The organism is Xanthobacter sp. SG618 (assembly GCF_012932745.1).
Taxonomy (GTDB): Bacteria; Pseudomonadota; Alphaproteobacteria; order Rhizobiales; family Xanthobacteraceae; genus Xanthobacter; species Xanthobacter flavus.
Genome location: NZ_JABBHL010000008.1, coordinates 1 through 227,963, shown reverse-complemented (window position 1 = coordinate 227,963; position 227,963 = coordinate 1). Strand labels below are relative to the sequence as shown.

202 protein-coding genes and 5 tRNA genes (1 of these 207 running past the window's edge) are annotated in these 227,963 nt (G+C 67.2%); 118 read left to right on the top strand and 89 right to left on the bottom strand.

Features of this window, described 5'->3' with window-relative positions; genetic code table 11:
* From FHT36_RS20460 to FHT36_RS20435, 6 genes are all read right to left on the bottom strand, one after another.
* Positions 1-964: the start of a plasma-membrane proton-efflux P-type ATPase gene (locus tag FHT36_RS20460; protein ID WP_169124310.1), read on the bottom strand. Its footprint begins 1,640 nt before the window's first position; the window shows 964 of its 2,604 coding nt (coding positions 1-964); it begins with the start codon at positions 962-964; its stop codon lies off the left edge, out of view.
* A gap of 14 nt (positions 965-978) precedes the next feature.
* Positions 979-2,160 (bottom strand): acetate/propionate family kinase, encoded by a 1,182-nt coding sequence (locus tag FHT36_RS20455; protein WP_169124309.1) that lies wholly within the window; start codon positions 2,158-2,160, stop codon positions 979-981.
* An 11-nt stretch (positions 2,161-2,171) separates the two neighbouring features.
* Positions 2,172-3,533, bottom strand: coding sequence for a bifunctional enoyl-CoA hydratase/phosphate acetyltransferase (locus FHT36_RS20450; RefSeq protein WP_169124308.1), 1,362 nt, complete (start codon positions 3,531-3,533; stop codon positions 2,172-2,174).
* A 95-nt stretch (positions 3,534-3,628) separates the two neighbouring features.
* Positions 3,629-5,944 carry a DUF3141 domain-containing protein gene (locus FHT36_RS20445; protein WP_210257884.1) on the bottom strand — a complete coding sequence of 772 codons (2,316 nt, stop codon included), beginning with the start codon at positions 5,942-5,944 and terminating at the stop codon, positions 3,629-3,631.
* A gap of 325 nt (positions 5,945-6,269) precedes the next feature.
* Positions 6,270-7,529 carry a DUF2778 domain-containing protein gene (locus FHT36_RS20440; RefSeq protein WP_229643867.1) on the bottom strand — a complete coding sequence of 420 codons (1,260 nt, stop codon included), beginning with the start codon at positions 7,527-7,529 and terminating at the stop codon, positions 6,270-6,272.
* 338 nt (positions 7,530-7,867) lie between these two features.
* Positions 7,868-8,494, bottom strand: a complete 627-nt coding sequence (locus tag FHT36_RS20435) for a TetR/AcrR family transcriptional regulator (RefSeq protein ID WP_169124380.1) — start codon at positions 8,492-8,494, stop codon at positions 7,868-7,870.
* A gap of 391 nt (positions 8,495-8,885) precedes the next feature.
* On the opposite strand from FHT36_RS20435, the gene FHT36_RS20430 reads away from it, so the two are divergent.
* The 9 genes from FHT36_RS20430 to FHT36_RS20390 all read left to right on the top strand — a co-directional run bounded on the left by FHT36_RS20430 (position 8,886) and on the right by FHT36_RS20390 (position 17,884).
* Complete coding sequence (locus tag FHT36_RS20430) at positions 8,886-9,746, top strand: xanthine dehydrogenase family protein subunit M (RefSeq protein WP_169124307.1); 861 nt, start codon at positions 8,886-8,888, stop codon at positions 9,744-9,746.
* 5 nt (positions 9,747-9,751) lie between these two features.
* Positions 9,752-10,240, top strand: coding sequence for a (2Fe-2S)-binding protein (locus FHT36_RS20425; protein ID WP_169124379.1), 489 nt, complete (start codon positions 9,752-9,754; stop codon positions 10,238-10,240).
* On the top strand, positions 10,237-12,630 hold the full coding sequence (locus tag FHT36_RS20420; protein ID WP_169124306.1) for a xanthine dehydrogenase family protein molybdopterin-binding subunit: 2,394 nt from the start codon (positions 10,237-10,239) through the stop codon (positions 12,628-12,630). The genes FHT36_RS20425 and FHT36_RS20420 overlap by 4 nt, the downstream gene beginning before the upstream one ends.
* Positions 12,631-12,673: 43 nt before the next feature.
* Positions 12,674-13,921 (top strand): ABC transporter substrate-binding protein, encoded by a 1,248-nt coding sequence (locus tag FHT36_RS20415; protein ID WP_169124305.1) that lies wholly within the window; start codon positions 12,674-12,676, stop codon positions 13,919-13,921.
* A gap of 81 nt (positions 13,922-14,002) precedes the next feature.
* The gene (locus FHT36_RS20410; protein ID WP_169124304.1) at positions 14,003-14,875 is read left to right on the top strand and encodes a branched-chain amino acid ABC transporter permease; all 873 of its coding nucleotides are present in this window, start codon (positions 14,003-14,005) and stop codon (positions 14,873-14,875) included.
* Between the two features lie 30 nt (positions 14,876-14,905).
* Positions 14,906-15,913, top strand: coding sequence for a branched-chain amino acid ABC transporter permease (locus tag FHT36_RS20405; protein WP_169124303.1), 1,008 nt, complete (start codon positions 14,906-14,908; stop codon positions 15,911-15,913).
* The gene (locus tag FHT36_RS20400; RefSeq protein ID WP_169124302.1) at positions 15,910-16,662 is read left to right on the top strand and encodes an ABC transporter ATP-binding protein; all 753 of its coding nucleotides are present in this window, start codon (positions 15,910-15,912) and stop codon (positions 16,660-16,662) included. Before FHT36_RS20405 ends, FHT36_RS20400 begins: the two co-directional genes overlap by 4 nt.
* On the top strand, positions 16,655-17,356 hold the full coding sequence (locus FHT36_RS20395) for an ABC transporter ATP-binding protein (RefSeq protein WP_169124301.1): 702 nt from the start codon (positions 16,655-16,657) through the stop codon (positions 17,354-17,356). Before FHT36_RS20400 ends, FHT36_RS20395 begins: the two co-directional genes overlap by 8 nt.
* Before the next feature lie 54 nt (positions 17,357-17,410).
* Positions 17,411-17,884 (top strand): CoxG family protein, encoded by a 474-nt coding sequence (locus FHT36_RS20390; RefSeq protein ID WP_169124300.1) that lies wholly within the window; start codon positions 17,411-17,413, stop codon positions 17,882-17,884.
* Between the two features lie 37 nt (positions 17,885-17,921).
* On the opposite strand, the gene FHT36_RS20385 is transcribed toward FHT36_RS20390, so the two are convergent.
* Entirely contained in the window at positions 17,922-18,269 is a 348-nt protein-coding gene (locus FHT36_RS20385; RefSeq protein WP_169124299.1) for an ArsC family reductase, read from the bottom strand.
* A 154-nt stretch (positions 18,270-18,423) separates the two neighbouring features.
* On the opposite strand from FHT36_RS20385, the gene FHT36_RS20380 reads away from it, so the two are divergent.
* Together FHT36_RS20380 and FHT36_RS20375 are read left to right on the top strand one after the other, a co-directional pair.
* Entirely contained in the window at positions 18,424-18,720 is a 297-nt protein-coding gene (locus FHT36_RS20380) for a DUF6166 domain-containing protein (protein ID WP_169124298.1), read from the top strand.
* A 79-nt stretch (positions 18,721-18,799) separates the two neighbouring features.
* Positions 18,800-19,624 carry a GntR family transcriptional regulator gene (locus FHT36_RS20375; protein WP_169124297.1) on the top strand — a complete coding sequence of 275 codons (825 nt, stop codon included), beginning with the start codon at positions 18,800-18,802 and terminating at the stop codon, positions 19,622-19,624.
* A 45-nt stretch (positions 19,625-19,669) separates the two neighbouring features.
* On the opposite strand, the gene FHT36_RS20370 is transcribed toward FHT36_RS20375, so the two are convergent.
* From FHT36_RS20370 to FHT36_RS20345, 6 genes are read right to left on the bottom strand one after another with little or no spacing between them, the layout of a single operon-like run.
* Positions 19,670-20,779 carry a Zn-dependent alcohol dehydrogenase gene (locus FHT36_RS20370; RefSeq protein WP_169124296.1) on the bottom strand — a complete coding sequence of 370 codons (1,110 nt, stop codon included), beginning with the start codon at positions 20,777-20,779 and terminating at the stop codon, positions 19,670-19,672.
* A gap of 3 nt (positions 20,780-20,782) precedes the next feature.
* On the bottom strand, positions 20,783-21,505 hold the full coding sequence (locus FHT36_RS20365) for an ABC transporter ATP-binding protein (protein ID WP_029558900.1): 723 nt from the start codon (positions 21,503-21,505) through the stop codon (positions 20,783-20,785).
* A complete protein-coding gene (locus tag FHT36_RS20360; protein ID WP_169124295.1) occupies positions 21,499-22,305 on the bottom strand; it encodes an ABC transporter ATP-binding protein in 807 nt (268 codons plus the stop codon). Before FHT36_RS20360 ends, FHT36_RS20365 begins: the two co-directional genes overlap by 7 nt.
* 3 nt (positions 22,306-22,308) lie before the next feature.
* The gene (locus FHT36_RS20355) at positions 22,309-23,325 is read right to left on the bottom strand and encodes a branched-chain amino acid ABC transporter permease (RefSeq protein WP_169124294.1); all 1,017 of its coding nucleotides are present in this window, start codon (positions 23,323-23,325) and stop codon (positions 22,309-22,311) included.
* On the bottom strand, positions 23,322-24,203 hold the full coding sequence (locus FHT36_RS20350) for a branched-chain amino acid ABC transporter permease (protein WP_169124293.1): 882 nt from the start codon (positions 24,201-24,203) through the stop codon (positions 23,322-23,324). The genes FHT36_RS20355 and FHT36_RS20350 overlap by 4 nt, the downstream gene beginning before the upstream one ends.
* A 10-nt stretch (positions 24,204-24,213) precedes the next feature.
* Positions 24,214-25,488 (bottom strand): ABC transporter substrate-binding protein, encoded by a 1,275-nt coding sequence (locus tag FHT36_RS20345; protein WP_169124292.1) that lies wholly within the window; start codon positions 25,486-25,488, stop codon positions 24,214-24,216.
* 418 nt (positions 25,489-25,906) lie between these two features.
* Between FHT36_RS20345 and FHT36_RS20340 the strand changes: the two genes are divergently transcribed.
* Genes FHT36_RS20340 through FHT36_RS20325 form a run of 4 tightly spaced genes read left to right on the top strand, consistent with a single transcriptional unit; the run spans position 25,907 to position 27,741 of the window.
* On the top strand, positions 25,907-26,704 hold the full coding sequence (locus tag FHT36_RS20340; protein WP_169124291.1) for a sterol desaturase family protein: 798 nt from the start codon (positions 25,907-25,909) through the stop codon (positions 26,702-26,704).
* A gap of 4 nt (positions 26,705-26,708) precedes the next feature.
* Positions 26,709-27,104 (top strand): hypothetical protein, encoded by a 396-nt coding sequence (locus FHT36_RS20335; protein ID WP_169124290.1) that lies wholly within the window; start codon positions 26,709-26,711, stop codon positions 27,102-27,104.
* Between the two features lie 43 nt (positions 27,105-27,147).
* Positions 27,148-27,333, top strand: a complete 186-nt coding sequence (locus FHT36_RS20330; protein WP_168458188.1) for a hypothetical protein — start codon at positions 27,148-27,150, stop codon at positions 27,331-27,333.
* A gap of 33 nt (positions 27,334-27,366) precedes the next feature.
* Entirely contained in the window at positions 27,367-27,741 is a 375-nt protein-coding gene (locus FHT36_RS20325) for an antibiotic biosynthesis monooxygenase (RefSeq protein ID WP_169124289.1), read from the top strand.
* Between the two features lie 3 nt (positions 27,742-27,744).
* On the opposite strand, the gene FHT36_RS20320 is transcribed toward FHT36_RS20325, so the two are convergent.
* Genes FHT36_RS20320 through FHT36_RS20305 form a run of 4 tightly spaced genes read right to left on the bottom strand, consistent with a single transcriptional unit; the run spans position 27,745 to position 32,085 of the window.
* The gene (locus FHT36_RS20320; RefSeq protein WP_169124288.1) at positions 27,745-28,905 is read right to left on the bottom strand and encodes a CaiB/BaiF CoA-transferase family protein; all 1,161 of its coding nucleotides are present in this window, start codon (positions 28,903-28,905) and stop codon (positions 27,745-27,747) included.
* Positions 28,905-30,032: an acyl-CoA dehydrogenase family protein gene (locus tag FHT36_RS20315; protein ID WP_169124287.1), complete on the bottom strand. Its 1,128-nt coding sequence runs from the start codon at positions 30,030-30,032 to the stop codon at positions 28,905-28,907. Before FHT36_RS20315 ends, FHT36_RS20320 begins: the two co-directional genes overlap by 1 nt.
* 49 nt (positions 30,033-30,081) lie before the next feature.
* The gene (locus tag FHT36_RS20310) at positions 30,082-31,272 is read right to left on the bottom strand and encodes an acetyl-CoA C-acyltransferase (RefSeq protein ID WP_169124286.1); all 1,191 of its coding nucleotides are present in this window, start codon (positions 31,270-31,272) and stop codon (positions 30,082-30,084) included.
* Between the two features lie 45 nt (positions 31,273-31,317).
* On the bottom strand, positions 31,318-32,085 hold the full coding sequence (locus tag FHT36_RS20305) for a 3-hydroxyacyl-CoA dehydrogenase (protein ID WP_169124285.1): 768 nt from the start codon (positions 32,083-32,085) through the stop codon (positions 31,318-31,320).
* Positions 32,086-32,185: 100 nt separating this feature from the next.
* On the opposite strand from FHT36_RS20305, the gene FHT36_RS20300 reads away from it, so the two are divergent.
* The 11 genes from FHT36_RS20300 (at position 32,186) to FHT36_RS20250 (ending at position 43,427) form a co-directional block, all read left to right on the top strand.
* Positions 32,186-33,202 carry an AraC family transcriptional regulator gene (locus tag FHT36_RS20300; protein WP_210257883.1) on the top strand — a complete coding sequence of 339 codons (1,017 nt, stop codon included), beginning with the start codon at positions 32,186-32,188 and terminating at the stop codon, positions 33,200-33,202.
* Between the two features lie 114 nt (positions 33,203-33,316).
* Positions 33,317-34,018 carry a phosphatidylserine decarboxylase gene (locus tag FHT36_RS20295; RefSeq protein WP_169124284.1) on the top strand — a complete coding sequence of 234 codons (702 nt, stop codon included), beginning with the start codon at positions 33,317-33,319 and terminating at the stop codon, positions 34,016-34,018.
* Entirely contained in the window at positions 34,018-34,866 is an 849-nt protein-coding gene (gene pssA, locus FHT36_RS20290) for a CDP-diacylglycerol--serine O-phosphatidyltransferase (RefSeq protein WP_169124283.1), read from the top strand. The genes FHT36_RS20295 and pssA overlap by 1 nt, the downstream gene beginning before the upstream one ends.
* Before the next feature lie 240 nt (positions 34,867-35,106).
* The gene (locus FHT36_RS20285; protein WP_169124282.1) at positions 35,107-36,729 is read left to right on the top strand and encodes an ABC transporter substrate-binding protein; all 1,623 of its coding nucleotides are present in this window, start codon (positions 35,107-35,109) and stop codon (positions 36,727-36,729) included.
* Positions 36,730-36,923: 194 nt separating this feature from the next.
* Positions 36,924-37,937 carry an ABC transporter permease gene (locus FHT36_RS20280; RefSeq protein ID WP_169124281.1) on the top strand — a complete coding sequence of 338 codons (1,014 nt, stop codon included), beginning with the start codon at positions 36,924-36,926 and terminating at the stop codon, positions 37,935-37,937.
* Complete coding sequence (locus FHT36_RS20275) at positions 37,934-38,821, top strand: ABC transporter permease (protein WP_169124280.1); 888 nt, start codon at positions 37,934-37,936, stop codon at positions 38,819-38,821. Before FHT36_RS20280 ends, FHT36_RS20275 begins: the two co-directional genes overlap by 4 nt.
* 11 nt (positions 38,822-38,832) lie before the next feature.
* On the top strand, positions 38,833-40,584 hold the full coding sequence (locus FHT36_RS20270; protein WP_169124279.1) for an ABC transporter ATP-binding protein: 1,752 nt from the start codon (positions 38,833-38,835) through the stop codon (positions 40,582-40,584).
* Positions 40,585-40,592: 8 nt separating this feature from the next.
* Positions 40,593-40,802, top strand: a complete 210-nt coding sequence (locus tag FHT36_RS20265; protein WP_169124278.1) for an AtzG-like protein — start codon at positions 40,593-40,595, stop codon at positions 40,800-40,802.
* 7 nt (positions 40,803-40,809) lie between these two features.
* Positions 40,810-42,243: an AtzE family amidohydrolase gene (locus tag FHT36_RS20260; protein ID WP_169124277.1), complete on the top strand. Its 1,434-nt coding sequence runs from the start codon at positions 40,810-40,812 to the stop codon at positions 42,241-42,243.
* A gap of 11 nt (positions 42,244-42,254) precedes the next feature.
* Positions 42,255-42,644: an oxalurate catabolism protein HpxZ gene (gene hpxZ, locus FHT36_RS20255; RefSeq protein ID WP_169124377.1), complete on the top strand. Its 390-nt coding sequence runs from the start codon at positions 42,255-42,257 to the stop codon at positions 42,642-42,644.
* Between the two features lie 66 nt (positions 42,645-42,710).
* A complete protein-coding gene (locus FHT36_RS20250) occupies positions 42,711-43,427 on the top strand; it encodes a GntR family transcriptional regulator (protein WP_237353582.1) in 717 nt (238 codons plus the stop codon).
* Positions 43,428-43,441: 14 nt separating this feature from the next.
* Here FHT36_RS20250 and FHT36_RS20245 read toward each other — a convergent pair whose 3' ends face one another.
* The gene (locus FHT36_RS20245; RefSeq protein WP_169124276.1) at positions 43,442-44,323 is read right to left on the bottom strand and encodes a LysR substrate-binding domain-containing protein; all 882 of its coding nucleotides are present in this window, start codon (positions 44,321-44,323) and stop codon (positions 43,442-43,444) included.
* A gap of 283 nt (positions 44,324-44,606) precedes the next feature.
* Here FHT36_RS20245 and FHT36_RS20240 point away from each other — a divergent pair, with 283 nt between their 5' ends.
* Entirely contained in the window at positions 44,607-44,936 is a 330-nt protein-coding gene (locus tag FHT36_RS20240) for a DUF1127 domain-containing protein (RefSeq protein ID WP_169124275.1), read from the top strand.
* Between the two features lie 110 nt (positions 44,937-45,046).
* Here FHT36_RS20240 and FHT36_RS20235 read toward each other — a convergent pair whose 3' ends face one another.
* The 3 genes from FHT36_RS20235 to FHT36_RS20225 all read right to left on the bottom strand — a co-directional run bounded on the left by FHT36_RS20235 (position 45,047) and on the right by FHT36_RS20225 (position 49,388).
* Positions 45,047-46,084: a DUF937 domain-containing protein gene (locus FHT36_RS20235; RefSeq protein ID WP_169124274.1), complete on the bottom strand. Its 1,038-nt coding sequence runs from the start codon at positions 46,082-46,084 to the stop codon at positions 45,047-45,049.
* 683 nt (positions 46,085-46,767) lie between these two features.
* Positions 46,768-48,609: a monovalent cation:proton antiporter-2 (CPA2) family protein gene (locus FHT36_RS20230; RefSeq protein WP_169124273.1), complete on the bottom strand. Its 1,842-nt coding sequence runs from the start codon at positions 48,607-48,609 to the stop codon at positions 46,768-46,770.
* Between the two features lie 197 nt (positions 48,610-48,806).
* Positions 48,807-49,388 carry an invasion associated locus B family protein gene (locus FHT36_RS20225; protein ID WP_169124272.1) on the bottom strand — a complete coding sequence of 194 codons (582 nt, stop codon included), beginning with the start codon at positions 49,386-49,388 and terminating at the stop codon, positions 48,807-48,809.
* A 529-nt stretch (positions 49,389-49,917) separates the two neighbouring features.
* On the opposite strand from FHT36_RS20225, the gene coxB reads away from it, so the two are divergent.
* The 9 genes from coxB (at position 49,918) to FHT36_RS20180 (ending at position 57,845) form a co-directional block, all read left to right on the top strand.
* Positions 49,918-50,802, top strand: coding sequence for a cytochrome c oxidase subunit II (coxB, locus tag FHT36_RS20220; RefSeq protein WP_169124271.1), 885 nt, complete (start codon positions 49,918-49,920; stop codon positions 50,800-50,802).
* 122 nt (positions 50,803-50,924) lie between these two features.
* Entirely contained in the window at positions 50,925-52,571 is a 1,647-nt protein-coding gene (gene ctaD, locus FHT36_RS20215; protein ID WP_169124270.1) for a cytochrome c oxidase subunit I, read from the top strand.
* A 183-nt stretch (positions 52,572-52,754) separates the two neighbouring features.
* On the top strand, positions 52,755-53,684 hold the full coding sequence (locus FHT36_RS20210) for a heme o synthase (RefSeq protein WP_393974019.1): 930 nt from the start codon (positions 52,755-52,757) through the stop codon (positions 53,682-53,684).
* Positions 53,681-53,869 (top strand): hypothetical protein, encoded by a 189-nt coding sequence (locus FHT36_RS20205; protein ID WP_168458164.1) that lies wholly within the window; start codon positions 53,681-53,683, stop codon positions 53,867-53,869. Before FHT36_RS20210 ends, FHT36_RS20205 begins: the two co-directional genes overlap by 4 nt.
* An 80-nt stretch (positions 53,870-53,949) precedes the next feature.
* Entirely contained in the window at positions 53,950-54,561 is a 612-nt protein-coding gene (locus FHT36_RS20200) for a cytochrome c oxidase assembly protein (protein ID WP_169124268.1), read from the top strand.
* Between the two features lie 144 nt (positions 54,562-54,705).
* Positions 54,706-55,533 carry a cytochrome c oxidase subunit 3 gene (locus FHT36_RS20195; protein WP_169124267.1) on the top strand — a complete coding sequence of 276 codons (828 nt, stop codon included), beginning with the start codon at positions 54,706-54,708 and terminating at the stop codon, positions 55,531-55,533.
* 87 nt (positions 55,534-55,620) lie between these two features.
* Positions 55,621-56,007 carry a DUF983 domain-containing protein gene (locus tag FHT36_RS20190; RefSeq protein ID WP_169124266.1) on the top strand — a complete coding sequence of 129 codons (387 nt, stop codon included), beginning with the start codon at positions 55,621-55,623 and terminating at the stop codon, positions 56,005-56,007.
* Entirely contained in the window at positions 56,004-56,765 is a 762-nt protein-coding gene (locus FHT36_RS20185; protein WP_348644527.1) for an SURF1 family protein, read from the top strand. Before FHT36_RS20190 ends, FHT36_RS20185 begins: the two co-directional genes overlap by 4 nt.
* Before the next feature lie 225 nt (positions 56,766-56,990).
* Positions 56,991-57,845: a MipA/OmpV family protein gene (locus FHT36_RS20180; RefSeq protein ID WP_169124265.1), complete on the top strand. Its 855-nt coding sequence runs from the start codon at positions 56,991-56,993 to the stop codon at positions 57,843-57,845.
* Between the two features lie 32 nt (positions 57,846-57,877).
* Here the strand turns inward: FHT36_RS20180 and FHT36_RS20175 are convergent, their stop codons facing one another.
* From FHT36_RS20175 to FHT36_RS20160, 4 genes are all read right to left on the bottom strand, one after another.
* Entirely contained in the window at positions 57,878-58,765 is an 888-nt protein-coding gene (locus FHT36_RS20175; RefSeq protein WP_169124264.1) for an SRPBCC family protein, read from the bottom strand.
* A complete protein-coding gene (locus tag FHT36_RS20170; RefSeq protein ID WP_169124263.1) occupies positions 58,762-59,103 on the bottom strand; it encodes a helix-turn-helix transcriptional regulator in 342 nt (113 codons plus the stop codon). Before FHT36_RS20170 ends, FHT36_RS20175 begins: the two co-directional genes overlap by 4 nt.
* Positions 59,104-59,191: 88 nt before the next feature.
* Positions 59,192-59,614: a hypothetical protein gene (locus FHT36_RS20165; protein ID WP_169124262.1), complete on the bottom strand. Its 423-nt coding sequence runs from the start codon at positions 59,612-59,614 to the stop codon at positions 59,192-59,194.
* Positions 59,615-59,617: 3 nt separating this feature from the next.
* Entirely contained in the window at positions 59,618-60,463 is an 846-nt protein-coding gene (locus FHT36_RS20160) for a MoxR family ATPase (RefSeq protein WP_024278560.1), read from the bottom strand.
* A 320-nt stretch (positions 60,464-60,783) separates the two neighbouring features.
* On the opposite strand from FHT36_RS20160, the gene dksA reads away from it, so the two are divergent.
* On the top strand, positions 60,784-61,200 hold the full coding sequence (gene dksA / locus FHT36_RS20155) for an RNA polymerase-binding protein DksA (protein WP_168458155.1): 417 nt from the start codon (positions 60,784-60,786) through the stop codon (positions 61,198-61,200).
* A 102-nt stretch (positions 61,201-61,302) separates the two neighbouring features.
* On the opposite strand, the gene FHT36_RS24600 is transcribed toward dksA, so the two are convergent.
* Positions 61,303-62,835, bottom strand: coding sequence for a flagellar biosynthetic protein FliO (locus tag FHT36_RS24600; protein ID WP_246702340.1), 1,533 nt, complete (start codon positions 62,833-62,835; stop codon positions 61,303-61,305).
* Between the two features lie 297 nt (positions 62,836-63,132).
* Here FHT36_RS24600 and FHT36_RS20145 point away from each other — a divergent pair, with 297 nt between their 5' ends.
* From FHT36_RS20145 to FHT36_RS20050, 20 genes are all read left to right on the top strand, one after another.
* A complete protein-coding gene (locus FHT36_RS20145; RefSeq protein ID WP_246702339.1) occupies positions 63,133-65,832 on the top strand; it encodes a PAS domain-containing sensor histidine kinase in 2,700 nt (899 codons plus the stop codon).
* Positions 65,833-66,040: 208 nt separating this feature from the next.
* Positions 66,041-67,675 (top strand): DUF3300 domain-containing protein, encoded by a 1,635-nt coding sequence (locus FHT36_RS24770; protein ID WP_169124261.1) that lies wholly within the window; start codon positions 66,041-66,043, stop codon positions 67,673-67,675.
* A gap of 550 nt (positions 67,676-68,225) precedes the next feature.
* Positions 68,226-68,591 (top strand): NADH-quinone oxidoreductase subunit A, encoded by a 366-nt coding sequence (locus tag FHT36_RS20135; protein WP_024278565.1) that lies wholly within the window; start codon positions 68,226-68,228, stop codon positions 68,589-68,591.
* Entirely contained in the window at positions 68,582-69,166 is a 585-nt protein-coding gene (locus tag FHT36_RS20130) for an NADH-quinone oxidoreductase subunit B family protein (protein ID WP_169124260.1), read from the top strand. Before FHT36_RS20135 ends, FHT36_RS20130 begins: the two co-directional genes overlap by 10 nt.
* Before the next feature lie 15 nt (positions 69,167-69,181).
* On the top strand, positions 69,182-69,811 hold the full coding sequence (locus FHT36_RS20125; protein ID WP_169124259.1) for an NADH-quinone oxidoreductase subunit C: 630 nt from the start codon (positions 69,182-69,184) through the stop codon (positions 69,809-69,811).
* Positions 69,812-69,843: 32 nt separating this feature from the next.
* Positions 69,844-71,031 carry an NADH-quinone oxidoreductase subunit D gene (locus FHT36_RS20120; RefSeq protein ID WP_169124373.1) on the top strand — a complete coding sequence of 396 codons (1,188 nt, stop codon included), beginning with the start codon at positions 69,844-69,846 and terminating at the stop codon, positions 71,029-71,031.
* A gap of 71 nt (positions 71,032-71,102) precedes the next feature.
* Complete coding sequence (nuoE, locus tag FHT36_RS20115; RefSeq protein ID WP_246702338.1) at positions 71,103-71,975, top strand: NADH-quinone oxidoreductase subunit NuoE; 873 nt, start codon at positions 71,103-71,105, stop codon at positions 71,973-71,975.
* Between the two features lie 5 nt (positions 71,976-71,980).
* Positions 71,981-73,285 (top strand): NADH-quinone oxidoreductase subunit NuoF, encoded by a 1,305-nt coding sequence (gene nuoF, locus FHT36_RS20110; RefSeq protein WP_169124258.1) that lies wholly within the window; start codon positions 71,981-71,983, stop codon positions 73,283-73,285.
* A 114-nt stretch (positions 73,286-73,399) separates the two neighbouring features.
* Positions 73,400-75,478 (top strand): NADH-quinone oxidoreductase subunit NuoG, encoded by a 2,079-nt coding sequence (nuoG, locus tag FHT36_RS20105; RefSeq protein WP_169124257.1) that lies wholly within the window; start codon positions 73,400-73,402, stop codon positions 75,476-75,478.
* 50 nt (positions 75,479-75,528) lie between these two features.
* Entirely contained in the window at positions 75,529-76,548 is a 1,020-nt protein-coding gene (gene nuoH, locus FHT36_RS20100; RefSeq protein WP_169124256.1) for an NADH-quinone oxidoreductase subunit NuoH, read from the top strand.
* Between the two features lie 43 nt (positions 76,549-76,591).
* The gene (gene nuoI, locus FHT36_RS20095) at positions 76,592-77,080 is read left to right on the top strand and encodes an NADH-quinone oxidoreductase subunit NuoI (protein WP_024278573.1); all 489 of its coding nucleotides are present in this window, start codon (positions 76,592-76,594) and stop codon (positions 77,078-77,080) included.
* Positions 77,081-77,278: 198 nt separating this feature from the next.
* Positions 77,279-77,887 (top strand): NADH-quinone oxidoreductase subunit J, encoded by a 609-nt coding sequence (locus FHT36_RS20090; RefSeq protein WP_169124255.1) that lies wholly within the window; start codon positions 77,279-77,281, stop codon positions 77,885-77,887.
* An 11-nt stretch (positions 77,888-77,898) separates the two neighbouring features.
* On the top strand, positions 77,899-78,207 hold the full coding sequence (gene nuoK, locus FHT36_RS20085) for an NADH-quinone oxidoreductase subunit NuoK (RefSeq protein WP_024278575.1): 309 nt from the start codon (positions 77,899-77,901) through the stop codon (positions 78,205-78,207).
* A 4-nt stretch (positions 78,208-78,211) separates the two neighbouring features.
* The gene (gene nuoL, locus FHT36_RS20080) at positions 78,212-80,137 is read left to right on the top strand and encodes an NADH-quinone oxidoreductase subunit L (RefSeq protein ID WP_169124254.1); all 1,926 of its coding nucleotides are present in this window, start codon (positions 78,212-78,214) and stop codon (positions 80,135-80,137) included.
* 2 nt (positions 80,138-80,139) lie between these two features.
* A complete protein-coding gene (locus FHT36_RS20075; RefSeq protein ID WP_169124253.1) occupies positions 80,140-81,651 on the top strand; it encodes an NADH-quinone oxidoreductase subunit M in 1,512 nt (503 codons plus the stop codon).
* A 16-nt stretch (positions 81,652-81,667) separates the two neighbouring features.
* Positions 81,668-83,098 (top strand): NADH-quinone oxidoreductase subunit NuoN, encoded by a 1,431-nt coding sequence (gene nuoN / locus FHT36_RS20070; RefSeq protein ID WP_169124252.1) that lies wholly within the window; start codon positions 81,668-81,670, stop codon positions 83,096-83,098.
* Between the two features lie 4 nt (positions 83,099-83,102).
* Positions 83,103-83,870 (top strand): biotin--[acetyl-CoA-carboxylase] ligase, encoded by a 768-nt coding sequence (locus tag FHT36_RS20065; protein WP_169124251.1) that lies wholly within the window; start codon positions 83,103-83,105, stop codon positions 83,868-83,870.
* Positions 83,871-84,042: 172 nt separating this feature from the next.
* Entirely contained in the window at positions 84,043-85,713 is a 1,671-nt protein-coding gene (locus FHT36_RS20060; RefSeq protein ID WP_169124250.1) for a ribonuclease J, read from the top strand.
* A gap of 136 nt (positions 85,714-85,849) precedes the next feature.
* Positions 85,850-86,254, top strand: coding sequence for a methylmalonyl-CoA epimerase (gene mce, locus FHT36_RS20055; protein WP_169124249.1), 405 nt, complete (start codon positions 85,850-85,852; stop codon positions 86,252-86,254).
* Between the two features lie 139 nt (positions 86,255-86,393).
* Entirely contained in the window at positions 86,394-86,663 is a 270-nt protein-coding gene (locus FHT36_RS20050; protein ID WP_169124248.1) for a DUF1467 family protein, read from the top strand.
* 15 nt (positions 86,664-86,678) lie between these two features.
* Here FHT36_RS20050 and FHT36_RS20045 read toward each other — a convergent pair whose 3' ends face one another.
* Positions 86,679-90,449, bottom strand: coding sequence for a bifunctional diguanylate cyclase/phosphodiesterase (locus FHT36_RS20045; protein ID WP_169124247.1), 3,771 nt, complete (start codon positions 90,447-90,449; stop codon positions 86,679-86,681).
* A 289-nt stretch (positions 90,450-90,738) separates the two neighbouring features.
* On the opposite strand from FHT36_RS20045, the gene FHT36_RS20040 reads away from it, so the two are divergent.
* From FHT36_RS20040 to FHT36_RS20010, 7 genes are all read left to right on the top strand, one after another.
* On the top strand, positions 90,739-91,137 hold the full coding sequence (locus FHT36_RS20040) for an iron-sulfur cluster assembly accessory protein (protein ID WP_169124246.1): 399 nt from the start codon (positions 90,739-90,741) through the stop codon (positions 91,135-91,137).
* A 135-nt stretch (positions 91,138-91,272) separates the two neighbouring features.
* A complete protein-coding gene (locus tag FHT36_RS20035; RefSeq protein WP_169124245.1) occupies positions 91,273-91,698 on the top strand; it encodes a DoxX family protein in 426 nt (141 codons plus the stop codon).
* Between the two features lie 141 nt (positions 91,699-91,839).
* Positions 91,840-91,924 (top strand) — tRNA-Leu (locus FHT36_RS20030).
* Positions 91,925-92,082: 158 nt separating this feature from the next.
* Positions 92,083-92,820: an AzlC family ABC transporter permease gene (locus FHT36_RS20025; RefSeq protein WP_281810196.1), complete on the top strand. Its 738-nt coding sequence runs from the start codon at positions 92,083-92,085 to the stop codon at positions 92,818-92,820.
* Complete coding sequence (locus FHT36_RS20020; protein WP_169124244.1) at positions 92,817-93,164, top strand: AzlD domain-containing protein; 348 nt, start codon at positions 92,817-92,819, stop codon at positions 93,162-93,164. Before FHT36_RS20025 ends, FHT36_RS20020 begins: the two co-directional genes overlap by 4 nt.
* Positions 93,165-93,357: 193 nt before the next feature.
* A tRNA-Met gene (locus FHT36_RS20015) sits at positions 93,358-93,434 on the top strand.
* Positions 93,435-93,650: 216 nt separating this feature from the next.
* Positions 93,651-95,537, top strand: a complete 1,887-nt coding sequence (locus FHT36_RS20010) for a sensor domain-containing phosphodiesterase (protein WP_169124243.1) — start codon at positions 93,651-93,653, stop codon at positions 95,535-95,537.
* 22 nt (positions 95,538-95,559) lie between these two features.
* Here the strand turns inward: FHT36_RS20010 and FHT36_RS20005 are convergent, their stop codons facing one another.
* Positions 95,560-96,090, bottom strand: a complete 531-nt coding sequence (locus FHT36_RS20005; RefSeq protein ID WP_169124242.1) for an ABATE domain-containing protein — start codon at positions 96,088-96,090, stop codon at positions 95,560-95,562.
* A 242-nt stretch (positions 96,091-96,332) separates the two neighbouring features.
* Here FHT36_RS20005 and FHT36_RS20000 point away from each other — a divergent pair, with 242 nt between their 5' ends.
* Both FHT36_RS20000 and FHT36_RS19995 read left to right on the top strand, forming a co-directional pair.
* Complete coding sequence (locus tag FHT36_RS20000; protein WP_169124241.1) at positions 96,333-97,235, top strand: alpha/beta fold hydrolase; 903 nt, start codon at positions 96,333-96,335, stop codon at positions 97,233-97,235.
* A gap of 118 nt (positions 97,236-97,353) precedes the next feature.
* The gene (locus FHT36_RS19995; RefSeq protein WP_169124240.1) at positions 97,354-98,340 is read left to right on the top strand and encodes an alpha/beta fold hydrolase; all 987 of its coding nucleotides are present in this window, start codon (positions 97,354-97,356) and stop codon (positions 98,338-98,340) included.
* 58 nt (positions 98,341-98,398) lie between these two features.
* Here FHT36_RS19995 and FHT36_RS19990 read toward each other — a convergent pair whose 3' ends face one another.
* Positions 98,399-99,037, bottom strand: a complete 639-nt coding sequence (locus FHT36_RS19990; RefSeq protein WP_169124239.1) for an NrsF family protein — start codon at positions 99,035-99,037, stop codon at positions 98,399-98,401.
* Positions 99,034-99,585, bottom strand: coding sequence for a sigma-70 family RNA polymerase sigma factor (locus tag FHT36_RS19985; protein ID WP_169124238.1), 552 nt, complete (start codon positions 99,583-99,585; stop codon positions 99,034-99,036). Before FHT36_RS19985 ends, FHT36_RS19990 begins: the two co-directional genes overlap by 4 nt.
* 246 nt (positions 99,586-99,831) lie before the next feature.
* Here FHT36_RS19985 and FHT36_RS19980 point away from each other — a divergent pair, with 246 nt between their 5' ends.
* Positions 99,832-100,101, top strand: a complete 270-nt coding sequence (locus tag FHT36_RS19980) for a hypothetical protein (RefSeq protein ID WP_169124237.1) — start codon at positions 99,832-99,834, stop codon at positions 100,099-100,101.
* A 68-nt stretch (positions 100,102-100,169) separates the two neighbouring features.
* Here FHT36_RS19980 and FHT36_RS19975 read toward each other — a convergent pair whose 3' ends face one another.
* The 3 genes from FHT36_RS19975 to FHT36_RS19965 are packed head-to-tail and all read right to left on the bottom strand — an operon-like array spanning position 100,170 to position 103,650.
* The gene (locus tag FHT36_RS19975; protein ID WP_169124236.1) at positions 100,170-102,182 is read right to left on the bottom strand and encodes a hypothetical protein; all 2,013 of its coding nucleotides are present in this window, start codon (positions 102,180-102,182) and stop codon (positions 100,170-100,172) included.
* A gap of 19 nt (positions 102,183-102,201) precedes the next feature.
* Complete coding sequence (locus tag FHT36_RS19970) at positions 102,202-102,993, bottom strand: molybdopterin-dependent oxidoreductase (protein WP_169124235.1); 792 nt, start codon at positions 102,991-102,993, stop codon at positions 102,202-102,204.
* A gap of 15 nt (positions 102,994-103,008) precedes the next feature.
* Positions 103,009-103,650, bottom strand: coding sequence for a cytochrome b/b6 domain-containing protein (locus FHT36_RS19965; protein WP_246702337.1), 642 nt, complete (start codon positions 103,648-103,650; stop codon positions 103,009-103,011).
* 140 nt (positions 103,651-103,790) lie between these two features.
* On the opposite strand from FHT36_RS19965, the gene FHT36_RS19960 reads away from it, so the two are divergent.
* Entirely contained in the window at positions 103,791-104,261 is a 471-nt protein-coding gene (locus FHT36_RS19960; protein ID WP_169124233.1) for a PRC-barrel domain-containing protein, read from the top strand.
* Between the two features lie 16 nt (positions 104,262-104,277).
* On the opposite strand, the gene mtnK is transcribed toward FHT36_RS19960, so the two are convergent.
* From mtnK to FHT36_RS19925, 7 genes are all read right to left on the bottom strand, one after another.
* Positions 104,278-105,540, bottom strand: a complete 1,263-nt coding sequence (mtnK, locus tag FHT36_RS19955) for an S-methyl-5-thioribose kinase (protein WP_169124232.1) — start codon at positions 105,538-105,540, stop codon at positions 104,278-104,280.
* Between the two features lie 13 nt (positions 105,541-105,553).
* On the bottom strand, positions 105,554-106,459 hold the full coding sequence (locus FHT36_RS19950; RefSeq protein ID WP_169124231.1) for a nucleoside phosphorylase: 906 nt from the start codon (positions 106,457-106,459) through the stop codon (positions 105,554-105,556).
* Between the two features lie 9 nt (positions 106,460-106,468).
* Positions 106,469-107,209, bottom strand: coding sequence for a glycosyltransferase family 2 protein (locus FHT36_RS19945; RefSeq protein WP_169124230.1), 741 nt, complete (start codon positions 107,207-107,209; stop codon positions 106,469-106,471).
* Positions 107,210-108,277 (bottom strand): radical SAM protein, encoded by a 1,068-nt coding sequence (locus FHT36_RS19940; RefSeq protein ID WP_169124229.1) that lies wholly within the window; start codon positions 108,275-108,277, stop codon positions 107,210-107,212.
* Positions 108,278-108,315: 38 nt separating this feature from the next.
* On the bottom strand, positions 108,316-109,134 hold the full coding sequence (locus FHT36_RS19935; RefSeq protein ID WP_169124228.1) for a TIGR04282 family arsenosugar biosynthesis glycosyltransferase: 819 nt from the start codon (positions 109,132-109,134) through the stop codon (positions 108,316-108,318).
* Positions 109,135-109,232: 98 nt separating this feature from the next.
* The gene (locus tag FHT36_RS19930) at positions 109,233-109,880 is read right to left on the bottom strand and encodes a pyridoxamine 5'-phosphate oxidase family protein (RefSeq protein ID WP_169124227.1); all 648 of its coding nucleotides are present in this window, start codon (positions 109,878-109,880) and stop codon (positions 109,233-109,235) included.
* A 139-nt stretch (positions 109,881-110,019) separates the two neighbouring features.
* Positions 110,020-110,583 carry a carboxymuconolactone decarboxylase family protein gene (locus FHT36_RS19925; protein WP_407077086.1) on the bottom strand — a complete coding sequence of 188 codons (564 nt, stop codon included), beginning with the start codon at positions 110,581-110,583 and terminating at the stop codon, positions 110,020-110,022.
* 136 nt (positions 110,584-110,719) lie between these two features.
* Between FHT36_RS19925 and FHT36_RS19920 the strand changes: the two genes are divergently transcribed.
* From FHT36_RS19920 to FHT36_RS19900, 5 genes are all read left to right on the top strand, one after another.
* Positions 110,720-111,667, top strand: coding sequence for a LysR family transcriptional regulator (locus tag FHT36_RS19920; protein WP_169124225.1), 948 nt, complete (start codon positions 110,720-110,722; stop codon positions 111,665-111,667).
* Between the two features lie 128 nt (positions 111,668-111,795).
* Entirely contained in the window at positions 111,796-112,764 is a 969-nt protein-coding gene (locus FHT36_RS19915; protein ID WP_169124224.1) for a metallophosphoesterase, read from the top strand.
* Positions 112,765-112,832: 68 nt separating this feature from the next.
* The gene (locus FHT36_RS19910; RefSeq protein ID WP_348644526.1) at positions 112,833-113,180 is read left to right on the top strand and encodes a plastocyanin/azurin family copper-binding protein; all 348 of its coding nucleotides are present in this window, start codon (positions 112,833-112,835) and stop codon (positions 113,178-113,180) included.
* A 52-nt stretch (positions 113,181-113,232) separates the two neighbouring features.
* Positions 113,233-113,988 (top strand): sigma-70 family RNA polymerase sigma factor, encoded by a 756-nt coding sequence (locus FHT36_RS19905; RefSeq protein WP_246702336.1) that lies wholly within the window; start codon positions 113,233-113,235, stop codon positions 113,986-113,988.
* Positions 113,985-114,812 carry an anti-sigma factor gene (locus FHT36_RS19900; RefSeq protein ID WP_169124222.1) on the top strand — a complete coding sequence of 276 codons (828 nt, stop codon included), beginning with the start codon at positions 113,985-113,987 and terminating at the stop codon, positions 114,810-114,812. The genes FHT36_RS19905 and FHT36_RS19900 overlap by 4 nt, the downstream gene beginning before the upstream one ends.
* On the opposite strand, the gene FHT36_RS19895 is transcribed toward FHT36_RS19900, so the two are convergent.
* The 3 genes from FHT36_RS19895 to FHT36_RS19885 form a co-directional block, all read right to left on the bottom strand.
* The gene (locus FHT36_RS19895; RefSeq protein WP_169124221.1) at positions 114,790-115,560 is read right to left on the bottom strand and encodes a haloacid dehalogenase type II; all 771 of its coding nucleotides are present in this window, start codon (positions 115,558-115,560) and stop codon (positions 114,790-114,792) included. The genes FHT36_RS19900 and FHT36_RS19895 overlap by 23 nt on opposite strands.
* Before the next feature lie 40 nt (positions 115,561-115,600).
* Complete coding sequence (locus FHT36_RS19890) at positions 115,601-116,200, bottom strand: TetR/AcrR family transcriptional regulator (protein ID WP_169124220.1); 600 nt, start codon at positions 116,198-116,200, stop codon at positions 115,601-115,603.
* A 77-nt stretch (positions 116,201-116,277) separates the two neighbouring features.
* Positions 116,278-116,967 (bottom strand): glutathione binding-like protein, encoded by a 690-nt coding sequence (locus FHT36_RS19885; RefSeq protein ID WP_169124219.1) that lies wholly within the window; start codon positions 116,965-116,967, stop codon positions 116,278-116,280.
* Between the two features lie 163 nt (positions 116,968-117,130).
* Here FHT36_RS19885 and FHT36_RS19880 point away from each other — a divergent pair, with 163 nt between their 5' ends.
* The gene (locus tag FHT36_RS19880; protein ID WP_169124218.1) at positions 117,131-117,838 is read left to right on the top strand and encodes a glutathione S-transferase family protein; all 708 of its coding nucleotides are present in this window, start codon (positions 117,131-117,133) and stop codon (positions 117,836-117,838) included.
* A gap of 2 nt (positions 117,839-117,840) precedes the next feature.
* Here the strand turns inward: FHT36_RS19880 and FHT36_RS19875 are convergent, their stop codons facing one another.
* The 8 genes from FHT36_RS19875 to FHT36_RS19840 form a co-directional block, all read right to left on the bottom strand.
* The gene (locus FHT36_RS19875) at positions 117,841-120,039 is read right to left on the bottom strand and encodes an amylo-alpha-1,6-glucosidase (RefSeq protein ID WP_169124217.1); all 2,199 of its coding nucleotides are present in this window, start codon (positions 120,037-120,039) and stop codon (positions 117,841-117,843) included.
* Positions 120,026-121,111, bottom strand: a complete 1,086-nt coding sequence (locus FHT36_RS19870) for a glycosyltransferase family 4 protein (RefSeq protein ID WP_169124216.1) — start codon at positions 121,109-121,111, stop codon at positions 120,026-120,028. Before FHT36_RS19870 ends, FHT36_RS19875 begins: the two co-directional genes overlap by 14 nt.
* 228 nt (positions 121,112-121,339) lie before the next feature.
* Entirely contained in the window at positions 121,340-121,696 is a 357-nt protein-coding gene (locus FHT36_RS19865) for an NIPSNAP family protein (protein WP_169124215.1), read from the bottom strand.
* Positions 121,693-122,559: a fumarylacetoacetate hydrolase family protein gene (locus FHT36_RS19860; protein WP_169124214.1), complete on the bottom strand. Its 867-nt coding sequence runs from the start codon at positions 122,557-122,559 to the stop codon at positions 121,693-121,695. The genes FHT36_RS19865 and FHT36_RS19860 overlap by 4 nt, the downstream gene beginning before the upstream one ends.
* A 63-nt stretch (positions 122,560-122,622) precedes the next feature.
* Positions 122,623-123,024, bottom strand: coding sequence for a cupin domain-containing protein (locus FHT36_RS19855; protein WP_169124213.1), 402 nt, complete (start codon positions 123,022-123,024; stop codon positions 122,623-122,625).
* A gap of 101 nt (positions 123,025-123,125) precedes the next feature.
* Positions 123,126-124,358 carry an ABC transporter substrate-binding protein gene (locus tag FHT36_RS19850; RefSeq protein ID WP_169124212.1) on the bottom strand — a complete coding sequence of 411 codons (1,233 nt, stop codon included), beginning with the start codon at positions 124,356-124,358 and terminating at the stop codon, positions 123,126-123,128.
* A gap of 129 nt (positions 124,359-124,487) precedes the next feature.
* Positions 124,488-125,231 carry an SDR family NAD(P)-dependent oxidoreductase gene (locus FHT36_RS19845; RefSeq protein WP_169124211.1) on the bottom strand — a complete coding sequence of 248 codons (744 nt, stop codon included), beginning with the start codon at positions 125,229-125,231 and terminating at the stop codon, positions 124,488-124,490.
* A 32-nt stretch (positions 125,232-125,263) separates the two neighbouring features.
* A complete protein-coding gene (locus FHT36_RS19840; RefSeq protein ID WP_210257882.1) occupies positions 125,264-126,007 on the bottom strand; it encodes an SDR family NAD(P)-dependent oxidoreductase in 744 nt (247 codons plus the stop codon).
* A 332-nt stretch (positions 126,008-126,339) separates the two neighbouring features.
* On the opposite strand from FHT36_RS19840, the gene FHT36_RS19835 reads away from it, so the two are divergent.
* Entirely contained in the window at positions 126,340-127,161 is an 822-nt protein-coding gene (locus FHT36_RS19835) for an IclR family transcriptional regulator (protein WP_169124209.1), read from the top strand.
* 37 nt (positions 127,162-127,198) lie between these two features.
* Here the strand turns inward: FHT36_RS19835 and FHT36_RS19830 are convergent, their stop codons facing one another.
* From FHT36_RS19830 to FHT36_RS19805, 6 genes are all read right to left on the bottom strand, one after another.
* Complete coding sequence (locus FHT36_RS19830) at positions 127,199-128,374, bottom strand: ABC transporter substrate-binding protein (RefSeq protein ID WP_169124208.1); 1,176 nt, start codon at positions 128,372-128,374, stop codon at positions 127,199-127,201.
* Between the two features lie 38 nt (positions 128,375-128,412).
* Entirely contained in the window at positions 128,413-129,108 is a 696-nt protein-coding gene (locus FHT36_RS19825; RefSeq protein WP_169124207.1) for an ABC transporter ATP-binding protein, read from the bottom strand.
* On the bottom strand, positions 129,105-129,812 hold the full coding sequence (locus FHT36_RS19820; RefSeq protein ID WP_169124206.1) for an ABC transporter ATP-binding protein: 708 nt from the start codon (positions 129,810-129,812) through the stop codon (positions 129,105-129,107). The genes FHT36_RS19825 and FHT36_RS19820 overlap by 4 nt, the downstream gene beginning before the upstream one ends.
* The gene (locus FHT36_RS19815; RefSeq protein WP_169124205.1) at positions 129,809-130,801 is read right to left on the bottom strand and encodes a branched-chain amino acid ABC transporter permease; all 993 of its coding nucleotides are present in this window, start codon (positions 130,799-130,801) and stop codon (positions 129,809-129,811) included. Before FHT36_RS19815 ends, FHT36_RS19820 begins: the two co-directional genes overlap by 4 nt.
* Entirely contained in the window at positions 130,798-131,646 is an 849-nt protein-coding gene (locus tag FHT36_RS19810; protein WP_210257881.1) for a branched-chain amino acid ABC transporter permease, read from the bottom strand. The genes FHT36_RS19815 and FHT36_RS19810 overlap by 4 nt, the downstream gene beginning before the upstream one ends.
* A gap of 117 nt (positions 131,647-131,763) precedes the next feature.
* Positions 131,764-132,513, bottom strand: coding sequence for an SDR family NAD(P)-dependent oxidoreductase (locus FHT36_RS19805; RefSeq protein ID WP_169124204.1), 750 nt, complete (start codon positions 132,511-132,513; stop codon positions 131,764-131,766).
* A gap of 191 nt (positions 132,514-132,704) precedes the next feature.
* Between FHT36_RS19805 and FHT36_RS19800 the strand changes: the two genes are divergently transcribed.
* From FHT36_RS19800 to FHT36_RS19780, 5 genes are all read left to right on the top strand, one after another.
* On the top strand, positions 132,705-133,481 hold the full coding sequence (locus tag FHT36_RS19800; protein ID WP_169124203.1) for an SDR family NAD(P)-dependent oxidoreductase: 777 nt from the start codon (positions 132,705-132,707) through the stop codon (positions 133,479-133,481).
* 170 nt (positions 133,482-133,651) lie between these two features.
* Positions 133,652-134,737, top strand: coding sequence for a recombinase RecA (gene recA / locus FHT36_RS19795; RefSeq protein WP_169124202.1), 1,086 nt, complete (start codon positions 133,652-133,654; stop codon positions 134,735-134,737).
* Positions 134,738-135,002: 265 nt separating this feature from the next.
* Entirely contained in the window at positions 135,003-137,654 is a 2,652-nt protein-coding gene (alaS, locus tag FHT36_RS19790) for an alanine--tRNA ligase (RefSeq protein ID WP_169124201.1), read from the top strand.
* A 187-nt stretch (positions 137,655-137,841) separates the two neighbouring features.
* Complete coding sequence (locus FHT36_RS19785) at positions 137,842-139,584, top strand: cation:proton antiporter (RefSeq protein ID WP_169124200.1); 1,743 nt, start codon at positions 137,842-137,844, stop codon at positions 139,582-139,584.
* 7 nt (positions 139,585-139,591) lie between these two features.
* Positions 139,592-140,755, top strand: a complete 1,164-nt coding sequence (locus FHT36_RS19780) for a cyclic nucleotide-gated ion channel (RefSeq protein ID WP_169124199.1) — start codon at positions 139,592-139,594, stop codon at positions 140,753-140,755.
* 88 nt (positions 140,756-140,843) lie between these two features.
* Here the strand turns inward: FHT36_RS19780 and FHT36_RS19775 are convergent, their stop codons facing one another.
* The gene (locus FHT36_RS19775; protein ID WP_169124198.1) at positions 140,844-142,058 is read right to left on the bottom strand and encodes an NADP-dependent isocitrate dehydrogenase; all 1,215 of its coding nucleotides are present in this window, start codon (positions 142,056-142,058) and stop codon (positions 140,844-140,846) included.
* Between the two features lie 234 nt (positions 142,059-142,292).
* On the opposite strand from FHT36_RS19775, the gene FHT36_RS19770 reads away from it, so the two are divergent.
* Complete coding sequence (locus FHT36_RS19770) at positions 142,293-143,153, top strand: RNA methyltransferase (RefSeq protein WP_169124197.1); 861 nt, start codon at positions 142,293-142,295, stop codon at positions 143,151-143,153.
* A 91-nt stretch (positions 143,154-143,244) separates the two neighbouring features.
* Here the strand turns inward: FHT36_RS19770 and glnA are convergent, their stop codons facing one another.
* Both glnA and FHT36_RS19760 read right to left on the bottom strand, forming a co-directional pair.
* Entirely contained in the window at positions 143,245-144,660 is a 1,416-nt protein-coding gene (glnA, locus tag FHT36_RS19765; protein ID WP_169124196.1) for a type I glutamate--ammonia ligase, read from the bottom strand.
* A 61-nt stretch (positions 144,661-144,721) separates the two neighbouring features.
* Positions 144,722-145,060 (bottom strand): P-II family nitrogen regulator, encoded by a 339-nt coding sequence (locus tag FHT36_RS19760; protein ID WP_012115561.1) that lies wholly within the window; start codon positions 145,058-145,060, stop codon positions 144,722-144,724.
* A gap of 222 nt (positions 145,061-145,282) precedes the next feature.
* Here FHT36_RS19760 and FHT36_RS19755 point away from each other — a divergent pair, with 222 nt between their 5' ends.
* Entirely contained in the window at positions 145,283-146,773 is a 1,491-nt protein-coding gene (locus FHT36_RS19755; RefSeq protein WP_348644525.1) for an NAD(P)H-hydrate dehydratase, read from the top strand.
* A gap of 131 nt (positions 146,774-146,904) precedes the next feature.
* Here FHT36_RS19755 and FHT36_RS19750 read toward each other — a convergent pair whose 3' ends face one another.
* Positions 146,905-148,146: a multicopper oxidase family protein gene (locus FHT36_RS19750; RefSeq protein WP_169124194.1), complete on the bottom strand. Its 1,242-nt coding sequence runs from the start codon at positions 148,144-148,146 to the stop codon at positions 146,905-146,907.
* A 455-nt stretch (positions 148,147-148,601) separates the two neighbouring features.
* Between FHT36_RS19750 and FHT36_RS19745 the strand changes: the two genes are divergently transcribed.
* The 8 genes from FHT36_RS19745 to FHT36_RS19710 all read left to right on the top strand — a co-directional run bounded on the left by FHT36_RS19745 (position 148,602) and on the right by FHT36_RS19710 (position 156,892).
* Positions 148,602-148,686, top strand: a tRNA-Leu gene (locus FHT36_RS19745).
* Positions 148,687-148,842: 156 nt separating this feature from the next.
* Positions 148,843-150,195, top strand: a complete 1,353-nt coding sequence (gene tig, locus FHT36_RS19740) for a trigger factor (protein ID WP_169124193.1) — start codon at positions 148,843-148,845, stop codon at positions 150,193-150,195.
* Positions 150,196-150,294: 99 nt separating this feature from the next.
* A complete protein-coding gene (gene clpP / locus FHT36_RS19735; protein ID WP_169124192.1) occupies positions 150,295-150,930 on the top strand; it encodes an ATP-dependent Clp endopeptidase proteolytic subunit ClpP in 636 nt (211 codons plus the stop codon).
* A 476-nt stretch (positions 150,931-151,406) separates the two neighbouring features.
* Positions 151,407-152,675, top strand: a complete 1,269-nt coding sequence (gene clpX / locus FHT36_RS19730; RefSeq protein ID WP_024278720.1) for an ATP-dependent Clp protease ATP-binding subunit ClpX — start codon at positions 151,407-151,409, stop codon at positions 152,673-152,675.
* Positions 152,676-153,092: 417 nt separating this feature from the next.
* Positions 153,093-155,513: an endopeptidase La gene (lon, locus tag FHT36_RS19725; RefSeq protein ID WP_169124191.1), complete on the top strand. Its 2,421-nt coding sequence runs from the start codon at positions 153,093-153,095 to the stop codon at positions 155,511-155,513.
* 325 nt (positions 155,514-155,838) lie between these two features.
* Positions 155,839-156,117, top strand: coding sequence for an HU family DNA-binding protein (locus FHT36_RS19720; protein WP_024278722.1), 279 nt, complete (start codon positions 155,839-155,841; stop codon positions 156,115-156,117).
* A 353-nt stretch (positions 156,118-156,470) separates the two neighbouring features.
* A tRNA-Val gene (locus FHT36_RS19715) sits at positions 156,471-156,546 on the top strand.
* Positions 156,547-156,815: 269 nt separating this feature from the next.
* Positions 156,816-156,892, top strand: a tRNA-Asp gene (locus FHT36_RS19710).
* 853 nt (positions 156,893-157,745) lie between these two features.
* On the opposite strand, the gene FHT36_RS19705 is transcribed toward FHT36_RS19710, so the two are convergent.
* From FHT36_RS19705 to FHT36_RS19680, 6 genes are all read right to left on the bottom strand, one after another.
* The gene (locus FHT36_RS19705; RefSeq protein ID WP_169124190.1) at positions 157,746-159,308 is read right to left on the bottom strand and encodes a glycosyltransferase family 39 protein; all 1,563 of its coding nucleotides are present in this window, start codon (positions 159,306-159,308) and stop codon (positions 157,746-157,748) included.
* Positions 159,305-160,495 carry a glycosyltransferase family 2 protein gene (locus tag FHT36_RS19700; RefSeq protein WP_169124189.1) on the bottom strand — a complete coding sequence of 397 codons (1,191 nt, stop codon included), beginning with the start codon at positions 160,493-160,495 and terminating at the stop codon, positions 159,305-159,307. The genes FHT36_RS19705 and FHT36_RS19700 overlap by 4 nt, the downstream gene beginning before the upstream one ends.
* A 314-nt stretch (positions 160,496-160,809) precedes the next feature.
* A complete protein-coding gene (locus tag FHT36_RS19695; protein ID WP_169124188.1) occupies positions 160,810-162,417 on the bottom strand; it encodes an acyl-CoA synthetase in 1,608 nt (535 codons plus the stop codon).
* A gap of 131 nt (positions 162,418-162,548) precedes the next feature.
* A complete protein-coding gene (locus FHT36_RS19690; RefSeq protein ID WP_169124187.1) occupies positions 162,549-163,538 on the bottom strand; it encodes a class 1 fructose-bisphosphatase in 990 nt (329 codons plus the stop codon).
* A gap of 67 nt (positions 163,539-163,605) precedes the next feature.
* On the bottom strand, positions 163,606-164,070 hold the full coding sequence (gene folB / locus FHT36_RS19685; protein ID WP_348644522.1) for a dihydroneopterin aldolase: 465 nt from the start codon (positions 164,068-164,070) through the stop codon (positions 163,606-163,608).
* Positions 164,071-164,125: 55 nt separating this feature from the next.
* Complete coding sequence (locus FHT36_RS19680; RefSeq protein WP_169124186.1) at positions 164,126-165,091, bottom strand: ATP-grasp domain-containing protein; 966 nt, start codon at positions 165,089-165,091, stop codon at positions 164,126-164,128.
* Positions 165,092-165,127: 36 nt separating this feature from the next.
* Here FHT36_RS19680 and FHT36_RS19675 point away from each other — a divergent pair, with 36 nt between their 5' ends.
* Complete coding sequence (locus tag FHT36_RS19675; RefSeq protein ID WP_169124185.1) at positions 165,128-165,832, top strand: HisA/HisF-related TIM barrel protein; 705 nt, start codon at positions 165,128-165,130, stop codon at positions 165,830-165,832.
* 185 nt (positions 165,833-166,017) lie between these two features.
* A complete protein-coding gene (locus FHT36_RS19670; protein ID WP_169124184.1) occupies positions 166,018-169,488 on the top strand; it encodes an autotransporter domain-containing protein in 3,471 nt (1,156 codons plus the stop codon).
* Positions 169,489-169,576: 88 nt separating this feature from the next.
* Here FHT36_RS19670 and FHT36_RS19665 read toward each other — a convergent pair whose 3' ends face one another.
* The 8 genes from FHT36_RS19665 to FHT36_RS19630 all read right to left on the bottom strand — a co-directional run bounded on the left by FHT36_RS19665 (position 169,577) and on the right by FHT36_RS19630 (position 177,823).
* Positions 169,577-170,410 (bottom strand): triphosphoribosyl-dephospho-CoA synthase, encoded by an 834-nt coding sequence (locus FHT36_RS19665; RefSeq protein WP_169124183.1) that lies wholly within the window; start codon positions 170,408-170,410, stop codon positions 169,577-169,579.
* 19 nt (positions 170,411-170,429) lie between these two features.
* A complete protein-coding gene (locus FHT36_RS19660) occupies positions 170,430-171,566 on the bottom strand; it encodes an ATP-grasp domain-containing protein (RefSeq protein WP_169124182.1) in 1,137 nt (378 codons plus the stop codon).
* Between the two features lie 110 nt (positions 171,567-171,676).
* Positions 171,677-172,657, bottom strand: coding sequence for a beta-ribofuranosylaminobenzene 5'-phosphate synthase family protein (locus FHT36_RS19655; RefSeq protein WP_348644521.1), 981 nt, complete (start codon positions 172,655-172,657; stop codon positions 171,677-171,679).
* Positions 172,658-172,665: 8 nt separating this feature from the next.
* A complete protein-coding gene (locus FHT36_RS19650; protein WP_169124181.1) occupies positions 172,666-173,100 on the bottom strand; it encodes an HIT family protein in 435 nt (144 codons plus the stop codon).
* Between the two features lie 80 nt (positions 173,101-173,180).
* Complete coding sequence (gene pstB / locus FHT36_RS19645) at positions 173,181-174,032, bottom strand: phosphate ABC transporter ATP-binding protein PstB (protein ID WP_169124180.1); 852 nt, start codon at positions 174,030-174,032, stop codon at positions 173,181-173,183.
* A gap of 182 nt (positions 174,033-174,214) precedes the next feature.
* Positions 174,215-175,054, bottom strand: a complete 840-nt coding sequence (locus FHT36_RS19640; RefSeq protein ID WP_169124179.1) for a transglutaminase family protein — start codon at positions 175,052-175,054, stop codon at positions 174,215-174,217.
* A gap of 109 nt (positions 175,055-175,163) precedes the next feature.
* The gene (locus tag FHT36_RS19635) at positions 175,164-176,114 is read right to left on the bottom strand and encodes an alpha-E domain-containing protein (RefSeq protein ID WP_024278738.1); all 951 of its coding nucleotides are present in this window, start codon (positions 176,112-176,114) and stop codon (positions 175,164-175,166) included.
* Positions 176,115-176,407: 293 nt separating this feature from the next.
* Positions 176,408-177,823 carry a circularly permuted type 2 ATP-grasp protein gene (locus tag FHT36_RS19630; RefSeq protein ID WP_169124178.1) on the bottom strand — a complete coding sequence of 472 codons (1,416 nt, stop codon included), beginning with the start codon at positions 177,821-177,823 and terminating at the stop codon, positions 176,408-176,410.
* Positions 177,824-177,993: 170 nt separating this feature from the next.
* On the opposite strand from FHT36_RS19630, the gene FHT36_RS19625 reads away from it, so the two are divergent.
* Entirely contained in the window at positions 177,994-178,746 is a 753-nt protein-coding gene (locus tag FHT36_RS19625) for a molybdopterin-binding protein (RefSeq protein WP_169124177.1), read from the top strand.
* Between the two features lie 6 nt (positions 178,747-178,752).
* Here FHT36_RS19625 and FHT36_RS19620 read toward each other — a convergent pair whose 3' ends face one another.
* From FHT36_RS19620 to FHT36_RS19610, 3 genes are all read right to left on the bottom strand, one after another.
* Positions 178,753-179,793, bottom strand: a complete 1,041-nt coding sequence (locus FHT36_RS19620; protein WP_169124176.1) for an NAD-dependent epimerase — start codon at positions 179,791-179,793, stop codon at positions 178,753-178,755.
* Positions 179,794-180,548: 755 nt separating this feature from the next.
* Complete coding sequence (locus tag FHT36_RS19615) at positions 180,549-182,012, bottom strand: undecaprenyl-phosphate glucose phosphotransferase (RefSeq protein ID WP_169124175.1); 1,464 nt, start codon at positions 182,010-182,012, stop codon at positions 180,549-180,551.
* 629 nt (positions 182,013-182,641) lie between these two features.
* Positions 182,642-184,753, bottom strand: a complete 2,112-nt coding sequence (locus FHT36_RS19610; RefSeq protein WP_169124174.1) for a hypothetical protein — start codon at positions 184,751-184,753, stop codon at positions 182,642-182,644.
* A gap of 52 nt (positions 184,754-184,805) precedes the next feature.
* Between FHT36_RS19610 and FHT36_RS19605 the strand changes: the two genes are divergently transcribed.
* From FHT36_RS19605 to FHT36_RS19580, 6 genes are all read left to right on the top strand, one after another.
* Positions 184,806-185,852, top strand: a complete 1,047-nt coding sequence (locus tag FHT36_RS19605) for a DMT family transporter (protein ID WP_246702333.1) — start codon at positions 184,806-184,808, stop codon at positions 185,850-185,852.
* Between the two features lie 124 nt (positions 185,853-185,976).
* Entirely contained in the window at positions 185,977-186,267 is a 291-nt protein-coding gene (locus tag FHT36_RS19600; protein WP_169124172.1) for a hypothetical protein, read from the top strand.
* A 218-nt stretch (positions 186,268-186,485) separates the two neighbouring features.
* A complete protein-coding gene (locus FHT36_RS19595) occupies positions 186,486-188,738 on the top strand; it encodes a polysaccharide biosynthesis tyrosine autokinase (protein ID WP_169124171.1) in 2,253 nt (750 codons plus the stop codon).
* A gap of 100 nt (positions 188,739-188,838) precedes the next feature.
* Positions 188,839-189,591 carry a hypothetical protein gene (locus FHT36_RS19590; protein ID WP_169124170.1) on the top strand — a complete coding sequence of 251 codons (753 nt, stop codon included), beginning with the start codon at positions 188,839-188,841 and terminating at the stop codon, positions 189,589-189,591.
* Entirely contained in the window at positions 189,582-191,066 is a 1,485-nt protein-coding gene (locus FHT36_RS19585; RefSeq protein WP_169124169.1) for an O-antigen ligase family protein, read from the top strand. Before FHT36_RS19590 ends, FHT36_RS19585 begins: the two co-directional genes overlap by 10 nt.
* Before the next feature lie 94 nt (positions 191,067-191,160).
* Positions 191,161-191,925: an SGNH/GDSL hydrolase family protein gene (locus tag FHT36_RS19580; protein WP_169124168.1), complete on the top strand. Its 765-nt coding sequence runs from the start codon at positions 191,161-191,163 to the stop codon at positions 191,923-191,925.
* A gap of 25 nt (positions 191,926-191,950) precedes the next feature.
* Here the strand turns inward: FHT36_RS19580 and FHT36_RS19575 are convergent, their stop codons facing one another.
* From FHT36_RS19575 to rfbC, 5 genes are all read right to left on the bottom strand, one after another.
* Positions 191,951-192,724, bottom strand: coding sequence for a ferredoxin--NADP reductase (locus tag FHT36_RS19575; protein ID WP_169124167.1), 774 nt, complete (start codon positions 192,722-192,724; stop codon positions 191,951-191,953).
* Between the two features lie 172 nt (positions 192,725-192,896).
* Positions 192,897-193,769 (bottom strand): glucose-1-phosphate thymidylyltransferase RfbA, encoded by an 873-nt coding sequence (gene rfbA, locus FHT36_RS19570; RefSeq protein WP_024278750.1) that lies wholly within the window; start codon positions 193,767-193,769, stop codon positions 192,897-192,899.
* Entirely contained in the window at positions 193,766-194,743 is a 978-nt protein-coding gene (rfbD, locus tag FHT36_RS19565; RefSeq protein WP_169124166.1) for a dTDP-4-dehydrorhamnose reductase, read from the bottom strand. The genes rfbA and rfbD overlap by 4 nt, the downstream gene beginning before the upstream one ends.
* Positions 194,740-195,825: a dTDP-glucose 4,6-dehydratase gene (gene rfbB / locus FHT36_RS19560; RefSeq protein WP_169124165.1), complete on the bottom strand. Its 1,086-nt coding sequence runs from the start codon at positions 195,823-195,825 to the stop codon at positions 194,740-194,742. Before rfbB ends, rfbD begins: the two co-directional genes overlap by 4 nt.
* A gap of 4 nt (positions 195,826-195,829) precedes the next feature.
* Positions 195,830-196,414, bottom strand: coding sequence for a dTDP-4-dehydrorhamnose 3,5-epimerase (rfbC, locus tag FHT36_RS19555; protein ID WP_169124164.1), 585 nt, complete (start codon positions 196,412-196,414; stop codon positions 195,830-195,832).
* 235 nt (positions 196,415-196,649) lie between these two features.
* Here rfbC and FHT36_RS19550 point away from each other — a divergent pair, with 235 nt between their 5' ends.
* Positions 196,650-197,795, top strand: coding sequence for an AGE family epimerase/isomerase (locus FHT36_RS19550; RefSeq protein WP_169124163.1), 1,146 nt, complete (start codon positions 196,650-196,652; stop codon positions 197,793-197,795).
* A 33-nt stretch (positions 197,796-197,828) separates the two neighbouring features.
* Here FHT36_RS19550 and FHT36_RS19545 read toward each other — a convergent pair whose 3' ends face one another.
* Both FHT36_RS19545 and FHT36_RS19540 read right to left on the bottom strand, forming a co-directional pair.
* Positions 197,829-199,283: a mannose-1-phosphate guanylyltransferase/mannose-6-phosphate isomerase gene (locus tag FHT36_RS19545; RefSeq protein ID WP_169124162.1), complete on the bottom strand. Its 1,455-nt coding sequence runs from the start codon at positions 199,281-199,283 to the stop codon at positions 197,829-197,831.
* Positions 199,284-199,368: 85 nt separating this feature from the next.
* Positions 199,369-200,688: a UDP-glucose/GDP-mannose dehydrogenase family protein gene (locus tag FHT36_RS19540; RefSeq protein WP_169124161.1), complete on the bottom strand. Its 1,320-nt coding sequence runs from the start codon at positions 200,686-200,688 to the stop codon at positions 199,369-199,371.
* A 1,127-nt stretch (positions 200,689-201,815) separates the two neighbouring features.
* Between FHT36_RS19540 and FHT36_RS19535 the strand changes: the two genes are divergently transcribed.
* From FHT36_RS19535 to galE, 16 genes are all read left to right on the top strand, one after another.
* Positions 201,816-202,181 carry a transcription termination/antitermination NusG family protein gene (locus tag FHT36_RS19535; protein WP_169124160.1) on the top strand — a complete coding sequence of 122 codons (366 nt, stop codon included), beginning with the start codon at positions 201,816-201,818 and terminating at the stop codon, positions 202,179-202,181.
* Between the two features lie 361 nt (positions 202,182-202,542).
* The gene (gene gmd, locus FHT36_RS19530) at positions 202,543-203,625 is read left to right on the top strand and encodes a GDP-mannose 4,6-dehydratase (protein ID WP_210257880.1); all 1,083 of its coding nucleotides are present in this window, start codon (positions 202,543-202,545) and stop codon (positions 203,623-203,625) included.
* Between the two features lies 1 nt (position 203,626).
* Positions 203,627-204,583, top strand: a complete 957-nt coding sequence (locus FHT36_RS19525; protein ID WP_169124159.1) for a GDP-L-fucose synthase — start codon at positions 203,627-203,629, stop codon at positions 204,581-204,583.
* A 38-nt stretch (positions 204,584-204,621) separates the two neighbouring features.
* A complete protein-coding gene (locus FHT36_RS19520; protein WP_169124158.1) occupies positions 204,622-205,839 on the top strand; it encodes a WcaI family glycosyltransferase in 1,218 nt (405 codons plus the stop codon).
* 80 nt (positions 205,840-205,919) lie between these two features.
* Positions 205,920-207,392, top strand: coding sequence for a hypothetical protein (locus FHT36_RS19515; RefSeq protein WP_169124157.1), 1,473 nt, complete (start codon positions 205,920-205,922; stop codon positions 207,390-207,392).
* Between the two features lie 64 nt (positions 207,393-207,456).
* Positions 207,457-209,223 (top strand): hypothetical protein, encoded by a 1,767-nt coding sequence (locus tag FHT36_RS19510; protein ID WP_169124156.1) that lies wholly within the window; start codon positions 207,457-207,459, stop codon positions 209,221-209,223.
* Between the two features lie 103 nt (positions 209,224-209,326).
* Complete coding sequence (gene rfaE1 / locus FHT36_RS19505; RefSeq protein ID WP_169124155.1) at positions 209,327-210,811, top strand: D-glycero-beta-D-manno-heptose-7-phosphate kinase; 1,485 nt, start codon at positions 209,327-209,329, stop codon at positions 210,809-210,811.
* A gap of 105 nt (positions 210,812-210,916) precedes the next feature.
* On the top strand, positions 210,917-211,909 hold the full coding sequence (locus tag FHT36_RS19500) for a glycosyltransferase family 9 protein (RefSeq protein ID WP_169124154.1): 993 nt from the start codon (positions 210,917-210,919) through the stop codon (positions 211,907-211,909).
* A 72-nt stretch (positions 211,910-211,981) separates the two neighbouring features.
* Positions 211,982-213,262, top strand: a complete 1,281-nt coding sequence (locus tag FHT36_RS19495; RefSeq protein WP_169124153.1) for a lipopolysaccharide biosynthesis protein — start codon at positions 211,982-211,984, stop codon at positions 213,260-213,262.
* 163 nt (positions 213,263-213,425) lie between these two features.
* Positions 213,426-214,619 (top strand): glycosyltransferase, encoded by a 1,194-nt coding sequence (locus tag FHT36_RS19490; RefSeq protein WP_169124152.1) that lies wholly within the window; start codon positions 213,426-213,428, stop codon positions 214,617-214,619.
* Between the two features lie 12 nt (positions 214,620-214,631).
* Entirely contained in the window at positions 214,632-215,621 is a 990-nt protein-coding gene (gene rfaD / locus FHT36_RS19485) for an ADP-glyceromanno-heptose 6-epimerase (RefSeq protein ID WP_169124151.1), read from the top strand.
* Between the two features lie 190 nt (positions 215,622-215,811).
* Positions 215,812-216,243, top strand: a complete 432-nt coding sequence (locus tag FHT36_RS19480) for a putative colanic acid biosynthesis acetyltransferase (RefSeq protein ID WP_246702332.1) — start codon at positions 215,812-215,814, stop codon at positions 216,241-216,243.
* Between the two features lie 12 nt (positions 216,244-216,255).
* Positions 216,256-217,950, top strand: coding sequence for a GMC oxidoreductase (locus FHT36_RS19475; protein WP_169124149.1), 1,695 nt, complete (start codon positions 216,256-216,258; stop codon positions 217,948-217,950).
* Positions 217,947-218,915 carry an aldo/keto reductase gene (locus FHT36_RS19470; RefSeq protein ID WP_169124148.1) on the top strand — a complete coding sequence of 323 codons (969 nt, stop codon included), beginning with the start codon at positions 217,947-217,949 and terminating at the stop codon, positions 218,913-218,915. The genes FHT36_RS19475 and FHT36_RS19470 overlap by 4 nt, the downstream gene beginning before the upstream one ends.
* A complete protein-coding gene (locus tag FHT36_RS19465; protein ID WP_169124147.1) occupies positions 218,908-219,831 on the top strand; it encodes a glycosyltransferase family 2 protein in 924 nt (307 codons plus the stop codon). The genes FHT36_RS19470 and FHT36_RS19465 overlap by 8 nt, the downstream gene beginning before the upstream one ends.
* A 48-nt stretch (positions 219,832-219,879) precedes the next feature.
* Positions 219,880-220,875: a UDP-glucose 4-epimerase GalE gene (gene galE / locus FHT36_RS19460; RefSeq protein ID WP_169124146.1), complete on the top strand. Its 996-nt coding sequence runs from the start codon at positions 219,880-219,882 to the stop codon at positions 220,873-220,875.
* Between the two features lie 221 nt (positions 220,876-221,096).
* On the opposite strand, the gene FHT36_RS19455 is transcribed toward galE, so the two are convergent.
* Positions 221,097-221,585 carry a disulfide bond formation protein B gene (locus FHT36_RS19455; RefSeq protein ID WP_281408812.1) on the bottom strand — a complete coding sequence of 163 codons (489 nt, stop codon included), beginning with the start codon at positions 221,583-221,585 and terminating at the stop codon, positions 221,097-221,099.
* Positions 221,586-221,921: 336 nt separating this feature from the next.
* Between FHT36_RS19455 and irrA the strand changes: the two genes are divergently transcribed.
* Positions 221,922-222,407 carry an iron response transcriptional regulator IrrA gene (gene irrA, locus FHT36_RS19450; RefSeq protein WP_169124365.1) on the top strand — a complete coding sequence of 162 codons (486 nt, stop codon included), beginning with the start codon at positions 221,922-221,924 and terminating at the stop codon, positions 222,405-222,407.
* A gap of 65 nt (positions 222,408-222,472) precedes the next feature.
* Here irrA and FHT36_RS19445 read toward each other — a convergent pair whose 3' ends face one another.
* The 3 genes from FHT36_RS19445 to acnA all read right to left on the bottom strand — a co-directional run bounded on the left by FHT36_RS19445 (position 222,473) and on the right by acnA (position 226,940).
* The gene (locus FHT36_RS19445; RefSeq protein WP_169124145.1) at positions 222,473-222,844 is read right to left on the bottom strand and encodes a DUF2794 domain-containing protein; all 372 of its coding nucleotides are present in this window, start codon (positions 222,842-222,844) and stop codon (positions 222,473-222,475) included.
* Between the two features lie 481 nt (positions 222,845-223,325).
* Positions 223,326-224,057 (bottom strand): thioredoxin family protein, encoded by a 732-nt coding sequence (locus FHT36_RS19440; protein ID WP_210257878.1) that lies wholly within the window; start codon positions 224,055-224,057, stop codon positions 223,326-223,328.
* A 186-nt stretch (positions 224,058-224,243) separates the two neighbouring features.
* Positions 224,244-226,940, bottom strand: coding sequence for an aconitate hydratase AcnA (gene acnA, locus FHT36_RS19435; RefSeq protein ID WP_169124143.1), 2,697 nt, complete (start codon positions 226,938-226,940; stop codon positions 224,244-224,246).
* Positions 226,941-227,116: 176 nt separating this feature from the next.
* Between acnA and ccmA the strand changes: the two genes are divergently transcribed.
* Entirely contained in the window at positions 227,117-227,725 is a 609-nt protein-coding gene (gene ccmA / locus FHT36_RS19430; protein WP_169124142.1) for a heme ABC exporter ATP-binding protein CcmA, read from the top strand.
* Positions 227,726-227,963: the final 238 nt, after the last annotated feature.

Genomic DNA, 227,963 nt, shown 5'->3' with positions numbered 1-227,963 from the left:
GCGCCAGCGCCCCCAGCGCCATGGTCACGGACATGACCGCCGGCGTCGCCACCGGCACGGAGGCCACCAGCAGCACCAGCACGATTTGCACGATGGCGCCGGCGTGCTGCCATTCCCAGTGCCCGTCGGTGATGATGTCGCGGTGGACCTGCGCCACCACCAGCACCAGCGCCAGCGCGGCGGAAAGGATGATGAGGAAGTCACCCATCTGGATGACCGCCTTCTCCGCGTGCGACTTGGCGCCGGCCGAGGCGACGAGCTTCGCCGTGCGGCCGAAGAAAGTGGCGTTGCCGGTGGCGGTCACGAGGCCCGTCATGGTGCCCTGACGCACGATGGAGCCGGAATAGCCGCTGTCGCCCACGCCCTTGGAGACGGGGAGCGATTCACCGGTTAGCGCCGCCTGGTCGACGGAGAGATACTTGCCCTCGATGAGCAGGATGTCGGCGGGCAGGGTCTCGCCGCCGGCGACGCTCACCACATCGCCGGGCACGAGGGCGGCGGTGTCCACCGTCATCCACTTGTTGTCGCGCAGCACGCGGGCCTTCAGCGCGAGGCCCTTCTTCAGCGCGGCCAGCGCGCTCGCGGCCTTGCTGTCCTGCCAGAAGCCGACGATGGCGTTGTAGATGAGGAGGCCCATGACCACGATGAAATCGGGCCAGTCCTGGCGGATGAGGGAGAGCAGCGCCGCCGCCTCGATCATCCAGGGGATCGGCCCCCAGAAATAGCCGACCAGCTTCTCCCAGCGGCTGTCCTCATGGGCGACGATGGCATTGGGGCCGTATTTCGCCTGCCGTTCGGCCGCCTCGGTGGCGGAGAGGCCCTTGGGCGAGGAGCCGAGCTCGGTGAACTTGGCGGAGATGGCCGCCGCATCGAGCCGGACGGGCCCGCCGGAGGACGCCGCCGGCTTCGCGGACGGGGCCTCGGCCGGCGCGGGGGCGGCAATGCGGGCTGCGCTCTGTGCCATTGGACTTCTCCCGGTCAGGCGGAACGGGTGAGCGCCAGCGTGTGCTGGGCGATCATCAGTTCTTCATTGGTGGGGATCACGAAGGCCGCGACGGCGCTGTCCGCCGTGGTGATGCGCGGCCCGTTGGCGGCATTGGCCGCCGGATCGAGGGTGAGGCCGAAGGTGGCAAGGCGCTTCAGCACGGCGGCGCGCACCTGGGCCGAGTTCTCGCCGATGCCGGCGGTGAAGACGAGCGCATCGAGCCCGCCCAGCACCGCCGCAAAGGCGCCGATGAACTTCACGAGGCTGGTGACGAAATAGTCCACGGCCAGCCTGTCGTCGGCCGCCGCGCTGTCCTGCAGCACCCGCATGTCGGCGCTGTCGCCGGAAAGGCCGAGCAGGCCGGACTGGCCGTAGAGCAGCTTTTCCAGCGCCTCGGCCGTGTAGCCGTCGGAGCGCAGCAGATAGAAGATCACGTCGGCCGGCACGTCGCCGGAGCGGGTCGCCATGGGCAGGCCGGTGAGGCCGGCGAACGCCATGGAGGTCTCGACGCTCCTGCCGTCCAGCATGGCGCAGACCGAGGCGCCGCCGCCGAGATGGGCGACGATGACCCGCCGCGCGCCGGGCGCGACCTTGGGCACCTGCCGGCTGATATAGTCGTAGGAGATGCCGTGATAGCCCCAGTGCCGCACGCCGGTGTCGCGCACGGCCTTGGGCAAGGCGTAGATCTGCGCCACCTCCGGCATGGTGCGGTGGAAGGAGGTGTCGAACACCGCCACCTGCGGCAAGCCGGGGAAGGCCTCGGCGATGGCCCGCGCGCCGCGCACGTTGAACGGCTGGTGGGAGGGCTCCATGGCGGACAGGTCGTCGAGATAGTCCAGCACCTCGGGCGTGATCTTCGCCGGCCCCTCAAAGCGCGTGCCGCCGAGCACCACGCGGTGGCCGGCCGCCACCACCTTGATGTTGGCCTCGTGCTGCTCCAGCCACTGGACGATGTAGCCCAGCGCCTCCTTGTGGCTCAGGGCGTGGCCGGAGCCCCATTCGTGGGCGTCGATGGGCTTTCCGTCCGGCTCCTTGGCGATGAAGTGCGGGTCTCCCGCCATGCTGTCGACGCCGCCCCGGCAGAGCAGCGGCGGGTCCTTAACGTTCGACGTCCCATAGGCGCCGAACTTGAGGCTGGTGGAGCCGGAATTGACGACCAGAACGGCGTCGGTCATGGCAGCCTCGCTCAGTCGGCGGCGTGGGGAAGGATGGCGTCGGGCGTGCGCTTGAGCGCGTCGGCGTAGATCACCGCCGCGGCGGCGGAGAAGCGCCGGGCCTCCGCGCTGTCGGCGCGGCTCGTCAGCATCACCGGCACGCGGGCGCCGACCACGAGGCCGGCGGACTGGGCATCGGCCATGAAGCCGAGATTCTTGTAGACCATGTTGCCGGCCTCGATGTTGGGCACCAGCAGCACATCCGCCGCGCCGGCGACGGGCGAGACGATGTGCTTCACCTTCGCCGCCGCGGCATCCACCGCCGCGTCGAGGTCGAGCGGCCCGTCCACGATGCCGCCGACAATCTGGCCCCGGTCGGCCATCTTGGAGAGGATGGCGCCGTCGAGGGTGGCGGGCATCTTGATGTGCACCATCTCCACCGCCGCCAGCACCGCGACCTTCGGCGTCTCGATGCCCAGCGCCTTCGCGAGGCCGATGGCGTTCTGGCAGATGTCGCGCTTCTGGTCGGTGTCGGGCGCGATGTTGAGCGCCACATCCGTCACCAGCACGCGCCGGGCATAGGTGGGCACGGACATGATGGCGCAATGGCTCAGCAGTCGGCCGGTGCGCAGCCCCGCCTCCTTCGCCATCACCGCATGGAGCAGTACGTCGGTGTGAAGGCTGCCCTTCATGAGCGCCCCCACCTCGCCCGCGCCGGCCGCGGCGGCGGCCTTGGCGGCGGACTCCTCCTCGCTCGTGGTGGAGACGATGCGCGCGCCGGAAAGATCGAGCCCGCCGGACGCGGCGATGCGGCGGATGTCCGCCTCGGGCCCGAACAGCACCGGCTTGATGAGCCCCGCCGCCGCCGCATCGAGGGCGCCGGAGAGGGCATCGAGGCTCAAGGGATGGACCACGCCGGTGGGCAGGGGATCGAGCCCCTTGCAGCGCTCCAGCAGCGCCTCCAGCCGGTGCTCGGGCACGCTGACGCTGATGGCCTTGTCGGGCGCTGTCACGGTGATGGCGGCGGTGGCGACGATGGCGCCGGAGGGCGCGGCGATCTCGCCGTCGAGGCCGATGGTTCGGTCCGCCGCGTTCGTCTCGCGGACGGCAAGGGAGACGGTGAGCGGCACGTCGGCCGGCAGCGGCGCGGCGATGCTCACGCTGGAGGCGCGGATGGCCGCGCCGGGGCCGGGCAGGGCGGTGCCCACCAGAGCGGCGAACAGGGAGGCGGCAAGGCCGGCATCCGCCTGACCCGCCCCGACGCCGGCGATGATGCCGGCATCGCCGAAGGCCGCGCCCCAGGCCCGTAGGTCCGGCGTACGGATGGTGCGGACGGTGGACACGCGGTCGCCCGCCTTGATGTCCGCGAACAGACGATTGGCGATGATGGGCACGGACAGGCCTCCTCGGGCGCGTCGCAGGCAGGGATGGCGAGGCAGAGGACGTGGCGGGCGCGGCGCGGGGGATGCGCCGCGCCCGTCTTCCCGGCTCAGACGGCTGCGGGGAGGCTCTGGCCGGAAACGGGGACCGGCGCGGTGTTCACCGCCGCCAGCGCCACGTTCTTTGGCGCCGAGACGCCGAGAAGGTCGGCAAGGCGCTCCACCAGCACCCGCTCGCCGGGCGTATAGGCGCCATCCGCAGTAGCGACGCCCGCCACCGTGTTCACCAACTCCTGCCGCTGGCCTGGGTCCGTGACCAGATGAGCGATGGCTTCCACCGCCGTCTCCCGTTCCAGGAGCAGGATGTAGAACTGGTCGCGCACCAGCGTCTTGAACTCGGGCAGGGAGAGCTGCGTGAGCTTCTGGCGCGCCTCGTTGAGCGAGCGCGCGGCGGATTCGTCCATGGCGCGCGTCACCGAGAGCACGTAGAGCGAGGCGCGCACCAGCGCCTCGTTGAAGCCACCTTCGGCCACGCGGGCGCGGAACTCGGCGATCTTGCGATCGCGGAAGGCTTCCTTTTGCGGGCTGTTGGCCGGCAGCTCGCGCACCTTTTCCTGGATGTTCAGGCCCAGCATCCCCTGCAGGACCGGCGAGCCGTAGACCGCGAAGAAGGTCTGCTCCACCGCCCGGTCGCGCACATCGCGCCAGCCATCCAGGGCGGCGTTGATCTGGTCGGACCAGAAGTTCTGCGCCGTGACGAAGGGGTTGCTGGCGTCCACCGGCTTGCGGGCCGTGGTGACCTCGGCGGCGAGCTTCTCCACCCCCTTCATGAGCGGGTTGGCGTCGGCGAACAGGGAGTAGGAGAGCCGCAGCGGATTGAACCGGAACAGCGCATCCGCAAGCTGCGGCGTCGCCATCGCCTTCACCGCCGGCTGGAGGAAGGTGCGGTAGAGCGAGTGGTTGATCTCCGACACCCGCCGGGCGGCGGCGAAGGCGCGGTCGTCCTCCACGCTGTTGCGGCCATAGGCGCGGATGTCGTCCAGCGAGCGCAGCTCGAAGCGCGAATGCCAGGCCGGGCCGCCGGCCTTCACCTGCTCTTCGGAGGCGGGCTCGATGACCAGCTCGTAGAGGCCGGGCGGCAGGCAGTCGATGAGGTCCATGAGGCGCACCAGCTCCTCGTCCTCCTTCGCCCCGACCTTGGCCGAGACGAAGATGGCGAGGTGGCCCACCTTCTGGTTCATGCAATAGACGATGGTGCGGCCCTCGGCGCGGATGTCGTCCACGTCCTTGTAGAGGTCGAGGATCCAGCCCAGCGTCTGGGGCGGCGGGGAGATGTTGTCGCCCTGCGAGGTGAAGACGATGACCGGCGAGGAAATGTTGCGCAGGTCGAACACCTTGCCGTCGGTGGAGCGCACCTCGTTGCGGGTGAGCTTGTCGCCGATGAAGAACTCGTCCACCAGGAACTGGATCTCGTCGCCGTTCAGCTTGATGAAGTCGCCCCACCACTTCTCGAACTCGAGATAGCGCGGGCCTTCCGTATCCACCTTGGACCAGACGTCATACTGCTTGCCCCACAGCCAGTTGGCCGGGTTCAGATTGTCGAAGTTCAGGATCAGCCAGGTGCCGTCGAACTTGCCGCCGCCGAGGTCGCTGACGAGGTTGGTCAGCCACGAGCCGCCGAGCAGGCCGCCGGAATAGCGCATGGGGTTCTTGCCGTGCACGCCCTGCCAGTAGGACATGGGCGAGCCCGCCACCATGCAGGGGCCGAACAGCTCCGGCCGCAGCATCGCCACCATCAAGGTCTGGTAGCCGGCCTGGCAATTGCCGATGGCGAAGGCGGGCGGCGCTTCCGGATGCATCTGCCGGATGCGCTCGAAGAAGGTGACCTGACCTTCCACCACGTCGAGGAAGGTCTGCCCCGGCTCCGGCTCAGAGGCGAAGCCGATGAAATAGACCGGATGCCCGGTGCCCAGCGCCTCGCCGATCTCGCTCTCGGTCTTGAACCCGCCGATGCCCGGCCCCTGTCCCGCGCGCGGGTCCACCACCACCACCGGCCGCTTCCGCGGGTCCACCGCGACACCCGGCGGGGGGACGATGCGGGAGAGGGAGTAGTTGATCGGCCGCGCCAGGGCCCGCCCGCTCACCAGCACCTCATGGTCGAAGGTGAGCACCGTCGCCATGGGGTGGGAGGTCATGTCGTGCTGCTCGTTCCCCCTCCGGCGGAGGAGATCGAGGAAGAGAACATGGCGCTGGGCGGCGTCGATGAGATAGGCGCCGAGCGGTCCGGACTGAATCGTCGCCGAACCGGCACCAAACGGTGGGTTGAAGGCCGGTGAAAGTCCCTTCTGGAACGCCGACATCGCGGCATTCGGGTCGAACGGCAGCAGGTTCTGGAAGGGGGAGGGGGCGGGCGTGTCGGCGGCCATGACGGGCTCCCGTCTTTAGCCGGCCCAACGGTTTCGGCAGGCCGGACGCTGCACTTCGCAGGTGCGAATGGCCGCAGCTAAGGTCCGCGCTCCGAGGGGGTCAATTCCGGGTCTCTACGGGTGCGGAAGCATCCGTATCTATCCGAAAAGCCAACGAAATTTGATCTGGCGCAAGAATGGCGCGCATTCTGCCGCGCTGCACCCTGAGGTGCGGTTCTCCGCTACCGGAACCTAGGGCAACTCCTTGATATGGCAGGATTGTCGCCGTGGCGCGCAGGGCAAAGTCTGCCCCGCAGCGAAGCTGCCGCAGGGGCGGGTGGGAGCGCTACTGGTCCTTAGGCTTCAGGAAGGACAGCAGGAAGTTCTCTTCCTTCTTGGGGCCATGCTTCAGCTCGGCCACCACCACCATCTTCTTCACCTCCCCCCGTTTGAAGGCGGCAAGGAACTTGTCGTAGTCCTTGACCGACACGCAACCGTTGGAATCTCCACGCGGGCCAAGGAGATAGGGGTGGGCGAGGATGCCGGCGCGGCCATACATCCTGCCGGTTCCGATGGGGTTGAGGCGCACCGCCTCGATGCCGTGGAACAGGGATTCGCGCATGGTCAGCTGGTAGGTGTTGGGCGGGGTCGGACCCACCATCCGCTTGTTGACCGCGCGAACGTCATCGAAGGTATCGCCGTAGCCTGAATGGGCTTCCAGCCGATCCCCGTTCGGCATGTAAACGACCTTGGCCTTGATGTCGTAGATGGCATAGCCGCTGCCGGGCGTGGGCAGCGCCGGCTCATCCTCGGAGAGCGTCGGCGGGGTTTCGACGGCCGGGGCCTGGCTGCCGGGAACGGCGGAGGGCGTGTCGGTGAGGGAAGCGTCGGGCAGGGAAGCGTAGGCGAGGCGCTGGGTCGGCATGGCCGGCTTGCGTAGCGGAAGGGGCACCGCGCCCTGGTCAAACTGTTCCAGCGCCTTGATTCCGTCGGCCGCCGTCATCTGAGTCCGATTGAGCGGATTGGCCATCGGCAGGGGTACGACGCGGCCGGTGAGGCGAGCGGAATTGTCGGAAGGCTCGGCCGAGGCCGCGAAGGACCGGCCATCAATGGCGACGTTGGTCAGGTAGATGCTCGACGCATCGACGGCCAGAGAACCGGAGCCGACGACGAGCGAAATCTCGGTCACGGTGGTGCCCGCAGCCGCCATGCTGAGCTCGCGGACGAGGGGGCGCTGGGACACCTGGGGCGGCGGTGCGGAGACGCCGAACGCGAACGAGCCCTGCGAATACCAGACGGCCCCTGCGGCCACCATCAGGCCAGCGACGATGCCCGTGCCGATGCCGACGAGCGTGCCGCGGCGGGACATGCCTTCCGGGCGAGGGTCCGAAGCGTGGGGATCGTAGTCGGAGGCGTCGATCTCCTCCTCATGGACGTGCGGTGTCCAGTGCCAGTCGGCCCTGTCATGCCAGTCGGCATGGGGATCGGCGTCGTCGCGGTCCCATTCACCGTGGTCGCGCCAGCCTGCGTCATGGTCCGCGCGCGCGTCGTGCTCGCTCGCGTGGTCCTGCCAAGCCGCGTATTCCTGCCGGTTCGAGTGCCTCATGGTCCCCGCTATCAGCGCTGCCGGTCGGTACCGGCTCCGTTCGTCCATCGCAGGGTCCTTCGGTCTTCGCACCGCACAAGACTTGCCCGTTCGGATCATCTCCGACCGACCACCGGCCTTGGACGCTGCGCCCGCGCGGCCCCGCCGCACATTCCCGGCAGTCCCTGCAAACCTGCCGAAATTCGGTTTCTTTTCCCTTTACGCCCTTCGCTAGACCAGATCACGACGGCGAGAACAAGGCCGTTCGCACGGAAACTTTACCAAGCGAAGTCCGTCTTGGCGAGAGGCGGGCATGACGCAGTGTCAGAAGAGCCAAAGCCCCGCTGCCGCAGGATTTGTCACGATTCACCTTGCGCGAGGATGTCCTTCAGCACGGGCGCAACGCCGGCCCGGAAGGCGCGAACCGCGTCCCGCACGATGGGACCAAGGTCCTCCGGCGTCGTCGTTCCGTACACGTAACGGCGGATGGCGAGGTAGAAGATGCGTCCGTGCAGGCCCCAGAACAGCTCGGCCTCGCGTTCGCCGACCGGGATCTCGCCCGTTGTGGGCAGCTTCAGCTCCACCCTCAGCTCCGCGCAGGCCGGCAGGATGATCTCGTCCCGCACGATGGCCAGGTAGCGGCTTGTGATATCGAATGATTTGAGACCCGAGAACGCGAAGATCCGCACCCAGTGGTAGTCGAAGACCTGCTCGACATATTCGAGATAGAATTGTGACAGCCGGGCCTCCAGCGGCCTCGATCGATCCGTGACGAGGGTCGCCCAGTCCGCTTTCCAGCGGCTGAGATAGACGTGCTCGTAGACCCGCTCGATGAGCGCTTCCTTGGAGGGGATGTAGCGGTAGATGGCGGAATGGGTGATTCCCATCCGCTTTGCCAGTTCCCGCGTCTGCCCCTCGAATCCGTGCTCGGCGAAGAAGCGGACCGCCTCCTCGATGATGGCCTGCTCGCGATCCGCTGCGCGCATGTGCTGGCGGCGCGGGCGGGCGGGGTGCGTCGGGTTCTGGTCGGGCGTGGGCTTCAAGGCGAGTCCGTTCGGCGCATGGGCCGGGCGCCCACCCTCCTGCGATAGCGCAACCTTCCCGCGCCACCAAGGGCCTCGGCTCGGAACGGCGCCGTCTCGCACACTCGCGATAACAGGTCCTGCCGGGAGCGAAGTCGACGAAAAGATCAGCCAAGGCAACAATCGTATATCCAGTCGGGAATAGCGCATTGCTGCAATGCAATGATTGGCGTTTGGACGTTGGCCCCAAGTTATCCGGCAGTGGTCGCGCAGCACTATTGACAGGCAGATGGGTCTGAGATCATGTTGTGACCAAGTGGTCACTAAATGAAGCCACGACCGGGAGGACCTGCCCTTGAAAGCCCGCGCTTTCGCCTATGCGCGTCCGTCGAGCCTTGCCGAGGCGCATGCCGCCTTTGCCGGGGCCGATGGGGATGCGAGCTACATTTCCGGCGGGCAGAGCCTCGTGCCGGCCCTGGCGATGCGGCTGCAGGCGCCGCAGGTGCTGATCGACCTCTCCGCGATTCCCGAAATGCGTGGCGTGCGGCTGGAAGGGGAAAACCTGAGCATCGGCGCGCTCACCCGCCATGCCGAAACGCTGACCGAGCCGCTGATCCGCGCCCATGCGCCGCTGCTTGCGGCGGCAGCGCCTTTCGTCGCCCATCCCGCCATCCGCAATCGCGGCACGGTCGGCGGCAGCGTGGCGCTGGCCGATCCGGCGTCCGAGTTCCCGGCCATGATGCTGGCAATGGGCGCCGAGATGGAAATTTCCGGTTCCGACGGCATGCGCCGCGTCCCCGCCGACGATTACTTTCAGGACCTCTACCAGACCGCCATCGAGCCCGGCGAAATCCTTGTGGCGCTGCATGTGCCGGCCGCCGGGCCGCGTCATGTCTGCGCTTTCGATGAGATGGCGCGGCGTCGCGGCGATTACGCCATGGTCGGCGGCGGCATTCTGGCCGAGCGCGACGGCGCGGTGATCGCGAATCCGCGCATCGCCCTGTTTTCGGTCGGCTCGACGCCGGTGCGTGCTCGCAATGCCGAGGCAGAGATTGCCGGCAAGGCGCTCGATGCCGATACGATTGCCGCTGCCCAGCGTGCGCTCGATGCCGACATCGATCCGCTGGACGACGCGGAGATTCCCGCCGCCATGCGCCGCCACCTCGCGCGCGTCCTGCTGGGGCGCCTGCTGCGCAAGCTGGAGACCTGCTCATGAACATGATGGCGGGCACCGTCCCCCTGTCTCTCACGGTCAATGGCGAGGAGGTCGCGCGCATGGTCGCGCCGCGCACCACGCTGGCGGATTTCCTGCGCACGGATCTCGAACTCACCGCCACCCATGTGGGCTGCGAGATGGGGGCCTGCGGCGCCTGTCTCGTGCTGCTGGACGGCGTGCCGGTGCATTCCTGCCTCGTCTTCGCCGTGCAGGCGCAGGGGCAGTCTGTGGAGACGGTGGAGGGGCTGGTCGCGAGCGGCGCGCTGGCGCCGCTCCAGCAGGCGTTCCATGAGCGCAACGCGCTGCAATGCGGCTTCTGTACGCCGGGGATGCTGGTGAACGCCCACGCCCTGATCGCCCGCGGTGGGGTGCCGGATCGCGAGGAGATTCGCGACGCCATCTCCGGCAATTATTGCCGCTGCACCGGTTACGAGGCCATCGTCGACGCCATCGAGGCGGCTGCCCGCAAGGCGAACGGGGAGGGCGCGGAATGAACGCCCCCTTCGACCGTCCGCTCGGCGCGGAGCCCCATCTTGAACCCGGCGTTCATGTGGGCCGTCCGCTGCCGCGCCCCAGTGCGAAGCGGCTGGTGGCGGGGCGGGGCAACTACGTCACCGACATGAAGCTGCCGCGCATGCTGCATGCGGCCTTCGTGCGCTCCCCCTTCGCCCATGCCCGCATCGTCCGCATCGACGTGGAGGCCGCCCGCGCGGCGCCCGGCGTTGCCCTGGTGGCGACGGGTGAGGATCTCGCCAAGCTGTGTACGCCCTGGGTGGGTACGCTCGACCATTTCAAGGGGATGAAATCGGAGCCGCAGCTCCCGCTGCCGATCGGTCGCGTGACATGGAGCGGGCAGGCGGTGGTGGCCGTGGTGGCGGAAAGCCGAGCCGCTGCCGAGGATGCCTGTGAGCTGGTGGAGATCGAGTATGAGGACCTGCCCGTCCTCGCCGACCTCGACACCGCCCTCGCGCCCGATGCGCCCCGCCTCGTGGAGGGCTTCGCCGACAATCTCTGCTTCCGCAGCGCGCTGGAAAGCGGCGCGGTCGACGACCTCTTCGCCTCCGCCGCGCATGTGGTGGAAGCGGGCCTCGCCTTCGGCCGTCATACCGGCGTGACACTGGAGCCGCGCGCGCTCATCGCCGATTATGACGCCAGCGAGCATGCGCTAACCGTTCACCACGGCACCCAGACGCCCTTCCAGTTTCAGGATCTCTATTCGCGGCACTATGGCATCCCGGAAGGCCGGGTGCGGGTGGCCGCGCCGGACGTGGGCGGCTCCTTCGGGGTGAAGCTGCACGTCTATCACGAGGACATGGCGGTCATCGGCCTGTCCATGCTGGCGGGCCGTCCGGTGAAGTTCGTGGCGGACCGGCTGGAGGCCTTCGTCTCCGACATCCATGCCCGGGACCATCGTGTGAAGGCGAAGGCGGCGGTGGGGGCGGACGGCCGCATCCTCGCCATGGCGGTGGAGGATGAGACCGCCATCGGCGCCTTCTCCACCTATCCCCGCACCAGCGCGGTGGAAGGCAACCAGGTCATCCGCCTCATCGGAGCGCCCTATCGGCTGGAGGCCTACCGGGCCGACCTGAAGGTAGTGTTCCAGAACAAGACGCAGACGAGCCAGTATCGCGCGGTGGGTCACCCCATCGCCTGCGCGGTGACCGAGCATCTGATGGAGAAGGCGGCCGCTGCGACCGGGCTGGACCCGTTCGAGGTGCGTGCGCGCAACCTCATTCCGGACGACGCCTATCCCTGCCAGTCGCTCACCGGCTACAAGTTCGAGCAGCTCTCCCACGAAGCCTGCCTCGCGAAGCTCAAGACGCTGATGGATTATGATCGCTTGCGCGCCGAGCAGGCGGAGCTGCGCGGGCGCGGCATCCATCGCGGCGTCGGCATCGCGGCCTTCGTCGAGATCACCAATCCCACGCCCGCTTTCTACGGCATCGGCGGGGCGCGCATCTCGGCGCAGGATGGGGCGGTCATCAAGATCACCCCCTCCGGAGAGGTGCGCTGCCTCATCTCGGTGACGGAGCAGGGGCAGGGGACGGAGGCCATCATCGGCCAGATCGTCGCCGATTATCTCGGGGTCTCGCGGGATATCGTGCGCGTCATCACCGGCGACACCGAGGTAACGCCCCACGGCGGCGCCACCTGGGCCTGCCGCGGCGCCGGCATTGGCGGCGAGACGGCCCTTCAGGCCGCGAAGAAGCTCAAGGCGAACGTGCTGAAGGTTGCGGCCGCCATCCTGCAAGCCCAGCCGGACGACCTCGATCTTGTCGATGCGGAGGTGGTGGACAAAGCGGGTGGCGCCGCCCGCCTCAGCCTCGCCGAGGTCGCGCGCATCGCCTATTTCCGCTCCGACACGCTGCCGCCGGGCACCGACGCGCAGCTCACGGTGGCGCATCATTTCGCGCCGTCCGGCTATCCCTTCGCCTTCACCAACGGCATCCACGGCTGCCATGTGGAGGTGGATGCGGAGACGGGACTCGTCAAAATCCTCAAGCACTTCGTGGTGGAGGATTGCGGCCGCATCATCAATCCGCTTCTCGTGGAGGAGCAGGTGCGCGGCGGCGTGGTGCAGGGGCTCGGCGCCGCCTTCTTCGAGGAATGCCGCTACGATGAGGCCGGCCAGCTCGTGAACGGCTCGCTCGCCGATTATCTCGTGCCCATGTCCTGCGAGATGCCGGACATCGTCATCGCCCATATGGAGACGCCGACCCGCGATACGGAGCTCGGCGCCAAGGGCTGCGGGGAGGCGGGCACCGCCGCTTCGTCCGCCGCCGCGCTCAATGCGGTCAACGACGCGCTCGCGCCGCTGGGCGCAGAGCTGACCCAGATTCCCATGACCCCCGCGCGCATCCTGAAAGCGCTCGGCGCCTTCTGACGACCGCCCACAGCCAAAAAACAAGACACACCGGGAGGATTTCATGACCAAGCGGACCGACCATCCCCTCTCCAGCGTATCCCGTCGCACCGTGCTCGCCGGCCTCGGCGCCGCGGGCGTCGGCCTCATCGCCTCGCCGGCCATCGTCCGTGCGCAGGCGGACGCCATCCGCATCGGCTTTCCCACTCCGCTCACCGGCCCCTTCGGCGCCGAGGCGAAGGACCAGGTGAAGAGCGCGGAACTCGCCGTGAAGCTCGTCAACGACAAGGGCGGCATCGCCGGCCGCAAGGTCGAACTGCTGGTCCGCGACGACAAGCTGAACGCCGGCGAGGCCGCCACCCGCACCCTCGAGCTGATCGAAAAGGACAAGGTCCACGCGGTCGTCGGGGCCCTCTCCAGCGCCGTTCAGCTCGCGGTGAACGAAGTGACACGCGCCCGCGGCGTCATCTATGTCTCCATCAGCCAATCCGACACCATCAACGAGGTGAAGGACTTCTCGAAGTATACCTTCCACGAGGCGCTGAACCCGCACATGACCACGGCTGCCGTGGCGCGGGCGACCTTCAAGAAGGGCTCGAAGGTGGCGCTGCTCGGCGCCGACTACGCCTATGGCCACGAGATGATGCGCGGCTTCAAGCGCGCGGCGGGCGAGCTGGGTGCCGAGATCGTCGGCGAGATCCTCCACCCCTTCGGCGCAGCGGACTATTCCACGCTGATGCCGCGCATCCGCTCCCTGAAGCCGGACATCCTCGCCATCTGCAACTTCGGCCGCGACCAGGCCAACTCCATCAAGCAGGCCAACGATTTCGGCATGAAGAAACAGATGCAGATCGTGGTGCCGGTGCTGCTGCACAACCAGCGCATCGCCGTGGCGCCCGATGTGTTCGAGGGCATCATCGGCGGGGCGAACTATTATTGGGCGCTAGAGAGCACCGTTCCCTCCGCCAAGGCGTTCAACGATGCCTACAAGGCGGCCTATGGCTCGCTTCCGACCGATTACGGCGCCTACGGATTTACTGGTGTTTCCGCGCTGCTCCTGGCCATGGCGAAGGCTGGCGGCACCGACACGGACAAGGTGGTCGAGGCGCTGGAAGGCCTGAAGTACGACGTGGCCAAGGGTCCGCAATACTTCCGTAAGTGCGACCACCAGTCGGTGCAGTCGGTGCTGGTCCTGAAGTCCAAGGCGAAGGCCGACATGAAGAGCGAGCAGGACCTGTTCGACATCGTGGAGAACGTCCCCGGCTCCGAGCAGATGCTGCGCTCCTGCGGCGAGCTGGGCTTCCCGACCTGAGACCGGTCGCTCCTGCGACAAGCGCCCTCTCCCCGTGCGGGAGAGGGAAGCACCTGATTGGACCGCCCCGAGAGACGCCCGATGGACCTTGAACTCATCCTCATGCAGCTGTTCTCCGGGCTCGCGCTCGGGGCGATCCTGGTGATGGTCGCCCTCGGGCTCACCATCGTGTTCGGCATGCTCGGCATCGTGAACTTCGCCCACGGCGCCCTGTTCATGGTGGGCGCCTATGCGGGGCTGTGGATCGCCGCGCAGACGGGAAGCTTCTGGTGGGCGCTCATCGTCGCCCCCATCGCCGTCGGTGTGCTCGGCATGGCGATCGAGCGCTTCCTGATCCGGCCACTCTATGGCCGCACGCCGGACGATCCGCTGCTGCTCACCTTCGGCCTCGGCTATGTGCTGGTGGAGACGGTGCGCATCACCTTCGGCACAGACGGCATCCCCTTCTCGGCGCCGGACGCGCTGCAGGGCGTGGTGGACCTCGGGGTGGGCTATTTCCCGATCTACCGATTGTTCGTGGTGGGCGTGGTGGCTGTCATCCTGCTGCTGCTCTGGGTGGCGCTGGAGAAGACGCGCTTCGGCCTCATCGTGCGGGCTGGCGCGCGCGATCCGCTCATCATGAAGGTGCTGGGCGTGGATGTGAGCCGCCTGTGGCTGCTTGTGTTCGGCCTCGGCGTCGGCCTCACCGCGCTCGGCGGCGTGCTGGCGGCGCCCATGCGCAATGTCAGCCCGGAGATGGGCACCCTGGTGCTGGCGGAGGCTTTCGTCGTCACCGTCATCGGCGGCATGGGCTCGCTGCTTGGGGCCGTGGTGGCGGGACTGCTCGTGGGCGTCGCGGTGAGCATGACCGCGCTGTTCGCTCCGGAGATGGCGACCATCGTCATGTTCGGCCTGATGGCCCTCATCCTCCTCGTCCGACCGCAGGGCCTGTTCGGCCGGCCGGCGGGCGCCTGACGGTACCGGCGCGTGAACGGAGACGACACCATGACCACAACCGACCTCGCCGCCGGGCAGGGCGTGGCGCCGCGCGCTTTGCCGAAGGCCGGCGCCGCGCTGGACCGCTGGCGCGTGCCGCTCACCATCGCCGTGCTGGCGGTGCTGCCCTTCGTGCTGCCGTCGCAGGCGCTGGCGGTGAACGTGCTGATCTATGGCCTGTTCACCGTGGGCTTCAACCTGCTGTTCGGCTATACGGGCCTCCTTTCCTTCGGCCATGCCGCCTTCTTCGGAACGGGGGCATACCTGACCGGCATGGCCATCGCCCATCTTGGTTTCGGCTGGTTCCCCGCCATGCTCACCGGCATTGTCGGCGCGAGCCTGCTCTCAGCGGTGATCGGCGCGCTCTCCATCCGCACCCGCGGCATCTATTTCTGCATGGTCACGCTGGCCCTGGCGCAGCTGGTCTACTACGTCGCGCTCCAGGCCTCCGGCTGGACGGGTGGCGAGAACGGCCTGCGCGGCTTCACCGTGGCGAAGGCGGACCTGATCGGCGGCTTCTCGGTGAATCTGCTGAACCCACTGGCGAAGTACTATTTCATCATGTTCTTCGCAGCGCTGGCCCTGTGGTTCGTGTCGCGGGTTCTGAACTCTCCCTTCGGCGCGGCCATCGAGGCGGTGCGTGAGAACGAGACCCGCGCCCGCGCCTGCGGCTTCGACGTGGAGCGCACCAAGCTCCTGTCCTTCATCCTATCCGGCGCCCTGTGCGGCCTCGCCGGCACGCTCTCGGCGCTGCATCTGTCCATCGTGCCGCTCGATGCCTTGAGCGTTCACACCTCGTCCATTGTGGTGATGATGACCATGCTGGGCGGCGCCGGATCCTTCTTCGGGCCGTTCGTGGGGGCGCTGGTCTTCCTCCTCATCGAGGATGTCGCCTCCCTCTGGACCACGCACTGGCAGCTCATCGTCGGCATCGTCTTCATCCTGTTCGTGCTGTTCCTGCCCAAAGGCATCTGGGGCAGCCTGATCCAGCTCACGCGCCGCAGGAGGGCGTCATGACCGCGCTGATGGAAGTGACGGACGTGGGCCGCTCCTTCGGCGGCTTCGTCGCCCTCGCCGGCATCTCGGCGAAGTTCGAGCGCAACAAGGTGACGGCGGTGATCGGTCCCAATGGCGCCGGCAAGAGCACGTTCTTCAATGTGCTGTCCGGCGTGCTCCAGCCCTCCACTGGCTCCATCCGCTTCAAGGGGCAGGAGCTGAAGGGGCTGAAGCAGCACCGCTTCGCCCATCTCGGCATCGCGCGCTCCTATCAGATCACCAACCTTTTCCCCGAGCTTTCGGTGGAAGAGAATGTGCGCGTGGCGGCGCAGGCGCTGAAGACCCGCTATAACGTCTTCAGCCATCGCGATCGCTATCCTGAACTCAGCCAGAAGGCCGAGGCGGCCCTTGGCGAAGTGGGCCTCACCCATCGCCGCGCCCGCCGTGCCCGTGACCTCGCCCATGGCGAGCAACGGGCGCTTGAGATCGCCATCGCGCTGGTGGCGAACCCGGAGCTGCTTTTGCTGGATGAGCCGACCGCAGGCATGGGGCCGGAAGAGACCAAGGACATGGTGGCGCTCATCGAGCGCCTCGCGGCGGACCGCACCATCCTCCTGGTCGAGCACAAGATGAAGATGATCCTCGGCCTGTCGGACCGCATCCTTGTGCTGCATCACGGCCGGCTCATCGCCGACGGCACGCCGACAGCGGTGCAGGCCGATCCGGAAGTCCGCCGCGTCTATCTGGGGCAGAACGATGGCTATGCTTGAGGTCGAAAAGCTCAACGCCTGGTACGGGCCGAGCCACGTTGTCCATGATCTGACGTTCAAGATCGAACAGGGCGAGATCGTTGCCCTCGTGGGCCGCAACGGCGCCGGCAAGACGTCGACGCTGCGCGCCGTCATGGGGCTGATGCCGCGGGCGGAGGGCCGGGTGACGTTCGACGGCACCGATTTGCTGCCGCTCGGCGCCCACGCCCGATTCCGCCTCGGCCTCGGCTACGTGCCGGAGGATCGACGGATCGTCCCTGGCCTCACGGTGCGGGAAAACCTGCAGCTCGGCCTGGTCGCGGCCGACCGAACGGACGAGCGTGCGGCCATCGACGAGATCGCCAAGAGCTTCCCGCGTCTGAAGGAGCGGCTGGAGCAGCAGGGGACCACCATGTCCGGCGGCGAGCAGCAGATGCTCGCCATCGCCCGCGCCATCATCTCCAAGCCGAAAATGGTGCTGCTGGACGAGCCCTCCGAGGGCATCATGCCGGTGCTGGTGGAGGAGATGGGCGTCCTCTTCCGCCGCCTGAGGGACCAGGGCACGACGCTGCTTCTGGTGGAACAGAATGTGGAATGGGCGCTCAATCTCGCGAGCCGCGCCATCATCATCGATCAGGGCGAGCTGGTGCATCAGTCGAGCGCTGCTGCACTGCTCGCCGACAAGGACATCCAGGATCGCTATTGTGCGGTCTGAGCGCCATCGCCGAAGAGCGGCACGCGCGAACGAGAACAAGGGGAGGACCATCCCGTGGAACTGACCGGCGAATATCGCATCAGCGCCCCGCGCGAGACCGTGTGGAAGGCGATCCTTGACCCCGAGATGCTCAAGCGCTGCATTCCCGGATGCAAGGAGTTGGAGCAGACGGGCGACAATGCCTATGCCGCCAAGGTGCAGGTGAAGGTCGGGCCCGTCTCGGCCACCTTCTCCGGCTCGGTGGAACTCACCGACATGGAGGCGCCGGCCGGTTGCCGCATCGTCGGGCAGGGCAATGGCGGCATTGCCGGCTTCGCCAAGGGCGAGGCGAAGGTCTCGCTGGCCGAGGATGGCGCCGACACCATCCTGACCTACGTGGCGGACGCCCAGATCGGCGGCAAGCTCGCCTCACTGGGCGGGCGCCTCGTGCAGGCGACCGCCAAGAAGCTCTCAGACCAGTTCTTCACCAGCTTCGCCGAAGCGCTGAACGCGCCGGCCGAGGTGCCTCCGGCGGCCGAGGCATCCTGAGCATCAAAAAGGGTCCCGAGGCCGGCGCAGGCCGGCCTCACTTCACCTTCGCCGCATAATCCTCCGGCTTGAAGCCGACGATCAGATCGCGCCCGTGCTCCAGCACCGGGCGCTTGATCATGGACGGGTGTGCGAGCATCAGCGCCAGGGCCTTTGCCTCGTCGATGTCCGCCTTGTCGGCGTCGGGGAGCTTCCGGAAGGTCGTGCCGGCCCTGTTGAGCAGCTTTTCCCAGCCGACTTTCTTCGCCCAGCCCTCCAGCGTCTTCGCATCGATGCCGGCCGACTTGTAGTCGTGGAAGGCATAGGCCACGCCCTTCTCGTCGAGCCAGCCGCGCGCCTTCTTCATGGTGTCGCAGGCCTTGATGCCATAGATCGTCGTCGTCATCGCAATCCCCCGTCTGAAAGCACCGACCTTACCCGAGGGCGCGCCGCCGCGCGCGCGGCTTTCGCGTCGCAGGGCCGTTGAACGGCTCCTGTTGCTCATGTAACATATCAGTGCAATCCCAATTGGACGGGCAATAAAGGGCAGGGCAGGACGCATGAAGACCTATCGGGGAGATCGCACCATCGACGGCATCGCGGTGACGGTGGACGGCAAGCCGCTGCCGCAGCGCACCGACATCGCCAAACTGAGCAGCGACGGCTTCGAGTGGAGCTATGAGGGGCAGGCCCCCGCCCAGCTGGCCCTCGCTTTGCTCGCCGATCACCTCGGCGATGATCGCCGGGCCTATGCGCTGCACGATCAGTTCATGCGCGAGGTGGTGGCGAACTTCGCCAATGAGTGGGAGATGACCTCCGACGACATCGCTGCCGCGCTCCCCCGCGTCGCGGCCTGAGCCACAAGACGCTCCGAGGCTTGACGGCGGGCTGCGAATCCGTCGTCACACTTTTTTCGACGGCACAGGAGCGGGCGACATGGCGAAGGCGGGGTCCAAGGTGGTCTCCAGGGCGCTTTCCAAGACGCCGGTGAAACGTCAGAAGCGGCAGTCGGTGTTCGAGGATGCGGATGTCGGCCTCGATATCCTGCTGGAGCCGCTGCGCGAGACCCGCAAGGAGCCCCGTGCGCCGGCCCGCCGCCCCCGTCGCGAGGATGCGCCGGCGGAGGATGCGAGCCTTACCGATCGCGCCTATCGCATCCTTGAGGAGCTGATCGCTACGCTGCAGCTGCCGCCCGGCGCGGTGCTTTCCGAACTCACGCTTTCGGATCGCCTGAAGATCGGCCGCACCCCCATCCGCGAGGCGCTGCAACGGCTGGCGCGGGACGGCCTTGTGGTGGTGCTGCCCCGGCGGGGCGTGCTGGTGTCGGACATCAACCTGCGCACCCAGCTTCGGCTGCTTGAGGTGCGGCGGGTGCTGGAGGTGCTGATGGCCGGCCTCGCCGCCGAGCGTGCCACGGCCGAGGAGCGGGAGGCCTTCGCGGAGATTGCCGGCTCCATGCGGCAGGCGGCGGAGGTGGAGGACGACCTCGCCTTCATGCGCCTCGACCGGCGCTTCAATCTCTTGATGGCGCAGGCCTCGCGCAACGAATTCGCGGTGCGCTCCATGGGCCTCATGAACGCCCTGTCGCGCCGCTTCTGGTACCAGCACTACAAGGAAGTGGCCGACCTGCCGCTCGCCGCCCGGCTTCACGCCGAGGTGGCCGAGGCGGTGGCCCGCCGTGACCGCAAGGCGGCCGAGACCGCCGCCTCCAATCTCGTGGATTACATCGAGGATTTCGCGCGCAAGACGCTGGATGCGTGAGGGGTAATCCGCCCTCTCCGCAAGGGGAGAGGGCGTCTTCAACTTTCAGAAAACCACGACGCTTCGGATCGTCTCCCCGGCCTTCAGCGCGGCGAACCCGTCGTTGATCTCGCTCAGCGCGATGCGGCGGGAGATCAGGCCCTTGAGATCCAGTCGTTCGGCAAGCGCGGCTCGGGCGAGGAAGGGGAAGTCGCGGGCAGGGCGGGCGCCGCCGTAGGAGACACGGCGGATGCGCTTTTCCGCCATCAGCGAGCCCCAGCGGAAGGACACGTCCTTCGTCACGTCGATCTTGCCGAGCCAGATCACCTCGCCGCCTGGCCGCACCGCCTCGACCGTTGCGCGGAAGGCGATGGGGCTGCCGGCGGATTCGAGCACCACGTCGGCACCTCGGCCCTGGGTGAGGGCGCGGGCCGCCTCCACCACGTCGCCGGTGCGGGCATTCACCGTGTGGGTGGCCCCCATGGTGCGGGCGAGGGCAAGTTTCGCGTCGTCGAGATCGGCGGCGAGGATGGTCTCTGCGCCGGCCAGCCGCGCGCCCTGCACCGCTGCTAGCCCCACGGCGCCGCAGCCGATGACGAGCGCCGTATCGCCGGGCGCGATGTGGGCCACGTTGAGGGCAGCTCCAACGCCCGTCATGATCCCGCAGCCGATGAGGCAGGCCTCCTCGAACGGCAGCTCGCGCGGCACCGGCACGGCCTGCTGGTCGGTCACGATGCAGTATTCGCCGAAGGCTCCAAGGAACATGAGGTTCCCCAGTTCCCGCCCGTCCTTGAGCCGCGCCTTGGCGGCGCCGTCGAAGGCGCGGGCCTTCGGCCCCTCGGCCAGATAGCCCTCGCACAGGATGGGCAGCGAGCGGTCGCAATAGAAGCAGTGGCCGCAATGGGGGTTCCAGGAGAGCACCACATGGTCGCCCTTGCGAACGCCCTTCGCCTCCCGCCCGACATCCTCCACGATGCCCGCCGCCTCGTGGCCAAGCACGATGGGCATGGGGTAGACGAGGCCGCCTTCGATCACCTCGAGGTCAGTATGGCAGAGGCCGGCGGCCTTGATGCGGACCAGCACGTCCGATGGCCCGAGCGGGGCGGCTTCCACCGTCTCCATGGCGAGCGGCATCTGCGGCGCGTGGAGCACCGCGGCACGATAGGTGAGGGGCATGGGTCAGGCGTGCTCCAGCTCCACCTCGCCGGCGATGACGCGCATCACCGCCTTGTCGCGGTACGCCTCCGCCAGCGTGCCGGAGAAGATCATCTCGCCGCGCTCCAGCACGTAGAGGCGATCTACATAATCCGGGAGGTGGTGGACGTTGGATTCGGCCATCAGCACGGCCTGCCCCATGGCGCGGATGGAGGCGATTCCCTCCGAAATGACCGGGATGATAGCGGGGGAAAGACCCTCGAACGGCTCGTCCAGCAGCAACAGGCTCGGGTCGAGCGCGAGGGCGCGGGCCACCGACACCATCTTGCGCTCACCGCCGGAGAGCTGTGCGCCGCCCCGGTGCAGATATTGCCGGAGCTTGGGGAAGACGTTCAGGGAGCGTTCGACGCGGTCCTTCTCCGACATCTTCGAGCGCCGCGTCCAGGTCGGCAGCTCCAGATTCTCGGCGACGGTCAGGTCCGCATAGACCTCCGACTCTTCCGGCGAGAATCCCACGCCCATCTGGGCGATCTCATGCGGGGCGCGGCCGATCAGCTCCTTGCCGGCGAAGCGGATGGAGCCGGCGACGGGCTTGCGATAGCCCATGATGGAGCGGAACGTGGTGGTCTTGCCCGCGCCGTTGCGGCCGATGAGGCAGACGAGTTCGCCAGGCTCCACGGCGAGGTCGATGCCGGAGAGGATGCGGCTGCCGGCGATGTCGACCTTGAGGCCCGAAATGCTCAGCATGGGCGGCTCTCCTGAACAGCTGCTTTCGGGGTCATCTTCGGCGGTCGCGTGCCCACCACGGCGGCGATGAGGGCGGGATCCTTGAAGAAGGTTTCCGGCTTCTCGTCCGCCAGCACACTGCCTGCCTGAAGCGCGACGATGCGGTCCGAGTAGCGGGCCACGAGATCCATGTCGTGCTCCACCTGGATGATGCCGCGCACACCGGCCTTGCGGGAGGCCGCGACCAGCAGCTCCATGATGGCGTGCTTGTCGCCGGTGGAGACGCCGGAGGTGGGCTCGTCGATGAGGATCAGTTCCGGCTTGAGCGCGAAGGCGCTCGCCACATCCAGCAGCTTCTTCTCGCCCTGCGAGAGGGCGCTCGCCTGCTGGTCGAGACGGTGGCGCAGGTTGAAGATGTCGGCAACCTCCTCCACGGCGTCGCGGACCTCGCGATCTGCACCGAGGCTCCGGAACGGGTTGCCGATGCGCCTCAGGCGCGAGGCGGCGGCAACGCCCAGCGTCTCGCGTACGGTGAGCGCGGGGAAGATGTTCACCAGCTGGAACCCCCGCGCCATGCCGCGACGGGAGAGTTCCACCGGACCGATGCCGGCGATGTCCTGCCCGCGGAAGTGGACGTGTCCCGTGGTGGGCTTCAACAGCCCCGTGAGAACGTTGACGAGGGTGGACTTGCCCGCTCCGTTGGGTCCGACGATGGAGATGAACTCGCCGTCGTCCACATGCACCGAGACGTTCCGGAGCGCGTGGAAATCGCCGTAGCTCTTGGAGACCTGATGGGCGGAGAGAAGGGCGCTTGAGGCCATGGGTCAGCTCCCGCGCTTGAGGCGGGCGAAGGCGTCGCCGAACAGGCCGGCGATCCCCCGCGGGAAGAAGATGACGATGAGCACCAGCACCGCGCCCATCACGAACCGCCAGTACTGCGTGGCGGACATCACCGTGTCCTGAAGCAGCACGAAGGCGAGGCCGCCCACCACCGGGCCGGCAAAGGCGCCGGAGCCGCCAAGGACCGCCATGAAGACGAGGTTTCCGGACTGCGTCCAGTAGACGATCTCCGGGTCCGCAAGGCCGATGGTGACGGCGAGGATCACCCCGCCGATGGCGCCGTAGACGCCCGAGATGACATAGGCCGCCAGCCGCATCCGCGAGACGGTGACACCGAGATAGGCCGCCTTCTGCGCGTTCTCCCTGATCGCCGTAAGGTGGAGGCCGAAGGGCGAGCGCACGATCCGCCACATGGCGTATCCGAGCAGGGTGAGCAGACCGAGAGCGTAGTAGTAGAACGGCCCGGTGATGAAGGCCGTCTTGCCGCCCTCGAACTCCATGCCGAACAGCAGCGGGCGCATCACCCGCATGCCCTGGTCGCCGCCGGTGAGGCCGTAGAACTTGAACAGGATGGAGTGGAACAGCATGCCGAACGCCAGCGTCAGCATGCCGAAGAAGATGCGCGTGTAGCGCACGCACAGGAAGCCCACCGGCACCGCGATGACCACTGCCGCCACCACCGCCACGAGGAGGGTCAGCTCCAGCGACCGGACGCCCAGCTTCGAGGTCATCACCGCCGCCGCGTAGGCGCCGATGCCGAGGAACATGGCGTGGCCGAAGGAGAGGAGGCCGGTGTAGCCGAACAGCAGGTTGAAGCCGAGGAGGGCGATGGCGAAGCCGAAGAACGGCACCATCAAAGTGAGCGTGTAGGTGGAGGCGACGAGGGGCAGGCCCGCCATGGCGACGATGATCACCAGGAAGGATATGAGCCCCGAGGGTCGCCAGATGTTTGGGGACACGGCCGGCGCCACCGTGGCCGGGGCGGAGGTCGGGGTGCTCATGCCATTGCCTTTCCGAAAAGTCCGGCCGGCCGCAGGATGAGCACGGCGATGACGACCAGATAGATGGAGAGAATCTCGGCCTCGGGCAGCACCATGATGGCCGCCGCGCGGATCAGGCCGACGATGAGCGCACCGGCCAGCGCACCGCGCATGGAGCCGAGCCCGCCGATGACCACCACCGCGAAGGCTTCGACCACCAGCTCCACCGCCATGTCGAGGGAGGAGGCCGAGGCTGGCACCACCAGTGCGCCACCCACCGTGCCGAGCATGCTGCCGACCGTGAACACGGCGGCGAACACGCGGGAGGAATTGACGCCGAGACCCTCGCTCATGTCCCGGTTTTCCGCCGTGGCGCGGATGATGCGCCCCGTGCGCGTCCTCTGCAGGAACGCGCCGAGCGCGACCGCGATGGCGATGGAAGCGGCGATCACGAGGAGGTTGTAGGTCGGCACCCGAAGGCCGAGGAATTCGGCCGTGCCGTATGCGAGATAGGCATTGTCCAATGTCCGCGGCGTCGCGCCCCAGAAGAAGCGGAACACGTCCTGGAACATCAGGAGCAGCCCGAAGGTCAGGAGCAATTGATAGCTCTCGTCCCGCCGATAGACGGTCCGCAAGATGCGCTCCACCGGCAGGCCCACGAGGCCGATCACCAGGCCCGCGAGAACGAGCACCGGGAGAACGGTCCAGGCCGGAAAGCCCACGGCCGAGGCGAGTCCCACGGCCGTGATGCCGAAATAGGCGCCCAGCGCGTAGAACGAGCCGCAGGCGAGGTTGATGACCTTCTGCACGCCGAACACCAACTGGAGCCCGGCGGCGACGAGGAAGAGAATGGCGGCGTGAAACACGCCGCCGAGGAGGACGTCGAGGAAAACGGTCACGCGGCGCTCCTCAGACGGGAAGCTTGGAGGTCTTGAGCCATTCCCAGAAGTCCATGCCCGGCGGCTTCTGGAGTTGGTCGGCGGTGAAGCTGTCCACCGTCTTCAGCGTCGGGAAGTCGTAGGAATTCTGGTTGGTGGACAGGCCCTGATAGAAGGTCTGCTCGGCGATCTTGTCGGCGCGGAACTGGCCCGGCCCGCCGAGGCTCTCCACCTTCTGCTTGGGGATCGATTCGATGATCTCGTCGAGCTTGGGCCAGCGCCCGGTGGCCTTGGCCGCCGCCTCCACGCCGGCCTTGTAGGCGGCGAGCGCGAAATAGGCGCGATCCGCCTCCCAGTGCGGCGCCTCCTTGTAGCGGCCCATGTAATCTTCCACGAACGCCTTCTGAAGCGGCGAGGCATTGGGCAGAGCGAAGTAGAGCGTGTTGTGCCCGAAGACGATATTCTCGGGCATGAACTCCTTCTTCAGCTGGTTGATCTGCCAGCCGGCGGCGGGCAGCGCGAGGTTCACGCCCTCGAACAGTCCGGCGGCGGAGCCTTGCTTCATGAATACGGGCAGGTCAGCGAACAGCATGGAGGAGAAGATGAAGTCGGGTTTGGCCGCCTTCAGCGCTGCGACGTGGGAGGTGAGGTCCATGGTGCCGACCTTCGGCCACTGCTCGGCCACCACCTCCACCTCGACTCCGGCGCGCTTCAGGATCTGCTGGAAAGCCTCCCAGTTGTTGCGGCCATAGGAATAGTCCGGATTGATGCCGGCGATGCGCTTGATCTTACCCTTGAAGTATTTGATCGCGAGCAGCGAGGCCATCACCGCCTCGCATTCATTGTCGGTGGAGCGGAAGACGTAGCGCGACTTGGGCATCGCTTCCTTGACGCCGTCCTGCGTGGTGCCGTCCCACATGATGAGGAGCGCCTGCTCCTCCTCCGCCACGGGCGCGACGCCCAGCGATACGCCGGTGGAGATGAGGCCCTGCACGCAGTCCACCTTCTCCTGAAGGGCCAGACGGCGGAAACGCTCGATGGTGTCCTTCGGCGAGGTCTCTTCCTCGAACACCAGCTCGATCGGGCGGCCGGCGATGCCGCCATCCTTGTTCATCCGCTCAGCCGCCCACTGCACCGCGCGGACCCCGCATTCGCCCACCGTGCCCATGGCCCCGGAGCGCGGTGCAAGAATGCCGATGCGCACCGGCTTGGACTGGGCGATGGCTGGGGAAAAAACCCCCGGAGCGGCAGCGGCGAGACCGGCAGCACCGATCCCCCGCATCAATGTGCGGCGAGAAATGTTCATTGGCGTCCTCCCCTAGGCAGGTCTCGTGCCCGCCTTCGTGAACTGACATATCATAGATATGCCAAAAGAATGCCTGCAAGCAGCTTTTTTGATCTGGATCATTTTTAAGGAAGATGGATCAGAAAAATTGAATTGGATCATATATTTAAGTTGTTGAACTTTGGTCGTGTTCGCGGACTGCCAGGCTTCCGGCGGCGCTGGATCGATGCCTTGCATATGATGTGTGACTGACATATTAGTGATGCATCCGCCGTCGCGGAGCATCCTTCCCCCGTCCGGGCGCGAGGGAGCTGGGGCTGGCGACGGCTCCAGGCACCGGCGCGTTCAGCAGTCGGGGTGTTCAGGAACCGGCGTCCCCAAGCGGCGCCGAGAGAATCAAGACAATGGCGCGCACCGACAGCGCGCAAGGGAGAGAGCGATGGAACTCACCTCGAGCCCCATGACGGATCGGCAGCGCAAATACCGCGCGACCTACCGCGAGCGCGTCACCGGCTGGTATAATGGCTGGCTGCACATCGCCATCATCTACACGATCGGCTTCACCGCCCTCTACATCTACACCTCGAACATGCACACGATCCGCTGGTGGGAGTGGTTGACCATTCCGGTCGTGTTCCTGTTCTGCAATTTCTTCGAGTGGTGGCTGCATCGCTACGTTATGCACCGACCGTCGAGCTTCCCGCTGTTCCGCGCGGTCTATAACCGCCACACGCTGATGCACCACCAGTTCTTCACCGAGGAAGAGATGCGCTTCGCCGGGCATCATGACTGGCGCGTCACCTTCTTCCCGCCCTACGCGCTGGTGACCTTCACGCTCATGTCCATTCCCGGCGCCATCGTGTTCGGCTGGCTGGTTTCGCCGAACGTGGGCTGGCTGTTCATCGCCACCACCACCTCGGTCTACCTGCTCTACGAGTTCATGCACTTCACCACGCACATCGACGAGAACTGGTTCGTGCGGAACGTGCCCTTCATCAACACCAACCGCCGCCACCACGCTGCGCACCACAACCAGTCGCTCATGATGGAGCGCAACATGAACCTGACGTTCCCCATCATGGACTGGGCGTTCGGCACGTCGGACCTCAACCGCGGCCTCTTCGGCCATCTCTTCAACGGCTATGACACCCGCCACCTGAAGACCGACATGCGCCGCACCGCGCGCACGCCGAAGGGCGCGACGGGCGCATCCGGCCACGTCGCTCCGGCGGAGTGAGGGCATGGCTGCGATCGAACCCAATGTGGCAGGCCTCGCGATCTTCGCGGGGCTGTGGACGGCGGCCTGTCTCGGCTTCCTCGTGCTCTCTGGCATGTTCCCGGCGAGCACCCGGCCGGCGGGGGCGCGGCAGGCGGGGGGCCGCGCCCTCGTTCTGGTGAACAGCCTTTTGTGGCTGGCGCTGGCGGCCGCGGCGCTCGCCTACGGCTACGCCAACCTGCGCCTCACGAGCCTGATTGTCGTCGGCGGCCTCGTGCTGTTGTTCGCCCCGGCACCGTTCGATCTGCTGCCGACGCCATTCCGTGATGGACGCCGGGGCCTCGCCGCTCTGGTCGCGCTCCAGGCATCGGCGCTCGCCGTCTGGGCCGTGCTTCCCGGCGGCGGTGCCGGGCTCATCTGAAGGTCAGCGCCGGCACCGTCCGGCCAGCAAGAGGGGACATCCCATGCCCACCCACATCAAGTTCATCCTGTCCCTCGTCGTCCTAGCCGTCGCGGCGGCGGGCTATGCGTTTCAGTCCGCGCTCGGGCAGGAGGGGCCCAAATATGCCGTCGCCTTCCTCGGCGTCTTCATGGTCGTCGCCATGTGGGTGTTCCCGGAGGTGCAGCGCCGGCCGGGCGACAAGGTCTAGCCCTGCAAAAAAACAAGAAGGGGAAGCAGGGGCATGATCGCCATCATTTTCGAGGTGTGGCCGGCCGATGGCCAGCGCGACACCTATCTCGACCTTGCCGCGCGCCTGCGCGTGGAACTGGAGACGATGGACGGCTTCATCTCGGTCGAGCGGTTCGAGAGCCTCACCAATCCGGGCAAGATGCTCTCGCTCTCCATCTGGCGCGATGAGGACTCGGTGAAGGCCTGGCGCAACCTTACCTCCCATCGCAAGACGCAGGCGGCGGGGAGAGCCGGGGTGTTCCGCGACTATCGCCTGCGGGTCGCGGCCGTGATGCGCGACTACGGCATGTTCGAGCGTGACGAGGCGCCGGACGACAGCCGTGCCCTGCACAAGCCGAAGGCCGCCGCGGCCGATCCCGCCTTCTAAGGTTCAGCGCAGCTCCGGCGGCCAGTCGAGGCCGGAACGGCCCGCCGGGGCGGGCGGGGCGGCTGCGGCGGCTATTTCGTCGTCGCCGAGGCCGGCCTCACGCAGGACCTCGGCGGTGCGATCACTGAGATCGAGCGGATGGGCCTGTGCGGGCGTGCGCGAAAGGCGGGGCACCGCGGGCACTCGGTTGGGTCCGCTGTCCGGATGGCGGGCGGCGATGTGGGGATCGCTCCACACCTCGTCCGGCGCCAGAACGGGCGCGACGCAGGCGTCCGTGCCTGCGAACAGGGCGGTCCAATGGTCACGCGGCGCACCGGCGAAGGTGGCAGCGAGCGTGCGCTCGATTTCGGGCCATAGATCCCGCCGCATGTGGCCCGGCGCCTCGCCGAGGTCGAGACGTCGCCATAGCGCCTCGAAAAATCCCCGCTCCAGCGCGCCGACCGCGATGAAGCCGCCGTCCGCGCAGCGATAGGAGCGATAGAAGGGCGCTCCGCCGCCGAGCAGCCCGTCGCCGCGCGTGGGCCAGTGCGGCGTCTTCCACAGCGGCCAGTGCATCGCCATCAGGGAGAGCGCGCCGTCCACCATGGCGGCGTCGATCTTCTGGCCCTGTCCGGTGCTCTTCGCCTCGATCACCGCGGCGAGGATGCCCAGCGCGGCGATCAGGCTGCCGCCGGCGAAGTCCGCGACGAGATTGAGTGGGGCTTCGGGCGGTCCATCCTTCGGCCCCATCGACCCCAGCACGCCGGCGAGCGCGAGATAGGTGATGTCGTGCCCAGCCTCCAGGGCACGCGGGCCGTCCTGCCCGAAGCCGGTCAGGGAGCAGTAGACGAGGCGAGGATTGAGTGCCGCCAGCGTCTCATAGCCCGCCCCGATCCGATCGGCGACGCCGGGGCGGAAGCCCTCCACCAGCACGTCGGCGGTCTTCACCAGCGCGTGGAGCGCCGCCCGGCCGGCGGGTGCTTTCAGGTCAAGGGAGATATGCCGCTTGCCCCGGGAGAATTCCGGAATGGCGACGCCGGCCCGGCCTCCGCCCACCACGATCACCTCCGCCCCGAAGTCCGCCAGCAGCATGGTGCAATAGGGGCCGGGGGCGAGCCGGGAGAGATCGACGACCCGAATGCCCGCGAGGGGACCACGCGGGGCAGCGGAGAGCGCTTCCGCCATCACAGCCCCCGCGCAATGACGATGCGCTGCACGTCGCTTGTGCCCTCGTAGATCTGGCACACCCGCACGTCGCGGTAGATGCGCTCCACCGGGAAGTCCGCCAGATAGCCGTAGCCGCCGAAGGTCTGGATGGCCGCGGAGCACACCTGCTCCGCCATCTCGGAGGCGAACAGCTTCGCCATGGAGGCCTCGGTGAGGCAGGGCAGGCCGGCCTCGCGCAGGGAGGCGGCGTGCAGCACCATCTGGCGGGCCGCTTCGATGCGGGTCGCCATGTCGGCGAGGCGGAAGGAGACCGCCTGATGCTCCATGATGGGCTTGCCGAAGGTGACGCGCTCCTTCGCATAGGCGCGCGCCGCCTCGAACGCCGCACGCGCCATGCCCACGCATTGGGAGGCGATGCCGATACGTCCGCCCTCCAGATTGGACAGGGCGATCTTCAGGCCCTCGCCCTCGGCCCCGAGCCTGAGGTCGGCCGGTAGGCGCATGTCGTTGAAGGCGAGCTGGCAGGTGTCGGAGGAATGCTGGCCCAGCTTCTCCTCCACCCGCACCACTTCGTAGCCGGGGGTGTCGGTGGGCACGATGAAGGCGGAGATGCCCTTCTTCCCCGCATCGGGATCGGTGACGGCAAAGACGATAATCACGTCGCCGTTCTTCCCGGAGGTGATGAACTGCTTGGCGCCGGAGAGCACGTAATGGTCGCCGTCCCGCCGGGCGCGGGTGCGCAGGGCGGCCGCGTCCGATCCGGCCTGCGGCTCGGTGAGGGCAAAGCCTCCGATCCATTCGCCGGAGGCGAGCTTGGACAGGAAGCGCGCCTTCTGCGCATCCGTGCCGAACTTCACGATGGGCATGCAGCCGACGGAGGAATGCACGCTGACGATGGTGGAGCAGGCGCCGTCCGCCGCGGCGATCTCCTCCAGCGCGAGGGCATAGGAGACGAGATCGGTGGCCGAGCCGCCATGGTCCTCGGGCACCAGCATGCCCAGGAAGCCGAGGGCGCCCAGCTCCTTCAGTTCTTCGCCCGGGAAACGGTGCTCCCTGTCGCGTGCCGCCGCGCCGGGAGCGAGGCGCTCCTGCGCGAAGGCGCGCACCGCGTCGCGGATGGCAACCTGGGTTTCGGTGAGGATCATGGCAGGCTCCTCCGGTTCTTGTTGTTGGATGTGCTTGGCGACCTCTGCCTCAGCTCAGGCGCTCGATGGCCACCGCCGTCGCCTCACCACCGCCGATGCACAGCGAGGCGATGCCGCGCTTGAGCCCGTAGCGCTCCAGCGCTGCCAGCAGGGTTACCATAACGCGCGCCCCCGAAGCGCCGATGGGATGGCCGAGGGCGCAGGCGCCGCCGTGGACATTCACCTTGTCCTCCGGCAGGCCGAGGTCGCGCATGGCGGCCATGGGCACCACGGCGAACGCCTCGTTGATCTCGAACAGGTCGACGTCCTTCAAATCCCAGCCGGTCTTGCCGGCGAGCTTCTGAACCGCGCCGATGGGGGCTGTGGTGAAAAGGTTCGGCGCCTGGGCGTGGGTGGCATGGCCGACGATGGCGGCGAGCGGCGTGAGGCCGCGCTGCTCCGCCTCCGAGCGGCGCATGAGCACGAGGGCGGCCGCGCCGTCGGAGATGGAAGAGGAGTTCGCGGCCGTCACCGTGCCGCCGTCGCGGAAGGCGGGCTTCAGCGTCGGGATCTTGTCCAGCTTCGCCTTGGGCGGCTGCTCGTCTGCCGCCACCACGCGCTCGGTCTTGCCGGCCTTCACGGTGACGGGCGTGATCTCCTTGTCGAAGGCGCCATCGGCCATGGCCTTCTGCGCCTTGGTGAGGGAGGCGATGGCGAAGGCGTCCTGCGCCTCGCGGGTGAACTGGTAGGCCTCCGCGCACTCCTCCGCGAAGTTGCCCATGAGGCGGCCCTTGTCGTAGGCATCCTCGAGCCCGTCGAAGAACATGTGGTCGATGACCTTGCCGTGCCCCATGCGGTAGCCGCCGCGGGCGCGGTCGAGCAGGTAAGGGGCGTTGGTCATGCTTTCCATGCCGCCCGCAACTGCGACGGAGGCGGAGCCGGCGGCGAGGAGGTCATGGGCGAACATGGCCGCCTTCATGCCGGAGCCGCACATCTTGTTGACCGTGGTGGCGCCCGTGGACAGCGGGAGCCCCGCGCCGAGCGCCGCCTGCCGTGCCGGAGCCTGGCCGAGGCCGGCCGGCAGCACGCAGCCGAACACCACTTCCTCCACCTGATCCGGCGCGAGGCCGGCGCGCGCGAGGGCGGCACCGATGGCCGCGGAGCCGAGCGCGGGCGCGGCCACATCCTTGAGGTCGCCCTGAAAGCCGCCCATGGGCGTGCGGGCGGTGCCGACGATGACGATGGGGTCGGAAGCCGTCATGAGTCTTATCTCCGGTCGCGGGAGGAAGTCGTCAGCGGGAAGGGCTCAGCGCGGCGCCATCCGCAGCGCGCCGTCGAGGCGGATGACCTCGCCGTTCAGCATGTTGTTCTCGCAGATGTGCTTGACGAGGGCGGCATATTCGGACGGCCGCCCCAGGCGCGAGGGGAAGGGCACGCTCTTGCCGAGGCTGTCCTGCACGTCTTGCGGCAGGCCGGCCATCATCGGCGTCTCGAAGATGCCGGGCGCGATGGTGACGACGCGGATGCCGAACCGCGCCAGCTCGCGCGCCACCGGAAGGGTGAGGGCAGCGACGCCGCCCTTGGAAGCGGCATAGGCGGCCTGGCCGATCTGCCCGTCGAAGGCGGCGACGGACGCGGTGTTGACGATGACGCCGCGCTCGCCCTCCCCATCCGGCTCTTCCTTCACCATGGCATCGGCGGCGAGCCGAAGCATGTTGAAGGTGCCGATGAGATTGACAGTAATGCCACGTACGAAGCTTTCGAGCCGGTGCGGGCCGTCACGGCCGACCACCTTCTCGCCGGGGGCGACGCCGGCGCAGTTCACGAGACCGTGAACGTGGCCGAAGCTGTCGAGGGCGAGTTGGATGGCCGCCTTGCCATCGGCTTCGTTGCTCACGTCGGCGCGCTGGAAGCGGGCAGCATCGCCGAGTTCGGCGGCCATGGCGGCACCGGCGTCGGCGTTGATGTCGACGAGGACGACGCGGCCCCCATTGTCCACCACCATCCGCGACACCGCCGCGCCCAGCCCAGAGCCGCCACCGGTGACGAGAAAGACGCGCCCTTCAATCTTCATGGTGCCCCTCCCAGGGAGACATGCCGCCGCTTCGGCGGCCGTTGCGTCTCGTCTAGCAGAAAAGCCGAGTGACATTCGATGACACTAGCGATCTATTCAGATGAGCGATTTTGCCATTTGGGAGCGCGGCGTGGAACGGCGGATGATCTCCGGCACCTTCGTGGACGATGCCCTCGGCTGCCTGACGGCGCAGGGCATCGACGCCGGTCCGGTGCTCGCACGGGCCGGGCTCGCGCTGCCGGTGACCGAGGCCGTCTCGGCGGAACAGTATGGCGCGCTGTGGACCGCAGCCGCGGAGGCGCTGGACGACGAGTTCTTCGGCCTCGCCGCCCGCCCCATGCGCTGTGGCAGCTTCACGCTGCTCTGCCATGCGCTCATGGGCGCGCAGACGCTGGAGCAGGCCCTGCGGCGGGCGCTGCGATTCCTGCGGGTGGTGCTGGATGACCCGAGCGGCGAGCTCGTCGTCGGCGATGGCCTGGCGTCCGTCGTGCTCTCGGACAAAGGCGGCGCGCGCTCGGCCTTCGCCTACCGCACCTACTGGATCATCCTCCATGGCATCACCTGCTGGCTGGTGGGCCGGCGCATTCCGATCCGACAGGTGGATTTCCGCTGCGGTCCGCCGGAGCATGGGGCGGATTACCGCCTGTTCTTTGGTGCTCCCGTCCGTTTCGATGCACCTGAGAGCCGGCTCGCCTTCGATGCGACCTTCCTGAAGTTGCCGGCCCACCGCAGCGAGCGGGCGCTGCGGGATTTCCTGCGGGGCGCGCCGGCCAACATCCTCGTGCGATACCGGCACGATGAAGGGCTTGCCGCCCGGGTCCGCGCCCGGCTCCGGGAGCTGCCGGCTTCGGCATGGCCTTCGTTCGTGGAGCTTGCCCGGCAGCTGCGCCTGCCGGCATCGACCCTGCGTCGCCGGCTCGCCGAAGAGGGCGCCGCCTATCGCGACATCAAGGACGACCTGCGCCGGCTGCGGGCCGAGGACCTGCTGCAAGCCACCGACCGGCCCGTGGGCGAGATCGCGGCGGAGCTTGGCTTTTCCGAGCCGAGTGCCTTCCATCGGGCATTCCGCAAGTGGACGGACCTGAGCCCGGGCGCCTTCCGCCGTGCCGGGGCGTGAGGGAGAGCGGCGTTCCGCCATTTGACGGCGGGGCGGCGGCTGACTACCTGTGCGCAGACCATGCCCGCGCGGCGCCATCCGGGGCGGCCTGCCGGGCGACCCTGGAGACACCTGTTGTCGATCATTGCCAGCATCCGCAAGACCCTCGTTCCGATTCATCGGGAGGGCTATCCGTTCATCGCCATCGCGGTGGTGATCGCGCTCGTGCTGTTCGTGTTCTCCACCTTCTTCGGCATGATCGGCTTCGGCCTCGCCCTCTGGACGGCTCTGTTCTTCCGCGATCCCGAGCGCGTGACGCCGGTGCGCGAGGGGCTCGTCATCGCGCCGGCGGATGGGCGGGTGTCGCAGGTGGGTCTGGCGCGGCCGCCGCGGGAGCTCGATCTTTCCGACGAGCCGCTGCTGCGGGTGTCCATCTTCATGAATGTGTTCAACGTCCACGTGAACCGGGCGCCGGTGACGGGACGCATCGAGCGCATCGCTTACAAGCCGGGCCTTTTCCTCAATGCTGACCTCGACAAGGCGAGCGAGGACAATGAGCGCAACGGCCTCATCATCTCCACGCCCTACTGCCGGGTGGGCTGCGTGCAGATCGCCGGCCTCGTGGCCCGCCGCATCGTCTCGTTCGTGCGGGAGGGCGAGTCCATCGGTTCCGGCGAGCGCTTCGGCCTGATCCGCTTCGGCTCTCGTGTGGACGTCTATCTGCCCGTGGGCTCGCGCGTGCTGGTCAGCGAAGGGCAGTTGACGGTGGCGGGCGAGACGGTCCTGTGCGATCTCTCCCAGCCGCAGCAGCGCGAGACCGCCTATCGGGTGAGCTGATGGAAACGCCCTTTCCCCCGTTCGATCCGGAAGGCCGGCCCCGGCCGCGCCTCGGCGGCAGCATCGGCAAGGTGCCGATCCGCGTACTCCTGCCCAATCTTGTGACGTTGCTCGCGCTGTGCTCCGGCCTTACCGCCGTGCGGCTCGCGATCGAGGAGCGGATCGAACTGGCGCTGGCGGCCATCGTGTTCGCCGCCATCCTCGACGGGGTGGACGGGCGCCTTGCGCGGGCGCTGAAGGGCACTTCGCGCTTCGGTGCGGAGCTGGACAGTCTCGCCGACTTCGTGAATTTCGGCTGCGTGCCAGCGCTGATGCTCTATTTCTGGGGCCTCAAGGAAGCCGGCTCGTTCGGCTGGATCGCCGCGCTCGCCTACGCCATCTGCGCCGCGCTGCGCCTCGCGCGCTTCAACGTGATGCTGGACGACCCGAACAAGCCGCCCTTCGCGGGCGACTACTTCACCGGCATTCCTGCCCCGGCGGGCGCCATCACTGTGTTGCTGCCGGTCTATCTGGAACTGATCGGCCTGCCGCATGGGCGGGTGAGCGCTTTGATCGCGCTGGTCTATTGCCTCGCCATCGCCTTCCTGATGATCTCCACGGTGCCTGCCTGGTCGGGCAAGACGCTGGGGCGGCGGGTGCGACGGGATATGGTGCTGCCGCTGTTCGTGGCCGTGGCCATCTATTTCGCCCTGCTGGCGAGCTATCCCTGGATCGTGCTTTCGTTCTGCACCATCCTCTATCTGGCGCTGCTGCCGGTCTCGACTGTGCGCTATCGGCGCCAGATGAAGGCTTGGAAGGCCGAGCGCGCCGCTGCAGCCACAGCCAGCCCGGACGTGCTGCCCTCCTGATCTTCGTGAAGCGGCTGCTGGCGACTTGCTGTGCAAGCGCTGCCGCAGTCACGCGCATCAAATTGCATGCAATGCGCACGGCGTTGCACAAATTATGATCATATACCGCTCTGTGTTGCTGTGTTGATCGACTGGATGGGTAACCTAGTGAATTGATTTTGCGATAAATTTCTAAAACTGTATGCAATTGGCACGCGGCTTGAATGGCATTTGGCGACCGCCACCACAGGGACGTTGCCGATGAACCGCCGCGAATTCATGAAGTCCGCCTCCGCTACCGCCGTCGCGAGCGGCACGGGCGTCGCAGCCCCGGCGGTGTTCTCGCCGGCGAAAGCGCAGGCCCGGAACGAGACGCTGCTGATCGTCTCGGAGAGCGGGCCGAACAATCTCGACATTCACGGCGTCGGCACCAACGTGCCCGGCTATGAAGCCAGCTGGAACACCTACGACCGGCTCATCACCCACGAGATGACCGAGAAGGAAGGCGTCCGCTACTACGATCGCGACAAGCTCAAGGGCGAGCTCGCCGAGGACATGAACATCGGTGACATGTCCGTCACCTTCAAGCTGAAGAAGAACGCGACCTTCCAGGACGGCAGCCCCGTCACCGCCAAGGACGTGAAGTGGTCGCTGGACCGCGCCGTCTCCGTGGGCGGCTTCCCCACCTTCCAGATGAAGGCCGGCTCGCTGGAGAAGCCGGAGCAGTTCGTGGTGGTGGACGACCACACGGTGCGCGTGGACTTCCTGCGCAAGGATCGCCTCACCATCCCCGACCTCGCCGTCATCGTCCCCTGCGTCATCAACTCCGGGCTCGTTCAGAAGAACGCCACCGAGAAGGATCCCTGGGGCCTCGAATACACCAAGCAGAACACCGCCGGCTCAGGCGCCTATCGCGTCACCAAGTGGACGCCCGGCACCGAGGTGATCTTCGAGCGCTTCGACGACTGGAAGGGCGGCCCGCTGCCCAAGATCAAGCGCGTGATCTGGCGCATGGTGCCCTCCGCCGGCAACCGCCGGGCGCTGCTGGAGCGCGGCGACGCTGACATCTCCTATGACCTGCCCAACAAGGATTTCGTGGAGCTGAAGCAGGCCGGCAAGCTCAACATCACGTCGGTGCCGTACTCCAACGGCGTGCAGTACATCGGCATGAACGTGAAGAACCCGCCCTTCGACAATCCGAAGGTTCGCGAGGCCGTCGCCTACGCCATTCCCTACGAGAAGATCATGGAGGCCGTGCTCTACGGCCTCGGTCGCCCCATGTTTGGCGCGCCGGCCGATGCCGCCACCAAGGTGGCCTGGCCGCAGCCCACCAAGTTCAAGACCGACCTCGCCAAGGCCAAGCAGCTGATGGCGGAGGCGGGCTATGCCGGCGGCATCGACACCACGCTCTCCTTCGATCTCGGCTTTGCCGGCGTCAACGAGCCCATCTGCGTGCTGCTGCAGGAGAACCTCGCGCAGATCGGCATCAAGACCACCATCAACAAGATCCCCGGCGCCAACTGGCGCACGGAGCTGAACAAGAAGGTGCTGCCGCTCTACACCAACGTGTTCTCGGGATGGCTCGACTATCCGGAATACTTCTTCTTCTGGTGCTACCACGGCTCCAATTCGGTCTTCAACACCATGAGCTACCAGTCGGCGGCCATGGACACCTTCATCGACGGTGCCCGTGCGGCGGCGGCGAGCGGCGACAAGGCGGCCTATGATACGGACGTGAAGGGTATGGTGGACCTCGCCTTCGCCGACGTGCCGCGTATTCCGCTCTACCAGCCGTTCGTCAACGTCGCGATGCAGAAGAACATCACCGGCTACGAATACTGGTTCCACCGCCGGCTCGACTATCGCGCCTTCCAGAAGGGCTGACGTCTTTCCGTTCCTCTCAAGGGAGGAAGCGGCGTGAGGGGTGGCGCCGGGGGCGGAAACCGGCGCCCGGGTTTCGGCCCGGATGCCCGGCATCGGTGCCGCCCCTCACCCCACATCCGGCGGTCCGCCGGAGACGACAAAGCGGCTGCGGTGCCCGATGCCCCGCAGTCCGGATCGCACACAGGGATATCGCCATGCTGAAGCTCCTAGGCAGTCGTCTCGCCACAGCCGTGCCCAGCCTGATCGGCGTGGTGATCGTGACCTTCCTGCTCACCCGCGTGCTGCCCGGCGACACGGCGGCCTATTTCGCGGGCCCGGCGGCGACGCCGCAGGCCATCGCCGAGATCCGCACCAAGCTCGGTCTCGACAAGTCGTTACCGGCTCAGTTCGCCGACTACGTCTCGGCGCTGGCGCATGGCGACCTGGGCTCTTCACTCTCTACCGGCCAGCCGGTCGCCACCGAGATCGCGTCGCGCCTGCCGGCCTCGGCCGAACTGACGCTGGCGGGGCTGGTGCTGGCGCTGCTGATCGCGGTTCCCTTCGGCATCATTGCGGCGGTGCGACAGGGGTCGTGGATCGATCATGCCTGCCGCATCATCACCACGGCCGGCGTGTCGCTACCGGTGTTCTTCACCGGGCTGCTGCTGGTCTATGTCTTCTACTTCAAGCTGGGATGGGCACCGGCGCCGCTGGGGCGGCTCGACGTGTTCTTCTCGGCGCCGGAGACGGTGACTGGCTTCTATCTCATCGACAGCTTGATCGCGCGCGACTTCGAGACCTTCCGCGCCGCGCTGGCGCAACTGGCGGTGCCCGCCATCACGCTCGCCATCTTCGCGCTCGCGCCCATCGCCCGCATGACCCGCGCCTCCATGCTGGCGGTGCTCTCCTCCGAGTTCGTGCGCACGGCGAAGGCGGCGGGCCTGACGGATTACACCGTCATCATCACCTACGCCTTCCGCAATGCCATGCTCCCCGTGGTGACGACGCTGGGCATGGTGTTCTCCTTCCTCCTCGGCGCCAACGTGCTGGTGGAGAAGGTGTTCGCCTGGCCGGGCATCGGCTCCTATGCGGTCGAGGCGCTCATCACCTCGGACTACGCGCCGGTGCAGGGCTTCGTGCTCGCCATGGCGATCCTCTACGTGATCCTCAACCTCCTGATCGACCTTGCCTACGGCATCATCGATCCCCGCGCGCGGAGCGAAGCATGACCCTCGCCACGGCCGACACCCAGAAGGCCCCGGGCGGCCTTGCCGCCACGCTCGCCCACGCCCGCTACGTGATCTCGGATAACCCGGTCACGGGCATCGCCTTCGGCATGTTCCTGGTGCTGGTGGTGTGCGCCACGTTCGGGCCGTTCATCGTGCCCTATGACCCGCTCGCCTCCGACACGGCCGCTGCCTTGCAGCCGCCCTCGGCCGCGCACTGGTTCGGCACCGACAATCTCGGCCGCGACATCTTCTCCCGCGTCGTGGTGGCGAGCCGGCTGGACATGGCAATCGCCATCTTCTCCGTGGCGCTCGTGTTCGCCGTGGGCGGCGTCGCCGGCATCGCGTCGGGCTTCTTCGGCGGGTGGACGGATCGAATCATCGGCCGCATCTCCGACACCATCATGGCCTTCCCGCTGTTCGTGCTGGCCATGGGCATCGTTGCGGCGCTGGGCAATACGGTGACGAACATCGTCATCGCCACCGCCATCATCAATTTCCCGCTCTATGTGCGCGTGGCGAAGTCGGAAGCCGCCATCCGCCGCAATGCCGGCTATGTGCAGGCGGCGCGGCTCACCGGCAATTCGGAGTGGCGCATCCTGCTGACGACCATCCTGCCCAACATCATGCCCATCATGATGGTGCAGATGTCGCTCACCATGGGCTACGCCATCCTCAACGCCGCCGGCCTCTCCTTCATCGGCCTCGGCGTGCGTCCGCCGACGCCCGAGTGGGGCATCATGGTGGCCGAGGGCTCGGCCTATATCGTCTCCGGCGAATGGTGGATCGCGCTGTTCCCCGGCCTTGCACTCATGTTCGCGGTCTTCTGCTTCAACCTCCTGGGCGACGGTCTGCGCGACATCGTCGATCCCCAGCGCCGCACCTGATGGAGGCCGCCATGCATGGAGTTGTGGACGTGAAGGAACACGCCGCCAAGTCCTCCGAAGCGCCGAGCGGCCCGCTGCTGGAGGTGCGCGACCTCACCGTCGAGTTCGCTACCCGCCGCGGCATCGTCACGGCAGTGAGCAAGGTGGACCTGACCCTCGGCAAGGGCGAAACGCTGGGCATCGTGGGGGAGAGCGGTTCGGGCAAGTCCGTCACCTCCTACACGGTGATGCGCATCCTCGACCGGGCCGGCCGCATCGCGGAAGGCTCCATCACCTTCTCCGGCATCGACGTCGCCCATGCGCCGGAGAGCGAGATGCGCGACCTGCGCGGTCGCGAGATGTCGATGATCTTCCAGAACCCGCGGGCGGCGCTGAACCCCATCCGCACCGTGGGCGCGCAGATCGGCGACGTGCTGCTCCAGCATGTCCAGGCCGACCCGCGCAACGTGAAGCACAAGGTCATCGACATCCTCAAGCAGGTGCGCATCGCCCGGCCGGAGGACCGCTACCACGCCTATCCGTTCGAGCTGTCCGGCGGCATGTGCCAACGCATCGTCATCGCGCTCGCGCTCGCCTGCAGGCCGCAGCTGATGATCGCGGACGAGCCCACCACCGGCCTCGACGTGACCACCCAGAAGGCGGTGATGGACCTCGTGACGGAGCTGACGCGCGAGCGCGGCATGTCCACCATCCTCATCACCCACGACCTCGGCCTCGCCGCCACCTATTGCGACACGGTGATGGTGATGGAGAAGGGCAAGGTGGTGGAGACCGCGCCGGCCGAGCGCATCTTCCGCGATCCCCAGCACCCCTACACCCGCAAGCTCATGCGCGCGACGCCCCGGCCGGGCATCACGCTGAAGGACCTGTTGCCGGAAGGCGAGGGCGCGCCCGCTGCGGCTGCGGCGCGCTCACCCGTGGCCGATGCCGGTGCGCCGCTTCTCACCGTCGAGAACCTGGTGCGCGAATATCCCCGCCAGGGCGCGCCCTCGGCCTTCCTCGCCAAGCTCAAGGGCAAGCCCCTGACGCCGGAGGAGACCATCTTCCGCGCCGTGGACGGCATCTCCTTCGAGGTGAAGCGGGGCGAAAGCGTCGGCCTCGTGGGCGAGAGCGGCTGCGGCAAGTCCACCACCTCCACCATGGTGATGCGCCTCATCGATCCGACGGCGGGGAAGATCACCTTCGCCGACGAGGACATCGGCGCGATCCCGGCCAAGGATTTCGCTCACCATCCCATGCGCAAGCGCATCCAGATGGTGTTCCAGGATCCGACCGAGAGCCTCAATCCCCGCTACACGGCCGCCCGCGCCATTGCCGATCCGCTGCTGCGCATGGGGGGCTATTCGGGCGGCGCGAAGCTCGATGCCCGCGTGGCGGAACTCGCCGATATGGTGGGCCTGCCGCAGAACCTGCTGGAGCGTTTCCCGCACCAGCTTTCGGGCGGCCAGAAGGCCCGCATCGGCATCGCCCGCGCCATCGCGCTCGATCCTGATCTCGTCATCCTCGACGAGCCGACGGCGGCGCTGGACGTGTCGGTGCAGGCCGTGGTCCTGAACCTGCTGGAAGAGCTGAAGCAGCGGCTCGGGATGAGCTATCTGTTCGTCTCCCACGACCTCCATGTGGTCGGCCTGCTGTGCGACCGGGTGATCGTGATGCGGCAAGGGCGGATCGTGGAGGAGGGGACCGCGCGGGAGGTGCTGGAAGCACCCAAGGACGCCTATACCCGCGAACTCATCGCCGCCATTCCCCATCCCCCGGTCTGAGGCGCCCAATGGCCAACGAAACCACCCTGCCGCGGGTCGAGGACGCCGCCCTCGCCCAGCTTCTCGATGGGGCGCTCTCCGCCCATGGCATCACCGCGCGTCCGGAATGGCGCACGGAGGCGCTGTCCTATCTGCGCAGCATCGCCGATGCGGCGACTCTGGTCCGGAGCCTCGACCTCGGCGATGCCGAGGAACCGGCCCCCGTGTATCGTCCGTGAGGTGGTCATGAACGCGCCTGTCCCCGTTCCCGACGCCACCCGCCTCGCCAGTGCGACCGCCGCCGAGATCGCTGCCGCAGTTGCGTCCGGCACCGTCACCGCCCGCGCCCTCATCGAGGCGACGCTGGCCCGCATCGCGGCCCTCGATCCGGCGATCAACGCCTTCACCGATCTCACGGCGGAGCGTGCCCGCGCCCATGCGGATCGGATCGACGCCGCCCGCGTCGCCGGCGAACCGCTGGGGCCGCTCGCCGGCGTGCCGTTCGCGGTGAAGAACCTGTTCGATATCGCGGGCCTGCCCACCCGAGCCGGCTCGAAGATCAACCGGGAACGGGCTCCGTCCGCTCAGGATGCCCTTCTGGTGGAGAAGCTGGAGGCGGCCGGCGCCATCCTCGTCGGCGGGCTCAACATGGGCGAATATGCCTATGACTTCACCGGCGAGAACGTCCATGACGGCTCCTCGCGCAACCCGCACGATCTCACCCGCATGTCCGGGGGCTCCTCCGGCGGCACCGGGGCGGCTGTGGCGGCCGCGATGGTGCCCCTTGCCCTCGGCTCCGACACCAACGGCTCCATCCGCGTGCCGTCCTCCCTGTGCGGCACGTTCGGGCTGAAGCCCACCTATGGCCGGCTGGGGCGGGGCGGCAGCTTTCCCTTCGTGACGGCGCTGGACCACCTCGGTCCGCTCGCCCGTTCCGTCGTCGACCTCGCGCTCTCCTATGACGCCATGCAGGGGGAGGACGCCCGCGATCCCGGCCAGACGCCACGCCCCGTCGAGCCCGTCGCCGGGCTGATCGGGGAGGGCACCGGCGGACTGCGCATCGCCATCGCCGGGGGCTGGTTCCGCGCCAAGGCGCATCCGGAAGCGTTCGCCGCCGTGGATGCTGTCGCCGCCGCGCTCGGCGCACGCGACATGGTGGACATTCCCGATGCCGCCCGCGCCCGGGCCTCCGCCTACATCATCACCGCCGCGGAAGGCGCGAGCCTCCACGCCCGGCGCCTCGCCGTGCGGCCGGAGGATTTCGATCCCGCCGTGCGCGACCGGCTGCTCGCCGGCCTCGCCATTCCCGCCTCGTGGGTCGATGCCGCCCAGCGCTTCCGGCGGCACTTCCGGGGCGAGATGCTGAAGCTGTTCGAGACTCACGATGTGCTTCTCGCCCCCGCCACGCCCTCCCGGGCGCCGAAGCTGGGGCAGAAGACCTTCGTGCTCGATGGGGAGGAGATGCTGGTGCGGCCGAATCTCGGCCTGTTCACCCAGCCCATCTCCTTCATCGGCCTGCCCGTGGTGGCCGTGCCGGTGCGGGTGGATGTGGGCGATGCGCCGGACCTGCCCATCGGTGTACAGGTGATTGCCCCGCCGTGGCGGGAGGACATGGCATTGCGCGTGGCTGCGGAGCTGGAGAGGCTGGGCGTCGCCGCAGCCCCTGCCGCGACCCTTTGAAGGAGGACGTGTTGGAGATCGACATTCCCGAGGTGAAGGCCGAGGTGGAAGCCGCATTCGCGCTCTATGAGGCCGCGCTTGTCGGCAACCACGTGGAGACGCTGGAGGCCCTGTTTCGGGACGATCCGCGCACCATCCGCTTTGGCGGCGGCGAAAACCTCTACGGGATGGACGCCATCCGCGCCTTCCGCCGCGCCCGCTCGCCGGTGGGCCTCGCGCGCAACCTGGCGCAGACGGTCATCACCACCTACGGCCGCGATTTCGCCGTGGCATCCACGCTGTTCTACCGCGACAACGCGCCGGGCAAGGTTGGGCGCCAGCAGCAGACCTGGGTGCGGCAGCCGGACGGCTGGCGTGTGGTGGCCGCCCACGTCTCCATGATCGACGAGCCGACGGCGTGAACCGCCGCCGGCTTACGACGTTTCACGGATTTCGCCTGAGGCGGGAATCCCGGTAAAATCTTGCACATGACCCTGTTCGCGCCACCCATCCTGAAGACGTCGGCCCCGACCCCGCGGGTCCGCAAGCGCCGCGCCGTCGGGCGCCCGGTGACGCGCACCGAGGAACTGCGCCTGCAGATCGCCGACGATATCGTGCGTGGCCGCCTCGCTCCCGGCACGGCGCTGGAAGAGGTCGATATCGCAAAGCGTTACGGCGTTTCCCGCACCCCGGTGCGGGAGGCGCTGCGCGACCTCGCCGCCTCCGGCCTCGTGGAGGCGCGGCCCCATCGCAGCGCGCTCGTCGCCCAGCCTTCCCTGGAGCGGCTGCGCGGCATGTTCGACGTGATGGCGGAGCTGGAAGCCCTGTGCGCCGGCCTATGCGCGGTGAACATGACGCCTGCGGAGCGGGCGGGGCTGGAAACCATCCATGCGGAGCTTGCGGACCTCACCCGCCGGGGTGACGAAAGCAGCTATACGGTGCTCAACGAGCGTTTCCATACAACGCTCTATGCCGGTAGCCACAACGACTACCTGACCGAGCTGACGCTCGCCACCCGCGCCCGTCTGCAGCCGTTCCGCCGCGCGCAGTTCCGCACCCTCGGCCGCCTGGCCCGCTCCTACGAGGAGCACGACCGGGTGGTGACGGCCATCCTGCGCGGCGACAAGGCGGAGGCGGCGCAGGCCATGCGCTCGCACATCCTCACGGTCGAGGACGCCTACGAGCGCTACGCCGAGACGGTGTGACGGGCCGCGCCGGCCTACTCTGCCGCGTCCACTTCGGTGAGGTTGTCGAGGCCCTGCACGATGTGCTGGGCGAGGGCATCGGCCAGCGGGGACGGCTCGTGCCGATTGCGCAAAAGCCCGATATCGCAAGGGGGTAGGGGAGGGTACCCCTCCGCCGCGCCGAGCACGCGCATCCCCGTCCGCAGCGCCGATTCCGGCAGCACCGACACCGCAAGGCCGGAGAGAACCGCCGCGACCACCGCGCCGCAATTGGGGCTGGTGTAGAGGATGCGGTGTCCGCGCCCGGCGCCGGCCAGCCGCGACACGGCGATCTCGCGCCACTGGCAGGTGGGCCGCCCTAAAGCCAGCGGCACGGGGGTTTCCAGATGCGCCGCATGGCGGGCGGAGGAGACCCACAGCAGGCGTTCCCGGCGGATCACATGGGCGTTGCGGGAGGTGATCTCGGTGGCGGTGATGATGGCGAGATCGATGGTGCCGGAGGCGATGTACTGCACCAGTTCGGCGGTCGGCTCGCAGATCACGGTGAGCTCGACGGACGGATGCGTGCGCGAAAATCGCGCCATGATATCAGGCAGATAGCGGTCGGCGTAATCGTCCGGCACCCCGAGGCACACCCGCCCCGAAAGCTCGGCATCGGCGAAGCTGGAGACGGCCTCCATGTTCAGCTTCACGATGCGCCGGGCGTAGTCCAGGAGGCGTTCGCCGTCTTCGGTGAGGCGGGAGGCGCGGCCGTCGCGGACGAAGACGGGGCGGCCGACCCGCTCTTCCAGCCGCTTCATCTGCATGGACACCGCCGACTGGGTCTTGTGGACCACCTCCGCCGCCTTGGTGAAACTGCCGGTTTCGGCAATGGCCACAAAGGTTTTCAGCTGGTCGGGGTCGAGCATGGCCGTCATCGTCGCGCTCCTGTGGGGCAGCCCTGCGCCAGCCGCATGGGCCGGCCGCCCCGTCGCCGCATTCATCACGCAAAACGATACGAGAGATGAAAAACATTCGCTAGCGTGATTTGTGCGCAGCATCCAGAAAGGTCCTGCCGATTGGATGCGGCGCGAAATCGGGTGGTTTCACCGGGGTGTCAGTGGGCTTATCGGGCCCGTTCGGCACATGCCGGGTGTGTTCAGACCATCACGGCCCCGGAAAGGAGGGTCGGCGGAGCGCATCCAGGCAACGGAGATGATGATGACGTACCATGGTGAAACCCGCAGGACCGCCTTCGCCCCCGCTGGCGAACTGGTCGCCGCTTTGTGCCTCTCGGCCGTCGGCGTGGCCGCCAAGGGCCTGCGCGCGGTGGAGACCATCGGCCGCGTCATGGAGCGACGGCAGGTGATGGCCGAGATCGCCCATCTCGATGACCATATGCTCCGCGACATCGGGGTGACGCGGGCGGACGTGCGCGATGCCGTATCGGCGCCGCTGTTCGAGGACCCGACCCAGCTTCTGGTGGTCCGCGCCAAGGAGCGCCGGGCTGCGGCGCGGCTCGCCGCCTGGCGCGGCTACCCGGCCGACTGATCCCACACGAATTCGGCGGAAGCGCCCCTCGACTCCGCCGCGCCTCGACCCGCGCCGTCCGCAACCGGCGCGGGTCGATTTTTTTGGCGAAAGCTGCTGACCCGAGCCCCTTACTTGCCGTTGCCGCCCGAAGACTTGTCGCTCTCGGCGCGGCCGAGGCGGGGGCGGTCCGGCGGCAGGGTTTCGGCCTCCTGCACGTTCTGGGTGGCGGTATTCATGCCTTGGGTGGCGGCGGCCATGGAGGCCGCGGCGGTGCGCATGATGTCGAGCCAGAAGTCCGGCACGGTATAGCCCTGCCGGCTGGTATCCGCCGCGCCGGGCTGGGCGGGCGGCGGGAAGGGCGGCGGAAAGCCCTGGGCGAACATCTGCGCGAAGAAGTTCTGGAACGGCACAAGCGGCGCCGGCGGAGGCTCCGGCGGCTTCTCGCGGGTGGGCGGCACGCCGGCCTGCATCATGGTCTTGGACATGGCGTTCACCACGTCCTGCCATGCATTGGCGGGATTGCGCTGGGGCGCGGGGGCCGGGGCGGCGCGCTGGAACATCATCTGGGCATAGGCATCCGCCCACGGATTGCCGGTGCTGTAGGACCGGCCGCCCTGCTCGGTGGCGGTGCTGGTGAAGGCGAGGAACGCGTCGATCCAGGGATTGCCCGAGGAGATGGGCGCGATCTTGTGCTCGGTCTGGCCGGGCATGCGGCTCAGCATGGCGGCCAGCATCTGCTGCAGCGCGCCGGAGGCGGCGAGCGACTTGGCGAGCCCGCCCACCACGAGGGTGGCATAGCTCGGCATCACCTGCTTCACCATGGCCATGCCGAGGCCGGTGGTGGAGGCGACGTGGGCCGCCACGGCGCGGCTGACCTCGGAGGAGCCGAACACGGTATCGAGCGCCTCGGAGCCAGCGCGGGTCAGCTCGGCCGGGGCGGCCGGCTGGGAATAGAAGGCGCCGTAGGGGCCGCTGGTCATCAGCGCCATCAGGGCGGCGAGAGATTCGGGAGACTGGGAGGCCTGCTTGAACGCCTCGGCGAAGGCGGGCATCACCGCCTCGGCCACCTGCTGGGCCTGCTGCGCGGAAAGGCCGTACATGCGGCCGATATTCTCCATCGCGTGCCCGCCCTGGGCCGCGCGCAGCATCTCCACGAACTGATCCATACACGAACTCCGTCAGACCGCGGGCGTGCAACGGGCGGAGGCGTCCCGCCCCGGCTTCTGCCCGAAATCTTGGCAGGAAGCTTACGCCATCGTCCTGCCGAAATCACGAAATGGTTCTGTAGCGTCAGGTGAATTGAACAGGGGCGTGGGGAGGGGCCAGATACCGCCCCGGGCCGCGGCGGCAGGCGGCTCTCACCTGTGGGACAAGCGCGTTCCCCGGACACGCGACGGCTTTAGCCGGAGCGGTGATCCGGGGGCCAGCGCAAGGCTCCCGCGCAGAGGGGCAATGCTTTGGAGCGCTGAGGTTCGGAAGTGCCTTCGGCGGTCTTTTGCGCTGGGCCCCGGCTCGCATTCCGCATGCGCTTCATGCGTCCGGGGCGGGAGGTGGCTAGCCGCACCCGCCGCCTGCGCTTGGAGCCCAAGGGCGTCCCCCTTGCTCGAACAGCGGTTCCCTCTGCTCGCGGTCGTCATGCCCGGGCTTGTCCCGGGTATCCAAGTCGGGCCGCAGGCGCGATGTCTGGACGGGTGTTCCCGGCCCACCCACGTGGATGGCCGGGACAAGCCCGGCCATGACGTTTGGTGCGGGAGACCCCCACCGGTCATGCCGCCACTCACATCGTCGCCGGCCTCGCTTGGAGCCCCGGCGTCTCGTTCCCCAGCCTTGCGGCGGGCCTCCGGCCCCATCACCCCGAGAATTCGGTCTCGTGGGTGAGGATGTCCTGCGCCTCGGGATTGAGGGGGCGGGCGCGGCGTTCGGGTTCGGTGAGGGGTTCGGGCTCGACCTTGGGCCGGGAGAATGCATCGCCGCCGGCGAACAGGCCGTCCTGCATCTGCCGCTCCAGCCGCGCGCGGTCGCGTTCGCGCACGTCGGCGATGCGGGCTTCGGCGGCGCTCTCGCTCACGCCCAGCGCCTCGAGGGTGCGGGCGCCGAAGGAGAGGGCCGATTCGAGGGTCTCGCGCAGCTCGAAATCGACGCCAAGCCGCACCAGCTCCATGGAATGCACGCGATCGAAGCTGCGCACGAACAGGCGCGGCCCCTGGATGGAAGTGCGGACGATCTCCACGATGCGGTTGGCGTCTTCCTTGTTGTCGACGCAGATGCAGATGACCTCCATGGTCTCCGCCCCCGCAGCGCGCAGCACGTCGAGCCGCGTGCCGTCGCCATAATAGATGTGCACGCCGAACCGGCCGGCGCTCTGGATCATCTCCACGTCCTTGTCGATGATCGTCACGCTCACGTCCTGCGCCAGAAGGCACTGGGAGACGATCTGCCCGAACCGGCCGAAGCCGATGACCAGCACCGAGCCGTCGGCATCGGTGAAGTCGTCGGCGGGCGGCTCCGGGGCCGGAGGGGTGAAGCGCGGCAGGTAGCGCGAGACGCCGGCGAAGAGGAGTGGGCCGAGCACCATCGTGAGCGCGGCGAGGGCGATGAGCAGGTCGGTCTGCTCGGTGCGCAGGATGCCGTTGGCGAGGCCGAGCGGGAACAGCACGAAGGCGAATTCGCCCGCCGCCATCAGCGCCACCGAGGCGCGCAGGGAATCGCCGGGGGCGATGTTGTCTGCCCGGAACACCAGATAGACCACCACCGACTTGATGACCGCCACCGCCAGCGCGCCCACCACCAGGCGCGGGATGTGGTGGAGGATCACGTCGATGTTCAGCGTCATGCCGATGCTCATGAAGAAGATGGCGAGCAGCAGGCCGCGGAAGGCATCCACATTGGCTTCGAGTTCGTGCCGGAAGGTGCTCTCGGACAGGAGCAGGCCGGCGAGGAAGGCGCCCATGGCGGCCGACATGCCCGCGATTTCCATGAGGCCGGCAGCGCCCAGCACCACCATCAGCGCCGCCGCCGTCATCGCCTCGCGGGCGCCGGAGCGGGCCAGCACCCGGAACAGGGGATTGAGCAGGTAGCGGCCGGCGACCACGATGACCGCGATGGCGCCCACAGCCATGCCGGCCTGGATGAGCGTGCCCTTGGGATCGTGGATCTCGCTCTCGCCGCCGGGGGCGAGCAGCGGCACCAGCGCCAGCAGGGGCACCACCGCGATGTCCTGGAACAGCAGGATGGAAAAGGTGCGCTGGCCGTAGGGGCTGGCGAGGTCGCCGCGCTCGCCCACGAGCTGGAGCGCGATGGCGGTGCCCGACACCGAGAGCGCGAGGCCGCTGACCACCGCCGCGGCGACGCCGAAGCCGAGGCCGAAATAAGCGAGCAGCGCGAAGGCAAGGGAGGTGAGCACCAGCTGCGCCGTGCCCAGCCCGAAGATGTAATGCCCCATGGAGAGGAGGTGAGACGGCTTCAGCTCCAGCCCGACGAGGAACAGGAGCATGACCACGCCCAGCTCGGCCACGGTATGCACGACGGAGGGGTCGGCCACATTGAACCCGATGGGGCCGATGGCGATGCCGACCAGCAGGTAACCGACGATGGGTGAGAAGCCGATGCGCTTGGCGACGAGGACCGCGATGACGGCGGCGCACATGAAGGCCAGTGCCCCGGCGAACAATGCGTGTTCATCGACTGGCATGCGCGACGTCCTCCCCCGACCGTCCCGATCCCTGACGGATCAGAACGCCTTCCGCAAGGGTTGCTTCAAGCAACTTCGAAGCCACACATCCCCGGTGGCCCCTGCTCATCGCTCATGACGGGCGAGCGTGTCGAAACCATGCCGTCGACGCGGCGTGGTGGTGGCCGTCCGCCGAAGCGTGACGACGGCCTGCGACCTTACTTAAGGGCATCAAATCCCGGGCCGAATCCGTTGAGGCTCAGCGGAACGCCGATGCCTTCTTCCGGCGTCTGGAAGATGATGAAGGTGGCGAGCTTGCCGGTCTTGAGGCGGCCGACGAGGGTTTCGTCCATCACCACCTCGGCGACGCAGCCATTGGGCAGGCAACGCACGAATCCGGCGCGGCCGATGTCCTGGTCGTCGATCTTGAGGCCGAGGCCGGCGGGCAGCAGCACGCCGAGCGGCGCCAGCACGCGCAGGAGGCGGCTCTTCTGGTCCGACGTCTTCAGCACGATCACGGTGAGGCCGACATTGGGCCGGTCCTCCGCCTGCACCGACTGGAGCAGCACGCACTGCTCGCTCTGCGCGCCGGGCGGCGTATCGCAGCGAATCTGCCATTCGCCGAACACCGACTTCACCACGCCCTGCGCCGCCGCCGGGGCCGCCGCCGAGAGCAGTGCGGCCACGAAGGCGCCGACGAACAGCACGAGCGCGCGCCCCCCGGCGCGGCGGGTCGCGGGTCCGGGCGTCTCGGCGCGATCGGTCTCAATGGCGGGAAAAGGTCGGAACGACAGGACCATCGCAAGCTCCGGCAGTGTCCGGCGGGGGAGGCCGGGCGATCCTGCCTTATCTGATTTCGTGAACCAATGCCTTAATGCCCAAGGCATCGCGTCAACAATGGGGCAGGACCCACTTTCCCCCGCCGGCAATCCGGCCGGGCACCCTTGCGTAAACCACGGACGGGGTGCGCGGTATTTTGTCTCTTGCGCCCTGTTTCGAACCCCGTGCGACTCGTTCGAGAGGGTCGGTGGGGCCGGCTAAAGTGGAGTTAGAACAATTGGTTACTAAAACGGCCGGCGCGCCCGCCGTCGCCGGCCAAAGCGGGCTTGGACGTTTTGTCCAATTGGGCAAACCCCGGGCGATTGCAAGGCGCCCCCAATTGTGTTTGATGAATCTTAGGGAGAGTGCCTGCCCAAAAACAACGCAGTTGCATGCGGCTGCAAAGCGCGGTCTCGCACTCGAATAAGGGCCCCGTGACGCGCTCCTTCGGCGCCCCGGCGGCAGGGAAATTTCCGGCGGACTTCCGCCGGCCAGGGAGATGGGTAGAAGATGATGTCGCTCATTCGCACCGCGGCCCGTCTGCGCGATGCTGCCCTCGCCGCCGGCGTGTTTGCCGCGGCGATGTTCGCGAGCGCGGGGGCGAACGCCCAGATGGGCCAGCCCGCCCCGTGGCAGATCAATCTGCAGGATGCCGCCACGCCGGTGATGGAGAACATCCACCACTTCAACGTGCTGCTCATCACCATCATTACCGCCATCGTGCTGTTCGTGCTGGTGCTGCTGGTGATCGTGGTCGTGCGCTTCAACGAGCGCGCCAATCCGGTGCCCTCCAAGACCAGCCACAACACGCTGATCGAGGTGGCCTGGACGGTGGTGCCGGTGCTGATCCTGGTGGCCATCGCCATCCCCTCGTTCCGGCTGCTGCACCTCGAGCTGAACATCCCCAAGCCGGACCTCACGGTGAAGGTGACCGGCCACCAGTGGTACTGGTCCTACGAGTATCCGGATAACGGCGGCTTCGGCTTCGACTCCTACCTCGTCGCCGAGAAGGACCTGAAGCCCGGCCAGCCCCGCCTCCTCGCGGTGGACAACGAGGTGGTGGTCCCGATCAACAAGAACATCCGCATCCAGGTGACGGCGGCGGACGTGATCCACTCCTTCGCGGTGCCCTCCTTCGGCGTGAAGATCGACGCCATGCCGGGCCGCCTGAACGAGAGCTGGTTCAAGATCACCCGCGAAGGCGTCTATTACGGCCAGTGCTCCGAGTTGTGCGGCCGCGACCACGCCTTCATGCCCATCGCCGTGCGCGCCGTGAGCGAGGCCGACTTCAACGCCTGGGTCGCCCAGGCCAAGGCCAAGTTCGCCTCCGCCAAGGACGCCGAGGGCAAGTTCGCCGATGCCGGCTCCCTCGAGGGTGCCGCGACCGCGCGCTGATCTTAAGGGCCCGCCCCGCGCAGGCCCACGACGTTTCCCCGCGCGGCGGACGGCCGGGCGGTTTCCAGGACAAGGCGGCGCGGCGGGACGGGGCCGGCGCCGGGAACACGAGGAAAGCGGGAATGGCCACCGAGGCAGTCACCCACAGCCATCACGACGAAAGCGCCCACGGCCACGGCTACGGCGACACCCACGATTCCCACATCCCCACGGGCTGGAAGCGCTGGGTCTTCTCGACCAACCACAAGGACATCGGGGTGATGTACCTGATCTTCGCCATCGTGGCGGGGATCGTGGGCGGCGCCCTCTCCATCGCCATCCGCATGGAGCTGCAGGAGCCGGGTCTCCAGATCTTCAAGGATCCGCAGACCTTCAACGTGTTCACCACCGGCCACGGCCTCATCATGATCTTCTTCATGGTGATGCCCGCGCTCATCGGCGGCTACGGCAACTACTTCGCCCCTCTGATGATCGGCGCGCCGGACACCGCGTTCCCGCGCATCAACAACATCGCCTTCTGGCTGCTGCCGCCCGCCTTCATCCTCGCGCTCTCCTCGCTGTTCGTGGAAGGCGCGCCGGGCACCAACGGCTTCGGCGGCGGCTGGACCATCTATCCCCCGCTCTCGTCCAAGCTCGGCCATCCCGGCCCGGCCATGGACCTGCTGATCTTCTCGCTGCACATCGCCGGCGCGTCCTCGCTGCTCGGCGCCATCAACCTCATCACCACCATCTTCAACATGCGCGCCCCGGGCATGACGCTGCACAAGATGCCGCTGTTCGCCTGGTCGCAGCTCATCACCGGCTTCCTGCTGCTGCTGTCGCTGCCCGTTCTGGCCGGCGCCATCACCATGCTGCTGACGGACCGCAACTTCGGCACCACCTTCTTCGATCCGGCCGGCGGCGGTGACCCGATCCTGTTCCAGCACCTGTTCTGGTTCTTCGGCCACCCCGAGGTGTACATCCTGATCCTGCCCGGCTTCGGGCTGATCTCCCACATCATCTCCACCTTCTCGCGCAAGCCCGTGTTCGGCTATCTCGGCATGGCCTACGCGATGGTCGCCATCGGCGTGGTGGGCTTCGTGGTGTGGGCGCACCATATGTACACGGTGGGTCTCTCCTCCGGCACGCAGTCCTACTTCGTTGCCGCGACCATGATCATCGCGGTGCCCACGGGCGTGAAGATCTTCTCGTGGATCGCCACCATGTGGGGCGGCTCCATCCAGTTCCGCACGCCCATGCTGTGGGCGATCGGCTTCATCTTCCTGTTCACCGTGGGCGGCGTCACCGGCGTCGTGCTCTCCAACGCCGGCATCGACCGTTCGCTGCACGACACCTATTACGTGGTGGCGCACTTCCACTATGTGCTGTCGCTCGGCGCCGTGTTCGCCATCTTCGCGGGCTGGTACTACTGGTTCCCGAAGATGTTCGGCTACATGATCCCCGAGTTCTGGGGCAAGCTGCACTTCTGGGTCACCTTCATCGGCGTGAACCTGGTGTTCTTCCCGCAGCACTTCCTCGGCCTCGCCGGCATGCCCCGCCGCTATGCGGACTATCCGGATGCGTTCGCCCACTGGAACTTCGTCTCCTCGATCGGTTCCTACATCTCGGGCATCGCCGTGCTGATCTTCCTCACCGGCACCACGCTCGCCTTCCTGCGCAAGGAAAAGGCGGCGGACAATCCGTGGGGCGAGGGCGCGACCACGCTGGAATGGACCCTGTCCTCCCCGCCGCCCTACCACCAGTTCGAGGTCCTGCCCCGCATCAAGTGAGGCAGTGACGAAGCTCCGGAGCCGCGGGAAACCGCGGCTCCCTTCGGCCCAGCGGGGTTTTCCTCGGGCCGGTCTTTCCGAAGAAAAGTCTCGCAAGCCAGTCTCGAACGTGTGTTCAGGGATGTGCGGAGTATCGAAATGAGTGAAGAGCGTGCCAGCCTGACCGGACCCGACCCGTACGCCATGGCGTCGGGCGGCGTTGCGTCGGCCGGCGTCGCCGCCGGCGAGGGCCATGCCGCGCCGCGCGACTATTTCGAGCTCCTGAAGCCCCGCGTCATGTCGCTGGTGATCTTCACGGCGCTGGTCGGCCTCGTCCGCGCGCCGGGCGACGTGCATCCGGTCATCGCCTTCACCGCGCTCTTGTGCATCGCCGTCGGCGCGGGCGCCTCCGGCGCGCTCAACATGTGGTGGGACGCCGACATCGACGCCGTGATGGCCCGCACCCGTGGCCGTCCCGTGCCGTCCGGCCGCGTCACCGGCCAGGAAGCGCTGGCCTTCGGCCTCACCCTCTCCGCCTTTTCCGTCGTGGTGCTTGGCCTGCTGGTCAACGCGCTCTCCGGCGCGCTGCTCGCCTTCACGATCTTCTTCTACGTGGTGATCTACACCATGTGGCTGAAGCGCTCGACCTCGCAGAACATTGTCATCGGCGGCGCCGCCGGCGCCTTTCCGCCGCTGGTTGCCTGGGCCGCCGCGTCCGGCACGGTGTCGCTGGAACCGGTGCTGCTGTTCGCCATCATCTTCTTCTGGACGCCGCCCCACTTCTGGGCGCTGGCGCTCTACCGGGCCGACGACTACGCCCGCGCCGGCGTGCCCATGCTGCCGGTGACGGCGGGGCCGGACGAGACCCGTCTCCAGATCCTGCTCTACACCCTGTTCCTCGTGCCGCTGGCCGCGAGCCCCGCTTTTCTCGGCTATGCCGGCCTCGCCTATGGCGCGGTCTCGGTGCTGGCCGGAGCCTGGATGATCGTCCTCGCCGTGCGCGTCTTCCGCGTCCGTGAGGGCGAGGCGGCGGTGAAGGCGGCCAAGGGCCTGTTCGGATTTTCCATCGTGTATCTGTTTGCATTGTTCGCGACGCTGCTCGGCGAGGCGGTCATCAGTGGCCTGCTGCGATGAGCGGTGAAAAGAAGCAGAAGCCGCGTCCTCCGCAGGAGGAGGGCGTGGTGCTGACACCGGAGCAGTTGAAGCGGCGGCGGGCGCGCAGCATCGCCATCGCCTCCGTGCTGGGGTTCCTGGCACTGCTGTTCTACGTGGTGACCATCGTGAAGCTCGGTCCCAACGTCCTCAACCGCCCGCTCTAGGGCCGGGGACGGGACGGATCGGGCAGGCGGGATCAGGCAGGCGAGGGGTCCGGGGGGCATCCGGACGCGAGGACGAGGGAATGGCCGAGGCGAACGAGCAGATTGCTGAGAGCGCACCCCGCGCCGCCCGTCACTGGGTGGTGGCGGCCGCGTGCGTCGGCTTCATCGCCGCCATGGTGGGCGTCACCTACGCCTCCGTGCCGCTCTACGCCATGTTCTGCTCGCTCACCGGCTTCGGCGGCGCCACTCGCGTGGGCGCCACGCCCACCGCCGCGCCGCTCGAGCGCGAGATCACCATCCGCTTCGACGCCAACGTCTCGCCCGGCCTGCCGTGGGCCTTCGCGCCCGAGCAGCGCGAGATGACGGTGAAGATCGGCGCCACGAGCCTGGCGCACTACAGCGCCACCAACCGCTCCGCCGACGACACCCGCGCCAACGCCACCTACAACGTGTCGCCACCCCAGGCCGGCGCCTATTTCGTGAAGCTGCAGTGCTTCTGCTTCGAGGAGCAGACGCTCGCCGGCCGCGAGAAGATGGACATGCCGGTGGTGTTCTACGTGGATCCGGCCATCGCCGACGATCCGGACCTGAAGACGCTGAAGGACATCACCTTGTCCTACACCTTCTTCCCGGCGAAGTCGGACAAGCCGCAGGTCCGCGCGGAGGCCGACGGGGTGCGCAAGCCGCTCTAGGGCGCAAGTCTAAGGGCGCGCAAGGATCACCGCCCCGCCGGGGCATCACATTCGGGCGGCATTGCCGCTCAGGACAGGAACAGGCTCCCCGGTCGCCAACCGGGCGGGCTGGACGAGACAGGGAAAAGGGGAGGCCGGTTCGCCATGGCCGACGTACATATCAAGAAGCACGATTACCACGTGGTGGACCCGAGCCCGTGGCCGATCATCGGCTCGGTCGCGGCGCTGATCCTCACCTCGGGCGCCGTGGTGTGGATGCACGGCGGCACCGCGCTCATCATGACGGTGGGCTTCCTCGGCGTGCTCTACACCATGTTCGGCTGGTGGCGGGACGTGATCCGCGAGAGCCGCGCCGGCTTCCATACCCGCGTGGTGGTGCTCGGCCTGCGCTACGGCGTGATCCTGTTCATCGCCTCAGAGGTGATGTTCTTCGTCGCCTGGTTCTGGGCCTTCTTCGATGCGTCGCTGTTCGCCGGCGAGGCCATCAACTTCCAGCGCATGGAGTTCACCGGCGGGATGTGGCCGCCCAAGGGCATCGAGAGCCTCGATCCCTGGCACCTGCCGCTGCTCAACACGCTGATCCTGCTGACCTCCGGCACGACCGTGACCTGGGCGCACCACGCGCTGGTGCATGGCGACCGCCAGGGCCTCAAGTGGGGCCTGTGGTGCACGGTGGTGCTCGGCGTCCTGTTCTCCATGTGCCAAGCGTACGAGTACTACCACGCGCACTTCCACTTCGCGGGCAACATCTATGGCGCGACCTTCTTCATGGCGACCGGCTTCCACGGCTTCCATGTGATCGTCGGCACCATCTTCCTCGCCGTGTGCCTGATGCGCACCTACATGGGCGACTTCACCCCCCAGAAGCATTTCGGCTTCGAGGCGGCCGCCTGGTACTGGCACTTCGTGGACGTGGTGTGGCTGTTCCTGTTCACCTTCATCTATGTGTGGGCGCAGGGCGGACACGCCTGAGCCGCGCGGGTCTCACCGCGCCAGAGACAAGCATCAGGCCGGCGCACCCACGCGCCGGCCTTCTCATTTCGGCACCGGAGGTTCGCCGTGTCGCTCGATCCCTATCACGCCCCGGTCTCCCCCTTCGCGGCGGGCCTCTCCTGCCGCTGCCCGCGCTGCGGCCGTGGCCCGCTGTTCAAGGGCTTCCTGGACCTCGCGCCAAAGTGCACCTCCTGCGGCCTCGACTATGACTTCGCCGATGCCGGCGACGGGCCGGCGGTGTTCGTCATCCTGTTCGCGGGCTTCATCGTGGTCGCGCTCGCCTTCTGGGTGGAGGCGAAGTTCGAGCCGCCCATGTGGGTGCACGCGCTGCTGTGGATCCCGGCCATCCTCGTCGTCACCCTCGGCCTGTTGCGGCCGCTGAAGGCGCTGATGGTGGCGCTGCAGTATCGCAACAAGGCCTCCGAGGGCCGGCTGGACCATCACGGCCAGTGACCGGCAATACGCCTTCCGCCGCGCCGCGCGGGCGCGGCCTCGTTCTCTTCGTGCTGGCCTGCGCTGCGTTCGCGGTGCTGATCGGCCTCGGGACGTGGCAGCTCAATCGCCTCGCCTGGAAGGAGGCGCTGCTCGCCCGGGTGGAGGCGCGCGTCCACGCCGCCCCCGAGGACGTGCCTCCCCCCGCCCGCTGGTCCGCGCTGACCCGCGAGGAGGACGAATATCGCCGGGTGAAGGTGCGCGGCACCTTCGACCACGCGAAGGAAGCCCTCGTCTATACCGTGCGTGGAGAGGACGCCGCCGGCCCGATGAAGGGGCAGGGGTTTCTCGTGGTGACGCCGCTGATTCGGGCCGATGGCCCGCCCATCCTCATCAATCGCGGCTTCGTCCCGTCCGACCGGCGCGATCCCGCGACGCGGGCGGAAGGCGAGGTCAAGGGCGAGGTGGAGGTGGTCGGCCTGCTGCGCTTCCCCGAGGAGGCGAGCTGGTTCGTGCCCGCCAACGATCCGGCCCATGGCAGCTTCTACCGCATGGAGCCGGCCGAGATCGCCGCCGCCCGGGGCATTTCCGGCGCCGCGCCCTTCGTCATCGATGCCGATGCGACGCCGGTGCCGGGCGGCCTGCCCATCGGCGGCGGCACCCGCATCGCCTTTCCCAACCGGCATCTGGAATATGCGCTCACCTGGTACGGCCTCGCCGCGTCGCTGGTGGGCGTGGGCATCGCGGTCTTCATCAGCCGGCGCCGCCGCGCCGCCTGACGCGCCTACTAACGCGCCTTCCTGGCCGGGCGCGCCGGGCGGGCGTTGCCGATCTGCAACGCGGGGCCGGGATCGTCGCGGCGGCCTTGACCCAACGCTTGGTTAACCCTCACCTTGCAGCAGCGGATTTGCCGGCTTTATTGCCGTGCACCAGCCGTGCGGTTTTGGCATTTCGTAAAGCCGCCCGGCCGCAGGATGGCCGCAGGTTCTGTCAGAGGTCACCCGATGGTCGTGTTCCCGAAGCTGCGTTCCCTCCTCCTCGCCACGGTGCTCGCCGGGGGGGCCTGCGGTGTCGCGCATGCGGCCGACCTGTTCACCCCGCCGCCGCCCACCCCGGTCCCGCCCTCGGCCAATGAGGACTGGTACCTCACCATCGGCGCGTCCGTCTCGGCGGACCCGAGCTATCCCGGCGCGGACAATTATTCCTTCCGGCCCGGTCTCATCTTCTCCGTCCGCAAGGCGAGCCAGCTCAACGTCTTCCGCAGCGTGGACGACAACCCTTCCCTGGCCCTCTTCGACACCGGCAATTTCCGCATCGGCGCGGTCGGGCGCATCGACTGGGGCCGTGATTCCGGCGATTCCTATCGCCTCACCGGCCTCGGCAACATCGATCCGGCGCTGGAAGCCGGCGCCTTCGCCGAGTGGTACATCACCGACTGGCTGCGCACCCGCGCGGAACTGCGCTACGGCGTGGGCGGCTTCGAAGGCATTCGCGGCCTGCTCGGCGCCGACGTGATCCTGCCCTACGGCCAGTGGCGCTTCGCCGTCGGCCCCCGCCTCACCTATGGCGGCTCGGGCTATATGAGCACCTATTTCGGCGTTACGCCGGTCCAGGCCGTGGTCGCCAATGCGTTCGGCAATCCGCTGCCGGTCTACAACGCCTCCGCTGGCTTCGACATGGTGGGCGCCATGGCGCAGCTTACCTACAATTTCCGCAACGGCTTCGAAACGGGCGTGTTCGGCGGCTATGGCCGCCTCCTCGGCGATGCCGCCTCCTCGCCGCTCACCACCGATGCCAACCAGTTCACCGCCGGCGTCTCGCTGAGCTACACCTTCAACATCGGCAAGGCCTGGTGGTGAGAGATTTGGTGGTGAGGGTTCCGGGCTGAACGTCAGCCCGTGACGCGCCGTTCCAGCTTGGCCAGCGTCTGCTGGCCGAGTTCCACCGCGCCGAAGCCCTTGGCGGTCTGAAATTCGGCGGCCGTGCTGAACACCATGCCCAGCGTGACCTTGGTCGCCCCGTCCTGTTCGTCGAACGCCGCCCAGGCGTCGGCATGTTTCGGCCCGTTCTCGCCCCAGAGCAGGGAATAGGCGATCCGCTCCTGCGGCCGCACCTCCCGGTAGAGATGGTGGTTGGGGAAGACGGTCCCGTCCGGCCCGATCATGTCGAACACCCACTCGCCGCCCTGCCGGAGATCGATGCGCGTGGTGCGGCAGGAGAAGCCCTCCGGCCCCCACCATTGCGGCAGCGACTGCGGGTTCATCCACGCCCCCCAGACCACGGCGCGTGGAGCCTTGATGACCCGCTCCAGCACCATGGTGCGCTCGGCCGCGTCGGCGAGATTGCCGAGCCCGGCATCGAAGCCCTGCCGGTACCCCGCTTCCATATCCCCCGCGAGCGAGGAGAGCTGGACGGTCACCACCAGCCGGCTGCGCGCGCCGTCGCCGGAGAAGTCCGCCGTCACCAGCGCTGCTGACTGGGTTTCGCCTTCGGTGGAGACCACCTCATAGTTCACGCTGCGCGCGGCGGGCTTGATCGCCAGCCAGCCGCACTCGCACCTGATATCGGGCGCACCCGCCACCTTGCAAAGCGAGACCTCGCGGCCGCCCACGCGCGTGTCGGCCTCCAGGAATTCCACCGTGACGGCGGGCGTGGGCGCGGCCCACACCGCCCGTGCGGCCGGGGCGGTCCAGGCCTGCCAGAGGGTCGCGAGCGGCGCGGCGACCTCGCGCGTGAAAGTCAGCGTGGCGAAGCGGCCGGGGGCGTCCTGCAGGGTCATTGGCGTTCTCCCTTCATCACGTTGGTCACGAAGGCGTCCAGCCGATCCAGCCGGGCCTCCCACAGCGCGCGCTGTTCATCGATCCAGGTGCGGGCGGGTTCCAGCGCCTCGGGGCGGATCGCGCAGGTGCGCACGCGCCCGTCCTTTATCGTGGCGATCAGCCCGGCCTCCTCCAGCACGGACAGATGCCGCATGACGGTGGGCAGGCGCAGGCCGGTGGGGCCGGCGAGATCCGTCACCGCCGCCGGCCCCTCGGCGAGGCGCGTCAGGATCGACCGGCGGGTCGGATCGGCCAGGGCGTGGAAGAGCAGCGAAAGATCGGGATCATGCTTAGCCATGTGGCTAAGTATATGCGCGCGGATGATGCCCGCAAGGAAAACTTCGCAGGTTGGCTAAGTGTTGTCCCCGGAGCGGCGCCGGACGACCCTAATCGCCACCACCACCGCCGCCACCGTCCCCGTCGCCCGAGCCGCCGCTGTCACCGGCATCGGGGCCGCCGCCGCTATGGCCCACATGGGGGGATTCGCCCCCCGCCTCGCCGGAATGGTGATGGGCGGAATACCCCGCCGCGATGATCAGGGCGCCGCCGGCCGCGGCCGCCGCGGCCGCCCGCTGCGCATTGGCGCTGTCCTGCTCGCTGCTGTTGGCGGCGGACGCGGACGGGGCAGGGGAGTCTTCGCGGCCGATCCCGTAATCGGCCGGCGGCCGCGCGCGGTTCGGCCCGGTGTCCGGCCGGGCAGCGTCGGGCTTCGCGCCGCCGCCCGCCTTGCCACCGCCGCGCAGGCTGAGGAACAGCGCCAGCGGCGCGCCGATGATGAGGAGGGCGACGAGGATCTGCGTCGCGTCCATGGATCAGCGCTGCTCCCGCCGGGCGAGGAAGGCGAGGCGCTCGAACATGTGCACGTCCTGCTCGTTCTTCAGAAGCGCGCCGGCGAGCGGGGGAATGGCCTTGCGCACGTCCTTTTCGCGCAGGGTCTCCAGCTCGATGTCCTCGGCCATCAGCAGCTTCAGCCAGTCGATCAGCTCGGAGGTGGAGGGCTTCTTCTTCAGGCCGGGCACATCGCGCAGCTCATAGAAGATGCGCAGGGCCTCGCCCACGAGGCGCTGCTTGATGCCGGGGAAATGCACCTCGACGATGGCCCGCATGGTCTCGGGATCGGGGAAGCGGATGTAGTGGAAGAAGCAGCGGCGCAGGAAGGCGTCCGGCAGCTCCTTCTCATTGTTGGAGGTGATGATGACGAGGGGGCGCTGCGCCGCCTTCACCTGCTCGCCGGTCTCGTAGACATGGAACTCCATGCGGTCGAGTTCCTGCAGCAGATCGTTGGGAAATTCGATGTCCGCCTTGTCCACCTCGTCGATCAGCAGCACCGGCCGGACGGGGGAGGAGAAGGCCGTCCACAACTTTCCCTTGCGGATGTAGTTGGCGATATCGTGGACCTTGGGGTCGCCGAGCTGGCTGTCGCGCAGGCGGGCCACCGCGTCATACTCGTAGAGGCCCTGCTGCGCCTTGGTGGTGGATTTGACGTGCCACTCGATCAGCGGCGCTCCGAGGGCTTCTGCAACCTCCTGCGCCAGAACGGTTTTTCCCGTTCCGGGCTCGCCCTTGATGAGCAGGGGGCGTTCGAGGACGAGGGCCGCATTGACGGCGACCTTGAGGTCGTCGGTGGCCACATAGCTCTTCGTGCCCTCGAACCGCATGAGACTTGATCCCTTCCGCCGCCTGTCGCGCCGCAGCAAGGTCGGCACGCGGCGCCCATCCGTCAAGGGGCGGCGCCCACCGGGCAAGGATATGCCGGTTGTCGGAACCCGAAGGCGTCGATATAAGCGCGGCGACCATGGGGCGTCCTCCTGGCCGAAAGGTCGGCTCCGCCGGCCCGCACGGCCGGGGCGGCAGCTCCTAAGTTCCGTGACGGGGAGTTCGTCGTCGGTGCTTGGCTCCATGCAAGGCCGGATGGGCATGATCCGCCTTGCAGCGTCTCGCTTCGACGGCAGAGCGACGCATATCGAGGACCTTGCTGATGTCGATCCAAATCGACGAGGACTATCGGCCCCGTGAGGACGAGCCCTTCATGAATGACCGGCAGCGCGAATATTTTCGCCTCAAGCTGCTGCGTTGGAAGGACGACATCCTGAAGGAGGCCCGCGAGACCCTGCAGCACCTTCAGGACGAGAACCAGAATCACCCGGATCTGGCAGACCGGGCCTCGTCCGAAACCGACCGCTCCATCGAGCTGCGCGCCCGCGACCGCCAGCGCAAGCTGATCGCCAAGATCGACGCGGCGCTCCAGCGGATCGAGGACGGCTCCTACGGCTATTGCGAGGACACCGGCGAGCCCATCTCGCTGAAGCGCCTCGAGGCCCGGCCCATCGCCACCCTCTCGGTGGAGGCGCAGGAGCGCCACGAGCGGCGCGAGCGGGTCTATCGCGACGACTGAGCTGCTTTCTCCGGCGCAGCGATTTCAAATGTGAAGAAGGCCGGCAGAGCCATCGCTCCGCCGGCCTTCTGCGTCCGGGACCGGCCGGAGCCGGCGGAAGGGTCAGCGGCTGCGCGCGTTGGTGCGGCCGAGCAGGTTTGCCATCTCGGCGTCGAAATCGTCCAGCGGATCGCGCTGCGCATCGGGCTCGACGGCAGGCGCCTCACCGGCATGGGGCGCGCTCGGAGGCGCGCCCACCGGCGGGGCCGCATGGGACGGCGCCGGGGCATGGATCACCGGCGGGGCGACCTCCGGGGACGCCGGGGCCACGCTCGGGGAGGGCGCGCGCAGCAGCGGGCTCGTGGTCTCGGGCCGCAGGGGCGGGGCCTCGCGGCTCACATCGCGCAAGGCGAGGGGATCGCGGCGCGCCTGCTCCGGTGCCGGCAGCGGGCGGTTCTCGCCGGCCGGGCGGAAGGCGAACTCGCGCGGGCGCGGCGGCGCCTCGGTGCGGGGGGCTTCGGTGCGCGGGGGCGCATCGACGCGCGGCCGGGGCTCGATGGCGCGGGGCTCCACAGGACGCGCTTCCGCCGAGCGGTTGCGCGACTGGGAGAGGAATCGGGACAGCGGACCCTCGCTGCGCGGCGGCGGTGGGGGTTCGATCACCGGCTCGGGACGGGGCGCCGGGGCCGGCTCGGCGGGGGCCGCAGGCTCGTCACCGAGGAGGTCGGAAAGGCTGATCTGCGGCGCGGCGGCGGCCGGCTGCGGGTGGACGAGGGCGGCATCGAGCCGGTGGGTGAGATCCTCGAGTTCCGCCGCCACTTCGCTCACCGCGGGGGGCGCATCCTCGGGCTCGGCCTTGGGGGGCTCGGCCTTCGCCACCTCGGGACGGGGCGCTTCCACCTTCACGGACTCGACCCGGGCGGCCTCGACCTTGGGCGCATCAATCTTGGGCGCGTCAACCTTGGGGGCATCGATGGTCGGCGTGCTGGCGGCGAACTCGGCCTTGAGGGCGTCGAGGCGGGCCTGATCGGGGCGCGGCGCCTCGGCCCGTACGGGCTCCTTTGCCGGGGCAGGCTCGGGAGTGGCGGCGGTGCGCGAGGCGGGGCGGCCGGAGAGGGTGCCATCGCCCCGCATGAGGGGACGGCGGGCCAAGACGGAGCGGCGCTCCTCTCGGGTCTCGGTGGCGGGGGCGGCAGCGGCGTCCGATGGCGCGGGCTCGGGGGCCGGCAGGCCGGGCGCGGCGGCCTCGGCGGTCAGCACAGCCGGGGCGGGGGCGGCGGAAAGGGGGCGGCGCGGCATGGGCCGCTGCAAGGTCGGTGCCTCGCGCGGCGGGGGCACGGCGGCGGGTGCGGTTTCCGCCGCCTCGGTCGCGCCGATGTTCTGCTCGATGACGAGGTCGCTGTTGCCGCCGATCAGCAGCAGGTGTTCCACCTCGTCCCGGCGTACGAGGACGAGGCGGCGGCGCTGATCCACGGAGACGCTGTCGAGCACGGACAGGCGGGGGCCCGTCCGGCCGCGGCGGTCGCCTCCGGCGGCGCGGCCGGCGAGGCGGCGCATCACCAGCACCGTCAAGCCCAGCAGCGCGGCGATCACGATGGCGGCGATGGCCACCCGAATCGGAAACGCGAGCTGGGTACCGAACAACTGCTGTAGCATCATGCCTCCGCTTTACTCGAACCGGGCGCGTCCCCGGGCCGTGGCCCGTCGGCTGCCTCCCTCCGGCATCCATATCCGGAACGCGCGATGCCCTGTGGGCCCTCACGCCGTCAATATCACGAAATGCCGAGACGCCCGCTCGCGCCAATAGCCGCGCCGGTCGCGCATCGTGAGCCTCAGGGCCTAAGGTTTTGTTGATAATCGTGGCAGGATTTAAGTCACCGGCGATTCTCTCCCTTAAATCCGTGCGAATGGTGCACGCATCAGGGCGGCAGATCGCCTGAACGGATCGCCGGAATGGTACAAGAGCGCATGCGGGGTCGCCAGAAGAAGGACCAGGGAACCGCCGTCCGGCGCAAGAAGAGCCGTCGGGCGGGGCCGCTGGGCACCCGGCTTTTCATCGTCGCCTTCGCGCTGGCGGGGGGCTTCGTGGGCGCGACCATCCTCGGGCGCGACGGGGGCGGCATACCCTCGGCCATCATCGCGGCGCTGGCCGTGGTCGGGGTGGTTGAACTGTTCCTGGCCGCCCGCCGCGCCTTCAAGGGCGCCGAGCCGGAGGACCCGCTGGGCGCGATTGCCCTTGCGGCATCCGGCGATGCCATGGCCGTGGTCGAGGATGGCGAACGGATCGTCGAGGCCAACGCCGCCTATCTGCGCATGTGCCGCAGCGGCACCGCCGAGCCGCCGCTCCCCGAGCGCTTCCTCTCCCGCATTCCCGGCAGCCAGACGACCGTGGGCGAGCTGCTCAATGCCGTTGCCGGCTCGACGGTCCACCTGAGCACCATGCCCTTCGGTAGCGGCGTGCGCGGGCGGCAACTCGAGGTCTCCGTGCATCCCGTGGGCGGCCCGCGGCGCGTGCTGTGGACGCTGCGCATGGTCGATACCGCCGAGGGCGAGGCGCCGACTTTCGCTCAGGTGCCTGCTCCCGCCGCGCATCCTGTCGCGCCGGTTGTCGCGAAGCCGCTGCCGGCCGCGCCTGCGGTGCGTCCGCCCGATCCGGTGGTGGTGGCACCTGCGCCGGCCGTCGCCGCTCCTGTTCCCGTCGCCGCGCCGCTTCCCGCGTCCGAAGCCAATGCGCCTGCACTGTCCACGGCGGCCCCCGCCCCGGCCCCCGAGGGCTATGCCGGTCCGGACCTCGTGGCATCGTGGGAAGAATTGCCGGCCGGCCTGCTGCGCATCGTCGGCGGGCGGGTGGTGGACCCCAACCTCACCTTCTGCCGCATGCTCGGCTACGCCCTCGCCGAATGGGGGCCGGACGGCATGGCGCTCAGCCGCATCGTCGCCCCGGAAAGCATGCCCGCCCTCGCGGCGGCGCAGGCGAATGGCGGCCGCGCCTCGCTGGTCGCCTCGCTCCGGCGCAAGGACGGCGCGGCCCTCCCCGTCCTGCTGCGCATCGCTGCCGCCCCTGACGGCACAGGCGCTGTCGCCTTGCCGCTCGATGCCGTGGAAGGCGCGCTTGGCGCCGCTTCCCCCCGGACCACGGACACCCCGGGCCCGAGGCGCGACGGCACCGAGGTTCTCGGCGACCTGTTCTTCCGCCGGGCGCCGCTGGCCATGGCGCTGGTGGACCGCACCGGTGGCGTGCGGGCCGCCAATGCGGCCTTCGAGCGCCTGTTCGGCCGCGATGCGGCGGGCCGCCCGCTGACCGCGCTGGTTTCGGACCCCTCCGGCACCGAGGCGCTGCTCGCCGCCGCCGCCGGCGCCAGCGAGCCGCCCGCGCCCTGCGACGTGACCTTGGCTGGCGGCAGTGCCCGCTCGGTTCGCTTCTATGCGGCGCCCCTCGATCCCAGCGGCGACATCGCCTTGTGCGCCATCGACATGACCGAGCAGCGGGCGCTGGAGGTGCAGTTCGCCCAGTCGCAGAAGCTGCAGGCGGTGGGGCACCTAGCCGGCGGCGTGGCGCACGACTTCAACAACGTGCTCACCGCCATCATCGGCTATTGCGACCTGCTGCTCGCCAAGCACCGGCCGAGCGATCCGTCCTTCCCGGACATCATGCAGATCAAGCAGAACGCGAATCGCGCCGCCGGCCTCGTGCGGCAGCTGCTCGCCTTCTCCCGCCGCCAGACGATGCGCCCGCAGGTGATCGAGCTCGGCGACGTGATCTCGGATGCCGCCGCCTTGCTGCGCCGCCTCATCGGCGAGCGCATCACCCTCGACGTGGAGCACGCCCGCGATTTGTGGCCGGTGAAGGTGGACGTGAACCAGTTCGAGCAGGTGATCGTGAACCTCGCGGTCAACGCCCGCGACGCCATGCCCGACGGCGGCACCCTCACCATCCGCACCGGCAACGTGCCGGCCGCCGGCTGCGCCACCTACGGGCAGGGCCTGCCGGAGGGCGACTATGTGATGGTGGAGGTAGTGGACACTGGCACCGGCATCCCGCCCGACATCATGGACAAGATCTTCGAGCCCTTCTTCTCCACCAAGGAAGTGGGCAAGGGCACGGGGCTCGGCCTTTCCACGGTCTATGGCATCGTGCAGCAGACCGGCGGCACCATCCTCGCCGACAGCGAGATGGGGCGCGGCACCACCTTCCGCGTGTTCCTGCCCCGTCATGTGGCCGGCACCGAGGAGGAAGAGTCGCCCAAGCCCGCCGAGCCGGAGCCCAAGGCCGGCGACACCACGGGGCAGGGGCGCCGCGTGCTGCTGGTGGAGGACGAGGACGCGGTGCGTGCCTTCGCAAGCCGTGCGCTGGCCAATCGCGGCTACGAGGTGCTGGCCGCCGCCAGCGGCGTCGAGGCGCTGGAATTGATCGAGCGCGAGGGCAAGGTCGATCTCGTCATCTCCGACGTGGTGATGCCGGAGATGGACGGCCCGACCCTGCTGCGGGAATTGCGCAGCCGCGAGCCGGGTCTGAAGGTAATCTTCATTTCCGGCTATGCCGAGGAGGCTTTCGCCCGCAACCTGCCGCCGAGCGAGCATTTCTCCTTCCTGCCCAAGCCCTTCTCGCTGAAGCAGCTGGTCGCCGCCGTGAGCGAGACGCTGCGCGCCTGAACCCGCGCGCCGAGGCACTGCCTTTCTCTAACGTAATGAGAGAGCAGGGATATCAGGCCTCGCGCTGGCGTTTCGTCAGGCGCGGCGCGCTCTAGACGGGCCGGCTGCGTTTGCGCATTGTCAAGGCGCGGCCCGCCCGGCGGTCGCCAGATCAGGCCACCGCGCCCGATCTGCGGTCGGGCTGGCCGGCGAGGGGGAGGACCCTGACTTGACATCAACACGCACGAATATGCGGCGCCGGGAACTGGCGGGCTGGTCCCGCATCGCCGTGGCGCTGGCCTTCGGCTGGACCACGAGCCTCTATCCGGCCTTCGCCCAGCAGAGCGCGCCCGACGCCGGCGCGGCAGCAACCCAGGCGCCGGTCCCGCCACCCACGACGCCGCCCGCGGCCGCGCCGCAAGTGGCGCCTGAGGCGGCACCTCCTGTTGCGCCTCCTGCGGCTCCGCCTGCCACCACGGCCGTCACGCCGCCGGCCGCGCCTGCACCTGCGCCGGTCGTTCCGGCCGGGGCGCCGCCTGCCGATGCGCCGCCGGCGTCCGCGCTCTACACCCTCGCCGAGCTGGAAACCCTGCTCGCGCCCTATGCGCTCTATCCAGACACTTTGCTCGCGCAGATGCTGCCGGCCACCGCCTATCCGCTGGAGCTGGTTCAGGCGCAGCGCTGGCTGGAGTCGCACAAGAGCGCGGTGAAGAAGGGCGATTTCTCCGGCGCCGATGCCCAGAAGTGGGATTCCTCTGTGAAGGCGCTGACGCGCTTCCCCACCGTGGTCGCCAAGCTGAATGAAAACCTCGATGCCACCCAGTCCATCGGCTACGCCTTCGTCAGCCAGCCGGAGGACGTGTCGGTGGCCATCCAGGCCCTGCGCGCCAAGGCCGAGGCGGCCGGCTCGCTGAAGACCAACGACAAGCAGGTCGTGACCACCCGGCAGGAGGACGGCCGGAACGTGGTCTACATCACCTCGGCCGACCCCACGATGGTCTATGTGCCGACCTACGATTCCTCCACCATCTACACCGCGGCCGGCGTCGGCCTGCTGGCCTTCGGCGCCGGCGTGCTGGTGGGCAGCGCCTGGAGCAATCCGTGGAACTGGGGCCGCGGCTGGGTCTATCCGCCGCCGTGGCCGGGCTATCCCGGCTGGCGCCCGCCGCCGCCCCGCCCGCCGGGCGGCTGGCCCGGTGGTCCCGGCCATCCCGGCTGGCCCCCGCCTCCCGGCTATCCCGGAGGCCCGGGCTACCCCGGCTACCCGGGCAAGCCCGGCGGTCCCGGTTATCCGGGCTATCCCGGCAAACCGGGTGGCCCCGGTTATCCCGGTGGTCCGGGCGGCCCGGTCGGTCCGTGGAAGCCGAATCCCGGCAAGCCGCTTCCGGGCAAGCCCGGCTATCCGGGTGGCCCCGGCGGCGTTGGTGGCCCCGGTTATCCCGGCAAGCCCGGCGGACCGGGCGGTCCCGGCTATCCCGGTGGCCCCGGTGGTCCGGGTGGACCCGGCGGTCCCGGTTATCCAGGTGGACCGGGTGGGCCGGGCAAGCCGGGTGGACCGGGTACCCCCGGTGGTCCCGGCGCTCCGGGCAAGCCAGGCGGACCCGGTGCCCCCGGCCAGCCCGGTGGGGCCGGCGGTGCGGGCAAGCCGGGCGGCGCGGCCCCCACGGCGAAGCCGGTCAAGCCCACCGGCGGGTCGCAGCAGCTCAAGAAGGGCGGCGGCGGCAAGACGAGCGTGAAGCCCGCCAGCCGTCCGGCCGGGCCGCCGAAGCAGTACCGCGGCGGTGGCGGCGGTGGTGCCAAGTTCCAGGGTGGCGGACGCGTCGGTGGCGGTGGCCGTCCGGGCGGCGCACGCCCCCATCGCTGAGCCGGTGTCGGGCACGCCCCGGCGCCGACCTCGCAGAATCGCCGTGGCGGATGCGCCGTGGCACTGCGGCAAACTCCCCGGCGCGACTCGCGCGCGTCGGGAGGTCTACGGATGCCGGAGCCTTCGCCGGTACGCAGGGCAGGGGAAGGCCGGAAGATGCACACGGCATTGTGTCGCACGGATGCAACAGTCGCCCGCAACCGCATCTTGCACAGAATTGAGGCCCTCCCGATCTACCTCCCGTGAGAGAACCGCAAGCCGGCTCCGGCCCAGCTTTCGCGGCGCTGCGAAAGGGTCGGCGCGGCGGTCGCGGACGGGCTGCCCCGGGCGCACCCGCGATCCTCTACCAAAGGCATGACACCTTGGCCGAACCGCGCACTTGCCTCCCTTCTGGCGCTGCGATAAGGCTCTCGCGTCGTTTCGAACTTCTCTAGCCGGACGGCGCGGTAACGCTTCAGGCGATCAGCCGTTTCAAGCTCCTTTTGACCCTGATGGGTGAGCCAAGCGCGCTGCCCACGGCACCGACCGAGCGCTCCGAGGTGCGAGCAAGATGAACGCGTTGCTCATGGACTATCTGCCGGTGGTGATCTTCATCGGCGTTTCCGCGGTGATCGGCCTGGCCCTGCTGGTGTCGCCCTTCATCGTGGCCTACCAGAACCCGGACCCGGAGAAGCTGTCCGCGTACGAGTGCGGCTTCAACGCATTCGACGACGCGCGCATGACGTTCGACGTGCGATTCTACCTGGTGTCCATCCTCTTCATCATCTTCGACCTTGAGGTCGCCTTCCTCTTCCCGTGGGCGATCAGCTTCGGTGGCCTCGGCGACCTCGGCTTCTGGTCGATGATGATCTTCCTCGGCGTGCTCACCGTCGGGTTCATCTACGAATGGCGCAAGGGAGCTCTGGAATGGGACTGACCCCTTCGGCCACCAAGCCCGAGATCGCACGCGCCTCGACCGGCATCGTCGATCCCTCCACCGGCCGTCCCGTCGGCGCTGATGATCCCTTCTTCAAGGAGATCAACAACGAGCTGGCGGACAAGGGCTTTCTCCTCACCACCGCCGATGATCTCATCACCTGGGCGCGCACCGGCTCGCTCATGTGGATGACCTTCGGTCTCGCCTGCTGCGCGGTGGAGATGATGCAGGCCTCCATGCCGCGCTACGACGTGGAGCGCTTCGGCTTTGCGCCGCGCGCCTCGCCGCGCCAGTCGGACGTGATGATCGTCGCCGGCACGCTGACCAACAAGATGGCCCCGGCCCTGCGCAAGGTCTACGACCAGATGCCGGAGCCGCGCTACGTCATCTCCATGGGCTCCTGCGCCAATGGCGGCGGCTACTACCACTTCTCCTATTCGGTGGTGCGCGGCTGCGATCGCATCGTGCCGGTGGACATCTACGTGCCGGGCTGCCCGCCCACCGCGGAAGCGCTGCTCTACGGCATCCTGCTGCTGCAGAAGAAGATCCGCCGCGTCGGCACCATCGAGCGCTGATCGGGAGCCGGTGTGATGGACGAGACCCTCAACGACCTCGCCGCCCACGTATCGGGCGCCCTGCCGGGCGTGGTGATCGGCACCGAGATCGCCTATGGCGAGCTGGCGCTGCTCATCGAGCCGTCGCAGATCGTCAAGGCGGTGACCTTCCTCCGGGATGATCCGGCCTGCCAGTTCACCTGCATCGTGGACGTGTGCGGCGTGGACTATCCGGCCCGCGAGAAGCGGTTCGACGTGGTGTACCACCTGCTCTCCGTGAAGCAGAACGCCCGCATCCGCCTCAAGGTCGCCACCGACGAGGACACCCCGGTGCCCTCCATCACCGGCGTCTTCCCCGGTGCCAACTGGTTCGAGCGGGAAGCCTACGACATGTACGGCATCCTGTTCACCGGCCACCCGGAGCTGCGCCGCCTGCTGACGGACTACGGCTTCGACGGCCACCCCCTGCGCAAGGACTTCCCGACCACGGGCTTCGTGGAGGTGCGCTACGACGACGCCCAGAAGCGCGTGGTCTACGAGCCGGTTCGCCTGCCGCAGGAGTTCCGGAACTTCGACTTCCTCTCGCCGTGGGAGGGCGTCGAATACGTCCTGCCCGGTGACGAGAAGGCCTCGGGCCAGCCGCCCGCGCCGCCCAAGGCCGGGTGAGGGAGCGTCTCATGGTTGATGTCGCCGACGAGATGAAGCCCGCGGACAAGGTCCGCAACTTCCAGATCAATTTCGGCCCGCAGCATCCTGCGGCGCACGGCGTTCTGCGCCTTGTGCTGGAGCTGGACGGCGAGGTGGTGGAGCGGGTGGACCCGCACATCGGCCTCCTGCACCGCGGCACCGAGAAGCTGATCGAGGCCAAGACCTACCTTCAGGCCGTGCCCTATTTCGACCGGCTCGACTATTGCGCGCCGATGAACCAGGAGCACGCCTACTGCCTCGCGGTGGAGAAGCTGCTGGGCATCGAGGTGCCCAAGCGCGGCCAGCTCATCCGCGTGCTCTATTCCGAGATCGGGCGCCTGCTCTCCCACCTCCTCAACGTCACCACGTTCGCCATGGACGTGGGCGCGCTGACCCCGCCGCTGTGGGGCTTCGAGGAGCGCGAGAAGCTCATGATCTTCTATGAGCGCGCCTCCGGCAGCCGCATGCATGCCGCCTATTTCCGGCCCGGCGGTGTCCATCAGGACCTGCCCCGGCAGCTGGTGGAAGACGTCGGCGCCTTCTGCGACCCGTTCCTGAAGCTGGTGGCGGACCTCGACGCCCTCGTCACCAACAACCGCATCTTCAAGCAGCGCACCGTGGACATCGGCATCGTCTCGGTGGACGAGGCGCTGTCCTGGGGCTTCTCCGGCCCGGTGCTGCGCGGCTCCGGCGCGGCATGGGACCTGCGCCGCGCGCAGCCCTACGAGTGCTATTCGGAACTCGACTTCGACATTCCGGTGGGCAAGCACGGCGACTGCTACGACCGCTATCTCGTCCGCATGGAGGAGATGCGCCAGTCGACCTACATCATGAAGCAGTGCGTCGAGCGCCTGCTGAAGGAGACGGGGCCGGTCCACACCCAGGACCACAAGGTCGCGCCGCCGAAGCGGGCCGAGATGAAGCGCTCCATGGAGGCGCTCATCCACCACTTCAAGCTCTACACCGAGGGCTTCCACGTGCCGGAAGGCGACGTGTATGCCGCGGTGGAAGCGCCCAAGGGCGAGTTCGGCGTGTATCTGGTCTCGGACGGCACCAACAAGCCGTACCGCTGCAAGATCCGCGCTCCGGGCTTCGCGCACCTGCAGGCCATGGACTTCCTCAATCGCGGCCACATGCTGGCCGACGTTTCCGCGGTGCTCGGCTCGCTCGACATCGTGTTCGGGGAGGTGGACCGCTGATGGCCCGCCTTTCTCTCGCCCTTTGCCCGATGCCGGCGCGCCTGCGCGCGGCTTCTTCCGGGATCTGAACCATGTCCGTCCGCCGCCTCGCCGCCGAGCAGCCCGAGAGCTTCAGCTTCACGCCGGAGCTTGAGGCCATCGCGCAGAAGCTGATCGCCAAGTATCCGGAAGGCCGGCAGGCCAGCGCCGTGGTGCCTTTGCTGTGGGAAACCCAGAAGGCCGCCGGCGGCTGGCTTCCCGAGCCCGCCATCCGCGCGGTCGCCGATCGCCTCGGCATGGCGAATATCCGCGTGCTGGAGATCGCCACCTTCTACACCATGTTCAACCTTGAGCCGGTGGGGAAGTATTTCGTCCAGCTGTGCGGCACCACGCCCTGCATGCTGCGCGGCGCGGAAGCCATCAAGCACGTCTGCGAGAAGAAGATCGGCCACGAGCGGCATGTCTCGGCCGACGGCACCTTCTCCTGGCTCGAGGTGGAATGCCTCGGCGCCTGCACCAACGCGCCCATGGTGCAGATCAACGACGATTATTACGAAGACCTGACCCCCGAGAACTTCGAGAAGCTGCTCGACGATCTCGCCGCCGGCCGTCCGGTGAGCGTGGGCCCGCAGAATTCGCGCAAGGGCTCCGAGCCGGAGGGTGGCCCGCGCGTGCTGCTCGACCCCGCGCTCTATGACTTCAAGGCCACCGTGCCCGCCGCTGGCGGGGGTGGCACGGAGACGCCGGATCTCCTCTCCGCCGGCCGCGCCCGCGCGGCGTCGGAGAGCCCGGCCGATCCCCTGGGCGCCACGGCGGCGGCTCAGGAAAAGGCGGCCGACGGCGCCGACACCCGCGACAAGCGCGAGGCCGTCGCCGCGGAGGCGCAGGCCTCCAGCCCGTCCGTTACAGGTTCCGACCGTGAGCCGGTGAAGACCGGCACCGGCGTGCGCGATCCGGAGGAGTGAGGCCCATGCTCGCCGACAAGGACCGCATCTTCACCAATCTGTACGGCTTCCACGACTTCGGTCTTCAGGGCGCCCTCAAGCGCGGCAACTGGGACGGCACCAAGGCCATCCTGGAAAAGGGCCGCGACTGGATCATCAACGAGATGAAGGCGTCGGGCCTGCGCGGCCGCGGCGGCGCCGGCTTCTCGACCGGCATGAAGTGGTCCTTCATGCCCAAGCAGTCCGATGGCCGCCCCCACTATCTGGTGGTGAACGCCGACGAATCCGAGCCCGGCACCTGCAAGGACCGGGAGATCATGCGCAACGATCCGCATACGCTGATCGAGGGCTGCCTGATCGCCTCCTTCGCCATGGGCGCCCACGCGGCCTACATCTACATCCGCGGCGAATACATCTTCGAGCGCGAGCGCCTGCAGGCGGCGGTGGACCAGGCCTATGAGGCGCGCCTCATCGGCAAGGACAACGTCCACGACTATCCCTTCGACCTCTATGTGCACCACGGTGCCGGCGCCTATATCTGCGGCGAGGAAACCGCGCTGCTGGAGAGCCTCGAGGGCAAGAAGGGCATGCCGCGCCTGAAGCCCCCGTTCCCCGCGAACATGGGCCTCTATGGCTGCCCCACCACGGTGAACAACGTGGAGAGCATCGCGGTCGCCCCCACCATCCTGCGGCGGGGCGCGGCCTGGTTCTCCTCCATCGGCCGCCCGAACAATGTGGGCACCAAGCTGTTCTCCCTGGCCGGCCACGTGAACACGCCCTGCGTGGTGGAAGAGGCCATGAGCATCCCCTTCAAGGAGCTCGTGGAGAAGCATGGCGGCGGTATCCGCGGCGGCTGGGACAATCTGCTCGGCATCATCCCCGGCGGCGCGTCCTGCCCGGTGATCCCCGGCGAGCAGTGCGAAGACCTGATCATGGACTTCGACGGCACCCGCGCGGTGAAGTCGTCCTTCGGCACCGCCGGCGTGCTGGTGATGGACAAGTCCACCGACATCATCAAGGCCATCGCCCGCATCTCCGCCTTCTTCAAGCATGAGAGCTGCGGCCAGTGCACGCCGTGCCGCGAGGGCACCGGCTGGATGTGGCGCGTGGTCAATCGCATGGCCGAGGGCCGCGCCCAGAAGCGCGAGATCGACCTGCTGCTGGAAGTCACCACCCAGATCGAGGGTCACACCATCTGCGCGCTCGGCGATGCCGCCGCGTGGCCGGTGCAGGGCCTTATCCGGCACTATCGTCACGTGATCGAGGCGCGCATCGACCAGTATGCCGCCAACCCGCATCCGGAGCCGGTGGTTCCGGTGGCGGCGGAGTAGCAAGCACCCCGCCGGGCGCGCCGACGCGACGGGCGGGGAGGGATGTCTTAAGGGGCGGGCGCTGTGCGTTCGGCCCCGGCCGTGCAGAGCGCGGCACAAGGTGAGGTGGAAGTGATGGCGAAGATCGTCGTCGACGGAACCGAGGTCGATGTACCTGCCGAATACACGCTGCTTCAGGCGTGCGAGGCGGCGGGCGTCGAGATTCCGCGCTTCTGCTTCCATGAGCGGCTGTCCATCGCGGGCAACTGCCGCATGTGCCTTGTGGAAGTGAAGGGCGGTCCGCCCAAGCCCACGGCGTCCTGCGCCATGGCGGTGAAGGACCTGCGCCCCGGCCCCAACGGCGAGCCGCCCGTGGTGCTCACCAAGAGCCCCATGGTGAAGAAGGCCCGTGAAGGGGTGATGGAGTTCCTGCTGATCAACCACCCGCTGGATTGCCCGATCTGCGATCAGGGCGGCGAATGCGACCTGCAGGACCAGGCCATGGCCTACGGCGCGGACACCTCGCGCTTCGCCGAGAACAAGCGCGCCGTGGAAGACAAGTATATCGGCCCGCTGGTCAAGACCTCCATGAACCGGTGCATCCAGTGCACCCGCTGCGTGCGCTTCTCCACGGAAGTCGCCGGCGTGCCCGACCTCGGCGCCATCGGCCGTGGCGAGGATATGGAGATCACCACCTATCTCGAGCACGCCATGCGTTCCGAGATGCAGGGCAACGTGGCGGACCTCTGCCCGGTGGGCGCGCTGACCCACAAGCCCTACCAGTTCCACGCCCGGCCGTGGGAGCTGGTGAAGACCGAGTCCATCGACGTCATGGATGCGGTCGGCTCCAACATCCGCATCGACACCCGCGGCCGCGAGGTCATGCGCGTCCTGCCGCGCAACAACGACGCGGTGAACGAGGAGTGGATCTCCGACAAGTCCCGCTATGTGTGGGACGGCCTGAAGGTCCAGCGCCTTGATCGCCCCTATGTGCGCAAGGATGGCCGCCTCGTGCCCGCCACCTGGAGCGAGGCCTTCGCCGCCATCGCCGCCAAGGTGAAGGGCACCGCCCCCGCCAGGATCGGCGCGCTCATCGGCGACCTTGCCAGCGTGGAAGAGGTGTTCGCCCTCAAGACGCTCATGGGCAAGCTCGGCTCCGCCAACATCGACGCGCGCCAGGACGGCGCCAAGCTCGATCCGGCGCTGGGCCGCGCGTCCTACGTGTTCAACCCCACCATCGCCGGCATCGAGCAGGCCGACGCCATCCTCCTCGTGGGCAGCGACCCGCGGCATGAGGCGTCCGTCATCAATGCGCGCATCCGCAAGCGCTGGCGCCAGGGCGGGCTGAAGATCGGCCTCATCGGCACCAAGGTGGACCTTACCTACACCTACGACTACCTCGGCGCCGGCCCCGACAGCCTCGCCGATCTCGCCGGCTCGTCCGCCTTCGGCGACATCCTGCGCAAGGCCGAGCGGCCGCTGGTCATCGTCGGCCAGGGCGCGCTGGCCCGGCCGGATGGCGCGGCGGTGCTCTCGCTGGCCGCCCGCGTGGCGGTTGCCGTGGGCGCGGTGAAGGACGGCTGGAATGGCTTCGGCGTTCTGCACACCGCGGCGGCCCGCGTCGGCGCCCTCGATGTGGGTGCGGTGCCCGGCCCCGGCGGGCTCGACGTGGCGGCCATGACCGCCCCCGGCGCGCTGGACGTGGCCTTCCTGATGGGCGCGGACGAGGTGGAGGTCGCCCCCGGCGCCTTCGTCGTCTATCTCGGCACCCACGGTGATCGCGGCGCCCACCGGGCGGACGTGATCCTGCCCGGCGCCGCCTATCCCGAGAAGTCGGGCATCTATGTGAACACGGAAGGCCGGGTGCAGTTCGCCAACCGCGCCGCCTTTCCGCCCGGCGAGGCGCGCGAGGACTGGGCGATCCTGCGGGCGCTGTCCGAGGTGCTGGGCCAGACCCTGCCCTTCGACAACATGCAGGCGCTGCGCGCCCAGCTCGTCTCGGCCTATCCCCACCTCGGCCATATCGACGAGGCGGCAGAGGCGGATGCCGGCGCCGTGTCGGCCCTCGCGGGTGTCGGCGGCAGCGTGGACAAGACGGCGTTCGCGCCGGTGATCGAGGACTTCTTCCTCACCAACCCCATCGCGCGGGCTTCCGCCGTGATGGCCGAATGCTCCGCGCTGCGCCTTGCGGCGGCGGCGGAAGCGGCGGAGTAGGCGATGGGCACGGTGAACCGGACGGCTGCGAGCTTCACGGAAACGCGGACATGAACTGGCAGGACACCCTCATCCAGGTGCTCATCATCCTCGGGCAGAGCCTTGCTCTGCTCGTGGCGCTCCTGATCTTCATCGCCTTCATCCTGCTGGCGGACCGCAAGATCTGGGCGGCGGTGCAACTGCGCCGCGGTCCCAACGTGGTGGGGCCGTTCGGCCTCCTGCAATCCTTCGCCGACCTTCTCAAGTTCGTGCTGAAGGAGCCCACCATCCCGTCGGGCGCCAACAAGGCGATCTTCCTTCTGGCCCCGCTCGTCACCTGCGTGCTGGCGCTTGCCGCCTGGGCGGTGGTGCCGATCGCACCGGGCTGGGTCATCGCCGACCTGAATGTCGGCGTGCTCTATATCTTCGCCATCTCGTCGCTCGGCGTGTACGGCATCATCATGGGCGGCTGGGCTTCGAACTCGAAGTATCCCTTCCTCGCCGCGCTCCGCTCCGCGGCGCAGATGGTGTCCTACGAAGTCTCCATCGGCTTCGTCATCATCACCGTGCTGATGTGCGCCGGCTCGCTGAACCTCTCGGAGATCGTCGAGGCGCAGAACGGCCGCTTCGGATTCCTCGGCTGGTACTGGCTGCCGCTGCTGCCCATGTTCGTCATCTTCTTCGTGTCGGCCCTGGCCGAGACGAACCGCCCGCCCTTCGACCTCGTGGAAGCGGAGTCGGAGCTGGTGGCGGGCTTCATGACCGAATACGGCTCGACCCCCTATCTCCTGTTCATGCTCGGCGAGTACGTGGCGATCATGACCATGTGCGCCATGGGAACCATCCTGTTCCTCGGCGGCTGGCTCTCGCCCATCCCGTTCGCGCCCTTCACCTGGGTGCCGGGGCTGGTGTGGTTCGTCCTCAAGCTCTGCTTCATGTTCTTCCTGTTCGCGATGGCGAAGGCCATGGTGCCCCGCTATCGCTACGACCAGCTCATGCGGCTCGGCTGGAAGGTGTTCCTGCCGATCTCCCTCGTCGCCGTCGTGGTGGTCGCGGGCGTGCTGCACTTCACCGGGACGGCGCCGCAATGACCGTTCCTTCCGCCCTTTCGCACAGCCTTCGGGGAGAGCGCCTGTGAAGCTCGATCAGGCCGCGCGCGCCATCTTTCTCACCGAGCTCGTCTCGGGCTTCTTCCTCGCCATGCGCTATTTCTTCAAGCCCAAGGCGACGTTGAACTATCCCTTCGAGAAGGGCCCGCTCTCGCCGCGCTTCCGCGGCGAGCATGCCCTGCGCCGCTATCCCAACGGGGAAGAGCGCTGCATCGCCTGCAAGCTGTGCGAGGCGATCTGCCCGGCGCAGGCCATCACCATCGAGGCCGGCCCGCGCCGCAATGACGGCACGCGCCGCACCACCCGTTACGACATCGACATGGTGAAGTGCATCTATTGCGGCTTCTGCCAGGAGGCGTGCCCGGTGGATGCCATCGTCGAGGGACCGAACTTCGAGTTCGCCACCGAGACGCGCGAGGAACTCTACTACGACAAGGAAAAGCTGCTCGCGAACGGCGACCGGTGGGAGCGCGAGATCGCGCGGTCCATCGCGCTCGACGCGCCCTATCGCTGAGCGGCGAAACGAACACGGCCGGCATCCTGCCGGTCTTCTGGAACGGGACCGGCGACGCGTGGCGACGCGCTGCGCCATAGATCGGACTTTCGGGATGCGTCGGGTTTTCGGGATGCGTCAGGACATCAGAGGGGCCGGCCGCCTTGCGGGGCCGGACATGACCGGCGCGGGCGCGCCGCGGGCAGGGGGGCTACGCGCATGAGCGTCGCGGCAGCGTTTTTCTATCTCTTCGCCTTCGTGCTGGTGGCGTCCGCCTTCATGGTGATCTCCTCCCGCAACCCGGTGCAGTCGGTTCTGTTCCTCATCCTCGCGTTCGTGAACGCGGCGGGCCTCTTCATCCTCATCGGCGCCGAGTTCCTCGCGCTGATCCTGGTGGTGGTCTATGTGGGCGCGGTGGCGGTGCTCTTCCTCTTCGTCGTGATGATGCTCGACGTGGACTTCGTGGAGCTGCGCCAGGGCTTCCTGCAATATCTGCCGGTGGGCGTGGTGGTCGGCCTCATCTTCCTCGCCGAGCTGGTGCTGGTGGTGGGGGCGTGGGTGACCGGCCCCGGGGTCTCCTCGGCGGTGAAGTCCTCGCCCGGCGGCATCGCCACGGAGAGCAACGTGCGCGCCATCGCGCAGGTGCTCTACACGGACTACATCTACTTCTTCCAGGCCGCCGGCTTCGTGCTGCTCGTCGCCATGATCGGCGCCATCGTGCTCACGCTGCGCCACAAGGTGAACGTGCGCCGGCAGAACATCACGGCTCAGGTGACGCGCTCCTCCACCATCGAGGTGGTGAAGGTGCGTCCCGGCCAGGGCCTCTGAGGGGGATGGGCATGGACATCGGTCTCTCCCACTATCTGACCGTCGCGGCGATCCTGTTCACGCTCGGGACGCTCGGCATCTTCCTCAACCGGAAGAACGTCATCGTCATCCTCATGTCGGTGGAGCTGATCCTGCTCGCCGTGAACATCAACCTCGTCTCGTTCTCCGCCTTCCTCGGGAACCTGACGGGCCAGGTGTTCGCGCTGCTCGTGCTCACCGTCGCCGCAGCCGAGGCGGCCATCGGCCTCGCCATCCTCGTGGTGTTCTACCGCAACCGCGGTTCGATCGCCGTCGAGGACATCAACGCCATGAAGGGCTGAGGCCATGTATCAGGCGATTGTCTTCCTCCCCCTTCTCGGCTTCCTCATCGCCGGCCTGTTCGGCAAGAAGATCGGTGACCGCGCCAGCGAGGTGGTGACCACCTCCTTCCTGTTCGTCGCGTGCCTGCTCTCCTGGATCGCGTTCTTCTCGGTCGGCTTCGGTGACCACGACACGCGCGTGCAGGTGATGAAGTGGATCTATGTGGGCGACCTCAAGGTCGACTGGGCGTTCCGCATCGACACCATGACGGTGATCATGCTGATCGTCGTCACCACCGTGTCCTCGCTGGTCCATCTCTACTCCATCGGCTACATGCACGAGGATCCGAGCCGGCCGCGCTTCTTCGCCTATCTCTCGCTGTTCACCTTCGCCATGCTCATGCTGGTGACGGCGGACAACCTGCTCCAGCTGTTCTTCGGCTGGGAAGGCGTGGGCCTCGCCTCATACCTGCTCATCGGCTTCTGGTATGAGAAGCCCTCGGCGAACGCGGCGGCCATGAAGGCCTTCGTGGTGAACCGCGTGGGCGACTTCGGCTTCATGCTGGGCATCTTCGCCATCTTCGTGATGACCGGCTCCATCGCCTTCGAGGAGGTGTTCGCCGCCGCCCCGGGGCTTGCCGGCAAGACCATCACCTTCCTCGGCCACCATTGGGATGCGCCGACCGTGATCGCGCTGCTGCTGTTCGTCGGCGCGTGCGGCAAGTCCGCCCAGTTCCTGCTGCACACCTGGCTGCCGGACGCGATGGAAGGCCCGACCCCGGTCTCGGCCCTCATCCACGCCGCCACCATGGTGACCGCGGGCGTGTTCATGGTGGCGCGCATGTCGCCCATCTTCGAGCTGTCGCAGACGGCGCTCAACGTGGTGATGCTGGTGGGCGCGACCACCGCCTTCTTCGCCGCCACCGTCGGCCTGGTGCAGAACGACATCAAGAAGGTGATCGCCTACTCCACCTGCTCCCAGCTCGGCTACATGTTCGTGGCCATGGGCGCTGGCGCCTATTCCATCGGCATGTTCCACCTGCTCACGCACGCCTTCTTCAAGGCGCTGCTCTTCCTTGGTGCCGGCTCGGTCATCCACGCCATGCACCATGAGCAGGACATGCGGCACATGGGCGGCCTTCGGAAGAAGATCCCCTTCACCTATTGGACGATGGTGATCGGCACGCTGGCCATCACCGGCTTCCCGTTCCTCGCCGGCTATTACTCCAAGGACGCCATCATCGAGGCGGCCTATGCGAGCCACAACTACTTCCACGTCTACGGCTACTGGATGACCGTGATCGCCGCGGCGCTCACCGCCTTCTATTCCTGGCGCCTGATCTTCCTCACCTTCTGGGGTCACCCGCACGACCACCATCATTATGAGGCCGCGCACGAGAGCCCGCTGGTGATGACCATTCCGCTGGCCGTGCTGTCCCTCGGCGCGATCTTCGCGGGCTGGGCCTTCCACGGCATCTTCGTCGGGCACGGCGTGGAGCACTTCTTCCGCCATTCGATCTTCATGGGGGCGGAGAACCACATTCTCCACGCCATGCACGAGATCCCCGGCTGGGCGGCCTACATGCCCACGGTGATGATGGTGATCGGCTCGCTCTTCGCCATCTGGTTCTATCTGGTGAACCCGAAGGTGCCCGTGCAGCTCGCGAAGTCGCAGGACGCGCTGTACCAGTTCCTCCTGAACAAGTGGTACTTCGACGAGATCTACAACTTCCTGTTCGTGCGTCCGGCCCTCTGGCTCGGCCGCACCCTGTGGAAGCGTGGTGACGGCACCATCATCGACGGCTTCGGCCCGGATGGCGTCTCGGCCCGCGTGCTCGACATCACCCGCGGGGTGGTGCGGCTGCAGACCGGCTACCTCTACCACTACGCCTTCGTGATGCTGATCGGCGTCGCGGCCCTCATCACCTGGTTCATGTTCGCCGGAGTGTGACGATGACCGACTGGCCCATCCTCTCCGTCGTCACCTTCCTGCCGCTGGTCGGGGCGCTCTTCATCCTCGTGGTGCGGGGCGACGACGAGGTCTCCGCGCGCAACGCCCGCTGGGTGGCGCTGTGGACCACGCTCGTCACCTTCCTGGTGTCGCTGCTGCTGCTGCCGGGCTTCGACGCCTCGGCCCCCGGCTTCCAGTTCGTGGAAAAGAAGGCGTGGCTCGGCGATCTCGCCTCCTACCACATGGGCGTGGACGGCATCTCGCTGCCCTTCGTCATCCTCACCACCTTCCTCATGCCCTTCTGCATCCTCGCCTCCTGGGAGAGTGTGCATAAGCGCGTGAAGGAATACATGATCGCCTTCCTGGTGCTCGAGACCATGATGCTCGGCACCTTCACGGCCCTCGACCTCGTCCTCTTCTACTTCTTCTTCGAGGGCGGCCTCATCCCGATGTTCCTGATCATCGGCGTGTGGGGTGGGCCGCGCCGCATCTATGCGGCCTTCAAGTTCTTCCTCTACACGCTGGCCGGCTCCGTGCTGATGATGCTCGCCATCATGGCCATGTACTGGAAGGCCGGCACGACGGACGTGCCCACCCTGATGCAGTTCGGCTTCCCGTCGGGCATGCAGTTCTGGCTCTGGCTCGCTTTCTTCGCCTCCTTCGCGGTGAAGATGCCCATGTGGCCGGTGCACACCTGGCTGCCTGATGCCCACGTGGAAGCGCCAACGGCCGGCTCCGTCATCCTGGCGGGCGTGCTCCTGAAGATGGGCGGCTACGGCTTCCTGCGCTTCTCGCTGCCCATGTTCCCGGAGGCGAGCCACTATTTCGCGCCTCTGGTGTTCACCCTTTCCGTGGTGGCCATCATCTACACCTCGCTCGTCGCGCTGGTGCAGGAGGACATCAAGAAGCTGATCGCCTACTCGTCCATCGCCCATATGGGCTTCGTGACCATGGGCATCTTCGCCATGAACGAGCAGGGCCTGCAGGGCGCCATGTTCCTCATGATCTCCCACGGCTTCGTCTCGGCCGCGCTGTTCCTGTGTGTGGGCGTCATCTACGACCGCCTGCACACCCGCGAAATCGCCGCCTATGGCGGCCTCGTGAAGCGCATGCCGCTCTACGCCACGGTGCTGATGGTGTTCACCATGGCGAATGTGGGCCTGCCGGGCACGTCGGGCTTCATCGGCGAGTTCCTGACCATGCTCGCCGCCTTCGAGCGCAACACCTGGGTCGCCTTCTTCGCGGCCACCGGCGTCATCCTCTCCGCGGCCTACGCCCTGTGGCTCTACTGGCGCGTCGTGTTCGGCCCGCTGGAGAAGGAGAAGCTGAAGTCCATGATGGATCTCTCGCCCCGCGAGATCGTCATCATGGTCCCGCTGGTGATCCTCACCATCCTGTTCGGCGTGTGGCCCGCGCCCATCCTCAACATGACATCCCATGCGGTGAACGCGGTCGTCGCGCGCACCGATTCCGTGGCCGGCGCGGTGAAGACCGCCCTGCTGCTGAGCTTCTGATTTTCGAGGACGCCTCATGTCGCAGCTCCTGCCTCCCCTCGGCGCGGTCCTGCCGGAACTGGTGCTCGCCGTCTCGGCCATCGTGCTGATCCTCATCGGCGCGTTCCGCGGGGAGGGCTCGGCCAATCTGGTCACGGGCCTTGCCATCGCGGTGCTCGCCGCGGCGGGCGTGCTGGTGCTGCTTCAGCCGGGCACCGAAGTCTCCGCCTTCAACGGCTCGCTGGTGATCGATCCCTTCGGCCGCTTCATGAAGGTGCTGGTCTCCATCGGCGCGCTGGTCTCCCTCATCATGTCGGTGGACTGGCAGGCGCGGGAGAAGCAGGCGAAGTTCGAATATGCGGTGCTGGTGGTGATCGCCACGCTCGGCATGTTCATGCTGGTGTCGGCCGGCGACCTCATCGCCCTCTATCTCGGCCTCGAGTTGATGAGCCTTTCGCTCTATGTGGTGGCCGCCATCAATCGCGACTCGGTGCGCTCCACCGAGGCGGGCCTGAAGTATTTCGTCCTCGGCGCGCTCTCCTCGGGCATGCTGCTCTACGGCGCCTCGCTGATCTACGGCTTCACCGGCTCGGTGAACTTCCTGCAGATCGCCGCCGTGGCGAAGGAGCCGAGCATCGGCCTCATCTTCGGCCTCGTGTTCCTGGTGGCGGGCCTGTGCTTCAAGGTGTCGGCCGTGCCGTTCCACATGTGGACGCCGGACGTCTATGAAGGCGCGCCCACCCCGGTCACCGCCTTCTTCGCCTCCGCCCCGAAGGTCGCCGGCATGGCCATCTTCGTGCGCGTGCTGATCGAGGCGTTCCCCCACGTCTCGCACCAGTGGCAGCAGATCGTCGCCTTCGTGTCGCTTGCCTCCATGGTGCTCGGCGCCTTCGCCGCCATCGGCCAGCGCAACATCAAGCGACTGCTCGCCTACTCCTCCATCGGCCACATGGGCTTCGCCCTCGTCGGCCTCGCCGCCGGCACCGCCGAGGGCGTGCGCGGCGTGCTGGTCTACATGGCCATCTACCTGATGATGACGCTCGGCACCTTCGCCTGCGTGCTCACCATGCGCCGCAAGGGCCAGGCGGTGGAGACGGTGGACGACCTCGCCGGTCTTGCCCGCCGCAATCCGCTGATGGCGCTGATGCTGGGCGCGCTGATGTTCTCGCTGGCCGGCATCCCGCCGCTCGCGGGCTTCCTCGCCAAATACTACGTCTTCGTCGCGGCCATCCAGGCGGGCCTCTATGGCCTCTCCGTGGTGGGCGTGCTCGCCTCGGTGGTAGGCGCCTTCTATTACCTGCGGATCGTCAAGATCATGTATTTCGACGAGCCGGTGGACGCCTTCGACCCCATGCCGACCGAGCTGAAGGCGGTTCTGGCGGTGAGTGGCCTTTTCACCATCTTCTATTTCGTCTATCCCGCTCCTCTTATCGAGGCTGCGAGTGCCGCTGCCCGTTCGCTCTTCTGAGACGATGGCTCATTACGAATTCCAGGGTTCCACGGTTCCCATCGTCCGCTTCACCCAGATCGGCTCCACCAACGCCGAGGGGATGGCGCGCCTCCAGCGAGGCGAGACCTTCCCGGTGTGGCTGGTCGCCGACATCCAGACGGCCGGGCGGGGACGCCGCGGCCGTCCGTGGACGTCTGAGCTCGGCAATCTCTTCGCCACCCTGGTGCTGCCCAATCCGGCGCCGGTTGCGAACCTCGCCCAGCTCTGCTTCGTCGCCGGCCTCGCGCTGCGGGATGCGGTGATCTCCGCCGCGCCGCAGATCGCCACCGAGCACATGAAGCTCAAGTGGCCGAACGACCTCCTGATCGAGGGCGGCAAGGTGGCCGGCATCCTGGTGGAGGGCGGCACCGATCCGCACGGCCGCCCCGCCGCGGTCATCGGCTTCGGCGTCAACTGCCTGCATCATCCCGAGGATCTGCCCTACAAGGCGACGAGCCTCGAAGCCCTCGGGGCGCCCACCGCGCCCGACCGAATGCTGGAAGCGCTCGACCTTGCCATGGCGGTGCGCCTCAACCAGTGGAACGCCGGCGCGGGCTTTCCCGCCATCCGCTCGGACTGGATGCGCCATGCCCTCGGCATGGGCGATCAGGTGAGCGTCAAGATCGGCGAGCGCGAGGTGGTAGGCCGCTTCGAGAACATCGATACACGCGGCGCCATGATGCTGCGGCGTCGGGACGGCGTGGCCGAGATCATCACCGCGGGGGATGTGTCCCTCGGCAAGCCCGACTGATCGTCGCGGCGGGGTCTGAAGGCTTGCAATGCGGCGGCGGGGCTCCATCATATGCCCGCCCGCCTTTTCCTGAGCCTCGCGTCGCGGGGCTTTTCCTGTTTGGCGCGTCACGCGCTCGTCGGCGCTCCCATGCGCCGGCGCGCCGGGCGCTGCGTTTGGAAGTGACCCTTTGATGGCACCCTCGGAAGAACTGGTCTTTGCGCCCCTCGGCGGCGTGGGCGAGATCGGCATGAATCTCGGCCTCTATGGCTTCGGTCCGAAGAAGGCGCGGGAATGGCTCATCGTCGATCTCGGCATGAGTTTCGCGGGGGATGAGGCGCCCGGCGTCGACCTCGTGCTGCCCGACATCCGCTTCCTGGAGACCGAGCGCAAGAAGATCGCCGGCCTCGTGCTGACCCATGGTCATGAGGACCATATCGGCGCGGTACTGGACCTCTGGCCGCGCCTGAAGTGCCCCATCTACACCACCCGCTTCACCGCTGGCCTGCTGGAAGCCAAGCGCGCCGGGGAGCCCGGAGCCCCTTCCGAGCTGCCTATCGAGGTGGTGCGCGCGCGCCAGCCGGTGCAGATCGGGCCGTTCTCGGTGGAATTCGTGCCGGTGTCGCACTCCATCCCGGACAGCCACGCCCTCGCCATCCGCACGGCGGCCGGGCTTGTGGTGCATACCGGCGACTGGAAGCTCGACCCGACGCCCCTCGTCGGCGAGGCCACCGACATCGCGCGGCTGAAGGCGCTGGGCGACGAGGGCGTGCGCGCCATCATCTGCGATTCCACCAACGCCATCCGCGACGGCATCTCCCCGTCCGAGGCGGATGTGGGGGCCTCGCTGAAGGCCATCGTCGCCAAGGCGAAGCACCGCATCGCCTTCACCACCTTCTCCTCCAACGTGGCCCGCATCCGCGGCATCGCCGAGGCGGCCTATGCCAATGGCCGCGAGGTGGTGCTGGTGGGCCGGGCGCTGGAGCGCGTCATCGGCGTCGCCCGCGAGCAGGGGCTGCTGGACGGCATTCCCGCTTTCCGCGGGGCGGACGCCTATGGATATCTGCCGCGCGAGCGGGTGGTGGCCATCCTCACCGGCAGCCAGGGCGAGCCGCGCGCCGCCCTGCGCCGCATCGCCGATGACGACCATCCGGAGATCGCCTTGTCGCCGGGCGATCAGGTGGTGTTCTCCTCGCGCACCATTCCCGGCAACGAGAAGGTGGTGAACCACATCGTCAACGCGCTCATCAAGCGCGGGGTGGAGGTCATCACCGATCGCACGGCCCTCGTCCACGTCTCCGGCCATCCCCGGCGCGGCGAGCTGGAGGAGATGTACCGCATGATCCGCCCGCAGGTGGCGATCCCGGTGCATGGCGAGGCGCTCCACCTGCACGAGCACGCTCTGCTCGCCCGCCGCCTCGGCGTGCCGGAGGTGCTGAACTGCTATGACGGCAACGTCATCCGCCTCGCGCCCGGCCCGGCCGAGCGGGTGGACGACGTGCCCTTCGGCCGCCTCTACAAGGATGGCCGCCTGCTGCTGGCGGAGGGCGCGCGCGCCATTCCCGAGCGGCGCAAGCTGAGCTTCGTGGGCGCCATCTCCATCGCCGTCGCGGTGAACAAGCAGGGCGGCCTTGCCGGCGATCCCTCCGTCGAGATCACCGGTGTGCCGGAGCGCGGGGAGGGCGGAGTGGACATGCTCGACCACGTGCTCGACACGGTGGTCGCCACCCTCGACAACCTGCCCAAGGCCCGTCGCCGCGATCCCGAGGCGCTGGCGGAGAGCCTGGAGCGGGCCGTGCGTTCGGCGGTGAACGCGGTGTGGGGCAAGAAGCCGGTCTGCCACGTCCACGTGCTGGAGGTGTGAGCGATGCGGAGGCTCCGCCTCTGCATCAAGCCGGCGCGGCGCCTTGAGCGAGGCAACCTGAGCCCTTCTCCTGCGGAGGTCGTGTTTCTCGCTCCGCCCCGTTGCGCTATGGATCGGTGACGAACCGGAGGGAAACATGATCGGACGGCTCAATCACGTGGCCATCGCGGTGCGCGACATCGCGGCCGCCTCGGCGCTCTATCGCGACACGCTCGGCGCGGATGTCTCCGCTGCCGTGCCGCAGGTGGAGCATGGGGTGACCACGGTGTTCGTGACCCTGCCCAACACCAAGATCGAGTTCCTGGAGCCGCTCGGCGCGGATTCGCCCATCGCCAAGTTCCTGGAGCGCAATCCGGACGGCGGCATCCACCATCTGTGCTACGAGGTGGACGACATCATCGTCGCCCGCGACCAGCTCAAGGCCAAGGGTGCGCGCGTCCTCGGCTCGGGCGAGCCGAAGATCGGCGCCCACGGCAAGCCCGTGCTGTTCCTTCACCCGAAGGATTTCAACGGCACGCTGGTGGAGCTGGAGCAGGCCTGACGCCAAAGGCCCGCGCCTCTGGTCCAGCCGGCGCGGCGCCTGAGCGAGCCCTCTCGGTGCCGGTCGAAGACCGAAGCCGACGGCATGAACCCGCATCCGCGGCGCCAGAAGGCCGGCGCCGCCAATCAAGGAAGACGCCGTGTCGGTCGGTGCCGTCGTCGCCATCTATTTCATCGTGTGGTGGACCAGCCTGTTCGCCGTGCTGCCATGGGGCGTGCGCTCCCAGGCCGAGAGCGCGGACATCACCCCCGGCACCGATCCCGGCGCGCCGGTGCGGCCGCTGATGCTCTACAAGGTGATCGCCACCAGCCTCATCGCGCTCGTGGTCACCGCCGGCATCGTTTACATCATGACCAGCGGCATCATCTCGCTGGAAGACATCCCGCTGCCCTTCAAGACCGCGGAATAGGCTGACCCTCCGGCATCAGTGCAGGGAGGTGCTGCCCACCGGGCCCGCGCCGCGCGGCGCGCCTGGGGCCGGCCCCGGTGCCAGCGGTCCGCTGAGCGCAAGGCGCAGCAGGCGCTCGCCCGTCACCGCCCGGCTGAACAGGTGGCCCTGGCCGAAATCGCAGCCCCGCGCCTTCAGGAAGTCGTGCTGGCGCGGATCCTCGATGCCCTCAGCCACCACCGAGAAGCCGAGCGCGCGGGCGATGGAGATGATCGCCGTGGCGATCTCCGCATCGGCGGCGCGCGGCAGGTCGCGCACGAAGCTGCGGTCGATCTTCAGCTTCGAGATGGGGAAGCGCTTGAGATAGGCGAGCGAGGAATAGCCCGTGCCGAAATCGTCGAGGGCGATGCGCACGCCGGTGTCCTTCAGCTGGCGCAGCTTGCGCTCCGCCGCAGCGCGGGCGTCGAACAGCAGGCTCTCGGTGATCTCCACCTCAAGCTTGTGGGCGGGCAGGCCGGTGCGGCGCAGGACGTCGTCCACGAACTCACACAGGGCGCCGCGCTGGAACTGGCGCGGTGACAGGTTCACCGCGATGAAGTCGAGGTCGGCCCCCTTGTCGAGCCATTCGGCCATCTGCCGGCAGGCGGCTTCCATCACCCAGTTGCCCAGAGGCTCGATGAGTCCGGTCTCCTCGGCCAGCGGGATGAAGCGGTTGGGGGTGACGAGGCCGTGGGTGGGGCTCTGCCAGCGCACCAGCGCCTCGGTGCCGGTGATGCGGCCGGTGGCAAGGTTCACCACCGGCTGGAAGTTCAGGATGAACTCGTCGCGGGCGAGGGCGCGCCGCAGGTCCGCTTCCATCTCCATCCGCACGCGGGCGCCGCGGGTGAGCGCCTGGGTATAGAAGGCGTAGCCGCCACGGCCGTGGGACTTCGCTTCCGCCAGCGCGGAATCGGCGTGCTGGAGCAGGCTCGCCGGCGTGTCCGCGTCCTCCGGGAACAGGCTGATGCCGACGCTGGCGCCGAGATAGATTTCCCCGCCGCCCGGCATGGAGAAGGGGCGGCCCATCTGCTGGATGACATGGTTGGCCAGGGTGGCGGCATCCTCGGGCCCGGAGATGCCCTCAAGGATGATGACGAACTCGTCGCCGCCATGGCGCCCGAGCGTGGCGCCGGCTTCCAGCTCGTCCTGGATGCGCTGGGCGGCCATCTGCAGCACGGCGTCGCCGGCCATGTGGCCGAGGCTGTCATTGACGGTCTTGAAGCGGTCGAGGTCCACGAACAGCACCGCGCACCGCGAGCCCGGCCGGCTCACCGCGAGGTCGAGCAGGGAGGCGAGGAGGGTGCGGTTCGGCAGGTCGGTGAGCGGGTCGTAATGGGCGATGCGGTCCAGCTCGAACTCGGAATGCTTGGCCTGGGTAATGTCCTGGAAGGCGCCAACGAAATTCTGCGCCGCGCCGCTGTCGTCATAAACCGTGCTGATGTTGAGCTGCTGGAGGAAGATTTCCCCGTTCTTGCGGCGGTTCCAGATCTCGCCCTGCCAGATGCCGGCGGTGGTCAGCTCGCTCCACAGGCTGCGGTAGAACTCCCGGTCGTGCCGGCCGGAATGGAGGAGCCGCATGTTCTGGCCGAGGATTTCCTCCTCTGCGTAGCCGGTGATGCGCGAGAAGGCCGGATTGACGGCGGACACCTCGGACTTGAGGTTCGTCACCACCAGCCCGTCGTGGGAATTGGCGAACACCGCTGCGGCGAGCCGCAGGTGGCGCTCGGTCTGCTTGGAGCTGGTGATGTCGGCGAGGAGGCCGACCGCGCGGCTGATGGAGCCGGCGGCATCGCGGGCGGCGAGGCCGTTCCAGCGGAAATCGTGATGGCTGCCGTCCGGCCGGCGCAGGCGGATGTCCAGCTCCAGCGTCGGCACCCCGCCTCTCAGGAACGCCTTCCAGGCCGGCGCCACCTTGCGACGGTCGTCCGGGTGGAGCAGTTCGTGCCACGGCCGCCGGATGTCCACGGCCTCGTCGGCGCCGACGCCGAGCATCTCCCGCGCCCGCTGGGAGAGATAGAGGCTGCCGGTGCGGACGTTCAGATCCCACACGCCCTGGTCCGAGCCCTTCACCGCGAGGCCGAAACGCTCCTCGCTCTCGCGCAAAGCGGCTTCGGCGGCGCGTCGGGCGGAAATGTCCTGTGCCACCAGCAGGAGGTGGTCCGCCGCACCATCCGCGTTGCGCACCAGCGAGAAGGTGAAGGCGAGCCAGACGGCCGAGCCGTCCGGATGAACGAGGCTTTCCTCGGTCTCGATTTCCGCGATCCGGCCATCGAGGAGCGGGCGGATCACGTCGGCACCGGCGGCGGCGTGGTCCGGGCTCCTCAGCTGCCAGAGGCGTTCGCCGGTCAGCGCGCTGGCGGGCCGGCCGAGCATGCGGCAGGCCTTGTCGTTGGCGCGCAGGATGGTGCCGTCGAGGTCGAGGTGGAGGATACCGGTGGCGGCCTGGTCGAAGGCGGCGCGGAAGCGCGCTTCCGCCTCGCTCACCGCACGGGCGGCGGAAAGCTCACGCGCCGCGTCGCGCATGCGCGACTTCTGCAGCAGGCCTCGCCCCACCGCCACCGCCAGCAGCAGCAACGCGCAGGCGAGCGCCGCCGAGAAGAAGGCGGAGGTGCGGGCGCCGCCCAGGATCTCGTCGCGGTCCACCTTCAGCACGAGAGAGGACTGGTCGCCGGGGATGGGCGTGCGCACCGCCAGCACGGCGCGGCCGGACGGATCGATGCCCGCGCCGCTCTGGCCCGGGCGGTCGCTGGCGGCGGCGAAGGGGTAGGGGTCGGCCACAAAGGTGCGCGGCAGTGGGGCGGCCTGATCGCGCGAGACGGCGGAGGTGACGCGCACGCCGCCGCGCGGGTCCGGCCCTACCAGCAGCGCCTCGGCGCTGCGGGCGGTGCGGAACACGGCGGAGAGCATGGGATGGGCTTCCGGCCGCACCGCCGACTGCAGGAACAGCACGCAGCAGGGGTCGTGCTCGGCGTCGCGCACCGGCACGTTGACCAGAAAGGCGAAGCCTCCCGCCCGTGTGGAATCGCGTGGCGGCGGAGCTTCCGCCATCTGGCCGGTGGCCGCCACCTGCCGCACCATCTCCGCCATATCCGGCCGGCCGGGCTCCGCGCCGGAGGCCATGATGAAGGCGCCGTTGTTGGCCCACAGCTCGGCCCCTGTGAAGCCGAAGGCGCGCGCGCTCTCGCCGAGCAGCAGGCGCAGGCGCTCGCGCCGCTCGGAGGAGGGTTCGCCATGCCAGCCGGCCACGTCGTCGGCGAGGAAACGGCTCGATCCCAGCGCCAGCGCGCCCGTCTCTAGGCGCTGGCGCTCCTGGGCGAGGTTGCGCACCTGCACCTCCGCCAGGGTGCCGAGCAGCTTGCGTGTTTCGGAGAGCGCCGACTGCACGCTCGCCTGATAGACGAGCACCGTCACCACGAGGAGGATGGCGCCGAGGCCCAGCAGCAGCAGCACGGCGCGCATGGCGCCCCTGGAGTTCGGCACGGCGGGGGCTGCGCGCTCCGCGCCGGCCTTACGCGGCGCCGGTATGGTCTCGGCCGGCGTCACCGCGGCTGCACGGCGCCGGGCGACGACGAGCGTGGCCATGAACGCGGCGGTGCCGATGACGGCGGCAGCGATGAGCGCGATGAGCGTGGTCTTGAGCGTCGGCGCGCCGCCGAGACCGCCGGCGGCGAGGGAGGGCTGGGCTTCGGCCGCACGGCTCCATAGCGCAGCTACCGCCGTGAGCGCGGTCGCCGCGCGGACCCGCCCTCTGGCCGGTTGCGCCCTCATCATGCCTCGTCTAGCCGCCTCTTTGCCGCCGCGATCCGGCGGACAAGCCGCCGCCGTAGTGAGACCTATATCTTGGCCGTTCGCGGGAAAAAGCGAAATCACGCAATTTCCCTATGACTTGGCTGTAAAATACCAACCGCAGGCCCGGTACGCCACCCTGCGGACGTTCCGCCTTCCGCCGATACCTTGTCGTGAGACTTGGTCCTGAGACTTGCTCCTGCCGCGATCATCCACCATTTGTAGGAGGCTGGCCCGCCGACTTTGAACCGGCCGGGTCTGGAGGTCTGCCATGAGTGTCGCTGAAACACCCCCCGCTCGCCCCGCCCGGCGCAGCCTGCCGCCGGTCATCCGGATCACCGATATCGCCGCCGAGCGCCTGCGCGAGATTTTGGCCGAGTCCGAGCCGGGCACTGCGGTGCGCGTGGGCATCGAGAACGGCGGATGCGCCGGCATGTCCTACAAGCTCGACTTCACCACCGATGTGGCGCCGCTCGACGCGGTGGTCGAGGACAAGGGAGTGAAGGTGGTGGTCGATTCCAAGGCGGTGCTGTTCCTCATCGGCACCGAGATGGATTTCAAGACGGACAAGGTCTCATCCCAGTTCGTCTTCAATAACCCCAACCAGACGTCCTCCTGCGGCTGCGGCGAATCCGTCGCCATCACCCCGGTGGCCGTCGACGCGTCCTGAGCGGCGCGCCGGCGCGGGACGGGCAGGGCGGTTCAGCCGCCGTTCAGACTGGCCCCGGCAAGAGAGGCATGTCGCGTGGATGACGGCTTCGGCCGACGCCCGCGCGCGCCGTCTCAACTGCCCACAGGTGCCATCTTGACCCCTCGTCCCATCGCCGCCCTCCTGTCGAGCCCCGCATTCGGCATCGTCGCCCGTGCCCTGCTCACCTTCATCTTCTGGGGCGCGGGCCTGGACAAGCTGTTCAACTTCGGCGGGGCGCTGGCGCTGTTCGAGTTCTTCGGGGTGAAGCCGGCGGTGTTCTTCGTGCCTCTCGCCATCTTCGTGCTGCTCGGCGGCTCGGCCATGGTCATCGCCAACCGCATGGCCTGGCTCGGCTTCGGCATGCTGGCGGTGTTCACCGCCCTGACCATTCCCATCGCCCATCCCTTCTGGACCATGCAGGGCGAGCAGCGCCTGTTCGAGTTCCACGTGGTGGTGGAGCACATCAGCCTCATCGGCGGCCTGATGATCGGCGCCATCCTGTGCTTGCGCCTCGAGCGCGAAGCGCGGCCCCGCATCTGACGGTGCGAAGCGCGGCCCCGCGCCTGACGGCACGGCCCATCGGCCCGCGCCTCGTCGCGGTGGAAGCCGGCGCGGCAGGAGGTACACTCCCGCCGCGAAATATGCTCTAAGACACGTCCACCGGGCCATGCGCCCGGTCCCGCGGACGTGGCGAAACCGGTAGACGCACGAGACTTAAAATCTTGCGCCGCAAGGCGTGCGGGTTCGAGTCCCGCCGTCCGCACCACCCGCAGGCCCGCGCCAGACGTTCCGTTCCCGCATGACCGGCGCTGGCGCCCTGCGGCGGGATCACTCCCCGGCTGCGGGCGGAGATGCTATTTGGAGGCATTCGCCAGTGATCGGCGACCCGTGCGCCCATCTGCCCCTCGCCCCGGATCCTCCCCCGTGAACGCCCCGCCTTCCCTTCACCATGCGCATCATGCGCCGCCGGTGTATTTCCTCCAGGGCATGCGCAAAGCCGTGTCGGTGCCCGCGCTGGTGCTGTTTGCGAGCTATCTGGGCTTCGGCGCGGTGCTGCATGGGGTGGGATTTCCCCTCGGGGCCGGCGTCGCCTCGACCCTGCTCGTGTGGGCCTTGCCGGCACAGCTGATCCTCATCGGCGGCCTTGCGGCGGGTACGGCGCTGCCGGCCATTGCGCTCGCCGTCGGGCTTTCCTCCATGCGCCTCCTGCCCATGGTGGTCTCGGTGGCGCCCTATATGCGCGGGCCGCGCCGCAGCCTGTTCTGGGAGCTGGTATGCGCCCATTTCGTCGCGATGACGGTCTGGCTCGAAGGGCTCCGCATGCTGCCGCACCTGCCCGGCGAAGCGCGCGTGCCCTTCACGCTCGGGCTGGGCCTGTCGCTGATCGGCGTGAGCTGCCTGGGCACGGTGGCGGGCTACACGGTGGCCGGCGAGGTGCCCGGCTGGGTCGCGGCCGGCCTGCTTCTGCTCACGCCCTTGTCCTTCACCGTGCTGATGGTGCGCAACGCGGTCTCGGCCACCGATTGGCTGGCGCTTGCCGCCGGCCTCATCCTGATGCCGCTGACGCTGCATCTCGAGGGCGGGCTTGACCTGATGATCTCCGGCATCGGCGGGGGCACGCTTGCCTTCATCGGTGGCCGGCTGCTGGAGCGGCGTCGATGATCGCCCCGATGAGCGAGGGCACCGCCCTGCTGCTGGTGATTCTGCTCGGCTTCCTGCCGACCGAGGTGTGGCGCACACTTGCGGTCATTGCCGGTCGCCGCGTGGAGGAGGGGAGCGCCGTCTTCCACTGGGTGCGGGCGGTGGCCACTGCGCTCCTCGCCGCCGTGATCGCGCGCCTCCTGTTCGCGCCGGCCGGGGCCCTCGCGGAGGTACCGCTGGCGCTGCGCCTCGGGGCGGTGGCCGTGGGGGTGACGGGCTTCCTGCTGGTGCGCCGCTCGGTGTTCGCCGGGGTGGTGGTGGGCGAGATCGTGCTCATCGGCGGCGCTTATTTTCTCCACGGCTGAAGCGTGGCGATCCTCGCGCGGCCCGTTGCCGGGCAAGACTTTGCGGCGGTTCGGGCGGTATCGCGAGGCCTGCGTCGTCCACAGGGCAGGGGCGTCAGACCACAAATAATGCCCCATGCCCTTTCCATCGGGGGCGGGGATTGCTACATACGCCTCGCCGACAGCCGGTTCGCCGGCAAACTCTCGGTTCTGACGCGGGGTGGAGCAGCCCGGTAGCTCGTCAGGCTCATAACCTGAAGGTCGCAGGTTCAAATCCTGCCCCCGCAACCAAATCCTTGGTTCCAAGTACGCAAAAGGGTCGCCGCAAGGCGGCCCTTTTGCGTTTCGCCGGTGAGGGAGGGAGCCGGGTACGCACCGGTTTACGTATCAATCCCGAGACGGCTCAGGACACCCCCTGCTCGCGCTCAAGGTCGCATCGTGCTACTTTGAGGCGAATAAATGCCCGATTTCGCTTGGCCTAAGCTGCTGACGAAAGGGGGAAAAGGGATGAAGTGTCCTCCGATACCTCCCCACGAGAAAGACCGTCTCGCGGCGCTCGATAGTTATGGCCTGGACGGCCAGGGGACAGTCGCCGGCCTGACGCCGCTGGTCGAGATGGCCCTGCGGGTCTTCAACGTACCGATGGCCGCCGTGAACATGATCGGCGCTAATAGCGTGTTCTTCGCGGCGAGCGCCGGGTTTGGCGATGACGTGGACAAGCGCCGGGAAGTGTCCTTCTGCGCCCACACCATCCTCCAGGGCGCCACCATGGTCGTGCCGGACGCCACGCACGATGATCGCTTCCACGACAATCCGCTGGTTTCCGGCCCCACCAACATCCGCTTCTATGCCGGCGTGCCACTGCTCTCGGCGGAAGGCCACGCCATCGGCGTGCTCTGCATTCTCGATACCGTGCCCTATGACGGCTTCAGCGCCGAGGATCGTGTCCGCCTGAGCGACCTCGCCCACATGGTGATGGATCGGCTGGAGATACGCCGCCTCGCCATGGCCGCGTCGGCGGGCCGAACGGCAGCCCCGAACCGGGTCGTAGGGCCGGAGCACCTCGCGCACCTCGCCCAGATCGACGCCCTGACCGGTCTGCCCAACCGCCGCCAGTTCTACCGGGCGGTCGAGGCGGCGCTTCTCTGCGGCCGCGCTTGCGGACTGCTGATGGTGGACGTGGACGGCTTCAAGGACATCAACAACATCCTCGGCCCGGCTGCGGGCGACGATGTATTGAGGGCCATCGGCCAGCTTCTGGTCGCCGAGGCGTCGGGCGGCACCGCCGTCGCACGGGTGGGTGGAGACGAGTTCGCGATGCTGGTCTGCGGGCTGACGGCGGAGGCGGCCAAGCCCTTCGCCCGCCAGCTTCTCGCCAAGATCTCCGAGCTTGCCCCCATCGGGCACGAAGACATGCGGATCAGTGCGAGCTGCGGCATCGCGCTGTCCCCGCGCGATGCGCAGGAGCCGGTGGAACTGATCGGCGATGCCGACCTCGCGCTCCACGCCGCCAAGGCCGAGGCGAGCGCGAACGTGGCGCTCTATTCTCCGGCGCTGCGCACCGACGCGATGGACCGTCGCCTCTCCAGCATCGATCTCCACCGGGCGGTGGTGAACGGGGAATTCCTGCTCTTCTATCAGCCGCAGGTGCGCCTGTCGGACGGGGCGCTGATCGGCGCGGAAGCGCTCATCCGCTGGATGCATCCCAGCCGCGGCCTGCTGTCTCCGGCCGCCTTCCTGCCGGCGCTGGAGGGGAGCGCTCTGGCGCCCCAGGTCGGGCGTTGGGTCATCGAGGAGGGATGCGCCCAGGCGGCCCGCTGGCGACGGCAGGGCGCCCCCGATTTCCGCATGGCCGTCAATCTCTTCGCCTCGCAGTTTCGCACCGGCGATCTACCCCGCGAGGTGGAGGAGTCGCTGGCGCGGCACGGTCTGCCGCCGGAGGCGCTGGAGCTTGAGATCACCGAGAACATCGTGCTCTCGGACCATTCCAACGCCATCGACGCCTTGGCGCGGCTGCGGCAGATGGGCGTCCGTATCGCCTTCGACGATTTCGGCACCGGCTATGCCTCGCTCAGCCTGCTGACCCGGTGTCCGGTGAGCTGCATCAAGCTAGATCGCAGCTTCGTTCAGGCCATGCTGCACGCGCCGCGCGAGGCGGCGGTCATCGCCGCCATCCTGGAGATGGGGCGGGCTCTCGACATGGACGTGATCGCCGAGGGCATCGAGACCGAGGCCGAGCGGGCCTACCTCGCCGAGCGCCATTGTCCGGAAGGGCAGGGCTATCTGTTCGGCCGCCCGATGCCTGCGGAGGAGTTCGAGGCGCGCCTTGGCCAGGCGGCGGTCTTCGTGCCGCAGGGCGCGGCGGAACGGGACGCAGGCCGGCGGGTCTGCTGAACGGGGCGCGCCGTTTGGCGGCCTATCCTTCGGTGACCGCCGATGCGCGCAGGCGGTGGCTGCGCACCTTGCTGCGGTTTCCGCAGGCGGCCATGGAGCACCAGCGCCGGGTGCCGTTGCGCGCGGTGTCGTAGAAGACGAGGCTGCATTCGGGATTGGCGCAGTGCCGGAGCCGCGCCGGCTCGTGACGGGCGGCAAAATCCGCGAAATCGGCGGCGATGGCGGCCAGCGGGCCGGCACCCTCCGGCCTGTGCTCTTCCACCACCAGCGCGCCGCCCCGCCAGGCGAGGCGCGGCTGGGGCGCACCCGCCGCAAGCAGGTCGTTGACGCGCTCGATGTCGGCCGGCTTCGGCTTGCTGCCGGTCCTGAGGCATTCGAACAGGCGGGCGAGCGTTTCACGCAGAGCGAGGGCCTGCGGCCGCAGCGCATCGGCGGCACCGGCATCGAGCCCGGCCGCCCGCAGCCAGCGGTGCCAGCCATCGTCCGTGGCGAGAAAATCGCCCAGTGCGGCCGGGGCGGAATTGACGAGATCGATCCACAGGCGACTGCCCAAGAAAGGCATCCCATCACGGAAATCGCTCTCCTGCGGTGTGTTCACGCGATCCTCTCGACTGTCTGCCGCCTGACCCGGCTCTCTGCCGGTGAGGCTTCGGCGGACGTGTAACCGGAAAGATAGGCGATTACCGGGTGCGCACAAGTGCGCATTGGGTCGTAACCTGTTAAAATGATATTGACAGGTTATGTGCGGCATGTAACCCCATAATCGGTAATAAGCCAGTTACGCGGAGACATCCCATGCATGCCGTCAACACCCCCGCGCGCCCCGGCGCCGGGACCGAGGTCGCCTATCACCGTGCCGCCATCCAGGGGCTCGACATTTTCTATCGGGAGGCCGGCCCGGCTGATGCGCCGGTGGTCGTGCTGCTGCATGGCTTTCCCTCCTCCTCGCACATGTTCCGCAACCTCATTCCCGCGCTGGCCGACCGCTACCGGGTGATCGCGCCGGACTATCCGGGCTTCGGCCAGTCCAGCGCGCCGGCGCCCGAGGCGTTCGCCTACAGCTTCGACAAGCTGGCCGATGTGGTCGAAGCGCTGCTTGAAGGGCTCGGCATCCGCCGCTATGCGCTCTACATGCAGGATTATGGCGGCCCCGTTGGCTTCCGGCTCGCGGCCCGGCATCCCGAGCGCGTCACGGGGCTCATCGTGCAGAACGCGGTGGCGAACCTCGAAGGCTTCCACGCCAATGCGGCCGCCGCCTTCGGCCCCTACTGGACCGACCGCAACGCGGAGACGGAGAAGCCCGTCCGCGGCTTCCTCGCCGCCGAGACCACGCGCTTCCAGTACGAGCACGGCTCGTCCACCCGCGCCGACCGCCTCTCGCCCGACACCTGGACCCACGACCAGGCGCTGCTCGACCGCCCCGGCAACGACCGGATCCAGCTGGAACTGCTCTATCGCTACCAGGACAATGTGGGCGCCTATCCCGCCTTCCAGGCCTATCTGAAGGACCGCCAGCCCAACATCCTGGTGGTGTGGGGCGACAACGACCCTTTCTTCACCGCCGAGGGCCGCGACCTGTTCAAGGCGCTGGTGCCCGCGACCGAAGTGCACACCTACGACGCCGGCCACTTCGCGCTGGAAACCCATCTGCCGGAGATCGCCGGCGCCATCCGCGGCTTCCTCGCCCGCATCGCCTGAGATCGATCCCGACACCGCCGCGCCGGGCCCTCCGGCGCGGCCGCCCTCCAATGGAGCCAGCCTCGTGCCCCTGATGCTTTGCCCAACTTCGGTTTCGGGACGGATTTCGCTCGCCGCGATGGCCGTCCTCGTCGCCCTGTCGCTGCCGACTCCCACATCTGCCGCGTCGCCGCCCGCGCCTGCTGCCACGACGACGCAGCCGGCCGCTCTCTCGCCCACGGTCCACTACCGGTCCAAAAGCATCGGCGGTGTCGAGATCTTCTATCGCGAGGCGGGGCCGGTGGATGCGCCTGTGCTCCTGCTGCTGCATGGCTTTCCCTCGTCCTCGCACATGTTCCGAAACCTCATTCCGCTGCTCGCCGACCGCTACCGGGTGATCGCGCCGGACTATCCCGGCTTCGGCCACAGCGGCGTGCCGGACCGCGCGCAATTCACCTATGGGTTCGCCGCCTTCGCCGATCTCGTGGACGGCCTTATGGGCACCCTCGGGGCCGAGCGTTACGCGCTGTACGTCATGGATTACGGCGCGCCGGTGGGCTACCGGCTGGCGCTCAAGCACCCCGAGCGCGTGACGGCGCTGGTGGTGCAGAACGGCAATGCCTATGAGGACGGCCTGAGCCCCTTCTGGTCGCCGCTCAAGGCCTATTGGGCGGATGGATCACAGGCCAACCGAGAGGCGTTGCGCGCGGGCCTGACGCGTGAGGCGACCCGCTCGCAGTATGTGAACGGTGTCGCCGACGTCTCCCGCATCGATCCCGACACCTGGCTGGTGGACCAGGCGCTGCTCGACCGGCCCGGCGTGGACGAGATCATGTTCGATCTGTTCAAGGATTATGCGAGCAATATCGCCCTCTATCCGCAGTTCCACGCCTTCTTCCGGGAGAAAAAGCCGCCGACGCTCATCGTCTGGGGCGCCAATGACGAGATCTTCCCGGCCGCCGGCGCGCGGGCCTATCTCAGGGATCTGCCGAAGGCGGAGCTTTATCTGCTGAACAGCGGCCATTTCGCCCTGGAAGACAAGGGCGCCGAGATCGCCGTCCTGATGCGCGACTTCCTCGCGCGCTCGCTCCCCGCCACCGCGCCCGGCAAGCCCGCCGCGCGTTGAGGGGAACATGACCGGCCGCCGTCCGCGTTTCCCGCGCGGGCGGCGGCCGGGGCGTGGCTCACCACTTGAGAAAGCGCGGCCCCGTCAGCCAGCCGAAGCCGGCGACGATGGCAAGGCCCGCCGCGTACCAGATGCCCACATAGACCGGCGCATCGTTCACGCAGAAGGACGCATAGGCGAGGGCGCCGATGCCGCCCGCCACAAGGCCGAGCAGCGCACCGCAATAGTGCAGGTCGGTCGGCGCCGTCTCGCGCAGCACCAGCGTGAGCACGACGAGCGGAATGACCGACAGAAGCGGAATGGCGAGCACGCAGACGTACCAGTCGTTGAACATGGTCGCCATGCCGCTGGTCGCGGGCGTGGCGACGATCTGCATCACCGCCGCGAACCACACCAGCGCCAGCGGCAGAAGCGCGAGGCGGAGCAGCTTGCCGCTCGCCCGCCCGGCCCGCGCGGCCCGGCGCAGCCCGTGGGCGGCGATGGCCACCATCGTGGCGAGGAAGCCGACCTTCAGCACGAAGTCGAACGTGCCCACCGCCCGCAGGAGGTCCGGCCGCACCCCCAGCGCGAAGATGCAGGCGACCGCCGCAAGGCAGAGCGAGCCGGCCATGGCGAGCGTCAGCAGGCGGTCCTGCCGGCCCGGGTCCACCGCCTCGACGCGTGTGGCGAGGAAATCGATGAGGTCGTCGGTATTCATGGGCGTGCCTCCGACAAAAGGGCAGCAAGCTTCTTCATGCCGCGATGGATTCCGATTTTCACTGCGGCATCCGTCATGCCGATGCGGGCTGCGGCCTCGGCGATGCTGAGGCCCTCGATCTTCACGTATTCGATGGGCAACCGGAAATGCCGGGGCAGCGTCTCCAGCGCCCGGTGCAGTTCCCGCGAAGTATCCACCGCCTCATATCTGTCCACGTCGGCCAGATCGTCCATGTCGTCGATCTGTACGTTGCGGAGCGCCCGCGCGTTGAGGCGCAGATGGTCGATGAGCTTGTAGCGGGCGATGCCATAGGTCCAGGCGAGGACGGGCGAAGAGCCATCATAAGTTTGGCGCTTGGTGTGCAGCACCAGAAGGGTGTCCTGCACCAGGTCCTCCGCATCGTCTGCCCCGGCGCCGCTGCGGCGCAGACGGTTGCGGAAATAGCTGCGCAGACGCACGGACAAATGCTGCAGAAGCGCCCGGTGCGCCTCGGCATCGCCGGACTGGCTCGCGCGCATCAGCGCTTCCAGATCGGTTTCTCGGCTCATGAAGATCCCCCTCATGAGCACGAATTCGCTGGGCGGCGCTGAAAGGTTACAGGTGACGAGATCACGAGGATGCGAGGGCGGCGGGGAAAGGCCGGGGAGACCTTGCCGGGACTGCGTTTGGGCGTCTTTCGGCAGGCGCGCATCAGATCTCAATATCTGTTGAACGTCTATTTCGTATTGCCTGTAACTTAAATGCCCGGATCTGCGGAATATCCAGCATCAACGCTTCGATACTGGAGAAAATACATGCATAAGTCGATCCTCTCCCTCGCCGTCCTCGCTTCCGCGCTGGCCTTCGGCACCGCCGCCTTCGCCGACGAGACCGAGACCGCCGTGAACCGCGAGAGCCTGCGCGTCGCGGCCGGCATCACCCCCACCGATCATGCGCCGCTCGGCTATGGTGTCGATACCGGGGTGCACCACGGCTTTTCCGGCGCGCAGAAGCCCGAGCACAACCTCTCCGATGCCGACCGCGCGCTGTTCAAGCTCGGTGATCGCGGCCTCGGCAACAGCTGAGCGCCTCTCACAAAAGCCGGCCGCGGTGGTTTGCCATCGCGGCCGGCTTTTCGCGTTTCAGGAGGGTGTCAGCGCACGGGCTCGCTCGCCACATAGATGCGCCACCGTCCGTCCTCTTCCTCCACCAGCCGATAGAGCGGGCTCGATGCGAAGGGATCGGCACGCCAGGCGCCATCCTGCGCGGTGACGACGATGGCGCCGCAGCCGAAGGTCTGGCGCAAGGTCGCAACGTCCTCCGCCGTTCCGGTGCCGGCGAAAACGCGGTCGAAGAGCATCGCCGCGTCCGCGCGCTCCGCCGCTGTGAGGGGCGCGAAGGCAAGCGCCATCTCCGGCCCGCCGAAGCACGAGCGGCGACGGGACAGGAGGGCCCACGACAGGTTGATGGGCCAGGGCGTCAGCTTTTCCAGCCGCGCCGGATTGCTGGCGATCCGCACCTGTGGCCCCACCTCCCGCCGCACCGCCCGCCAGAGCGCCGGATCGCCGGCGAAGACGCGGCCGTCCTTGCTCGGTTCGCCCGTGATGTTGCGGTGGGCGAGGGCGAGGGTGTCCGGCAATCCGAGAACGATAAGAGCCAGGCCAGCGGCGAGAAGGACGCGGCCCTGCCGAGCCCGCATCGATTGCATGGCCCAAGACAGTGCCGCCGACAGTGCCGCGCCCGCGAAGGCAGCCTGCACCAGAATGGCGGGCAGCACCGCGCGCCAGCCGAGATCGTTGTTCTCCCCCGCCGTGCTCTGCAGGGTGGCGCTCACCGCCAGCGCGACAATCGCCAGCGCCGCCAGCGGCGGCGCGAGCCGCCGGGCCGGCTTGCCGCCCGTGCGCCCGGCCAGCACGAGAGCGAGGCCCGCCACTCCCGCGAACAGAATGGCGGGGAATTCCACCGGCAGTAGCACCAGCCAATAGGCGAGGGGATCGAGCACCGCACGAGTGGCTTCCGTCCATCCGGGGCCGAGCACGGGCAGGAGCGCGAACTGAAGCGGCGTGCCGCCGCCCCGCGCCGCCGCCGCATGGATTTGCGCCATCAGCAGAGGGGCGACCAGCACCAGCGCCACCAGCGCCGCACCCGCGAGCGCCGCGAGAAAGCGCAGGCGGCCCTTCGCGGGGCGGGAGAATGCCAGCGCCAGCGCCGCCGCCGTTCCCGCAAGCGCGAAGGTGACGCCGCCGACCCACAAGGAGCTGCCGAAGGCCGCTGCTGCGGCGAGCCCGATCAGCCCCGCGAGCACCGCCCCCTGCCCGGCACCGGAGCCCGTGCGCAACCGCGCCATCAGCAGCACGGCGGTCACGCAGGCCGTGGCGGAAGCGACATGATGCGGGCTCCAGCTCGTCTGGTAGAGGAGGCCGGCGAGGCCCGAGGCGGGTTCAAGCGCGAGATCCACCCGCGCCCCGCCGAAGAGCGCCGCCGCCACCGGCCGCAGCGAACCCGCCGATGCGGCGAGGAGCGCAAGGAGTGGGGCGGACATGCCGGGGCGCAGGCGGAAGGCGAGAGCCCCTACCAGCGCGAGCGCTGCGAAGCCGGTGAACCAGGTGGCCGCCGCATCCGCCGCCCAGCCGTGCGCGCCAGACAGGATGGCAAGTTCCGCTGCGCCGAAGTGCCAAAGATAATAATAGGCCACCGTCCCTGCCGCGCGGCCTGCCCCGAACACCGGATTGGCGGGTGGGATGGTGCCGTTCTGTGCGATTTCGTCGATGAGGATGATCTTGGCGTGGTCGTAGATAGGGGAGGCGAGCGCGATGGCGCCGTCCGGCATCACCTTCGGCAGAACGCCCAGCATCGGCACAAGCGCCAGCAGCCCGGCGAAGGCGAGCGCGAGAAGAGGAAAACGCGCGCCGGCGGAGGCGCGCGGAAAAGCGAGCGCGCACAGGCTCACCAGCGCCGCCGATCCGATGACCACGGCGGGCGACAGGCCGAACAAATGCGCCAGCGCGAGAGCGGCGGGGGTCTGCGTCGCCCAGCCGAGCGCAGGCGCCAGCGCCAGCGCCGCCGTGCGGCCCTGGCCCAGTCCGCGCGCCAGAAACCAGCCCGGCGTGACCCACAGGAGGAGCGCCAGCGGGATGCACGAGAGAAGGCTCGGCAGGGACACCATCAGCGGGCGGCGCCGGCCGTCACAGGCCGGCGAACCAGTTGAAGCCCTGCTTCTCCCAGAAGCCGAGGGGGTAGGTGTTGGTCACCTCGATGGCGCGGATCCATTTGGGATTCTTGAACCCGAGCTTCACCGCCGTGCGCAGCCGCATGGGCGCGCCGAACGGGTCCGTGATGGGCTCGCCCGCATAATGCGTGGCGAGGATGGTCTGCGGGTGGAGCGCCGAGGCCATGTCGATGCTCTCCATGTAGTCGTCATTGCCGTAGAAGGCGATGTACTTGGCCGAGAGATCCGCGCCCACGCGGGTGAGGAAATCCCTCAGGTTCGGGCCGGACCACTGGCCGATATAGTCCCAGCCCTCCACGCAGATGTGGCGGATGATCACTTCCTGCTGCGGCAGGGCATTGACGCGATCCAGCGTCCACGGCCGCTTGTCCTTCACGAGGCCGGACAGCTCCAGCTTCCAGGTGGAAAGGTCCACCGGCTTCACCTCGTCGATCTCGTAATAGGCGTTGAAGCGCGGCGGCTTCACCACGAGGTCGCGGGAATAGGTGGGGGCGAGCCGCTTCGGGTCGAACAAAGCGGCCTGCACGCCGTCGTTGAAGTTGGAGACGGTCCGTAGAACCCCCTGGACTTCTTCGCGATTGGAGATGTCGCAGCCGGCGAGGAGCGACAGTGCGCCGAGGCTCAGCGAGCCGCGCAGCAGCTTGCGGCGGTCGATACGCTCGAGAAGGGCCCGGTTCTCGACCATGAGGCTCTGGTCGGGTCGCGCAATGGAGGTCCGGTTTGGCCGGAAGAAGGAGCGGAGGGACATTTGCGTGGCCTCAGGTCAGCGCGAGGGATCGGGCGCGGGCGCGCCATCGGCGTGCAGGGGCGCGGGGTCGGGCAGGCGGGGGCCGCCGGTGAACATGGCGAGCAGCGTCTTCGGCACCAGCAGCGCCAGGGCCACGTGCACCACCATGAACAGCACGATGGCCGCCATGCCGAGGAAGTGGATCAGCCGCGCGGACTGGAAGCCGCCGAGCATCGAGACGAGACCGGAGAACTGCACCGGCTTCCAGATGGCGAGGCCGGAGGCCACCTGCACCACGATGATGGTGATGACACCGACATAGAGCAGCTTCTGCACCGCATTGTAGTGGGTGAGATCCTGGTGCTTCAGGCGGAAGGTCAAGGCGGCGACGGCCTCGGCGATCACTTCGCGGGGGCGGATGGGGAAGAGCAGGCGGGCGAAGCGGCCGGTGGCGATGCCGTAGGCGAGATAGGCGAGGCCGTTCAGCACCAGCACCCACATGCCGAAGAAGTGCCACTGCAGCGCGTGCTGGGCCCACACGCCGAGCACGATCGGCTGCGGGAAGTGCAGGAAGCCGAAGATCACCTCGTCATTGTAGATTTTCCAGCCGCTGCCGATCATCACGATCATGGCGATGGCGTTGGTCCAGTGCATGATCCGCAAGGCAAGCGGATGCATGCGTCTTGATGTATGTTCTTTCATGTGCATCGCTCTTGTCTTGGGTTTATTATATTTAATTTTGCATCATGTAATAAATATTGACCGTGGATCGTATATGGCGATGTATATCGTCAGATAAACGAACATGGAGTCTTTTTATGCGCCCCAGTCGTTCTGTTCTTGCGCTCGCCCTCGTCCTCGGTGCGACCGGAATCGGCGCGCCGGCCTTCGCGGGCGGGCCGCCCCACGCCAACACACAGACCGCGCCGGGGGAGGACGACCTCTCCCCCGCCGAGCGGATGGCGGAGCGCTTTCCCCAGAAGGTGCGGGTGGGCGATCTCGTGGGCCTGCCGCTGCTGGATTTCGACGACCGCACGCTGGGCTTTGTCACCGAGGTGGCGCGCACACCCGAGGGCGGCATCGTGCTCGTGGTCCCGGTGGGCGGCTGGTTCGGCCGCGGTGGCCGGCCCGTGCCGGTGCCCATCGAGACGGTGGCGATCCTCGGCCGGCAGATCGCGCTCCTCGACATCCCCCGCGACGACCTGCCGAAACTCGCCTCCTGGACGGCGGGCGCGGGCCAGAACGTGCCGGCGGACGACATGATCCGCATCGCCATCACCCGGCGCTGATGGGGAAAGGGCGTGGTCATGGCCGCGCCCTTTGTGTTTCCGCGAGAAGGTTCGCCGCCTCGATGGAGGGGATCTGCCGCCGGTTCAGCGCGAGGTGCCGGCCGAAGGCGAGGGCGCGCCGTTCCAGCCGTGCGCGCAGGCCAATGTCCGCGATGGTCTCGAACTCGGCGATATGGGCAAGGCCGAGGATGCGGCGGCTGATCTCCATGCCGGCGAAGCCCAGCGCATCCTGCCAGACCGACGTGAGGTGCGTCGTGAGCGCCGTTTTCGCGCCGGCCTCGTCCCCCTGTGCCTCGAACAGGTCGGAGCCGCCGAGGATGCCGGTGCGTTCGTTCGTCCAGAGGCGGGAGAATTCCGCCTCGAAGGTCCGCCAGAGGATGCCGGCGGTGGCCAGCAGGAATTCGCAATAGGCAGCCGCCGCCCGCGCGTCGGCGCGGTGGGCCTCCTGCGCGAAGGCGGCCATCCAGAGGTTGGCAAGGCATATGCCCACATCGAAGCCCATGGGGCCGTAGAGGGCGAACTCGGCGTCGATCACCCGCGTGTCGGTGGGCGTCGCCATCACCGATCCGGTGTGCAGGTCGCCATGCAGGAGGGTCTCGGCGCAGGTCGCAAACCGCGCCTTCATCTCCACCGCAGCGAGCTTCAGCGCGCGGTCGGCGCGGAAGGCGGCGGCGATGTCTTCGAGCCCCGGCGTGTGCCGGTTGAGGGGGGCATCTTTGAACGGGGCGGAGAAGACCAGTTCCTCGGTGATGCCGGCGAGTTCCGCATTGCCCGCGAACAAGGCGAGGTCGGCCTTGCGCGCCGTCGTGGGCATGGACCAGTCCGAGCCGCGGAAGAGCGTGCGGGCGAGGTAGAGCCCGAGATGCGTGCCGAGGAGTGGCAGTTCCTCCCCCTCCATGAAGGCGCGGCGCGCCACCTTGTGCGGGGTCAGGTGCTCCATGGCGAGCATCGCCTGGGCGGGATCGAAGACGATGAGTTCCGGCGTACGGCCGGGATCGCGCGCCCCGAGGCGCGAGAGCGCTTCGTGCTCGAAGAAGGCGCGGTCGAGGGACATGGGCCAGCTCTCGCCCACCACGCGGGCATAGGGCAGGGCCTGCTTCACCACGATGGAGCCCTTCGGCCCCTCGACGATGAAGACGAGGTTGAGGTTGCCGTCCCCCACCTCGCGCACCTGCCAGGCCTCGGCCGGCCCGAGCCGGTCCAGAAGCTCCGGTCGGCCACCGAGGCGGCGTGGCAGGCTCACGGCGTCGAGGGCGAGATAGGCGGTGCGGTCGAGCATCGGGGCCGTCCTCTCAGCGCAGGGAAACGGTTTCGGCGCAGTGCGCCATCCAGGCGGTGGCGAAGCCGGCGGCGAGGGCGATGGAGCGCGCGGCGCCGTTGTGGTCGCCCTTCTCGAAGTCGCCATGCACCCGGCCGAGCTGGTTGGTGACGTGGGCGAGGCACAGCACCGGCTTGGCCTGCGCGTGGGCGAAGGCGTAGAGCGCGGCCGCCTCCATCTCCACCGCCAGCAGGCCCTCGGCCTTGCGGCGGGCAATGGCGGCCTCGGTTTCGCGGAAGGGGGCGTCGGTGGTCCAGGTGGCGCCGGTCAGCACCGGCCCCGCTTCCTCGCTGCAGGCGGCGCGGGCGATGGTGATGACCTCCGGGTCCGCCGGGGCAAAGGGGGCTGGCGGCAAATAGTGGTAGCTCGTGCCCTCGTCGCGCAGCGCCCGGTCGATGATGATGTGGTAGGAGGGCGGCGCGTGCTCTGCGATCTGCCCGGCCGAGGCGACCGAGATCAGCAGCTCGCAGCCGCAGACGAAGGCCTGCTCCGCCACCAGCACGGAGAAGGACGCCCCCACCGCATAGCCGACGATGCCGAAGGAGAGGCCCTCCACCTCCCACGTCCACATGTCCGTGTGGTAGCAGGCCCAGTAGGGCGAGCGGACGGCGCCGAAATGCGCGCGCACATAGTCCACCATGTCGCCGTCGGGATCGAGCAGCACCACGCGCGGCACCGGGCCGGCGTCGAGCCCTTTCTGGCGGCGCGCCTCGCGCATCATGTTCTCGGGCCGGAACACCGACGGCGCGCGATGGTCCGCCCGCTCGATCAGCGGCAGGAAACCGGAGGGCAGGAAACCGGAGGGTGAGAAGCCGGAAGGAACAGGCACGGCGCGCATGCGCGAGATGTCGTCGGCTTCGTCGAGGGGCTGCAGCAGCATGGCGATCACTCACATCTTGTTCGGCGTGACGGCGGGGACGGCCGCTGGTGGGGCTGTTCCGGTCGCGACCCGCAGGAAGGTGGAGACGATGCGGGTGCCGGCGGTCAGGGTGGTGGAGAGGTTGCCGGCGACCTTCGAGACGCCGCCCCTGCGGCGGCGGTAGGCGACGGGAATCTCGACGATGGCGAGCCCGGCGCGGGCGGCGCGCATCTGCATCTCGATGTTCCAGCCGTAGGTGAGTTCCCGCATGCCGAGACCGACCAGCGCGTCGCGGCGGATGGCGCGGAAGGTGCACATGTCCGAATAGGCGACGCCGTAGAGGGCGCGGATGCCGAAGCCCGCCGCGCGCCCCGCCACCACCTGATGCCAGGCCATGGCGCCGGGCTCGCGCACGCCGCGGGTGCGGGACGCGATGGCGAAGTCGGCCTTCCCATCGGCGAGCGGCTTCAGCAGCGCCGGCAGGAAAGCTGGGTCGTCCGCCCCGTCCGCATCCATGAAGGCGATGATGTCGGCGTCGCGGGCCTCGCACACGCCCTCTAAGCAGGCGCGGCCGAAGCCGCGGCCGGAGGCGAGCACGGTGGCTCCCGCCGCAGCCGCAATCTCCTGCGTGCCATCGGTGGAGCCGCCATCGGCGACCACCACAAGATCCACGACGCCGGTGGGAATCTCCGCGAGGGTGCCGGCGATGGCCTCGGCCTCGTTCAGCGTCGGGATGACGAGCGCGACCCTCGGAGCGCCTGCGCGGGCCATCTAGAGGCTCCAGCGCAGGCCGCAATTGGCACAGGCGGCCGGCGGCGTTTCGGAGAGGAGGCCGGCGCGGAACGCCTTGTAGGCGTCGCCGTGCCAGATGTCGGACAGGGACTGGGTTGTCGCGTCGCCCAGCGTGTAGTTCTCGTATCCGCGCTGGGAGAATGGCGCGATGCAGCAGGGCAGGGCGCGGCCGTTGGCGGTGAAGTACATCACCGTCCACGGCCGCCGGCACATGGACCAGGGCGAGCCTTCCTCCGGCCGCTTCAGGCTCATGCCGGGCTCGGAGGCCGCGCCGGAGGCGGAGAAGACCATCCCCAGTTCCGCAGCCACCCGCGCCGCCTCGGCGATATAGGCGGCCTCGTCGGTGTTGATCTGCTCGTAGAGCGCTTGGTCCGGGCGGGCACGTCCGATGGCCTCCTGCTCGAAGAAGACGAGACGCTGGAGATAGACTTCGCGCACCCCCAGCTCCGCCGCCACGCGCACGAAGTCGGGCAGTTCGGAGATCGTCTCCTTGAGCCCGGTGAGCCAGGCGGAGACGCGAGGATTGGTGTGGCCCTCGCGCTCCTGAAGGTCGCGGAAGGCGCGCACATTCTTCAGGATGCGGTCGAAGTAGTTCTTGCCGCGGATGGCGCGGTAGGAATGCGCGTTGGCGGCATCGAGGGAGACGCGCAGTTCGTCGAGGCCGGCGGCGATCATCGCCCGGCCGTTCTTCTCGGTCAGCACCGTGCCGTTGGTGTTGAACAGTACGTACGTGCCGCGGTCCTTGAGATAGCGGACCATGCGGTCGAGATCTGGCACCAGCATGGGCTCGCCGACGCCATGCAGCACGCAGCGTTCGAGATCGGGGATCTGGTCCACGATGGAGGTGAACAGCTCCCAGCTCATGTCGGCCGGCGGTTCAAGCTCCTCATAAGTGCGCGGGCAGGTGGTGCAGAGCAGGTTGCAGCGGTTCGTGGTCTCCAGATAGAGGCAGACCGGCTTTCGGACCGGCACGCTGGTGCGGTCCGTTTCCGCCCGCTCGAAATAGCGGCGGGAGACGGCGGGCGCGCCGGGGGTGAGAGCGTTCATCGTGAAGATCCGTTGCTGGAAGGGGGAGGCGGCCGCGATCAGGAGGCGCGGCGGCAGGGAGGATCGATATCGGCAACGGGCAGGCCGAGCCGTTCGGCGAGGCGTTCCTGGGCGAGGAGGCGCCGGAGCAGGTCCGCGCTGTTGCGCGCCGCGCCGCGGGCGAGGGGCGCGGTGCCGAAGGGGACGCCTGCGATCAACTCGCCATGGAGCAGGCGCAGCGCCTGCGCATCGTCCACGTCGTACCAGGGCGGCAGCACATGGACGGGAAGGCCGATCTCGGCGGCGCGGGCCAGCGTTTGCTCAAAGACGCGCTCAGTGCTCCAGTCGATGTCTGCGAACAGGTGCCAGTGCGGCGCTTTCAGGCCGAGCACGTAATAGCCGCCGTCCGTGGACGGGCCGAGAACCGCGCGGTCGCCGGGCTGGGCCAGCACATCGGCGAGTTCCGCGAGCAGGGCGGGGGGCAATGTCGGGCTGTCGGCATTCAATACGGCCGCTGCGGGATGTCCGAGGTCGAAGAGGTGAGCGAGGGTCATCGTCAGGCAGGCGCCGAAGTCGGGGGCCACTGCCTCCATCCGGCCGACGCCCGGCGGCAGCACGGCATCGAAGAAATGCGCGGCCCCCGCCGGCCCATAGGCCACGTAGGGCGTGACGGGCGCCATTCGCCCGGCGGCGAGGATGTTGCCCACGATGTCCTGGATGAAGGCGGTGTTGAACGCCGCCGCCTCCCTGGGATCGAGCGGCGGACAGAGCCGGGTCTTGGTGCGGCCCGGTGCGGACGCCTTCGCCATCACGGCGATGGCGCACAGGTCTCCAGACCCCGGGGCGCGTGTGCGCACGCCCTCGCGCAGGTCGATCATGGCTCGTCCCCGTTCTGGTTTTGCTTGTCTGTGAGTGAATTCGCGGCGGAAGCGGCTCCCGTTACGTCGATCACGAACGAGTGAACGGGGGATTTGCTTCACATGCCTGCGGCATCGCCCGCGCCGACCAGGCCGCGCAGGCGCGCGACTTCCATCTCCAGCGCGGCGATGCGCGCCTCGCGCTCCTGCAGGGCGGCGGCGACGAGCGGGGCGTCGATCTTCTGCGGGATGTGCTGCGGGCAGTTGATGTCCCAGACCGAGACCTTGAAGAGCAAGGCGCGCTCGGGAATGGCGCCGTAATCCTCCGGCATCAGGCGCGCCACGAGGTCCGCATCGCCCTCCACCACGGAGAGCTCGCCCCACACCTTGATGCGGCGGCGGTGGGTGTAGTCCATCAGGAAGAGGAAGGCCTTCGGGTTCTCCGAGGCATTGCCGACCGTGATGTACTGCCGGTTGCCGCTGAAATCCGCCATGCCGAGGGTGTGCGCGTCGAGGACTCGGATGAAGCCCTTCGGCCCGCCGCGATGCTGGACATAGGGCTGGCCGTCGGCATTCGCGGTGGCGAGGAAGGCGGTGTCGATCCCGCCGAGGAATTGCACGAAATCCGGCGTCAGCTCCGTGCGGAAGCCGCCGCGCGCCTCGACGCGGGCATAGGCCTGGCGGGAGCCGCGCGCCTGCTGCGCCGCCTTCACCGCCGCCGTGAAGGCGACATCGCTGGAGGGCGTGATTGCAAGGGGTTCGGACATGGCAGCCTCCTTCGGAAAGCACGAGGTGCCGGGCCCCGTGAGGGGCCCGGCTGTGAGGCTTCGGCTGGCACCCGCCCACGCTCCGCCGTTTGAGGGGCGGTTCGTCCGGCGGAGCGCGTTCGGATGCCGGCCGCAGGCCTCAGGCGGCCCGCGGCGTGCCGGAGCGCACCACGGGAAAGTCGATCTCGGTGCCGGCGACGTTGTTGAGGTAGTTGGTGAAGATGTTCACGGCGACATGCGCCACCACCTCCACCAGCGCGCCGTCATCAAGGCCGGCGGCGCGGGCGGCGGAAAGGTCCGCATCGCTCACCTGGCCGCGGCGCGAGACCACCGCGCGGGCGAAGGCGATGGCCGCTTCCGCCTTGCTGTCCGCCGCGCGGCCGGCGCGGGCCAGGGTGATATCGGCGTCGGAGAGGCCGGCGCCCTTGCCGATGAGGGTGTGGGCGGAGAGGCAATAGTCGCAGCCATTCACCTCGGCGACGGCGATGGCGAGGCTTTCGCGCGTCTTCGCCGGCAGGGCGCCGCTGCCCAGCGCGCCGGATAGGCCGATGAGGCCTTCCAGAGCGGCGGGGGCGTTGGCGGCGACCTTGAACAGGTTCGGCGTGGCGCCGAACTTCGCCTGGACGGCGGAGAGCAGGTCCTTCGCCTTGCCGGTGGTGGTGGCGGGATCGAGGGCCGGGATGCGGCTGGAAGAGTGGTCCACGGGGGCGCCTTTCGCATTTCGCTTCGGGGCGGGCCGTCGTTTCATCGCGGCCCGGTGACCAATAGCTAGGGCTTCCCGTTCTTGTGCAGAATGGCTATAATCTGAAAGTTATTGTTTCATTATCTGAAATTAGGCGATGGACCGCATCGACGCCATGACCGCCTTCGTTGCCGCGCTGGACGAGGGGAGCCTTGCCGGCGCGGCGCGGCGGCTCGGGCGCTCGCCGGCGGCGATCACGCGCGCAGTGGCGCTGCTGGAGGAGCGGCTGGGCACGCGCCTTCTCCACCGAACCACGCGCGCGCTGCACCTCACCAAGGCCGGCGAGCGCTATCTCGCCGCCTGCCGCGCCATCCTCGCCGAACTCGCCGAGGCGGATCAGCTCGCGGCGGGCGAGCGCACCGATCCGCGCGGCCTCCTCTCCCTCACCGCGCCCGTCACCTTCGGCCGCCTGCATGTGGCGCCGCTGGTGGAGGACCTGCTGGAGGCGAACCCGAAGCTGGAAGCGCGCCTGCTGCTGGTGGATCGCGTGGTGAGCCTGATCGACGAAGGCCACGACGCGGCGGTGCGCATCGGCCACCTGCCGGACTCCAGCCTCGTCGCCGCCCGGGTGGGGGAGGTGCGCCGCGTGGTCTGCGCCAGCCCCGCCTACCTCGCCGCCCACGGCGTGCCGCAGGTGCCGGCGGACCTCGCCGGCCACCGCATCGTCTCCTTCTCCCAGATCACCGACAATTCCATCTGGAGCTTCGCGCCTGGTCCCGGCGGCGGCTCGCGCAAGCAGGTGACGGTACGCCCGCATTATGTGGTGAACGGCGCCGAGGCGGCCATCGATGCCGTCGTGCGCGGCCGTGGCATCACGCGCGTGCTCTCCTATCAGGTGGAGGAGGCGGTGGCCGCCGGGCGCCTCGCCTTGCTGCTGGAAGACTATGAAGGCCCGCCCCTGCCGGTGGCCATCGTCTATCCCGAGGCGCGCCTGCCGGCGGCTAAGCTGCGGGCCTTCGTGACCTTCACCGTGCCCCGCCTGCGAAGCCGGCTCGCTGCTTTGCCGGTGTCATCCGCCGCAAAAAATCTCTCCGGTCGGGAATAAACCGGCTCGCTCCCCGGTCTTGGCCCATGTGGGACGCCCTGAGGTGACGCCCACGCTTCGACCGGCGCCGCTCCATATGGGTGCGCGGTCGCAGCGCCGGGAGCCCCCGGCGCCATGCGGAGAGATCCATGAGCAGACACGAACGGCTGTCCTCCGAGACCGCCCCGCGCCTTGACGCTGACGGCATCGACCGGCGCGGCTTCCTTGAGTGCATGACCTGGGCCGGCACCGGCATCCTGTGGTCCATCTCCGGCGGCGTCGCGAGCGGCGTCGGCCTCGGGCGGGCACTCGCGGCCGAGCCGGCGAAGGCGCTGACCTTCCTGCAGATTTCCGACAGCCATGTGGGCTTCGACAAGGCTGCCAACCCGGATGCGCTCGGCACCCTGCGGGAGGCGGTGGCCCGCATCCGGACGCTGAAGGAGAAGCCCGCCTTCATGATCCACACCGGCGACATCAGCCACCTGTCCAAGGACAAGGAATTCGACGACGCCGACCAGATCATCAAGGAGGCCGGCGTCCCCGTCTTCTACGTGCCGGGCGAGCACGACCTCCTCGACGACGGCCAGGGCAAGGCCTATCTCGACCGCTACGGCAAGGGCGCGAAGGGCGCCGGCTGGTACAGCTATGACCATGGCGGCGTGCATTTCATCGCGCTGGTGAACGTGGTGAACCTGAAGGCGGGCGGCCTCGGCAATCTCGGCACCGAGCAGCTGGAATGGCTGGAGAACGATGTCGCCGGCCTGCCGTCCTCGACGCCCCTCGTGGTGTTCGCCCACATCCCCCTGTGGACCGTCTATCCCGAATGGGGCTGGGGCACCGCCGATGGGCTGGAGGCCCTGTCCTACCTGAAGAGGTTCGGCTCGGTGACGGTGCTCAACGGGCACATCCACCAGGTGATGCAGAAGGTGGAGGGCAATGTCTCCTTCCACACCGCACGGTCCACGGCCTTCCCGCAGCCCGCCCCCGGCACCGCGCCCTCGCCCGGGCCGCTGAAGCTGCCGGCGGGCGAACTGAAGAAGAATCTCGGCATCGCCACGGTCAACTTCGTCCGCGGCTCCGAGCCGCTCGCCATCATCGACACGCCGCTCGAAGGCTGAGCCGCCCCCGTCGCCCTTCCTCCGTCATGGCCGGCTGCGGCCGGTGTCATCCGTCAGGAGCTTCATCTGTGAAACAGTCGCCTCTTCCCCTTCCGCCTCAGGTCGCGGTCCTCGCCATCTGTCTTGCCTTCGGTGCCCTCGCGACGCCGGCCGCTGCCGAGGATGTCACGGTCAGCATCGACAATTTTACCTTCACACCGGCCGAAGTCACCGTCACGCCAGGCACCACGGTGACCTGGATCAACAATGACGATATTCCTCATACGGTGGTCGATAAGAAGCAGGCATTCCGGTCGAATGCTCTCGATACGGAAGGCAAGTTCTCCTTCACCTTCACGAATGCGGGAGATTACTCTTATTTCTGTTCCCTTCACCCGCACATGGTCGGAAAGGTCATGGTGAAGGCGGGCGGCTGATGCCCGGTCCGGGGCGGCTGCGGCCGCCCCCTCCATCCGGAACGGAGACGGGATGATCTCGATTGCGGCCTTCCCGCCGGCATGCGCGCGGCCTTGTCGTGGCCCGAGCGCGGGCGGCAGGCGCGGCGTCCTAGGCGGTGTTTTTGGGGCCGTCGCCGAAGCTGTGCGCGCGTTCTTCGCCGTGGCAGCGGCTCCGGCGGGGGGCGCGGCCGGGAGCGCCGAGGACGCGCAGCCCGGTCGGCCGTTGACTGCATTGGAGGCGGCGCATTTCCGCGCCAGCATGCTGCCCCATCTCGACGCGGCCTATACCCTCGCCCGCTATCTCACACGCGATGCGGATGCTGCGCAGGATGTCGTGCAGGATGCCTATCTGCGCGCCTATCGCGCCTTCGCCGATTTCAAGGGCGGCAGCGCGCGGGCATGGCTGCTCGCCATCGTGCGAAACTGTCACCTCACCTGGCGCGATCACCGGCGCCGCGAGATGCTGCGCCACGCGCCGGTCGCGGTGGCTGCAGAAGACGGCGGCGAAGCGGAAGACGCGCTCGATCTGCTGGTGGACGGCGAGACTCCGGAAACCATCCTGCTGCGCCGATCGCAGGCCGACCGGGTGCGCGGCGTTCTCGAACTGCTGCCCGAGCCCCTGCGCGAGGTGCTGGTGCTGCGCGAGCTGGACGAGCTCTCTTATCGCGAGATCTCCGACGTCGCGGGCGTGCCGGTGGGCACCGTCATGTCGCGCCTCTCCCGCGCGCGGCGCCATTTCGCCGACCTGTGGGAGCGCGTCGCCGCCGGGGCGGAGGCGGTGCGATGAGCGAAAGCACGGATCGCGCGCCCGAACCCTGCGCGGAGTGGGACGCGCTCCTCAATTCCTACCTCGACGGCGAACTCGACGCCGTCCACGTCCTGGAGGTGGAGCGGCATCTGGCCTCCTGTCCGGCGTGCGCCGCGCACCTGCGCCGGCTCGAAGGCAGCCATGCGCTCCTAGCCTCCGGGCAAGCGCGGTGGCCGGTGCCGGAGGGGCTGCGCGAGAGCGTGGTCGCTGCCCTCGCGGCGGAGGCGGCCAATGCCTCGCCGGCCGCCTGGAGCCCCGCTACGCTGTGGCGCCGCTTGAGGGGTGGTATGGGGCGCACCCTGATGGGCGAACGGTTCGCGCGGTGGAGCCTCGTGCCCTCCCTTGCGGTGCTGGCGGTGGCGCTGGTCATCGCAGTGCTGCCGCCGCGCGGGGGGGGCCTGGAGGACGAGTTGGTCGCCGGCCACGTCCGATCCCTGCTCGCGGACCATCTCACCGATGTGGCGTCGTCCAACCAGCACACGGTGAAGCCGTGGTTCGGCGGCCGCATCGATTTCTCCCCGCCGGTGGTGGACCTCGCCGCACGCGGGTTTCCGCTCGTGGGCGGCCGGCTCGATTATGTGGGGGGACGGGTGGTCGCGGCCCTCGTCTATCGCCGCAACGGCCATGTCATCAACGTCTTCGTCTGGCCCGGCGCGTCCGGCGCGCGCACGGTGAAGGGCCGCGACGGCTATACGCTCATGGGCTGGAGCGAGGCGGGTCTGTCCTATTGGGCTGTCTCGGACATCAATCCCGTGGAGCTGAAGGAGTTTCAGGAGGACTTCACCGGGGCGTTACCGAAATAGGCTCCCGGCCTCCGCCTTGAGTAGGAAGGGCCGCAAGCTCGGGCAGGCTCGTGACCACTATGTCCGGGGGATAGCCGAGGGCTTCCTCCTGCGTCCGCAGGGCGCGGTAGAAGGCGGATGCCGACAAGGGGCCGGTCCCCGCAAGCTCGGCGGCGAGGTCGGCTTGCGGCACGCGGGAGATGCGGGCCACGTTGAACCCGAACCTCTTCGCACCGGCGATGTCGAAGCCGTTGGAGGAGACGAACATCACCTCGCCGGGCTTCACGCCCAGTCGTTCCTCCACCAACTCGTAGGCGCGCGGGTCGGGCTTGAAGCAGCGCTTGGGATGGACGCTGATGGTGTCCTCGATGAAAGGCGCGAGCGGCGAGTTGCCGACCAGCGCCTGGAGCATGGCAGGGCTCCCATTGGACAGGATCGCCCGACGCACGCCCGTCAGGCCTGCCAGTGCCTCGGCCGCATCGGAATAGGGCGTGAGCCGATTGTAGGCCTCGGCAATGTCGTCGAACAACCGCTCGCTGGGCTGAAGCCCCAGGATGCCAAGTGTGTAGGTGAGGGCGCGGCGGGTAACGGACCAGAAGTCCTGATAATCACCCATGAGCGAGCACAGCCAGCTGTATTCCAGCTGCTTCATCCGCCACACCTGGGTGATGATCTCACCATGGCCGGGGAAGGCCGCATCGGTCACGGCACTGACCGATTGGACGTCGAACAGCGTGCCATAGGCATCGAACACATAGGCCCGGATCATGGGCGGCGTCCTGTCGTGGAGGGCGGGAGCGCGGGCGGGATCAGCCCGGCAAATTCGGATCGAGGGCGGCGAGGGCGGGTTTCACCACCCCCTCCAGCAGTTCGCGGCCGGGGCGCAGGCGCGCCAGCACCCGGAGGCCGAGATGGACGCCGAGGAGCATGCGCGCCAGCTCCTGCGCGGTCTCCCGGTTCTGGATCGTGCCGTCCGCGCGGCCGGCCTCGATGCGGCGGGTCAGGAAAGCCTCCACCTCACCGAGGGAGGCGAGGGCGGCGGCGCGCAGCTCGGGGTCGTGCGGCCCCATCTCCACCGCGGCGTTCACCACGAAGCAGCCCTTCATCTCGGGATCGTCCAGCGCTCGCTCCAGCGTCTCCCGGAAGAAGGAGGATATGGCGTCGCGCGGGGCGATGTCCGGCGCCTCCAGCCGGCGGATGCGTTCCGCCATACTGTGGCTGGCGTAGCGTTCCAGAACCTTCTCATAGAGCGCGCGCTTGTCGCCGAAGGCGTTGTAGAGGCTGGCGCCGGTGAGGCCCATGGAGGAGGCGAGATCGCGCACGGAGGTCGCCTCGTAGCCGCGGGTCCAGAAGCAGCGCAGCGCCGCGTCCAGTACCTCGCCCTCGTCGAACGCCCTCGGCCGCGCCATGGTCCCCTGTCTTTCCCGCTTATTCCGCCTCGACACCCGGCGCAGCGTAACCCGCGCCGGGGGAGGCGTCATCCGGCCTAGCGTGCGGTCTGGCCGAACAGGATCTTCTTGCCTTCCTCGGTCACCGTCGGACGCTTGGTGAAGGGCTCGCCCTTCGCGTAGGCCGCGATGGTGGCCGGACGCGCCGCCACAGCCTCGAACCAGCGCTTCAGGTTCGGGAAGGTGTCGAGATCCTGCTGCTGGCGCTGGTGCGGCACGATCCAGGGGTAGATCGCCATGTCGGCGATGGAATAGTCCTCGCCCGCCACGTTCGCGCTCTTGCCGAGGCGCGTGTTGAGCACGCCATAGAGACGGTTCGTCTCCTTCACGTAGCGCTCCATGGCATAGGGGATGCGCTCCGGGGCGTACTGGACGAAATGGTGGTTCTGCCCCGCCATGGGGCCCAGCCCGCCCACCTGCCAGAACAGCCATTCCAGCACGCTCTTGCGGCCGCGCACGTCGGTGGGAACGAAGCGGCCGGTCTTCTCGGCGAGATAGAGCAGGATGGCGCCGGATTCGAACACCGAAATGGCCGCGCCACCATCGGTGGGCGCATGATCGACGATCGCCGGCATGCGGTTGTTGGGGGCGATGGCCAGAAAATCCGGCTTGAACTGGTCGCCTGCGCTGATGTCGACGGGGATGATAGTGTAGTCGATGCCCGCCTCTTCGAGAAACATCGTGATCTTGTGACCGTTCGGGGTCGGCCAATAATGCAGGTCGATCATTCTGGATCATCCATGGCGTGTCGTGCCGCCGCCGAGATCTGGCATGCGGCAGTATTTTGCGATGCGGACAGCTTGCGCGGGTTTCCGATGCATGCATTCTATATCAGTCGTTCTAAAACGCAAACGTGCCCGCTTCGGCGGTTGCCAGCGAAGGGTGATCCCGTTGATCCGCTTCTATTTCCATCCCACGCCCAACCCGGCCAAGGTCGCGCTCTTCCTTGAGGAGACGGGCCTTCCCTACGAGATCGTCCCGGTCGACACGGCCAAGGGCGAGCAGCACCTGCCGGCGTTCCGCGCCATCAATCCCAACGGCAAGGTGCCGGCCATCGTCGATACGGAAGGGCCGGGCGGCGGCGAGGCGCGGGTGTTCGATTCCACCGCGATCCTCCTCTATCTCGCGGAGAAGACCGGCCGCTTCGGTGGTGATCCCAAGGACCGGCCGGAGCTGCTCTCCTGGCTCCTGTTCCTCGCCAGCGGTCTCGGACCGTTCTCCGGTCAGGCGGTGCATTTCCAGCATGCCGCGCCCGAGGGGCTCGGTTATGCCGTGAACCGTTACCGGCGCGAGGCGGAGCGGCACTATCAGGTGCTCGACGACCTGCTCGCCACCCGCCCCTATGTCACCGGCGCGGACTACACCATTGCCGACATGTCGGCCTGGGGCTGGATCCTCAGGGCATCGCGGGTGCTGAAGGGCGAGGGTGATCCTCTGGCGCGCTTCCCGCACATCAAGCGCTGGTTCGCCGAGATCGATTCCCGGCCCGCCGCCACCCGCGCCCGCGAAGTGGGCAAGGACCACGCCTTCAAGGTTATGGGCGACGAGGACTCTCGCAAGGCGCTTTTCCCCTCCAACTATCCGTCGGCGGCGGAATAGGGTCAGGACTCCACGCGAATGCCGACGTCGCCCTGCCGGTCGATCACCGACAGGGCGGCGGAGGCCTTCACGCGCTCCACCTTCACGTCGATGTGCCCATCGGCGACGGCGAGGCCGGTGAGGGTGAGCGTGTCGAGAAATGCCGGCAGCATGGGCCGCTCGAACACCGCGCGCCGTTCCGCCACGTCGAAGCTCAGGCCGAGGGAGGCCTGGAGAAGGGCAAGAGGAGCCGCCGCAGCCCAGGCCTGCGGCGCGCAGGCGACCGGATAGCCCACCGGCCCCCGGTTGCGCTGGCGGGCGAAGCCGCAGAACAGCTCGGGGATGCGCCGGAGGTCGAAATAGACCGAGGCGCGGAACAGCCCCTCGAAGATGCGCGCCGCCTCGGCCCGGAAGCCATACCGCGCAAGCCCTAGCGCAACCACGGCATTGTCGTGCGGCCACACGGAGCCGTTGTGATAGCTCATGGGATTGAAGCGCGCCTCGCCGGCCGCGAGCGTCCGCACGCCCCAGCCGGAAAAGGAACTGCTGTTCATCAAGGTCGCCGCCACCGCTTCCGCCCGCTCGGGCAGGGCGATGCCGGAGAACAGGGCGTGCCCGGCATTGGAGGTGCGGACGCGGCAGGGCGCCTTGTCGCCGTCCAGCGCGAGGACGTAGGTGCCGAGGGCCGGATCGAAGAAGGCGGCGTCGAAGGCGGCACGCAGGTCGCGCGCCCGCGCCGCATAGGTCTCCGCCGCCTCCGGGGCGCCGAGTACGCGCGCAATGGCGGCCGCCGCATTCCACGCCGCATAGGCATAGCCCTGCACCTCCACCAGCGCGATGGGGCCTTTGGCGAGCCGTCCGTCAGCATGGAAAATGCTGTCGTGGCTGTCCTTCCAGCCCTGGTTCACCAGCCCGTCCCCGCGCCGGCGGCCATATTCGATGAAGCCGTCCCCGTCGCGGTCGCCATGCTCGCGCATCCAGCCGAGCGCCGCCTCGATCGCCGGCCAAAGCATGCGAACCGTCTCGACGTCGCCGGTGCGCTCCACATAGGCGCCGGCCAGCATGACGAAGAGCGGGGTGGAATCGATGCTGCCGTAATAGCGGCGGAACGGCACCTCGCCGAGTTCCGCCATCTCGCCGAAGCGCACCTCATGCAGGATCTTGCCCGGCTCGGCATCGGCCTCGGGATCAAAGGTGGTGGCCTGGTTGGCGGCGAGATGAAGCAGCACGCCGCGCGCCAGAGAGGGGGTGAGCCACAGGGTCTCGAACGCGGTGATGATCGCGTCGCGCCCGAAAACGGTCGAGAACCACGGGACGCCCGCATAGGGGTAGGGGCCTTCGGGCAGGTCGGTGATGAGGACGTTGAGGTCGCTCACCGCGCGGCGCAGGCCCTCGTTGAAATGATCGTTGGACGAGGAAACGCCGGCCGAGCGCGCCGTTCGTATCCGCATATCGGCGCGGATGTCCTTGAGGCCGAGCCGGAACGCCTGCCGGGCATCGCGCTCCGGCTCGGTGCCGTCGCACCGGATCTCCGCGAAAATTACGAAGCCCTCGCCGGGCTTCAGGGTCAGCCGGTAGAGCGCGCGATCTGCCTTCAGGACGGTGGGCCGGGGGGCGAAGGCGAGGCGGGTGGTGCGGGTGTGCTCGTCGAGGCCGCGATAGGAGAGGGACACATGGCTCTCCCCCACCACCGGCGCGGCCATCCGCCCGCGCTTTGCCCGATGCGACCCGCGCACCTCGAACAGATCCACGAAATCGGCATCGAAGAAGAGTCCGATCTCGAAGGTGCGCGTCTCGCCATCGAAATTGCGAACGGACAGGCATTCATGACATGCGCCGCGGAACAGGAAGCGCGAGCGGCGCAAATGGATGAGGTCATGAGCCAGCTCGCCCTCGCCGTTGCGCGTCGGCAGGTCGGGATTGGTGAGGTCGCAGCTCAGCGTTGCGTTGTCGTCCCGCACGGTGGAGCCGAGAAGCAGCGGCCGCACCCCGTCGATGGTGAGGAAGAATTGCGAGAGGTGCCGCGTATCGCGGTGGAACAGGCCGTGGTTGCTGGCGAGGCCGGGAACGGCATCGCCATGGGCATCGAACACGGCGAACGTCTCGTCGTGCTTGAGCGTGCGCGGCATCGCCTCGATCTGCGAGGCGCTGGCCGCGATGGCATAGCCGGGCTCCTGCGGGTCTGCGGCGGCAGCGCGGGCCGCAGCGTCAGACGGCGACATTGAGGCTCCCGTTGACCATCTCGCGCGGCACCATCCGGGGGGAGGAGGGCGCGGCGAGGCGTTCGTAGAGGGCCACATAGTCCCGCGCCATCCGCGTCGCTGAGAAGCGCTTTTCGAAGGTGCGGCGGATGGCGGCGCGGTCGAGCCGGTCGAGATCGGCGACGCGGGCCACCGCCTCATCCTGATTGCGGACGATGTAGCCGGTTAGTCCGTTCTCCAGCACCTCCGGAACCGAGCCGCAGCCGTAGGCGATGGTGGGCGTGCCGCAGGACATGGCCTCGATCATCACCAGCCCGAACGGTTCGGGCCAATCGATGGGAAAGATCAGGGCCTTGGCATTGCCGAGGAACTGCGCCTTCTGACGTTCGTCGATCTCGCTAATGAATTCGACCCCGGGTGTCGCTTCCACCATGGGGCGGATCTTCGTTTCCCAATATTCCAGGTCCGCCTGGTCCACCTTCGCCGCGATCTTGAGCGGCAGCCCCGCGCGGGCGGCGATCTCGATCGCGCGGTCGGGGCGCTTTTCCGGCGAGATGCGGCCGAGGAAGGCCAGATAGTCGCCCCCCGTCGGATTGAACGGCAGGAGCGCTTCCGGCAGGCCGTGATAGATCGTGGAGGCCCAGTTCACCGGCGGCATGGGCTTGCGCTGGTGGTTGGAGATGGAGACCAGCGGAAACTCGTCATAGAGCGCATAGAGCCGCTGGGCGGCGACGCTGTCGAGCCGGCCGTGCAGGGTGGTGAGCGTGCGCGGCGCAAGCTCCTTCAGCACCGGATAGTGCAGCACGTCCACATGCACATGGATGAGATCGAACTCGTCCGCGCGCCGCCGCACCTGCTCCAGCATGAGCAGGTGGAAGACGACGGGATCAACGGGGCCGGTGGAGAGACGCAATCCTGTCTCGCACATGGGCTCAAGCTGGGCTGAAGTGAGCGAGTCGCCGCTGGCGAACAGCGTCACGTCATGGCCCTGCGCCACCAATTCTTCGGTGAGGTAGGAGACGATACGTTCGGTTCCCCCATAGCGGCGCGGCGGCACGCTCTCGATGAGCGGCGCGACTTGGGCGATGCGCATGTGTGTCTCCTCCGGCGGCGCCGGCGCGATGACTACCGAGGATGGGTAGGTCTCGCGTGTCTGACGTCTCAACGCGGCAGGAGGGCACAAGGTTTCACTGCATCTGCGAAGACGGTGCGCGCGGCGGGGCTGCTGGAGGAGGTCGTAAGGGGAAGGGCGTTGAAATCGGTTCGGCCGAGGAGGCCTTGCAACGTCAATCTCTGCAAGGCCGGCTCGACACGGAAAACGTCACGCCTGCCCGCTGCCTGCCGCGAGGCTCGGCGCCGCGCCGGGCCAGGGGGAGAAGGCGGTGGGGACGAGGATGCGGTTTTCCATGGTCATGATCATGGGCCGTATCTTCACGAGGCACGCCTGCCAGCCGGGCTGCGCCGCGAGCTTCTCGCGCCGCTTGCGCCGCTCCTCCAGGTCCGCATACGCCCAGAAATGGACGAGCTGGTTCTGCGTGCCGATCTCGGTGGTGAAATAGCCGAGGAAGCCGCCGAGAATCTCCCGCTGCAGCGGCAGGCCCTCGCTGGTGTAGATCGCCATGTAGTCGGCGATGTTCACCTCGGTGTGGAGCACGTACATCCGCTCTTCGACGATCATGGGCGGTGGCTTTCCTGTTCGGCGGCGTCGGGCGCCTCGTCCACGATGGTGTTGGCGAGGATGCCGATGCCCTCGATCTCGATCTCGATGAGGTCGCCGGCCTCCATGAAGCGCGGCGGCGTGCGGGCGAAGCCGACGCCGGCCGGCGTGCCGGTGGCGATCACGTCGCCGGGCTCCAGCGTCATGACGGCGGACAAGGTCTCGATCAGATCCGACACGGGGAAGATCATCTCCCGGGTGGAGCCATCCTGCAGCGTCTCGCCATTGAGGCGCGCGGCGATGCGCAGATTGTCGACCCCGGAGGGCAACTCGTCCGGCGTCACCAGCTCAGGGCCGATGGAGCCGGAACGGTCGAAGTTCTTGCCCATGGTCCACTGGGTGGACTTGCGCTGAAAATCCCGGATGGAACCGTCATTGAAGCAGGAATAGCCCGCGACATGATGCAGGGCATCCGCCGCGCGGACGTGGTGCGCGGTTCGCCCGATCACCACCGCAAGCTCGGCCTCATAGTCGAACCGCTCGGAGAGTACCGGGCGCACCAGCGGCTGCCCGTGGCCCACCAGCGAGGTGGCGGTGCGCAGGAAGACCGCCGGATAGGTGGGAATGGGGTGGCCGCCCTCGCGGGCGTGGTCCGCATAATTGAGGCCGATGCAGATGATCTTGCCGGTGAGCGGAACCGGCGGCAGCAGGCTTACCTGCGCCTCTGGAATGGGAGTGGCCTGCGGGACATGCGCGCCGTCCGCGAGGGCGGCCAGAAGGGCGGTGAATGATCCCCCTGCCACCCCAGCGAAGGGGGTTACGTGGTCATCCCGTCGCGTGCCGAACTGGATGCGGCCCTGATGTTCAAAGCGGACGATGCGCATGACGCTCTCTCGTTCAGCCAAGGGGCCGGACCCAAGCCCGGCCGCCCCGGCATGCCCTTGGACTTACTTCAGCTCCTGACCGGCAAGGTCGCCGTCGAGAAACTTGTTGGGCCGCAGGAACATGGAGATGACGAGCGCGCCGTTGGGAGAGCGGGCCACATGCTGGTTGCCGGCCGGGCGCCAGACATAATTGCCGGAGAGCGCCTCGCCCTCGGCGTCCACGATGCTGCCTTCCAGCACGTAGGTCTGCTCGATCTCCACATGCTCATGGCGGGGCAGCTCCGTGCCGGGCTGCCAGCGGAAGAGGGCGGTCATGAGGCCGGTCTCCTCGTCGAGGAGCAGGATCTTCATGTCGATGCCCTTGGTGGGGGTGGGCTTCCACGGCAGGCTCGGCACGTCGACGTAGCGGGAATCTTTCGGACCGAGCTTGTCCTCGCCGGCGAGGCCGGGGGTGATTGCGACCATGTTCTGCTCCTGAAATTCGATGCGGGACTGTGGATGCGCGGGGGCATTCGGCCGGGAGCCCGCAGTCTCCCGGCTTCGCTGAAAGGAAAGACCCGGAGAGTTCAGTTCTGCTTCACCAGGGCGCAGCCGCCGGCCTCGAGGGGCTTGAAGGCCTGGTCGGCGGGCGTCTCGCCGATCTTGGCGTAGAGGTCCCACGGGCCATTGGATTCGGCCGGGCTCTTCACCTTGAACAGGTACATGGGGTGGATCTTGCGGCCGTCGGCTCGAACGTAGCCCTTGCCGAAAGCGAGGTCGTCCGTGGGCAGATCCTTCATCTTGGCGACGATGGCGCGGCCATCCGCGTCGCTGTTGAGGGCCTGGACCGCCTTCAGATAATGCAGCACGCCTGAATAGACGCCGGCCTGGAAGGAGGTGGGCATGGCGCCGTTCATCTTCTCCGAGAACTTCTTGGCGAAGGCTCGGGTCTGGTCATTGAGATCCCAGTAGAACGGCTCGCTGAGATAGAGCCCCTGGCCGCTGGTGAGGCCGAGGGACTTGATGTCCGTGAGGTACACGGCGAGCGCCGCCAGCTTCTGCTTTCCCTGGGTGAGGCCGAATTCGGCCGACTGCTTCATGGAATTGGTGAAGTCGGCGCCGGAGTTGGCGAAGCCGATCACCTTGGCGCCGGAGGCCTGGGCCTGCAGCAGGAAGGAGGAGAGGTCCGACGAGCCGAGCGGGTGGCGGACGGAGCCGACCACGGTGCCGCCGGCATTCTTCACGATCTGCCCCGCCTCGCGCTCCATGTCGTGGCCGAAGGCATAGTCCACCGTCACGAAATACCAGCTGCTGCCGCCCGACTTCAGCACTTCCGTCGCCGTGCTCTTGGCGAGGGAGTAATTGTCCAGCGTCCAGTGGACATGATTGGGCGTGCAGGAATCACCGGTCAGGCGATTGCTGTTGGAGGTGGCAATGACGGCCACCTTGTTCTTTTCCTTCACCAGCTGGACCAGAGCCAGGGAGATGGAGGAATTGGGGATGTCGGCGATCATGTCGACGCCGTCCACATCCAGCCACTTGCGCGCGATGTTGAGGCCGATGTCCGGCTTGTTCTGGTGGTCGCCGACGATGATCTCGATGGGCGTGTTGCCGATCTTGCCGCCGATCTCCTCCACCGCGATCTTCGCGGCCGCGACCGAGCCGGGGCCGGCCATGTCGGCATAGATGCCGTTCTGGTCGTTGAGCACGCCGATGCGGACGACGCCATCGGTGAACTGCGCCCGTGCAGCGGAGGTCGCCGCGAGGGAAAGGCCGCCCACCGCCAGGGCAAGGGCGGTGCGGGCCAGCATGCGCTTCATCTGTGTTTCCTCCCCATGATCGGACGCCGGGGCGCCCAATGCTGCCTGCCTTTGCAGGTCGTTTTCTACCTTAAGAGCGAATAACTAAAAATCTCATTTTATGAGACTAGTGTCAACATGCGCCGACCGTCAGTGCATGTGCATTCCGCCATTCACATCCACCGACGCTCCGGTGATGTAGCCGGCCAGATCCGAAGCCAGGAAAAGGCAGGCGCCCGCCACGTCATCAGGCGTCCCGAGCCGGGCGAGCGGAATGGTGGAGATGACGCTCGCACCCCGTTCGCCCTCATAGGCGCCGGCGGTCATGCCGGTGAGGATGACGCCGGGATTGACCGCATTGACGCGGATGCCGGCCGGCCCGAATTCCCGCGCCATGGACTTCACCAGCGCCAGCACGCCCCCCTTGGAGGCGGCATAATGCGGCCCGCCCATGAGCCCGCCGCCGCGCTGGGCGGCGATGGACGCGATGCAGACGATGGACCCGCCCGGCCCCATATGCGCCAGCGCCTGCTGGGACATGAGCAGCGTGCCGCGCAGGTTCACATCCAGCACCAGATCGTAGTCGTCACGCGAGATGTCCCGCGTGCGGCGGGCCTGCACCACGCCGGCATTGTTGACGAGCACGTCGAGGCGGCCCCAGCGCTCCACCACCTGCGCGATGGCGGCGGCGCAGGCCGCCTCGTCGCGCACGTCGGCCACCACCGTCATGGCGTTGGGGCCAAGTTCGCGCTCCATCTCCTGCGACGGCCGGGGCGAGCGATCGAGCAACGCCACCCGCGCGCCCTCCCGAGCGAAACGACGCGCCACGCCATAGCCGATCCCCTGCGGGCTGCCAGCGCCCGTGACGATGGCAACCTTGCCTTCCAGCAGCATGATGTTTTCCCGATTGAAGGACGCCTGGGCCCTCAGCCCATGTAGGCGCCGCCGTTCACGTCCAGAATGGCGCCGCACACGAAGCTGGCGCCGGGGGAGCACAGGAAGGCGATGGGCCAGGCGATCTCTTCCGGCCGGCCGAAGCGCGGCACGGGCATCGCCTCCAGCGCCTTGGGATCGGCGGTGGCCACCATGCGCGTGAGGGTGGACCCGGGCGCGACCGCGTTCACCAGCACTTCCGGTGCGGCGCGGCGCGCCAGCCAGCGCACGAAGGTGTGGATCGCGCCCTTGGACGCCGCATAGCTCACCGGGGAATGGGCATAGGTGCCGCCGGTGTGGGCGGCGACCGAGCCGAGGAGGACGATGCGGCCGTTGCCCCGCGCCTTCATGGCGGGAACGAGCGCGCGGGCGAAATGCGCCGGCCCGGCCACGTTCACCGCCATCACCTCGTGGAACAGGTCGTCCCAATCGTCTGCAAGCCACTGCTCCTGCGGGAAGATGCCGGCATTCAGCACCGCCGCATCCAAGGGGCCGGCCGATTGGCACAGGGCCTCCACCGCGGCCCGGTCGCGCACGTCGCAGGCGGCGTAGCTGTGGGCCTGGCCGTGATCGCGCGGCAGGTCCTCGGCAAGGCCGGGGGCGGGCCCGGCGTCGGTCAGCACCATCTCGGCACCGAGGCTCGCGCACAGCTGCGCCGTGGCGCGGCCAATGCCGCCGGCAGCGCCAGTAAGCAGGATGCGCATGCCGGTGAGGTCGTAAGGCGCGCGGGGCGTCACGGTCGGTCCTTCCGGGGACATGCAGATGCGACAAGGGCCCCCATCGGAGCCTCTTCAGAACTGAACATGGCGCTTCCTCGATATTATATTATTCTCGTATTGTGAGACTATTTCCACATCTTGAGCTATGTCAATGTCTCATGGCATTGTGTTGGCGTGCTTTGCAGAGCCTTGCCTGCCGGCCACGTCGCAGGGTCGAGCCGCCGAGGTGGGCGCGGCGGGGCAGATTTTGAAACTGCTCGCAAATTTCAATTCCCGGACATGGACCCTATAATGCGCCGACAGATGGTGCGCCTCGGGTGCATGAAGCGGCGAGCCGGAGGGACGCAGCCATGAGCAGTCTCGACAAGATGCTGAAGGTTCTTGACCTTTTCGGCGAAGAGCGCATGAGCATCCAGCTTGAGGACGTGCAGGCGGCGGGCGCCTCGCGCGCCACGGCCTATCGCTACATCCAGTCTTTGTGCGATTCGGGGCTGCTCGCGCCCACCACGGGCGGCAGCTATGTTCTCGGTCCGCGCATCATCGAACTCGACCGCCTCGTCCGCCGCGCCGACCCGCTGCTGACCCGCGCCGGCGCCCCCATGCGGGATGTGAGCGCGCGCCTCGGCATCAACGTGATGCTCTGCAGCTACTATGGCGACAAGGTCATGTGCGCGGACATCGTCTGGCCCGAGCGCTCGGTGCCGGAATATTACGAGCGCGGCCGCCCCATGCCCATGTTCCGCGGCGCTATGGCGAAGACCATCCTTGCCCACCTGACCCCCTACCAGCTGCGCAACATCATGCTGTGGCATGGGGAACTGGTGCGCGAGGCCGGCCTCGGCGAGAACTGGGAGCAGTTCCGTTCCAACATGTCGCGCCTGCGCCGAGACGGCTATTGCGTCACGCGAGGTGAGGTGATCCCCGATCTCGTGGGCATCGGCGCGCCGGTGTTCGACGCGGAGCGGCGCATCCTCGGCAGCGTGGTGTTCGCGGTGCGCGAGTCCCGCTTCCAGAGCGCCGGCAAGGAAGATCTGGTGAGCGAGATCAAGCAGCTGGCCGCCCGCATCACCAGCGCCATCGCCGGCGAGGCCGGGGACCGGCCGGCGCAGAGGGCGGCGCGTCCGCGCAAGATACGCACCCTCGCTCCCGAGGATGCCTCGCCCGTGGAATGAGAACGGGCGGCGCTCCCGTGAACGCCGCCCCTCCTTGTCAGCCGGCGATCTTGCAGGCCGGGCTCGGCGCGACGGTGGCAGTCTCTGCGGGAACCGACATCTTCACCACCGGCCGCAGCTTGCCGTCGAACACCTCGACCACGCCGAAGAAGTTCGGCCCCACCAGCTGGTTGTCCTCGCGGCGCATCTGCTGGTCGCCGAGGATGGTCGCGTAGGTGCGGCCCGGCAGGGCCTTGGCGATGTCCGCCGCCTTCACGCTGCCGGCGGCCTTCACCGCCTGGAACAGCACCTGCATCGCGATGTAGGTCTCGCCCTCGAAGTTCGTCGGCGTGGTGCCGGGATAGGCCTGCTCCCACGCCGCCACGAACGCCTTGTTGGCCGGATTGTCGAGGGTGGACGAGTAATTGATGATGCCGGCGACGCCCTTGGCCGCATCGCCGATGGAGGCGACCGTGTTGTCGGTCACGAAGCTCACCCCGGCCACGGTGGCGCTGTCGAGAAGGCCGGCCTGCTTGGCCTGCATGGCGAAGTTCACCGCATCGCGCCCCGCCAGCGCCACCCACACGCCCTTGGCGCCGGAATCCTTGATCTTCTGGATGTAGGTCGCGAAATCGTTGGTGCCGAGGGCGGAGAAATTCTCCAGCACCACCTTCTTGCCCTGTGCCGCGGCGGCCTTGCCGAAGCTTGCGGCGACATCGCGGCCCCAGGCGATATCGGCGGCCATCACCGCCCAGGTCTCCTCGCTGCGGCCCTTCAGCCAGGGCGCCATGGTGGCGGCGTCAGAGCTGTCCGGCCGGTTGACGCGGAACATGCGCGGCACGCACGCCTCGGCGGTGATCTTGTCGCTCTTGTTGGTGGTCGCGATGTAGAGCGCGTCCCAGCGCGCCAGCAGGGGCGCAATGGCGAGGGCCTCGCCCGAGGCGATGGCGCCGATGAGCACCTTGTTGCCCTGGAGCGCGAGCTTTTCCGCCTGGCGCCGGGCGAGATCGGGCTTGGCCTCCGTGTCGAGGTATTCCACCTCCACCTTGTGGCCGTCGATGCCGCCCGCCGCATTGGCTTCGGCGGCGGCGAAGGCGATGGCGCGCTTCACCTGGCTGCCGAGGTCGGCATAGGTGCCGGTCAGCGCGGTCGGCACGCCGATCCGCAGCGGCTCCTGCGCCATCGCCGCCACCGGCAGCATCATGGCGGCCGCGAGCGCGCCGCCCAAACGCATCGTCCATCCCATTGGCAGTTCCACCCTTGTTCACGCCTTCAAACGGCGACGTGTTGCTTGAGCTTTTCCGTCGTCAGCTGGGCCAGCGGCCCGCTGTCGACGATCATCCCCTTGGACATGATGTGGTATCTTTCCACCACGCGACGGATGAGGCTGATGTGCTGCTCGATGAGGAGCAGGCTCGTGCCCTCGTCGGCGAGGCGCACGAAGACCTCGGCGAGCTCATCCACGATCACCGGCGCCAGCCCCTCGGACGGCTCGTCCAGCACGAGGAGGTCGGGGTTGGCCATCAGGGCGCGGCCGATGGCGAGCATCTGCTGCTGGCCGCCGCTGAGGGCCGTGCCGGGCGTGTGCTGGCGCTCCTTCAGCACCGGGAACAGCTCGAAGACGCGGGCCAGGGTCCAGGGACCGGGACGGGCGACGGCGGCGCCGAGCAGTAGGTTCTCCCGCACGCTGAGCGCGGGGATGATCCGCCGGCCCTGCGGCACCACCGAGATGCCGGCCCGGGCGGCGCTGTAGTGGCGGATGCGCGGCGCCGGCTGCCCGGCCATCACCACCACCCCGCGGCCGACCTGGGCGATGCCCTGCAGGGCATTGACCACCGTGGTTTTGCCGACGCCGTTGCGTCCGAGCAGCCCCACGCGCTCGCCCTTGCCGATGGCGAGGCTCACGCCCCTGAGCACCTGGGCGCGCCCGTAGAAGGCATCCACGGCCTCGAAGCTCAGCAAGGTCATGCAGCAGTCCCCAGATAGGCGGAGATGACCCGTGGATCGGACCGGATTTCGGCCGGGGTGCCCTCGGCGAGAAGGCGGCCGAGATGGAGCACGGTGATGCGGTCGCAGATGCCGAACACCACCTCCATGTCGTGCTCCACCAGCAGCACCGTGACGTGCCAGCGCCGGGCGAGATCCTGCAGCAGTTCGGCCATGGCGAGGGATTCCTCCACCGTGAGGCCGGCCGCCGGCTCGTCGAGCAGAAGCACCTTCGGACGCCCCACCAGCGCCAAGGCGAGATCGAGACGGCGCCGGTCGCCATAGGAGATGTAGGCCGCGGGACGGTGGGCGATCTCGGCGAGGCCCAGCGCCACCAGCACCTCCTCGCCGTTGTCGAGCGTCGCGCAGCGGCCGGCGAGGCGGATCTGCTCGCCGACGGTGAGATCGAGGAAGACGTTGGTCTTCTGGAAGGAGCGGGCGAGGCCGGCGCGCTGGCGGGCGCGGGGCGCCAGCGCGCTGATGTCCCGCCCGCCCAGCAGCACCGTGCCGCCACGGGTGGCCGCGCGGCCGGTGAGCACGTCCATGAGCGTGGATTTCCCCGCTCCGTTGGGGCCGATGATACCGCGCACCTCGCCGCGCGCTACCTTCAGGTCCACGCCGTCCAGCGCGCGGAACCCGCCATAGGTGCGGGAGAGGGCGCGTCCCTCGATAGCCGGGAGTGTCATGCCGCCCTCCGCGCGAAGAGGCGCGCAAGCAGCCCGCTGAGGCCGGCCGGCGCGCACAGGGTGACCACGATGAGGGTGATGCCGATCACCGCCGGCCAGTGCTCGGTGGCGTCGCCGACGATCTCCTTGAAGAAGAAGAACACCACCGCGCCCAGCGCCGGCCCCCACACGGCCCGCGTGCCGCCGATGACGGCCATGACCAGCGCCGAGCCGGAGAGGGTCCAGTGCATCATGTCGGGAGAGATGAAGCCGTTGTAGAAGGTGGCAAGCACCCCCGCGAGGCCCGCTACGCCTGCGGACAGCGCATAGACGGCCGCACGCGGCACCACGGTCTCGTAGCCGATGAAGCGCGCCCGCTCCTCGTTGGAGCGGATGGCCAGCGTCAGCAGGCCATAGGGCGAGCGGGTGAACAGCCACAGCCCGACGAGAACGGCCGCCAGCAGCGCCCAGCAGATGAGGTACATGGAGCGCGGATCCTGCAGCAGGCCCACGTCGAGCCCGAACAGGCGGGCCGGGAAGGTCACGGACATGCCGTCGTCGCCATTGGCCAGCGTGCGCACCTTCAGCACCACCTCGTAGAAGGTCTGCGCGCAGGCGAGGCTAAGCATGGAGAAGGCCACGCCGGGAATGCGCGTGATGACGAGGCCGAGCAGGAAGGCCAGCAGCGCCGGCACCAGCAGCGCCAGCAGCACCGCCATTTCCGGCGGCAGCAACCCATGCGCCAGGGGCACGCCGAGCACATAGCCGCCGAGGCCGAAGAACAAGGCGTGGCCGAAGCTGACCATGCCGTTCTGCCGCACCAGGAAGCCTACTCCGGTCGCCAGCATGGCGCCGATGATGGCTTGCACCAGCAGCGACAGGAGAAGCGGCGAGGCGCCGGCGAAGGGCAGCAGGCATCCGGCCCCCAGCACGATGAGGGCGAGGACACTGCCCGGCGCGCGCGCCGGCCGCGTCGGGGCGGTGGCCGTGAGCGTGGCAGGGCTCGTCATGCCGCCCTCCCGGTGAGGCCGAGGGGGCGCCACAGCAGAATGAGCATCATGAGCAGGAAGGGGATCATGGTGGAGAAGGAGGGGATGAAGACGATGCCGAGGTTCTGGAGCTGGCCGATCACGAGGGCCGCCACGAACGCGCCGGAGAAGCTGCCGAATCCGCCCACCACCACCACGATGAAGCTCTCGATGAGGATCGCCCCGCCCATGGCCGGCGAGAGGGCGAGGAGCGGCCCTGCGATGATGCCCGCGAGCCCCGCAAATCCCGCGCCCAGCGCGACCACGGCGGCGCTCACGCGCTCGGTGTCCACACCCTGCGTGCCGGTGGTGAGGGGATCGGAGGCGAAGGCCCGCACGTAAAGGCCGATGCGGCTGCGCTTCAGCCACAAGGTGAGCCCCGCGCCCATGCCCGCCGCGACCAGGATGACGAACAGGCGGTAGACCGGAAAGTCCTCGCCCGCGATGCGCAGCGTGCCGCTGAGCAGGTCCGGCATGGCGATGGTGAGCGTGTCCTTGCCCCAGACCGTGCGCACGAGATCCTCGATCACCAGAAGGAGACCGAAGGTGACGAGCAGGGTGACGATGGGGTCCTGGTCCTGCAGCGGGCGGAACACCGCGCGGTCAAGGAGCAGGCCGAGGATGGCGAGCACCAGCGTTGCCACCACCACGCCCGCCCAGAAGCCGGCAATCGCGGTGGCCGCATAGCCCACATAGGCGCCCAGCATGAAGAGGCTGCCGTGGGCGAAGTTCACCACCTGCCGGAGCCCGAAGATGAGCACCAGCCCGATGGCGACCAGATAGAGCAGGCCCCCGTAAACGAAGCCGTTGAGGATATGGATGATCAACAGACCCCTCCTGTAGGGCGGGTGGCTGAGGTCCTGATCCCTGCGGTGGGGATCACACCCGCGCGCCGCAGGACGGCGCTCGGCCGTCTGCGTGCGCGACGAGGATGTTGGGATGGATCAGGAGATGGAGAGGCCGCTGTCCACGGGCAGCACATGCCCGGTGGTTCGGCCGGACGCCTCGGACGCGAGAAAGAGCGCCGCCTGTGCCACATGCTCCGGCTCCACCATGCCCAGCAGGTGGGCGGCGGTGAGCCGCTGCGTGGTCTCCAGCTGTTCCAGCTGCGCCACCACCCTTGGCGTGCGGGTGACGCCCGGCGCCACCGCGTTCACGCGGATGTTGTGGGGCGCATATTCCACCGCCATGGAGCGGGTGAGCGCCGCCACCGCACCCTTGGCGGCGGTGTAGGCATCCTTGCCCGGCCAGCCCATGAGGGCCACCACGGACGCCGCATTCACCACCGCGCCGCCGCCGGCCTTGACGAGCTCGGGAATGCCGAAGCGGCTGACCAGCCAGGTGCCGTGCAGATCGAGCGTCATCGCCCGCCAGAACTCGTCGTCCGGCGCGCGGGTGAGATCGCTGTCGCGGGTCGTCGAGCCCCCGGCGTTGTTGTAGATGACGTCAAGACGGCCATAGTGCGCGACGCCGGTCGCCACCGCCGCCTCGACGCTCGCCGCATCGGTCACGTCGGTCCGCACGAACAGCGCATCACCGCCGGCGGCATGAATGCGCGCCGCCGTTTCCCGCCCGGCCTCTTCGTTGATCTCGGCGACGACGATGCGCCCGCCATGGCGGGCGAACAGCTCCGCCGCGCAACGGCCAATCCCGATGCCTGCCCCCGTGATGAGGGCGACCTTTCCTTGCATCATTGTTTTCCCTCCCCCGCGTCCCGGTTCTGCGAGCATGTCGAGTCCGGAGATCGTTGAGTGACGATTAATCTCGTATTATGCGATTTTTAGTTTATTCTAAATTCTGTGGCAAGGGGCTTTCCGGCGGCTGCGATAGGGCTCAAGGAGCAGACGGCCGGCGGGGCCCGAACAGAAAAGTCGGGGAGAAACGCATGAAGGAACTGGAGGGGCGCGTCGCCCTCGTCACCGGGGGCGCGCGGGGGCAGGGGGCGGCGGAAGCGCGGCGTCTGGGCATCGAGGGCGCGGCGGTGCTGGTCTGCGACGTGCTCGCACCCGAGGGCGAGGCGTTCGTGGCGGAACTCGCCGACCAGGGCATCGAAGCCCGCTTCCGCACGCTCGACGTAACCAACCCGGCCGACTGGTCTCAGACCATCGAGGCGGCGCGGGATTGGAAGGGGCGGCTCGATATCCTCATCAACAATGCCGGCATCATCAATCGCAGCACCGTCTCGGCCACGGAGCCGGATGCGTGGGAGCGCGTGCTCAAGGTCAACCTCACCGGCGCCTTCCTCGGCATCCGGGCCTCGGTGCCGCTGATAGAGGAGACCGGCGGCGGCAGCATCGTCAACATCTCGTCGAACAGCGCCTTTTCCGGGCATTACGATCCGGCCTACACGGCGAGCAAATGGGGCCTGCGCGGCCTCACCCGCAGTGCCGCCATGGAATATGCCGCGCGCGGCATCCGCGTGAACGCCGTGTGCCCCGGCCTTGTGGTGACGGCCCTCAACGCCGCGAGCCCGCATCTCCAGCCGATGATCGGGATGACGCCCATGGGCCGCAGCGGCACGCCGGAGGAGATCGCCGAACTGGTGCTGTTCCTCGCCTCGGATCGCTCCGCCTTCATCACCGGCGAGGACTTCGTGATCGACGGCGGCTTCACGGCCGGCGCCGGCTATCGGCGCGTGGCGGTGGAGACCGGCATTTACTGAGGGGAGCGGGCCGGGGCCTCGATGGGCCCCGGCAGCAGCTCGAAGGCGCCCCGATATACCAAATGTTATCCACACACTGTGGACAAAAGAGAACATATTGCGAACTGAGAACAAAAGGGGTACAACCGCTACGTTCTTAATTCCCCTTGCACCGGCACCGGAGCGCGGCGATGACTCAGGCAACACTCCGACTCGTCGAAGGTTCTTCCATGGACAAGACCAAGGCGCTGGATGCCGCGCTCTCGCAGATCGAACGGCATTTCGGCAAAGGCTCCATCATGCGGCTCGGCAAGGGCGGCAAGGCCTTGGAGATCGAGAGCATTCCCACCGGCTCGCTGGGACTCGATATCGCGCTGGGCATCGGCGGCCTGCCCAAGGGGCGCGTCGTGGAGATCTACGGCCCCGAATCGTCGGGCAAGACCACGCTCGCGCTTCACACCATCGCCGAATCCCAGAAGCGCGGCGGCACCTGCGCCTTCATTGACGCCGAGCATGCGCTGGACCCGATCTATGCCCGCAAGCTGGGCGTGAACCTCGACGACCTGCTGATCTCCCAGCCCGACGCCGGCGAGCAGGCGCTGGAGATCGCCGACACGCTGGTGCGCTCCGGCGCCGTCGACGTGCTGGTGGTGGATTCGGTTGCCGCCCTGACCCCCCGGGCCGAGCTCGATGGCGAGATGGGCGACAACCAGCCCGGCCTGCAGGCGCGGCTCATGAGCCAGGCGCTACGCAAGCTCACCGCCTCCATCTCCAAGTCCAACACCATGGTCATCTTCATCAACCAGATCCGGATGAAGATCGGCGTGATGTATGGCTCGCCGGAGACCACCACGGGCGGCAACGCGCTGAAGTTCTACGCCTCGATCCGCCTCGACATCCGCCGCATCGGCGCCATCAAGGAGCGCGACGAGGTGGTGGGCAACCAGACCCGCGTGAAGGTGGTGAAGAACAAGCTGGCGCCGCCGTTCAAGCAGGTCGAGTTCGACATCATGTACGGCGAGGGCGTCTCCAAGACCGGCGAGTTGCTCGATCTCGGCGTCAAGGCCGGCGTGGTGGAGAAGTCCGGTGCTTGGTTCTCCCACGACAGCCAGCGCCTCGGCCAGGGCCGCGAGAATGCCAAGACCTTCCTGAAGCAGAACACGGAGGTGGCGGCGCGCATCGAGGCGGCCATCCGCCAGAATGCCGGCCTCATCGCCGAGAAGATTCTCGCCGGCGATCCGGAGGAGGACGCCGAGGGGTCGGAAGCCGACGCGTGATGCGTCAGCCCCGGACGTGGTCCTGACAGCCTTTTAGAGCGGGCGGTGCCGGGAAGGCTTCGCCCGCTCTGCCTTTGCTGCCTCGCGTTTCTGGACAAGTGGCGGGCCCATCGTTAAACGAACCCGGTTCCGCCGGCCGCGTCGGCCGAGGGAACCGCGCGACGCCCGAGGGATGGCCCCAAGCTCGGCCCGAGGCGCTGGCGCGCGCAGCGATCACCAGAGCCGGCGGCCGCAAGGCCCGGCATCCGAGGGACAGTGCCGGCACATGAGCGGCGTCAACGAGATCCGGTCGAGCTTCATCGACTACTTCGTCAAGGAGGGCCACGAGGCCGTCGCCTCGTCGCCCCTCGTGCCGCATAACGACCCCACGCTCATGTTCACCAATGCGGGCATGGTGCAGTTCAAGAACGTCTTCACCGGCGTCGAGAAGCGGCCCTATTCGCGGGCGGTGACGTCGCAGAAGTGCGTCAGGGCCGGCGGCAAGCACAACGACCTCGACAATGTGGGCTACACCGCGCGGCACCACACCTTCTTCGAGATGCTCGGCAATTTCTCGTTCGGCGACTATTTCAAGGACCGCGCGATCGAGCTCGCCTGGAACCTCGTGACCCGCACCTTCGAATTGCCGAAGGACCGCCTGCTCGTCACCGTCTACAGCGAGGACGAGGAAGCCTACGGCCTGTGGAAGAAGATCGCCGGGCTTTCCGACGACCGCATCATCCGCATCGCGTCCTCGGACAATTTCTGGTCCATGGGCGACACCGGCCCGTGCGGCCCCTGCTCGGAAATTTTCTTCGACCACGGCCCGCACATCTTTGGCGGCCCGCCCGGCTCGGCGGACCAGGACGGCGACCGCTTCATCGAGATCTGGAATCTCGTGTTCATGCAGTATGAGCAGCTGCCGGGCGGCGAGCGCGTCGGCCTGCCGCGGCCGTCCATCGACACCGGCATGGGCCTCGAGCGCATCTCGGCGGTGCTGCAGGGCACCCACGACAATTACGAAACCGACCTCATGCGCGCCCTCATCGCCGAGGTCGCGGAATTCACCGGCGTCGATCCCGAGGGACCGCAGAAGGCGAGCCACCGGGTGATCGCCGATCACCTGCGCGCGTCGGTGTTCCTCACCGCCGATGGCGTGCTGCCCTCCAACGAGGGCCGCGGCTACGTCCTGCGCCGCATCATGCGCCGCGCCATGCGCCACGCGCAGTTGCTCGGTGCCAAGGACCCCCTGATGCATCGCCTCGTGCCCATCCTGGTGCGCGAGATGGGTCGGGCCTATCCCGAGATCGTGCGCGCCGAGCCTCTGGCTGAAGAGACGCTGCTGCTCGAGGAGACGCGCTTCCGCCGCACGCTTGAGCGCGGCCTGTCCATCCTCGAAGAGGAGAGCCAGGGCCTCGTCTCCGGCGCCAGCTTCCCAGGTGAGGTGGCGTTCAAGCTCTACGACACCTACGGCTTCCCCCTCGATCTGACCCAGGACGCCCTGCGCGCCCGCGGCATCAGCGTCGACACCGACGCGTTCGACGCCGCCATGGCCCGCCAGAAGGCAGAGGCCCGCGCCAACTGGGCCGGCTCCGGCGAGGCGGCGACCGACACGCTGTGGTTCGCGGTGCGCGACAAGGTGGGGGCCACAGACTTCCTCGGCTACGACACCGAGAAGGCGGAAGGCGTGGTCACCGCGCTCGTGCGTGACGGCGCCGAGGTTGCGGCCCTCAATGCCGGCGAGACCGGTCTCGTGGTGCTGAACCAGACGCCCTTCTATGCCGAATCCGGCGGTCAGGTGGGCGACACCGGCCGCATGACCGGCGAAGGCGGCATCGTCGCGGAGGTGCGCGCGACCCAGAAGAAGCTGGGCGACCTGTTCCTGCACGATGTGAAGGTCGAGAGCGGCACGCTCAAGCCCGGCACCGCCCTGGTGCTGGAGGTGGAGCATGATCGCCGCGCCGCCGTGCGCGCCAACCATTCCGCCACCCACCTCCTGCACGAGGCGCTGCGCCGGGTGCTCGGCGAGCATGTGGCGCAGAAGGGCTCGCTGGTCGCCCCCGACCGCCTGCGCTTCGATTTCTCCCATCCCAAGCCCCTCAGCGAGGCCGAGGTGGCGGAGGTTGAGGAGATCGCCAACCGCTTTGTGCTGCGCAATGAGCCGGTGGAGACGCGCATCCTCGCGGTGGACGACGCCATCAAGTCCGGCGCCCGCGCTTTGTTCGGCGAGAAGTATGGCGAGGAGGTGCGCGTCGTGTCCATGGGGACGGACGACGGCAACGGCGCGCCCTACTCGGTGGAGCTGTGCGGCGGCACCCATGTGAAGCGCACCGGCGACATCGGCCTCATCTCCGTGGTCTCCGAGGGCGCGGTGGCGTCCGGCGTCCGCCGCATCGAGGCGCTGACCGCCCGCGCGGCCCGCAAGCACCTCAACGGCGCAAGCGCCGCCCTCATCGCCACCGCCTCCACGCTCAAGGCGCCGGTGGCCGAGGTGGAGGCGCGCGTCGCCGCCCTCGTGGAGGAGCGGCGCAAGCTGGAGCGTGAGCTGGCCGAGACCCGCAAGAAGCTCGCCATGGGCGGCAACCAGGGCTCGGGCGACGCCGTGCGCACGGTCGGCGACATCAAGCTCCTGGCGCGCCAGGTGGAAGGCATCGAGATCAAGGATCTCAAGGGCCTGGTGGACGAGGGCAAGAAGCAGATCGGCTCGGGCGTCGTCGCCATCGTCGGCGTCACGTCCGACGGCAAGGCGGGCATCGTGGTGGGTGTCACTGCCGACCTCACCGCCCGCGTGGATGCCGTTGCTCTGGTGCGGCGGGGCGCCGAGGCGCTGGGCGGCAAGGGCGGCGGTGGCCGTCCCGACATGGCCCAGGCCGGCGGACCCGACGGCGACAAGGCCGACGCGGCCCTCTCCGCCATTGAGGCCGCCCTCGCGGGTTGACCCGCGAGGCGGTCTTGCAGCCTGACGGCGTCCGTGACACTGCGGCCGCCCGGTTCGGCCCGGGCAGCGCGCAGGCGCGCTTTATCTGACGCGTTCGGGGCGGATTTGACGTAAGCCCCTTGCGCAGCGTCATTCCTTCTTGCCACACAGGGGTCGGGGCGCCGGAAGGCAGCGGAGTGGCGGTGCGGTGAACGACAGCTTCCTCAAGGATGCGTTCGTCTATCTCCTCGCCGCCGGGGTGCTGGTGCCGCTCTTCCACCGCGCCCGCATCGGCGCCGTGGTGGGTTTCATCGCCGTGGGAGCGCTCGTCGGCCCGCACGGGCTCGGCCGCCTCGCCGATACGCTGCCGCTGGTGCGCTTCGTCACCATTTCCAGTCCCGAACGGGCGGCGCCGTTCGGTGAACTCGGCATCGTCTTCCTGCTGTTTCTGCTGGGGCTCGAATTCTCCACCGCACGCCTGTGGGCGCTGCGGCGCGAGGTGTTCGGCGTCGGCTGCCTGCAGGTGGTGTTCTGCGGTGTCCCGCTGGCGCTAGGGGCGGTGCTCGTCGGATACCCGCCGGGTGTGGCGCTGGTGCTGGGCTCGGCGCTCGCCCTTTCATCGACGGCGGTCGTGAGCCAGCTGCTCATCGACCAGCATCGCGCCCTTGCCCCGCTCGGCCAGCTCGTCATCGCCGTCCTGCTGTTTCAGGACTTGATGGTGGTGCCCATCCTCCTGGCGGCGGAGCTTCTCACCGGCAATGCGCCGGACGTGCTGACGCTGGCCGCCCTTGCGCTCGTCAAGGCGGTGGGCGCCGTCGCGCTGATCCTGGTGGCGGGACGCTTCGTGCTGGCGCCTCTGGTGGCGGCGGCGGCGTCCACGCGCTCGCGCGATCTCATCATGGCGATCACGCTGGTGGTGGTGGTGGGCTCTGCCGCTGTCACCCATCGGGCGGGGCTCTCCAGCGCGCTCGGCGCCTTTCTCGCCGGCATGCTGTTGTCGGAGACGGCCTACCGCCACCAGATCGAGGTGGATCTCGAGCCGTTCAAGGGCCTGCTCATCGGCGTGTTCTTCGTCACCGTGGGCATGAGCGTCGATTTCGCCGTGGTGCTGCCCCGGCTCGGCTGGGTGCTGGGCGGCGTCGCCTGCATTCTTGCCGTGAAGATCGTCTTCACCTATGCCGCCGGCCGCCTGATGAAAGTCGCGCCACCGGCGGCGGCGGAGGCGGCGGTGCTGCTGGCGCAGACCGGGGAATTCGCCCTCGTGGTGCTGGCGCTTCTGGCGGCGAGCGGCGCGCTGCCGCGGGCCGATGCCGGCGTCCTCATCGCCATGGTCGGCCTCAGCCTCGCGGCAACGCCCTTCCTCGCGCGGCTGGGCCGGCGGCTGGGGCGGACGCTGGATGCCCGCCTCAACGACAACCTCGCCGCGCCGGCGCAGAGCAGCGCGGAGGGCCATGTGGTCATCGGCGGCTTCGGGCGGGTGGGCCGCATGGTGGCGGACGCGTTGGAGGAAGAGGGCGTCGCCTATGTGGCGCTCGACAACGATCCCCGCCGCGTGGCCGAGGCGCGGGTCGAAGGCCTGCCGGTCTATTTCGGCGATGCCGGCCGTGCGGAGATGCTGGAGCGCCTCGGCGCCGAGCGCGCGACCGTGTTCGTGGTGACCCTCGATGCGCCCAACGCGGCCGAGCGCATGGCGGGTGCCGTCCGCCAGCACTGGCCGTCGGCGGCGATCATCGCCCGTGCCAAGGACGCCGAGCATGCCCACCGGCTGGCGGCGCTCGGGGTGTCAGGCGTGATACCGGAGGCGCAGGAGGCGAGCCTGCAGCTCGCCGCGCGCCTCTTGACGCAGCTCGGTCTGCCGGACGAGGTGGTGGCGGCGCGCACCGAGCGCGCCCGGGCCCGCATCGAGACAGCGCTCGGTGGCGCGCGAAGCCAAAGCGGGCAGGGGATTTGAGGACGAGATGAAGGAGCAATCGGCCCGGCGGCGTGTGTTCGACATCCTGGAGCGAGACCTTCCCGGCGACCGCACGGCGGACTTCGTCCATTATTTCCTGATCGGAATGGTGCTGCTGTCGGTGAGCGGCGCCGTGCTGGCGACCGTGCAATCCCTGGAAATCCGCGACGCGTGGTGGTTCAAGATCGGCGAATTCACCGCGCTGCTCATCTTCACGGTGGAATACGGCTTCCGCCTGTGGGTGGCGCCGGAGCATCCGCTCAGGCGCAGCATGTCGAACACCCGCGCGCGCCTCAGCTATGCCTTGACCGTTCCGGCACTGATCGACCTCATCGCCATCCTGCCGTGGTTCGTGGCGCTGGCGACCGATTTCGATCCCCACGCGCTTCTGGTGCTGCGCCTCGTGCGTTTCCTGAAGCTCGCGCGATATTCCTCCGGCTTCAACGCGCTTTATCTCGCCATCAAGCGCGAGCGCTATGCGCTGCTCTCCTGCCTCATCATCCTGTGCTCCGGCGTGCTCATGTCGGCCACCGCCATGTATCTCACGGAGCGCAATGTCCAGCCGGACAAGTTCGGCTCCATCCCGCTCGCCATGTGGTGGGCGATCACGACGCTGACCACGGTGGGTTATGGCGACGTGGTACCGGTGACCAATCTCGGCCGGCTGATCGGCGGCATCACCATGATTTCCGGCCTGATGATGCTGGCGCTGCCCATCGCCATCATCGCCGGCTCCTTTGCCGAGGTGATCTCGAAGCACAATTTCGTCGTCACCTTCTCCATGATCGCCCGGCTGCCTCCCTTTTCCGACCTCGAAGCGCCCGTGCTGGGCGACATCCTGCCGGTTCTGCATTCCCGCAGCTTCGACCGCGGCCATCATGTGGTGCGGCGGGGCGAGGAGGCGGCGCACCTGTTCGTGGTGCTGGAGGGCAGGGTGGAGATGGAGGGGACCGACGGGGTCCGCACGCTGGGGCCGGGCGAGGTGTTCGGACTTCTGCCGGGTCACACGAAGCCCGATCCGGTGGCGGTGCGGGCGGTCGCGAAGACCAAGATCCTCTCCATCGAGGAAAACGAGCTGTACATGCTCGCCTTGCGCCATCCAGACGTGATCGGCCGGCTTTCGGAACTCCATCCGGACGTGAGGCCCGAGGGCGACGCTCCGGCCGCCTGACCTCTCCCGCCAAAAGAAAAGGGGCCGCGCATGGCGGCCCCTTCGGGATTGCGGCGGCGGCCTGGGTTGCCGCCGAATGTCGTGTGCCTCAGGCCGCCATGGCCTTGGTGAGGTTCTCCGACACCTTGTCCAGGAAGCCGGTGGTGGAGAGCCACTTCTGGTCGGCGCCGACGAGGAGGGCGAGGTCCTTGGTCATGTCGCCGGCCTCGACCGTGTCCACGCACACCTTCTCCAGCGTCGCGGCGAACTTGGCGAGTTCCTCGTTGCCGTCGAGCTTGGCACGATGGGCGAGGCCGCGGGTCCAGGCGAAGATGGAGGCGATGGAGTTGGTGGAGGTCTCCTTGCCCTTCTGGTGCTCGCGATAGTGGCGGGTGACGGTGCCGTGGGCGGCTTCCGCCTCCACGGTCTTGCCGTCGGGCGTCATCAGCACGGAGGTCATCAGGCCGAGCGAGCCGAAGCCCTGGGCCACGATGTCGGACTGCACGTCGCCGTCGTAGTTCTTGCAGGCCCACACATAGCCGCCCGACCACTTGAGGGCCGAGGCCACCATGTCGTCGATGAGGCGGTGCTCGTAGGTGAGGCCGCGCTTGTCGAACTCGGCCTTGAACTCGGCCTCGTAGACTTCCTGGAAGATGTCCTTGAAGCGGCCGTCATAGGCCTTGAGGATCGTGTTCTTGGTGGAGAGGTAGACGGGATAGTTGCGCAGCAGGCCGTAATTGAGCGAGGCGCGGGCGAACTCGCGGATCGACTCGTCGAGGTTGTACATGGCCATGGCCACGCCAGCGCCGGGGAAGCTGTAGACTTCCTTGTCGATCTTCGTGCCGTCCTCGCCCACGAAGGAGATGGTCAGCTTGCCCTTGCCGGGCACCTTGAAGTCGGTCGCGCGATACTGGTCGCCGAAGGCGTGACGGCCGACGACGATGGGCTGGGTCCAGCCCGGCACCAGGCGCGGCACGTTCTTGCAGATGATGGGCTCGCGGAAGATCACGCCGCCGAGGATGTTGCGGATGGTGCCGTTGGGCGACTTCCACATTTCCTTGAGGTTGAATTCCTTCACGCGGGCCTCGTCCGGCGTGATGGTGGCGCACTTCACGCCCACGCCGTGCTTCTTGATGGCCTCGGCGGCGGCGATCGTGACCTGATCGTTGGTGGCGTCGCGGTTCTCGACGGAAAGGTCGTAATATTCGAGGTCGAGGTCGAGATAGGGGTGGATCAGCTTGTCCTTGATGTACTGCCAGATGATCCGGGTCATCTCGTCGCCGTCGAGCTCGACGACCGGATTTGCCACCTTGATCTTCGCCATGGGACGGCCTTTCGCGACTGCTCAATGAGCCTTGGTAAAGCGGGGGAGGCGATGGCGCTGCATTGCGGCGCCACCGGCCTCCGGCACGGGCCGCTATAGCACCGGTGCAGTGCGGCGCAAGACGGAAACCCGGCTAATGCCGTGAGATCGTTTCCCACGCGGGGCCCGCCTTTCGTCCGGGTATCGACACGTCCGGGCGCCGTGTGCGACCAAGGCGCCGACAAGGGAGACCACATGCCGGGTTCGGGTACCGACAGCACCAAGCCGTGGACGGCGGGGGGGCCGCTCATCATCCTGGTGGAGCCGCAACTTGGGGACAATATCGGCTCGGCGGCGCGCGCCATGGGCAATTTCGGCCTGTCGCGCCTGCGCATCGTGAACCCGCGCCAGGGTTGGCCGAACGACCGGGCGCGCACCTTCGCCGCCGGGGCCGACCGCATCCTCGACGAGGCGCAGCTCTTTCCGGACCTGCGCGCGGCGCTCCATGACGTGAAGTTCGCCTTCGCCACCACGGCCCGCGAGCGCGGCATGGCGAAGCGGGTGGTCGGGGCGGATGAGGCCACGGCCGAGGCCCGCAGCCGCATGGCCGCTGGCGAGGAGGTGGCGCTGGTGTTCGGCCGCGAGCGGACGGGGCTCTACACGGAGGAGGTATCGCTGTGCGATGCCATCCTCACCCTTCCGGTGAACCCGGCCTTCGCCTCGCTGAACCTCGCCACCTGCGTGGCGGTCGCGGGCTATGAGTGGTCGAAGGCGGAAAGCGGCGGCGCCCTGCCATTCGCCCCGCCGGATCGCTCGCCGCTCGCCGACAAGGGCGATCTCTTTGCCTTCTTCGACCATCTGGAGACGGCGCTGCAGACCTCCGGCTTCTTCCGCTCGCCGGAGAAGGCGCCCTCCACCATCCGCAACCTGCGCAACATCTTCCACCGGCTGGGTCTCACCCGGCAGGACCTCGCCACCCTGCATGGCGCGGTGACGGCGCTGGAGGAGGGCAGGGAAGGGCGCGAGGCCCGCAAGGCCGAGAACAACGCCCGCGCCGCCGCCCGCAAAGCCGGTGGCGGGACGACGGGGAGCGGCGAGGGCGGCGAAGCGGGCTGACCCCTGCGGGGCGCGTTCCGCGCGCAGACACCGCCACAAACGAAAACGGGCGCCCCGAAGGGCGCCCGTTCTGCTTTGGGATGAAGGTCGATCAGACCGAGTAGTACATCTCGAACTCGACCGGGTGCGGCGTCATCTCGAAGCGCATCACCTCGGCCATCTTCAGGTCGATGTAGGACTCGATGAAGTCCTTCTGGAACACGTCGCCCTTCAGCAGGTACTCGTGGTCCGCCTCGAGGGAGGCGAGCGCCTCGCGGAGCGAGCCGCAGACGGTCGGGATCTGCTTCAGCTCGGCCGGGGGCAGGTCGTAGAGATCCTTGTCCATGGCCTGGCCGGGGTCGATCCGGTTCAGGATGCCGTCCATGCCCGCCATGAACAGGGCCGCGAAGGCGAGGTAGGGGTTCGCGCCGGGATCGGGGAAGCGAACCTCGACGCGCTTGGCCTTCGGGTTGTTGGTGTAGGGGATGCGGCAGGACGCGGAACGGTTGCGCGCCGAGTAGGCGAGCAGCACGGGGGCCTCATAGCCCGGGACCAGACGCTTGTAGGAGTTGGTCAGCGGGTTGGTGAAGGCGTTCAGCGACTTGGCGTGCTTGATGATGCCGCCGATGTACCACAGGCAGTACTCGGAGAGATCGGCATACTTGTCGCCGGCGAAGAGGGGCTTGCCCTCCTTCCAGATCGACTGGTGCACGTGCATGCCCGAGCCGTTGTCGCCGAACACCGGCTTCGGCATGAAGGTCGCCGTCTTGCCGTAGATGTTGGCCACCTGGTGGATGCAGTACTTGTAGACCTGCAGGTGGTCGGCCATCGTCACGAGCGAGCCGAACTTGAGGCCGAGCTCGTGCTGGGCGGAGGCGACCTCGTGGTGGTGCTTTTCCACCTTGGCGCCCATCTTGGCCATGGCGGCCAGCATCTCGGAGCGCATGTCCTGCGCCGAGTCGATGGGGGGCACGGGGAAGTAGCCGCCCTTGGTCTTCACGCGGTGGCCGAGGTTGCCGCCCTCATACTCGGTGTCGCCGTTGGTCGGCAGCTCGAGGGAGTCGAGCTTGAAGCCGGTGTTGTACGGGTCCGCCTTGAAGCGCACGTCGTCGAAGATGAAGAACTCGGCCTCGGGGCCGAAATACACCGCGTCGCCCACGCCGGTGGACTTGGCATAGGCCTCGGCCTTCCGGGCGATGGAGCGCGGATCGCGGCCGTAGGGCTGGCCCGTGGTGGGCTCGAGCACGTCGCAGACGATGGAGACCGTGGTCTCCGAGAAGAAGGGGTCGATGCAGGTGGTCGTCGGATCCGGCATGAGCAGCATGTCGGACTCGTTGATGGCCTTCCAGCCGGCGATGGACGAACCGTCGAAGGCGGTGCCTTCGGTCAGGAATTCCTCGTCGACCATGCTGATGTCGAACGTGACATGCTGCCACTTGCCGCGCGGATCGGTGAAGCGCAGGTCGACATATTTCACGTCCTCGCTCTTGATGAGATCGAGGACGTCCTTGGCCGTCTTGGTCGTCATGGGGTTTGCTACCTTTCTGCTGGCCTGCAGTTCGTTTCTTGGACGATTTGTTTTGGACGCGTCAGATCGCGTCGAGGCCGGATTCGCCGGTCCGGATACGGATCGCCTCTTCGATGGACGACACGAAGATCTTCCCGTCTCCGATCCGCCCGGTCTGGGCCGCGCGGCGAATGGCATCGACGGCTCGATCTACCATATCGTCGGAGAGGACAACCTCGATTTTCACCTTCGGCAGGAAATCGACCACATATTCGGCACCGCGGTAGAGCTCGGTATGGCCCTTCTGGCGGCCGAATCCCTTGGCCTCCGTAACCGTAATGCCTTGCAGGCCGACGTCCTGAAGGGCTTCCTTCACCTCATCGAGCTTGAAGGGCTTGATGATTGCCTCGATCTTCTTCATCCGCTCCGTCTCCCTGACCCGATCCGCCGCCGCACGGTCGAGACGCCTTTTGTAAGCATGATATGTGCCATGCCTTGGGTCATTTGCCCATGCAGAAGACAAGCAAGTCGGGCCGGGCGCAATGCCTAGTTCTTGATCTGTGTGATGAATTATTGAGCTTACATGCCGGTTTTCAGTTCGCCGACATGAGCATGATCTGAGCATCTGAGGACGGGGGCATCGGTGCACGCACTGCTTAATCCGAATGAAATGGCGCGCGCGGACAAATTCGCCGTCGAAATGGGCACGCCGTCCATGACGCTGATGGACCGCGCCGGCACCGCCGTGGCGGATGCGGTCGCGCGCTACCCCTATCCCACGCGCATCCTCGTGCTTTGCGGTCCGGGCAATAACGGTGGCGACGGATTCGTCGCGGCGCGGGTGCTGGCGCAGCGGGGCTTCAAGGTGCGCCTCGCATTGCTGGGCGACAGGGACAAGCTGACCGGCGATGCCCGCCGCGCCGCCGCGCGCTGGCGCGGGGCGGTGGAGGAGCCGGCCGCCGTCGATCTCGATGAGGCGGGCGTGATCGTGGATGCCCTGTTCGGCGCCGGCCTCGCCCGTGACCTCGACGGCGCGGCGCGGGCGCTGGTAGAGCGCATGGCTCAGTCCGGCAAGCCCATCGTCGCCGTGGACCTGCCTTCGGGGCTGGACGGCGCCACCGGCAAGGTGCGCGGCGCGGCGGCGCAGGCCGTGGAGACGGTCACCTTCTTCCGGCGCAAGCCGGGGCACCTCCTGGAGCCGGGGCGCAGCCTGTGCGGCCGGGTGCGGGTCGCCGACATCGGCATTCCCGACGAGGCTCTGGACGCGATTCGCCCGCAGACGTTCGTCGACATGCCGGCCCTCTGGCGGGATGCCTTTCCCGTCCCTACCGCCGGCGGACACAAATATTCGCGGGGCCATGCGGTGGTGGTGAGTGGGCCGGCCTGGACCTCAGGCGCGGCCCGTCTCTCAGCCCGCGGCGCGCTGCGGGCCGGCGCCGGGCTCGTCACCATCGCCCTACCGCGGGAGGCCCTGCCGCTGCAGGCGGCCTCTTATGCCGCCATCATGCCGCGCCCGGTGGATGGGGCAGGGGAGCTGGTGGAGTTGCTGGCAGACCGACGCCTGAACACGGTGGTGCTCGGACCGGGTCTCGGCAGTGGAGCGGAAACCCGCTGCAAGATCGACGTGGCCGCCCCCGGCCGTCGTCTGGTGCTCGATGCCGACGCGCTGACCAGCTACGAGGGCGTGCCCTGGGCGCTCGCAGCAGTGGCGGCATCCAGCGCCGGCCTCATCGTCACCCCCCACGAGGGCGAATTCGCCCGCATGTTCCATGGCGACGGCGATGTTCTCGGGGCACCCTCCAAGCTCGCCCGCACCCGCGCCGCCGCGCGCAGGCTCGGGGCCGTCGTGGTGTTGAAGGGCGCGGACACGGTAATCGCCCATCCTGACGGACGTGCTGCCATCGCCGAGAATGCGCCGCCCTATCTCGCGACAGCCGGGGCAGGGGATGTGCTGGCAGGCATTGCCGGCGGCTTGCTGGCGCAGGGAATGCCGCCCTTCGAGGCGGCGTGCGCCGCCGTCTGGCTGCACGGAGAGGCCGCCCGGGAGGCCGGGCCGGGGCTTATCGCGGACGATCTGCCCGAGGCCCTGCGAGGGGTCTATAGCCGGCTATACACCGCACTCGAAAAAGCTTGACCTTCGAAAACGAATCAAAGTCGGCACCATCGTCTGGCGCGTAAGGTCGTCACACGCCAGAGCGCAGCGCATGCGCCCGGCGTCCGGGTGGTCCCGGCCGCATAGATCTCTGATTCGGCGGGAAAAACCGGTCAGGCCGTGACCTGATAGGTCGCCGAGGTGACGACCTCGCCATCACCGCCCCGCTGCGCCGTGACGCTCCACGTTCCGGTCGCCTGGGCCAGAAGGGCAACCCTTACTGTCGCTTTAGCCGGCACAGGAACTGTGTCGTGCCACCAGGGCTTCCAGCCATCGTCTAGGCCGTCGAGCAGCCGCACCGCGTGGCCGGCGACATGGACCGACACCGGAGCATCGAGGCTGTTGGCGAGGGTCAGGACCATTGCCTTGCCTGACTTCACGGTGCCGAGCGAAGCGGGCGCGCCGCTCTTCCCGCCGATGGGCAGCTCGACGCGAACGGCATCCTTCAACGGAATGTCAGCCGGCAAATCGTTTGGCGGGAGCGGCGCGGGCGGACCGGAGGGCAGGGGGCCTGCGGGGCCGACCGGCGTCACCACCGCCAGCCGGATCGGCTCCTGCGATGTCTCGATCTCGATGATGGTGGCATCCGCGTCGTCGATGGTCGCGGCGACGTCCACCCGCCCACCCGGCGGCATCTGGAGGCGGCCGTCCTTCAGTTCAAACGGCTGGGCGACCGGCTGCCCGTCGATGGCAATGGCGTAGGCGGCCGGGCCCTTAAGGCGCAGGCGGAGGAACAGGGGCGTGGCGTTCACGAGCCGCAGCCGGCTGCGGCCGCTGGCGGGGCCCTGAAAGGTCGGCGAGAACTCGCCGTTCACCGGGAAGATCGGCACCCCGCTCTCGGGGGGAAATGACTGGATGAACAGTAGGTTGTCGGAAGCGTAGGCCGGCGTGCCGGGCTCGGCCACGATGAGCGCGCCGGAGAGCGCGCGGCGGGCGAGAGCCGGGGACGTGGCGTGGTACCAGAAGGTGCCGGCATCCTTGGGCGTGAGCCGGATGAGCTTGTTCTGCCCGCCAGCGACGGCCGCGGAGGCGGACGCAGCCGCGTCGGCCGGCAGCCGTACGCCCTGCCACGTCAGGCCGACGCTCTCCTTGAGCGCATTGGCGAACTGGACCTGAAGTTCACTCCCCTTCGTCACCCGCAGCACGGGGCCCGGCAGAGAATCGTTGAAGAGCGCGAGGTTGCCCTGACCTGCGATGGCCGGCCGGGTGCCTTCCGCGGCCGTGAGCGAGACGGGGCCGGCGCCTTGGCCCTGCGCCAACGCCCAGTCCGGCAACAGGGCACCGGCAGCGCCGGTGAACGACAGGGCCGCAGCCCCCTTGAGAACGTTGCGACGAGAGGGAATCGACGGGCTCACGCGGCATCTCCTGGCGGGGTGGGTGGACCATGTTACGCGGCCGGAAAAAGGGCAAGCGGCTTTGCTCAAGCGTTCCCCAGCGCCGCTGCACGGACTGGTCCGTCGGCGCGGCACCTCCTTTGATCTCGTCTGCGAGCGGAGGCTTGGCGGCACACAATCTTCCGCCGGCCGGCCATACGCTCCGCCGGCTGCTCCTCGGGCGGGGATGCGGCGTCGTGCCGTGATGCAGGCGCGATGGGGAGCGCGCGGTCGCGGGCGCCATTTTCTTGCTGCGCGACCGCACGGGCATGATATAAGCCGCGACCCGAACGGCGCGTGCGGCCTCGTGCGCGAGCGGTGGAACTGTGCCCGGAGGCGTCGTGCGCTCAAGCGCTTCGGTGCCGTCCCCGTGCCCGGCGACACCTCGCAGGCATGACGGGCCTTTGGGCGCGACGGGCCTTTGGCGAGACGGGGCCGCGGGCGTGGCGGAACTGGTAGACGCGCGGGATTTAGGTTCCCGTGACGCAAGTCGTGGGGGTTCGAAACCCTCCGCCCGCACCAATGCCGCCGCAAGCCCGCGCGCCGGCCGCCGCAAGGTGGTCCGGTCGGGGCAGGTCCACCGTGCCGCGCGGCCTCCGGCGATTGCCGCGGGATGCCGGTGACAGCGCTGAATTCAAGTTAACGCGCCTGGCGCGATGAGGATGTGAAGGCAAGACGATGCAGGTGACTGAGACCGGGGCCGAGGGCCTCAAGCGCGCTTTCCGTGTGGTGGTGTCCGCCGCCGACCTCGACGCCCGGGCCGACGCCCGGCTCAACGAGCTCAAGGGCCAGGTGAAGCTGAACGGCTTCCGCCCCGGCAAGGTGCCCGTGGCCCATCTCAAGCGCGTCTACGGCAAGTCCGTGATGTCCGAGATCATCGAGCAGACCGTCAACGAGACCAACGGCAAGATCGTCGAGGAGCACGGCTTCAAGCTCGCGCTCCAGCCCCGGATCAAGGGTCCGGAAGAGGACCCGCAGTTCCAGACCCTGCTCGATGGCGGCAAGGATCTCGCCTACGACGTGGAGCTGGAGATCCTGCCGAAGATCGAGCTCGGCAACTTCAAGGACATCTCCGTCGAGAAGCCGGTGGTCGAAGTGACCGAGGCCGAGGTGGACGAGGCGGTGCAGCGCATCGCCGATGCCAACCGCCCCTTCGCCACCAAGGAAGGCCCGGCCGCCGAGGGTGACCGCGTCACCATCGACTTCACCGGCTATGTGGACGGCGAGAAGTTCCAGGGCGGCGAAGGCCAGGACATCGACGTCCTCATCGGCTCCAAGGGCTTCATCCCCGGCTTCGAGGAGCAGCTCGTCGGCGCTTCGGCGGGCGAGAACCGCACCCTCAACGTGAACTTCCCCGAGGCCTACGCGGCCAAGGAACTCGCCGGCAAGGCCGCGACCTTCGAAGTGACCGTCAAGTCCGTCGACGCGCCCGGCGCGATCGCGGTGGATGATGCCTTCGCCGCGACTCTCGGCCAGGAGAGTGTCGAGAAGCTCCGGGAGACCGTGAAGGCCCGCATCGCGCAGGAATATGCCGGCGCCGCCCGCCAGAAGGTGAAGCGCGCTCTGCTCGACGGCCTCGACGCGACCCACAAGTTCGACGTGCCGGAAGGCCTCGTGGAGCAGGAATTCTACGGCGTGTGGAGCCGGGTGAACGAGGATCTCGCCGCCCAGGGCCGCACCTTCGTCGATGAAGGCACCACCGAGGAAGAGGCTCGCCAGGACTACCGCCGCATCGCCGAGCGCCGCGTGCGCCTCGGCCTGGTGCTTGCGGAAATCGGGGAGCGCAACAATATCCAGGTTTCCGACGACGAGGTGACGCGCGCGGTGGTCGAACGGGCCCGCCAGTTCCCCGGCCAGGAGCAGCAGGTGTGGGACTATTACCGCCGCACCCCCGAGGCTCTGGCGTCCGTGCGCGCCCCCCTGTTCGAGGAGAAGGTCGTCGACTTCCTCCTGGAGCTTGCCAACGTGACCGAGAAGACGGTCACCAAGGAAGAGCTCTTCAAGGATGACGAGGACGAGAAGGCGGCCTGAGGCTCGGGTCGCGATCCGTCCTGCGACGAATTCGCGCGGCACGCCGGCAGCGGCGTGCCTTTACCCGCGCCCTCCCTATGCGCCCCTGGGGGTTTTAAGATGCGTGATCCTGTTGATACTTACATGAATTACCTGATCCCCATGGTGGTCGAGCAGACCAACCGTGGCGAGCGGTCCTACGACATCTTTTCCCGCCTCCTGAAGGAGCGCATCCTTTTCCTCACCGGCCCGGTCGAGGACGGCATGGCCACTCTTGCGGTGGCGCAGCTGCTGTTCCTCGAGGCGGACAACCCGAAGAAGGAAATCTCGATGTACATCAACTCCCCCGGGGGAGTGGTGACGTCGGGCCTCGCCATCTACGACACCATGCAGTTCATCAAGCCGGCGGTGTCGACGCTCTGCATCGGCCAGGCGGCCTCCATGGGCTCGCTGCTGCTGACCGCGGGCGAGAAGGGGATGCGATTCGCGCTGCCGAACGCCCGAATCATGGTCCATCAGCCGTCCGGCGGCTTCCAGGGCCAGGTGACGGACATCATGCTCCACGCCCAGGAAATCCTCAGCCTCAAGAAGCGGCTGAATGAAATCTACGTGAAGCATACCGGCCAGTCCTTCGAGGCCATCGAGAACGCCCTCGAGCGCGACAACTTCATGACGTCGGAAGCCGCCAAGGAGTTCGGGCTCATTGATTCCGTGATCGACAAGCGCCCGACCGACGAGGCCGTGAAGGCCGCCTGAGGTCGAGCACAAGCTTGGCCGCAAGCGCGGACGGGGCGATTGCGATAGTTGGGCAACACGCCCGGCGTTCACGCATTGCCCCACTTGCGTGCGGTGCAAGATCGCGCTTGCATGTCGTTAAGCCGGCATCGGATGCCGCGTAGTCGGCCCCCGCCTGATGGTGGGGGCCTTCGCGTTTCAGGGCCATGAACCGTCGGGGCCCGGACTTCGTAATAAGTTCCGGGTTCAGACTTGCGAAAGGTCGTGGGCAGACGATCGGCGGACGGCGCGACCTTCAGGTCGGCGGCGGCGCGTCCCTTGGTCTGGGGAATGTCGCCAGCCTGCCTTGATCGCGTCGCCTCAGGGTGGTTGGCTTTTGGCGAGTTGATCACCACATTCGGGCTTGGCGAGGTTTTTGCTTCGTACAAGCCCCATATGAGGCCCTGACGAGACGGCCGGTCATATGTCCGGTTCGTGAGGGCGTTAGGAGACGTGAGATGAGCAAGACCGGCGGCAGCGACAGCAAGAACACGCTTTATTGCTCGTTCTGCGGCAAAAGCCAGCATGAGGTCAGGAAGCTCATCGCCGGACCCACCGTGTTCATCTGCGACGAATGCGTCGAGTTGTGCATGGACATCATCCGGGAAGAGTCGAAGTCCTCTCTGGTGAAGTCGCGGGATGGCATCCCGACCCCGAAGGAGATACGCAAGGTCCTCGATGACTATGTCATCGGCCAGGACCACGCGAAGAAGGTCCTCTCCGTGGCGGTGCACAACCACTACAAGCGTCTCAACCACGCCACCAAGCATGGCGACGTGGAACTCGCGAAGTCCAACATCCTGCTGATCGGGCCTACCGGCTCGGGCAAGACGCTGCTCGCGCAGACGCTGGCGCGCATCCTCGATGTGCCGTTCACCATGGCCGATGCCACCACGCTGACCGAAGCCGGTTACGTGGGCGAGGACGTGGAGAACATCATCCTCAAGCTGCTCCAGGCTGCCGACTACAATGTCGAGCGGGCGCAGCGCGGCATCGTCTACATCGACGAGATCGACAAGATCAGTCGCAAATCCGACAATCCGTCCATCACCCGCGATGTCTCGGGCGAGGGCGTGCAGCAGGCCCTGCTGAAGATCATGGAAGGCACGGTCGCGTCCGTTCCTCCGCAGGGCGGCCGCAAGCATCCCCAGCAGGAATTCCTGCAGGTGGACACCACCAACATCCTCTTCATCTGCGGCGGCGCCTTCGCCGGCCTCGACAAGATCATCTCGTCCCGTTCCAAGGGCTCAACCTCCATCGGCTTCCAGGCCAAGGTGGCGCCGCCCGAGGATCGTCGTCCCGGTGAGGTGTTCCGCGAGGTCGAGCCCGAGGATCTGCTGAAGTACGGCCTCATCCCCGAGTTCATCGGCCGCCTGCCTGTGCTGGCGACGCTGGGTGACCTCGACGAGGAGGCGCTGAAGAAGATCCTCTCCGAGCCGAAGAACGCGCTGGTCAAGCAGTACCAGCGGCTGTTCGAGATGGAGAGCGTGGACCTCACCATCCACGAGGAGGCCCTCGGCGCTATCGCCCGCAAGGCGATCGAGCGCAAGACCGGCGCCCGTGGCCTTCGGTCCATCATGGAAGGCATCCTGCTGGACACCATGTTCGATCTCCCCGGTCTCGAAGGGGTCGAGGAAGTGGTGATCAGCCGGGAAGTCGTCGAGCAGAATGCGCGCCCGCTCTACATCTACGCCGATCGCGTCGGCGACGCAGGCGCCAGTGCGTGACGTGTCGGGCCCCGCGCCTCTCCCCAGACCTCGCGGTTTCGGGAGAGGGCGGGACACGACCGAAGTTCAGCCGGCCCGGATCCGTTCCGGCCGGCGGATGGTCCCGGTTCGGGTCAGGGCCCGGGGCATGAGGCGGGAGATGACGACCGGGGCCGACGCGCCGGTTCGCCCTCTTCTCGGGGGGCTCGCCCGCAGGGGACGATCCTCCAAAGAGGTCAATGGTGTGCCCTTGAAACGGGCAGGTTGCGTGTCCATCTACTTTTCGAAAGTTCCGGTCTCGGGGGTCGGACCTCGTGCCTCCTGCGGCGCAAGCCGCTTCAGCATTGAAAATCCACGCCCGTCTCCGGCCGCGTGCACGCGCGGCAACGCAGTTCTGCGCCCAAATCCAGCGCGTGCACTTCTTGAAAGGATTGCGTCATGACGAGCCAGAAGCCGCGCCCGCCGCTCGTTGCCGGAGTGTCCCAGACCTTCCCGGTCCTCCCGCTTCGCGACATCGTGGTGTTTCCCCACATGATCGTCCCCCTGTTCGTGGGCCGCGAAAAGTCCATTCGCGCTCTCGAAGAGGTCATGCGCGGCGATACCTACATCCTGCTCGCCACCCAGGAGAATGCGTCGGATGACGATCCGGCCCCCGAGGCCATTTTCTCGGTGGGCACGCTCGCGACCGTGCTGCAGCTGCTGAAGCTGCCCGACGGCACCGTGAAGGTGCTGGTCGAGGGCGTCAGCCGCGCCCAGGTGACCCGCTATACCGAACGGACCGACCTCTACGAGGCCGAGGCCATCACGCTCAATGACGAGGTCGGCGACCGCGTCGAGGGCGAGGCGCTCGCGCGCTCGGTGGTCACCGAGTTCGAGAATTATGTGAAGCTCAACAAGAAGGTGTCGCCCGAGGTGGTCGGCGTCGTCAGCCAGATCGACGACCACTCCAAGCTCGCCGACACCGTCGCCTCGCATCTCGCGGTGAAGATCCCCGAGAAGCAGGGCGTGCTCGAGACCCTGAAGGTTCCCGATCGCCTCGAGAAGGTGCTCGGCCTGATGGAGAGCGAGATCTCCGTGCTCCAGGTGGAGAAGCGCATCCGGACCCGCGTGAAGCGGCAGATGGAGAAGACCCAGCGCGAGTACTACCTGAACGAGCAGATGAAGGCGATCCAGAAGGAGCTGGGCGACGAGGACGGCAAGGACGACCTGCAGGAGCTGGAGGACCGCATCAAGCGGACCAAGCTCACCAAGGAAGCCCGCGAGAAGGCGACGCACGAGCTGAAGAAGCTCCGCCAGATGTCGCCCATGTCGGCCGAAGCCACCGTCGTGCGCAACTATCTGGACTGGCTGCTCTCCATCCCGTGGGGCGTGAAGAGCAAGGTCAAGAAGGATCTGAACTACGCCCAGGAGATCCTCGACAGCGATCACTACGGCCTCGACAAGGTCAAGGAGCGCATCGTCGAGTACCTGGCGGTCCAGAGCCGCGCCAACAAGCTCACCGGGCCCATCCTGTGCCTCGTCGGCCCTCCCGGCGTCGGCAAGACCTCGCTTGGCAAGTCCATCGCCAAGGCGACGGGCCGTGAGTTCGTGCGCGTGGCCCTCGGCGGCGTGCGCGACGAGGCGGAGATCCGTGGTCACCGGCGGACCTATATCGGCTCCATGCCGGGCAAGATCATCCAGTCGATGCGGAAGGCGAAGAAGGCCAACCCCCTCTTCCTGCTGGACGAGATCGACAAGATGGGCGCCGATTTCCGCGGCGATCCGTCCTCGGCCCTGCTCGAGGTTCTCGACCCCGAGCAGAACCACACCTTCAACGACCACTATCTTGAGGTGGATTACGACCTCTCGAACGTCATGTTCGTGACCACGGCGAACACGCTGAACATCCCGCCGGCCCTTCTGGACCGCATGGAGGTGATCCGCATCGCCGGCTACACGGAAGACGAGAAGGTGGAGATCGCGCGCAAGCACCTGATCCCCAACTCGCTCCAGAAGCACGGCATGACCGAGAAGGAGTGGACCATCGACAACGAGGCCCTGCTCACCCTCATTCGCCGCTACACGCGGGAAGCGGGCGTGCGCAACCTCGAGCGTGAGATCTCCACCCTCGCCCGCAAGGCGGTGAAGGAGCTCATGCTGTCCAAGAAGAAGTCGGTGAAGGTCACGGGCAAGAACCTTGAGGACTTCATCGGCGCGCCGCGCTTCCGCTACGGCGAGGTGGAGAGCGAGGACCAGGTGGGTGTCGTCACGGGCCTCGCCTGGACCGAGGTGGGCGGCGAGCTGCTGACCATCGAAGGCCTCATGATGCCCGGCAAGGGCAAGATGACGGTCACGGGCAACCTGCGCGACGTGATGAAGGAGAGCATCTCCGCGGCGGCGTCCTACGTCCGCTCGCGGGCGGTGGACTTCGGCATCGAGCCGCCTCTGTTCGAGCGGCGCGACATCCACGTCCACGTTCCCGAGGGGGCGACCCCGAAGGACGGCCCGTCGGCCGGCGTCGCGATGGCCACCGCCATCGTGTCGGTCATCACCGGCATCCCCGTCCGTCGCGACGTGGCGATGACCGGCGAGATCACCCTGCGCGGCCGGGTGCTGCCCATCGGCGGTCTCAAGGAAAAGCTCCTTGCGGCCCTGCGTGGCGGCATCAAGAAGGTGCTGATCCCCGAGGAGAACGCCAAGGATCTGGCGGATATCCCGGCCAACGTGAAGAACGCGCTGGAGATCGTGCCGGTGTCGCGCATGGACGAGGTGCTGGCCAACGCGCTGGTTCGCCCGCCCGAGCCCATCACCTGGGAAGAGCGTCCGGTGAACAACCCGCCGGTCGCTGACGAGGACAATGCGGGCGTGGTCGCCCACTGACGCGAAAAAACAGGCCGGATTGTCCGCAACCCGGCCTGTTTCAACAGTTTCTGAACAATTTTCGAGGGCGTGTCGCCGCCATCCCCGGACCTTCGGGGCGTGCGGGGCGCGCCCTCAGTCTTTTCAATGGCTTAGAGGCGCGGCCGACGCAGCGCCGCGCCTCGCCTGCACCCCTGCTCTTCGCAAGCGCACAGCGCAAAATCGTGCATTGGTGCGGGTTTGGCGCCAATCGCGCTTGCAAAAGCCTTATTTTCCGTGATGCTCGCGCCGTTCGTCGGGGCTCGCCCTGCACGATTCGCGTTCTGACAACGGAAGGAAAGGTCAGATGACCACCAAGAACGAACTGATCGCCGCCGTGGCCGAAGAGGCAAAGCTGACGAAGACCGCTGCGGCTGCGGCTGTGGACGCGACCTTCGACATCATCGCCAAGGCGCTCAAGGATGGCGAGGAAGTCAAGCTGATCGGTTTCGGCAGCTTCTCCGTGGTGACGCGCGCTGCCCGTGAAGGCCGCAACCCGCGCACCGGCAAGCCGGTGAAGATCAAGGCTTCCAAGGCGCCGAAGTTCACCCCCGGCAAGGGTCTCAAGGAAGCCGTCAACGACTGATCCGGCCCTCGGCCCGGGCGCGCGCTGCGCCGGCCGTACTGCCGCTGCATGTGCCTCTCCGGATCGATGTCCGGAGGGCTATCCGGACGCTCCCGGCCCGGCCGTACCGGGCGGAGCGTCCCCGATCCGGCGAGCCCCAGCCTCGCGGATCGAAGGCGCACAAGTCGCGTCCGCGCTGCGCGAGATCCGGCCATCGTGCCGACGTTTCCCAAAGCCGTTTTTCTGAAGGTCTTCGGCGGACGGGGGCGCGCGCGCCATGCCGGCGCGCAGCCGCTGTCCACGCTCCAGCCGCATCCCCACCCTTGCCGCTGCGGCCCGGGCGGACTATAGCGCCGGAAGGTCCTGCGACGTCCGGGCGGTTAGCTCAGTTGGTAGAGCATCTCGTTTACACCGAGAGGGTCGGCGGTTCGAGCCCGTCACCGCCCACCATGTCCGGCTCCTTACTCTCCCTCACTTCGGCATCCGCGATTCCGCCCCCGCGCGTGTGGGCCGCTCCCGCCTCCGCGCGCCCCGCGAATCCCCCCATCCACAGCTCAGAACACGCAGCGCCGGCAGCGCCGCAAAGCGTTGCCAACGCACAATCTTAGGCGGGCTGTGGACAACTTCCCGGCAAAAAATGCGCGGCTTGCTTGACTTGGGCGGAGGGGTGCCGTACCACGCCGCTCTCCTCGGCGGTCGGCAAGACCTGCCGCCGGTTCGGGGGTGTAGCTCAGTTGGTTAGAGCGCCGGCCTGTCACGCCGGAGGTCGCGGGTTCGAGCCCCGTCACTCCCGCCATTCATCACCCTGAGATGACTTGGCTATTCGCGCCGCGCCAGATGCGCTTGGGGCATTCTCCTCTTCGAATTCACACCGGCTAGATGGCTTCAGACCGGCGCCTTGCTACGGCTTGTGCTCGGCCTGCGCGGCACGCGGCCTGACCTTCTTCAAACTGGCTTAGATCAGCGGGCTGATGGCCCTCGAAGGGCGCCCCTAAGGCCGGGGATGCATTCCCATGGCGCCCTGGATGGGCAGTCCGCACCCCGCCATCGCCTACGACGGCTCCAGAGCCTCTGATAATGCCGCGGAGCGTCCAAGATGCTCCTTCGGCGACGTCAGGCTCTCTCGACCCTTCCAGGGCGATTTGAGAGGCGTCGGGGCGGCGGCCCATCGTGTCGTGCGGCCGCTGCGCATCTGTATGGAATGAACCAAGCCGCCGCCTTCATGCCGAAGGACGGCTTGGTCCTTTCCTGCCATTTGGCCGGAACGGCTCCCCTCTGTTGCGTTTTGGCGGAGAGGCGGACGTCGTTGGTGGTGGCGTCCATTGCGGTCCAATTGCCGAAGCCTCTGGGCCACAAAGCCGGTCCTTGGGTGGAGGCCGGGAGCGGAGACCGCTGGAGCGCTTGGCTGGCCTCGGTGACACCCGGGTCCGCACGCCGGGGGAAGGCCCTCCCCATCGGCGCTGGAGGTGCCGCCGCCGCTCTGGGACGCGCGCAATCGGTCACGGCCGCGCAGCATCTCCTAACCGTCGTTTAGAGCGAGCGCGCGCCACTGGCCGCCGCCCTCGCTTGCGACGCTCAAAGCCAAACTCTCACGGAGCAGGCTTTTGAAGAGACGGGGTAGGGGTGGCCAAAAGCAGCCCCGCGCGGGGCTATCGCGGCGAGGCGTCGCCGAGATAGCCATGCCCCTTCGCCAGCACTACCAGCGCGACCGCCGTACCGGCGTGGCGGATTTCCACCGTTCCCAGCGATTCGACACTCTGGAAGCGCCGGCGCATGGCGTTCATCTGGGCGTTGGAGCCGGCGGCGTCGAGCACGAGCATCGCATCGGCGCCTTTGCGGCCGTGCTGGATGTCGCTCATGAGGAAGCCGCGGCAATCGTCCCCCATGCAGGCAACCGGCCAGGAGGGGCCGAGGGCATAGCCCACCTTTCCGCCCATGTGCCAAACGGGCGTCACCACGAAGGCATAGGGGCCGGGTGTCAGGCCCTGGCGCCGGATCGCGGCGTCGAGGTCGCTCCAGGTCGCGAGTTCACGCAGCGGGTCGCCCCCGGTGGCTGAGAATGCCGTACCGAGGGACGGAACCAGGGAGACCGTGGCGATCACCGCCACGCCCGCTGCGGTGAAGCCGGCGGACCAGACCGTCCAGCCCCGGATCGCGCCATTGGCTGCCCAGCGCCGCGCGGTGGCGCGGCCGAGCAGGGGGAAGAGCATGAGATAGCCCGGCGCGGCCCAGTGGAAGAAGGGCTTGGCTCCCGACCAGGCCGCCACCACCGGGAACACCAGCACCGGCCCGGCCGCGAGGCATATGAGCAGGAGCGCGCGCGGGTTGATGGGCCGGGCCCTGAGCGCGCGCACGGCCGCCGCCACGAGGCCGACCCAGATCCAGGGCGTCAGGAACAGGGCGATGCCGCCCACCACCATCAGCGCCATCAACGGGTGGAAGCCCGCCGCCGACGCCCGCGCGCTCTGGAAGGCGAGGGAGGCGAAGCCGTTGCCGACGTTCCAGGCAATGACCGGCAAGAACAGGACGAGCGCGACCACGCCGCCGGCATAGGGCCACACCGTACCGAGCCATTTGCGCTGTCGCGGGCACAGCAGCAGGAACAGGAAGGTGCCGGCGAACAGGAACACGCCGTGATACTTGGAGAGCAGCGCCAGCCCGCCGAAGGCACCGGCCAGCAGCCACAGGGCTGGATGGGCCCGCTCGTCGAACAGGACGTGCGCGACCACCAGCGTTCCCGCGAGCAGGAAGGCGATGAGCGGTCCGTCCGGCAGCACCCAGGTGGCGCTGGTGAGGCCCAGCACGGGCGCGCAGGCCATCAGCAGCGCCGCCCACACCCCGGCCCAGCGGCCAAAGAGCCGGGCCGTGAGCAGATACATGAGCAGGGTCGAGAGGGTGGAGAGCAGCAGGAACGGCGCACGCACTGCGAGCGGCGCCTCCGAGCCGAAGAGGACGGCGGAATAGTGCGCCAGCCACCAGGCCATGGGCGGATGGTCGAAATAGCTCAGCGCGGGGATGCGGCTGGTGACGACGGTGTAGGATTCGTCATTGCCGAGGCCGGTGGTGGCCGCGAACAGGAGACGCACGGCCAGCGCGAAAACGAGCACCGCGGCAAGGGCCGAGGCGGGCGAAATCCGCTCCTGCAGCGTCCTGAGGCCTGCAGGTCGGTCGCCGACGCCAGGCCGCGCGAGACCTGGCGTGGAAACGCTCACTTGGACGGTCCCCAGACGAACAGGGAGGTCATGGCGAAGTTCCAGACCGCGCCGATGATGGAGCCGGCAACGCCCGCGAGCCACCAGCGCCATCCGCCCTCGAACACCCAGCTGGCGACGCCCACATTGGCCACCGCGCCGGCACCGCAGATGAGGTAGAACTTGAGCAAAGCCGGGAGCATGGCGAGGCCGCTCACCCGCCGGTCGCGATAGGTGAAGACGTTGTTCATGGCGAAGTTCGACGTCATGGCGCCGATGGTCGCGATGGACTGGGCCACCGCGAAGCCGAGCCCGACGAGCAGCCCGCCCTTCAGCATCAGCAGGTGCAGCACCAGCCCCGCGCCGCCCACCGCCGAGAACCAGACGAAACGGGGCGAGATGGCGCCGCCGCTGACCTTGAAGATCAGGAGGGTCAGGAAGTCGAGCATCGTGCGGCTGTCGAGCTTGCTGTCACCCTCGTCGCGGGCGGCGAAGGCCATGGGCACTTCCACGATCCGCATCGGTTCCTTGCTTGCTGTCATGATGTCCAGGAGGATCTTGAAGCCGTTCGGCGAGAGGGAGGGCGCGAGGCGTTCCACCAGCGCACGGCGGATGAGGAAGCAGCCGCTCATGGGGTCGGACGTCTTGATGCCGAGAATGCGGCGCGCCATGCCGGTGGCCGTGCGGCTCATGGCGCCGCGGCGGCGGTTCAGCCCCTCGGCGCTGCCGCCATCCACATAGCGGCTGGCAACCACGAGGTCGGCATCGGGGGACCGATCGAGCATGGTCCTGAGCACGTTCACATCGTGCTGGAGATCGCCGTCGATGACAGCGACGAGCGGTGCCTGGGCGGCCAACATCCCCTCGATGCAGGCGCCGGCGAGGCCGCGCCGGCCGATCCTGCGGATGCAGCGCACGCGGGGATCCCGCTCGCCGATCTGCCGCACGGTGTCCGCCGTTCCGTCAGGCGAATCGTCATCGACGAAGATGACCTCGTAGGGGACACCCTTGAGCGCGCCGTCGATGCCGACGAGCATGCGCTCCACATTGCCGCGCTCGTTGAAGGTGGGGACGATGACGGACAGGCGCGGCACCGCGGGCAGCACGCCGGCGGCCGCATCGGATTCGGGCTCGGCGCTGCTCTGCCGGACGATACCGGGGCCGCGGGAAGACGGGGAACCGAAGGGAGCAGGCGCGGAATCCGGCATTCTTTGTGCGTTATCCTGCGGCCTTGCGAAACGACGGGTCGAAGGTACGGTCGCGCTGGGGACAGCCTGCGCAGGTCCTCCCGGGAACGTGGAGGAGAGTGCCGCGAGCCTCCCCCATGTCGAATGTCACTACCTATCCGGCCTTGGGCCAGCTTACGGATGTCAGGCAGCCCCTCCCGTAAGCGATGGGGGCACGCACCGCAAGCCTCCCCTCGTACGGCAATGACACTAGGAAGCCAAGCTTACAGCCGGCTTACGGCTTTGAGGCGCGATCCGCCGCAGTCTTTCCCGGGAACGTCGGGGGCGGCTCCCGGCTACCCCCGGGCGCGCAGCTCGCGGCGGAGAATCTTGCCGGTGGCGGTCATGGGCAGGGTGTCGGTGAAGGCGACGTGGCGGGGATATTCGTGGGCCGAAAGCCGGGTCTTCACGAAGTCCTGGATGTCCTTCGCCAGCGCCTCGGAGGGGGCGACGCCCGGCTTGGGCACGATCCAGGCCTTCACCGCCTCTGTGCGAAGCGCATCCGGCACGCCCACCACTGCCACAAGCGCCACCGCGGGGTGCTTGAGGATGCAGTCCTCGATCTCGCCGGGGCCGATGCGGTAGCCGGCTGAGGTAATCACGTCATCGGCGCGGCCGACATACCAGAGATAGCCCTCCTCATCCTGCCGGCCCATGTCGCCGGTGAGGAGGAAGGCGCCGGCATATTTGTGCGCGGTGGCCTCGGGATTTTTCCAGTATTCCAGCATCATCACTGGATCGCCGCGGCGGATGCCGATATTGCCCTCCGTGCCGCGGGGAAGCTCGACGCCCGCGTCGTCCACGATGCGCACGTCATGGCCGGGGATGGCCTTGCCCATGGAGCCGGGGCGGATGGGGAAGAAGCTGGAGTTGGAGCCGACCACGAGATTACACTCGGTCTGGCCGTAGATTTCCCGCGCCTCGACTCCGAGGCGCTCCTGCACGAACGCGCCCAGCTCCGCCCCCAGCGTCTCGCCCCCGGTGAGGAGGGAGCGCAGTTTCAGGCCGGCATGCTTCACATCCGCTTGCCGCAGCAGCTTCAGCGCGGTGGGCGGCAGGAAGACGTTGCGCACATGGTGGTCTGCCATGAGGGCCATGGCGGCGTCGGGATCGAACTTCTTCGCCCGGTGGGCGAGCACCGGCACGCCGAAATAGAGCGAGGGGAAGAGCACGTCGAACAGCCCGCCGATCCACGCCCAGTCGGCCGGGGTCCAGTGCAGGTCGCCGGGCTGCGGCATGTATTGGTGGACGAACTCGATGCAGGGCAGGTGCCCCAGCAGCACCCGGTGGCCGTGTAGCGCCCCCTTCGGGTTTCCGGTGGTGCCGGAGGTGAAGATGATGATGCCGGGATCGTCCGGCCCCGTATCCACCGGCGTGAAGCGGTCCGAGCCCTGCGCCAGCGCCGCGTCGAAGGAGAGGGCGCCGCCCGCGTCCGGGCCGATGACGAAGACGTGGGCGAGGTCCGGCAGGTGGTCCCTCACGCGCATCAGCTTGGCGAGGCCGCCGAGGTCCGTCACCAGCACCTTGGCGCCCGAGGCGGCGAGGCGGAATTCCAGCGCCTCGTCGCCGAACAGGGTGAAGAGCGGCACGGAGATCATCCCCGCCTTGAAGGCGGCGATGTGGGCGATGGCCGTCTCCGGCGCCTGCGGCAGGAACACCGCCACCCGGTCGCCGGGCACGAGGCCTTTGGCGACCAGCACGTTGGCGAAGCGGTTGGTGAGGGCTTTCAGCTCGTCGAAGCTGTAGGAGCGGACGGCGCCCGTCTCCTCCACGAAGATCAGCGCCGGCTTGCCCGAGCCGTCCGCATGGGCATCGGCGCAGGCGACGCCCATGTTGAAGCGCGCCGGCACCTGCCAGGAAAAGGCGCGCAGCAGCCCCGCATAATCATCGGCCGGAACGAGCATCGTCACCTCCCTCGGCGCCGCTCTGCCGGCGGCTGCTCTGCAAGGAAACGATCGAACGTTTTTTTCCGGGGGAGGTCAAGAGAGCGGCCCGTGGGGAGACGTCCCCACGGGGGCTGCGGCAGTCCGCTTGGTCAGTAATAGGACGCGATGGCGTCCACCTCGGCCTTGGAGCCGAACACCAGCGGGATGCGCTGGTGTATGTGGTGGGGGGTGATGTCGAGGATGCGCGTCGTGCCGTCGGTGGCGCCGCCCTTGGCCTGCTCCACGAGGAAGGCGAGGGGGAAGGCCTCGTAGATCAGGCGCAGGCGGCCGTTATCGTAGCCCTTGCGCTTGTCGCGCGGGTAAACGTAGACGCCGCCGCGGGTGAAGATGCGGAAGGCGTCGGCCACCATGGAGCCGACCCAGCGCATGTTGAAGTCCTTGCCCCGCGGGCCTTCCTTGCCGGCGAGGCAATCGGCGAGATAGCGCTGCATGGGCGCGTCCCAGTGCCGGACGTTGGACTGGTTGATCCCGTATTCCTTGGTCTCGGCGGGGATTTCCACATCGCTGCGGGCCAGCAGGAACTCGCCGGTGCGGCGGTCGTGCACGAATACCTGCGTGCCTTCGCCGAAGGTGGCGACGAGGATGGTCGCCGGGCCATAGGCGAGGAAACCGGCAGCGACCTGCGCCGAGCCCGGCCGCATCACCGCGTCCTCGGGCTTGGCGAACGCCGCGGCGTCATAGGGCATGATGGAATAGATGGTGCCCACGGACACGTTGGTGTCGATGTTGGACGAGCCGTCCAGCGGGTCCACCGCCACCACGAGGCGACCTTCGGGATTGAGCGGGATCAGCTCCTCGCTCTCCTCGGAGGCGAGAAAGGCGGTGGGGGTCGGCAGGAGCTTCTCGCGGATCAGCTCCTCGGCCACCACGTCCAGCTCCTTCTGGGCGTCGCCGCCGGCATTGGGATCGATGCCACGGATATTGGCGAGCCCTTCTTCCAGCGGGCCGCGGGCCACGAGGTCGGCAATGCCGAGCCCGGCTTCGGCAATGGCGGTCACGGTGGCGGCCACAGCCTGTCGAGAGGCGTCGCTCCCTGCCCAGTCCGCGAGATAGGTCTTGAGGCTCACCGCAACGCTCACCTTGTGCTCTCCTTCGATCCGGCGGCTGAGCCGACGGCAGTCCGATCGGGTTTCGTCTTGCCCCGCGTCAGCGGGTGCGGACGATCTCTATACCGACATCGCCAAACACGCCGGTGACAGGCGCGCCCGGCTTGTGCACCACCACGCGCACCTGCTCGACCATCTCGAAATGGTCCAGGAGGCGGGTGGAAATGCGCTCCGCCAGCGTCTCGATGAGGTGGACGGGATCATCCGCCACCACCGCCGCGACCTGCTCATAAATGCCCTGGTAGGACACCGTCAGGGCCGCATCGTCCGCCCAGGCGGCGGGGCGGGTATCGAGCCAGCAGTCCACATCGATGATGAAGCGCTGACCCAGCTCCCGCTCCGCGTCGTACACGCCGTGACGCGCATAGAAGGGCAGTTGCCGCAGGAACAGCCGGTCGGTGTTGTGGGGGCGGGCGCGCGGCGCGGAGCTCGCGTCGGGCTGGGTGTCCGCAAGGGCGGTGGGATCGTCGGAGGTCATCTCATCCTCGCGAGGAGGCGTCGCCACGGGCGCACCCCCTGCCTCAAACTCGCTGCCTTCCTATTGGTTTCGCCGGCTGCTTTCAACGGATCTTCACCTCGACCGGAGTCGGACGCGGCAGCCGCGGCATGGAGGGCGGCACGCCCTCGCGGATGAGTTCGGGCACGAAGGCGAGCGGATTGACGCCGAGCGCGGCGTGCAATCCGGCGTAGGACGCGGTGACGCGGGGGTTCACCTCCGCCACCACCGGGCCTTCGGGCGTCAGGATCACGTCGATGCAGACGATGCCGGAGAGGCCGGGAATGGCTTCCGCGACCCGTCGCGCCGTCTCGGCGAGGCGTCCGTCCTCATCCGCGATGCCGCCCACCTGCACGCCCTCGAAGGCGAATACGCCCACAAGGTGGCTGATGCTGAGACGGTTCGCCGCGAGCAGCGTCACCCCGTCCGGCCGCACCAGCACGCTGAGGCTGGCGAGGTTGCCGTTGAGGAAGGGCTGGACGACGAGTCCGCCGGACCGGGGCAGGGCGGCCCTGTTCGGCCAGGCGCGGGCGGCCGACCAGCCCGTGCCTTCCTCAGGCCGCGTCACCAGATCGCCATCGATCCCGGAGGGCAGCGCGTCGATCGGATAGGTCGGCACGTGCGGAATGCCATACTCGGCGAGGCGGCGGGCCAGAGCCATCCGGCTCGAGGTGAGGATGATGGCCTCGCTGGAGCTGGCGAGCGTGCGGGCCCCGCCCTCGCGCATCAGCCGGGCGAGACGGGCCAGAAGCCCACCGGCCTCGGGGGCGATGGGCCACACCACGTCGGCGTCCTGGGCGAGGCCGGACCAGGTGATCCACGGGTCTGCGCCCTTGCGCACCGGCACCGCCTCCTCGTTGGGCGGCGGCAGGCGGTCGTCATAGGCCAGCACCACGTTGATGCCGACAAGCTCCTGGAGATCGGTGACGATGGCGTCGCGGATCAGGCGACCCTCCGCCAGCGCCGCCTCCGGCAGGGGCTTGTCGCGCATGCCACCGGATGTCACGTACTCGCAGATGAAGACGCGCATGGGGCTCCTCTCGCACAAGCTCAGCCGGACCTCGATATGCAGCTTATCCCCGTCGTTGACCTGAAGGGAGGGGTGGTCGTGCGTGCCCACAGGGGCGAGCGCGAGGCCTATCGCCCCATTGTCACGCCGCTTTCGCCCACCGCAACGCCCTGCGACGTGGTGGCGGGGCTGTTGTCGCTCGCCCCGTTCCGTACCGTCTATGTGGCTGATATCGATGCGATAACTGGCGTCGGCGGCAATGACGCGGCGCTGCGCGACCTCCGCCGCACCTTCCCCGGCCTCGCGCTTTGGGTGGATGCCGGGGAGGGGGATCCGGCGCGCATCGCCGCACGCGCCAAATCCGGACCCGGTATTCCCATCGTGGGCACGGAAAGCCTCGGCGAGGCCGACGTGGAGGCCGCGCTCGCGGTGGGCGGTGTGATTCTCTCTCTTGACCACGATGCCGCGGGGCCGCGCGGTCCGGGGCGTGCGCACCGCGACGCACGCCTGTGGCCTGCGCGCGTGATCGTCATGACGCTCGCCCGTGTCGGCAGCGGCGAGGGGCCGGACATGGATGCCCTGGAGCGCACCGGCCGGCTGGCCAGGGGGCAGGGGGCGGCGCCCGCGCTCTACGCTGCCGGTGGCGTGCGCGGGCCCGACGATCTCGAAGCGCTCGCCCGGGCGGGAATCGCCGGCGCGCTGGTGGCAAGCGCCCTGCACGACGGGCGGATCGATCCCGAAACCGCGCGCCGGTGGGCCTGACGTAAGGGTAGGCTTCCACGGCTGTAGATGTGCGTCACGCCCCCGGTCTGAGCGTGGTTCACTGTAACCTTCTCGCCACACTGGAAAATGGAGGTGCCGCAAGGGTGCCCCGTGTCATGGAACTGTAGCATCGCACCCCTAGGCAGGGCCGAGCTTCTCGATCCTCGCGCCCGGAATTGCCCTCCATGATGATCCGTCTGCCGCTGCTTCAGTCGTCCGCCAGCCGCTTCGTCCTGGCTCTCGTCTGCTCCGGCTCCGCCATGCCCGCCCTTGCCGGATCGTTCACCGTGCCGCCGGCCACCGGGCAGCAGACCGTCTCCGGCAGCGACACCGGCACCATCGATACCGGCGCAACGCTGAACACCGGCTCCTCCGCCTCCATCGTTTGGAACGGCAACGCCACGACCTCTCCCGGTGTGGTCATCACCAATTCCGGCACCATCACCTCCACCAACCGGACGATTGACACCACGGGTGCCTTCACCGGCAGCTTTACGCTAAACAACAAGGTGGGCGGCAAGGTCACCTCCAAGGACGACGCGTTCCGCATCAACGGTCCGCTCGCCAACGGCACGGTGATCGTCAACAACGACGGCACGATCAGCTCGCAGACCGGGCAGGCGCTGGACTTCGACAAGGCGACCTCGGCGACCGCCACCGTCACCATCGGCAACACCGGCACCATCTCCTCGGCCGGCTCGGATGCCATCCGCCTCGGCGGCGGCACCATCGGCATCACCAATTCCGGGACGATCGAGACCACCTCGTCCGGCAAGCGCGCCATCAAGTTCGACACCGCATCGAACTTCGACACGCTGAAGAGCCTCACCATCACCAACGAGGCGGGCGGCGTCATCACCGGCACGGATGATGCCATCAAGATCTCGTCCAAGACCACCAGCACCGCCGCGCCGGTGATCTCCATCACCAATGCGGGGACGATCCAGTCGAAGTCGGGCGGGCAGGGCATCGACCTCGGCGACATCTATTCCACCAACGCCACCATCACGATCACCAACGAGAAGACCGGCCTCATCACCGCCGCCGACAATGACGGCATCCAGGGCACCAACGGCGTCACCATCAACAATTACGGGACCATCTCGTCCTATTACGCTGCGGGCACCGCGGACACGCAGAACAATTCCGCCGTCAAGGTGAGCGGCGACGATCAGGGGCAGGCGATCACCCTCAAGGTGAACAACTATGCCGGCGCCCTCATCTCCGGCGCCTATCACGGCATCAAGGCCACCGGCTCGGACGACAACCTGATCGTCACCAACAACGGCACCATCGAGGGCCGCAACGGCTCGGGCGTGAACTCGAACGGCACGGGCACGCTGACCAATTACGGCACGATCTCCGGCACCTTCGATCCGGCCGCGAGCTTCGGCGATGGCGACGGCGTGGACTTCGACCATGCCGGCACGGTCCTGAACTACGGCACCATCGAGGGCCTCGGCTCCAAGGGCATCAAGCCGGGCGAGACTACGCCCAGCACCTCAGAGGGCATCGCCATCGGCGGCGGCGTGATCACCAATGGCGACGCCGCCCACACCTCGGCCCTGATCTCCGGCGCCAACAACGGCATCCTGGTCGACGACAGCAATAGCGGCGATGCCTACGCCGCCATGAGCATCGCCAATTACGGCACCATCCAGGGCCTCGATGGCTACGGCATCCGTTATGTGAATTCGGGCGTCGATCCCACCAAGTCGCTGACCGTCACCAATTACGGCACCATCTCCGGCACCACCTATGCGGTGCAGATGGGCAACGGCAACGACCTGTTCGTCGTCGGCGCGGGCAGCAAGGTGGTCGGGATCGTCGATGCGCAGGGCGGCTACGATACGCTTTCGCTCAAGACCACGAGTGGGGCGCTCGACTTCGATCTCGGCCAAGTGGGGAACGCCGCGACCTATCGCCATTTCGAGGAAGTGGTCACCGACGGGTCGGTCTATCTCTCCGGCACCAGCACCTTCTCCGGCACCTTGAACATGGGCAAGAGCGGGAGCTTCGGTCTTAATGACCTCTATGCCCCCGACGCCCACTTCAAAAGCGAGGCAGGCTCCACCGGGCCGCGCGGAATCTGGGGCCATGGCACCATTGGCAGCCTCGATGCGGTGGACATCATCATCGACCCGTCAACCGGCCCGTCGAACGCGATGGGCACCATCGCCGTGAAGGGCGATGTTTCCCTGACCGACACCAGTTACTGGGCCAACATCAATCCCGATGGCTCCTCCGACTTGATCAAGGTCGATGGAAAGACGACCCTCAACGGGGCGGACAACCGGGTCTTCGTCGCCGGTCAACTGGAGTGGGGCGCGCGCTACACCCTCCTGTCGTCCGCAGGCGGGATCAGCGGCACGTTCGGAACGCTCAACACCTACGGACCCGCGTATCTCTTCATCGCTCCGGAACTGAGCTACGACGCGACCCACGTCTATCTGGAGCTCGAACGCAACGGCATCGCCTTCGCCACCTACGCCGCCACCCCGAACCAGCGTTCGGTGGCCGGCGCGCTGGAGCGCGCGGGCATCGGGTCGACCAAGACGTCCGCCCTCTACACCGCGTTCGTCACCCAGTCGCTGGGCGACAGCCCCAGTCTCGCCCTCTCCCAGCTCTCTGGTGATCTCTACGCCACCCTGCCCGGGCAGATGGCCACCGAGAACATGATGGTCAACGACCTCATCCTCGGCCGTCTGCGGCAGGCGGGCTACACCGCCGCCAAGGGCGCGGAAGCCGCGCTCGGGGCCGGCGGTCCGGCCCGCGCCTATGCCGATTCGGCGACGCCGGGCGCGCAGGCCTTCAAGGCCATCAAGGCGCCCGAGCCGGGTCCGGTGTGGACCACCTGGGCGCAGGGCTACGGCCAGTGGCTCTCCACCTCGTCCAACGGCAATGCCGCGGCCGCCGACACCAATCTCGGCGGCTTGCTGATCGGCGCGGACGTCTCCGCCAGCAACTGGGTGCTGGGCCTTGCCGCCGGCTACTCCTCCGCCTCCACCAGCGCCGATGCGGCTTCCGCGAACACCGAGACCTGGCGCATCGCCGCCTATGGTGGGGCCACCTTCGACGCGATCAAGCTCCGCGCCGGCGCCAGCTACGGCTGGAGCAGCATCGACCAGACCCGCTTCGTCGCCCTCACCGGCGAAAGCCCGAAGGCGAGCTATAACGGCACCGCCGGCAACCTCTTCGCCGAGGCCGGCTACACCTTCGCGTTCAGCGGCGTGGCGCTGGAACCCTTCGCCGGCATCGGCTGGACCAGCGTGGACCTCGGCAGCTTCATCGAGAACAACGCGCCCATCGCCGGCCTCGCCTCCACCGGCTCTTCCTTCGACACCGCCTATTCCACCCTCGGCTTGCGCATCGCCACCAGCTTCAGCGCCTCGGGCGTCGTCGTGACGCCCCATGCCTCAGCCGGCTGGCGGCACGCCTTCGGCGACGTGACGCCGCAGACGGTGCTGAGCTTCATCAACACCGGCACCGCCTTCGGCATCGATGGCCTCGCCATCGCCGAGGATAGCATCGTCGGCTCGGTGGGTGTCGACTTCGCCTTCAGCACGGGCGCTACCTTCTCGCTGGCCTATGAGGGCATGGCGGGGGATGGCACCAGCTACAACGCCGGCAAGGCGACGCTGGCGGTGAAGTTCTGAGAGGTCCGGGCCGCGCGCAGGGCTGAGCGCCCGGCATCGTGCGCCCGTCTCCTCGCGGGGACTGACAACGCGCCGAGGCCGCTCCGCCTCAGGCTTCCGCCCGCGCAGCCATCAGCGCGGCGAAGATGCTGGCCACCGTGAGGTCGGCGCTGGTGCCGGGGTTGAGCCCGCGGGCCTTGAGAGAGGCATCGAAGGCGAGGAGCGCGTCGTGGCGTTCTGCCGGTGACAGGCTGGCGAGCCTGTCGCGCAGGGCCGCCGCCTCCATCCGCACGGCTTCCGCCTGCTCCGGCCCGAACTTGCGGGCGATGTGGCTGTCCGGAAGTGTCGCCAGGAAGGCGAGGTAGGCGTCCTCAATGCGCTGACGCTCCAGCGGGTCGCCGGCAAGCACGGGAACGCCGAGGGCGAAGAGGTCGGCATATCCGGTCACATACTGGCGGGCGATGGCGTCGCGATCTGCGGCGAGCGCCATGGCTTGCTTGAGCGTGACGCTGGCCGGAGCACGCACATCCGCCTCTTTCGATGAGCCGAGGCCACCGGGCGAGGCGGCGGCGATGGCGCGGAAGGTCGCCGCCGCGTCGGAAAGATCCAGGCCATCCAGAACGACTACGAGGCGTTCCCGGAGCGGGCCGCCGCCTTCGGCCGCCATCGCCAGGGGCGCGCAAAGCAGGATGATGCCGAGATTGGTGTTGCAGCCGGCAACCGCGAGGGAGGCCTCCACCGCCGCCAGCACCCGCGCCCCGACGCGCAGGGCCGGATCAGCCACGGCCGGCGCTGCGGCAGCCGCCGCGGCCTCGAACTGTGCGGTTTCCATGCCGTGCCCGGCCGCAAAGACATGCACGTTGCCGGGCTTCAGCGCCGACAGCTCGGCAAGGCAGGCGGCGCGGAAGGCTTCCGCCACCTCGGCCGGCGCAAGAGCCCTCATGCGGTGACGGGGATGGCGCTCACGGGGCGGGTTCCATCACCGCGCCGAGGCCGAAGTCGCGCAGCAGGGCCTGCGTGCGCTCGCGCATCCGCGCCTCGGCGACTTCCGGCGTGGGGCCGGTGGCGCGCACGGTGCAGAGCGGGGCCCCCTTCAGCACCGAGGCGCCTGCCGGCGGACGATCGGCCACGAATTCGGGCCACGCATCCTGCGGCACCACCATGTCGTGCGCCGCATAGATGACGCCGGCGGCGTGCGCTTGCGCGGGCACGGGCAGCACTTCCGGCAGCTTTCCGCCGCAGGCCGCGAGGTGCAGGCCGAGAAGGGGCGGGAGGGGATCGGTGTCGAAGATGTCGAGGGTCGCGCCGGGGCGGGGGTTCACCTCCACCAGGAACCAGCTGTCGTCGTTCACCACGAAGTCGAGCGAGACGAGCCCCACCAGGCCGCAGGCGAGGGTGATGCTGAGCGCCCCCTTCAACATCTCGGCGGCGAACGCTTCAGGCAGGGCCACAGGCCCGGTGGCACCGCCATAGCGGAAGGGATGCTCCTCGTCCTGCGAGCGCCATTGCCGGGAGGCACCGACGATCCGCGCTGCGCTGCCGTTGGACAGCAGCAGCAGCGAGAGGGACTGGCCCTCCACCTCGCGCTGGAGATAGTGGCCCGGCGCAGGCGGGGAGAGGTCGCCGGGGGCCCTGCGGCTGATATGGGCGCCGCCGGCGCCGCCGATCTTCTTCTCCAGCACCGGCGCGCCGCCGAAGGTCTCGGCGGTGGGCGCTTCGAGCGTCACGGCCGGGAAGGGGACGCCGAGATGGGCCGCGAGGGCGGCAAGGGCGATGGGGTCCTTCAGCACGCGCACGATGGCCGGCGCGTTGCCGAGGATGGGGTTGCGCTCGGCGATGCGGGTCATGAGGGCGGTGTCGTCCTCAAGCCCGCCACCCAGCACCACGGGAAGGCCGGTGGGCGCGAGGGAGTGGAGCGCCTGGATCAGGTCATCCCCGTCGAAGGCACAGCCGTTCTTCTTGTGCACGCGCACGCAGCGCGCGGTGTGGGCGCAGGTATCCAGATCGGCGAACAGGTCGAACGAGAGTGCCGCGAAGCCGGCGCGGGCGGCGCTGGCCGCCAGCGGCCGGGCGGAAATGGCAATGAGAGCAATATCCATCTGGATCCCAGCCTGTTGGTTCGGAGCCCACTTGCGGGGCCTTTTATGCGGCGCGGCCTGTGCGGTGACGCGCCTTCCTCCCGTCCTGTCCGGTGCCGCGCCGGAGGTGCTCAGAGAGCGATGATGTCCGCGCCCTGATTGTTTCCTCGCACGCAATCGAATGACAGGTTTGTGAACGATGCGAAGCGGCGGCGCAAGGTGGCCGCCAGCCGCGCCGCTCTCTCCTCGCCATCGACGATGGCGAATCCGGTCGGCCCCCACGAGCTTTGGCCGACGCCGGGAATGCCTTCGGCCTCGATTGCGGCGATGGCTTCCGCAACCTGCGGGCTCAGGAAGCGCCCGCCGCCCTGCGCCGCGGCATAATGATCGCCGAGCACGCGCTGCCAGTGGCCGATGACACTGCCGAAGCCGTCCGCATCCGCAGCGGCCAGCGCCGGAAGCGCCTGAAGCAGCATGCGGTGGCACAGATGGGCCGCCTGTTCCGCCGGAAAGGGCGGCAAGGTGGCCATGGCCGCCGTCTCCTGCGGGCCGCTCAAGCCTTCGCGGGCGGCGTCGAACACCAGCAGGATGCGCCAGCTCTCCGGCACCGGGAATCGCGAAAGCAAAGGCGGCGGCGCGCTGGCCTCTGGGCCGGCGAGCGCCTTGCCACCGTCGAGGATCACCCCGCCGGCCGCGAACGCCTCCATGCCGATGGCCGAGCGCCGGCCGCGCCCGAGCACGGTGGCCACCGCCCGGGGCGACAGATCGTGCCCGGAGAGGCGCGCCACCGCGACGCCCACCGCCAACGCAAGCTGGGTGCCGGAACCGAGTCCGCCATGGGCCGGCAAAGCGGCGTCCACGTCGATGGCGAAACGCCCGTCTATGCCGAGCTTGTCGCGCACCAGATCCCGCGCGCGGGCGGCGCGGTCGCTGTCCGGTCCTTCGGCGGCGTCGGTGGTGCTGCGGCGGACGGTCACCTCGGTGGCCGGTCGCTCCAGCGCGATGCCGAGAGAGCCGAAGCGGCGGCCGAGCGATCCGCCGAGATCGAGGAAGCCGAGATGCAGCCGCGCCGGCGCGCGCACCTTCACCCCGGCCGCATTGCGCAGATCCACGCGGCGGCTCAGCCGGCGAGGGCGGCGCGCAGCCGCTCCGCATGGGCGGCCAGCACGTCGGGCTTCTCCATCTCGCTCGCGGGCGGCTTCATGGGCACACCCGAATGGCGCGGGATGACGTGGACATGGAGGTGGAACACCACCTGCCCGCCGGCCTCCTCGTTGAACTGCTGGATGGTGATTCCATCCGCCCCGAAGGCCTTCATGCCGGCGATGGCCACCTTCTTGGCGATGGTCGCCACATAGGCGAGATCCTCGGGCGCGATGTCGAGGATGTTGCGGGCCGGCGCCTTGGGGATCACCAGCGTGTGGCCGGGGCAGCGCGGCATGATGTCGAGGAAGGCGAAGGCCTTGTCGTCCTCATAGACCTTGTGCGCCGGCAGCTCGCCGCGAAGGATGCGGGCGAAGATGTTCTGCGGATCGTAAGCCGGCGTTGCGGTCATGCGCATGTCTCCCTGTTGGGGGAGGAGATTGCAGGGCGCGGGCGGGGGGTCAAGCCCGCACCCGCGTGCAGCGGATGACCTCAGCCGAACCGGCCGGTGACGTAGTCCTGCGTCCGCCGGTCGCGCGGGTGGGTGAAGAGGTCCTGCGTCGGCCCGAACTCCACCATCTCGCCGAGATACATGAAGCCGGTGAAATCGGAGATGCGCGCGGCCTGCTGGAGATTGTGGGTGACAATGACGAATGTGTAGTGCGCCTTCAGCTCCTCGATGGTCTCCTCGATCCGCGCCGTAGTGATGGGGTCGAGGGCCGAGCAGGGCTCGTCGAGCAGGATCACCTCGGGCTTGAGGGCGATGGTGCGGGCGATGCACAGCCGCTGCTGCTGGCCGCCGGAGAGGCTGAGGCCGCTCTGGGGCAGGATGTCCTTCACCTCGTCCCACAGGGCCGCCTTGCGCAGGGCCTCCTCGACCCGCAGATCGAGATCGGCCGGCTTCAGTTCCTCGTTGATGCGCAGGCCAATGGCCACGTTGTCGTAGATGGACATGGGGAACGGCGTCGGTTTCTGGTACACCATGCCGATGCGCGCCCTGACGCGCGCAGGGTCCATGGCGTCGCCGAGAATGCTCACGCCGTCGAGCAGAACGTCGCCCTCCACCCTCTGGTCCGGGTAGAGCTCGAACATGCGGTTGAAGATGCGCAGCAGCGTCGATTTTCCGCAGCCCGACGGCCCGATGAAGGCGGTGACGCAGTTGGCGCGCAGGTCGACCGAGATGTCCCTGAGGGCGATCGCGTCGCCATAATAGAAGCTCACATGGCGGACGGAGAGCTTGACCGGGGGCAGGGTGGCCTGCCGGCTGGCGAAGACCGTCGGCGCGGGCAGGCCGGCATGGGCCGCGCCATCGGCTGGAGGCGACGACGGGGTGTGGATGGACATCGCGGCCGATCCTCGGCTGGGGCTGATGTCTCCTGCCTAGACGGTCTGCGGGTCTGTGTCCTTGCGCTAGCGCATGGGGCGCGGGCGACGCCCGAAAAAATCAAGCGTTGGCGCGGCTTTGCGTTCGGCCCGGCGCGGGCTCCGTCCTGCGCCGGCTCATCTTCTGCTCAGGGGCAGCTGAGTCAGTTCTGTCCCTGGCTCTGGGCCTGCGCCAGCTTCTGCGGCGCGCGGCCGTCGAGGGCGCTGATGCGCTCCTCCACGTCGAGGCCGGTGCTGCGCAGCGCCTGCACGCCCACGGCATCGAGGCCCACGGCGAGGCGGACATAGTTCTCCGTGCCGCAGATGTTGCGGCCGGCATCGAACGAGACCCAGCCGATCTTGGGCACATGGGCCTCGGCCCAGTGGCGTGCCTCGCCCTCGCCTTCCTCGCCGGTCTCCGGCGCGACATAGCCGGAGATGTGGCGCGCCGGCAGGCCGAGATGGCGGGCGGCGGCGGTGAAGACATGGGCGATGCTGCCGGCGCAGGCGATGCCCGCCTTCACGGCCTCGGCCGCGCTCAGGGGATCGCCCAGCGTCGGGCCTTCCTGCTCTTCCACGCTCTTATGGACCTTGACCATGAGGGCGTGGAGCTGGGCCAGCGGGTCGTCCTTGGGCGCTTCGATGGCGTCGGCGAGGGCGGCCACGGCCGGATCAACTTCCGTGAGGTCTGTCTGACGCAGGAACAGGGAGGGCGGGAAGCGCTCCACCGTGCCGCGCACGATGCCGGTCGTATCCTGCGTCTCGATCTCGCCCTCGGCGCAAACGGTCAGTTGGTCGGCCGGCCCGTCCACGGAGAAGGTGTGGCAGAGGTTGCCGAACGCATCCTCCTGCGGGTGGAGGCGGCAGTCGGAATTGAGATCCAGCGCCCAGCGCAGGATGAACTGGCCCTCATGGGCGCGCGGGGTCAGGCGCACGGTCACGGCCATGTTGCGGGTGCCGGGCTCGAAGCGCTGGGTGATCTCGTGGCGGATGCGGATGCGCATTGCGGGAGTCCCTGGTGACGATGCGGCGCGCGCGCCGCGACTGACAGTCCCCCGGCGCGAGCCGGCCGCGCCGACGGGGAAGCTGATGGGGCCGCGATCGGCCCCGGACTCAGGTCAGATACTGCTCGGTGATCTCGGCGCCGAGCTTGTTGTTGTCTGAGATGAACTCGGAAATGAACTCGTGCAGGCCGGTCTGGAAGATGTCGTCGATGGACTTGTTGGTGAGCCGGGCCAGCATGGCACGCGCCTGCCGCTGGGACGGACCCTGCCGACCATAGACCGAGGCGATGTCGTCCAGATTGCGGGCGAGGCTGTCGTAGCAGGCCGCCAGCGAACGCGGCATCTGCCGGTTCAGGATGAGCAGGTCCGCCACCAGCCACGGTTTCACGCTGTCGCGATAGACCCAGTGGAAGGCGGTGAGCGCCGAGACCGAGCGCAGGATGGAGGCCCACTGGAAATAGTCGAGTGGGCCGCCGATGTGCTCCTTCTCCGGCAGCAGCACGTGATACTTCACGTCCAGGATGCGGGCGGTGTTGTCGGCCCGCTCCAGCTGGGCGCCGGAGCGGGCGAACCAGTAGCCGTCATTGCGCAGCATGGTGCGGAAGGTCGCCCCGTCGAAGCGCAGCGAGGTCTCCTTCACGAAGGCGAGGAAACGCGAGAGCTCGTCGCGCGTCAGCGCGCGGTTGGGGAAATTGCGCAGCTCGATCCAGGCGGAATTGATGACATCCCACATCTCCGAGGTCAGCGCCGTGCGCACCGAACGGGCGTTGGTGCGGGCCACCTCGAAGCAGTTGCGGATGGAGGAGGGGTTCTCCGACTCGAAGGCGAGGAACGACACCACGTTCTCCTCCTTCGCCTCCTCCAGCGGACCATAGCGCGCAACGAACTCGTCGGCGCAGCCGGCGGTGAGCACGGCCGAACTCCACTCATTGGTGGAGCCGCCGTAGGTCACGGGCGTGTAGGCGAGGCGCTGGGAGACGTCGAGGATGCGGGCCAGGCAGTCGGCGCGTTCGACGTAGCGGGTCAGCCAGTAGAGGTTGTCGGCGGTGCGGGAAAGCATGGGGAGCCCGTTGCGGAAGGAGAGGGTGCGCGGCGCGGTTCAGCCGCGCTCAGGCGTCCTGCACCCGGATGGCGTCGCGCCTCCGGGGGCGGTTCAGGCGGGGGAACCGGGCGGGGCCCCGGCTCCGGCAGTGGCACGGGCCGGGATGCCCGTGCGCGGGGAGAAACCTGCACGAACGATAGCGCCCATGCGTGGAAAAGCGAAAGCGTGAACGCCCCTGCTCATGCATCCAGAACCCAGAGCATGAGCGCCGGCGCTCATGCGTCGAGCACCCAGAGCGTGAGCGCTCGCGCTCATGCGTCGAGCACCCACGTGTCCTTGGTGCCGCCGCCCTGGCTGGAATTCACCACGAGGGAGCCCTCCTTCATGGCGACGCGGGTGAGGCCGCCGGGGACGATGCGCACCTTGTCGGAGCCGGAGAGGATGAACGGGCGCAGGTCCACATGGCGCGGGGCGATGCCCTTTTCCACCAGCGTCGGGCAGGTGGAGAGCGCCAGCGTCGGCTGGGCGATGAAGTTCGCCGGGTCTGCCTTGAGCTTGTCGCGGAACTTCTCGATCTGCGCCTTATCGGAGGCGGGGCCCACCAGCATGCCGTAGCCACCGGAGCCGTGCACTTCCTTCACCACCAGCTCGGGCAGGTGCTCCAGCACGTACTTCAGGTGGTCCGCCTCGCGGCAGCGCCAGGTCGGCACGTTGGGGAGCAGGGGCTCCTCGCCGAGGTAGAACTTGATGATGTCCGGCATGTAGGAATAGACGGCCTTGTCGTCGGCGACGCCCGTTCCCACAGCATTGGTCAGGGTGACGTTCCCGGCCTGGTAGGCGCTCATCAGCCCCGGCACGCCGAGCACGCTGTCGCGGCGGAAGGCGAGGGGATCGAGGAAGTCGTCGTCGAGGCGGCGGTAGATCACGTCCACCCGCTTCGGCCCTTCGGTGGTGCGCATGTAGACCACCGCATCCTTCACGAACAGGTCGCGACCCTCCACGAGGTCGACGCCCAGCTTGTCCGCGAGGAAGGAGTGCTCGTAATAGGCCGAATTGTGGATGCCGGGGGTGAGGATCACCACGTTCGGCTCATGGCCGCCATGGGGCGAGAGCGACCGCAGGGTGGCGAGCAGGTCGTCGGCGTAATTCTCCACCGGCGCGACGCGATGCATGGAGAACAGCTCGGGGAACAGCCGCAGCATGATCTCCCGGTTCTCCAGCATGTAGGAGACGCCGGACGGGGTGCGGGCGTTGTCTTCCAGCACATAGAACTTGTCGGGGTCCGTGCGGACGATGTCGATGCCGGCGATGTGGACATAGAGATCGTGCGGCACGCGCTGCCCGTTCATTTCCGGACGGAAGGCGGGGTTCTGGTAGACGAGGTTCTCAGGCACCACGCCGGCCTTCAGAATCTCCCGCTTCGAGTACACGTCCTTGATGTACATGTTCAGCGCCTTGACGCGCTGCTCGAGCCCACGGGACAGGCGGCTCCACTCGTCCTTGGTGAGGATGCGGGGCACGATGTCGAAAGGGATGAGGCGTTCCTGGGCGTTCTGCTCGCCATAGACGGCGAAGGTGATGCCGATTCGCCGGAAGATGAACTCGGCCTCCTTGCGCCGATGGTCCAGCACGTCCTGGGGCACTTCGGCGAGCCAGCGCTGGAGGGTCTCGTAGGCCGGCCTTACCCCGCCGTCGGTACTGGACATTTCATCGAACGCATGCGGCATTGGGATCGACACTCCACGCCCCGGGGAAGCTCCCCATGAACTTAACAAACATCGTGCCAAAGAAGTGCTAAACGGGAAAGCGGAGCGAATGCGCCGCTCACGCTTTAAATGTGCCTTGATTTTAGGCAAACAAACCCCGGCTGACGCCGGCAAGGGCAGGGATCTGAGACATGGTTGAGGCAGGCGACGCGCGATCGGTCACGGCTGCGCTGATCGTGATTGGCGACGAGGTTCTCTCCGGCCGGACCAAGGACAAGAACATCGGCCACGTCGCCGAGCGGCTGACCGACGTGGGCATCGACCTGCGGGAGGTCCGGGTGGTGGCGGACGTGGAGGAGGACATCGTGGCGGCGGTCAACGCGCTGCGTGCCCGCTTCGACTATGTCTTCACCACCGGCGGCATCGGCCCGACCCATGACGACATTACCGCCGATGCCATCGCCAAGGCCTTCGGGGTTTCCATCGACGTGGATCCGCGCGCCCGCGCCATGCTGCTCGAATATATCGCCGAGAAGGACCTGAACGAGGCGCGCCTGCGCATGGCGCGCATTCCCGCCGGCGCGAGCCTCGTGGTAAACGAGGTGTCCAAGGCGCCCGGCTTCCGCATCGGGAACGTCATCGTCATGGCCGGCGTGCCACGCATCATGCAGTCGATGCTGGAAGCGGTCCTGCCGGAACTGCGCAAGGGCCGGCCCATGCTCTCCCGCACCATCCTCGCCGAGGCGAAGGAGGGCGACATCGCCGCCCCGCTGCGAAAGATCGCCGAGACCTATCCCGACGCCATCATCGGCTCCTACCCGTTCCGCGACGAGGTGGACGGGCGCTACAAGACCAATCTCGTGGTGCGCGCCCGCGAGCCGGAGACGCTGGCCGCCGCCGGCGATGCAGTCGCCCGGATGGTCGAGGACAATGCGGGCGGCTGAGGCCGCCTAGTTTTCCTTCGCTATCTGGCCGAGCCAGACCTCGCGATACCATGTGGCGAAGCGGGCGACGCCCTCCTTCAGGGGGGTGCGCGGCGCGAAGTCCACCGCCTGCGCGAGGCTGGTCACGTCGGCGAAGGTGGCCTGCACGTCTCCGGCCTGCATGGGCTGGAAGTCCAGCTCCGCCTTGCGGCCCAAAGCCTCCTCGATATGGCCGATCAGCGCCATCAGCGGCTCGGGGCTGTGGTTGCCCACATTGTAGATGCGATAGGGCGCGTTCGAGGTGGCGGGGTCCGGGTCGGCCCCGGTCCAGGCGGGATCGGGCGTCGCCGGCTTGGGGAGCAGGGCGACCACGGCATCCACCACATCGTCGATGAAGGTGAAGTCCCGCTGCATGTCGCCGTTGTTGAACACCTTGATCGGCCGGCCGTGCCAGATGGCATCGGTGAACAGGAATACCGCCATGTCCGGCCGTCCCCACGGGCCGTAGACGGTGAAAAAGCGCAGCCCGCTGACCGGCATGCGGTAGAGGTGGGAATAAGCGTGGGCCATCAGCTCGTTCGCCTTCTTGGTGGCGGCGTAAAGGCTGATGGGGTGGTCCACCGTCTGCTCCACCCGGAAGGGCAAATCGGTGTTGGCGCCGTATACCGAGCTCGACGAGGCGTAGACGAGATGCGCGACGCCGCCATGGCGGCAGCCTTCCAGCACATTGCCGAAGCCCACGAGGTTCGAGTCGATGTAGGTCTCGGGATGTTCGATGGAGTAGCGCACGCCCGCCTGCGCCGCGAGATGGACCACATGGCTCGGCCGGTGGCGGGCGAAGACATCGGCGGTGGCGGCGCGGTCCGCCAAGGTCAGGCGCTCGAAGTTGAAGCCGGGGTGGCCCATCAGCCGGGCGAGCCGGGCCTCCTTGAGGCGCACATCGTAATAGGTGTTGAGATCGTCGATGCCGACGACTAGCTGCCCCATCGCAAGCAGCCGCTCGGCGACGGCGGCGCCGATGAAGCCGGCCGCGCCGGTGACGAAGATGGGGGCTTTGGTAAAGGTCAAGAACGGTCCCCGCTCAGATCGCGCCGGACGGCGGAAGCTTCGCCGGGGTCGCCCGCATTCTTAGATCAGCGCTCCCGCGGCATCAACGCGCCCGCAGGGGCAGGGGGCGTAGGGCTGGCGGCCGTGGGGGTGTGGCCGCCCATTTATAGCGACCCAGGAAGGAGAGGGCGGCACGAGTTCGGTGCGAGGAGCGCGCCGGGCTTCTCCGGCGTTTGGCCCTGCCCAAGAGCGGGTCAGGATGAGCGGGGCGGGGCGAACTGCTAGCGGGCTCTTGGCGCCTCGCATTCTCACCTCAGCTCACGCGGACCATGAAAACGATGTAGGCCACCGAGCAGCACAGCATGCCCCACAGGGCCAGAACGGATTCGGCTATCATTTTATCTGCCCCCCAGCAGTCGTTAGCGCGATTGTTGCGTTGCATTTACTCAAATGGCTGGGGAGGGGGCGATGAAAAATGATCCGACGTCTGCTTTGATCAAACGGTAGGGTTAATCAAATATTGCCGGGGATTTGCGATTACGTAGTGTGTCCGGCCGGGCTGAGCGGCAATGGCGGGGCCGGAGGACCAATTAGGTCAAGTTCCGCCACCGCTGGCAACGGCGCTTTTGCGGTGCTTCAACGGGCGAGCCGATTGATCGGGGTCGCAGGAGAGGCAAAGGCGCCGGGCAAACGATGCGCCTTTTCAGTCGCGCATCCGGAAGGCTCATCGCAAGGCAGGAGAGCGGGCCGAACACCCAGGCTCCCCCGGCAGCGCCTCAGTAGGCTTCCTTGCGCAGGACCTCGAGGAAGGTCTTCATGATAATCTTGATATCGATCCAGACCGACCAATTGTTGATGTACCAGAGGTCCATCTCGATCCGGCGCTCCATCTGCTCAAGCTCCGCAGTCTCGCCGCGGAAGCCCTGCACCTGGGCCCAGCCGGTGATGCCCGGCTTGACGTGGTGGCGGAACGCATAGCCGGAAATCAGCTTCGAATATTCGTCGTCATGGGCAATGGCATGGGGCCGCGGCCCCACGATGGACATCTGCCCAAACAGTACGTTCAGCACCTGCGGCAGCTCATCGAGGCTCGATGCGCGCAGGAAGCGGCCGACACGCGTGACGCGCTTGTCGTTGCGCTGCGCCTGCACCACCTTCGTCCCGTCCTCCATCACCGTCATGGAGCGGAACTTGTAGATGGTGAATTCACGGCCGCCGAAGCCGTTGCGGCGCTGGCGGAAGATCACCGGGCCGCGGCTGTCGAGCTTGATCGCGGTGGCGATGATGGCGAACAGGGGCAGCAAGAGGAGAACGGCGCAGCTGGCGACGGCAATGTCCAGAAGGCGCTTCTGCGCCAGCTCGAAGCGTGACAGCGGCGCGCGCTGGACCTCGATGGCGATGGACGAGCCGAAATCGACGCGCGGCGCGTCAAGCAACTCGCTGATGATCTCGTCCGGAAGAAGCTTTACCGGGAGCGGCACCGAGCGCAGCCGGGCGCGCACGGCATCGAGCCGATCCACGTCGCTCCACGGCATGGCGAGGACGATTTCCTCGACGCGGTGCTGCCGGGCGAACTGCAGCGCCGCCTTCAGCGCATCCTTGTCGGACGCAGAGAGCAGCTCCTTCGCAGAACCATCCGGCGTGGAGAGGCTGAAGCGCCGCACCTCGTTCAGGCCGAGGCGCACCAGCATGTGGGCAGGTACCACCTTGGCGAGTTCGCCCGCGTCGCCGACCAGAATGGTTGCGCGTCCCTTCACGGCGCCGCTCGCAATGGCCCGACGCAGCCAGACAGCCATCGCCCAACGGGCTGCCGGGAGAGCAAAGAAGCCGAGAACGGCAAAGGCCCCGGTGGAGACACGCGACGTGCTTCCCGCCACCTTGAGGCAGAAGATCACCGTTGCGACGACGAGGATGGCGAAGGTCCAGTTGACCATCGTCGCGCGCACTTCCTCGACCACACGCACCATGCGCCACGGCTTGTAGAGCCCGCGCGAGATGGTGGTGAGCACGAAGGCCACCGCCGCGAGAATGCCGATGCCAACGGGCTGCGTGACCTCGAACCCGCTGCTCAATTGTGCCGAGAAAAGGAAATCGACGAGGATGCTCAGTCCCAGAATAAGGACGACGTCGGCCACAACGAAGAGCGGCGGCATCGACGCGTAGTCGAGCGTAGGGGTGACCCCAGACCGATGCGCTTCGCTCGCCCGTTCAACCCGCATGTTGTCCGTGGAAAGCGACATTCGTCCCTCAGTCGGCAGATGGCTACCGCAAGGAGATGTGAAATTGTGAGGTGAACATAGCACTTCGGCAGGAGATCGACAAGTGAGTAAAGCTGGGCCAGAGGCCGTATACTCCGGTGTCATATCCCTGAAACAATCGGTTGCGGTAAGAATAGATCGAGAATACCTCCGAAAAATCTCAACTCAATGCCTATCCGGGTTGCATGGCGGCGAGTTGAATGCCGGATGAGGAAAGCGCGACGATAACTTTTTGCTCGTCGATATGGCCATTCGACTTGCGCGATGATGTCGCTCAAGTCGCGCGCTCAAGTTTTGGGCAATGCTGCGCTGCGGAATAAATTCCAAGTGCTTGGTCTGTCGGCGGAAGCCTCGTCTTTTGGCATTGACATACCGGCGGTGCTCCCTTTCGAAGCCCAAGGCGTGTCTCACGGCCAAGGCCGCGCCTTTCGCCCTCGAATCAAGAATTTAGATCATCCTACAGCGCTCCTTTTGACCCTCCGCAATCTTGCCCACTCGACTACCGCGATGCGTCAATCCGCCGCTGTACGGGCGGGTGACCTTCGCCCGGAAGCGGGGCTTTGGCGGTGAGAAAGACGCCACAACCCACTGAAAAATATGATGATACCGCATTACGGCACGCCGCGTTCGGGGTCGGGATGGCCGTCGATGCGCATCTGGAACACGAAGTAGGTGGGCGAGCAGTATCCGGTGTCCTTGGCCACAGCGGCGGCACCGGCCAGATTCGACGGAAGGGCCTGGCACATGAAGTCCTCCCGGCAGAATCGGCCTTCGCCGCATGCCGGGCGATTGCCACGGGCGACGCTGGCGCTCATGCATTTTGCGAAATTATCTGTTGCAACGCACAAATCAAACGCCTTCCCGCCCACGAAGGCGCAGATCTCCGGCGGGCGCTGATCGCCTGAGGCGCCCTTGCCGGCGAAGGCGCGCTCCGCCTCTGTGCATTGGCGGTATGCCGAGCCCCCCGGAACGCCGAGCTTGGCGGGGCGGCATGTGTAGGAAGACGGCGAAGCCGATGGGGCAGGGCTGTTGATCTGCCGTACGATCCGAAACCGGTCGAGATAAGGCGCCACGCCGGGCACCAGTTCGCCCGAAAGGCAGGCCATGCCGGAAACGATTCCGGCGGCGCGTTTTGGCATGCATTGTCCGGTCCCCACGGGCAGGCGCGGGTTGTGGGCGATCGCTTCGCAGGCGAATCCTTCGCCGCATCGCCAGCTCATGCGTAAGGCCGTCTCTCCCTGGGGGAGGAGGCAGGCCATGGTCGCCGCCGCGGCCCCGGGCGCAGGCAGTCCCGGGCGTGACCAGTCGGCCGGCGGTGTCATGGACAGTGGGCGGAAGGTTTCCGGCGTACGACCCTCTGCAAGGGCGGAAAGGTAGGCCCGGCGCCTGGCATCGTCAGCATGAAGGTGCGGGGAGACCGGCACCTTGACCACGTTGAAAGGCGATGTGCCGGGCTCATCGAAGCCGATGAGATGGAAGCCCGCTGTCGCTGCGCCCTGATGGCAACCGGTGCAGGTATTGTCGTCGAGCCGCGCGATCAGTCCTGCAGGGGAGGCCACATAGCTGAGCTGCTCATACGCAAGGCCGGCGAAATCCGAGGACGTGAACAGGCTGGCGAACGGGTGGTTCGCCGTGCGCGCGCTGCCGAAGGTGGAGAAGGAGAGCGCCTTTTCGGCGAGGAAGGCGTCCGGAAGCTGATAGACGCCGCGATCGATCTCCGGCAGATGGCTGCGCACATAGTCGACGAGCCGGGCCTTCAGCGCTGCATCCTTGGACAGTCGCGCCACGTCTGGCGTGTTCTCAAGCGGCTTAGGCACCAGATGGTCACCTTCGATGCGGAAGACGCGCATCAGATAGATGGCCTGGCCGCCCAGTTCCGTCTCCATGCCGGAGGGCAGACGCACCACCTGCGCATTCACCTCGATCTGCCGCAGGGAAAGGCCGCGAAGCGGGCCGGCGGCGAGCCACTCCGCCATTTCCGCGGACCCGGAAAGCGCGGGAGGCGGCGTCCAGATGCGGGCGAGGTCGGGGCACGCGCCATCCGGCCCACGAGGGCCGTCGAACACCGCATTGATGTTGACGGGCAGTCGCGATGCGTAGGTGGTGGCGCCCCTTTGGAACCGGTAGGCGAGGCGGTAGATGAGCCGGACCTCGCCGCACGACGGCTGATCGGTGAACCCGGTGAAATCCCGCCGGTCCGTCCGGTTGACCACGCCGATGAGCCTGAAGCTGGCGAGGGGCGAGGCGAGCCAGCGCAGGTCCATGATCCGGCCAACATTTTCGTCCGTGACCTCGTGCAGCGGCCGTCGGTTCGCAGCCATCTCGGCGCGCAGGGCCTTCACGTCATCGGCGATCCAGCGGGCAAGGTCGGCATAGATGGGGCTGGCCGATCGAAGCTCGGCCAGCGTGGCGGCGCGCGGGGCGCCGAGGAGGGCTGCGAATGCGAAGCCCCGGCCCTCCAGAGTGGTGAGGGTGGGCCGGTCGAGCACCATGCGCACCAGGTCCTGACCAGCTTCGGCTCCTTTGAGCGGGATGACGGCCGCCGCGCACATCAGGACGGCAAGCCCTCCCGCTATCGCGGCCCGGAAGGCGCGGCATGCGCGCGACGTGAACGCCTGCAGGACGTTTCGGCCGAAGATCGGCGCTTCCCGCAGCTCACGTGATGCCACCGGCTCCTCCTCCCTGGACGCGGGGCTCGAACCTCTGCCTTGCAGCATCCGCATGCCCGTCCCGTCCTCAAGGCGCTATATGACGTCTACCCATCGGATTTTCCTCATGAATGCCCCAGCAGGCATCGCCCTGCAAATCAGCTCCACGTTCTTCTTCGCCATCATGTCCGCGCTCGTGCGCTTCGTGGCAGACGATGTGCCGAGCGGAGAGGTCGTGTTCGCGCGCAGCGCCTTCGGCCTCATCCCGCTGGTGATCTGGCTGCTGTGGAAGCGGCGGATGACCAGCGCGCTCGTGACGCGCCAGCCGCTCGGCCATGTGGTGCGCGGGCTGGTAGGCGTGAGCGCCATGTGGCTCAGCTTCGCAGCGCTTGCCTTCATCCCGCTCGCCGAGGCCGTTGCCTTTACCTACGTGACGCCGCTGGTCGCCGTGCTTCTCGCCGCCGTTCTTCTGGGAGAGCGCGTCCCTGCCTATCGCTGGGCGGTGCTTGGTGTCGGCTTTGCCGGCATCCTCCTCATGCTGTGGCCTTCCTTTACCCATGCCTCGCTGGGGAGTGGGCCGGGGCCGCTGATCGGGGCGGCCATGGCCCTGGTCGGGGCCGTGATCGCCGGGCTCGCGGTCACCCAGGTCCGGCACCTGACGCGGACGGAGACCAGCGAAGCGATCGTCTTCTACTTCTCCATCGTGGCGTCTCTCGCGGGTCTCGCGACCTTGCCGCTGGGATGGGTTGTTCCGGATCTGCGCACCAGTCTCGTTCTCATTGCGACAGGCATCGCCGGAGGACTTGGCCAGATCCTGATGACAACGGCCACGCGCTATGCGCCGGCCTCGGTCGTGGCACCTCTGAACTATGCGACCTTGATCTGGGCCACCCTGTTCGGGGTGCTCGCCTTCGGGGAATGGCCCGATTCTCTGGTGCTGATCGGGGCGGGAGCGGTCGTTTCAGCAGGTCTTGTGCTGGTGTGGCGAGAGCGCCACGGCCTGAGAGCTTCGACCCTGCCGCAGACAGGGCCGTCCGGTGAGGCTGCCAAGCTTGTGGCCGTTATATCTCAACGTATTAGAGTGGACGATCCGGTCGTGGCCCGCCCTGAAGATTGCGCTGAGGAAGATGAAGGCGGCAAGGAACTTCCGGTTCGCCGAGCAAGTTCTGGGTAGCAAGGTAGGTCGGTTCTGGTCAAAGTCCAGTAGACGTGCCGTCCGGCGTGCATCGGGCTTGCGGGATTGTTGCAGTGCCACAGGGCTTGTGGTAAACATGGCTCACCTAATCGGAGTGCGGGCGATGGCGAAAGTTTCCAAGATCAAGGCGGCGCTTACGGGCGCTGCTGTTGCGGGTCTGGTCCTTGGGGCGGTCATGCCGTCGCAGGCTGCCGGCCTTTGGGGTGAGCGTTTTGCGTCTCTGCGCAGCCACGCAAATTTCCAGCCGGCCAACCGTTTCGGCACCCAGGCTTCCACCAACAATGCTGGTGGCTGGAAGTGGTCGCTGATCCAGTATCGCGCTTACAAGTATGACCAGCGCATCAGCAAGTTCCTCGGCCGTCCGGTTTCGCCGTTCTGCCGCTTCTTCTGCTGATCCGCCTTACAAAACAATCAGGTGGCCCACTTCCTGTGTTCCTTGACCGTCGCGATTGAGTTGGTCGGGGGATGCGTGAGGCGGGCCACTTTCGTTTGATGCGCCCAGTCGCGCGGGCGTACTCGGCAGGAATCCTTTCGGGGCGTTAGCTTGCCGGGCTTTTGCTTGGGCGGTGCGTGTGCTTCGACTGCATCTGATGTTAGCGGGGCTTTAGCGGCATGCTTCGTATCGACAAGTCTGGGCCGGGGAAGTCTCTGAATATCCAGACCGAAGGCGCGCTCGATCTGGTTAATCTGCTTCAGGTGGTCCGGCGTCAGAAGTGGGTCATCGCAATCGTCGCAGGCGCGTTGGCGAGTCTTGCTGCTCTCTATTGCTTCGTTGCAACGCCGCAATACACGGCAAGCGCCGAGTTGCTGATCGATACGCAGCAGGCCCGCGGCTTGGAGGTTATGCCTCAGCTGACCGGCGTGATGGACTCCAGTGGCATCGACAGCCAAGTCCAGATTCTTCAGTCGGAGCGCATCGCCAAGGCGGTCATCAAGGAGCTGAAGCTCGTCGAGGCGAAGAAGAAGGAAATCGAGGAGAACGGCAACTCGGTATTCAGCTCCGTGGCCGGGTTCCTGCTGCCCTTCCTCGTCAGCAATACGCCCAAGAGCGACTACGAGCTCGAACGGACGCAGATCATCGATTTCGGCAAGCGTTTGCGTGTCAAGCGCGTTGGCCTGAGCTACGTCATCAATATCGACTACAGGTCGGCCGATCCCACTCAGGCGGCCGACGTGGCGAACCAGCTCGCCGAGGCCTATATCGTCGACCAGCTTGAGGCGAAGTATCAGGCGACTCGTCGCGCCAGCGTCTGGCTTCAGGACCGCATCGCCGAACTGCGAGATCAGGCGCTGGCAGCTGACCGTGCGGTGCAGGATTTCAAGGCCAAGAACAACATCATCGACACGCAGCGCGGCCTGATTTCGGACCAGCAGCTGTCCGAGCTGAATACCCAGCTGATCACGGCGCGGACTGCCGTTGCCGAGGCGAAGGCGCGTTACGAACGTGTCAACAGCATCATCAAGCAGGGCGGCGTGACCGGCACGAGCGATGAGGTCGTCTCGGATGTGCTCAACAACCAGGTCATCAGCCTCCTGCGCACCCAGTATCTTGACGCCGTGAAGCGCGAGGCGGACTGGTCCAAGCGGTACGGCCCCGACCATATCGCGGTCGTTAATCTCAACAATGAGATCAAGGGGCTCCAACGTTCACTCTTCACCGAGCTGTCGCGCATCGCCGAAACCTACAAGTCCGATTACGAAATCGCCCGGGCCCGCGAGGCTAGCCTTTCGTCCAGCCTTGAGCAGTTGATGGTCCAGGCCAAGCTGACCGGGCAGGCGCAGGTTGAGCTTCGCGAACTCGAAAGCAATGCGCAGTCCTATCGCGCACTGTACGACAACTTCCTGCAGCGCTTCATGCAGGCGACGCAGCAGCAGTCGTTTCCGATTACCGAAGCGCGCCTGATCACCGACGCCTCGCCGCCCCTGCGCGCGACTTCTCCGCGGACGACGCTGATCGTTGCGGGCGGCCTTTTCGTGGGGCTGTTGGCGGGATTCGGCGTTGGCATGTGGCGCGAGAGGATGAACCGGACCTTCCGGCTGCCGGCTGACGTGGAGCGCTATCTGGGGCTGGATTGCCTCGGCGTACTGCCGCTGCTGCCCTCGTCGGTGGCGACGCCGGTTCCTGCGGGCCAAAGTGCCTTCGACAGCTCCACCGGCATTATGCGCCAGGTGACTTCCGATCCCTTCTCGCGCTTTTCCGAGACACTGCGCTCGGTCAAGGTTGCGGCAGATGTGTCAATTCACAGCCGAGCGGTGAAGGTGATTGGCATCGTCTCGACGCTGCCGAAAGAAGGAAAGTCGACGGTTTCGGCGAATTTTGCTCAGCTGATCGCCCATAGCGGACAGCGTTGTGTCCTCATCGACGGCGATCTGCGCAATCCGACCCTGACGCGCCGACTGGCGCCCGGTCGCAGCGCCGGTCTTCTTGAGCTGGTTTTCGGTAAGGCAACGCTGGAAGAGGTAAGCATCGTCGACCGAATGACGGGGTTGCGCTTCATTCCCGCCGTCGTGCCCGGCGACATCGTTCACACCAACGAGATTCTGGCCTCGGAGCAGATGTCCGCGGTGCTAGACGCCTTGAAGCGGGAAGTTGATTACATCGTCATCGATTTCCCGCCGCTCGCGCCCGTTGTCGACGTCATGGCATCCACTCATATCGTGGACGGTTATGTCTACGTTCTCGACTGGGGCTCTTCGAACCGGGATCTGGTCGCGAATACGCTGCAGAATGCGCCCACCGTCTACGAAAAAGTGCTGGGCTGCCTGTTGAATAAGGCTGACTTGAAGGCGCTGCGCAGCCTTGAGGACTATGGTAGTAAGTATTACTACCACAAGTACTATGCGAGCTATGGCCGCGAGTCCTGATCCGATCAAGGCCGCGATCGCTGCGGCCGGCCAGGGGGCTGTTTCCGACACGGGAGGTCCCCACCAAGAGGGTTACCCGAGTTCGGCTGGAAAGCCTGTTGTGAAGCTGGCGGCCCGCCTTGCGGGCCTCGTCATGGTCGTTGGGGCCGCGCTCTGGCTGTCCGTGTCGACTGGTGTCAAGCGCATAGATTCAGGGTTGTTTCTTCGCCCCGTAGCGTTGCACATGATGGCCGGTGAACCATACGATGCAGCGCTGATCGAGGCCATGGACGCAGATATGTCCGTGGTACTATCGGATCCGGTCTGTGATTATCAGGCGCTTCAGGACCTCGCCGTTGTCCGCGCCGCCCTCGCAGAAACGGCGTTTCAAGGGGATGATGCCGACCTCGCGGACAGACGGCTGACGGCGACAGAGCAGGCGGCAAAGGCCAGCTTGGCGTGCAGTCCAGGATCGCCCCGGGCCTGGACCATTCTCGCCTGGATCGAGCATATCCGGCACGAGGATACGCCGCTGTTGCGGACTTACCTGAGAAAGTCGTTCCAGACGGGCGCTTACGAGGGCTGGCCCCTCATCCGTCGCATGGAGATCCTGCTTTCGCTGTATCCCAAGCTGGATCCGGCTGAACTGGCCGACTTGAAGCAGTCAGTGAACTGGCTTGCCGTGAAGCAATGGGGTGAATTCGTAGGCGAGCAATACCTCGCCGCCAAGCCGGAAGCCCGCATCGTCATCCGCGACGTCTTGGCCCAGGCGCCTGAGCGGGCCCAGAAGCGTGCGGCCGACGTTATCCGCAATGGTGGCGAGGACATCGATCTGCCGGCGGTCGAACCCCTGGGGAGCCGGCCGTGGAAGTGACAGACGAGGCAAAAGCGGACGGATCGCCGGAGGTCCGCGGGCGTCGGCGCCGCGCGCGGAGCCTGACGGACCGTATGGGTTTCTGGGTTTTCCTGGCCATGGTGATCTTGGCTCCCGTTCCGGACGGATCGGTCGCGCTGCTTTGGATCCAGGTCTGGACGGCGTTCGCAGCGGTCTCCGTGCTCCTCATCAGCTATCGCGACGTCTCGCGTGGGGCGGCTTTGGTGCTGGGGGGGCTGCTGATCGTTCTGGCGGCCTATGCTCTCGTCGCCTTCCTTCAGTCGATCTCTCCAGGCCCCGCGCCGCTCGCGATATGGTCGGAGACGGGCAAGATCCTGGGCATGGAAATTCCTCCCCTGTCCGGTTCGGTCCGTCACTCGCCGCTCCTCTTTCTCGGCCGGCCGCTCCTGGCGGCGCTGGTGCTGACGGCCGCCATCATCATTGGCCCCGATCGCCGCCGGGCCGACATCGTGTTGCGCTCCATTGTCGGTGCTGCCTGTATCTACGGCTTCATTGGGCTGATCGGATTCATCTTCGATTCCGACAGTCTGCGCCCCTTCGACCAGAATGGTTCGCTGACGACCTTCTTCCTGAACAAGAATACCTCGGCGATCTATCTCGGGTCGGCCGCGCTCATCGTGCTGGCCCTGCTGCTGCCTCCAGCTCTTGTCGCCGTGCGCGAAAACAAGCCGTTATCGGGCCTGTTCACTGGCGAGGGCGGCCGCCGCCGCACCATCGCTGCGTTTGCTGGTCTGTTCGTGCTGGTCCTTTTGCCCCTAACGCTTTCGCGCGCCGGTGTCGTTCTGACGCTCCTTGCGGCGATCGGCGCTATCGTCTCGAAGCTTCGACTGCGCAAGCGCGCCTCCATCTTCAAGGTCGCGTTCGGCATTCTCGTCCTGTTGTCCCTCGTCTACGGCGTGTCGGGCGGGGCATGGCGCGAGCGACAGGCGAAGCTCGGTTTCGATATTCTCGGACGCTACGACGCCTACGAGATGATGATCGGTGCGATCGCTGATCGGCCCCTCATCGGCTACGGGCTGGGCAGTTTCGCGGAGAGCTTCCCACAGTTCCGCACTGAGGATCTCGGAACGCTGGCCGTGTTCGATATCGGCCACAGCACGCCCCTCGAACTGACCTTCGAAGGCGGCATTCCGCTCGCACTGGTGGTGTTCGCCTTTGTCGCGCTCTGCGGGTTCCTGATGGTGCGGGGCGCCATCCGCCGGCCCAGCGATCCCTATATCTTGGCCGGGCTTCTTGTCGGTATGATCGGGCTCGTTCATACGAGTTTCGACTTTCCATTGCAGATCCCTGGCTTCCTGATCATCTATCTGTCCGTCGTCGGCCTTGGCCTCGGCCGGTCTTTCCTGCCGCGCGAGGAGCGAAAGCTGATCAGGAAGCGCGTCCTTCGGCGTCCTGGGGCGCCGTCCGCGCAGGATGCAGCCGAGGCTGTGCCCAAAGCGGGCCCCGCTACGTGACGAGAGCTTTGACCGGATTGCCGACCGCCGGTTGATGCGCGGCCGGTCGGGAAGGGATGATCCGGGAGTGCGTCGCAGGTATGGACCCAAGGCAATGAATTGGCCGGCAGCGGCTCTTGTTGTGTTGAGTCTCCTCTGCCTGCTTCTTGCCGGCTCGCTTACGTCAGCGGTCATGGGTGCCAGATCATTTTTCCAGGACCGGTCCGAGCTCCGTCTGCGTCCCATCGATCCGGGACGCTTCGCCGAAGCGAACCGGGCGCTGCAGTCGAGTGGCAAAGATCGCATCGTCATCTTCGGCGATTCCCGCGCCCACCAGACCACTGTGAGCGGGGACACCGCATCGGCATGGCAGGTGGTGAGCCGGGGCGTGTCGGGCGAGAGCTCGGTCCAGGCGAGCTATCGATTCCAGAACGACGTCATCGATCTGCGGCCAAGGGTGGTGCTCATCGTCACGGGCATCAATGACGCGGTGGCCGCCGCCAATCTTCCCGGCATGGAGCGGGCGGCCGTGGCCAATCTCAAGGCCAACGTGTCACGCTTCGCGCAGGAAGCCGCGGCCTCCGGCGCGGTCGCGATCGTGTCCACCATCGTCCGCCCGACGACACCGAGGCTGATCCGGCGGCCGTTCTGGTCCGACCGGGTCTATGCCCTCATCGACGAGGTGAACGCGTACATTCGCGGGCTGGCGGCAGACAACGTCCTGATCCTGGATGCCGATGCATTGCTCGTCGGCGATAAGACGACCCTGCCATGGCATCTCGCCACCGACGAGGTTCACCTTTCCAAGGAAGCGCACGAGCTACTCGCGGCGCGCCTCGACGAGATGCTGCGGCCGCTCCGACCCGGCGCTGCACATTGACCGTCCGATCGGCTGAGACGTGGCCTCAGCGCTCCACGAATGCCTTCTCTATGACGTAGTGGCCCGGCGCCGACTGGCTGCCCTCGGCGAAGCCACGCGATTCCAGAAGGTCCACCACATCCTTCAGCATCTGCGGGCTGCCGCAGAGCATTAGGCGGTCCTCCTCGGGCGACATCACCGGCAAGCCGAGGTCTGCGAAGAGCTTGCCGGAGGTGATGAGGTCCGTGATGCGGCCCTGGTTGCGGAAGGGCTCGCGCGTCACGGTCGGGTAGTAGACGAGCTTCGCCTTGACTTCCTCGCCAAGGATCTCGTCGTCAGGCAGGGTTTGGGTCAGGTACGCGTCATAGGCGAGCTCGGCCACGGTGCGGGTGCCGTGGATGAGGATGACCTTCTCGAACCGGTCGTAGGCCTCCGGGTCCTTCACCACCGACAGGAAGGGCGCGAGGCCCGTGCCGGTGGAAAGGAGATAGAGGCGCTTGCCGGGCAGCAGGCTGTCCTGCACCAGCGTGCCGGTGGGCTTGCGGCCGACGAGGATCTTGTCCCCCACCTTGAGGTGCTGGAGGCGGGAGGTGAGGGGGCCGTTCTGCACCTTGATGGAGAAGAACTGCAGCTCTTCCTCGTAGTTCGCGCTCGCCATGGAATAGGCGCGCAGCAGCGGCTTGCCGTCCACGAGCAGGCCGATCATCGTGAACTGGCCGTTGAGGAAGCGCAGACCGGGATCGCGGGTGCAGGTGAAGGAGAAGAGGTTGTCGGTCCAGTGGTGGACGCTGGTGACGGTCTCTTCGTTGAAATTGCTCATCTCGAAAGTCCGGTCTCGACAAAGTGCGGCGCGCCGGAACGGCGATGACCCCGCAAAGCTCAAGCAAGGGAAGACGGCCGCCACCCTACAGGATGTGGCCGCGCTTCAAAAGTGCGGCGGGTGTCCGCAGTCGGCGCGGCCCATGGGCTCGTTTCTTGGCCCCGTCCGTTGGTCAGGCGGTGCCGGCGGCCACGCGCGCCAGATACTGGCCGTAGCTCGACTTGGCGAGGTCGTGCGCCCGCGCCTCCAGCCCGGCCCGGTCGATGAAGCCGGCGCGGTAGGCCACTTCTTCGGGGGAGGAGATGCGCAGGCCCTGCCGCTTTTCCAGGATCTGGACGAACTGGGCGGCCTCGACCAGGGAATCCGGCGTGCCCGTGTCGAGCCAGGCAAAGCCGCGGCCCATCATGGCGACGCGCAGCTCGCCGAGCTCCAGATAGGCCTTGTTGACATCCGTGATCTCGATCTCGCCACGCGGGGAGGGGGCGAGGTTGGCGGCGATATCGACCACCCGGTTGTCGTAGAAATAGAGGCCGGTCACCGCGAGGTTCGATTTCGGAACCTTCGGCTTCTCCTCCAGCGACAGAACCTTGCCGGAAGCGTCCATCTCCGCCACGCCATAGCGCTCGGGGTCCTGGACCGGATAGCCGAACACAGTGGCTCCCGTCTCCCGCCGCGCCGCGTCGGCCAGAAGCTCGGGCAGGCCGTGGCCGAAGAAGAGGTTGTCGCCCAGCACCAGCGCCACGCGGTCATTGCCCACGAACTCGCGGCCGACGATGAAGGCGTCGGCGAGGCCGCGCGGATGCTCCTGCACCGCATAGGTGAGGTTGATGCCGAACTGGCTGCCGTCCTTCAGCAAAGCCTGGAACAGCGCGGCATCGTGCGGCGTGGTGATGATCAGGATGTCCCGAATGCCCGCCATCATCAGCGTGCAGAGGGGATAATAGATCATCGGCTTGTCGTAGACCGGCAGCAACTGCTTGGAGACGACGAGCGTGATGGGATGAAGCCGGGTGCCGGAGCCGCCGGCTAGAATGATACCCTTCACGATGCTTCCTCGGATTGCGGCGCGGGAATTGCGGATGAGGGGGCGGGCGCCTTTTCGGGCTCCTGAGCCTCCGGCTGGGGGGGCGTGGCGAGCGAGGCTTTGGCGAGCAGCGCGTCCACCACCTCGCGGGCGCGCTGCTCCCACGGGGCGGCACGCACGCCGAAGGTGCGCTCGAACAGGTCGCTGGCCAGTTCCGAATTCTTCGGGCGGCTGGCGGGCGTCGGATAATCGGCCGTGGTGATGGGGCTCACCTCCGGCTTGCGGCCGGTGTGGGGTTCGGCCGCCGCCACGATGGCGCTAGCGAAGCCGTGCCAGGTGGTCACGCCGCGTCCGGCGAAATGGTAGGTGCCCCAGCGGGCATCGCCCTTGGCGGCCGCCAGCGCGGCGGCGAGCACCGCCTCGGCGAGGTCGCGCGTGGCGGTGGGGCAGCCGTGCTGGTCGGCGACGACCCGGAGTTGGTCGCGCTCGCCTGCGAGGCGCAGCATGGTCTTCAGGAAATTGTTGCCGTGGGCGCCGTAGACCCATGAGGTGCGGACGATCACATGGCGCTCGTGCGCGGCGCGCACCGCCGCCTCGCCGGCGGCCTTGGTGCGGCCGTAGACGCCGAGCGGCGCCACCGTGTCCGCCTCCACATAGGCGCCCCGCTTGGTGCCGTCGAACACGTAGTCCGTGGAGACATGGATGAAGGGCGTGCGATAGCGGGCGCAACGCTCGGCGATGAGGCCGGGCGCGAAGGCATTGATGCGGGCGGCGAGGTCCGGCTCGCTCTCGGCCTTGTCCACGGCGGTGTAGGCCGCGGCATTGATGAGCGCATCGGGACGTGCCGCTTCAAGCGCGCGAGCGACGGCGACCGGATCGGAAATGTCGAGGTCGGCATGGCCGAGGGCGACGAGATCGATGCCCCGCTCACCGGCCAGCGCAGCCGTTTCGCGCCCGAGCTGTCCACCGGCACCGAACAGAAGAATGCGCGTCAAGATACGAGCCCCAGTTTCGCGCCGGTGGTCGGCGCCTTGTCCAGCCCCAGCCGCTGGCCCTGATAGCGCTGGCGCAGCGGCTCCCACCACGGACGGTTGGCGAGATACCAGCGGATGGTCTTCTCCAGCCCCGTCTCGAACGTCTCGCGCGGCGACCAGCCGAGCTCCGCCTTCAGCTTGGAGAAGTCGATGGCATAGCGTGCATCATGGCCGGGCCGGTCGGTGACGAAGCGGATCAGCCCCTCGCGCTTGCCGATGGCGGCGTCCGGCACAAGATCGTCGAGAATGGCGCAGATGGTGCGCACCACGTCGATGTTCCGCCGCTCGCAGGCGCCGCCCACATTGTAGCTCTCGCCCGGACGGCCCTTGGTGGCGATGAGGAACAGGGCCTCCGCGTGGTCCTCCACGAACAGCCAGTCCCGCACATTCTCGCCCGTGCCGTAGACGGGCAGATCCGCGCCTTCCAGCGCGTTTAGCGTGACGAGGGGGATGAGCTTCTCGGGGAAGTGGTAGGGCCCGTAATTGTTCGAGCAGTTCGACATCACCGCCGGCAGGCCATAGGTGTGGAACCAGGCGCGGACCAGATGGTCGGAGGCCGCCTTCGAGGCGGAGTAGGGCGAGTTCGGCTGGTAGGGGGTGTCCTCCCGGAACAGCCCCTCGGCGCCGAGGCTACCAAACACCTCGTCGGTAGAGATGTGGTGGAAGCGGAAGGCCTCCTTCTGCGGTCCCGGCAGTGTCCGCCAGTAGCGCAGGGCCTCCTGCAGCATGGTGTAGGTGCCCACCACATTGGTGGAGATGAAGTCACCCGGCCCGTCGATGGAGCGGTCCACGTGGGACTCGGCGGCGAGGTGCATCACGAGGTCGGGCTTGAAACCCTCCAGTGCGGCACGCACGGCGCCGGCGTCGCAGATGTCGGCCTGCACGAAGGCATAGCGCGGATCTTCGGCCACCGGCGCGAGGGAGGCGAGGTTGCCGGCATAGGTCAGCTTGTCGAAGGTCAGAACGTGGTGGCCGAGCCCCACGAGGTGCCGCACCACTGCCGAACCGATGAAGCCCGCGCCACCCGTCACCAACACCCGCATGAAGCTACCTTTCGCTCGCCGCCGTCCCCTGATAGGCGAACGGGCTGTCGAAATCCTTGAGGCGAGGCAAGATGCGATCCTTGTCCGAGAGGATCTTCTCGCCGTCACCCAGGGTCCAGTCGATGGCGAGGTCCGGATCGTCCCAAATGATCCCGCATTCGCTCGCCCGGTCATAGACCGCGTCCACCTTATAGGCGACGCGCGTGTCCGGCGCGAGGGTGCAAAAGCCGTGGGCAAAACCCTGGGGTATGTATAGCTGCTCGCCGCCCTCGGCCGTGAGGCGTGCGCCGGCCCATTGGCCGTAGGTTGGGGAGCCCTTCCGCACGTCCACCGCAACGTCGTAGATGGCACCGGAGAGCACCCGCACCAGCTTCGCCTGGGCGAAGGGGGGAGCCTGCATGTGCAGCCCGCGGATGGTGCCGACCTGCGCCGACAAGGACTCGTTGTCCTGCACGAAATCCGCGCCGATCCCGTTCGCCGCATATACGGGCTTCACATAGGTCTCGCAGAAATAGCCTCGCGCATCGCCGAAGCGGCGCGGCTGGACGAGGATGACGTCGGGCAGGGCAAGCGGGAGGAATGCCGTCACAAGCGTATCCACCTTTCCAAGGACCGGATGGAATCGGGCTCGCCTCGCGACAAAGCCGCATCGGCGCGTGCTCTAGCACAAGGGCCGGGCCATGAGAACACAAGGCCACGGCTCCGTTCCGCCGCCCAAGAGGCACGAGGAGATACAATTTGTCGCTGCAGTGCGATAAGGGCAGAAATGGCGACGTCCGGATCGGGGCGTCAAGATCAGCCACTGCGGATATTGGGGAATCGCGATGAAGCTTGAGGCCGAAGCTCGCTGGGCGCGTGAATGGCTGTTCGACGCCGCACTGCCGCTCTGGTGGCAGGTGGGGGCGGACCCGGCGGGCGGCTTCTTCGAAAAGATCGCGCTTGATGGAAAGCCGGTGATCGCGCCGCGCCGCCTCAGGGTTCAGACGCGACAGACCTACGCATTCATTGAAGGTGGTCGGCTGGGCTGGCAGGGACCCTGGCGGGAAGCCGCCGCGCACGGCCTCTCCTTCTTCATGAGCCATTACCGGCGCGCGGACGGGCTCTATCGCTGCCTCGTTGCGCCCGATGGTTCGCCCCTGGACGAGACGGCGGACCTCTACGATCAGGCCTTTGTGCTGTTCGCCCTCGCCCATGCCCGTGGGGCAGGAATCGGAGACATTGACCTGCTCGCGGCAGCCCGCTCGCTGCAGGCTGAACTGACGGCGCAGCGCACGCACCCGGTGATAGGCTTCGAGGAGGCGACGCCCCGTGTCCTCCCGCTGCGCTCCAATCCACACATGCACCTTCTGGAAGCCCAACTCGCGTGGGTCGCGGAGGGCGTCAGCGAGCCCTTCGAGGGGGTCGCACGTGCGATCGTCGAGCTCGGCGCGACGCGCCTCCTGGACCCGCAGACCGGCGCCATCGGCGAATATTACAACGGGGACTGGAACTTCGCGGAAGGCGCGCCGGGCGCCGTGCGCGAGCCGGGGCACCAGTTCGAGTGGGCCTATCTGTTCCGCCATGCGGGCGACCTGCTGGGCGTCGATCACCGCGCTGCGGCGGATCGGCTCTACGCCTTCGGTACCCGCTTCGGCATCGCCCCGGACCGCCGTGCGGCGATCTTCGCCGTGGATGCCGCGGGAACGCCGACCGATCCACGCGCCCGGCTGTGGGCGCAGACGGAGCGCCTGCGGACCGCGCTTGTGTTTGCAGCTGCGACGACTGACGCCGTGGCGCGGGAAAGCTTCGTTGCCGATGCGCGCGAGGCGTTCGAGGTTCTGAAGGTGTATCTGGACGTGCCCGTGGCCGGCCTGTGGCGGGACCAGTGGCTGGCCGATGGCTCGTTCCTGGACGAGGCGGCGCCAGCCTCGTCCTTCTACCACATCCTCTCGGCCTTCGTGGTTCTGCTGAAGGCCGGCGGCCTCGCCTAGGCTGCCCTTTCCCGCTCTTCGGGACCAGCGCGCCTAGGCGCGCTGGTAGATATCCTCGAAGCGGGTGATGTCGTCATCGCCAAGATAGGAGCCGGTCTGGACCTCGATGAGCTCCAGCGGAATCTTGCCTGGGTTCTTGAGGCGGTGGACGGTGCCGATGGGCAGGTAGGTGGATTCGTTCTCGTGCACGATGAAGGTGCGATCCTCCAGCGTGACCTCGGCCGTGCCGTGCACCACGATCCAATGCTCGGATCGGTGGTAGTGCTTCTGCAGCGAGAGCACGCCACCGGGCTCGACCACGATCTTCTTCACCTGGAAGCGCTCGCCTTCGCACACGCTCTCCAGCGTGCCCCACGGCCGGTGGACGGTGAGGTGCTCGTCGACCTCCCGGGGGTTGTGCGTCTTCAGCAGATTGACGAGATGCTTGACGTCCTGGCTGCGGTTGGACGGCATGACCAGCACGGCGTCGTAGGTCGCGATCACGGACAGGCCGTCGATCCCGATGGTGGTCACCAGCGGGCCATCCGAACGGACGTAGGAATTGGCGGTGTCCAGCAACTGGACCGACCCGACCGTCACATTGCCGTTCGGGTCATGTGAGCCGATCTCGTGCAGCGCGTCCCACGCGCCCACGTCCGACCAGCCGAAGCTGCCGCGCACCACCGCCGCAAGGCGCGTGCGCTCCATCACAGCGAAGTCGATAGACTTGGCGGGGGACGATTTGAAGGCCGCCGGATCGAGCCTGAGGAAGCCGACGAGATCCATCTTGGCGTTCGCCACAGCCGAGTTTACGGCCGCCGAGATGGCCGGCTCAAAGCCTTCGGCTTCTTCCAGGAGGAGGCCGGCGGGAAAGAGGAAATTGCCCGAATTCCAGAGGTAGCCAGCCTGGACATAAAGCTCTGCCGTCGCGCGATCCGGCTTCTCGACGAAGGAATCCACCTCATACGCGCCGAGCGGGTCAAGCTCGGTGCCAAGCCGAATATAGCCGTAGCTGGTGCGCGGCTCCGTGGGTGAGATGCCGAAGGTCACAATGCGTCCGAGGCGTGCGATCTTCGCGCCCAGCAGAACGGCCTCCCGGAAGGCCACCTTGTCCTGCACCACGTGGTCGGAGGCGAGCGCGAGCACCAGCGTCTCTGGACCGTAGGTGTCAGCCACATAGCGGGCCGCCGCGAGAAGGGCAGGGGCGCTGTCGCGCCGGGCAGGCTCGAGCATGACGGTGGCGTCGATGCCGATTGCACGGGCCTGACGCTGCGCGAAGAAGCGAAACTCCTCATTGGCCACGACCACGGGCGGACCGAACAGGTCGTCTGGCGCCGACCGCAGCAGCGTGTCCTGATACAGCGTCTTTTCCGACGCGAGCGGCAGGAATTGCTTCGGCAGGCTGTTGCGCGAAAGCGGCCACAGACGCGTTCCCGATCCTCCAGCCAGAACGACCGGAATGATCTTTCCGTCGGCGGGGTGGGTCTCGGGCTGAGTTTGGCTTGTCATGGAAGGCGCCTGGCGTTGGAACGAGGCAGTCTACCGCAATGCGGCTGCCCGGTGCACAAGGAGTGCGGCCGGGCGGCAATGCGGCTCAGGCGCCGGCGAAGCTGCGCCGGCCAACGCTGGAATAGCGAAAGCCGAGGCTTTCCATCTCGTCCGGGCGATAGATGTTGCGCAGGTCGATCACCACCGGCTGCGCCATCATGCTGTGGATCCGTTTCAGGTCGAGCGCGCGGAAGGCGTCCCACTCCGTGACGAGCACCAGGGCATCGGCGCCCTCGGCCGCCTGATAGGGATTGTCCACATAGGTTACGTTGTCGAGGACGAGCTTGGCCTGCTCGATGCCCTCGGGATCATGCGCCTTGATGATGGCGCCGCCGTCCTGGAGGGCGGTGATGATGGCGATGGAAGGGGCATCGCGCATGTCGTCGGTGTTGGGCTTGAAGGTGAGGCCCAGTACGCCGATGGTCTTGCCGCGCACCGACCCACCGAGTGCCTCGGTGACTTTGCGCGCCATGGCGCGCTTGCGCTGGTCGTTCACCGCAACCACGGTTTCGACGATGCGGACGGGGGTGCCATAGTCCTGCGCCGTCTTCATGAGGGCGAGGGTGTCCTTCGGGAAGCAGGAGCCGCCGTAGCCCGGGCCGGCATGCAGGAACTTCGAGCCGATGCGGTTGTCGAGGCCGATGCCGCGGGCCACGTCCTGCACATTGCCACCCACCTGCTCGCACAAATCGGCGATCTCGTTGATGAAGGTGATCTTGGTGGCGAGGAAGGCATTGGCCGCGTACTTGGTCAGCTCGGCGGTGCGGCGCGAGGTGAAGAGCAGTGGCGACTGGTTGAGGAAGAGCGGACGGTAGAGCTCGGTCATCACATGGCGGGCGCGCTCGTCCTCGGTGCCCAACACAATGCGATCGGGGCGCTTGAAATCGGTGATGGCTGCGCCTTCGCGGAGGAACTCGGGGTTGGAAACGACGGCGAATTCCGCCTCCGGGCGCGTCTCGCGGATGATGCGCTCCACCTCGTCGCCCGTGCCCACAGGCACCGTGGATTTGGTCACCACGACCGTATAGCGGCTGATGGCGGCGGCGATGTCACGCGCGGCTTGGTACACGTAGGACAGGTCGGCGTGGCCGTCGCCGCGGCGCGAGGGCGTACCCACCGCGATGAACACGGCGTCGGCGTCCTTCACCCCCTCCGCGAGGCTGGTCGTGAAGTACAGACGCTCGGCCTTCACATTGCTCGCGACGAGCTCGGCAAGGCCAGGTTCATAGATCGGAATCTCCCCCTGCTTGAGGGCTTCGATCTTGCCGGCATGCGTGTCCACGCAGGTGACGATGTGGCCAAAGTCCGCGAAGCAGGCTCCAGACACCAATCCCACGTAGCCCGCGCCAATCATCGCAACCCGCATGATCCCCACTTCCTCAAGCTGCGCGACCAGACGAGGTCAGCTGGCCGCTAATTACGTGTACCGATACGGATTCTCAATGACGTTTTGCAGTACACTGCAATGAATAAGTTATGCGCAATATTGTAGCGCGAGGCCATGCTGCGGCGCAACCAAACGCGCGATCATTCCGCTCACCCTACCTGTCGGAAGGCGGCGATGTTTCAGCGCTCGTCGGTTTGCAAATGTGCGCGATTGTTGAGAATTTATGGTTGTGCGACAAAAGGTTCCATGGATCCGAACGGGTTCGGCCACTCGGGCTTCGCGCGGCGGCTTTAGGGGGTGTGGACGAAGTGTGTCGGGGGCCGAAGTATGGATCGCGGATGTTCGCAAATGCAAAATCGACGTTCCGGACGCTCGCGGATGGGTGTTAAATTGAGGGTGGCTCCGCCTCTGCCGAGGACTGGATAAGAGAGGGTGCCGAAATATTGGTGCCTTGGCCTGCATTCCTGTGTCAGCGGTGCTGTCTGTCAATCTGTCGCATGTCGGATTTCTACTTTTCCATTAGCCTCAATTTCATTGTTTTTTGCATTTTGCGAAATTTGGATCGACTCAATTCTTCGCCAGGTGCGTATGGGTGGCTGGTGGTGCGCTGTGCGAGTTTCTGGCGCTGGGCGTGTCGTGCCGACACGATCTGCCGAGTTTGCCTTCCTCGGCGTGGGCTCTCTCCCGGCCTTCTGTCGGGTTTGGAAGGCTTTCGGCGGTGTGGGGCACCACAAGAGTGCGGTGCGCAATGAACGCGCGTCGGGTCGAGGATGCGTCTTGGTGTGGCTGCATCAATTCATTGAATTTATTGATTCTTTCATCCCTGCCTAATTTTCTGCATTGCAAAATAAATGCGCATCGGCTAAGGCAATCTACGTAGTTCGTCGTCTTGTCGGCGTTGCTCGTATGCGCAGCGTGCGGGCGCTTGATGGGCCTGCTTGGTGCGTTGGTGGGTCGGGTTGGGCGTATGTCGTCAAAGCGTCGGGGGTGGGCGTTTCGAGGCTGGATTTCGGCTCTCTCGTGCTGGGAGGTGTCGCTTCGTCCGGCATTGGGGGATTGCTCGCTTAGCGAATTGGTCAAGCGCGTGGCGGGATAGATTCACGGCAATGACGCTTCCCTCCTTCCTCATGTCCGCCGGGCCGCGCTGGCATGTGATCTACGCGCTCCCGCGCATGGAGGCGGTGGCGCAGGGGCAGCTCGATCGCCAGGGTTTCGAGGTGTTCTTCCCCCGGATGTGGCAAGCGTGGCGGCGCGCCCTTCGGATCGAAACCATCCGTGCCTTCATGTTTCCTCGCTATGGTTTCGCGCGCTTCGATCCTGATCGTGGCCGCTGGCGATCCATCAACAGCACTTTGGGTTTGTCCGGTACAGTGATGGCGCGCGAGCGTCCGAAGCCGGTTCCGCATGGGGGGTGGAAGCCATGGTGGCCGCCACGGCCAACGACGGCATCACTGTCGTCGACCGCAGCTTGAAGAAGGGCGATCCGGTTCGCTTGGCGTCCGGGCCGTTTGCCGGGGGGGCGGGGCATTCTCGAAAGACTGGATGCTCGGGGCGCGTCGCGTTGCTCCTGTCATTGATGAACGGTAGCGTCCGATTGAAGATTTGCCGAGATATGCTCGCTCCGGCGGGTTGAGTTGGTCGTGTTGTGCGCACGTATAGCGGGTGCCGTGCAAAGTGAAGTTGGGTGGAGCGACGCAGTCGTTTCATCCGCAGTGCGGTAGAATGCCAAGTTGCAGTGGTGTGCATCCTGCGCGAGTTCTGGGTACTTGGGGGCGGGGCCGGGCCGAATGGGCCGGGGCGCTGCGGAGCTATTAGCATAAAGTGAGGCGATAAATGTCCGTGAAGGTTCCGTCCAACGGCAAGGTTGCTCTTCTCACCGGCGTGACCGGTCAAGATGGCGCCTACCTGGCAGAGTTGCTGCTCGCGAAGGGATACACCGTTCACGGCATCAAGCGCCGCTCCTCATCCTTCAACACCGGGCGCATCGAGCACATCTACCAGGACCCGCACGAGGCCGATCCGCGGTTCGTCCTGCACTACGGGGACATGACCGACTCAACCAACCTGATCCGGGTTGTGCAGCAGTGTCAGCCGGACGAAATCTACAACCTTGCGGCGCAGAGCCACGTGCAGGTGTCCTTCGAGACGCCGGAATACACGGCCAATGCCGATGCGATCGGCGCTCTGCGCCTCCTCGAAGCCATCCGGATCCTGGGCCTTGAGAAGAAGACGCGCTTCTATCAGGCGTCCACTTCAGAGCTGTACGGGCTGGTGCAGGAAGTGCCGCAGTCCGAGACCACGCCGTTCTATCCTCGCAGCCCCTACGCGGCGGCCAAGCTCTATGCCTATTGGATCGTGGTGAACTACCGCGAAGCCTACGGGATGCACGCCTCCAACGGCATCCTGTTCAACCATGAGAGCCCGCTGCGCGGTGAGACCTTCGTCACCCGCAAGATCACCCGCGCGGTCGCCGCGATCCGGCATGGCAAGCAGCAAAAGCTCTACCTTGGCAATCTCGACGCCAAGCGCGACTGGGGCCATGCCCGCGAGTATGTGCGCGGCATGTGGCTGATCCTTCAGCAGGAAACCGCCGACGACTACGTGCTCGCCACTGGCGAGACCACGGAGGTGCGCCAATTCGTTCAATGGGCATTCGAGGACGTGGGCATCGAGCTGGAGTGGCGCGGCAGCGGCGTGGAGGAGAAGGGCTACGACAAGCTGTCGGGCCGCTGCCTCGTCGAGGTCGACCCGCGCTACTTCCGCCCCACCGAGGTGGATCTGCTCATTGGCAATCCCAAGAAGGCCCACGAGAAGTTGGGCTGGAGCCACGAGACCTCGGTGCGTGAGCTCTGCCGCGAGATGGTCGCCGAGGACCTCAAGGTTATGCAGACCTCGACCGTCATGAAGGAAGCCTGAGATGGGGTCCTACGCGCTCGAGGGCAAGAAAGTCTGGGTCGCCGGCCATCGCGGCATGGTGGGCTCGGCCATCGTTCGACGGCTGGGACGGGAGGCGTGCGAGGTCATTACAGCGTCCCGCTCCGAAGTGGACCTGAAGGACCAGGCTGCCGTGCGCGCTTTCGTGGAACGGACCCGGCCGAACGCGGTGTTCCTGGCCGCGGCGAAAGTCGGCGGCATCCTCGCCAACGACACTTATCCGGCCGATTTTCTCTATGACAACCTGATGATCGAGGCGAACATCATCGAGGCCTCTCACCGCTTCGGTGTCGAAAAGCTGCTGTTTCTGGGGTCGTCGTGCATCTACCCCAAGATGGCGCCGCAGCCCATCATCGAGGATTCCCTGCTCACTGGGCCGCTCGAGCCGACCAATGAATGGTACGCGGTGGCCAAGATCGCCGGCATCAAGCTGGCGCAGGCCTACCGTCGACAGCACGGCAGTGACTTCATCTCGGCCATGCCGACCAACCTCTACGGGCCGGGCGACAATTTCGACCTCAATTCCAGTCACGTGATGCCGGCGCTCATCCGCAAGGCGCATGAGGCGAAGCTGCGCGGCGACAAGCAAATCGTCATGTGGGGCACGGGAACGCCCCGCCGCGAGTTCCTCCACGTGGACGATTGCGCCGACGCCTGTGTGCTTCTGATGAAGGCCTATTCGGACGACACCCACGTCAACGTGGGCTCGGGCGACGACGTGACGATCCTGGAGCTGACCCGCACGGTCTGCGACGTGGTGGGCTTTACCGGCGAGATCGTGCACGACCTCTCCAAGCCCGATGGCACGCCGCGCAAGCTGATGAGCGCGGATCGCCTGCGTGCGCTCGGCTGGGCGCCCTCCATCCCCCTGCGCGAGGGCATTTCAGCGAGCTACCGCTGGTTCCTGGAGAACCAGGGCGCGCTCAGGGCCGCGAGCTGAGGCTGCGGCGACAGGCGCGCGTCAAGAACGGAATTTAAATGGGCAAGCTCCTCGTCTCTGCCATGAACCACGCACCGGAACTCACAGGCTGCGGCAAATACACCGGAGAGCTGGTGGCGCTCATGGCTGGCCGCGGCCATGAGGTTGAGGTGGTGACCGCGCCGCCCCATTACCCCGGCTGGACGGTGAAGGCCCCTTATCGCAACCGCTATTCCACAGAAGAGCGAGACGGTGCGCGGCTCTACCGCTGTCCCGTGTTGGTCAGGTCCGCCATGGGCGGCATTTGGCGCCTGATCGCGCCCATGTCGTTCGCCGCCTCTTCAGCCCCTGTGACGCTGTGGCGGGCGCTGCGCCGGCGGCCGGACACCGTGCTTTCCATCGAGCCGACGCTCTTTGCGGCCCCGTTCGTGCTGCTCTCGGCATGGCTGACCGGCGCGCGCACCGTGCTGCATGTGCAGGATCTGGAAGTGGATGCGGCCTTCGCGGTGGGGCACTTGGGCGGTGCAGGGGGGCTGAAGCGGCTCGCTGCGGCGTTCGAGCGTTTTTGCCTGTCGCGGTTCGACACCATCGTCACCATCTCTCAGCGCATGGCGGAGCGGATCGCTCAGAAGGGTATTCCCGAGGAGCGCATCGCCTTGGTGCGCAACTGGGTCGATCTCGGCCACGTTCGTCCCCTTCCGACGGCCTATGCCTATCGCGAGGAGCTTGGCCTGCCGCGTGATGCCTTCGTGGCGCTCTATTCCGGCAACATCGGCCCCAAGCAGGGGCTTGACGTGGTGGTCGAGGCCGCGAGACAGCTGGCGGACCGCTCCGACATCGTCTTCGCCATCGCGGGCGAGGGGCCCTCGCTAGCAGACCTCCAGCGGCAGGCGGCGGGCCTTCCCAACGTGCATTTCCTGCCGTTCCAGCCCTATGCCCGTCTGCCCGAGTTCCTGAGCCTGTGCGACCTGCACCTTCTGCCGCAGCAGGCGAGCGCAGCAGATCTGGTGCTGCCGTCCAAGCTCGGCGGCATGCTGGCGAGCGGCCGGCCGATCCTGGTTACGGCCGAGCCGGGAACCGAACTTGCCGACTTCCTCGTCGGCGCCGCGACCCTTGTTACGCCGGGAGATCCGCGCGCGATGGCCGATGCTCTGAGTGCGCACGCCGCGGGCGCTGTGGCGGAAACCCGCGAGCAATGCCTCGCTCTTGCTGCGACCTTGTCCGAGAAGGGAGCGATGGATAAAATGGTACAAGTGCTTTTTGTACAGCGAAGCTAATGCGACTTTCGCACGGCGCAATAGGAGCGAATTTGTGTCGAGTGGCGATCGTGACAGGGCGCTGAATTAAGGGTGGTAAAATGAAGTCGACCGCACCTGTCATTTACTTTTGTCTTGTTACCGCTCTCGCGTGCGTCCAGATCTTTATGGGCGCCAATATTTTTGTGATTTTGTCACTTTACCTTATATCTATTTGCGGCTGCTTTTCCTTGTCAATTCGAGATCATCGTGCGGGTGACATTTTATATTTCTTGTTTGTTTTGTATTATGGAACGTTTGCTTTGGTAATTAAAACCGCTCTTTTGCAGCCGGTCGACGAAAATCTAGATGTCCCAGATTTGGTATCCGTTGTTATTCTGGTCGGATTTATGTCTATAACCGTTGCATATATCGTTTCGCGTAATATTGGTTTCAGGTTCAAATTTTCAAGGGAAATGTCAGCTTATCTATCAGACGGCGCCATACTTGGTAAATGCGTTTCGATTTTCTTTCCAATTGGGATTGCATTTGATACGTTGCATGTTTTTCTTCGGCCTGTGGCGACGCAAGTGGCCATTGATAGCGGTGAAGGAATTGGATTTTTTGGCACGTTTTATTTCATAACGATATTTGCGGTGGTCTGCGAAGCGTCGCTAGCGTTTTCTGACCGATACGGTAGTCGGCGCGGCATTGCTCGTTTGGGCGGAATGCTTTTAATTATCATGCTTGTGTCATTGGCGGGAAATGTAAAGCAGTCTTTTATTGCGAGTATATCGGCTGCGTTCGTTGTGTTCTTGATGAACAAATCCAGGATCAATATCGTCCGGGAGGTTGTGCTTGGTGGTGCGTTGGCTTTCATTTTGATGTTTTATGTTTCTCCTGCAATTCACATTACCCGCGGTCAGGCGAAAGAATTGCCCATCTTGGAGCGTTTGGATCTGGCGTATGAGGTAATGGAGCGGGCATCATTCGACCCTTTCGAATTGCAGGCGCAGTCGGAGGCTGTCCTGGCGGGTTATGGTGCTTCGAGTGATCCGAGGCTAAACTATTTTTTTCCATTTACGCTCAATATTGACCGTCTGTGCTTGATCCACCCTACTAACCTTGTGGTGAGTGGGTCGGAAACCGCAGGGGAAATGGGGCTTGATGCTTTAAATGTGTGGTCCAGCGTCTTGCCATCTTTCTTGGTGACCAAGAGTGCTGCCGCTTCCGTTGATGAGATTGCCTGGTTTTACAATTTCCGGGCGCGTGGGATGGTTGCTCGGCCGGTACTTGGTTTGGTTGCGAGCTCTTTCGCGGTCGGTGGTGGCTTGGGCGTGCTTTTTTTGCCCGGCATCGCTGTTTTGATTCTTTTTGTAATTCTCAATGGCCTGTCTGGTCCATTGTTCGGAAATCCTTTCGGGCTCTTTATAGGGACGTCTTTTCTTATTATCGTAGAGGCTGATCTATCAGGCGTATTTATTTATATTTTTCGTAACCTACTATTTATCGTGGCGTTTGCTGTCGTTGTGAAGGTCGCGCTCGATGCCATGGGAATTGCCAAGCCTCCGCAAGCGGGGGCGCAATCCCAATGACACGAAAGCCAGTCGCGCTTTTTCCTCGCTTGAGCCTGCAACGGTTCTGGGTGGAGCTTGATTCATGAAGCTGCAACGCAGACAAATTCTGGAGCTGCTATCGGGCTCTCTGCTGGGAGGTCTCTTTGGCCTGACCATCGATCCTGCAGCAGCAGAGCCTGGCTACAGTGTTGACAAGCGGTTGGCACCGATGCGGTGGGACGAAGTTGCCGGGCTCCTTATTCGGCACGGTGGAGGACCTGGCTACGCTACGTTGACAACGGAGGCAATGCAGGTTCACCCGACGCGCGACAGCATGGACTACGCCGTTGCGTTGGCAGATTACGGCCAGCCGGAGGCAAGGCATCGCATCGCCCGGATCATCGAGCGTATGGCGCAGCTACAAGATGTAGATCAGGCAAGCCCGACCTATGGGACGTGGCCATGGTTTGCGGAAGAGCCGCTTTCTGCAATGCGCCCACCCGATCTCAACTGGGCGAACTTCATAGGTGCCAGATACTGCGAGATGCTCTGGAACCATTCCGATCTGCTGGATGCCGAAGCGACCGAGCGCGCACGATCTGCCTTGAATCACGCTTGCGGTTGCATCATGCGCCGCAATGTCGGTCTCGATGCGACCAATGTGGTGTCGATGGCCATTCGCGTGACCGCCATGAGCGGCCGTCTTTTGGGCCGGCCCGATTTGTCCGCATACGGTGCAAATCTGCTTGATCGGTTCTATCGATACACGCGTGATCAGGGTGGATTTGTTGAATATAATAGCCCGACCTACACACTCACCGCATTGAGTGAGTTCGAAAGTTCGATTCATTATCTTGGCGATCAGGCGCCCTTCCAGTCGCTGCGCTCTCTTTGGCGATCGGCTTGGGAGGTCGTCGCGTTCCATTTCCATCCCGCGACTGGGCAATGGGCTGGTCCGCATAGCCGGTATTATGCAGACCTGCTGACGCCGCTTTTATGGTCGCAGGTGGCTGTTCGGTTGGGTCGGGAGGTCGTCGATCGCAATCTTCCCTTGCAGCCGCCGAGCTGGAACATGCTTCCCTGTCCGGAGGATTTGCAGGTCTATTTCACGGATCGGAACCCGCTGCCTCGGAACGTTCGGGAGCGTGTGCGGAGCTTTCCCGAATCCGGCGAGGAGTTATGGAGTACCACGTGGCTCGAACAGGACGTTTGCTTGGGGAGCGCGTCAATCGGAAATTGCTGGGTCCAGGCTCGTCCCCTGATCGGCTATTGGAAGGCCTTGCCCAAGCCGGCCGTGTTCCGCGCGCGTGTGATGAAGGACGGATATGATTTCGCGTCTTTCGGCATAAGGGCGCAGCAGAAGGAACGCAGCGTTCTCATCGCCTGCTATCCCGTCATCAACAGTGGTGACAGGCACGTATCCGCCGACCGCTCGCGATCCGGCTATCCGGGAAAGTCCCTCGTTTTTCGCGTGTCCGTTGAAGGCGCGGGTGCCCATGCCGAGCAGCTCGATGCCGGTGTCTTCGTCCTCGCGTGCCAGAACTGGAAGGCCGTGGTGCGCGGCGGCCCCTGCATGTTCGACGGCGTGGACATGTCGGGTCGCTGGACCGTGCGGACCGAGGCAGGGCTGGCCGCGGCGGAATTGGCTATTTCGCTCAACGGCCACATCTCTCCCGAGCGGTTGGGTTCAACCCTCCTGACTGCGAGCGTGACCCTGGGTCCGGTAGACGAAAACATCGCGGTGGCGGACATCGAGGCCGCCCAGGCCTCGGAGCGAGACTTGGTTTCCACCGGGATGGGCGCGAGCGTGAAAACCCTCAGGTGGGGCGACCTGCGGCTGTCGACGCCGGCCGGACCAGCGTGGCGTTGAAGGGATTCCATGGTGCCGCAGATGGTACGTCGCAAGGGCGCAGGGCCCACATTTGGAACAGGTTGTTGCCAGCCGAGTGGTCTGGTCACTTCGAGGGGGCGAGATGTCCATTATTGATTCTTTCCCGCGCGTGCGTGTCCTGTGCCTCGGCGATGTGATGCTCGACCGCTTTGTGACGGGATCGGCCCGTCGCATCTCGCCGGAGAGCCCCGTCCCGGTCCTCTCCGTGACCGGTTCGACCACCATCGCGGGCGGCTCCGCCAACGTGGCACGCAACATTGCCTCGCTCGGGGGGCAGTGCACGCTCATCGGCGTCACGGGCGCGGATGCGGGCGGTGCCGAGTTGCGCCGGATCGTCGATGAGACTCCCGGGGTCGTGTCCATGTTCCTGGCCTCGCCGTCCCGCCCCACGACGGAAAAAGTGCGCTTCGTCGCCCAGGGCCAGCACATGCTGCGCTCGGATAGTGAGGACAGCTCTCCTGTGGCGGAGGAGATCGAGGACGCGATCATCGCGCAGGTCGTGGCCGCGCTGCCGGAGCACGACGTGCTGGTACTGTCGGACTACGCCAAGGGGGTGCTGACGCCCCGGGTGATTCAGCGGGCCGTGGAAGTCGCCACCCGCCGTGGGGCGCCCATCATCGTTGATCCGAAGACTTCAAACCTCTCGCGCTACGATGGCGCCACGCTCGTCACGCCCAATCTGCATGAAGTCTGGATGGCCACCGGCATTCAGGGTGATGACGACGCATCCGCTGTCGCCGCCGGCCGTAAGGTGCTGGCCGATACCAACATCGGCGCCGTGCTTGTCACGCGTTCGGAGAAGGGGATGACTCTTGTCCAGAGGACGGGTGAACCAGTGCATATCCCGACGGCAGCGCGCGAAGTGGCCGACGTGGTCGGTGCTGGCGATACGGTGATCGCTGCCCTTTCCCTTGTTATCGGCGCTGGCGGTCCGCTGGAGGAGGCGGCCTTCATCGCCAATGCGGCGGCGGGTGTGGTGGTGGCCAAGCGTGGCACCGCTACAGTCTCGCGCGCTGAGCTCGTCGCAGAGCTCGACAGGCAAAGCCCGCCCGAAGGGCCACCCTCTTTGGCCAAGGTGGTCTCCCGCAAGGACGCGGCCTCGCAGGTGGCGGCCTGGCAACGGCACGGACTTGCCGTGGGCTTCACGAATGGCTGTTTCGATGTGCTGCATGTCGGCCATGTGGGCATCCTCGAGTTTTCGCGAGCGAACTGCGATCGCCTCGTCGTGGCGGTTAACGCCGATTCCTCCGTTAAACGCCTCAAGGGGCCGACGCGGCCGGTGAACAGCGAGACCGACCGCGCGCAGGTGATCGCTGCCCTTGGGTCTGTGGATCTGGTGGTGGTGTTCGAGGAGGACACGCCCAAAGAATTGATTGAAGAGCTGAAGCCCGACGTGCTGGTGAAGGGGGCCGACTACCAGGTCTCCGAAATCGTGGGTGCCGACAGCGTGCTGGCGCGCGGCGGACGGGTGCTACGGTTCGAGCTGGTGCCTGGGCGCAGTACGACAAACACGATACGCCGCATGAGGGAGGGGGCTGAGTCCGAAGCGACCGCACCCGCCGTCTGAGAAGGCTCTCGCGCCGCCCCTTTCTACCCTGCTCTCCCAAGCGCGCTCCAGCTGAATGGCCTCTGCTTTCGGACGCGCTCCGCCCCGCCCTGGGATTCTATTCTGATGAAGCGCCTACTCATCTATCGCCTGGGCAGCCTCGGCGACACCATCATCGCCGTGCCGTTTTTCCGACGGATCGCCGAGCTTTATCCGGAGCACGAGCGTATCGTGCTTACCAACATTCCCATTTCCTCGAAGGCTGCGCCTTTGCTCACGGTGCTCGGAACCTCGCTGGTTCACCGGGCCATTTCCTATCCCGTCGGCACGCGCAGTCCCGCCGCGCTGTGGGATCTGCGGCGCCGGCTGTTGGAGCTTGAAACAGACACCATGATCTACCTGATGCCCTCCCGCGGCCTTGCCGGGGTGTATCGGGACGTTGCCTATTTCCGGCTGTGCGGCTTCAGAAATCTGCACGGCGTCCCGTGGACTCGCGATCTCGACACCTGTCGCGTCGCGCAGGGCTCGGGGGAGGAGGAGCCGGAATGCGAGCGCCTGGCCCGTGCGCTCAGCTGCCTCGGCCCCATCGACCTGCACGATCAGGCCAATTGGGATCTCTCGCTTGATGCTGCGGAGATCGCCGCCGGCAGTCAGGCCGTGGCCGGGCTCGGTGGGGCGCCGGTCGTCGCTATCAACATGGGCGGCAAGGCGGCGCAGAAGGATTGGGGCATCGATAACTGGCGCCGGCTTCTGACGGCGATCGGCAGAAGCCGGCCGGACCATGGCCTGCTCGTGGTCGGCGCGCGCGAGGATGCCGAGCGGGTACAGGCATTGCGTGATGCCTGGCCTGGTCCGGTCTCCAACCAATGCGGCACGCTCTCGCCGCGTGAATCGGCGGCGGCCATCAAGGGCTCGCGAGTGTTCATCGGGCACGATTCCGGTCCGCTGCATCTCGCCTCGGCGGTGCGTGTGCCGTGCGTCGGTCTGTTCGGAGACTTCAATCGGCCGCGAAAGTGGCATCCCTACGTGGGTGATAACCGGACATTGCATGACATGCGCGGCGTCCGGGCCATCGCCGTGGAGCAGGTCGTGTCCGCAGTTGCCGAGCTGCTCGGTTGACGGAAGGATCGCGCGCTGTGATCGGGACCATTATCCTGCAACCGCCGACCGGCAGAGAAGGTGCATGCTGACATGAGCCGCCTTCTCGCCTTCCGCAGGGTGGGCTTCACCTTCACCGCGCAGATCTACAACCAGATCGTCATCATCGCAGTGCAATTGCTGCAGGTGCCGTTCCTGCTCTCCGCCTGGGGGGCGGATCGCTACGGCGGGTGGCTCGTGCTCTATGCGGTGCCGAGCTATCTCACGCTGAGCGACTTCGGCTTCACCCTGGTGGCAAAGAACAGCATGGTGATGCATGCTGCGTCATCCGATCACGCCGGTGTCTTGCGGGTCTATCACAGCGTCTTCGCCCTGCTGCTGGTGGCTGCGGCGGTTATCCTTGCCGCCTGCGGCCTCGGCATCGAGGCCGTCACGCTGACGCAGGCTTTCGCTCTTGGTCCGCTCACCGAGACCGCTGCCAAGCTCACTATTCTTTTCCTAGTGGGCAGCGTGGTGGTGAACCAGTTCCTCCTCCTGCTGTGCGCCGGGGTGCGCGCCGCCGGCCGGCCGGCGGCCGAAGTGACCTGGGGTGCGACGTCGCGCCTGCTGGAGGGCATCGCCACGGTAGCCGTTGCCCTGCTCACCACGCGGGTCGAGCTGGCGGCGCTGGCCGTGCTGGTGATGCGTGTCGCCTGCACGCTCGGCCTGTGGATCTGGCTGAGAAGCGTGGCGCCGGACATTCCACTCGGGCTCAAGGGCGCTCGGCTCGCCGAGATCCGCCGCATGGCCAATCCCTCTTTCAGCTACATGCTGCTCGGGCTCGCGCAGGCTCTGGCGATCCAGGGACCGATCGTGCTGCTGGGCGCGGTCGCGACCGCGCAGGAGACCGTACTGTTCTCCACCTCCCGGACCCTGGCGCGCATGGGGACGTCCGCCGCCAACCTCATCAATTACTCCTTTGCGCCCGAATATTCGCGGTTGCATGGGCAGGGAAACACCAGCGCCTTCGCCAGGCTGAAGCGCATCCATGTGCTGATCGGTATTGCGGGCATCGTCGCCTACTGCCTCGGCCTGTGGGCGCTCGGTCCCTACGTCATGGAATTGTGGACGCATGGCCACGTGGCGGTGGTCTACCCGTTCTTTGCCCTGCTCAACGCTGCGGTGGCGGCGGAGATGTGGTGGGGATGCCTGTTCACACCAATCGCCGCCATCAACCGGCATGTGCGCTTGTCCTATCTTTTCGTGGGGCTGACTGCCGTGTGCGCAGTGCTCGCTTATAGCTGGGCGCTGTCGGAAGGGGCCACCGGCATCGCGGCGGCACTCCTGCTGCTCCACGGCGGCATGTCTGTGCTTGTCCTGGTGCTCGGGCGGTGAGCCGGCTTATGGCGAAGACAGCCGCATGCTCCGTTGCTGTAAGTTCCATGATGGGGTTATTTGAACGTATATTGTCGCAGATCTACTTTGCGATGCCTGATATTCTCTTTGGGGCACCAAAGCGCAGGGGAATTCACTTCATGTTTCAATCTTCGGGGTTCCAATGCGGTTGCGACTAAGGGTCATTGCCAGCGTGGATCCAAGGCACGGCGGCCCCATCGAGGGCATCCGTCAGCAGGCGCCGTTCCACGCATCCGCGGGCGTTGAGGAGCACGTGGTGAGTCTCGATCCGCCGGATGCGCCGTGGGTGAAGGATTTTCCGCTGAAAGTCTTCGCGTGCGGCGAGCCGATGGACAAGGCCTCTGGTGGTGTGAGGCGTCCTTGGCATCGCTACGGCTATTGCCCGGCCTTCATCCCTTGGCTGAAGGCCCATACGCGCGACTATGATGTGGTAACTGTCCATGGGCTCTGGAACTTCTCGACTATGGGAGCGCGCGCCGCGCTTGTGGGCGCGGACGTGCCCTATCTCGTGATGAGCCACGGCATGCTGGACCCCTGGTTCAAACGGAACTTCCCCCTCAAGGGCGCGATGAAGCAGGCGCTCTGGTGGTTCAACGAAGGCCCGCTCGTGAACAATGCGCGGGCCGTGCTCTTCACCAGCGAGGAGGAGCGCATTCTCGCCCGTCAGTCCTTCACGCCCTATCGGGCGAAGGAGCGGGTGGTGGCCTACGGTACCTCCGATCCCGGCCCGCTGCGCCCCGGGCAGACAGAGGCGTTTCGCGCGCTGGTGCCCAACCTCCGGCGCCCCTATCTGCTCTATCTCAGCCGCATCCATCCCAAGAAGGGCTGCGATCTGCTCATTGATGCCTTTGCTGAAATCGCGCGCGACGGGGACGGTGTCGATCTGGTCATGGCCGGCCCGGTCTCGGACGATTATTTTGCCGAACTGAAGGCCCTGGCTGAGCGGCGTGGCATTGCCGACCGCATCCACTGGCCGGGCATGCTGCGGGGCGATGCCAAGTGGGGCGGGTTCCACGGCTGTGAGGCCTTCGTTCTACCTTCACATCAGGAGAATTTCGGGATTGTGGTGGCCGAAGCGATGGCCTGCGCCAAGCCGGTCTTCATCACCAACAAGGTCAATATCTGGCGTGAGGTGACCGCAGGCGGCGGCTTCGCGGATGAGGACGACCGGCCGGGCGTTGTCCGCCTGCTGCGCCGCTTTGCCGCTCTCAGCCTCGACGAACGCCAGGTGATCGGTGAACGGGCGCGCGCGATATTCCTGTCCTCGTTCGAGGTCAGCCGCGCCGCCGAGGATCTCAACGACGCATGCCGTGACGCCATGGCCGGCCGAACTTAGGATGCGATACCCATGTATGTGATTACCGGCGGGACGGGCTTCATCGGCTCGAACATCGCGGCGGCGCTCGATGCCGCAGGCGAGGAAATCGTTATCGTCGATACCCTCGGCACGAATGACGTCAAATGGCGCAATATCGCCAAGCGCCGGCTGCTGGATCTGGTGCGCCCGGAGGCGTGCGATGCGTTCCTGAAGGCCAACGCCTCCAAGATCGCCGGCATCGTCCACATGGGTGCCATCTCCACGACCACCGAGACGGACGTGGACCTGATCGTCCACAACAACGTGCGTCTGTCCATCGACCTGTGGACGTTCGCGACCGCCAACCAGATCCCGCTGGTCTATGCCTCATCGGCGGCCACCTACGGCGATGGCGATCAGGGCTTTCTGGACCGCGACGACGAGGCCTATCTGTCCGACCTGAGGCCGCTCAATCCCTACGGCTGGAGCAAGAACGTCTTCGATCGCTTTGTCGTTGACCGGGTGAAGCGCGGGGAGCCGACGCCGCCCCTGTGGGCGGGGCTCAAGTTCTTCAACGTCTATGGACCGAATGAGTACCACAAGGGCGGCCAGCGCTCGGTGGCGGTCCAGCTGTTCGAGCAGATCCGCGACAAGGGCTTCGTCCGCCTGTTCCGCTCCGACAATCCCGACTATGCTGACGGTGAGCAATTGCGGGATTTTGTGTGGGTCGACGACTGCGTCGATGTCGCGCTATGGGCGCTGAAGACCCAAGGCGTGAAGTCCGGCCTCTACAATGTCGGGTCGGGATCCGCCCGCTCGTTCCTAGACAAGGCCAAGATCGTATTTTCGGCCATGGGCGTCGAGGAACGTGTCGAGTTCATCGATCTTCCGCAGAGCCTCAAGGGCAAGTACCAGTATTACACCTGCGCGGCGCTCGATAAGCTCGCGGCGGCCGGCTATAACCGGCCGACCACGGGCCTGGAAGAGGGGCTGACCCGCTACGTCAAGGACTATCTCTCCTCCGCCGATCAATTCCGGTGAGACGGGCGTCAGGGATGAGGGGTGAGGCCAAGCTATGAGCGATAGAGATATTCTTGATGCGAGCCGGGTGGATACTTGGCGTGGCGGGTCCAGCTTCACCCTGGCGAACCTTCTTCACCGCACGGCATTTCGCATCACGTGGCTGCTGCTGGCGCGGTGGACCCTGCCGAAGTGGCACGGGTGGAGGCGCATGATCCTGCGCGGGTTCGGCGCGACGATCGCCCACACGGCCGGGATCTATCCGAGCGCGCGAATCTGGTCTCCGGCCAATCTCGAGGTGGGTGACTACGCCTTCATCGGGCCTGATGTGACGGTCTATTCCATGGGCCGCATCGTGCTCGAGCCCTATGCCCTGGTCTCGCAGGGCGCCTACATCTGCGCCGGCACGCATGACATCGAGGACGTCAATTTCCAGCTGCGCTCGGCGCCGATCAGGATCGAGGCCCGGGCTTGGGTGGCAGCGCAGGCTTTCGTGGGACCGGGCGTGACGGTGGGACGCGGTGCGGTGCTGGGGGCGAGGTCTTGCGCCTTCAAGAATCTCGAACCCTGGACGGTCTACGTGGGCAATCCGGCCAAGGCGATCAAGCCCCGGAACGTTCGCTTCCCCGATTGTCCCAACTAGGGCGCGGCGGAAATGTTCGTCTCTCTCGGCCAATTGTCGGGCCTTCCGCCGCACGACGTCTGCGTCGTCGGCAGCGGCCCCGTGGGCATTGCCGTGGCGCTGGCGTGTGAGGAGGCTGGCCTGAGCGTTCTGCTCCTGGAGGCGGGCCAGGAGCAGCCCGACGCTTTCGCGGCGGGCCTCGGTGCCGGCCACAAGGTCGATGAGCAGCGTCACGCGCCGACGGACATCGCCATGTGCCGCGCGCTGGGGGGCACATCGCGCTGGTGGGGCGGGCGATGCGTCCCATTCGATGACATCGACTTTGCCCATCGGCCGCCCGTGCCGGACGCGGTCTGGCCCATTCGCCACGCCGAGATCGAGACCTATTACGCGCGGGCCGCCGCCTATTTCGGGATCGGGCCGGCGCGCTTCACGGCGCCTTCCGCGGTCGGCTCGCTAGGAGACGTGGAGTTCCAGCGCCTGGAGCGATGGACGCCTCAGATCAACATGGGTGTCCTGCATCGCAGGCGCCTCGAAACGTCTCGCCGCATCACCGTGGTTCTCGGGGCCGCCGTCACCGCCGTGCATCTCGATGCCAATGAGCGGCGGGTCGAGTCTCTCACGGTTGGCGGCGCCTTGGGCTCCCTGCGGATCACGCCTCCGCTCACAGTGCTGGCCTGTGGCGGTCTGGAAACGGCGCGACTTCTCCTTGTGTCTCAGAGATCGCATCCGCGCGCCTTCGGGGGCATTGGTGGGCCTCTGGGCCGGACCTACATGGGGCACATCTCCGGCAAGATTGCCGAGATCGTGCTGGCCGATCCAACCTCGGTCGCAGACCATGATTTCTTCCAAGATGAGGGCGCCTATGTTCGGCGGCGCCTGAACCTGTCGGGCGAGACACAGATGCGGGAGGGGGTGCTGAACACCGCCTTCTGGATCGATAATCCGCCATTCCACCAGCACGAGCACGGCAATGGTGTGCTTTCGCTGGTTTGGTGTGCATTGGCCTTCGCCCCGGTTGGACGCCGGCTTGCTTCGGAGGGGGTCCGGGTTGCGCACGTCGGCGGCCAGCCGCGCCACTGGGGGCGCCACGTCCGGAACGTGCTGCGTTCACCATTCGGAACCTTGTCGGGCATCCTGAAAATCCTGCGAGCCCGTTTCCTCACCAAACCTCGTCAACCGGGCTTCATCGTCCGCAATAGGGCGGGTCGTTATTCGCTGCACTATCACGGGGAGCACGCGCCGCATTCTGCTTCGCGGGTGGTCCTTTCCGATCGCTGCGATGCTCTGGGCATGCCCTATCTGGACGTGGACCTGAGATTTGCGCACGGGGATGCGGAATCCGTCGTGCGCTCCCACGAGCTCCTCGATGCAGCCTTGCAGCGTGGCGGGGTGGGGCAGCTGATCTACCGCCAGGCCGATCGAGAGGCACGTCTGGCGGCGGTGCTCGACCAGGCGGCCGACGGCTTTCATCAGGCTGGCACCACCCGCATGGCCGCGACGCCCTCCGAGGGGGTGGTCGATGCCCAGTGCCGGATCTATGGCGTCGACAACCTGTTCGTGGCGGGCAGCTCGGTGCTGCCGTCGTCGGGACAGGCCAATCCCACCTTTATTGCGGTGGCCCTCGGGCTGCGGCTTGCCGACCATCTGGCGGGGCTCAAGCGCGCGGGGACGGATGTCACCGCCGAGCCCAGCTCATCTCTCCTTCATGAAGGGGCACGTGCTTGAGACAGATTTTCGTCCCCGCCCTTCAGCGCGAGGTGTCCTGCCTCGCCTTCGGCTGCGCCTCGCTGGGATCTCGCGTCTCGCAGGCAGACGGAGAGAGGGCCGTCGGCCGCGCCCTTGATCGCGGCGTGACATGGTTTGACGCGGCGCCGCCATATGGGGACGGCCATGCCGAGCAGCTGTTGGGCAAGAGCCTGGGGGCGCGGCGAAAAGATGTGGTCATCTGCTCTAAGTTCGGCATTTCCCGCCCGAATGTGTCCTTCGCAGCGCAGGTGCTGCGGCCGCTGGCTCGACGCGCCGTGAGCCTGGTGCCAGGGCTGCGGCAGGTGGCGCGGCGCTCGCGCGGGACGGGCGAGAACACGGGAATTGCGCCAGGGGAGATCGAGGCGTGGCTGGACGAAAGTCTGCGCCAGCTCGGAACCGATTACTTGGACGTCTTCGCCTTCCATGAACCTTCATTGGCGAGTGTTGCGAATGGCGAAATGTATGGGGCTCTGCAGTCGCTCGTCGCCAAAGGGAAAATTCGAGCTGTCTCGATTGCAGGCCCCCCCGAGGTGCTGGCGGCCGCGGCCTCTGCGGGACATAGTCCCGATGTGGTCCAATTCCCAGATTCCCCCTTTGACGATGCTGCGGGCGCAGTCCGCGGGCTACCTTGGGGCCGGGCACCTCTGATGGTGACACATGGCGTTCTTGGATCTGGGGCACTTCAGCGGCTGAAGAGCATAGATGGCGCGAAGCAAGAGCGCCTTTCCGCCGTCGCCCGCCGCTGGGGTGTCGCGGGGGATCGGTGGGAGCCGGAAAGCCTGTTGCGGTTTGCTTTCGCGAACAATCCTTCTGGTTTGGTTCTCTTGTCCATGTTCGGAGAACGTCACTTGGACGCGAATGTAGCCGTTGCCGAATTGGGGCTGAAGCCAGGGTTTGTAGAAGAGTTTCAGGAAATTCTGTCCGAGGGGGGTAGCGGTGCTTGATCTGTCGGTGGTCATCCTCACGCACAACGAAGAGAAGCATATCGCCCGCGGATTGGCCGCCATCCGCAGTATCGCGAAGGAAGTCTTCGTCATCGACAGTTTCTCCACCGACCGGACGGTCGAGCTTGCGGAGGCTGCCGGTGCGGTGGTTCTAAAGAACAAGTTCGTCAATTATGCCAAGCAGTTCGAGTGGGGCCTCCAGAACGCACCGATCACCGGCACCTGGGTGATGCGCCTCGACGCCGACGAGGTTATCGAGCCGGACCTTGTTGCGGAGTTCGAAGCCAAGCTGCCGACGCTCGGCGCTGACGTGGTGGGCATCAACCTCAAGCGCAAACACATCTTCATGGACCGCTGGATCCGTCACGGCGACCGCTACCCTCTGATCCTGTTGCGCGTCTGGCGCCATGGCCATGGGCGGATCGAGAGCCGGTGGATGGACGAGCACATGATTACATGGGGCGGCCGGACCGTGACGTTCGATGGCGGATTCTCCGACCATAACATCAACGACCTGACGTTCTTCACCGATAAGCACAACAAATACGCGACGCGCGAAGCCATCGATATTTTGAACCGCAAGTATAGCCTGTTCCCGATGGATGAGGAACTTCCAAGCGAGGCTGTTTCTTTCCAGGCTTCAGTCAAGCGCTGGGTCAAGGAAAAGGTATATAACAAGCTTCCGCTTTGGGCCGGACCGACAGGTTTTTTCGTTTATCGTTATGTATTTAAGCTCGGGTTTCTGGATGGGCAGCCGGGGATGATCTATCATTTCTTGCAGGGTGGTTGGTATCGCTTCCTGGTGGGGGCGAAGGTCGTCGAATATGAGCGTGAACTCGTCACCTGTGTCAGCAACGAGGAGCGTCTCGAAAAGCTCGAGAAGCTCACGGGGCATCGCCTGCGTAGCGCAGTCTGAGACCTGGATTTGCGGCGATGACCATTACTGCGTTTGAAAGGATATAGCGTGGCCGTTCTCGTCACCGGTGGAGCCGGATACATCGGAAGCCATACTGCCCTCGCCCTTTGTGACCGTGGTGAAAAAGTCGTTGTACTCGACGACCTGTCTTCTGGGTTCGACTGGGCCGTCCCCCCGGCGGCGGATCTTGTGGTGGGGGATGTGTCGGATCAGGCTTTGGTCAGCCAGTTGATCGTCGAACACGGCATCACGGAGATCGTCCACTTCGCAGCGCGCATCCTGGTGCAGGAGTCGGTTGGGGACCCGCTGCGCTACTACCTCGGGAACACGGTCAAGACGCGGGCCTTGCTGGAGACGGCGCTTGCCCACGGCGTGACCCGCCTCATTTTCTCGTCCACCGCCGCTGTCTATGGCGAGGCACAGGTCGAGATCATTCCAGAGGACCAGCCGACCGCGCCGATCAATCCCTATGGCCGTTCAAAGCTCATGAGCGAGTGGATGCTCGCTGACGTCGCACGCGCCCATGGCCTCGCCTACGTGGTGCTGCGCTACTTTAACGTCGCCGGGGCCGATCCTGCGGGGCGTGCGGGAGAAACGCGTCGCGTCGCGACCCATCTCGTCAAGGTTGCGAGCGAGGCGGCCTCAGGGGTTCGGCCGGGCGTAGAGATTTTCGGGACCGACTATCCCACGCGGGACGGCTCCTGCATTCGCGACTATGTCCACGTGTCTGACCTCGCGAGCGCCCACGTAGCCGCGCTGGATCACCTGCGGGCGGGCGGCGCAAACCTCACGCTCAACTGCGGCTATGGGCGCGGCTTCTCGGTGAAAGAGGTTGTGGACGTGGTGAAGCGTGTGTCGGGCGTAGATTTTCCCGTGAAACTCTCGGGACGGCGCGCCGGCGATCCCGCTTGCCTCGTGGGGGCTGCCGACCGTATCCGCACCGAACTCGGCTGGACACCGCAGCTTGATGACCTCGAGACGATCGTGCGTCATGCCCTAGGCTGGGAGGAGCGTCTGGCGTCGAGGAACGCGCGGGTAAAATAGGGCCGTCACCACGGAAGCGTGCGTTCTGACATGCGTCCAGCACCCTGCGCCGAACCGCTCTTGTGCGTTTGACCGGTCTACTCAAGGGGTTTCGCGAGGCGGATGTCGCGGCTGACGTTCACGCCCAGAGATACGGACAGGCGGGCGTGGCCGCCCGCTCATCCAAAGACCAGAAGCATCACCCACCGTGCCCTTGGGACTGGTCTCGTCCCCAGCCCCGATCAGGCCTTGCGACCGGTCGTCGCGCCAGCAAACCCGACCGCCGCCAGCCCGAGCGCGATCAACGCGTTCCACCCCGCCATGGACAGGCCGAACATTCGCCACGCCGCTTCGTCGCAGCGCGGGACGCGGGCGCCCTTGAGGGCGGAGAGGACATTGCTCGTTGCCACGGGTGCGCCGGTGCAAGCTGTGGGGCCGGTCCAGAACTGCCATTCGATTCCCGCGTGGTAGATCGCAAGCCCAGCGTTCGCGAGCATGGCGACGCCCAGCAGGGCCAGCAGGACTCGCGCCGGTCCGGACCGGTCGCTTCGGGCGAGGAAGAAGGCGATCAGTCCCAAGGGGATGGCGGCATAATAGGCGATGCGCTGGTCGAGGCAGAGGGGGCAGGGCGCCAGCCCCACGACCAGCTGGAAATACCAGGCCGCGCTGAGGGCCATGACAGAGCCCGCCACCAGCAGCAGGGACGCGGTTTCCTTCGTGGTCGGATACAAGGCAAGCTCCGTTCGCGGTCGACGGCCAAGCCCCGCGATAGCTTGGCTGAGGCGTCATTGTCCATGCGCTGGGCGTTGATTGACGCTCATGTGACTTGATGTGACGCAACGGTCGATGGTGCGCCCCTACCTTGGAAATGTTCTTACTCAGGCCCACCCGTATGGCGCTGCTGTGCAGCATGGGGTATAAATTTGCTAGTCGTCTTCGGAGGCATTCGCATTGCGTTTCCCTCGGCGGCGCATATTTTGGTTTTAGCTACGAAGATTGCAGCCGAAATGACCGAGATGCCCCGCGCCCGTACCACCTTCAGCACCTCCTTCTCCCAGGGCGGTGACATGCAGGTCGAACCGATCCTTCCCGTCGCCCAGCTGCGGGATGTGAACACGACGCGTCGCACTGGCTGCCCGTTCCACGACGTTCGCGAGATGCTGAAGGAAGTTGGCCTGCGGCCCACCCGCCAGCGTCTGGCCCTCGGCTGGTTGCTGTTCGCCAAGGGCGACCGGCATGTGACGGCTGAAATCCTGCACGAGGAGGCCATCAAGGCGCGCTTCCCGGTCTCGCTCGCCACCGTCTACAACACGCTGCACCAGTTCACGGAAGTGAGCCTGCTGCGCGAGGTGGCAGTGGACGGCTCCAAGACCTATTTCGACACCAACGCCTCCGACCACCACCATTTCTTCGTCGAAGGCCAGAACGATCTGGTGGACATTCCGGCTGCGGACGTGGCTGTGAACCTGCTGCCTGAGCCGCCGGAAGGCTATGAGGTCGCCCGCGTGGACGTGGTCGTCCGCCTGCGGCGCAAGGGCACGAATCGCGGCTGATTCGGATTTCGCATCAGAGTTTCAGGCCGGGCATGTCCCGGCCTTTTTTGCGTCTGGACGCCGGCTCAGATGGTGCGCAGCGGCTTTTCGAGCACGGCCAGCACGCGGGGCAGTTCGTGGCCACGCTTCAGGATGAGGCCGGTCTGCGAGACCACGCTGTAGATGCCCTGCTTCCGGGCGAGGCGTGGGTCCTTCTCGATGCGGTAGAGGGGGACGTCCATGGCGCGGCGATAGATGCAGAAGACGGCCTTGTCGCGTTGGAAATCAATGGCGTAGTCGCGCCATTCACCCTGGGCGACCATGCGTCCGTAGAGGTCGAGGATCCGGTCCAACTCGCGACGGTCGAAGGTGATGCGAAGGGGGGCGGGGGCGGGCGCGGAGGGCTGGACCGGCGAGATGCCGCGCCGCTGCAGGACTATGGGTTCGATGTCTCCCATCGGGCCTCCTTGTCCTTGTCTGGCGTCACGTTCCGGCGGGGCTGCCGGGTTTCGGACGCTTGCATTTTCTCATGATCCCTCTGCCGGCGCCCCCTTTCAAGGGCAATCCGTAGCCGGCTGCTCCCGATCGCGGGATGGCATCTCGATACCCATCACGCCAACGTCAATGGAATCACAGTGTCGCCGGAATTCGGCCAATCGCGTGCCGCGGGCCGGCGCGATCTTTCTTCGCGTAGCAGGGCCGGTTCGCGAGGCGCTCCGGTCTATCCCAGCCCCCCAGCCCCCCGGGGTGTGCGCGAACCGGCCACTGCTACGCACCGACTTCAGACCCCCGATGTAGGCCATCCCATGCGGATGGCCTTTTTTTTGGCCCCGCGACCACGCACAGCGCGAGCCGAATCGGCCCGGGATGCCGGGACGATTCAGGCGATCAAAACGGGTGGTTCAGGTGGGTTCGGCGCAGGTTCGGTGGAATGCCGGTTCAGTCGAGCGGGAAGAGGGTCGCGCCGACGATCTGTCCGGGGGCGGCCGGGGTGCCGGTCTGCACCATCACCGCCACCGCATCCATGCCTTCCCGGTGGAGGTCCTTCAGCGGCACCCGGAAGGTTCGGGCATCCCCCTGCCAGCGGGCAACGCGGGTCCAGCCGCGCACCACGTTGGAGTAGGTGACATTGCGTCCGCCATTCTCGCCGCGGCCTATGGAGACCGACTGGGTGCGCGACACCGGGCAGGCCCACAGCTCGGCACCGTCCTCGATGGAGAGGGGTTGGGGCAGGGTGATCTCGAGGGCGTCTCCGTCCCGCTTCACCTCGACGGGAAGGGAGAGGCCGCCGGAGGCGCGGGCGGTCATGACGGCGCGCTGCACGGCGGCGCGGTCGCTGCCCTTGGCGGCGATCTGGCCGTCTATGACCATCTGGGGGGTATAGATCTTCTTGTCCGGCCGCTGCTCGGCGTAGGCCTTCTGGCGCAGGGAGTGGCCGTGGAGGGCGAGGGTGTCCTTCCAGCCCACATAGTCCCAGTAGTCCACCGAGAGGGTGAGCGCGAGCACCTGCGGATCCTTGGCGAGATCGTTCAGCAGCGCGTCGGCGGGCGGGCAGGAGGCGCAGCCCTGGCTGGTGAACAGCTCCACCACCACCTTCGGCTGGGTCTGCGCCATCGCCGGCGAGGCGGCGAGGGCGAGGACGAGCGCGAGGGCGGAGCGGTTCAACATCATGGGGCGCAATGCAGTTGTTGGCGGAATGTGTCCCCGCAATAACCGACCGACGCACCGCACTCCAGTCACAATAGGGTGTCGGAACGGTATCATTTACACGCTCGACACATGAAAACGCCGGCCCGACAGGCGTCGGGCCGGCGTCAGTCACGTCTCTGTCAGGACCCCGAGGGGGCCCCGGGGAGATCAGGCCGCGAGCGAGCGCAGCACGTAGGGCAGGATGCCGCCGTTGCGGAAGTAGTCCAGCTCGTCCAGCGTATCGATACGGCAGATGAGCTCGACGTTCTTCACGGTGCCGTCGGCGAACTTGATCTCGGCGGTGAGCGTCTGGCGGGGCTTGAGGTCACCCTCGATGCCCTTGAGGGTGACGATCTCGTCGCCCTTGATGCCGAGGCTCTGCCAGCTCTCGCCGTCCTTAAACACCAGCGGCACGATGCCCATGCCGACGAGGTTCGAGCGGTGGATACGCTCGAAGGACTGAGCCACCACGGCGCGCACGCCGAGCAGCTTGGTGCCCTTCGCCGCCCAGTCGCGGGAGGAGCCGGTGCCGTATTCCTTACCGGCGAACACCACCAGCGGAACGCCCTCGGCCTTGTACTGCATGGCCGCGTCGTAGATGGGCAGCTGGGCGCCATCCGGATAGTGGATGGTCACGCCGCCTTCCACGCCCGGCACCATCTGGTTCTTGATGCGGATGTTGGCGAAGGTGCCACGCATCATCACTTCATGGTTGCCGCGGCGGGTGCCGTACTGGTTGAAGTCCACCGGGCGCACCTGATGATCGATCAGGTACTGGCCCGCCGGCGACGCCTGCTTGATGGAGCCGGCCGGCGAGATGTGGTCGGTGGTGATGGAGTCGAGGAACAGGCCCATGATCCGGGCATCGATGATGTCCTTGACCGGCTCCGGCTGCTTCTGCATCCCGACGAAATAGGGCGGGTTCTGCACGTAGGTCGAGGCGTCCTGCCAGGCATAGGTCTGGCCGGTGGGTACGGCGATCTTCTGCCAGTGCTCGTCGCCCTTGAAGACGTCGGAATACTTTTCCTTGAACATCTTCTTTGTGACGTTCTCGCGGATGTACTGGGCCACTTCCTTGTTGGAAGGCCAGATGTCCTTGAGGTACACGGGCTTGCCGTCCTTGTCCGTGCCGAGCGGCTCGGTGGTCAGGTCGATCTGCAGCGAGCCGGCGAGCGCATAGGCGACCACCAAAGGCGGGGAGGCGAGGTAGTTCGCCTTCACGTCCGGGTTCACGCGGCCTTCGAAGTTGCGGTTGCCGGAGATCACGGCGCCGGCGACGAGGTCGTTCTTGTTGATCGCCTCGGAGATCGGCTCCGGCAGCGGGCCGGAATTGCCGATGCAGGTGGTGCAGCCGAAGCCGACCAGGTTGAAGCCCACGTCGTCGAGATATTCCTGCAGGCCGGCGGCCTTCAGATAGCCTTCCACCACCTGCGAGCCCGGCGCGAGCGAGGTCTTCACCCACGGCTTGGACTTCAGGCCGCGCTTCACGGCGGCCTTGGCCAGCAGGCCGGCGGCGATCAGCACGGAGGGGTTGGAGGTGTTGGTGCAGGAGGTGATGGCGGCGATCACCACGTCGCCGTGGCCGAGCGTGTAGTCGGTGCCGGTGACGGGAACGCGCTTGGCGGCCTCACCGGGCTTCTTGAACTCGCCTTCCAGGGCGGACACGAAGCCGGTCTTGGTGTCGGAGAGCAGCACGCGGTCCTGCGGGCGCTTGGGGCCGGCGAGGGACGGCAGAACGGTGTCGAGGTCCAGCTCCAGGGTGTCGGTGAACACCGGGTCGGGCGTGTCCTTCTTGCGCCACATGCCCTGCGCCTTGGAGTACTTCTCCACCAGCGCGACGCGGCTGTCCTTGCGGCCGGTCTCGTCGAGATAGTCGATGGTTTCCTTGTCCACAGGGAAGAAGCCGCAGGTGGCGCCGTATTCCGGGGCCATGTTGGCGATGGTGGCGCGGTCGGCGAGGGAGAGGTGATCCAGGCCCGGGCCGTAGAATTCCACGAACTTGCCCACGACGCCCTTCTTGCGGAGCATCTGGGTGACGGTGAGCACGAGGTCGGTGGCGGTGATGCCCTCACGCAGCTTGCCGTCGAGCTTGAAGCCGATCACTTCGGGGATGAGCATGGAGATGGGCTGGCCGAGCATGGCCGCCTCGGCCTCGATGCCGCCCACGCCCCAGCCGAGCACGCCCAGGCCGTTGACCATGGTGGTGTGCGAGTCGGTGCCCACCAGCGTATCGGGATAGGCCACCTCGACCTTCTTGCCGCCGATCTCTTCCTTGCGGGTCCAGACGGTCTGGGCGAGGTATTCGAGATTCACCTGATGGCAGATGCCGGTGCCGGGCGGAACGACGCGGAAATTGTCGAACGCGTTCTGGCCCCACTTCAGGAAGCGGTAGCGCTCCTGGTTCTGCTTGTATTCTTCCTCGACGTTCTTGCCGAACGCCTTGTTGTCACCGAAGAAGTTCACGATCACTGAGTGATCGATCACCAGATCCACGGGAACCAGCGGGTTGATGCGCTCGGGGTCGCCGCCGAGGGCCACCATGGCGTCACGCATGGCGGCAAGGTCCACCACCGCCGGAACGCCGGTGAAGTCCTGCATCAGCACGCGCGCGGGGCGATAGGCGATTTCCTTCTCGGCCTTGCCGCGGTTGTTCACCCAGTCGGCCACCGAGATCACGTCTTCCTTCGTGACGGAGCGACCATCCTCGAAGCGCAGCAGGTTCTCGAGCAGCACCTTCATGGAGAAGGGGAGGGCGGAAATGCCCGGAAGGCCATTCTTCTCCGCCAGCGCGAGATCGTAATAGACGTACTCTTTGTCGTCTACCGTCAGGGTTGTGCGGCACTTGAAGCTGTCGAGGGAGGTCACGGCTGGAAAACTCCGGTTCGATGATCGACCGAAACAGCACCTCCTTTGACGGTGGAGGTCTTTTCTCCACCACCTTGGACGGCGCGGCTGCGGGCTTTATAGAGCCATTTCAAAGCGCGGTCATGCGATAACAGCGTTGAATGTGCAATGCACCAAAAGGCAGGGGTGAGCAACGCATGACGGTCAAGGCGCTGGTAGGGGATAACCTTTCCTGCCGAAGAGGTTTCAAGCTCCTGTTCGAAGGCCTCGCCGTGTCGGCGGCCGCCGGGCGGGCGCTGGTGGTGGTCGGGCCGAACGGCGCCGGCAAATCCTCGCTGCTGCGCATCCTCGCCGGACTGCTCGCCCCCACCTCCGGTACCGTGCGCCTGGATGGCGGCGGTGAGTCCGTGGGCGAGCACCTGCATTATCTCGGGCATGAGGATGCGGTGAAGGGCGCGCTCACGGTCGCCGCCAATCTCGCCTTCTGGCGCACCGTGCTCGGCGGCGGCGGACTTGAGGTGGAAGAGGCGCTGGAGGAGGTGGGCCTTGGCGGCCTCGGCCGGCTGCGCGCGCAGGTGCTCTCCGCCGGCCAGAAGCGCCGCCTCGCCATTGCCCGCCTGCTCGTCGCTAGGCGGCCGGTGTGGGTGCTGGACGAGCCGACCACGGCGCTGGATGTGAAGGCGCAGGCCCGCTTCGCCGCCTTCGGCCGCGCCCATCTCGCCGAAGGCGGCCTCCTCATCGCCGCCACCCACGCGCCGCTCGACCTTGGCGAGACGGACGAACTCCGGCTGGGAGGGGTGGTGTGATGGCTGTTTCGTTTCTCGGTCTCGCGCCGCGCGTTCGCTTGCTCGCTCTCGTCGCCCGTGCCCCATGCCTCCCCTCTCCCCTTGTGGGAGAGGGGCCGGGGGTGAGGGGACTTTCCAAGTCCGCCGGCCCTGGCATTCGCGGAGACGTGGCCCGCCCCCCCCCCCCCACCCCCCCGGGGGGGGGGGGGGGGGCCGGGGCGGGGGGGGGGCGGGGGGCGCCCCCGGTGAGGCCAAAACC

Excerpts from the sequence above, each read along its gene's own strand:
- FHT36_RS20455 (WP_169124309.1), bottom strand. The coding sequence starts at position 2,160 with ATGACCGACGCCGTTCTGGTCGTCAATTCCGGCTCCACCAGCCTCAAG.
- FHT36_RS20445 (WP_210257884.1), bottom strand. The coding sequence starts at position 5,944 with ATGGCCGCCGACACGCCCGCCCCCTCCCCCTTCCAGAACCTGCTGCCG.
- FHT36_RS20440 (WP_229643867.1), bottom strand. The coding sequence starts at position 7,529 with ATGAGGCACTCGAACCGGCAGGAATACGCGGCTTGGCAGGACCACGCG.
- FHT36_RS20435 (WP_169124380.1), bottom strand. The coding sequence starts at position 8,494 with ATGCGCGCAGCGGATCGCGAGCAGGCCATCATCGAGGAGGCGGTCCGC.
- FHT36_RS20425 (WP_169124379.1), top strand. The coding sequence starts at position 9,752 with ATGGCGGGCACCGTCCCCCTGTCTCTCACGGTCAATGGCGAGGAGGTC.
- FHT36_RS20420 (WP_169124306.1), top strand. The coding sequence starts at position 10,237 with ATGAACGCCCCCTTCGACCGTCCGCTCGGCGCGGAGCCCCATCTTGAA.
- FHT36_RS20415 (WP_169124305.1), top strand. The coding sequence starts at position 12,674 with ATGACCAAGCGGACCGACCATCCCCTCTCCAGCGTATCCCGTCGCACC.
- FHT36_RS20410 (WP_169124304.1), top strand. The coding sequence starts at position 14,003 with ATGGACCTTGAACTCATCCTCATGCAGCTGTTCTCCGGGCTCGCGCTC.
- FHT36_RS20405 (WP_169124303.1), top strand. The coding sequence starts at position 14,906 with ATGACCACAACCGACCTCGCCGCCGGGCAGGGCGTGGCGCCGCGCGCT.
- FHT36_RS20400 (WP_169124302.1), top strand. The coding sequence starts at position 15,910 with ATGACCGCGCTGATGGAAGTGACGGACGTGGGCCGCTCCTTCGGCGGC.
- FHT36_RS20395 (WP_169124301.1), top strand. The coding sequence starts at position 16,655 with ATGCTTGAGGTCGAAAAGCTCAACGCCTGGTACGGGCCGAGCCACGTT.
- FHT36_RS20385 (WP_169124299.1), bottom strand. The coding sequence starts at position 18,269 with ATGACGACGACGATCTATGGCATCAAGGCCTGCGACACCATGAAGAAG.
- FHT36_RS20380 (WP_169124298.1), top strand. The coding sequence starts at position 18,424 with ATGAAGACCTATCGGGGAGATCGCACCATCGACGGCATCGCGGTGACG.
- FHT36_RS20375 (WP_169124297.1), top strand. The coding sequence starts at position 18,800 with ATGGCGAAGGCGGGGTCCAAGGTGGTCTCCAGGGCGCTTTCCAAGACG.
- FHT36_RS20370 (WP_169124296.1), bottom strand. The coding sequence starts at position 20,779 with ATGCCCCTCACCTATCGTGCCGCGGTGCTCCACGCGCCGCAGATGCCG.
- FHT36_RS20365 (WP_029558900.1), bottom strand. The coding sequence starts at position 21,505 with ATGCTGAGCATTTCGGGCCTCAAGGTCGACATCGCCGGCAGCCGCATC.
- FHT36_RS20360 (WP_169124295.1), bottom strand. The coding sequence starts at position 22,305 with ATGGCCTCAAGCGCCCTTCTCTCCGCCCATCAGGTCTCCAAGAGCTAC.
- FHT36_RS20355 (WP_169124294.1), bottom strand. The coding sequence starts at position 23,325 with ATGAGCACCCCGACCTCCGCCCCGGCCACGGTGGCGCCGGCCGTGTCC.
- FHT36_RS20345 (WP_169124292.1), bottom strand. The coding sequence starts at position 25,488 with ATGAACATTTCTCGCCGCACATTGATGCGGGGGATCGGTGCTGCCGGT.
- FHT36_RS20340 (WP_169124291.1), top strand. The coding sequence starts at position 25,907 with ATGGAACTCACCTCGAGCCCCATGACGGATCGGCAGCGCAAATACCGC.
- FHT36_RS20335 (WP_169124290.1), top strand. The coding sequence starts at position 26,709 with ATGGCTGCGATCGAACCCAATGTGGCAGGCCTCGCGATCTTCGCGGGG.
- FHT36_RS20330 (WP_168458188.1), top strand. The coding sequence starts at position 27,148 with ATGCCCACCCACATCAAGTTCATCCTGTCCCTCGTCGTCCTAGCCGTC.
- FHT36_RS20325 (WP_169124289.1), top strand. The coding sequence starts at position 27,367 with ATGATCGCCATCATTTTCGAGGTGTGGCCGGCCGATGGCCAGCGCGAC.
- FHT36_RS20320 (WP_169124288.1), bottom strand. The coding sequence starts at position 28,905 with ATGGCGGAAGCGCTCTCCGCTGCCCCGCGTGGTCCCCTCGCGGGCATT.
- FHT36_RS20315 (WP_169124287.1), bottom strand. The coding sequence starts at position 30,032 with ATGATCCTCACCGAAACCCAGGTTGCCATCCGCGACGCGGTGCGCGCC.
- FHT36_RS20310 (WP_169124286.1), bottom strand. The coding sequence starts at position 31,272 with ATGACGGCTTCCGACCCCATCGTCATCGTCGGCACCGCCCGCACGCCC.
- FHT36_RS20305 (WP_169124285.1), bottom strand. The coding sequence starts at position 32,085 with ATGAAGATTGAAGGGCGCGTCTTTCTCGTCACCGGTGGCGGCTCTGGG.
- FHT36_RS20300 (WP_210257883.1), top strand. The coding sequence starts at position 32,186 with ATGAGCGATTTTGCCATTTGGGAGCGCGGCGTGGAACGGCGGATGATC.
- pssA (WP_169124283.1), top strand. The coding sequence starts at position 34,018 with ATGGAAACGCCCTTTCCCCCGTTCGATCCGGAAGGCCGGCCCCGGCCG.
- FHT36_RS20285 (WP_169124282.1), top strand. The coding sequence starts at position 35,107 with ATGAACCGCCGCGAATTCATGAAGTCCGCCTCCGCTACCGCCGTCGCG.
- FHT36_RS20280 (WP_169124281.1), top strand. The coding sequence starts at position 36,924 with ATGCTGAAGCTCCTAGGCAGTCGTCTCGCCACAGCCGTGCCCAGCCTG.
- FHT36_RS20275 (WP_169124280.1), top strand. The coding sequence starts at position 37,934 with ATGACCCTCGCCACGGCCGACACCCAGAAGGCCCCGGGCGGCCTTGCC.
- FHT36_RS20270 (WP_169124279.1), top strand. The coding sequence starts at position 38,833 with ATGCATGGAGTTGTGGACGTGAAGGAACACGCCGCCAAGTCCTCCGAA.
- FHT36_RS20265 (WP_169124278.1), top strand. The coding sequence starts at position 40,593 with ATGGCCAACGAAACCACCCTGCCGCGGGTCGAGGACGCCGCCCTCGCC.
- FHT36_RS20260 (WP_169124277.1), top strand. The coding sequence starts at position 40,810 with ATGAACGCGCCTGTCCCCGTTCCCGACGCCACCCGCCTCGCCAGTGCG.
- FHT36_RS20250 (WP_237353582.1), top strand. The coding sequence starts at position 42,711 with ATGACCCTGTTCGCGCCACCCATCCTGAAGACGTCGGCCCCGACCCCG.
- FHT36_RS20245 (WP_169124276.1), bottom strand. The coding sequence starts at position 44,323 with ATGACGGCCATGCTCGACCCCGACCAGCTGAAAACCTTTGTGGCCATT.
- FHT36_RS20240 (WP_169124275.1), top strand. The coding sequence starts at position 44,607 with ATGACGTACCATGGTGAAACCCGCAGGACCGCCTTCGCCCCCGCTGGC.
- FHT36_RS20235 (WP_169124274.1), bottom strand. The coding sequence starts at position 46,084 with ATGGATCAGTTCGTGGAGATGCTGCGCGCGGCCCAGGGCGGGCACGCG.
- FHT36_RS20230 (WP_169124273.1), bottom strand. The coding sequence starts at position 48,609 with ATGCCAGTCGATGAACACGCATTGTTCGCCGGGGCACTGGCCTTCATG.
- FHT36_RS20225 (WP_169124272.1), bottom strand. The coding sequence starts at position 49,388 with ATGGTCCTGTCGTTCCGACCTTTTCCCGCCATTGAGACCGATCGCGCC.
- coxB (WP_169124271.1), top strand. The coding sequence starts at position 49,918 with ATGATGTCGCTCATTCGCACCGCGGCCCGTCTGCGCGATGCTGCCCTC.
- ctaD (WP_169124270.1), top strand. The coding sequence starts at position 50,925 with ATGGCCACCGAGGCAGTCACCCACAGCCATCACGACGAAAGCGCCCAC.
- FHT36_RS20210 (WP_393974019.1), top strand. The coding sequence starts at position 52,755 with ATGGCGTCGGGCGGCGTTGCGTCGGCCGGCGTCGCCGCCGGCGAGGGC.
- FHT36_RS20205 (WP_168458164.1), top strand. The coding sequence starts at position 53,681 with ATGAGCGGTGAAAAGAAGCAGAAGCCGCGTCCTCCGCAGGAGGAGGGC.
- FHT36_RS20200 (WP_169124268.1), top strand. The coding sequence starts at position 53,950 with ATGGCCGAGGCGAACGAGCAGATTGCTGAGAGCGCACCCCGCGCCGCC.
- FHT36_RS20195 (WP_169124267.1), top strand. The coding sequence starts at position 54,706 with ATGGCCGACGTACATATCAAGAAGCACGATTACCACGTGGTGGACCCG.
- FHT36_RS20180 (WP_169124265.1), top strand. The coding sequence starts at position 56,991 with ATGGTCGTGTTCCCGAAGCTGCGTTCCCTCCTCCTCGCCACGGTGCTC.
- FHT36_RS20175 (WP_169124264.1), bottom strand. The coding sequence starts at position 58,765 with ATGACCCTGCAGGACGCCCCCGGCCGCTTCGCCACGCTGACTTTCACG.
- FHT36_RS20170 (WP_169124263.1), bottom strand. The coding sequence starts at position 59,103 with ATGGCTAAGCATGATCCCGATCTTTCGCTGCTCTTCCACGCCCTGGCC.
- FHT36_RS20165 (WP_169124262.1), bottom strand. The coding sequence starts at position 59,614 with ATGGACGCGACGCAGATCCTCGTCGCCCTCCTCATCATCGGCGCGCCG.
- FHT36_RS20160 (WP_024278560.1), bottom strand. The coding sequence starts at position 60,463 with ATGCGGTTCGAGGGCACGAAGAGCTATGTGGCCACCGACGACCTCAAG.
- dksA (WP_168458155.1), top strand. The coding sequence starts at position 60,784 with ATGTCGATCCAAATCGACGAGGACTATCGGCCCCGTGAGGACGAGCCC.
- FHT36_RS24600 (WP_246702340.1), bottom strand. The coding sequence starts at position 62,835 with ATGCTACAGCAGTTGTTCGGTACCCAGCTCGCGTTTCCGATTCGGGTG.
- FHT36_RS20145 (WP_246702339.1), top strand. The coding sequence starts at position 63,133 with ATGGTACAAGAGCGCATGCGGGGTCGCCAGAAGAAGGACCAGGGAACC.
- FHT36_RS20135 (WP_024278565.1), top strand. The coding sequence starts at position 68,226 with ATGAACGCGTTGCTCATGGACTATCTGCCGGTGGTGATCTTCATCGGC.
- FHT36_RS20130 (WP_169124260.1), top strand. The coding sequence starts at position 68,582 with ATGGGACTGACCCCTTCGGCCACCAAGCCCGAGATCGCACGCGCCTCG.
- FHT36_RS20125 (WP_169124259.1), top strand. The coding sequence starts at position 69,182 with ATGGACGAGACCCTCAACGACCTCGCCGCCCACGTATCGGGCGCCCTG.
- FHT36_RS20120 (WP_169124373.1), top strand. The coding sequence starts at position 69,844 with ATGAAGCCCGCGGACAAGGTCCGCAACTTCCAGATCAATTTCGGCCCG.
- nuoE (WP_246702338.1), top strand. The coding sequence starts at position 71,103 with ATGTCCGTCCGCCGCCTCGCCGCCGAGCAGCCCGAGAGCTTCAGCTTC.
- nuoF (WP_169124258.1), top strand. The coding sequence starts at position 71,981 with ATGCTCGCCGACAAGGACCGCATCTTCACCAATCTGTACGGCTTCCAC.
- nuoG (WP_169124257.1), top strand. The coding sequence starts at position 73,400 with ATGGCGAAGATCGTCGTCGACGGAACCGAGGTCGATGTACCTGCCGAA.
- nuoH (WP_169124256.1), top strand. The coding sequence starts at position 75,529 with ATGAACTGGCAGGACACCCTCATCCAGGTGCTCATCATCCTCGGGCAG.
- FHT36_RS20090 (WP_169124255.1), top strand. The coding sequence starts at position 77,279 with ATGAGCGTCGCGGCAGCGTTTTTCTATCTCTTCGCCTTCGTGCTGGTG.
- nuoK (WP_024278575.1), top strand. The coding sequence starts at position 77,899 with ATGGACATCGGTCTCTCCCACTATCTGACCGTCGCGGCGATCCTGTTC.
- nuoL (WP_169124254.1), top strand. The coding sequence starts at position 78,212 with ATGTATCAGGCGATTGTCTTCCTCCCCCTTCTCGGCTTCCTCATCGCC.
- FHT36_RS20075 (WP_169124253.1), top strand. The coding sequence starts at position 80,140 with ATGACCGACTGGCCCATCCTCTCCGTCGTCACCTTCCTGCCGCTGGTC.
- nuoN (WP_169124252.1), top strand. The coding sequence starts at position 81,668 with ATGTCGCAGCTCCTGCCTCCCCTCGGCGCGGTCCTGCCGGAACTGGTG.
- FHT36_RS20065 (WP_169124251.1), top strand. The coding sequence starts at position 83,103 with ATGGCTCATTACGAATTCCAGGGTTCCACGGTTCCCATCGTCCGCTTC.
- FHT36_RS20060 (WP_169124250.1), top strand. The coding sequence starts at position 84,043 with ATGGCACCCTCGGAAGAACTGGTCTTTGCGCCCCTCGGCGGCGTGGGC.
- mce (WP_169124249.1), top strand. The coding sequence starts at position 85,850 with ATGATCGGACGGCTCAATCACGTGGCCATCGCGGTGCGCGACATCGCG.
- FHT36_RS20045 (WP_169124247.1), bottom strand. The coding sequence starts at position 90,449 with ATGAGGGCGCAACCGGCCAGAGGGCGGGTCCGCGCGGCGACCGCGCTC.
- FHT36_RS20040 (WP_169124246.1), top strand. The coding sequence starts at position 90,739 with ATGAGTGTCGCTGAAACACCCCCCGCTCGCCCCGCCCGGCGCAGCCTG.
- FHT36_RS20020 (WP_169124244.1), top strand. The coding sequence starts at position 92,817 with ATGATCGCCCCGATGAGCGAGGGCACCGCCCTGCTGCTGGTGATTCTG.
- FHT36_RS20010 (WP_169124243.1), top strand. The coding sequence starts at position 93,651 with ATGAAGTGTCCTCCGATACCTCCCCACGAGAAAGACCGTCTCGCGGCG.
- FHT36_RS20000 (WP_169124241.1), top strand. The coding sequence starts at position 96,333 with ATGCATGCCGTCAACACCCCCGCGCGCCCCGGCGCCGGGACCGAGGTC.
- FHT36_RS19995 (WP_169124240.1), top strand. The coding sequence starts at position 97,354 with ATGGCCGTCCTCGTCGCCCTGTCGCTGCCGACTCCCACATCTGCCGCG.
- FHT36_RS19990 (WP_169124239.1), bottom strand. The coding sequence starts at position 99,037 with ATGAATACCGACGACCTCATCGATTTCCTCGCCACACGCGTCGAGGCG.
- FHT36_RS19985 (WP_169124238.1), bottom strand. The coding sequence starts at position 99,585 with ATGAGCCGAGAAACCGATCTGGAAGCGCTGATGCGCGCGAGCCAGTCC.
- FHT36_RS19980 (WP_169124237.1), top strand. The coding sequence starts at position 99,832 with ATGCATAAGTCGATCCTCTCCCTCGCCGTCCTCGCTTCCGCGCTGGCC.
- FHT36_RS19975 (WP_169124236.1), bottom strand. The coding sequence starts at position 102,182 with ATGGTGTCCCTGCCGAGCCTTCTCTCGTGCATCCCGCTGGCGCTCCTC.
- FHT36_RS19970 (WP_169124235.1), bottom strand. The coding sequence starts at position 102,993 with ATGTCCCTCCGCTCCTTCTTCCGGCCAAACCGGACCTCCATTGCGCGA.
- FHT36_RS19965 (WP_246702337.1), bottom strand. The coding sequence starts at position 103,650 with ATGCATCCGCTTGCCTTGCGGATCATGCACTGGACCAACGCCATCGCC.
- FHT36_RS19960 (WP_169124233.1), top strand. The coding sequence starts at position 103,791 with ATGCGCCCCAGTCGTTCTGTTCTTGCGCTCGCCCTCGTCCTCGGTGCG.
- mtnK (WP_169124232.1), bottom strand. The coding sequence starts at position 105,540 with ATGCTCGACCGCACCGCCTATCTCGCCCTCGACGCCGTGAGCCTGCCA.
- FHT36_RS19950 (WP_169124231.1), bottom strand. The coding sequence starts at position 106,459 with ATGCTGCTGCAGCCCCTCGACGAAGCCGACGACATCTCGCGCATGCGC.
- FHT36_RS19945 (WP_169124230.1), bottom strand. The coding sequence starts at position 107,209 with ATGGCCCGCGCAGGCGCTCCGAGGGTCGCGCTCGTCATCCCGACGCTG.
- FHT36_RS19940 (WP_169124229.1), bottom strand. The coding sequence starts at position 108,277 with ATGAACGCTCTCACCCCCGGCGCGCCCGCCGTCTCCCGCCGCTATTTC.
- FHT36_RS19935 (WP_169124228.1), bottom strand. The coding sequence starts at position 109,134 with ATGATCGACCTGCGCGAGGGCGTGCGCACACGCGCCCCGGGGTCTGGA.
- FHT36_RS19930 (WP_169124227.1), bottom strand. The coding sequence starts at position 109,880 with ATGTCCGAACCCCTTGCAATCACGCCCTCCAGCGATGTCGCCTTCACG.
- FHT36_RS19920 (WP_169124225.1), top strand. The coding sequence starts at position 110,720 with ATGGACCGCATCGACGCCATGACCGCCTTCGTTGCCGCGCTGGACGAG.
- FHT36_RS19915 (WP_169124224.1), top strand. The coding sequence starts at position 111,796 with ATGAGCAGACACGAACGGCTGTCCTCCGAGACCGCCCCGCGCCTTGAC.
- FHT36_RS19905 (WP_246702336.1), top strand. The coding sequence starts at position 113,233 with ATGATCTCGATTGCGGCCTTCCCGCCGGCATGCGCGCGGCCTTGTCGT.
- FHT36_RS19900 (WP_169124222.1), top strand. The coding sequence starts at position 113,985 with ATGAGCGAAAGCACGGATCGCGCGCCCGAACCCTGCGCGGAGTGGGAC.
- FHT36_RS19895 (WP_169124221.1), bottom strand. The coding sequence starts at position 115,560 with ATGATCCGGGCCTATGTGTTCGATGCCTATGGCACGCTGTTCGACGTC.
- FHT36_RS19890 (WP_169124220.1), bottom strand. The coding sequence starts at position 116,200 with ATGGCGCGGCCGAGGGCGTTCGACGAGGGCGAGGTACTGGACGCGGCG.
- FHT36_RS19885 (WP_169124219.1), bottom strand. The coding sequence starts at position 116,967 with ATGATCGACCTGCATTATTGGCCGACCCCGAACGGTCACAAGATCACG.
- FHT36_RS19875 (WP_169124217.1), bottom strand. The coding sequence starts at position 120,039 with ATGTCGCCGTCTGACGCTGCGGCCCGCGCTGCCGCCGCAGACCCGCAG.
- FHT36_RS19870 (WP_169124216.1), bottom strand. The coding sequence starts at position 121,111 with ATGCGCATCGCCCAAGTCGCGCCGCTCATCGAGAGCGTGCCGCCGCGC.
- FHT36_RS19865 (WP_169124215.1), bottom strand. The coding sequence starts at position 121,696 with ATGATCGTCGAAGAGCGGATGTACGTGCTCCACACCGAGGTGAACATC.
- FHT36_RS19860 (WP_169124214.1), bottom strand. The coding sequence starts at position 122,559 with ATGCGCATCGTCCGCTTTGAACATCAGGGCCGCATCCAGTTCGGCACG.
- FHT36_RS19855 (WP_169124213.1), bottom strand. The coding sequence starts at position 123,024 with ATGGTCGCAATCACCCCCGGCCTCGCCGGCGAGGACAAGCTCGGTCCG.
- FHT36_RS19850 (WP_169124212.1), bottom strand. The coding sequence starts at position 124,358 with ATGAAGCGCATGCTGGCCCGCACCGCCCTTGCCCTGGCGGTGGGCGGC.
- FHT36_RS19845 (WP_169124211.1), bottom strand. The coding sequence starts at position 125,231 with ATGCTGCTGGAAGGCAAGGTTGCCATCGTCACGGGCGCTGGCAGCCCG.
- FHT36_RS19835 (WP_169124209.1), top strand. The coding sequence starts at position 126,340 with ATGAGCAGTCTCGACAAGATGCTGAAGGTTCTTGACCTTTTCGGCGAA.
- FHT36_RS19830 (WP_169124208.1), bottom strand. The coding sequence starts at position 128,374 with ATGCGTTTGGGCGGCGCGCTCGCGGCCGCCATGATGCTGCCGGTGGCG.
- FHT36_RS19825 (WP_169124207.1), bottom strand. The coding sequence starts at position 129,108 with ATGACCTTGCTGAGCTTCGAGGCCGTGGATGCCTTCTACGGGCGCGCC.
- FHT36_RS19820 (WP_169124206.1), bottom strand. The coding sequence starts at position 129,812 with ATGACACTCCCGGCTATCGAGGGACGCGCCCTCTCCCGCACCTATGGC.
- FHT36_RS19815 (WP_169124205.1), bottom strand. The coding sequence starts at position 130,801 with ATGACGAGCCCTGCCACGCTCACGGCCACCGCCCCGACGCGGCCGGCG.
- FHT36_RS19805 (WP_169124204.1), bottom strand. The coding sequence starts at position 132,513 with ATGATGCAAGGAAAGGTCGCCCTCATCACGGGGGCAGGCATCGGGATT.
- FHT36_RS19800 (WP_169124203.1), top strand. The coding sequence starts at position 132,705 with ATGAAGGAACTGGAGGGGCGCGTCGCCCTCGTCACCGGGGGCGCGCGG.
- recA (WP_169124202.1), top strand. The coding sequence starts at position 133,652 with ATGACTCAGGCAACACTCCGACTCGTCGAAGGTTCTTCCATGGACAAG.
- alaS (WP_169124201.1), top strand. The coding sequence starts at position 135,003 with ATGAGCGGCGTCAACGAGATCCGGTCGAGCTTCATCGACTACTTCGTC.
- FHT36_RS19780 (WP_169124199.1), top strand. The coding sequence starts at position 139,592 with ATGAAGGAGCAATCGGCCCGGCGGCGTGTGTTCGACATCCTGGAGCGA.
- FHT36_RS19775 (WP_169124198.1), bottom strand. The coding sequence starts at position 142,058 with ATGGCGAAGATCAAGGTGGCAAATCCGGTCGTCGAGCTCGACGGCGAC.
- FHT36_RS19770 (WP_169124197.1), top strand. The coding sequence starts at position 142,293 with ATGCCGGGTTCGGGTACCGACAGCACCAAGCCGTGGACGGCGGGGGGG.
- glnA (WP_169124196.1), bottom strand. The coding sequence starts at position 144,660 with ATGACGACCAAGACGGCCAAGGACGTCCTCGATCTCATCAAGAGCGAG.
- FHT36_RS19760 (WP_012115561.1), bottom strand. The coding sequence starts at position 145,060 with ATGAAGAAGATCGAGGCAATCATCAAGCCCTTCAAGCTCGATGAGGTG.
- tig (WP_169124193.1), top strand. The coding sequence starts at position 148,843 with ATGCAGGTGACTGAGACCGGGGCCGAGGGCCTCAAGCGCGCTTTCCGT.
- clpP (WP_169124192.1), top strand. The coding sequence starts at position 150,295 with ATGCGTGATCCTGTTGATACTTACATGAATTACCTGATCCCCATGGTG.
- clpX (WP_024278720.1), top strand. The coding sequence starts at position 151,407 with ATGAGCAAGACCGGCGGCAGCGACAGCAAGAACACGCTTTATTGCTCG.
- lon (WP_169124191.1), top strand. The coding sequence starts at position 153,093 with ATGACGAGCCAGAAGCCGCGCCCGCCGCTCGTTGCCGGAGTGTCCCAG.
- FHT36_RS19720 (WP_024278722.1), top strand. The coding sequence starts at position 155,839 with ATGACCACCAAGAACGAACTGATCGCCGCCGTGGCCGAAGAGGCAAAG.
- FHT36_RS19700 (WP_169124189.1), bottom strand. The coding sequence starts at position 160,495 with ATGCCGGATTCCGCGCCTGCTCCCTTCGGTTCCCCGTCTTCCCGCGGC.
- FHT36_RS19695 (WP_169124188.1), bottom strand. The coding sequence starts at position 162,417 with ATGCTCGTTCCGGCCGATGATTATGCGGGGCTGCTGCGCGCCTTTTCC.
- FHT36_RS19680 (WP_169124186.1), bottom strand. The coding sequence starts at position 165,091 with ATGCGCGTCTTCATCTGCGAGTACGTGACATCCGGTGGCATGCGCGAC.
- FHT36_RS19675 (WP_169124185.1), top strand. The coding sequence starts at position 165,128 with ATGCAGCTTATCCCCGTCGTTGACCTGAAGGGAGGGGTGGTCGTGCGT.
- FHT36_RS19670 (WP_169124184.1), top strand. The coding sequence starts at position 166,018 with ATGATGATCCGTCTGCCGCTGCTTCAGTCGTCCGCCAGCCGCTTCGTC.
- FHT36_RS19665 (WP_169124183.1), bottom strand. The coding sequence starts at position 170,410 with ATGAGGGCTCTTGCGCCGGCCGAGGTGGCGGAAGCCTTCCGCGCCGCC.
- FHT36_RS19660 (WP_169124182.1), bottom strand. The coding sequence starts at position 171,566 with ATGGATATTGCTCTCATTGCCATTTCCGCCCGGCCGCTGGCGGCCAGC.
- FHT36_RS19650 (WP_169124181.1), bottom strand. The coding sequence starts at position 173,100 with ATGACCGCAACGCCGGCTTACGATCCGCAGAACATCTTCGCCCGCATC.
- pstB (WP_169124180.1), bottom strand. The coding sequence starts at position 174,032 with ATGTCCATCCACACCCCGTCGTCGCCTCCAGCCGATGGCGCGGCCCAT.
- FHT36_RS19640 (WP_169124179.1), bottom strand. The coding sequence starts at position 175,054 with ATGCGCATCCGCATCCGCCACGAGATCACCCAGCGCTTCGAGCCCGGC.
- FHT36_RS19635 (WP_024278738.1), bottom strand. The coding sequence starts at position 176,114 with ATGCTTTCCCGCACCGCCGACAACCTCTACTGGCTGACCCGCTACGTC.
- FHT36_RS19630 (WP_169124178.1), bottom strand. The coding sequence starts at position 177,823 with ATGCCGCATGCGTTCGATGAAATGTCCAGTACCGACGGCGGGGTAAGG.
- FHT36_RS19625 (WP_169124177.1), top strand. The coding sequence starts at position 177,994 with ATGGTTGAGGCAGGCGACGCGCGATCGGTCACGGCTGCGCTGATCGTG.
- FHT36_RS19615 (WP_169124175.1), bottom strand. The coding sequence starts at position 182,012 with ATGTCGCTTTCCACGGACAACATGCGGGTTGAACGGGCGAGCGAAGCG.
- FHT36_RS19610 (WP_169124174.1), bottom strand. The coding sequence starts at position 184,753 with ATGCGGATGCTGCAAGGCAGAGGTTCGAGCCCCGCGTCCAGGGAGGAG.
- FHT36_RS19605 (WP_246702333.1), top strand. The coding sequence starts at position 184,806 with ATGAATGCCCCAGCAGGCATCGCCCTGCAAATCAGCTCCACGTTCTTC.
- FHT36_RS19600 (WP_169124172.1), top strand. The coding sequence starts at position 185,977 with ATGGCGAAAGTTTCCAAGATCAAGGCGGCGCTTACGGGCGCTGCTGTT.
- FHT36_RS19595 (WP_169124171.1), top strand. The coding sequence starts at position 186,486 with ATGCTTCGTATCGACAAGTCTGGGCCGGGGAAGTCTCTGAATATCCAG.
- FHT36_RS19580 (WP_169124168.1), top strand. The coding sequence starts at position 191,161 with ATGAATTGGCCGGCAGCGGCTCTTGTTGTGTTGAGTCTCCTCTGCCTG.
- FHT36_RS19575 (WP_169124167.1), bottom strand. The coding sequence starts at position 192,724 with ATGAGCAATTTCAACGAAGAGACCGTCACCAGCGTCCACCACTGGACC.
- rfbB (WP_169124165.1), bottom strand. The coding sequence starts at position 195,825 with ATGCGGGTGTTGGTGACGGGTGGCGCGGGCTTCATCGGTTCGGCAGTG.
- FHT36_RS19550 (WP_169124163.1), top strand. The coding sequence starts at position 196,650 with ATGAAGCTTGAGGCCGAAGCTCGCTGGGCGCGTGAATGGCTGTTCGAC.
- FHT36_RS19545 (WP_169124162.1), bottom strand. The coding sequence starts at position 199,283 with ATGACAAGCCAAACTCAGCCCGAGACCCACCCCGCCGACGGAAAGATC.
- FHT36_RS19540 (WP_169124161.1), bottom strand. The coding sequence starts at position 200,688 with ATGCGGGTTGCGATGATTGGCGCGGGCTACGTGGGATTGGTGTCTGGA.
- FHT36_RS19535 (WP_169124160.1), top strand. The coding sequence starts at position 201,816 with ATGACGCTTCCCTCCTTCCTCATGTCCGCCGGGCCGCGCTGGCATGTG.
- gmd (WP_210257880.1), top strand. The coding sequence starts at position 202,543 with ATGTCCGTGAAGGTTCCGTCCAACGGCAAGGTTGCTCTTCTCACCGGC.
- FHT36_RS19525 (WP_169124159.1), top strand. The coding sequence starts at position 203,627 with ATGGGGTCCTACGCGCTCGAGGGCAAGAAAGTCTGGGTCGCCGGCCAT.
- FHT36_RS19520 (WP_169124158.1), top strand. The coding sequence starts at position 204,622 with ATGGGCAAGCTCCTCGTCTCTGCCATGAACCACGCACCGGAACTCACA.
- FHT36_RS19515 (WP_169124157.1), top strand. The coding sequence starts at position 205,920 with ATGAAGTCGACCGCACCTGTCATTTACTTTTGTCTTGTTACCGCTCTC.
- FHT36_RS19510 (WP_169124156.1), top strand. The coding sequence starts at position 207,457 with ATGAAGCTGCAACGCAGACAAATTCTGGAGCTGCTATCGGGCTCTCTG.
- rfaE1 (WP_169124155.1), top strand. The coding sequence starts at position 209,327 with ATGTCCATTATTGATTCTTTCCCGCGCGTGCGTGTCCTGTGCCTCGGC.
- FHT36_RS19500 (WP_169124154.1), top strand. The coding sequence starts at position 210,917 with ATGAAGCGCCTACTCATCTATCGCCTGGGCAGCCTCGGCGACACCATC.
- FHT36_RS19495 (WP_169124153.1), top strand. The coding sequence starts at position 211,982 with ATGAGCCGCCTTCTCGCCTTCCGCAGGGTGGGCTTCACCTTCACCGCG.
- FHT36_RS19490 (WP_169124152.1), top strand. The coding sequence starts at position 213,426 with ATGCGGTTGCGACTAAGGGTCATTGCCAGCGTGGATCCAAGGCACGGC.
- rfaD (WP_169124151.1), top strand. The coding sequence starts at position 214,632 with ATGTATGTGATTACCGGCGGGACGGGCTTCATCGGCTCGAACATCGCG.
- FHT36_RS19480 (WP_246702332.1), top strand. The coding sequence starts at position 215,812 with ATGATCCTGCGCGGGTTCGGCGCGACGATCGCCCACACGGCCGGGATC.
- FHT36_RS19475 (WP_169124149.1), top strand. The coding sequence starts at position 216,256 with ATGTTCGTCTCTCTCGGCCAATTGTCGGGCCTTCCGCCGCACGACGTC.
- irrA (WP_169124365.1), top strand. The coding sequence starts at position 221,922 with ATGCAGGTCGAACCGATCCTTCCCGTCGCCCAGCTGCGGGATGTGAAC.
- FHT36_RS19445 (WP_169124145.1), bottom strand. The coding sequence starts at position 222,844 with ATGGGAGACATCGAACCCATAGTCCTGCAGCGGCGCGGCATCTCGCCG.
- FHT36_RS19440 (WP_210257878.1), bottom strand. The coding sequence starts at position 224,057 with ATGATGTTGAACCGCTCCGCCCTCGCGCTCGTCCTCGCCCTCGCCGCC.
- ccmA (WP_169124142.1), top strand. The coding sequence starts at position 227,117 with ATGACGGTCAAGGCGCTGGTAGGGGATAACCTTTCCTGCCGAAGAGGT.